The organism is Erysipelothrix enhydrae, from assembly GCF_035066605.1.
Lineage (GTDB): Bacteria > Bacillota_I > Bacilli_A > Erysipelotrichales > Erysipelotrichaceae > Erysipelothrix > Erysipelothrix amsterdamensis.
The window spans coordinates 1,440,694-1,671,379 of record NZ_CP125807.1 but is presented as its reverse complement, the minus strand read 5'-3'; the positions used below and the strand labels follow the sequence as shown (position 1 = coordinate 1,671,379).

At 36.0% G+C, this 230,686-nt stretch carries 214 protein-coding genes, 1 pseudogene, 4 riboswitches and 2 other annotated features (2 of these 221 running past the window's edge); of the genes and pseudogenes, 112 read left to right on the top strand and 103 right to left on the bottom strand.

Features of this window, described 5'->3' with window-relative positions:
- Window positions 1-740, bottom strand: the 5' portion of a protein-coding gene (locus tag LLS04_RS08155) for an ABC transporter permease (RefSeq protein WP_323611212.1). Its footprint begins 43 nt before the window's first position; 740 of the gene's 783 nt are visible here — the first part of the coding sequence; it begins with the start codon at window positions 738-740; the stop codon falls past the left edge of the window.
- Window positions 733-1,368, bottom strand: a complete 636-nt coding sequence (locus LLS04_RS08150; protein ID WP_323611211.1) for an ABC transporter ATP-binding protein — start codon at window positions 1,366-1,368, stop codon at window positions 733-735. Before LLS04_RS08150 ends, LLS04_RS08155 begins: the two co-directional genes overlap by 8 nt.
- Window positions 1,369-1,531: 163 nt before the next feature.
- On the opposite strand from LLS04_RS08150, the gene LLS04_RS08145 reads away from it, so the two are divergent.
- The 37 genes from LLS04_RS08145 (at window position 1,532) to LLS04_RS07965 (ending at window position 33,942) form a co-directional block, all read left to right on the top strand.
- Window positions 1,532-2,959, top strand: a complete 1,428-nt coding sequence (locus LLS04_RS08145; RefSeq protein WP_323611210.1) for a DEAD/DEAH box helicase — start codon at window positions 1,532-1,534, stop codon at window positions 2,957-2,959.
- Between the two features lie 188 nt (window positions 2,960-3,147).
- Window positions 3,148-3,333 carry a 30S ribosomal protein S21 gene (gene rpsU, locus LLS04_RS08140; protein ID WP_003773874.1) on the top strand — a complete coding sequence of 62 codons (186 nt, stop codon included), beginning with the start codon at window positions 3,148-3,150 and terminating at the stop codon, window positions 3,331-3,333.
- Between the two features lie 81 nt (window positions 3,334-3,414).
- Window positions 3,415-4,398 carry a PhoH family protein gene (locus LLS04_RS08135; RefSeq protein WP_323611208.1) on the top strand — a complete coding sequence of 328 codons (984 nt, stop codon included), beginning with the start codon at window positions 3,415-3,417 and terminating at the stop codon, window positions 4,396-4,398.
- Entirely contained in the window at window positions 4,367-5,041 is a 675-nt protein-coding gene (locus LLS04_RS08130; protein WP_254006581.1) for a response regulator transcription factor, read from the top strand. Before LLS04_RS08135 ends, LLS04_RS08130 begins: the two co-directional genes overlap by 32 nt.
- The gene (locus LLS04_RS08125; protein WP_323611207.1) at window positions 5,022-6,233 is read left to right on the top strand and encodes a sensor histidine kinase; all 1,212 of its coding nucleotides are present in this window, start codon (window positions 5,022-5,024) and stop codon (window positions 6,231-6,233) included. Before LLS04_RS08130 ends, LLS04_RS08125 begins: the two co-directional genes overlap by 20 nt.
- Window positions 6,234-6,306: 73 nt before the next feature.
- Window positions 6,307-7,209, top strand: coding sequence for a substrate-binding domain-containing protein (locus tag LLS04_RS08120; RefSeq protein ID WP_323611206.1), 903 nt, complete (start codon window positions 6,307-6,309; stop codon window positions 7,207-7,209).
- Complete coding sequence (pstC, locus tag LLS04_RS08115) at window positions 7,206-8,150, top strand: phosphate ABC transporter permease subunit PstC (RefSeq protein ID WP_323611205.1); 945 nt, start codon at window positions 7,206-7,208, stop codon at window positions 8,148-8,150. The genes LLS04_RS08120 and pstC overlap by 4 nt, the downstream gene beginning before the upstream one ends.
- The gene (gene pstA / locus LLS04_RS08110; RefSeq protein WP_323611204.1) at window positions 8,147-9,370 is read left to right on the top strand and encodes a phosphate ABC transporter permease PstA; all 1,224 of its coding nucleotides are present in this window, start codon (window positions 8,147-8,149) and stop codon (window positions 9,368-9,370) included. The genes pstC and pstA overlap by 4 nt, the downstream gene beginning before the upstream one ends.
- A gap of 2 nt (window positions 9,371-9,372) precedes the next feature.
- On the top strand, window positions 9,373-10,125 hold the full coding sequence (gene pstB, locus LLS04_RS08105) for a phosphate ABC transporter ATP-binding protein PstB (RefSeq protein WP_323611202.1): 753 nt from the start codon (window positions 9,373-9,375) through the stop codon (window positions 10,123-10,125).
- An 8-nt stretch (window positions 10,126-10,133) separates the two neighbouring features.
- Window positions 10,134-10,766, top strand: coding sequence for a phosphate signaling complex protein PhoU (gene phoU, locus LLS04_RS08100; RefSeq protein ID WP_323611201.1), 633 nt, complete (start codon window positions 10,134-10,136; stop codon window positions 10,764-10,766).
- 64 nt (window positions 10,767-10,830) lie between these two features.
- A complete protein-coding gene (gene ybeY, locus LLS04_RS08095; RefSeq protein ID WP_323611200.1) occupies window positions 10,831-11,274 on the top strand; it encodes an rRNA maturation RNase YbeY in 444 nt (147 codons plus the stop codon).
- Window positions 11,249-11,617, top strand: a complete 369-nt coding sequence (locus LLS04_RS08090) for a diacylglycerol kinase family protein (RefSeq protein WP_254006573.1) — start codon at window positions 11,249-11,251, stop codon at window positions 11,615-11,617. The genes ybeY and LLS04_RS08090 overlap by 26 nt, the downstream gene beginning before the upstream one ends.
- A complete protein-coding gene (gene cdd / locus LLS04_RS08085; RefSeq protein WP_123171393.1) occupies window positions 11,614-12,015 on the top strand; it encodes a cytidine deaminase in 402 nt (133 codons plus the stop codon). Before LLS04_RS08090 ends, cdd begins: the two co-directional genes overlap by 4 nt.
- Window positions 12,005-12,901, top strand: coding sequence for a GTPase Era (era, locus tag LLS04_RS08080; RefSeq protein ID WP_323611199.1), 897 nt, complete (start codon window positions 12,005-12,007; stop codon window positions 12,899-12,901). Before cdd ends, era begins: the two co-directional genes overlap by 11 nt.
- A complete protein-coding gene (gene recO, locus LLS04_RS08075) occupies window positions 12,891-13,589 on the top strand; it encodes a DNA repair protein RecO (protein WP_323611198.1) in 699 nt (232 codons plus the stop codon). Before era ends, recO begins: the two co-directional genes overlap by 11 nt.
- Window positions 13,590-13,618: 29 nt before the next feature.
- Window positions 13,619-14,992 (top strand): glycine--tRNA ligase, encoded by a 1,374-nt coding sequence (locus LLS04_RS08070; protein ID WP_254006571.1) that lies wholly within the window; start codon window positions 13,619-13,621, stop codon window positions 14,990-14,992.
- Window positions 14,993-15,010: 18 nt separating this feature from the next.
- Window positions 15,011-16,774, top strand: coding sequence for a DNA primase (gene dnaG / locus LLS04_RS08065; RefSeq protein ID WP_323611197.1), 1,764 nt, complete (start codon window positions 15,011-15,013; stop codon window positions 16,772-16,774).
- Window positions 16,774-18,153, top strand: a complete 1,380-nt coding sequence (gene rpoD / locus LLS04_RS08060) for an RNA polymerase sigma factor RpoD (protein WP_323611196.1) — start codon at window positions 16,774-16,776, stop codon at window positions 18,151-18,153. The genes dnaG and rpoD overlap by 1 nt, the downstream gene beginning before the upstream one ends.
- Window position 18,154: 1 nt before the next feature.
- Window positions 18,155-18,808 (top strand): class I SAM-dependent methyltransferase, encoded by a 654-nt coding sequence (locus LLS04_RS08055; RefSeq protein WP_323611195.1) that lies wholly within the window; start codon window positions 18,155-18,157, stop codon window positions 18,806-18,808.
- Between the two features lies 1 nt (window position 18,809).
- Window positions 18,810-20,150 (top strand): DEAD/DEAH box helicase, encoded by a 1,341-nt coding sequence (locus tag LLS04_RS08050; protein WP_323611194.1) that lies wholly within the window; start codon window positions 18,810-18,812, stop codon window positions 20,148-20,150.
- A gap of 20 nt (window positions 20,151-20,170) precedes the next feature.
- Window positions 20,171-22,207, top strand: coding sequence for a peptidoglycan D,D-transpeptidase FtsI family protein (locus LLS04_RS08045; protein WP_323611193.1), 2,037 nt, complete (start codon window positions 20,171-20,173; stop codon window positions 22,205-22,207).
- Between the two features lie 60 nt (window positions 22,208-22,267).
- Window positions 22,268-22,417, top strand: a complete 150-nt coding sequence (gene rpmG, locus LLS04_RS08040; protein WP_003773835.1) for a 50S ribosomal protein L33 — start codon at window positions 22,268-22,270, stop codon at window positions 22,415-22,417.
- Window positions 22,418-22,450: 33 nt separating this feature from the next.
- The gene (locus tag LLS04_RS08035) at window positions 22,451-23,080 is read left to right on the top strand and encodes an MBL fold metallo-hydrolase (RefSeq protein WP_323611192.1); all 630 of its coding nucleotides are present in this window, start codon (window positions 22,451-22,453) and stop codon (window positions 23,078-23,080) included.
- A gap of 36 nt (window positions 23,081-23,116) precedes the next feature.
- Window positions 23,117-24,031: an ATPase, T2SS/T4P/T4SS family gene (locus LLS04_RS08030; RefSeq protein WP_323611191.1), complete on the top strand. Its 915-nt coding sequence runs from the start codon at window positions 23,117-23,119 to the stop codon at window positions 24,029-24,031.
- A 253-nt stretch (window positions 24,032-24,284) separates the two neighbouring features.
- Window positions 24,285-24,926: a hypothetical protein gene (locus LLS04_RS08025; RefSeq protein WP_323611190.1), complete on the top strand. Its 642-nt coding sequence runs from the start codon at window positions 24,285-24,287 to the stop codon at window positions 24,924-24,926.
- Window positions 24,923-25,210, top strand: a complete 288-nt coding sequence (gene comGC / locus LLS04_RS08020) for a competence type IV pilus major pilin ComGC (protein ID WP_323611189.1) — start codon at window positions 24,923-24,925, stop codon at window positions 25,208-25,210. Before LLS04_RS08025 ends, comGC begins: the two co-directional genes overlap by 4 nt.
- Before the next feature lies 1 nt (window position 25,211).
- Entirely contained in the window at window positions 25,212-25,478 is a 267-nt protein-coding gene (locus tag LLS04_RS08015) for a competence protein ComGD (RefSeq protein ID WP_323611188.1), read from the top strand.
- 411 nt (window positions 25,479-25,889) lie between these two features.
- Window positions 25,890-26,240, top strand: coding sequence for a hypothetical protein (locus LLS04_RS08010; protein WP_323611187.1), 351 nt, complete (start codon window positions 25,890-25,892; stop codon window positions 26,238-26,240).
- A 2-nt stretch (window positions 26,241-26,242) separates the two neighbouring features.
- Window positions 26,243-26,800: an elongation factor P gene (gene efp, locus LLS04_RS08005; protein WP_323611186.1), complete on the top strand. Its 558-nt coding sequence runs from the start codon at window positions 26,243-26,245 to the stop codon at window positions 26,798-26,800.
- A gap of 105 nt (window positions 26,801-26,905) precedes the next feature.
- A riboswitch (FMN riboswitch) is annotated at window positions 26,906-27,021 on the top strand.
- 46 nt (window positions 27,022-27,067) lie between these two features.
- Complete coding sequence (locus tag LLS04_RS08000; protein WP_323611185.1) at window positions 27,068-27,595, top strand: ECF transporter S component; 528 nt, start codon at window positions 27,068-27,070, stop codon at window positions 27,593-27,595.
- A gap of 35 nt (window positions 27,596-27,630) precedes the next feature.
- The gene (locus LLS04_RS07995; protein WP_323611184.1) at window positions 27,631-28,608 is read left to right on the top strand and encodes a hypothetical protein; all 978 of its coding nucleotides are present in this window, start codon (window positions 27,631-27,633) and stop codon (window positions 28,606-28,608) included.
- A 10-nt stretch (window positions 28,609-28,618) separates the two neighbouring features.
- Complete coding sequence (cmk, locus tag LLS04_RS07990) at window positions 28,619-29,281, top strand: (d)CMP kinase (RefSeq protein WP_254006552.1); 663 nt, start codon at window positions 28,619-28,621, stop codon at window positions 29,279-29,281.
- Window positions 29,274-30,584, top strand: coding sequence for a ribosome biogenesis GTPase Der (der, locus tag LLS04_RS07985; RefSeq protein WP_254006551.1), 1,311 nt, complete (start codon window positions 29,274-29,276; stop codon window positions 30,582-30,584). Before cmk ends, der begins: the two co-directional genes overlap by 8 nt.
- Window positions 30,584-31,582 carry an NAD(P)H-dependent glycerol-3-phosphate dehydrogenase gene (locus tag LLS04_RS07980; RefSeq protein WP_323611182.1) on the top strand — a complete coding sequence of 333 codons (999 nt, stop codon included), beginning with the start codon at window positions 30,584-30,586 and terminating at the stop codon, window positions 31,580-31,582. Before der ends, LLS04_RS07980 begins: the two co-directional genes overlap by 1 nt.
- A gap of 55 nt (window positions 31,583-31,637) precedes the next feature.
- Entirely contained in the window at window positions 31,638-31,922 is a 285-nt protein-coding gene (locus LLS04_RS07975; protein ID WP_003773810.1) for an HU family DNA-binding protein, read from the top strand.
- A gap of 52 nt (window positions 31,923-31,974) precedes the next feature.
- Complete coding sequence (locus LLS04_RS07970) at window positions 31,975-32,658, top strand: zinc metallopeptidase (RefSeq protein WP_323611179.1); 684 nt, start codon at window positions 31,975-31,977, stop codon at window positions 32,656-32,658.
- 66 nt (window positions 32,659-32,724) lie between these two features.
- Window positions 32,725-33,942, top strand: coding sequence for an immunoglobulin-like domain-containing protein (locus tag LLS04_RS07965; RefSeq protein WP_323611177.1), 1,218 nt, complete (start codon window positions 32,725-32,727; stop codon window positions 33,940-33,942).
- 38 nt (window positions 33,943-33,980) lie between these two features.
- On the opposite strand, the gene LLS04_RS07960 is transcribed toward LLS04_RS07965, so the two are convergent.
- A complete protein-coding gene (locus LLS04_RS07960; RefSeq protein ID WP_323611176.1) occupies window positions 33,981-35,330 on the bottom strand; it encodes an FAD-dependent oxidoreductase in 1,350 nt (449 codons plus the stop codon).
- A gap of 227 nt (window positions 35,331-35,557) precedes the next feature.
- On the opposite strand from LLS04_RS07960, the gene LLS04_RS07955 reads away from it, so the two are divergent.
- From LLS04_RS07955 to LLS04_RS07930, 6 genes are all read left to right on the top strand, one after another.
- Window positions 35,558-36,235, top strand: coding sequence for a metal ABC transporter ATP-binding protein (locus LLS04_RS07955; protein ID WP_323611175.1), 678 nt, complete (start codon window positions 35,558-35,560; stop codon window positions 36,233-36,235).
- A complete protein-coding gene (locus tag LLS04_RS07950) occupies window positions 36,228-37,025 on the top strand; it encodes a metal ABC transporter permease (protein ID WP_323611173.1) in 798 nt (265 codons plus the stop codon). Before LLS04_RS07955 ends, LLS04_RS07950 begins: the two co-directional genes overlap by 8 nt.
- Window positions 37,026-37,064: 39 nt before the next feature.
- Window positions 37,065-37,259 (top strand) — a binding site (T-box leader).
- Between the two features lie 34 nt (window positions 37,260-37,293).
- Window positions 37,294-38,325 carry a phenylalanine--tRNA ligase subunit alpha gene (gene pheS, locus LLS04_RS07945; protein ID WP_301332389.1) on the top strand — a complete coding sequence of 344 codons (1,032 nt, stop codon included), beginning with the start codon at window positions 37,294-37,296 and terminating at the stop codon, window positions 38,323-38,325.
- Window positions 38,326-38,334: 9 nt separating this feature from the next.
- Window positions 38,335-40,710 carry a phenylalanine--tRNA ligase subunit beta gene (pheT, locus tag LLS04_RS07940; RefSeq protein ID WP_323611172.1) on the top strand — a complete coding sequence of 792 codons (2,376 nt, stop codon included), beginning with the start codon at window positions 38,335-38,337 and terminating at the stop codon, window positions 40,708-40,710.
- Window positions 40,711-40,727: 17 nt separating this feature from the next.
- Window positions 40,728-41,450 carry a YebC/PmpR family DNA-binding transcriptional regulator gene (locus tag LLS04_RS07935; protein WP_323611171.1) on the top strand — a complete coding sequence of 241 codons (723 nt, stop codon included), beginning with the start codon at window positions 40,728-40,730 and terminating at the stop codon, window positions 41,448-41,450.
- A gap of 142 nt (window positions 41,451-41,592) precedes the next feature.
- Complete coding sequence (locus LLS04_RS07930; RefSeq protein ID WP_323611170.1) at window positions 41,593-41,910, top strand: YtxH domain-containing protein; 318 nt, start codon at window positions 41,593-41,595, stop codon at window positions 41,908-41,910.
- A 79-nt stretch (window positions 41,911-41,989) separates the two neighbouring features.
- Here LLS04_RS07930 and LLS04_RS07925 read toward each other — a convergent pair whose 3' ends face one another.
- The 3 genes from LLS04_RS07925 to plsY all read right to left on the bottom strand — a co-directional run bounded on the left by LLS04_RS07925 (window position 41,990) and on the right by plsY (window position 45,102).
- A complete protein-coding gene (locus LLS04_RS07925; RefSeq protein WP_323611169.1) occupies window positions 41,990-43,687 on the bottom strand; it encodes a hypothetical protein in 1,698 nt (565 codons plus the stop codon).
- Entirely contained in the window at window positions 43,684-44,400 is a 717-nt protein-coding gene (locus tag LLS04_RS07920) for an ABC transporter ATP-binding protein (protein ID WP_323611168.1), read from the bottom strand. Before LLS04_RS07920 ends, LLS04_RS07925 begins: the two co-directional genes overlap by 4 nt.
- A 99-nt stretch (window positions 44,401-44,499) precedes the next feature.
- Window positions 44,500-45,102 (bottom strand): glycerol-3-phosphate 1-O-acyltransferase PlsY, encoded by a 603-nt coding sequence (gene plsY, locus LLS04_RS07915; protein ID WP_323611167.1) that lies wholly within the window; start codon window positions 45,100-45,102, stop codon window positions 44,500-44,502.
- 130 nt (window positions 45,103-45,232) lie between these two features.
- On the opposite strand from plsY, the gene parE reads away from it, so the two are divergent.
- From parE to LLS04_RS07870, 9 genes are all read left to right on the top strand, one after another.
- Entirely contained in the window at window positions 45,233-47,143 is a 1,911-nt protein-coding gene (parE, locus tag LLS04_RS07910) for a DNA topoisomerase IV subunit B (RefSeq protein ID WP_323611166.1), read from the top strand.
- Complete coding sequence (parC, locus tag LLS04_RS07905; protein WP_323611165.1) at window positions 47,133-49,601, top strand: DNA topoisomerase IV subunit A; 2,469 nt, start codon at window positions 47,133-47,135, stop codon at window positions 49,599-49,601. Before parE ends, parC begins: the two co-directional genes overlap by 11 nt.
- 100 nt (window positions 49,602-49,701) lie before the next feature.
- Complete coding sequence (gene purB / locus LLS04_RS07900) at window positions 49,702-51,006, top strand: adenylosuccinate lyase (protein ID WP_323611164.1); 1,305 nt, start codon at window positions 49,702-49,704, stop codon at window positions 51,004-51,006.
- Window positions 50,996-52,018 (top strand): GTPase, encoded by a 1,023-nt coding sequence (locus LLS04_RS07895; protein ID WP_323611163.1) that lies wholly within the window; start codon window positions 50,996-50,998, stop codon window positions 52,016-52,018. Before purB ends, LLS04_RS07895 begins: the two co-directional genes overlap by 11 nt.
- Window positions 52,018-52,302 (top strand): YhbY family RNA-binding protein, encoded by a 285-nt coding sequence (locus LLS04_RS07890; RefSeq protein WP_323611162.1) that lies wholly within the window; start codon window positions 52,018-52,020, stop codon window positions 52,300-52,302. The genes LLS04_RS07895 and LLS04_RS07890 overlap by 1 nt, the downstream gene beginning before the upstream one ends.
- Window positions 52,303-52,355: 53 nt before the next feature.
- Window positions 52,356-53,309 (top strand): bis(5'-nucleosyl)-tetraphosphatase (symmetrical) YqeK, encoded by a 954-nt coding sequence (gene yqeK, locus LLS04_RS07885; RefSeq protein WP_323611161.1) that lies wholly within the window; start codon window positions 52,356-52,358, stop codon window positions 53,307-53,309.
- Window positions 53,302-53,640 (top strand): ribosome silencing factor, encoded by a 339-nt coding sequence (gene rsfS / locus LLS04_RS07880; protein ID WP_013853005.1) that lies wholly within the window; start codon window positions 53,302-53,304, stop codon window positions 53,638-53,640. The genes yqeK and rsfS overlap by 8 nt, the downstream gene beginning before the upstream one ends.
- Window positions 53,621-54,292: a class I SAM-dependent methyltransferase gene (locus LLS04_RS07875; protein ID WP_323611160.1), complete on the top strand. Its 672-nt coding sequence runs from the start codon at window positions 53,621-53,623 to the stop codon at window positions 54,290-54,292. The genes rsfS and LLS04_RS07875 overlap by 20 nt, the downstream gene beginning before the upstream one ends.
- Window positions 54,289-54,966, top strand: a complete 678-nt coding sequence (locus tag LLS04_RS07870) for a 5'-methylthioadenosine/adenosylhomocysteine nucleosidase (protein ID WP_323611159.1) — start codon at window positions 54,289-54,291, stop codon at window positions 54,964-54,966. Before LLS04_RS07875 ends, LLS04_RS07870 begins: the two co-directional genes overlap by 4 nt.
- A gap of 56 nt (window positions 54,967-55,022) precedes the next feature.
- Here the strand turns inward: LLS04_RS07870 and LLS04_RS07865 are convergent, their stop codons facing one another.
- Entirely contained in the window at window positions 55,023-55,547 is a 525-nt protein-coding gene (locus tag LLS04_RS07865) for a hypothetical protein (RefSeq protein WP_323611158.1), read from the bottom strand.
- 124 nt (window positions 55,548-55,671) lie between these two features.
- Here LLS04_RS07865 and LLS04_RS07860 point away from each other — a divergent pair, with 124 nt between their 5' ends.
- From LLS04_RS07860 to LLS04_RS07825, 8 genes are read left to right on the top strand one after another with little or no spacing between them, the layout of a single operon-like run.
- Complete coding sequence (locus LLS04_RS07860) at window positions 55,672-58,596, top strand: AAA family ATPase (protein WP_323611157.1); 2,925 nt, start codon at window positions 55,672-55,674, stop codon at window positions 58,594-58,596.
- Window positions 58,596-59,555: a signal recognition particle-docking protein FtsY gene (gene ftsY, locus LLS04_RS07855; protein ID WP_323611155.1), complete on the top strand. Its 960-nt coding sequence runs from the start codon at window positions 58,596-58,598 to the stop codon at window positions 59,553-59,555. The genes LLS04_RS07860 and ftsY overlap by 1 nt, the downstream gene beginning before the upstream one ends.
- Window positions 59,545-59,862 carry a YlxM family DNA-binding protein gene (gene ylxM, locus LLS04_RS07850; protein ID WP_013853002.1) on the top strand — a complete coding sequence of 106 codons (318 nt, stop codon included), beginning with the start codon at window positions 59,545-59,547 and terminating at the stop codon, window positions 59,860-59,862. Before ftsY ends, ylxM begins: the two co-directional genes overlap by 11 nt.
- Window positions 59,855-61,057 carry an acetate/propionate family kinase gene (locus tag LLS04_RS07845; RefSeq protein ID WP_323611151.1) on the top strand — a complete coding sequence of 401 codons (1,203 nt, stop codon included), beginning with the start codon at window positions 59,855-59,857 and terminating at the stop codon, window positions 61,055-61,057. The genes ylxM and LLS04_RS07845 overlap by 8 nt, the downstream gene beginning before the upstream one ends.
- On the top strand, window positions 61,044-61,967 hold the full coding sequence (locus tag LLS04_RS07840) for a DHH family phosphoesterase (RefSeq protein WP_323611149.1): 924 nt from the start codon (window positions 61,044-61,046) through the stop codon (window positions 61,965-61,967). The genes LLS04_RS07845 and LLS04_RS07840 overlap by 14 nt, the downstream gene beginning before the upstream one ends.
- 39 nt (window positions 61,968-62,006) lie before the next feature.
- Window positions 62,007-65,072 carry a DNA polymerase III subunit alpha gene (locus LLS04_RS07835; RefSeq protein WP_323611147.1) on the top strand — a complete coding sequence of 1,022 codons (3,066 nt, stop codon included), beginning with the start codon at window positions 62,007-62,009 and terminating at the stop codon, window positions 65,070-65,072.
- Window positions 65,073-65,092: 20 nt separating this feature from the next.
- Window positions 65,093-65,761: a response regulator transcription factor gene (locus tag LLS04_RS07830; protein WP_254006523.1), complete on the top strand. Its 669-nt coding sequence runs from the start codon at window positions 65,093-65,095 to the stop codon at window positions 65,759-65,761.
- Window positions 65,745-67,151 carry a sensor histidine kinase gene (locus tag LLS04_RS07825; RefSeq protein ID WP_323611146.1) on the top strand — a complete coding sequence of 469 codons (1,407 nt, stop codon included), beginning with the start codon at window positions 65,745-65,747 and terminating at the stop codon, window positions 67,149-67,151. The genes LLS04_RS07830 and LLS04_RS07825 overlap by 17 nt, the downstream gene beginning before the upstream one ends.
- Window positions 67,152-67,180: 29 nt before the next feature.
- Here the strand turns inward: LLS04_RS07825 and LLS04_RS07820 are convergent, their stop codons facing one another.
- Window positions 67,181-68,551, bottom strand: a complete 1,371-nt coding sequence (locus LLS04_RS07820; RefSeq protein WP_323611145.1) for a polysaccharide deacetylase family protein — start codon at window positions 68,549-68,551, stop codon at window positions 67,181-67,183.
- A gap of 373 nt (window positions 68,552-68,924) precedes the next feature.
- Window positions 68,925-68,995: a sequence feature (ribosomal protein L21 leader region), on the top strand.
- A gap of 18 nt (window positions 68,996-69,013) precedes the next feature.
- On the opposite strand from LLS04_RS07820, the gene rplU reads away from it, so the two are divergent.
- The 19 genes from rplU to rbfA all read left to right on the top strand — a co-directional run bounded on the left by rplU (window position 69,014) and on the right by rbfA (window position 88,800).
- Complete coding sequence (rplU, locus tag LLS04_RS07815) at window positions 69,014-69,328, top strand: 50S ribosomal protein L21 (RefSeq protein ID WP_003773746.1); 315 nt, start codon at window positions 69,014-69,016, stop codon at window positions 69,326-69,328.
- Window positions 69,329-69,332: 4 nt separating this feature from the next.
- Window positions 69,333-69,653: a ribosomal-processing cysteine protease Prp gene (locus LLS04_RS07810; protein ID WP_323611144.1), complete on the top strand. Its 321-nt coding sequence runs from the start codon at window positions 69,333-69,335 to the stop codon at window positions 69,651-69,653.
- Window positions 69,650-69,934 carry a 50S ribosomal protein L27 gene (gene rpmA / locus LLS04_RS07805; protein WP_003773744.1) on the top strand — a complete coding sequence of 95 codons (285 nt, stop codon included), beginning with the start codon at window positions 69,650-69,652 and terminating at the stop codon, window positions 69,932-69,934. Before LLS04_RS07810 ends, rpmA begins: the two co-directional genes overlap by 4 nt.
- Before the next feature lie 53 nt (window positions 69,935-69,987).
- Window positions 69,988-71,271 carry a GTPase ObgE gene (gene obgE, locus LLS04_RS07800; protein WP_323611143.1) on the top strand — a complete coding sequence of 428 codons (1,284 nt, stop codon included), beginning with the start codon at window positions 69,988-69,990 and terminating at the stop codon, window positions 71,269-71,271.
- Window positions 71,272-71,285: 14 nt separating this feature from the next.
- Window positions 71,286-71,873 (top strand): Holliday junction branch migration protein RuvA, encoded by a 588-nt coding sequence (ruvA, locus tag LLS04_RS07795; protein WP_323611141.1) that lies wholly within the window; start codon window positions 71,286-71,288, stop codon window positions 71,871-71,873.
- A complete protein-coding gene (gene ruvB / locus LLS04_RS07790) occupies window positions 71,874-72,884 on the top strand; it encodes a Holliday junction branch migration DNA helicase RuvB (RefSeq protein ID WP_123244794.1) in 1,011 nt (336 codons plus the stop codon).
- A gap of 9 nt (window positions 72,885-72,893) precedes the next feature.
- A complete protein-coding gene (gene murG, locus LLS04_RS07785) occupies window positions 72,894-73,985 on the top strand; it encodes an undecaprenyldiphospho-muramoylpentapeptide beta-N-acetylglucosaminyltransferase (RefSeq protein ID WP_323611139.1) in 1,092 nt (363 codons plus the stop codon).
- The gene (locus tag LLS04_RS07780; RefSeq protein WP_323611138.1) at window positions 73,969-74,781 is read left to right on the top strand and encodes a cell division protein FtsQ/DivIB; all 813 of its coding nucleotides are present in this window, start codon (window positions 73,969-73,971) and stop codon (window positions 74,779-74,781) included. Before murG ends, LLS04_RS07780 begins: the two co-directional genes overlap by 17 nt.
- Before the next feature lie 31 nt (window positions 74,782-74,812).
- Complete coding sequence (locus LLS04_RS07775; protein WP_016357183.1) at window positions 74,813-75,172, top strand: Asp23/Gls24 family envelope stress response protein; 360 nt, start codon at window positions 74,813-74,815, stop codon at window positions 75,170-75,172.
- Window positions 75,172-76,797 carry a DAK2 domain-containing protein gene (locus LLS04_RS07770; RefSeq protein WP_323611136.1) on the top strand — a complete coding sequence of 542 codons (1,626 nt, stop codon included), beginning with the start codon at window positions 75,172-75,174 and terminating at the stop codon, window positions 76,795-76,797. Before LLS04_RS07775 ends, LLS04_RS07770 begins: the two co-directional genes overlap by 1 nt.
- Before the next feature lie 25 nt (window positions 76,798-76,822).
- The gene (locus tag LLS04_RS07765; RefSeq protein ID WP_323611135.1) at window positions 76,823-78,781 is read left to right on the top strand and encodes an ATP-dependent DNA helicase RecG; all 1,959 of its coding nucleotides are present in this window, start codon (window positions 76,823-76,825) and stop codon (window positions 78,779-78,781) included.
- Window positions 78,782-78,808: 27 nt separating this feature from the next.
- Window positions 78,809-79,489 (top strand): ribonuclease III, encoded by a 681-nt coding sequence (rnc, locus tag LLS04_RS07760; protein ID WP_323611134.1) that lies wholly within the window; start codon window positions 78,809-78,811, stop codon window positions 79,487-79,489.
- 16 nt (window positions 79,490-79,505) lie between these two features.
- Window positions 79,506-83,807, top strand: coding sequence for a PolC-type DNA polymerase III (locus tag LLS04_RS07755; RefSeq protein WP_323611132.1), 4,302 nt, complete (start codon window positions 79,506-79,508; stop codon window positions 83,805-83,807).
- 149 nt (window positions 83,808-83,956) lie between these two features.
- Entirely contained in the window at window positions 83,957-84,388 is a 432-nt protein-coding gene (locus tag LLS04_RS07750) for a ribosome maturation factor RimP (RefSeq protein ID WP_323611130.1), read from the top strand.
- 12 nt (window positions 84,389-84,400) lie between these two features.
- A complete protein-coding gene (gene nusA / locus LLS04_RS07745) occupies window positions 84,401-86,011 on the top strand; it encodes a transcription termination factor NusA (protein ID WP_323611127.1) in 1,611 nt (536 codons plus the stop codon).
- A gap of 16 nt (window positions 86,012-86,027) precedes the next feature.
- Entirely contained in the window at window positions 86,028-86,282 is a 255-nt protein-coding gene (gene rnpM / locus LLS04_RS07740; RefSeq protein WP_003773722.1) for an RNase P modulator RnpM, read from the top strand.
- Window positions 86,272-86,598, top strand: coding sequence for a L7Ae/L30e/S12e/Gadd45 family ribosomal protein (locus tag LLS04_RS07735; protein ID WP_254006509.1), 327 nt, complete (start codon window positions 86,272-86,274; stop codon window positions 86,596-86,598). Before rnpM ends, LLS04_RS07735 begins: the two co-directional genes overlap by 11 nt.
- Window positions 86,591-88,447, top strand: a complete 1,857-nt coding sequence (gene infB, locus LLS04_RS07730) for a translation initiation factor IF-2 (RefSeq protein ID WP_003773717.1) — start codon at window positions 86,591-86,593, stop codon at window positions 88,445-88,447. The genes LLS04_RS07735 and infB overlap by 8 nt, the downstream gene beginning before the upstream one ends.
- A 17-nt stretch (window positions 88,448-88,464) precedes the next feature.
- On the top strand, window positions 88,465-88,800 hold the full coding sequence (gene rbfA, locus LLS04_RS07725) for a 30S ribosome-binding factor RbfA (protein WP_003773715.1): 336 nt from the start codon (window positions 88,465-88,467) through the stop codon (window positions 88,798-88,800).
- A gap of 581 nt (window positions 88,801-89,381) precedes the next feature.
- On the opposite strand, the gene LLS04_RS07720 is transcribed toward rbfA, so the two are convergent.
- A complete protein-coding gene (locus tag LLS04_RS07720) occupies window positions 89,382-90,116 on the bottom strand; it encodes an amino acid ABC transporter ATP-binding protein (protein WP_323611126.1) in 735 nt (244 codons plus the stop codon).
- A 2-nt stretch (window positions 90,117-90,118) separates the two neighbouring features.
- A complete protein-coding gene (locus LLS04_RS07715; RefSeq protein ID WP_323611125.1) occupies window positions 90,119-91,732 on the bottom strand; it encodes an ABC transporter substrate-binding protein/permease in 1,614 nt (537 codons plus the stop codon).
- Between the two features lie 61 nt (window positions 91,733-91,793).
- Window positions 91,794-91,960, bottom strand: a riboswitch (Lysine riboswitch).
- Window positions 91,961-92,060: 100 nt separating this feature from the next.
- Between LLS04_RS07715 and truB the strand changes: the two genes are divergently transcribed.
- The 20 genes from truB (at window position 92,061) to LLS04_RS07615 (ending at window position 112,356) form a co-directional block, all read left to right on the top strand.
- Window positions 92,061-92,894 carry a tRNA pseudouridine(55) synthase TruB gene (truB, locus tag LLS04_RS07710; RefSeq protein WP_323611124.1) on the top strand — a complete coding sequence of 278 codons (834 nt, stop codon included), beginning with the start codon at window positions 92,061-92,063 and terminating at the stop codon, window positions 92,892-92,894.
- The gene (locus tag LLS04_RS07705) at window positions 92,894-93,832 is read left to right on the top strand and encodes a bifunctional riboflavin kinase/FAD synthetase (protein ID WP_323611123.1); all 939 of its coding nucleotides are present in this window, start codon (window positions 92,894-92,896) and stop codon (window positions 93,830-93,832) included. Before truB ends, LLS04_RS07705 begins: the two co-directional genes overlap by 1 nt.
- The gene (locus LLS04_RS07700; RefSeq protein ID WP_323612140.1) at window positions 93,816-95,114 is read left to right on the top strand and encodes an RsmF rRNA methyltransferase first C-terminal domain-containing protein; all 1,299 of its coding nucleotides are present in this window, start codon (window positions 93,816-93,818) and stop codon (window positions 95,112-95,114) included. The genes LLS04_RS07705 and LLS04_RS07700 overlap by 17 nt, the downstream gene beginning before the upstream one ends.
- 12 nt (window positions 95,115-95,126) lie before the next feature.
- Complete coding sequence (locus LLS04_RS07695) at window positions 95,127-95,645, top strand: DUF4303 domain-containing protein (protein WP_323611122.1); 519 nt, start codon at window positions 95,127-95,129, stop codon at window positions 95,643-95,645.
- Between the two features lie 90 nt (window positions 95,646-95,735).
- The gene (locus LLS04_RS07690) at window positions 95,736-96,065 is read left to right on the top strand and encodes an Asp23/Gls24 family envelope stress response protein (RefSeq protein ID WP_003773701.1); all 330 of its coding nucleotides are present in this window, start codon (window positions 95,736-95,738) and stop codon (window positions 96,063-96,065) included.
- A 44-nt stretch (window positions 96,066-96,109) separates the two neighbouring features.
- A complete protein-coding gene (locus LLS04_RS07685; RefSeq protein ID WP_248640538.1) occupies window positions 96,110-96,508 on the top strand; it encodes a transcription antitermination protein NusB in 399 nt (132 codons plus the stop codon).
- Window positions 96,505-97,995: an exodeoxyribonuclease VII large subunit gene (xseA, locus tag LLS04_RS07680; protein WP_323611121.1), complete on the top strand. Its 1,491-nt coding sequence runs from the start codon at window positions 96,505-96,507 to the stop codon at window positions 97,993-97,995. The genes LLS04_RS07685 and xseA overlap by 4 nt, the downstream gene beginning before the upstream one ends.
- Window positions 97,988-98,197 (top strand): exodeoxyribonuclease VII small subunit, encoded by a 210-nt coding sequence (gene xseB / locus LLS04_RS07675; RefSeq protein WP_123171450.1) that lies wholly within the window; start codon window positions 97,988-97,990, stop codon window positions 98,195-98,197. Before xseA ends, xseB begins: the two co-directional genes overlap by 8 nt.
- On the top strand, window positions 98,190-99,029 hold the full coding sequence (locus LLS04_RS07670; RefSeq protein WP_323611120.1) for a polyprenyl synthetase family protein: 840 nt from the start codon (window positions 98,190-98,192) through the stop codon (window positions 99,027-99,029). The genes xseB and LLS04_RS07670 overlap by 8 nt, the downstream gene beginning before the upstream one ends.
- Window positions 99,030-99,041: 12 nt before the next feature.
- Window positions 99,042-100,820 carry a 1-deoxy-D-xylulose-5-phosphate synthase N-terminal domain-containing protein gene (locus LLS04_RS07665; protein ID WP_323611119.1) on the top strand — a complete coding sequence of 593 codons (1,779 nt, stop codon included), beginning with the start codon at window positions 99,042-99,044 and terminating at the stop codon, window positions 100,818-100,820.
- Window positions 100,821-100,835: 15 nt separating this feature from the next.
- Window positions 100,836-102,491, top strand: a complete 1,656-nt coding sequence (recN, locus tag LLS04_RS07660; RefSeq protein WP_323611118.1) for a DNA repair protein RecN — start codon at window positions 100,836-100,838, stop codon at window positions 102,489-102,491.
- The gene (dinB, locus tag LLS04_RS07655) at window positions 102,479-103,660 is read left to right on the top strand and encodes a DNA polymerase IV (RefSeq protein ID WP_323611117.1); all 1,182 of its coding nucleotides are present in this window, start codon (window positions 102,479-102,481) and stop codon (window positions 103,658-103,660) included. Before recN ends, dinB begins: the two co-directional genes overlap by 13 nt.
- Window positions 103,641-104,555 carry a tyrosine-type recombinase/integrase gene (locus LLS04_RS07650; protein ID WP_323611112.1) on the top strand — a complete coding sequence of 305 codons (915 nt, stop codon included), beginning with the start codon at window positions 103,641-103,643 and terminating at the stop codon, window positions 104,553-104,555. Before dinB ends, LLS04_RS07650 begins: the two co-directional genes overlap by 20 nt.
- Entirely contained in the window at window positions 104,542-105,729 is a 1,188-nt protein-coding gene (locus LLS04_RS07645; RefSeq protein ID WP_323611111.1) for a phosphopentomutase, read from the top strand. The genes LLS04_RS07650 and LLS04_RS07645 overlap by 14 nt, the downstream gene beginning before the upstream one ends.
- A 43-nt stretch (window positions 105,730-105,772) precedes the next feature.
- Window positions 105,773-106,684, top strand: a complete 912-nt coding sequence (locus LLS04_RS07640) for a hypothetical protein (RefSeq protein ID WP_323611110.1) — start codon at window positions 105,773-105,775, stop codon at window positions 106,682-106,684.
- A gap of 67 nt (window positions 106,685-106,751) precedes the next feature.
- A riboswitch (purine riboswitch) is annotated at window positions 106,752-106,854 on the top strand.
- 23 nt (window positions 106,855-106,877) lie between these two features.
- Window positions 106,878-106,975, top strand: a riboswitch (purine riboswitch).
- Window positions 106,976-107,026: 51 nt separating this feature from the next.
- On the top strand, window positions 107,027-107,860 hold the full coding sequence (locus LLS04_RS07635) for an ABC transporter permease (protein WP_323611108.1): 834 nt from the start codon (window positions 107,027-107,029) through the stop codon (window positions 107,858-107,860).
- Window positions 107,853-108,635: an ABC transporter permease gene (locus LLS04_RS07630; RefSeq protein WP_323611107.1), complete on the top strand. Its 783-nt coding sequence runs from the start codon at window positions 107,853-107,855 to the stop codon at window positions 108,633-108,635. The genes LLS04_RS07635 and LLS04_RS07630 overlap by 8 nt, the downstream gene beginning before the upstream one ends.
- Window positions 108,635-109,639 carry an ABC transporter ATP-binding protein gene (locus LLS04_RS07625; protein ID WP_323611106.1) on the top strand — a complete coding sequence of 335 codons (1,005 nt, stop codon included), beginning with the start codon at window positions 108,635-108,637 and terminating at the stop codon, window positions 109,637-109,639. Before LLS04_RS07630 ends, LLS04_RS07625 begins: the two co-directional genes overlap by 1 nt.
- 9 nt (window positions 109,640-109,648) lie before the next feature.
- Window positions 109,649-110,677, top strand: coding sequence for an ABC transporter substrate-binding protein (locus LLS04_RS07620; protein WP_323611105.1), 1,029 nt, complete (start codon window positions 109,649-109,651; stop codon window positions 110,675-110,677).
- Entirely contained in the window at window positions 110,677-112,356 is a 1,680-nt protein-coding gene (locus LLS04_RS07615) for an adenine deaminase C-terminal domain-containing protein (RefSeq protein ID WP_323611104.1), read from the top strand. The genes LLS04_RS07620 and LLS04_RS07615 overlap by 1 nt, the downstream gene beginning before the upstream one ends.
- Before the next feature lie 84 nt (window positions 112,357-112,440).
- Here LLS04_RS07615 and LLS04_RS07610 read toward each other — a convergent pair whose 3' ends face one another.
- From LLS04_RS07610 to LLS04_RS07485, 26 genes are all read right to left on the bottom strand, one after another.
- Complete coding sequence (locus LLS04_RS07610; protein ID WP_323611103.1) at window positions 112,441-113,085, bottom strand: ABC transporter ATP-binding protein; 645 nt, start codon at window positions 113,083-113,085, stop codon at window positions 112,441-112,443.
- Window positions 113,086-113,098: 13 nt separating this feature from the next.
- Window positions 113,099-114,472 carry an ABC transporter permease gene (locus tag LLS04_RS07605; RefSeq protein ID WP_323611102.1) on the bottom strand — a complete coding sequence of 458 codons (1,374 nt, stop codon included), beginning with the start codon at window positions 114,470-114,472 and terminating at the stop codon, window positions 113,099-113,101.
- Window positions 114,473-114,531: 59 nt separating this feature from the next.
- The gene (locus LLS04_RS07600) at window positions 114,532-115,929 is read right to left on the bottom strand and encodes a sensor histidine kinase (protein ID WP_323611101.1); all 1,398 of its coding nucleotides are present in this window, start codon (window positions 115,927-115,929) and stop codon (window positions 114,532-114,534) included.
- Complete coding sequence (locus LLS04_RS07595; protein WP_323611100.1) at window positions 115,922-116,584, bottom strand: response regulator transcription factor; 663 nt, start codon at window positions 116,582-116,584, stop codon at window positions 115,922-115,924. The genes LLS04_RS07600 and LLS04_RS07595 overlap by 8 nt, the downstream gene beginning before the upstream one ends.
- 112 nt (window positions 116,585-116,696) lie before the next feature.
- Window positions 116,697-117,014: a DsrE family protein gene (locus LLS04_RS07590; RefSeq protein WP_323611099.1), complete on the bottom strand. Its 318-nt coding sequence runs from the start codon at window positions 117,012-117,014 to the stop codon at window positions 116,697-116,699.
- A gap of 10 nt (window positions 117,015-117,024) precedes the next feature.
- Window positions 117,025-117,390, bottom strand: coding sequence for a PaaI family thioesterase (locus LLS04_RS07585; protein ID WP_323611098.1), 366 nt, complete (start codon window positions 117,388-117,390; stop codon window positions 117,025-117,027).
- Window positions 117,391-117,402: 12 nt separating this feature from the next.
- Window positions 117,403-118,761: a PFL family protein gene (locus tag LLS04_RS07580; RefSeq protein ID WP_323611097.1), complete on the bottom strand. Its 1,359-nt coding sequence runs from the start codon at window positions 118,759-118,761 to the stop codon at window positions 117,403-117,405.
- Window positions 118,762-118,769: 8 nt separating this feature from the next.
- Window positions 118,770-119,039: an ACT domain-containing protein gene (locus tag LLS04_RS07575; RefSeq protein WP_003773653.1), complete on the bottom strand. Its 270-nt coding sequence runs from the start codon at window positions 119,037-119,039 to the stop codon at window positions 118,770-118,772.
- A 129-nt stretch (window positions 119,040-119,168) separates the two neighbouring features.
- The gene (locus LLS04_RS07570) at window positions 119,169-120,362 is read right to left on the bottom strand and encodes an ethanolamine utilization protein EutH (protein ID WP_123171468.1); all 1,194 of its coding nucleotides are present in this window, start codon (window positions 120,360-120,362) and stop codon (window positions 119,169-119,171) included.
- Complete coding sequence (locus LLS04_RS07565; RefSeq protein WP_323611096.1) at window positions 120,349-122,106, bottom strand: phosphotransferase; 1,758 nt, start codon at window positions 122,104-122,106, stop codon at window positions 120,349-120,351. The genes LLS04_RS07570 and LLS04_RS07565 overlap by 14 nt, the downstream gene beginning before the upstream one ends.
- 113 nt (window positions 122,107-122,219) lie before the next feature.
- Window positions 122,220-123,158, bottom strand: a complete 939-nt coding sequence (locus LLS04_RS07560; protein ID WP_323611095.1) for a DMT family transporter — start codon at window positions 123,156-123,158, stop codon at window positions 122,220-122,222.
- Window positions 123,151-123,984, bottom strand: a complete 834-nt coding sequence (locus LLS04_RS07555; protein WP_323611094.1) for a LicD family protein — start codon at window positions 123,982-123,984, stop codon at window positions 123,151-123,153. The genes LLS04_RS07560 and LLS04_RS07555 overlap by 8 nt, the downstream gene beginning before the upstream one ends.
- Window positions 123,985-125,730 carry an NTP transferase domain-containing protein gene (locus tag LLS04_RS07550; protein ID WP_323611093.1) on the bottom strand — a complete coding sequence of 582 codons (1,746 nt, stop codon included), beginning with the start codon at window positions 125,728-125,730 and terminating at the stop codon, window positions 123,985-123,987.
- Between the two features lie 57 nt (window positions 125,731-125,787).
- The gene (locus tag LLS04_RS07545) at window positions 125,788-126,960 is read right to left on the bottom strand and encodes a glycosyltransferase (protein ID WP_323611092.1); all 1,173 of its coding nucleotides are present in this window, start codon (window positions 126,958-126,960) and stop codon (window positions 125,788-125,790) included.
- Window positions 126,960-128,084, bottom strand: a complete 1,125-nt coding sequence (wecB, locus tag LLS04_RS07540; RefSeq protein ID WP_323611091.1) for a non-hydrolyzing UDP-N-acetylglucosamine 2-epimerase — start codon at window positions 128,082-128,084, stop codon at window positions 126,960-126,962. Before wecB ends, LLS04_RS07545 begins: the two co-directional genes overlap by 1 nt.
- Window positions 128,085-129,194: a polysaccharide biosynthesis C-terminal domain-containing protein gene (locus tag LLS04_RS07535; RefSeq protein ID WP_323611090.1), complete on the bottom strand. Its 1,110-nt coding sequence runs from the start codon at window positions 129,192-129,194 to the stop codon at window positions 128,085-128,087.
- Window positions 129,195-130,208, bottom strand: coding sequence for a polysaccharide biosynthesis protein (locus tag LLS04_RS07530; RefSeq protein ID WP_123244768.1), 1,014 nt, complete (start codon window positions 130,206-130,208; stop codon window positions 129,195-129,197).
- A gap of 5 nt (window positions 130,209-130,213) precedes the next feature.
- Entirely contained in the window at window positions 130,214-131,419 is a 1,206-nt protein-coding gene (locus LLS04_RS07525; RefSeq protein WP_323611089.1) for a glycosyltransferase family 4 protein, read from the bottom strand.
- Between the two features lie 9 nt (window positions 131,420-131,428).
- Complete coding sequence (locus LLS04_RS07520) at window positions 131,429-133,201, bottom strand: EpsG family protein (protein WP_323611088.1); 1,773 nt, start codon at window positions 133,199-133,201, stop codon at window positions 131,429-131,431.
- A gap of 68 nt (window positions 133,202-133,269) precedes the next feature.
- Window positions 133,270-134,598: a sugar transferase gene (locus LLS04_RS07515; protein WP_323611087.1), complete on the bottom strand. Its 1,329-nt coding sequence runs from the start codon at window positions 134,596-134,598 to the stop codon at window positions 133,270-133,272.
- A gap of 273 nt (window positions 134,599-134,871) precedes the next feature.
- Complete coding sequence (gene anmK / locus LLS04_RS07510) at window positions 134,872-136,038, bottom strand: anhydro-N-acetylmuramic acid kinase AnmK (protein WP_323611086.1); 1,167 nt, start codon at window positions 136,036-136,038, stop codon at window positions 134,872-134,874.
- A 9-nt stretch (window positions 136,039-136,047) separates the two neighbouring features.
- The gene (gene murQ / locus LLS04_RS07505) at window positions 136,048-136,950 is read right to left on the bottom strand and encodes an N-acetylmuramic acid 6-phosphate etherase (RefSeq protein WP_323611085.1); all 903 of its coding nucleotides are present in this window, start codon (window positions 136,948-136,950) and stop codon (window positions 136,048-136,050) included.
- A gap of 84 nt (window positions 136,951-137,034) precedes the next feature.
- Entirely contained in the window at window positions 137,035-137,877 is an 843-nt protein-coding gene (locus LLS04_RS07500) for a MurR/RpiR family transcriptional regulator (protein ID WP_003773626.1), read from the bottom strand.
- Between the two features lie 21 nt (window positions 137,878-137,898).
- A complete protein-coding gene (locus tag LLS04_RS07495; protein WP_323611084.1) occupies window positions 137,899-139,071 on the bottom strand; it encodes a PTS transporter subunit EIIC in 1,173 nt (390 codons plus the stop codon).
- A 68-nt stretch (window positions 139,072-139,139) separates the two neighbouring features.
- Window positions 139,140-140,177, bottom strand: a complete 1,038-nt coding sequence (locus LLS04_RS07490) for a MupG family TIM beta-alpha barrel fold protein (protein WP_323611083.1) — start codon at window positions 140,175-140,177, stop codon at window positions 139,140-139,142.
- Window positions 140,178-140,180: 3 nt separating this feature from the next.
- Window positions 140,181-141,482 (bottom strand): PTS sugar transporter subunit IIC, encoded by a 1,302-nt coding sequence (locus LLS04_RS07485; protein WP_323611082.1) that lies wholly within the window; start codon window positions 141,480-141,482, stop codon window positions 140,181-140,183.
- A 170-nt stretch (window positions 141,483-141,652) separates the two neighbouring features.
- Here LLS04_RS07485 and LLS04_RS07480 point away from each other — a divergent pair, with 170 nt between their 5' ends.
- Window positions 141,653-141,883, top strand: a complete 231-nt coding sequence (locus LLS04_RS07480; RefSeq protein WP_013852959.1) for a hypothetical protein — start codon at window positions 141,653-141,655, stop codon at window positions 141,881-141,883.
- Between the two features lie 55 nt (window positions 141,884-141,938).
- Here LLS04_RS07480 and LLS04_RS07475 read toward each other — a convergent pair whose 3' ends face one another.
- The 3 genes from LLS04_RS07475 to LLS04_RS07465 all read right to left on the bottom strand — a co-directional run bounded on the left by LLS04_RS07475 (window position 141,939) and on the right by LLS04_RS07465 (window position 145,407).
- Window positions 141,939-143,099, bottom strand: a complete 1,161-nt coding sequence (locus tag LLS04_RS07475) for a VanZ family protein (protein WP_323611081.1) — start codon at window positions 143,097-143,099, stop codon at window positions 141,939-141,941.
- Window positions 143,100-143,119: 20 nt separating this feature from the next.
- Window positions 143,120-144,703 carry an ABC-F family ATP-binding cassette domain-containing protein gene (locus tag LLS04_RS07470; protein WP_323611080.1) on the bottom strand — a complete coding sequence of 528 codons (1,584 nt, stop codon included), beginning with the start codon at window positions 144,701-144,703 and terminating at the stop codon, window positions 143,120-143,122.
- 161 nt (window positions 144,704-144,864) lie between these two features.
- Window positions 144,865-145,407, bottom strand: coding sequence for a carbonic anhydrase (locus tag LLS04_RS07465; RefSeq protein ID WP_323611079.1), 543 nt, complete (start codon window positions 145,405-145,407; stop codon window positions 144,865-144,867).
- A gap of 185 nt (window positions 145,408-145,592) precedes the next feature.
- On the opposite strand from LLS04_RS07465, the gene LLS04_RS07460 reads away from it, so the two are divergent.
- From LLS04_RS07460 to LLS04_RS07445, 4 genes and pseudogenes are all read left to right on the top strand, one after another.
- Window positions 145,593-146,834 (top strand): competence/damage-inducible protein A, encoded by a 1,242-nt coding sequence (locus tag LLS04_RS07460; protein ID WP_323611078.1) that lies wholly within the window; start codon window positions 145,593-145,595, stop codon window positions 146,832-146,834.
- A 348-nt stretch (window positions 146,835-147,182) separates the two neighbouring features.
- A complete protein-coding gene (locus tag LLS04_RS07455; protein ID WP_323611077.1) occupies window positions 147,183-147,695 on the top strand; it encodes a hypothetical protein in 513 nt (170 codons plus the stop codon).
- A 63-nt stretch (window positions 147,696-147,758) separates the two neighbouring features.
- Window positions 147,759-149,051, top strand: a complete 1,293-nt coding sequence (brnQ, locus tag LLS04_RS07450) for a branched-chain amino acid transport system II carrier protein (protein WP_323611076.1) — start codon at window positions 147,759-147,761, stop codon at window positions 149,049-149,051.
- Window positions 149,052-149,201: 150 nt separating this feature from the next.
- Window positions 149,202-150,310 (top strand): annotated as a pseudogene (locus tag LLS04_RS07445) (IS3 family transposase); the annotation flags it as partial.
- 50 nt (window positions 150,311-150,360) lie between these two features.
- Here LLS04_RS07445 and LLS04_RS07440 read toward each other — a convergent pair.
- The 4 genes from LLS04_RS07440 to LLS04_RS07425 form a co-directional block, all read right to left on the bottom strand.
- Window positions 150,361-152,505 (bottom strand): hypothetical protein, encoded by a 2,145-nt coding sequence (locus LLS04_RS07440; RefSeq protein ID WP_323611075.1) that lies wholly within the window; start codon window positions 152,503-152,505, stop codon window positions 150,361-150,363.
- Window positions 152,495-154,603, bottom strand: a complete 2,109-nt coding sequence (locus LLS04_RS07435) for an efflux RND transporter permease subunit (protein WP_323611074.1) — start codon at window positions 154,601-154,603, stop codon at window positions 152,495-152,497. The genes LLS04_RS07440 and LLS04_RS07435 overlap by 11 nt, the downstream gene beginning before the upstream one ends.
- Before the next feature lie 4 nt (window positions 154,604-154,607).
- A complete protein-coding gene (locus LLS04_RS07430; RefSeq protein WP_323611073.1) occupies window positions 154,608-155,195 on the bottom strand; it encodes a TetR/AcrR family transcriptional regulator in 588 nt (195 codons plus the stop codon).
- A gap of 166 nt (window positions 155,196-155,361) precedes the next feature.
- A complete protein-coding gene (locus LLS04_RS07425) occupies window positions 155,362-155,739 on the bottom strand; it encodes a cytidine deaminase (RefSeq protein ID WP_323611072.1) in 378 nt (125 codons plus the stop codon).
- A gap of 277 nt (window positions 155,740-156,016) precedes the next feature.
- On the opposite strand from LLS04_RS07425, the gene LLS04_RS07420 reads away from it, so the two are divergent.
- Window positions 156,017-158,089 (top strand): glutamine synthetase III, encoded by a 2,073-nt coding sequence (locus LLS04_RS07420; protein WP_323611071.1) that lies wholly within the window; start codon window positions 156,017-156,019, stop codon window positions 158,087-158,089.
- 43 nt (window positions 158,090-158,132) lie between these two features.
- On the opposite strand, the gene LLS04_RS07415 is transcribed toward LLS04_RS07420, so the two are convergent.
- From LLS04_RS07415 to LLS04_RS07340, 16 genes are all read right to left on the bottom strand, one after another.
- Window positions 158,133-159,968 (bottom strand): hypothetical protein, encoded by a 1,836-nt coding sequence (locus LLS04_RS07415; RefSeq protein WP_323611070.1) that lies wholly within the window; start codon window positions 159,966-159,968, stop codon window positions 158,133-158,135.
- A gap of 1 nt (window position 159,969) precedes the next feature.
- Window positions 159,970-160,281, bottom strand: coding sequence for a DUF192 domain-containing protein (locus LLS04_RS07410; protein WP_254006467.1), 312 nt, complete (start codon window positions 160,279-160,281; stop codon window positions 159,970-159,972).
- Window positions 160,281-161,201: a type II secretion system F family protein gene (locus LLS04_RS07405; RefSeq protein ID WP_323611069.1), complete on the bottom strand. Its 921-nt coding sequence runs from the start codon at window positions 161,199-161,201 to the stop codon at window positions 160,281-160,283. The genes LLS04_RS07410 and LLS04_RS07405 overlap by 1 nt, the downstream gene beginning before the upstream one ends.
- Window positions 161,202-161,210: 9 nt before the next feature.
- On the bottom strand, window positions 161,211-162,134 hold the full coding sequence (locus LLS04_RS07400; RefSeq protein WP_323611068.1) for a type II secretion system F family protein: 924 nt from the start codon (window positions 162,132-162,134) through the stop codon (window positions 161,211-161,213).
- 11 nt (window positions 162,135-162,145) lie between these two features.
- Window positions 162,146-163,510 carry a CpaF family protein gene (locus tag LLS04_RS07395; protein ID WP_323611067.1) on the bottom strand — a complete coding sequence of 455 codons (1,365 nt, stop codon included), beginning with the start codon at window positions 163,508-163,510 and terminating at the stop codon, window positions 162,146-162,148.
- Entirely contained in the window at window positions 163,510-164,748 is a 1,239-nt protein-coding gene (locus LLS04_RS07390) for a P-loop NTPase (RefSeq protein WP_013852947.1), read from the bottom strand. Before LLS04_RS07390 ends, LLS04_RS07395 begins: the two co-directional genes overlap by 1 nt.
- Before the next feature lie 14 nt (window positions 164,749-164,762).
- Window positions 164,763-165,572 (bottom strand): Flp pilus assembly protein CpaB, encoded by an 810-nt coding sequence (gene cpaB, locus LLS04_RS07385; RefSeq protein WP_013852946.1) that lies wholly within the window; start codon window positions 165,570-165,572, stop codon window positions 164,763-164,765.
- Window positions 165,573-165,593: 21 nt separating this feature from the next.
- Window positions 165,594-166,082, bottom strand: a complete 489-nt coding sequence (locus LLS04_RS07380; protein WP_003773572.1) for a TadE/TadG family type IV pilus assembly protein — start codon at window positions 166,080-166,082, stop codon at window positions 165,594-165,596.
- Window positions 166,076-166,645: a TadE family protein gene (locus LLS04_RS07375; RefSeq protein WP_223270490.1), complete on the bottom strand. Its 570-nt coding sequence runs from the start codon at window positions 166,643-166,645 to the stop codon at window positions 166,076-166,078. The genes LLS04_RS07380 and LLS04_RS07375 overlap by 7 nt, the downstream gene beginning before the upstream one ends.
- Window positions 166,626-167,165 (bottom strand): TadE/TadG family type IV pilus assembly protein, encoded by a 540-nt coding sequence (locus tag LLS04_RS07370; RefSeq protein WP_323611066.1) that lies wholly within the window; start codon window positions 167,163-167,165, stop codon window positions 166,626-166,628. Before LLS04_RS07370 ends, LLS04_RS07375 begins: the two co-directional genes overlap by 20 nt.
- Before the next feature lie 140 nt (window positions 167,166-167,305).
- A complete protein-coding gene (locus tag LLS04_RS07365; RefSeq protein ID WP_003773567.1) occupies window positions 167,306-167,476 on the bottom strand; it encodes a Flp family type IVb pilin in 171 nt (56 codons plus the stop codon).
- Between the two features lie 23 nt (window positions 167,477-167,499).
- On the bottom strand, window positions 167,500-167,673 hold the full coding sequence (locus LLS04_RS07360) for a Flp family type IVb pilin (protein WP_003773565.1): 174 nt from the start codon (window positions 167,671-167,673) through the stop codon (window positions 167,500-167,502).
- 9 nt (window positions 167,674-167,682) lie between these two features.
- A complete protein-coding gene (locus LLS04_RS07355) occupies window positions 167,683-168,378 on the bottom strand; it encodes a prepilin peptidase (RefSeq protein ID WP_323611065.1) in 696 nt (231 codons plus the stop codon).
- Between the two features lie 199 nt (window positions 168,379-168,577).
- The gene (locus LLS04_RS07350; protein ID WP_323611064.1) at window positions 168,578-170,980 is read right to left on the bottom strand and encodes an AraC family transcriptional regulator; all 2,403 of its coding nucleotides are present in this window, start codon (window positions 170,978-170,980) and stop codon (window positions 168,578-168,580) included.
- A 285-nt stretch (window positions 170,981-171,265) separates the two neighbouring features.
- Entirely contained in the window at window positions 171,266-172,321 is a 1,056-nt protein-coding gene (locus tag LLS04_RS07345; protein WP_323611063.1) for a VanZ family protein, read from the bottom strand.
- A gap of 39 nt (window positions 172,322-172,360) precedes the next feature.
- Window positions 172,361-172,906: a hypothetical protein gene (locus tag LLS04_RS07340; protein ID WP_323611061.1), complete on the bottom strand. Its 546-nt coding sequence runs from the start codon at window positions 172,904-172,906 to the stop codon at window positions 172,361-172,363.
- A gap of 182 nt (window positions 172,907-173,088) precedes the next feature.
- Here LLS04_RS07340 and LLS04_RS07335 point away from each other — a divergent pair, with 182 nt between their 5' ends.
- Complete coding sequence (locus tag LLS04_RS07335; protein ID WP_323611059.1) at window positions 173,089-174,612, top strand: ABC-F family ATP-binding cassette domain-containing protein; 1,524 nt, start codon at window positions 173,089-173,091, stop codon at window positions 174,610-174,612.
- A gap of 38 nt (window positions 174,613-174,650) precedes the next feature.
- On the opposite strand, the gene LLS04_RS07330 is transcribed toward LLS04_RS07335, so the two are convergent.
- The 10 genes from LLS04_RS07330 to LLS04_RS07285 form a co-directional block, all read right to left on the bottom strand.
- Window positions 174,651-175,589, bottom strand: a complete 939-nt coding sequence (locus LLS04_RS07330) for an IS30-like element ISErh4 family transposase (RefSeq protein ID WP_254006521.1) — start codon at window positions 175,587-175,589, stop codon at window positions 174,651-174,653.
- 44 nt (window positions 175,590-175,633) lie between these two features.
- Window positions 175,634-176,988 (bottom strand): IS3 family transposase gene (locus tag LLS04_RS07325; protein WP_216822551.1). Its coding sequence is split into 2 segments (ribosomal slippage): window positions 175,634-176,497 and window positions 176,500-176,988, totalling 1,353 coding nucleotides; the frame shifts between segments, so codons are not numbered across the junction.
- 152 nt (window positions 176,989-177,140) lie between these two features.
- The gene (locus LLS04_RS07320; protein ID WP_323611058.1) at window positions 177,141-177,800 is read right to left on the bottom strand and encodes a GntR family transcriptional regulator; all 660 of its coding nucleotides are present in this window, start codon (window positions 177,798-177,800) and stop codon (window positions 177,141-177,143) included.
- A gap of 54 nt (window positions 177,801-177,854) precedes the next feature.
- Window positions 177,855-178,943, bottom strand: coding sequence for a DUF871 domain-containing protein (locus LLS04_RS07315; RefSeq protein WP_323611057.1), 1,089 nt, complete (start codon window positions 178,941-178,943; stop codon window positions 177,855-177,857).
- Between the two features lie 14 nt (window positions 178,944-178,957).
- Complete coding sequence (locus LLS04_RS07310; RefSeq protein WP_323611056.1) at window positions 178,958-179,407, bottom strand: DUF3284 domain-containing protein; 450 nt, start codon at window positions 179,405-179,407, stop codon at window positions 178,958-178,960.
- Entirely contained in the window at window positions 179,407-179,556 is a 150-nt protein-coding gene (locus LLS04_RS07305; protein WP_323611055.1) for a hypothetical protein, read from the bottom strand. The genes LLS04_RS07310 and LLS04_RS07305 overlap by 1 nt, the downstream gene beginning before the upstream one ends.
- Window positions 179,557-179,614: 58 nt before the next feature.
- Entirely contained in the window at window positions 179,615-180,937 is a 1,323-nt protein-coding gene (locus tag LLS04_RS07300; protein WP_323611054.1) for a PTS sugar transporter subunit IIC, read from the bottom strand.
- Window positions 180,938-181,120: 183 nt separating this feature from the next.
- The gene (locus LLS04_RS07295) at window positions 181,121-181,789 is read right to left on the bottom strand and encodes a P-II family nitrogen regulator (protein WP_323611053.1); all 669 of its coding nucleotides are present in this window, start codon (window positions 181,787-181,789) and stop codon (window positions 181,121-181,123) included.
- 3 nt (window positions 181,790-181,792) lie between these two features.
- A complete protein-coding gene (locus LLS04_RS07290) occupies window positions 181,793-183,265 on the bottom strand; it encodes a DUF1538 domain-containing protein (protein ID WP_323611052.1) in 1,473 nt (490 codons plus the stop codon).
- Window positions 183,266-183,370: 105 nt separating this feature from the next.
- Window positions 183,371-183,700, bottom strand: a complete 330-nt coding sequence (locus LLS04_RS07285; protein WP_323611050.1) for a hypothetical protein — start codon at window positions 183,698-183,700, stop codon at window positions 183,371-183,373.
- Window positions 183,701-183,883: 183 nt separating this feature from the next.
- On the opposite strand from LLS04_RS07285, the gene LLS04_RS07280 reads away from it, so the two are divergent.
- On the top strand, window positions 183,884-184,075 hold the full coding sequence (locus LLS04_RS07280) for a helix-turn-helix transcriptional regulator (RefSeq protein ID WP_323611049.1): 192 nt from the start codon (window positions 183,884-183,886) through the stop codon (window positions 184,073-184,075).
- A 51-nt stretch (window positions 184,076-184,126) separates the two neighbouring features.
- On the opposite strand, the gene LLS04_RS07275 is transcribed toward LLS04_RS07280, so the two are convergent.
- The 19 genes from LLS04_RS07275 to LLS04_RS07185 all read right to left on the bottom strand — a co-directional run bounded on the left by LLS04_RS07275 (window position 184,127) and on the right by LLS04_RS07185 (window position 203,851).
- A complete protein-coding gene (locus tag LLS04_RS07275) occupies window positions 184,127-184,285 on the bottom strand; it encodes a hypothetical protein (RefSeq protein ID WP_323611048.1) in 159 nt (52 codons plus the stop codon).
- Window positions 184,286-184,297: 12 nt separating this feature from the next.
- Window positions 184,298-185,836, bottom strand: coding sequence for a putative ABC exporter domain-containing protein (locus LLS04_RS07270; protein ID WP_323611047.1), 1,539 nt, complete (start codon window positions 185,834-185,836; stop codon window positions 184,298-184,300).
- Window positions 185,837-185,839: 3 nt separating this feature from the next.
- Window positions 185,840-186,532: an ABC transporter ATP-binding protein gene (locus LLS04_RS07265; protein ID WP_254006449.1), complete on the bottom strand. Its 693-nt coding sequence runs from the start codon at window positions 186,530-186,532 to the stop codon at window positions 185,840-185,842.
- Between the two features lie 107 nt (window positions 186,533-186,639).
- Window positions 186,640-187,368: a LytR/AlgR family response regulator transcription factor gene (locus LLS04_RS07260; RefSeq protein WP_254006448.1), complete on the bottom strand. Its 729-nt coding sequence runs from the start codon at window positions 187,366-187,368 to the stop codon at window positions 186,640-186,642.
- Window position 187,369: 1 nt separating this feature from the next.
- Complete coding sequence (locus LLS04_RS07255; protein ID WP_323611046.1) at window positions 187,370-189,187, bottom strand: GHKL domain-containing protein; 1,818 nt, start codon at window positions 189,185-189,187, stop codon at window positions 187,370-187,372.
- Window positions 189,188-189,245: 58 nt separating this feature from the next.
- Window positions 189,246-189,497, bottom strand: a complete 252-nt coding sequence (locus LLS04_RS07250; protein ID WP_254006446.1) for a penicillinase repressor — start codon at window positions 189,495-189,497, stop codon at window positions 189,246-189,248.
- Complete coding sequence (locus LLS04_RS07245) at window positions 189,490-190,389, bottom strand: diacylglycerol/lipid kinase family protein (protein ID WP_254006445.1); 900 nt, start codon at window positions 190,387-190,389, stop codon at window positions 189,490-189,492. Before LLS04_RS07245 ends, LLS04_RS07250 begins: the two co-directional genes overlap by 8 nt.
- Window positions 190,390-190,539: 150 nt before the next feature.
- The gene (locus tag LLS04_RS07240; protein ID WP_254006444.1) at window positions 190,540-191,394 is read right to left on the bottom strand and encodes a DegV family protein; all 855 of its coding nucleotides are present in this window, start codon (window positions 191,392-191,394) and stop codon (window positions 190,540-190,542) included.
- A 151-nt stretch (window positions 191,395-191,545) separates the two neighbouring features.
- Window positions 191,546-192,514 carry a nucleoid-associated protein gene (locus LLS04_RS07235; RefSeq protein ID WP_323611045.1) on the bottom strand — a complete coding sequence of 323 codons (969 nt, stop codon included), beginning with the start codon at window positions 192,512-192,514 and terminating at the stop codon, window positions 191,546-191,548.
- A gap of 88 nt (window positions 192,515-192,602) precedes the next feature.
- Window positions 192,603-192,923: an acriflavin resistance protein gene (locus tag LLS04_RS07230; RefSeq protein WP_254006442.1), complete on the bottom strand. Its 321-nt coding sequence runs from the start codon at window positions 192,921-192,923 to the stop codon at window positions 192,603-192,605.
- A gap of 99 nt (window positions 192,924-193,022) precedes the next feature.
- Window positions 193,023-194,315, bottom strand: a complete 1,293-nt coding sequence (locus tag LLS04_RS07225) for an AraC family transcriptional regulator (RefSeq protein WP_323611044.1) — start codon at window positions 194,313-194,315, stop codon at window positions 193,023-193,025.
- Window positions 194,316-194,650: 335 nt separating this feature from the next.
- The gene (locus LLS04_RS07220) at window positions 194,651-196,051 is read right to left on the bottom strand and encodes a YfcC family protein (protein ID WP_323611043.1); all 1,401 of its coding nucleotides are present in this window, start codon (window positions 196,049-196,051) and stop codon (window positions 194,651-194,653) included.
- A 35-nt stretch (window positions 196,052-196,086) separates the two neighbouring features.
- Window positions 196,087-197,022, bottom strand: a complete 936-nt coding sequence (arcC, locus tag LLS04_RS07215) for a carbamate kinase (RefSeq protein WP_003773516.1) — start codon at window positions 197,020-197,022, stop codon at window positions 196,087-196,089.
- 9 nt (window positions 197,023-197,031) lie between these two features.
- Window positions 197,032-198,024: an ornithine carbamoyltransferase gene (gene argF, locus LLS04_RS07210; protein ID WP_003773514.1), complete on the bottom strand. Its 993-nt coding sequence runs from the start codon at window positions 198,022-198,024 to the stop codon at window positions 197,032-197,034.
- 31 nt (window positions 198,025-198,055) lie between these two features.
- Window positions 198,056-199,276 carry an arginine deiminase gene (gene arcA / locus LLS04_RS07205; RefSeq protein ID WP_323611040.1) on the bottom strand — a complete coding sequence of 407 codons (1,221 nt, stop codon included), beginning with the start codon at window positions 199,274-199,276 and terminating at the stop codon, window positions 198,056-198,058.
- Window positions 199,277-199,627: 351 nt separating this feature from the next.
- Window positions 199,628-200,110 carry a methylated-DNA--[protein]-cysteine S-methyltransferase gene (locus LLS04_RS07200; RefSeq protein ID WP_323611039.1) on the bottom strand — a complete coding sequence of 161 codons (483 nt, stop codon included), beginning with the start codon at window positions 200,108-200,110 and terminating at the stop codon, window positions 199,628-199,630.
- An 18-nt stretch (window positions 200,111-200,128) separates the two neighbouring features.
- Window positions 200,129-201,769 (bottom strand): amino acid ABC transporter ATP-binding/permease protein, encoded by a 1,641-nt coding sequence (locus LLS04_RS07195; protein WP_323611038.1) that lies wholly within the window; start codon window positions 201,767-201,769, stop codon window positions 200,129-200,131.
- The gene (locus LLS04_RS07190; RefSeq protein ID WP_323611037.1) at window positions 201,769-203,463 is read right to left on the bottom strand and encodes an ABC transporter ATP-binding protein/permease; all 1,695 of its coding nucleotides are present in this window, start codon (window positions 203,461-203,463) and stop codon (window positions 201,769-201,771) included. Before LLS04_RS07190 ends, LLS04_RS07195 begins: the two co-directional genes overlap by 1 nt.
- The gene (locus LLS04_RS07185; protein ID WP_323611036.1) at window positions 203,432-203,851 is read right to left on the bottom strand and encodes a YbaN family protein; all 420 of its coding nucleotides are present in this window, start codon (window positions 203,849-203,851) and stop codon (window positions 203,432-203,434) included. Before LLS04_RS07185 ends, LLS04_RS07190 begins: the two co-directional genes overlap by 32 nt.
- Before the next feature lie 234 nt (window positions 203,852-204,085).
- Here LLS04_RS07185 and LLS04_RS07180 point away from each other — a divergent pair, with 234 nt between their 5' ends.
- Window positions 204,086-204,982 (top strand): RluA family pseudouridine synthase, encoded by an 897-nt coding sequence (locus LLS04_RS07180; RefSeq protein WP_323611035.1) that lies wholly within the window; start codon window positions 204,086-204,088, stop codon window positions 204,980-204,982.
- 42 nt (window positions 204,983-205,024) lie between these two features.
- Here the strand turns inward: LLS04_RS07180 and LLS04_RS07175 are convergent, their stop codons facing one another.
- Window positions 205,025-205,858 (bottom strand): hypothetical protein, encoded by an 834-nt coding sequence (locus tag LLS04_RS07175; RefSeq protein WP_323611034.1) that lies wholly within the window; start codon window positions 205,856-205,858, stop codon window positions 205,025-205,027.
- 37 nt (window positions 205,859-205,895) lie between these two features.
- Window positions 205,896-206,660, bottom strand: coding sequence for a lipoate--protein ligase family protein (locus LLS04_RS07170; RefSeq protein ID WP_323611033.1), 765 nt, complete (start codon window positions 206,658-206,660; stop codon window positions 205,896-205,898).
- Window positions 206,661-206,765: 105 nt separating this feature from the next.
- Here LLS04_RS07170 and LLS04_RS07165 point away from each other — a divergent pair, with 105 nt between their 5' ends.
- Window positions 206,766-207,029 (top strand): helix-turn-helix domain-containing protein, encoded by a 264-nt coding sequence (locus LLS04_RS07165; protein WP_323611032.1) that lies wholly within the window; start codon window positions 206,766-206,768, stop codon window positions 207,027-207,029.
- Window positions 207,030-207,094: 65 nt separating this feature from the next.
- Here the strand turns inward: LLS04_RS07165 and LLS04_RS07160 are convergent, their stop codons facing one another.
- From LLS04_RS07160 to LLS04_RS07150, 3 genes are all read right to left on the bottom strand, one after another.
- Window positions 207,095-211,054 (bottom strand): SpaA isopeptide-forming pilin-related protein, encoded by a 3,960-nt coding sequence (locus tag LLS04_RS07160; protein ID WP_323611031.1) that lies wholly within the window; start codon window positions 211,052-211,054, stop codon window positions 207,095-207,097.
- A 94-nt stretch (window positions 211,055-211,148) separates the two neighbouring features.
- A complete protein-coding gene (locus tag LLS04_RS07155) occupies window positions 211,149-211,742 on the bottom strand; it encodes a hypothetical protein (protein ID WP_323611030.1) in 594 nt (197 codons plus the stop codon).
- 4 nt (window positions 211,743-211,746) lie between these two features.
- Window positions 211,747-212,709, bottom strand: a complete 963-nt coding sequence (locus LLS04_RS07150; protein ID WP_323611029.1) for a CobW family GTP-binding protein — start codon at window positions 212,707-212,709, stop codon at window positions 211,747-211,749.
- Between the two features lie 204 nt (window positions 212,710-212,913).
- Here LLS04_RS07150 and LLS04_RS07145 point away from each other — a divergent pair, with 204 nt between their 5' ends.
- Window positions 212,914-214,050 carry an MFS transporter gene (locus LLS04_RS07145; protein WP_323611027.1) on the top strand — a complete coding sequence of 379 codons (1,137 nt, stop codon included), beginning with the start codon at window positions 212,914-212,916 and terminating at the stop codon, window positions 214,048-214,050.
- Between the two features lie 87 nt (window positions 214,051-214,137).
- Here LLS04_RS07145 and LLS04_RS07140 read toward each other — a convergent pair whose 3' ends face one another.
- From LLS04_RS07140 to LLS04_RS07130, 3 genes are all read right to left on the bottom strand, one after another.
- Window positions 214,138-214,872, bottom strand: a complete 735-nt coding sequence (locus LLS04_RS07140; RefSeq protein WP_323611025.1) for a YwaF family protein — start codon at window positions 214,870-214,872, stop codon at window positions 214,138-214,140.
- Window positions 214,873-215,119: 247 nt separating this feature from the next.
- Window positions 215,120-215,536: a GNAT family N-acetyltransferase gene (locus LLS04_RS07135; RefSeq protein ID WP_323611024.1), complete on the bottom strand. Its 417-nt coding sequence runs from the start codon at window positions 215,534-215,536 to the stop codon at window positions 215,120-215,122.
- Between the two features lie 219 nt (window positions 215,537-215,755).
- Window positions 215,756-222,022: an Ig-like domain-containing protein gene (locus LLS04_RS07130; RefSeq protein WP_323611022.1), complete on the bottom strand. Its 6,267-nt coding sequence runs from the start codon at window positions 222,020-222,022 to the stop codon at window positions 215,756-215,758.
- 323 nt (window positions 222,023-222,345) lie between these two features.
- On the opposite strand from LLS04_RS07130, the gene LLS04_RS07125 reads away from it, so the two are divergent.
- Window positions 222,346-222,993, top strand: a complete 648-nt coding sequence (locus LLS04_RS07125) for a peptidylprolyl isomerase (protein ID WP_323611020.1) — start codon at window positions 222,346-222,348, stop codon at window positions 222,991-222,993.
- Window positions 222,994-223,101: 108 nt separating this feature from the next.
- Here the strand turns inward: LLS04_RS07125 and LLS04_RS07120 are convergent, their stop codons facing one another.
- From LLS04_RS07120 to pip, 7 genes are all read right to left on the bottom strand, one after another.
- Complete coding sequence (locus tag LLS04_RS07120) at window positions 223,102-223,779, bottom strand: TIGR00266 family protein (protein ID WP_323611019.1); 678 nt, start codon at window positions 223,777-223,779, stop codon at window positions 223,102-223,104.
- Window positions 223,780-223,839: 60 nt separating this feature from the next.
- The gene (locus tag LLS04_RS07115; protein WP_323611017.1) at window positions 223,840-225,636 is read right to left on the bottom strand and encodes a C69 family dipeptidase; all 1,797 of its coding nucleotides are present in this window, start codon (window positions 225,634-225,636) and stop codon (window positions 223,840-223,842) included.
- 214 nt (window positions 225,637-225,850) lie between these two features.
- A complete protein-coding gene (locus tag LLS04_RS07110; RefSeq protein WP_323611015.1) occupies window positions 225,851-227,230 on the bottom strand; it encodes a dicarboxylate/amino acid:cation symporter in 1,380 nt (459 codons plus the stop codon).
- A 177-nt stretch (window positions 227,231-227,407) separates the two neighbouring features.
- Window positions 227,408-227,890, bottom strand: coding sequence for a MepB family protein (locus LLS04_RS07105; RefSeq protein WP_323611013.1), 483 nt, complete (start codon window positions 227,888-227,890; stop codon window positions 227,408-227,410).
- A 39-nt stretch (window positions 227,891-227,929) separates the two neighbouring features.
- Window positions 227,930-228,178 carry a hypothetical protein gene (locus LLS04_RS07100; RefSeq protein ID WP_003773475.1) on the bottom strand — a complete coding sequence of 83 codons (249 nt, stop codon included), beginning with the start codon at window positions 228,176-228,178 and terminating at the stop codon, window positions 227,930-227,932.
- 61 nt (window positions 228,179-228,239) lie between these two features.
- Window positions 228,240-229,103: a Cof-type HAD-IIB family hydrolase gene (locus tag LLS04_RS07095; protein WP_323611012.1), complete on the bottom strand. Its 864-nt coding sequence runs from the start codon at window positions 229,101-229,103 to the stop codon at window positions 228,240-228,242.
- A gap of 14 nt (window positions 229,104-229,117) precedes the next feature.
- Entirely contained in the window at window positions 229,118-230,029 is a 912-nt protein-coding gene (gene pip / locus LLS04_RS07090; protein ID WP_323611010.1) for a prolyl aminopeptidase, read from the bottom strand.
- Between the two features lie 119 nt (window positions 230,030-230,148).
- Here pip and LLS04_RS07085 point away from each other — a divergent pair, with 119 nt between their 5' ends.
- On the top strand, window positions 230,149-230,686 hold the 5' portion of the coding sequence (locus LLS04_RS07085; protein ID WP_323611009.1) for a LicD family protein. The gene runs 296 nt beyond the window's last position; 538 of the gene's 834 nt are visible here — the first part of the coding sequence; it begins with the start codon at window positions 230,149-230,151; the stop codon falls past the right edge of the window.

The window sequence follows — 230,686 nt, the reverse complement described above, 5'->3', positions numbered from 1 at the left end:
CGATAACCAATTGAAAGTGAAGTAAATGTCGTCAAAGCGACACCAGTTGTGATCGCAATCATTATTGCTGTTTGATACATAATGGCAGTGAGGGGAGCTGTTCCTGATATGATTTGTCCTGTCATCATTCCGGGGAGGGAAATAATACCCATATTCAACATATTATTTAGGGTGGGTAAAAGAGCCATTTCTAAAGATTGATTGACGAATGGAATCATAATCTTTTTGGGGGTAACCCCTAAGTTTAATAAAGTTTCAACCTTATTGCGTTCAAGATCAAGTGTATCAGTAAGCGTTTTGATACCTAGACTTAATCCGTTCATAGCATTACCAATGATCATTCCTCCTACTGGAATTGCATATTGTGGGTTGAAGATACTTGTTCTAACAATAATCCCTACAAAAAATGCAACGACAAAGAGACCCGAAGTCATAAGACATAAAAAGATAACACGTTTAAATTTGCGGTTTAAACGGGGGTTTTTCTTTAAAATTCTAAAGGTTGAAAAAAGGACCATTGAAGTTAGATAAAGAACCACAAAGAGTGGATGTGGGTTTCCAAAGATGTACGTTAAGATAAGACCTGATAAGTATAATTGAACCGACATCTTGATACTTGCGGTAAATAGCAGACGTGTCTGACTTATATTTGCCCGTTTCATGATTAATAATACGATCAATAGCAACAGATATATTAAACTAAATTGAACAATACTTAATTCAATGATTCCGTTATTCATGAGCATCGTCCTCCTTCAAATTTGAAATTAGGACTAAATGATCGGCGTATTTCTCACTCAAGGTTGAATTGTGGCTCACAATAATTAAGTCCAAGTGATTTTGAGTGCAGTACGTTTTCATGTTTTTTAACAAAGTGTCCGCAGTCAGATCATCAAGCGCTGAAGTGGGTTCGTCAAACATAATCGCCTTTCGTGCTAAAGATAAACAAATAGCGATATAAATTCTCTGACGTTCTCCACCAGACATAGAAATTACAGAATCATCAAGGTGTGCACTTGAGCACGATAATTCTAGAAAGTTATTGATTTGTGAATCTGTTAAGAGGGATTCCTCTCTTAAAATATAAAACGAGTGAAAATTATCGCGTACGCTTTGCTCGTACAAATAAACAGATTGATCGCATAAAATATAATCTCTACGTAATTCGATGCGATTATAATCTTCAATTTTAATCCCGTTTAACGAAATGCTCCCCTCATTAGCATCAACGGTTCCGTTGATAAGTTTTAAGAGTGTTGATTTGCCAGAACCCGATGGTCCTGTAATAAAAGTTGTTTCACCCTCAACAATTTTAATTGTAGGGTAATGCAGTATATTCTTAAAATTAATGTTTGTTAGTTCTATCATAAAATGCCTCCATAGAATTATCATAGCTTAAACATAGGGAATTTAAAGTAAAACAGCACATTAATTTATTTTTGTTTACATTGGGCTCATAAAACTATAAGATTAAACGGTTGGTGTTCTATCATGAACACAAAATGTATAAAAGAATTTAAGGAGTAATTATATGGAATTTAAAGATTTAGGTATTAATGAGAAAATTTTACAAGCGTTAATGGAACAAGGTTATGAAAAACCAACACCGATTCAGGAACAAGCCATTCCAACACTATTGAAACATAACGATTTGATTGGACTCGCTCAAACCGGGACTGGAAAGACTGCTGCTTTTGCGGTACCTACGTTACAAAATTTAAAAGAGAAAGCATTTGATCGTAATGGAAAACGTAAAATACGTGCACTTGTACTAACACCCACACGAGAACTTGCGATTCAAATTCAAGAAAATTTTGAAATGTATGGCAAGTATATGGATTTACGTTCAACTGTTGTCTTTGGTGGTGTTGCCCAACGTTATCAAGTTAAAGCACTCCGTAATGGTGTTGATACATTAATTGCTACACCAGGTCGTCTGGAGGATTTAATGAGTCAAGGCTATATTGACTTATCACAGATTGAGATTTTTATTCTTGATGAAGCCGATCGCATGTTGGATATGGGATTTATTAATGATGTGAAACGCATTATTAAAAAACTTCCTAAGAAGAAACAAACACTTCTTTTCTCTGCAACGATGCCTTCAGAAATTTCAAGTATTGCGGAAATGCTTTTAAATAATCCTACAACAGTTGCAGTTACACCGGTATCGTCTACTGTTGAAACAGTAGAGCAAAGTGTTTATTATGTAGATCAACGTAATAAGACTCAACTTCTAATTGATGTTTTGGAGAACAAGTCTTTTGATTCTGTTCTTGTCTTTACACGTACTAAACGTGGTGCAGACCGTGTGGCACGTGATTTATGCCGTAGTAACATCAATGCAGTCGCAATTCATGGTGACAAGTCGCAAGGGGCCCGTCAACGTGCTCTGAGCGGATTTAAAGATGGTACGATTAATGTAATGGTTGCAACTGATATTGCGGCGCGTGGTATTGATATTAATGAATTAAAATATGTCGTGAATTATGAATTACCAGAGGTTCCTGAAACATATGTGCATCGAATTGGCCGAACTGGTCGTGCAGGTTTTAGTGGTGCTGCGATTTCATTCTGTAATTTTGAAGAAATTCCATTACTTAAAGATATCGAACATGCGATCCAGATGCGTGTTCCTGTAATCAAATCACACAACTATCCTTTACTTGATAAAACAATCAAGGATGGGAAAATTAGTAAAAAGAAAAAAGCGAAGTTAGAGCGCATCAAAGCAGAAGAATCAAAAACGAAGAAGAAACCGACGAAACAAAGGGATTCTAAATCAAAAGGGAAACCTAAGAAAAAAGAAAAAGAGTTAAATGGTCCATATGATTGGAGTAATCATGCTTCTAAGAAAGCAAAGAAACAATCTCAAAGTGGCAAGAAAGCGAATGGAAGTCGCACACGAACAAAAAATCAAGAACAAAAAACAATAAATCATCGAAAAAAATCAGCATAAATCGTGCATAATTAGGATGCTAGATCGATTAGATTGTCTAAAAACGTGAGTGTGAGGGTGCTTATGTACTAGGGTTTTACGGTTTTAGCAATATATTAGCAATATATCGAAAAAATCCTAATTATATACTTGATTTTGATTGATGAAGTGTTATAATTAATTTGCTTGCATCAGAAGGGAGGTTAGTCATGTCGAGAATTGTAGTAAAAGAGAACGAAGGTTTGGATGACGCATTACGCAGATTCAAACGTCAAGTATCTCGTAATGGTACCCTTGCTGAGGCTCGCAAAAGAGAGTTTTATGTAAAACCTGGCGTACGACGCAAATTGAAGTCGGAAGCTGCTCAAAAAGCACGCCGTAAAAAACGTAGATAACAAATCAGAAGCGCAAAGCGCTTCTTTTTTATTGCATGTTTTTAAATTTGCGATATGATTAATACATAAGGAGGACTACTCTTGGTAACTCAAACAGTTAATTTAAATGAACTTGAAATCTCACTCCAACAACTTGTTGGTATTGAGAATAAAAATATTAGTCATATCGAGAAAAATTATGAAGTAAATATTCAAGCACGGGATGCTTATCTTTCCATTGTAGGTTCTGAAGCTAATGTTAATGAAACCGTCACATTTATACGACTTGCAGCCTCAGTTATTAAACGCTATGAGCGTTTAGATGTGCAAGAATTTGAGTATTTGTTTGATGTTGTGCGTTTAAATCAAACAGAGCGTTTTATTGAAATGATGGACGAGGTCTTGACACGTTCGTATACGGGTAAGCCCATTCGACCTAAAACTTTAGGTCAGAAGGTTTTTATTGATGCATTTAAACAAAGTGATTTGACCTTTGCGATTGGACCGGCGGGAACGGGTAAGACTTTTTTAGCGGTTTGCTATGCAGTCGAACTTTTAAAAAAGGGCGAAATACAGAAGCTTATCTTAACGCGTCCTGCTGTCGAGGCGGGAGAGAACTTGGGTTTTTTACCTGGTGATCTGAAAGAAAAAGTCGATCCTTACTTAAGGCCGCTTTATGACGCATTAGATGATATGCTTTCTCCAGAACGTGTTCAACGTTATATGGATAAAGGTGTTATTGAGATTGCGCCATTAGCATATATGCGTGGTCGAACCTTGGATGATGCTATGATTATTCTTGATGAAGCACAAAATACGACCAAGTCTCAAATGATGATGTTTTTATCGAGACTTGGTCGTAATTCGAAAATGATTGTAACCGGAGATGTTGATCAGATTGATCTTCCGCGTCATCAAGCTTCTGGGCTTCGGATTGCGCAAGATTATTTATCGGATGTTCCAGAAATTCGCTTTGTCAATTTGTCACACAGTGATGTGGTTCGACATCCTTTGGTGATTAAGATTCTTAAGAAGTTTGCGGAAGGAGATCGTCGTGAGCAAGAAAATACTAATAATCGAAGATGAGGAAGGCATACGCCGTCTGTTGCGTTATGACTTAAAGCAGATGGGTTTTGATGTCTATTCTGCAAAAGATGGCCGTGAAGGTCTTGAGATGGCTTTGCAGGGACAATATGATGTCATCATTATTGATTGGATGCTTCCTTATTACGATGGAATTGAACTTGTTACTCAATTTCGTAGCCGTGGTTTAAAAGCCATCTTGATTATGCTAACTGCAAAAGATGAGGAAGCGGACATTCTCGAAGCATTTGAGGCGGGTGTAGATGATTACCTGTCTAAACCATTTTCGCCAAGAGAACTTTCGGCGCGCATTACAGCACACTTACGTAGAGTTGATATGAATCATGAACTTAGACGAATTGAAGTCGGTGACATTGTCATTAATTTGGACCAACATACAGTGGTGGTCGCTTCAAATCCTGTGGAGCTTACGAAAAAAGAATTTGATTTGTTAATTTATTTATTACAGAATGAAAATATTGTATTAACACGAGATCAAATATTGTCAGAAATATGGCATTTTGATTATGATGGAGATACACGAATCGTAGATGTTCATATTTTTAAATTAAGAACAAAATTAGAAGATTCAAATGTTAAGATTAATTCGCTGAGAGGAGTTGGTTATGTTGCGAAAAGAGAATAAAATACAGTTATTAATTCTCGTACTTCTTTCAGTGATTGCTCTATGGAGCCGTACTGTTGTATCAATCTTATTTTTAAGTTTAGGAATGGCTTTGCTATTTATCCTGGATACGTTAAATACAAAAAATAAAGTTGAAACAATCAAAGAAGATGTTGAAATGGTAAAAAAAGAAGCTACGGTGCAAGCAGACTATGCTTATGATCGTACAGTACAATTAATCAATGCAATTCCATCACCTTTGGTTTACATCGATCAAAGAGGTGACTTTGAGGTGAGTAATCAATATTTTGATCAACTCATTCATGTAGATGCAAAGAGTGTGTATGATGTAAAGATTGATTCGCCGATACGCCAAACCTTATTGGATGCATTTTTAAACGAAAAGCAATTTGTTCGTCAAGTAAGTTATCAAGATGTCGAGTTCCAAGTTCTATCAATTCCTTTTCTCACTGAAAAGCGACGATATAACGGATGTATGTTAATTTTCCAAGATGTTACACGCATTTTAGAAGGTGAAAAGATGCAGAAACGATTTATTGCCGATGCGTCTCATGAACTACGCACCCCTATAGCTTCGATTAAGGGGATGGTTGAAATTTTGAATCGACCAGAATTTGATGATACGGAAACATTAGAAGAGTTTTTAAAACAAATAGAAAAAGAAAATAACCGACTTGATCACATTGTTGAGGATTTATTACTTCAATCACGACTCAAGTCAAATACCGTATATCTAGAAAAAACCGTATTTAATTTAAAACAATTCTTTGATGGATTGATTTATGAACGAAGACAAGAACTGCATCAAGCGAATATAAAAGTAGTTCTAAACTGTCCTTCAAACATTACAGTATATGCTGATCAATTTCGTCTCTCACAAGTTTTCTTAAATCTATTCAATAATGCAATTAATTATGCAGAAAACGGTCGTATTAAAATCCAATGTGATACGGATGAAGATTATGTTCTTATTGATTTTATGGATAATGGCAAGGGTATGGAACCGGATTTAATTCCGCATATCTTTGAACGCTTCTATCGTGGTGAAAAAGATCGCAGTCGTGAGAATGGCGGAAGTGGTCTTGGTCTTGCAATTTCGAAATCGATTGTGGAGGCACATGGAGGCACGATTAATGTCACAAGTAAGATTGATAAAGGTACAACCTTTACAATAAAGTTAACACAGAATTAACCTTTAATTGATTTTCTTTTAATGATACCTCGCTATACTTTCTATAATAGTTGGAAAGGGTGTGAGTATTATTATGAGGAAATCTTTTATTTTGCTTTTTCTATTCACTCTTATTCTCAGTGGGTGTCAGGTACAGGGGGATGAGGATCAAATCAAGGTTTACACACGAGATGGTTCATCTGGCACGCGCGAGGCGTTTGAATCCATTGCGGGGATTAAATCAATTACGCACAATAGTGCGGAGACAACGGGGAATGGGGATATGGCAACCCAGGTAGGACAAGCTCACAATGCAATTGGATATGTGTCACTTGCCACAGATTTTAAAGGCAATGGTATTAAACCGCTCCAATATTTGGGTGTCCTACCAACGATTGATTCTGTTAATCAGGGTTCCTATCAATTAGCACGTCCATTCAGTTTTGTAACACGACGTGAGGGAGATTTTGAATCAGATGAGAAACAAGCATTAGTACTTGCATTTCTAGACTACTTAAATAATTCGATAGAGGGTAAGGAAATTGTATTAGCATCTGGTGGGATTGTGGATGTGTCCAAAGGTGTATTATGGGAAGATTTAAAACAAAACCACCCAATCGTTTTAAGGGATAACACCGACCTAGTTCTTAAGACGGGAGGTTCCACCTCGGTAGAACCAACAATTAAAGCAGCGGTAGAATCCTTTATTCCAATGGCAGGCAATTTTAAATATGAATCAAATCATACCGGGTCGGGTGATGGCTATAAGCGGACTTTAGGGAGTGAGAAGAACGGTGCAAATCATATAGATATTGGGTTTGCGTCGCGGAAATTTAAAAAAGAGGAACCGGTAAGTGAGGGGATGGGTTCTGGAGTTTACTGCATGGATGCAGTTGTTGTGGTTGTTAATGAGACCAATACAATGGAGGATATATCACCTGAATTACTTCAAAAAATATTTAGCGGAGAACTTTCGCAATGGAAGGATCTTGTATGAGTTATCAATCGAGTCGCTTCAGCACTGAAGGATATCAACGTCGAAAAAAATCAGTCGATGTTTGGGTTCAAAGTTTATTAAAACTGACAGGAATTCTTGCAGCTTCCATGGTCATCATTATTTTTATATTCATTTTTAAACGGGGGATTGCTGTGTTTCTGCCTACATATGGACCAAATCAAATTTCATTAACTGACTTTTTGACTGGATTTGTTTGGGAAGCGGACAAGCACGTTTACGGTGTTCTGTTTATTGTTATTAATACCGTAATAACAGCTTTTCTGGCAATGTTAATTGCATTTCCAATCTCTGTCTTGACGGCATTGTTCATTTCCAAGATTGCACCTAAAAAATTAGCGAAGCTTCTGACTACGGTTATTGAAATGCTTGCTGCTGTACCTTCTGTAGTATATGGTGTTTTTGCTTCAGGTGTTATCGTACCTTTTGTAGATCAATTTGCAACCGCTCTTGGTTTTTCAACATTTGGTGGACGATCAATGTTGGCTGTTGTAATATTACTTGCGATTATGGTGTTACCGACAATGACGTCTCTTTCAATTGTTTCAATGAATGCTGTTGATAAGAATTTGGAACTTGGTTCACTTGCTCTTGGGGCGTCGTCCACCCAAACAAATTTTAAAGTCGTTCTAACATCTGCGAAGTCGGGAATTACGACAGGACTTATTCTGGGATTAGCACGTGCTTTTGGGGAGGCCACTGCTGTTTCGATGGTTGCCGGTAACAAACCGACAGGTCCAACTTGGAATCCGTTCGATATTACCCGAACCTTAACATCCACTATGCTTTCGGGTATGAAAGAGACTTCGGGGGTTGATTACGATGTCCGATTCAGTGTGGGTATTGTCTTAATGATTATAATTCTTATCTCTAATCTAATGATTCATGCATTTAAACGGAAAGTGGGGAATGAAGGTAAATGACACGTAAACGTAGAATTCACGATTTCTTATTAAATGGAATTACGTATGTGGCTGCACTGCTTTCTGTTTTGGTCCTTGTTGGGATTTTTAGTTTTGTAATTGTTCGAGGAAAAGATACATTGAGTTTGGATATGTTGAGATCGAATTATTGGTCTGAAAATTATCTTCTTGGCTTCTCTAAAACAGAATCTGGAATCTATGTGAATCCAGGGAATTTAGACTCGGGTGATGTATTTAATGAATCGTATGGTATTGCTGTTCGTAACGATAAAAACCACGAAGGAAAAAAAACCGTTATCGTAACTTATATTGATGATAAAAGTCCATTTAACGAAACGTATAATCTAACGGCAGGGCCTCAATTTGAAAAGCATCAAGTCATGCATCGTGGGGATGCAATAGAGCGGATTACCATGCGTGATTCAAATGGAAATCGTATGATTTCAGGACATGTTGCCGGTGATGATGCCCAATCTTTAAGTTTAAAACTGGATCAGGCGAAACGTTTAGAGTCTATTTACTTTAAAACGCAAAGTGGTGGGATTTGGGGATCAATTCTTGCGACATTACTGTTAATTGCGACATCACTCTTGTTTGCATTGCCACTTGGTATCGGGGCAGCACTGTATCTAACGGAAATAGCACCAGATACTGTAATGACACGAATGCTTGAAAGCAGTATTGAAATGCTCGCAGGTGTTCCAAGTATTATTTTTGGTCTTCTTGGGATTGCGGTGCTCTTTCCAATTACTGCATTCTTCAATGTTTCGGGTTTGAGTATTTTGCTTGGTGGTATGACAATGGCAATCATCTTATTACCTGTAATCATTCGATCTGTCAAAGAATCTTTGTTGGTTGTGCCCGATGGCTTACGCTCTGCTTCTCTATCTTTAGGTGGAACCCAAACACAAACTATTTTTAAAGTAGTCCTTCCAAGTGCATTACCAGGAATTTTATCAGCTGTATTACTCTCTGTAAGTCGTATTATTGGGGAATCGGCAGCGCTTATTTATACAATGGGAACGTTTGTGAACGATGCACCGGGATTAACTCAAGGAGGAACCTCTTTAGCGGTTCATATATGGTCGGTAATGAGTCAAGAACAACCTAATTTCGAGTTGGCAAGTGCAATTTCAATTGTGATTCTGGCATTAGTTCTAATTTTAAATTTAACCGTCAAGTATATTTCTAAGCAACTTCAAAAAAGGATGGGATATTAATCATGAATAGTTTCCAGGTAAAAAATCTAAATCTTTTCTACGGCGAGCATCAGGCACTTAAAGACATTTCGATAGATATAAAGAAACAAAAAGTTACAGCTTTTATTGGTCCTTCAGGGTGTGGTAAATCAACCTTTCTACGATGCTTTAATCGTATGAATGATTTAGTAGAGAATTGTCGCATTGAGGGTAGTGTTCTTTTCGAAGATGAGAACATATACGGTCGCGATGTGGATGTGGTTGATTTAAGAACGCGTGTTGGTATGGTGTTTCAACATCCCAATCCATTTCCGATGAGTATCTATGATAACGTTGCATATGGATTACGCTGTCAAGGAATAAAGGATAAAAAAATCTTAGATGATGCCGTAAAAAACGCATTAATTAAAGCAGCGTTGTATGATGAAGTTTCAGATCGTTTAGGTTCATCGGCACTTCGTTTGTCTGGTGGACAACAACAACGTTTATGTATTGCGAGGGCAATTGCATTAAAACCTGAAGTTATTTTAATGGATGAACCGACATCGGCCCTTGATCCAATTGCAACGGCTAAAATTGAAGAGTTGATTTTGGACTTAAAGAAGGATTACACGATTATTATTGTTACGCATTCAATGCAACAAGCGGGGCGGATTAGTGATATGACTGCTTTTTTCCTAATGGGTGATATTGTTGAATATGAGACGACACGAAAACTATTTCATACCCCTAAAGATAAGCGTACTGAAGACTACATTACAGGCCGATTTGGCTAGGAGGAACTATGCGATTAGAAGATAAAATGTTGGTGTTTGAAACGGATTTATTGGCTATGGCTGACCGCGTTCGTAAACAAATGGCGATGGCGATTAAAGCGATAGTAACAGAAGATAAGACACTTGCACTAAACGTAATTGAAAAAGATGATTATATCAATGATTCTGATGAAAATATTAATGATCAAGCTATTGAAATCCTATCCTTAATGCAACCAGTTGCGAAAGATTTAAGAATGGTTGTGGGTGGAATAAAAGTATCTGCGGATTTGGAACGTATTGGTGATTATGCGAAAAACATGGGTAGGTACGTGATTAAAAGTAAAGAATCACAACCAGAATATCAATGTGATGTGGAGTTGTTAGGGGCTAAGTTTCTTGAGAATTTTGATGCCGTGGTGTCACTTCTCAAGAATCCAAATGTAAAAGATGCTTATGATGTGGCGGAAATGGATGAATCTTTGGATGAGTTATTTCAAGGGATTATGGCACGTTATGCATCTGAGCCTTTGGAGACTGATCGTATCCCAACACAAACAATCGGAATCTTACGTAATATTGAACGCGCAGGGGACCATGCTACCAATATTTGTGAGCATGTTATCTATATAGTTAAAGGACGTCATATAGATTTTGGTTAATATGTGATAAAAGGCTTAGATTTAAGCCTTTTTTTTGTGATATAATTAATGAGGAAGTGATAAAATGGAAATAAATTATATTAATCAATCAAATGATGAGAATTGGGACGTTTTTGAAACATATCTCAGTCCAATTTTGGAAGAGACTTTAAATAAGACTGGTTTTAAGAAATCGGTTGAAGTTAATGTTGTTTTAGTCGATGACCCAAGCATTCACAACTTTAATAAGGAATTCCGCGATATTGATCGTCCAACGGATGTTTTAAGTTTTGAGGATGGTTCAATGGAAGGGGAAGTTTTTATGATGGGGGATATTATTATCAGTGTTGATGCGATTCGCCGACAAGCAGAAGAATACGGACACTCGATTAAACGTGAGTTTTGTTTTCTTGTAGCGCATGGATACCTCCACTTACTTGGGTATGATCATCATACACCTGAAGAGGAAGTAGTGATGTTTGGACTTCAGAAAGAGATTTTACATGATATCGCTCGCAAAGATTCTTAAGCGCACCCGAAAAAAGTTTAAGTCGGCATTTCAGGGTGTAAAGACCGGAGTGTTATATGATCACAGCATTCTTATTCAACTTATTCTTGGGTTGATTGCTGTTGTCTTTTTTGCTTTTGTAGGAATCACCCCAGTTGAATGGATGTTTGTAATCAGTGCAGTGTTTATGGTTCTGGTTACTGAGTTTTTAAATTCAGCCGTTGAGGATATTTGTGATTTGCTTATTAAAAATTATAATTTGCACGTTAAGGAAATAAAAGATATTGCTGCAGGTGCTGTGTTGCTGGCAGCTATTTATGCAATCATTATAGGAGTTATCGTACTCACAAGGAGATTTATATGAAAGACGAACTCATTACAAAAGCTTTTGAAGCAATGGGCAATGCCTATGCACCTTACTCGAACTACCATGTTGGCGCTTGTCTTCTGACACGTGATGGTAAGACCTTTGTAGGCGCAAATATCGAAAATGCATCGTATGGTGCAACGAATTGTGGTGAACGAAGTGCTGTGTTCTCAGCGTATTCCCATGGATATCGTCAAGAAGATATTGTTGGTATTGCAATCGTTACAGACGGGAATCTCTTAGCAGGTCCTTGTGGTATTTGTCGTCAAGTGCTGTCTGAGTTACTTGAACCGACAACCCCTATATATTTATCAAACGGTAAGGAATCAATGACAACTAACATTGAGGAACTGATGCCGTTAATGTTTGGAAAGAAGGACTTAAATGACATTTAAATCAGGATTTATTTCAATTGTTGGTCGTCCCAATGCAGGGAAATCAACATTAATCAATCAAATCGTTAAACAAAAAATTGCGATTGTAACAGAAAAAGCACAAACAACACGCGATGCAATCATTGGTGTGAAGACCGAAGAAGATTATCAATTGATTTTTATTGATACACCTGGGATTCATAAGCCGAAACATCAGTTGGGAGAGCGAATGAACCGTACCGCTTATGCTCACTTTAAAGGAGTGGATTTGGTTTACTACATCATTGATGGTGCAGAACCTTTCGGGACGGGGGATGAGTTTGTAATTGAACGATTAAGCAAGCTTAAAATACCTGTGTTTTTAATTATTAACAAAGTTGATAAGATGAGCGAACAAGCACTCCTTGAGCGTATTGCTGCTTCAACTGATTTTCAATTTGCGGAAATTGTTCCTATTTCGGCCCTTGAAAATAACAATGTAGATCGCTTACTCGATGTAACCTTAAGTTATATGGAAGAAGGTGTAATGTATTATCCTAAAGATCAGGTGAGTGCATACCCAGAACAATTTATTATGGCGGAAATTGTTCGAGAAAAAATTCTTGAACTTACTGAAGAGGAAATACCACACAGTGTCGCTGTCGCAATTGAACGCATTGTGAAAAAGAAAAATACAACAATCATTAGTGCGGTGATTCTCGTAGATCGTCCTTCACAAAAAGGGATTATTATCGGTAAGCAAGGTAGTATGATTAAACAAATTGGTGAGCGTGCTCGTGGTGAGTTGGAAACAGTGCTTGGTGAAAAAGTCTTTTTAGAAACGTATGTTCGTGTTGAAAAGAACTGGCGTAATCGCGCTCGCATGTTGAATCAACTTGGATATATCGAAACTGAATATGAACAATAAAGATGTTGGATTCATTGTATCGATTGTTCCATTTCGAGAACATGATGCGATGGTCCATTTTCTTGGTTATGAGTATGGATTGATTCGTATGATTTTGCCAGGTTATTACAGTGCAAAATCAAAGCAAGGACGATTAGGACTTGAATTTTCTAAAGTTCAATATCGATTTAATTATCAAGAACATAAATTAAATCGAATTATAGGTGGTGAATCAATCAACGCATATTTACAAGTGCGACAGAATCTAGATTGGTTAATGTATATGTCATTGGTCTCTGAATTAACGGTGCGTTGTTTTGATTGCGATTCACATAACTTATTCTATCAATGGTTTGAGAATTGTATTGAGTCCAATAATTTAGAAGTTCACTGTATAAAATACTTGGCTTTTATAATTCAAACACAGGGCTTCACACCGGATGTTGATGGATGTGTCATGTGTGGTAATACAAATGTAAATGCATTCTCAATTGAACACGGCGGTTATGTCTGTGCAACGCATGCGCATCATACAATAAAAACGACTAAATCATTGATGATTGCTCTACTTGGTATTTTTTCGAATCGTGATGTTGATGCATATTTAGAAACAATTGATCGATACGCTTTACTTAAAATACTCGTGGAATATTTAGAATTTCATGGTGATTATAAATTTAATAGTTGGAAACTCATTTCTGATGTATAATAGAGGGAAAGTAATTGGAAGGTGAAAGAATGAAAAAATATGAATTTGAGACGATAGTAAACCATGTGAGAACAAGTGGTTTTGTCTTTCAAGGTAGTGAGATTTATGGTGGTTTAGCGAATACTTGGGATTTTGGTCCTTTAGGAATCGAACTTAAACAAAATGTTAAGAAATTATGGTGGGAATCTTTTGTTTCTCGAAATCCATATAATGTTGGTATTCAGTCTGCAATTTTAATGAATCCATCTGTGTGGCAGGCAAGTGGCCACTTAGATACGTTTAATGATCCTTTGATGGATTGTCGTAAATGTAATACACGACACCGTGCGGATAAACTTATCGAAGAGTTTTCCGAAACAGAAATTAATGCAGGTGTGATGAGCAATGCAGATATGGAATTATACATCCAAGAACATCACATTCCATGTCCTAATTGTGGAGGTCACGATTTTACTAATATCCGTCAATTTAACTTAATGTTTAAGACATTTCAAGGTGTAACAGAGGATACTTCGAATGCGATATATCTGCGTCCTGAGACTGCACAAGGAATGTTCGTTAATTATCGAAATGTTCAACGTTCAATGCGTAAAAAATTACCATTTGGAATAGCTCAAATTGGGAAATCATTTAGAAATGAAATTACACCAGGACAGTTCATTTTTAGAACTCGTGAGTTTGAACAAATGGAACTTGAGTTTTTTGTAAAACCAGGAGAAGACCTTGAATGGTATGAATACTGGAAAAAATTCGCAATGGATTGGTTAATTGGATTAGGTATTAAGCCTGAGAATTTACGACTTAGAGAACATGATGAGGATGAATTATCTCATTACTCAAAAGGTACAAGTGATATCGAGTACCGTTTCCCATGGGGATTTGATGAATTATGGGGTATCGCTGATCGTACAGATTATGACCTTAAACAACATCAAGAACACTCTAAAGTAAGTATGGAATATTTAGATCCTGAAACAAATGAAAAATATATTCCTTACTGTGTAGAACCGTCATTGGGTGTTGAGCGATTGATGCTTGCACTGATTTGTGAAGCTTATGAAGAAGAACAACTTGAAAATGATACACGTGTTGTAATGCATTTTTCACCAAAACTTGCACCAACACAAGTCTGTGTTTTACCTCTTTCAAAAAAATTGAGCGAACCAGCGCGTGAGGTTATGCACAAATTAATGGGGTCTTTTGCTTGTGATTTTGATGAAACTGCAAGTATTGGTAAACGATACCGACGTCAAGATGCAATTGGAACACCGTTCTGTATTACATTTGATTTTGATTCGTTAGAGGATCAAAAAGTTACTTTACGTTACCGTGATTCAATGGAACAAGTTCGTGTAAGTGTAGACGAAGCGATTGCATTGATGAATTCAGAAATTAATAAATAAGAATAATGGGTGAGTGATATGAAGCGAATGCCAGAAGAACTGATCAATGACATTCGTTCAAAAACGGATATCGTTGATACCATTTCTCGATACATGACACTATCAAAAAAGGGCAAAAATTACTGGGGGGTTTGCCCTTTTCATGATGATAACAATCCGTCAATGTCTGTTTCACCGGATCGGCAAATTTATAAATGTTTTGTTTGTGGCGCTGGAGGAAATGTTTTTTCTTTTGTTAAGGATTTTGAAAAAATTGGTTTCATTGATGCCGTCGTTAAAACAGCATCGTTTATCGATATTGATGTTACAGAATATGAACCACAAAACACTGTTCCGGTGGATAAAGAAAAATTAAAGTTGTTTCAAGCACTTGATGAAACTCAAAAATTCACTGAGTTTCAACTTTATACAAAGGCAGGGAAAGATGCGTTAAGTAAACTTGAAGCGCGTGGATACAGTATGGAATTAATTAAGAAGTTTGGTATTGGTGTCGCATTTGGGGATAATCAATTATCAAAATACTTATTAGCGAAAGGTTTTAATGAAAAAGAACTGGTCGATTCAGATTTAGTTCGCGTTACAGATCGTGGAATAGAAGATGTATTTTATCAGCGGATTATGTTCCCAATTTATGACCGACATGGTCGTGTGATTGCTTTTAGTGCACGAGCTTTAAGCGATGAAAATAAGGTCAAATATATCAATACTTCGGAGACACGGCTGTATACGAAAGGTTTAACAGTTTATAATTTACACAATGCAAAAGATTCCGCAAGGAAACATGATTTCATTCTTGTAGCAGAAGGTGTTACGGATACAATTGCTTTTACAAAATCAGGATATGATAACACAGTTTCACTACTGGGTGTTGCATGTACCAATGAACAAATTCAAATGTTAAAGCAATGCAGTTCAAATGTTGTTTTAGCGTTTGATGGTGATCGTGCTGGACTTGAAGCAACATACCAAGTTGGAATGAAATTGCGTAAAGCACATTGCTCAGTAACAGTATGGTATAATGATACGGGATTGGATCCAGATGAGTGTATACGTGAATATGGCATCGAACGTGTACAAAAAGGTGTCGATGATCGTATTAATTGGCTTGATTTTTTAATGAGTTATGGAATTGGCAATTATGGTTTAGATTCATTTGATAATCGTAAACGCGTAGTTCAATTTATGATTGACCATTTAAAAAATGAAGACGAATTAGAACAAAGCTACTATCTCAAAAAACTTTCAGATAAAACAAATTTTGAATACAGTGTTTTATCACAACAATTAAACGCACGTAGCGTGATGATTGAACGCGAAACACCGGTGATTTCAAATAATGTTTCAAATACTATGGAATTTAATGTTAACATTCCGGAAAGAGCGATTTTGAGACAAATGCTGATTTCTAAAGAAGCAGCATATTTGTATCGTGACCAATTAGGATTTTTAGTATCAGATCTAGCTACTGATTTTGCACTTATTATCCTAGATTGTTATCGAAATCAAGAAGTTATCGAAATTGCAGATATACTATCCCTAAATATATCTGAAAAAATGAAAAAATTTGCTATCGATATTGAATCAAGTGACTTATTAGATGGCTATAATCGAGCAAGTATGGAACAAAATATTAGTTTGATTCGGAATCATCTTGTCGTCATGGGAATCCATGATATGAAGGGTCGGGTGCTTCAACAAGATAAGATAGATGATCAAGCGGCACTACTCGAAGAAGCAATAAAACAATTAAGAAATAAAAATAAGAGAGAAGGAGAACATTGATGGCAGCTAAAAAATTAAAAACATTAGAAGAAGTTAAAGAGAGTTTTCTAAAACAATATGAGAAAAAGCGCGTTCTATTAAATGATGATGTAGAGAAGGCAATCGATCACCTTAATTTGAATGACGATGATTCAGAAGAGCTTTTTGAATGGTTCACGGAAAAAGGAATCATTTTGAGTGATGATGAAGAAGATATTGATGAGGAGGTAATGCTCGAAGCTGGAGAACCGGATGTCGATGATGATTTTATTAATGATGAAGCTGAAGAGGATGAAATTTTTGATGATTCACTCAATAAAGTTGACCTAAGTTCATATGAAAATGAATTGACCAGTGCAAACATGGTACGTATTAACGATCCAGTTAAGATGTATCTTAAGGAAATTGGTCGCGTTAATCTTTTAGATGCTAAAGATGAGCCCGAAATTGCACGCCGACTTCAAGAAGGTGAACAAGCAAAAGAATTCATTATCAATAAATATAAAGAAATTGTCGATCCTGCAATTACCGATGAGGATTTAGCAGAACGTTTAACAGAAAATCAAATTGGTTACTTTTTTGACGACTTCGAAGCGTATCTCACTGAAAACGGTGATGAAGAAAACTTAGCTTTTCTCACAAACTGGGTTGCAACATATTATGATGGTTTAGAAGCACGTCGAATTCTTATTTCAGCAAACCTTCGTCTTGTTGTATCGATTGCTAAAAAATACGTTGGTCGTGGTATGTTATTTTTAGACTTGATTCAAGAAGGTAATATGGGTCTTGTTAAAGCTGTTGAAAAATTTGACTATACAAAAGGATTTAAATTCTCGACATATGCGACTTGGTGGATTCGTCAAGCTATTACACGTGCGATTGCTGACCAAGCTCGTACAATTCGAATTCCAGTTCATATGGTGGAAACAATTAACAAATTGACACGAATCCAACGCTCACTTGTTCAAACATTAGGACGTGAACCAACCGCTGAAGAAATCGCAGCAGAAATGGAAAATATTACCCCTGAAAAAGTTCGTGAGATTCAAAAAATTGCTTTAGATCCTGTTTCATTGGAAACACCAATTGGTGAAGAAGATGATTCGCATCTTGGAGATTTTATTGAAGATAAAGATGCATTATCACCAGATGAGTATGCTAACAATCAACTTCTAAAAGAAGAAATTAAGATGGTACTTGAAGGTTTAACGGAACGTGAAGAGAAAGTCTTGCGATTAAGATTTGGTTTAGAGGACGGCCGTACACGCACCTTAGAAGAGGTTGGAAAAGAGTTTAACGTTACACGTGAACGTATTCGTCAAATCGAAGCAAAAGCGCTTCGCAAGTTAAAACATCCAACTCGATCAAAACGTTTAAGAGACTTTGTAGACAAACGATAATATGAAGCTTTCGAATAGACTTACAGAGATTTTTAATTTGATCCCTAACAAAGCACGTGTTGCTGATGTAGGAACAGACCATGGATTACTTCTGATTAAAGCAATTCAAGAGAATAAAGCAGTTATTGGTTATGGTCTTGATATTGCTGAAAAACCATTACAACAAGCGCGTGAAAACGTTGAACGTTTTGGTTATCAAGATAAAATTAAACTCCACCTCGGTAATGGTCTTGAAGGATTTCAAGGCGACGCGGATTGCTTCGTAATTGCCGGTATGGGTGCAGAAACCATTTGGTCTATAATTTCTAATTATAAATTTAAGGTGAATGATACAATAATCATTCAATCAAATACAAAAAATGCTTGGCTTCGACAAACAGTAGTTGAGAATGGATTTTATATTGTTGATGAACGTTTCCTTTTGGAACGTGAGATTCCTGTTTTTATTATGGTAATAAAAATCTCAACATCAACCAATTGTGCATTAACACAGGAAGATGTGTTGATTGGCCCTGTGTTAAAAAAGCATATTACAGAAGATTATTTAATCTATTTAACCAATCGCGCAAATCATCTATATTCAATTAAAAAGCACAATGCTGCTTTTGAAACAGAATATAACACCATAAGAAATATTTTAGAAAAGGAGTGTTAATATGATGAATAATATTAATAAAAAGTTTTTTGAACTGAATAAATTTAGAGAACTAACATCAGTTCAAGAAAAAGTTCTTAAAGAAATTAAGAACAAGCGTGATTTGATTGTTAAATCGGATACAGGTACGGGGAAAACCCATGCGTTCTTATTCGCAATTTTAGAGCTCATTGATCCTACAGTAGACCAAACACAAGCCTTAATTCTTGCGCCGACACGTGAACTTGCAATGCAAATTCAAAATTTCGCTCGCGAAATTACATCGTTAGATGAACGTATTACAACAGAACTTGCGATTGGTGGTATGGATAACACCCGTCTTAAGAAAAAAATCGAAAAACAACCAATGATTCTAATCACTACACCAGGAAAGTTTCTTGATATACTAAGCTGGAGTGTTTTAAGACTCGACTTTGTTAAAGCTCTTGTCATTGATGAAACTGATATGATGCTTGACTATGGCTTTATTAATGAAGTTGATACGATTGCATCAAGATTGTCAAATGACACGCTTTTCATGCTTTATAGTGCAACAATTCCTACGGGTCTTCGTGCATTCATTAAAAAATATTTGAAACATCCAATTGAGATTGTTTCAACTGAAGAAAAACTAAAACCACGAATTGATCACATTTTAATCAATCAACGTCACCGTGATATGAATGAAGCCGTTCTTGATGTTTTATCTGCGATTAATCCTTTACTTGCAGTCGTATTTACCAATACAAAAGTTCAAGCGGGTGAAGTAGCACGATACCTTCGTGACTATGGTATCGAGTGTGTGGAACTTCACGGTGATGTGAGTGACCGTGGACGTAAACAAGTATTGAATCAAATTAATAGTAAACGTGTTCAATATATTGTTGCTACGGATTTAGCTGCACGTGGTATCGATCTACCTGAAATCAGCCATGTTATTAACGCAGGGTTACCAAATCACGACTTAGATTTCTACACACACCGCTCAGGCCGTACAGGTAGAAGTGGTCGCCAAGGTTACAGTATTAGTATCGTGACTCAAAAAGATCAAGGTGCAGTAACACGATTAATGAAAAAAGGTTTAAGATTTGAGTACAAACGTGTAAAAGATGGCGCTCTTGAAGACGTTCGTCCTTGGTTTAATTTAGAAAAGCGTACGAAACAACTCGATCCAGAAATTGTTCAGGTTCTTCATCGTAAAAATGTTAAGGTTAAGCCTGGCTATAAAGTAAAACGAAAACGTGAAATTGAACGTTTAACAAATAAGAAGAAACGTAATATGATCCAACAAGAAATTAGAAACCAGAAAAAAGAACGTGCAAAAGCAAAACAACGCGAGCGTGCACTCGACACTGAAAAGTAGTGAATTAACGGGAGGTTTTGATGGGTATTTTTAAGCGACGAAAAAAAACTGACAATTACACAGGGAGTAGCGAACACTTAAAACAGGGATTAGATCTGGATAAGATGATTAATATTCGTCTTAAAATCTTTATTTTAATACTGGTTGCGATTGCTGTGGGTCTTGTTTTCCGATTATATAAGATTCAAATTGTAGGCCAAAGTCATTATGAAGATTTACTTGCTAAATACTCATCCCCACCTGTTCGAATGCCGACGATGCGTGGCGAGTTTCTTGATTCAAAAGGTCGAATTATCGTGTCAAATAAAGCAGTAAATTCAATAACATATTACCCTTCCAAGATGCCTGAAGGTATGAAAGAAGAAGAGGTAGCCCTTAAATTTGCAAAGCAATTTGAAGTTAAAGATGAATTGAATGAAGATGATCTTAAAGTATTGTGGTTGAGAAAGAACAACCTTGGAGAAAGTCTTTTAACTGAAGAAGATCGAAAAACAATTAAAGAAACAGAAATGGATCAAAGCGCAGTTGAGGCATTGAAAAAAAGCAGAATTACAAAAGAAATGACGGATACACTTTCTAAAGATGATCGACTTGCATTTCAAGTCCAAGTCAAAATGGGGAATATACAAATGGGGCAACCTTCAATTATTTTGGAAGAGGCTACCAATGAACAGATTTCGTATTTAGCGGAGCATGCAGCTGAGTTTCCAGGTTTCTCGCGTACTACATCTTGGAAGCGAGAACCCAATAAAGAAGTTGATCTTATGTCACTAATTGGTGATTTAGGAGATGTTCCTTATGAAAAACGTGATTACTATGTCGCTGAGGGTTATGAACTAAGTGAACAGGTTGGTGCGTATGGTCTGGAATATCAGTATGAAAAATTCTTATCAGGTTATAACAGTGAATATGAGCGAACATCAGGAAGTAAATTTAAATTACAAAAAGATGGTCGAAAAGGAAATGATATTCGTTTAACTATTGATATGGATTTGCAAAAAGAAATGGAAAAAATTGTCAAGGAACGATTAGATTATCAGAAGAGTATTGGTGAACGTACAAAGATTAATAATCAGATTCATGTCGTAGCAACAGACCCTCAAACAGGGGACATTCTTGGTATCGTAGCGATGGTTCGTGGTAAAGATGGTAAGTATTACAACGATCCTCAATTAACCATGCTACAAGGTTATCCTGTCGGTTCAACGATTAAGGGTGCAACGGTCTATATGGGCCTTGATACAGGGGTCATGAAACCTGGAGAAACTGTGAATGATACACCAATGTATATCGAAGGAACACCGCCACGACATTCATGGCGTAATCTTGGTATTGTAGATGATCAAACTTCATTACAACACTCATCAAATATTTACATGTTTAATGTTGCGATACGTCTAGGTGGTTCTTCTTACGTACCAAATGGGCCGCTCGTTTTTACGGATGCGGAAAAAACATTTGCTCAAATGAGAAATTACTATAGTCAATTTGGTTTAGGGGTTCGTACACAAGTGGATTACCCACGAGAAGAAATAGGTTATAAAGGTGGTACGACAAATTCGGGATCATTACTTGAGTTTGCAATTGGACAATTTGATAACTACAATGCTATGCAACTGAGTCAATACATTACTATAGTTGCTAATGGGGGATATCGTTTACAACCTCATTTTGTTAAAGAAGCATTGAATCATGATACTCATCGTCCAGTTTACCAAAACAATGTAAATATTTTAAATTCATTGGATAATAAAGAAATGCTAGAACGTGTTCGATCGGGTATGCGTTTATGTGCTTCTTCAAATATGTGTGGGGATTTAATTGCAACAGTACCTTACAGTGCTGCTGCCAAGACGGGTACAGCACAAGCATATGACCCAGAGATTGGTTCATACATCAATAATACCTACGTTGCATTTGCACCTTATGAGCAACCTAAGATTGCTGTTGCGTGCATTGCACCACTTGCTTATACTGAAGATTTGTCGAATCCTGTCACAAATATATGCACTTCAACGGGAGATCGAATTGTAGATGCGTATATGAATTTAAAATAATATATGCAATTAAAATAATATATGATATAATGAGTTGGCTAATAAATATTGGAGGTAACTATGAGAACTCAAGCGATTTTAGTTTGCACAGAATGTGGCGAAGAAAACTATCACACAAGTAGAAACAAAAAAGTTCAATTAGAACGTATGGAAGTTACAAAATACTGCCCACGTGAGCGCAAACATACATTACATAAGGAAAAAAAATAAGCCTATTTTGGCTTTTTTTTCTAGGTGAAAACAATGAAGATAACATATCAAACATTAGGCTATGCAGCCACAAATACATATTACTTAAGTAGTGGGAATCAAATGTTAATTATTGATCCATGCTTAGACCCAAATCAAAATGCAATAAACCTATTGAAACCCACACAGAATTTTGAAGTAATTGGGATTCTATTAACACACGGACACTTTGATCATATCTCAGGTGTAGATGTGCTTGTGGAAGAATTTAATTGTCCTGTCTACATGTACCATGAAGAAATTCATTACCTTAAAGACATGTCGTATAATCTCTCCAATCAAACACCCGAGCCTTTTACCATTAAAACCAATCCGATTGCGATTGATTTAGAACCGTTGACGGTAGGGCCCTTTGAATGTGATGTCGTTAAGACTGCTGGACATACCAGTGGTTCGATTTCCTATGTTTTTGATGATTTCATTTTTGATGGTGATTTTATCTTTGAACAAAGTATTGGTCGAACAGATTTACCGACGGGAAATATGAATGTGATGAATGCATCACTTCGAAGCTTTATAGAAGATTTTGGAGATGTGGATTATACACTTTATCCAGGACACGGCTCCCCAACGACACTTTTTAAAGAAATTGAGACAAATCCATATATAAAACCTAACCTTTAGTTTAGGTTTTTTTTATTTGTTCACGTAGTTTTAGGTATGGAATATATTGATAAAAAGTTACACGATTTACTTGAAATGGCGATTGCACACTCAATTACAGATATACACTTTGATATTACAGAAATGTACCAGGTGATTCGCCTCAGGCGACATAAACAGACAATTAAAACCATCCACGATGATTTGTCGGTCAAGTTATATGAGCATTTAAAATACATTTCTCGCTTTGATTTAAGTCAAAAGGAAATACCACAAACTGGTAGCTTTACGATGATATTCGAACGGAGATATTTTTTTAGATTTGCTACAATAGAGTCATTTGAAAGAAAAAACGGTGTGATACGCATTTTAAACATTGTATTGATTCATTCTCTTAGCCAATGCATTTCAAATAAAAGAGTTCTAAAATCTCTTATAAAATCTTTCAACGCTAGTTCAGGACTCATCTTATTTTCGGGTGCTACAGGATCAGGTAAATCTACGACAATGTTTAATACGCTTAAAGAAGTTTCATCTGAGTCTATCTATAGCGTTGAAAGTCCAATTGAACATTTTTATAGCCATGTGATCCAACTGGAACCCATCGAATCAAGGCTTACCCAAGAAGACATTTTGAATCAGCTGTTAAGGATGGATGCAGACATTATCGTATATGGAGAAGTTCGAACAATGTCTGATTTTAAATTATGTATACGTGCTGTTAATATGGGGCATCTGGTCTGCGCTTCCATTCATTCAAGAAGTTGTTTCCATACATTAAATCGGCTTATTGATCTTGGGGCAACGCATTATGACATTGAATCAGGACTTATTGCAATTTTGTATCATTATTTAAAAGAAGAGAAAGGAGAAGTTGTTTTTAAGCATGAATTTGCTGATCAAGTTCAAATCCGTAATCGACTCAGTCAATCGTTTACCGATAAAGTTTTACACAACAACAGAGACGGATAAATCTATTTTCAGGCTTTTAAGTGTAGGGTTAACGTTTCAAGAAATAAAACAATACTTAAATATTAACGATATGTCTTTTGATGCATATCTTAAGCGTACGCTTCCAAAAAGGTTTTATTTACTGTACCCGAAGGTTTCGGGTATCACGCTTTTGAAACTTTATAATGAAGTTTTGACGCGTAAACATAAACGCTTAAAGGTGATCCATCAATCTATAAGTTATTGGCTATTTCTACATTTTGTGGTCCTGGTCATGCTCGTTTTTTATAAAAAATTACTTTTACCAACAGTCACTTCAGAAATTGAGGTGTTTTCAACCAAACCACTTTTTTCAGCGATTTCTAGTTTATTTTGTCTAGCACTCGTTTATTTGCAGGTTTTTTTTATTCTATTCGCTCTTATCATAGCTTTTGTTGTTTTTCACCGTAAAATACGGATGATTGTAATTGCTGGTATGAATACACTCATTAAATTTAATTTAATTATTTTGTACATTTCCGAACAATTTTGTCTATTCTATAACGTTCTTTATCCTGAAACAAAGACGACGCTTTCTACAATCAAGTGTTTACGTATTTTGTTGTCGAATACGTTAGCGGGTTCGATTGCCTTTGAAATTGAGCGAATGTTAGAGCAGGGAAAGGATATTTCCGATGCTTTAACCCATTCCTCACTGCATCCTATAATTAAAAGTAATATGCGAGAAGGGTTCTTGTTTAATGATTTAGAAAGGTCGCTTAATTTGTGTCTAAACCTCTCGGATGTTTTGATTTCATATCATCTGAAGAAAATGATTTTTGCTTATAGGGTTTTTGTCTCGATTAACATAATTATGATTGTGGTTGTTTACTATGAACTAGTAATGATTCCACTTAAACTAATGGAGGGATTATGAAACAAGGTTTTACACTTATTGAGATGGTGCTCGTTATGACAATTATCGCAATCATATTTATGTTGACGTTACCAAATATCCAAAAAACAATAACAATGGTTAATCGCAAAGGGTGTGATGCACAAAAGAAAATTGTTGATGCAGCAATTATGCAGTACAAAATACATTATGATGAACTACCAACGACTGTCGATCAGCTTATAAATGCAGGTTATCTAAGAGAAAATCAATACAAGTGTTTTAATGGCGAGGTTATACAAATTGAAGATGGTCAAGCAGTATAGTATGAATTTTACTTTATGTGAGTTTCTCTTAGTGGTATTTATACTTAGCGTATCACTGCGAATGTTTCTTACGTTTCGTGTTGAATCTAAAAACGAACCTGCTCTGTTGGAGTATCAATTAAGTGCTATGGAACACTTAGAAACAGTTCCGATTCATGAAAATTATTGGTTTAATGCAAATGGTAATATTAATAAAGGTGGAACCATTAGGGTCAATAACTATACATGTGTCCTACAACTGGGGTTTGGAAGGTATCGATGTGATTAATTGCTTTACATATATTGAGGTGATGTATTGTTTGTGTCTTTTAAGTTTGATGGTATACCTGCTCTGTGTGTTTTATGCATAAAGGCTATTCTGTTGTTGAGTTCTTAGTTTGTCTCGCAATCACTCCTTTATTGATGATAGTTTTAAATCAAATACTCGAACAGAGCTATAAACTCATTGCGAATGCACCGCGAGTCAGACAAAATACTGTTTTTGAATTGCAATTACAACAATTACTGATTCGAAGTAGACGTGTCAAATGCATTGACAATCGCATACTTTTCGAAAAAAATAATTTAAACAATGAGATCAGTTTTAATGGAAAGTATATTATCAAAAAACCTGGTTATGAAATATTACTGCATCATGTTACTGATTTTGGTTGTAAAGATAGTAGGGTGACATACATTTTTGAATCAGAAAAATTCGAATTTTATGGATGGTAATCTTATAGGCTGCACCCATCTCGTTTTTATTGTTCTTTGTTTTTGTATTAGTAAAGCAGCTGTGCTATATGTCAAGCATTACCGATTTTCGGAATCAATCAAGCGTATTCAAGAACGTATTGAATTGGAACGACTTGTAATCGATCATTTTTGTTTTGAAGATGAAGATTTCACGTATGAAGATGAGTACTATGAGGTTCAAGCACAAAAAAAAGATGAAAAAGTTTATGTTTCGATAAATGGTATTAGGTCATATCGGTTTTCTTATGATATAATTGATGATGGAAGTTTTAACTTAACTAAAATGGAGGATTAATTATGATTCAATCAAATGATTTAAGAGCAGGTATGTCAATTATTTATGAAGACAACCTATACCAAGTGTTGGATACATCACATAATAAGACAGCGCAAAGACAAATGATTATTAAAGCTAAGGTTCGCAACATGCGTTCAGGTTCCGTTACGGAATTAACAATGATCGGTGGCGATAAAGTTGAACAAGCTCATATCGATAAGCGTGTTATGCAATATCTATATGATGCAGGTGAAGAACTTGTTTTCATGGATGGTGAAACGTATGAGCAACTAGAAATTGCGAAATCGCGTCTTGAGTGGGAAATGAACTTCATGAAAGAAAACCAAGATATTACAGTTGTTTTCTATGAATCAGAAGTTCTGGGTGTGAATTTGCCTGAAAAAATTGCTTTAACCGTTACTCAAGCTGAACCAGCAGTTAAGGGTGATACAGCAACAAATGCACAAAAAAATGCTGTTGTGGAAACAGGTTTAGAAATTCGTGTGCCACTTTTTATCAGTGAGGGCGAGGTTGTTCTCATTAATACTACTGATGGTAAATACTCGGGTCGTGCATAAGTCATAAAAAAATTAAAAGCAAATTCACCATTAGGATTGAATTTGCTTTTTTTATTTCACAGTACAAGTATTGGACATTAGTCTATTGTTTACTTATAATAATCTTGTATACTTCAGGGCAGGGTGTAATTCCCGATCGGCGGTAAACCCCGCGAACCAATTTGGTTGAACTTGTTAGATTCAAGTGGCGACAGTTAAAGTCTGGATGGAAGAAGTTTTTTTTCATGTTTGCCTTGAGTATTAATATTTTTTTACAAGGAGGCTAATATGAAAAAATATAATACTCGCACAATGGTTAATATAGCAATGCTGACAACAGTATCATTGATACTATATATGTTTGAATTTTATGTACTCCCAGGTTCGCCATTACAAGCGGATCTTAGTGATTTACCAGTTATTATCGGTGGATATTTATTAGGGACAGGACCCGGACTAATGATAGCTTTTTTAAAAAATCTCATGCATATGTTGTTTTTATCTAAAAATGCTGGTCCAGTCGGTGAAATTGCAAACTTTAGTTATGCAGTCTTGATTATGTTGCCTATTGCATTGTATCAACCCAAAACTAAAACGAAGCGTGTTGGGTTATATGTGTTTACGGTGTGTGCGAGTGGACTTTTAATGAATATTATTAATTACTTTATAACATTCCCTTTATATGGAATGACCCAAGAAGGTGCCTGGAATTTGCTCTTTGCGGTGTTTTTACCATTTAATTTAGCAAAAGGGACGCTATTAATCGTTTTCTTTAGTGTTTTACGTCCCCATTTACATAGAATCACAGGACATTAATGTGATATAATTATCTCAAGGAGTGATTGGATATTATGAAATCTCGAGTGAATAAATATCAAGACTTACATGAGCAAATTGCATTGGACTCTGAAAGTAATATTGAAAATTCGGATCTCTCACATTTTGCGAATCGATTGAACCAAATTGATGATCAGTTTGATAAAATGGATGTCGTAGCCAGAGAAGATCGTGAGCCTACACATGCACGTCAAATTGAAGACGTTCAAGTAGAAAACTCAGTTGGCGAAGAACCAAATGTTGAACCACAATTTGATACTTTTGAAAGTGCATATCTCAAAGATTTTTTAGATGAAGTCAAAGAGTATAATGTTCGCAAAGGTTATCGTGATCTTGAAAATACCGATGCAAATATTTTAAGCGAGTTGAATAAGTCATCAGAAATTGCAAAACCTTTTAATGATGATGAAATGACAACCGTTTTACATGCTATCGATCCAGAATTGTCTACGATGGATGCAGACGTTTTTATTGAGGATGAAACCGAAGAAGAAGCAAATCTTGATGAGTTACCAAATCTTGATGAGACAATAGTATTCAAATCAGTAGAACAAAGTACTGCTAATGCGTTTGATGAAGAAGATGAGTTAGAAAAAACAATCGCAATGGCGGTTCAAGAAATGGTGGATGACGAAGAAGAATCGTCAGATTTATCAGGTCAAGAAATAATTGGTTCTGTAGAATTTGAGTTGGATGCGGATGAGTTTGAGAATATCTTATCTGAAGAAGATGATTCAATTTTTGAAATGCAGGCACAATTAGATGCAATGGAAGATTATTCCGATAGTGATTTTGATTCGGATAAGTTCCGCAGTGAATTACTCGCTCAAACACAAACATTACAACATAGAATTATTGATCAAGAACAAAACATCGATCAAATGAACGAGACGATGGTTCGCACGAATCGAATGTTGAACGTTGTTCTTTCGTTATTAATCCTTGCGATTATTGTTGTATTGTTGTTGATTGTAGCGCAATTTAGGAAGTAGGATAGTTTTTGTGTTTAATATAGCAATTGATGGACCGAGTGCATCGGGGAAAAGCACCATCGCTAAGCAATTAGCAAAAAAATTAGGATTTGTGCATATCGATACAGGCGCAATGTATCGAGCAGTTGCACTTATTTGTTTGAATCAAAATATTGATTTAAATGATGAAAAAGCATGCTTTAACATTGTTAAAGATTTGGTAATTGAATTACCCGAAGAGAATATGATTTTAGTAAATGGTCAAGATGTATCGCTTCTTATTCGAAACGACGAAGTTTCGAGAGCAGCTTCACAAGTATCTAAACATAGATCAGTTCGTGATGTTTTAGTATCAATTCAAAGAGAAATTGCTTCGAAAAAAGGATTTGTATTGGATGGACGTGATATCACATCAGTTGTTCTTCCAGATGCTGAAGTGAAAATATTTCAAACCGCTGATGCGGGCGTTCGTGCACGCAGAAGATTTAACGAATTGGTAAAAAATGGAATTGAAACGACATATGAAGCAGTTCATTCTGACTTAATTGAGCGCGATGAGCGTGATATGAATCGTCAAGAATCACCACTGATTAAGGTTGAAGATGCCATTGAAATAAATACAACATCGATGTCAATTGAAGAAGTTGTATCACAAATAGTAAATATTATAGAGAGTAGGAATTTGAATGATTGATGGAGTAGTAGCAATCGTTGGCCGTCCTAATGTAGGGAAATCATCTCTGTTTAATCGAATTATGGGCGAGAGAATTTCTATTGTTCATGACGAAGCAGGGGTTACACGTGATCGACTTTATGGAAAGACCACATGGTTAACAAAGGATTTAAGATTTATTGATACGGGTGGAATTCAGATGGAAGGCCAACCGTTCCAAGAAGAAATTAAAATGCAAGTCGATATTGCTATCGATGAAGCGGACATTATTATTTTTGTTGTAAGTGCTAAAGAAGGCATGACTACAGATGATGAATTTATAGCACGACTTTTAAGACAAACAAACAAACCGGTCATTATTGCGGCAAATAAGGTAGACGATGTTCAATTTGTATCGGATATTTATGAGTTTTATGCACTTGGCTATGATGAACCGTTTGCAGTATCTTGTGAACACGGTATTGGTTTAGGTGATCTTTTGGATGAGGTTATTAAAAAATTACCACAAGATGGCATTACGATGTATGAAGATGAACTCAGTTTTTGTGCTATTGGTCGCCCTAATGTAGGGAAAAGTTCACTAGTAAATGCAATGTTGAATCAAGATCGCGTAATTGTTTCAAATATCGAAGGAACTACACGCGATGCAATCGATACACCTTTTAGAATGAACGAACGTGATTATGTCATCATTGATACAGCGGGAATTCGTAAACGCGGTAAAGTCTATGAAGATGTAGAAAAATATTCAGTTCTACGCGCTATGAGTGCAATTGATCGAAGTGACGTTGTGTTATTTTTAATCGATGGTGAAGCCGGTATTCGTGCTCAAGATAAACATGTTGTTGGGTTTGCGCACGAAGCTGGAAAACCAATTATTATTGTTTACAATAAATGGGATGTTGTAGATAAAGAAGAAACTGCGATGGAAGATGTAAAAAAAGTTATTCGTAGTGAGTTTATGTACTTATCCTATGCACCGATTGTATTTGTATCCGCATTAACACGTAAACGTGTTCATACGTTGATTCCTCTTATCGAGGATGTTCATGCTAACAGTATCAAACGTATCAGTACAAGTGTAATCAACGAAGTAATTCATGATGCTGTCATGCTTACACCGCCGCCATCACACAATGGAAAACGTTTAAAAGTATTCTATGCATCACAAGTTAGTACAGTGCCACCAACATTTGTTATTTTTGTTAACGATCCCGAGTTGTGTCACTTCTCATATAAGCGCTATTTAGAAAATGCTCTGAGAAATGCTTTTGATTTCACAGGGACACCAATTAGAATTCTAATTAGAAAGAGGGGAGCTTAATGAAAATCGGAATTGTAGGTTCTGGTAGTTGGGGAACTGCTTTAGGTCAAGTCTTAGCGGATAATGGACATGAAGTTATGATGTGGGGACGTAAGTTGGATCAGGTTGTAGATGTACATTTATATCATTTAAATGAAGAATTTTTTCCTGGTGTTAAACTTAACGAACGATTAGATGCTACACAAAATTTCGAAGATATATTGGACTCTCAAATTATACTTCTTGCAGTGCCAACAGGTGCTGTAGAAGAAGTATGCATCGAGTTAAATACTCATTTAAATCATCCCGTTATTATTATCAATGTTGCTAAGGGATTACATCCTACAACGCATGAATTACTTGATCATGTTATTAAACGTGTCATCGATCTTAATAAATTAAAGGGAGTTGTGAGTTTAATCGGTCCTTCGCACGCAGAAGAAGTTGTATTGAGAAAAATCACAACAATCAATGCAGTGTCGGATAATCCTGTTCTTGCTGAAGAAATTCAAGTTCTCTTTTCAAATGATTATTTTCGAGTTTACACCAATGATGATGTAATTGGATCACAATATGGTGTTGCTATCAAAAATGTTATCGCACTTGCAAGTGGAATCGCTGCAGGATTGGATGCGGGTGATAATGCACGTGCTGCATTAATAACTCGTGGTTTGGCTGAGATGCAACGGTTTGGTGTTCACATGGGTGGACAACCTGAAACCTATCTTGGACTCTGTGGTGTTGGTGATCTTGTCGTTACAGCTACATCGATACATTCACGAAATTTCCAAGCAGGGATGGAGATTGGTCAAAAAAATTCAGCTGTTGGATTTCTAGATCATAATACAAAAACTGTAGAGGGTGTTTTCGCTGCAAAAGTTGTTTATGAAATCGCAGTGGAAGAGGGCATAGATATGCCAATTACTGAACAAATATATAAAATTATATATGAAGAAAAACGCCCTTCTGAAGCCATAAGTGAATTAATGGTGAGAGATTTGAAACCTGAGCGTATTTAACTTGTCAGACAGCAGTTATAATGCTATTATTTGATTATGAAATGGAGGTTTCAATATGAGTGAAACATACAACAAGAAATTATTAAGCGAGTCAATCGCTGGCAAATTAGACATTAGTAAAAAACAAGCAAATGAATTTATCGAAACATTCCTAGACGAGGTAAAAGAAATTCTCGAAAATAAGGGAACAGTCGATTTAGCTGGTTTTGGAAAATTTGAGGTTCGTCATCGTGCAGAACGTGATGGTTTTAATCCTCAAACAAAAGAAAAAATCCGCATTGCTGCATCACACAGTGTAGGATTCAAACCTGCGAAAGCTCTTAAAGACGCAGTTAAATAATTAATGATTTTAAAAAAGGAGCCTGTCTCCTTTTTCTATAGTGGAGGTTAGTATGGGTTTAATGGGTGTCGGTTATGGATTTGTAATCCTTGCCGCTATAATATCTTTTGCTGCACAGATGTATGTTCAATCTGCTTACAGCAAATACAGCCAAGTGGATACATTTGAACATTTGTCCGGTGCGCAAGTTGCACGTCGGATTTTAGATCTTAAAAATATTGACGATGTTCAAGTTGTTGAATCTAATGGTGGTGAATTGAGTGATCATTATGATCCAACAAAAAAAGTTGTAGCTCTATCACCAAAGGTTTATCATGAAACAAGTATTGCATCAGTTTCAGTCGCAGCACATGAGTGTGGTCATGCCATTCAACATGCTGAGAATTATGGATTTATTGCATTACGTAATAAAGTTTTACCGTTTGCGATTGTCGCAAGTAAATTCAGTATGATTCCAATTATGATTGGTTTGTTTGGAAGTCCACAGTTTCTTAAAATTGGAATTATTCTATTATGTGTCATTGCGATTTTCCAATTAGTAACGCTACCTGTGGAATTTGATGCATCATTACGAGCAATTAAAATCTTAGAGCAAGAAGCATTACTTGATTCTGGAGAACTTCAAGGATCCAAGAAAATGTTAACGGCAGCGGCGCTTACCTATGTAGCTGCGTTAGTTGGAACTCTATTAAGTATTCTTCGATATATTGCGATCTATAATCGTCGCAATGATTAAGACACCACGTGTGTCTTTTTTTTATGTCTTACTAGGTATCATGTTTACTTAAATAGGGGGATGATTATGCGTTGCTATTTATTTTTTCTATTTATATTTATGTTTGCTTTCACAACAGAGGTTACCTGTGAATATATCGACGATCGACAAAAAGTTCCAAATGAGTTACTTGAGGTAAATTTTGACAAGGGAATGCTTCATTTGAAAGGATGGGCCTTTATAAGAGACTATCAAAATTACTATGATGCTTCGACACATTCATTTCGACTCCACGTGAAGGGTCCTTCACATAAAGTATTCCAAATGTCATTAGATTCTGTAAATCTTACTCGATTCATGTCTTATCGCGGTTATCGGTTGTGTGAGGATAACCAGATAAGCCAAGAATCCTGCAATCATCATTATGAAAATGTAGGTTTTCATGGCTCGATACCCCTTAACACCTTGATAGAAGGTGATTACGCGTTGTCGCTTGAAATACACCATCAACAAACACATCGTACCGTAGAGGTGCCTCTATATCTAACGAGCATGAAATCTCTATCGCATCAATACGATGGTAAAGACTATTCGATTGACTCAGTTTTTAAACAAGGAGGAATTACAGTGTACTATCATACTCTGATCGCGACAACTACACCATTCCCGTCCTATGAAGGCAAGGTTGTAGAGTATGGACAGTATTGTTCTCGTTCTCATGGAAATACATCGTTCTATAGACAAGGTGCAATGTTTCAAAAAATTAAAGATGTTGTTAAGTATAAAGGGATTGTCTCTTACTTCAAAGTTGGCGCAAAACAATCAGGTTGTGTTGATGGACGGCAACGGTTGGTTGAGGGGAATGAAGTTACAGTTTATATTCCAAGTACGTTTGTGAACTATACTGGAGGGAATATGAAACTAAAAATACGTAATCGAATGCCAAAGCTTGATGCTCAACCGATTTCAATCAATCAATATCAGCCTTATGATGTTTTTGAGAATGTAAGTGCAGTTGACTATGATCATAATAATATTTCAGCTCGAATTGAGGTTACATCAAATAATGTTAATGTGAGGATACCTGGAACGTATAATACATGTTATTCTGTTACGGATTATCGAAATCAGAGGGCAATTTCGTGTCGTAAAGTTGTTGTGGAGACGATACCGACATTCTTTAGATATATTAGTGAATTAAGTATTCCAGAAGCACATTTAAACATTTGGAACAACAATTTGTTTTATCAAGTTTTAAAAGATACACTTCTAAGAAGGCAAACATACATAAAAAAATCGTATTGATGAAAGAATTTCTAATTTCATCAATACGATAGTTCTAATTATTTTTTGGATTCTTTTTCTACTGCAGCTTGAGCAAGTATATTTAAGTAGTTCCAAGGACGATCAAAATGTGGTTGGAAGAAAAAGTCAACATAAGCTAAATCTTCGATTGTCATTTTGTTTTGAACAGCAAGTGAAAGTGTATTTGCGGATTGAGTGATATCATACTTTGAGATTACTTGACCTCCGACAATACGATGTGTTTCTTTTTCGTACACAAGTTTCATCATTACTTCTTCAGTTGTAGGCATGAATTCAGGACGGTAATTATCTTTAACCAGTACTGAGTCGACGTCTAAGCCAAAGAAAGGCGCTGAATTAACAGTAACTCCAGTGGAGCCAATATTATATCCGAAAAGGTATAATCCAGAAGTACCTTGTGTTCCACGGTATTTAACTTTGTTTTCAATAATATTCTTTCCTACAAGTGTACCCATTCGAACTGCATTTGTTGCAAGAGGAATATAAGCGTGGTCGCCTGTTGGGTTATAGTGAACCGCTACGTTATCCCCAGCAGCATAGATTTCAGGACGACTTGTTTGCATATATTCATTCACTTTAATTGCACCATTTGGCAAGGTTTCAACTTTATTCTTAATTAATTCTGTACTTGGTTTAAAACCTACACACATAATTACGAGGTCTGCATCATAGCTTCCAGCAGAAGTAATAACTTGACTTACATTTCCATTATCATCAGACTTAAACTCTTGAACTGTTTGGTTAAGTGCAAGTTTGATACCACGGTTTGTCAGGTCTGCTTCTAATACATCTGTAAACTCTGGATCTAGATACTTATTAAGGATGCGATCAAGTCCATCAACTAAAGTTACATCTTTACCAGATTCACCGAATGCTTCGACAAGTTCAATTCCGATATATCCACCACCAACAATAACAACTTTTTCAGCTTTGTCTTTGCGTGCAATGATTTCTTGAGCTTGATTATAGTTTTTACATAACATAATATTCTCAGCTTCAATTCCTGGAATTGGTGGCACAATTGGCCATGAACCTGTCGTAAGGACTAACTTATCATAGCTTTCTTCAAAAGTTTCATTTGTTAGTAAGTTTGTAACAAATACACGTTTTGCTTCAACATCAATATCTGTAACATTATGTTCCATATTTACGTTTGCACCTAATTCTGCAAGTTCTTTAGGGCTTGAATAAAATAAACTTTGAGCGTCTTTTACAACACCACCGATATATAAAGCAATTCCACATGATAAAAACGAAACATTATCATTACGTTCGAATACCTTTACCTCAGCAGTAGGGTCTTCATTAATAATTGCTTTAACTGCGGATGTACCTGCATGTGTACAACCAATAACTACAACTTTCATACATAATCCTCCTTAATGTATATGTTTATTATACCAATGTTTAAAATGAAATTTGAGTGATATGACCGTAAACGCATAACTGTTGTTGACACAGAATTAAATCAAACATATAATAGTTGTTGCGAACCATTTGCATATGGTTGTGATTCGTATATTTTGGTAAGATGTTTCTAAAATAGATTAAATTTACAGATGAAAAATAAAAAAAATATTAACAAGGAGATGGCATGAAATCAATACTTAAATTAGAGAATATGGATTTTTCATATTCTAAAAACAATATTTTAGAGTCCGTGTCTTTTGCGATTGATGAGGGAGATTTTGTAGCTCTAACAGGGACAAATGGATCAGGGAAATCGACGCTTCTTAAAGTTATTTTGGGATTTGAGAAAGCAAAATCGGGTACGGTAAAACTTTTGGGGGAGTCAATAGATACATTTAGTCAGTTTGATTCTATAGGGTATGTGCCACAAGGCGGATTGCTGAGTGTTGCGGATTTTCCGGCAACGTCGTTGGAAATCGTTATGCTTAGACTTTCTAAAGGGAGTTTTTTTAATTTTTATAATAAGTCTCGAAGAAAACGTGCACTTGAAGCACTTGGGCGCGTTGGTATGGAAGCATATGCTTCAGAAATGATTAACAATCTTTCGGGTGGGCAATTGCAACGAGTGTTAATTGCACGAGAATTAATTGTAGAGCCTAAGATATTGTTTTTAGATGAACCGACCAATGGTTTGGATCAAGAGGCCATAAGAAATTTATATCAACTCCTTGAAAAACTGAATCAGGACCAAAAAATGACTATTGTAATGGTAACTCACAACTTAGACCATGATGTACAAAAAATTAACCGCGTTTTTGAAGTGAAAAATCGTATGGTTCAAGAGGTGATGACACATGTTTAAATATGAATTTATGCGAACAGCATTTCTTGTTGGTGGCTTGTTAGCCGTGATTATACCACTTATTGGTGTAGTAGTTGTTTTCAAAAGAATGTCGATGATTGGTGATGCATTATCGCATGTTTCACTAAGTGGAATTACAATTGGATTGATTCTCGGGTTTAATCCGATTGTCGGGGCGATTGCATTAAGTTTGGTTGCTGCATTGAGTATTGAGTTTATTCAGAAGAAATTCGGAAAATATCAAGAACTTGCGATTGCGATTATCATGTCCTTTGGAATCGGTTTGTCTGGCGTTTTGCTTGGTTTTGTAAAAAATCCAGCGAATTTTAATAGTTTTTTATTTGGTAGCATTGTCGCAATCGGTGATAGTGATAACTTCCTTGCGATCTTACTTAGTTTAGTTGTTATTGGAGTATCGATTCGATACTATCGTGAATTTTTCTACCTCGCTTTTGACGAAAAATCCGCATTTATTTCCGGTATTGATACGAACCGTATTTCATTGATATTCACAATCCTTACCGCAATCACGGTGTCGATTGCATCTCGAATCGTGGGTGCTTTGATTGTCTCGTCCCTTATGGTTATTCCTACAGCGTGTGCTATGCAGGTATCAAAGAGCTATAGATCCACAATGTTTTATGCAATTGGATTTTCTTTAACCTTCGTATGGCTCGGACTTGCGCTATCATATGCTCTCAATCTTGCTCCAGGAGGAACGATTGTCCTTCTAGGTGTTGGGGTATTAGTTACACTTATTATAATAAAAGCTGTATTAAAGCGAGGGTAATCTTGAATTTACCTTCGCTTTTAGTTATAATAGAGAAGATAAAAATCATTGAAGAGAATTAGTAACAGGCAAGATCTTTTATAGAAACAATAGGGTTGATGGAACTATTGATTGATAACCTGCGAATTCATCTTGGAGAGAAGCTAATCACTTACGTTTCGTTTGCGTTAAAAACTAAGAGATGTATACATTTTTTGTATAAATCAGGATGGTACCGCGCTTGACGTTCCTGGACGTGCGGTTTTTTTTATGTTTAAGGAGGATTTATATGGACTTGAAAGAGATTATGAATCAAGGGATTGAAGCAATCAAAAATGCACAAACTCTTGAGCACTTAAATGATGTTCGTATTGAATATCTAAGTAAGAAAGGTCTTCTAACGAAAGTTATGGGACAAATGAAGGATTTATCAAATGAGGAAAAACCGTTGTTTGGTAAACGTGTAAATGAAGCAAAACAAAGTATTGAGTCTGCGCTTAAAGAGAAGCAAACAGACTTAGAGGCTATTAAATTAAAAAAAGATATGGCTAAAGATGCGATTGACGTGACATTACCTGGAACTCAATTTAAACAAGGAAGTCAAAATCCACTCATTCTTATGCGCCGAGAAATGGAAGATTTCTTTAGGGAGATGGGTTATAAAGTTGTAGAAGGTGACGAAGTTGAACTTGATTTATATAACTTTGAACGTGCCAATATTCCACAAGATCACCCAGCTCGTGAGATGCAAGATACATTCTTTATTGATGAACATACCTTACTTCGAACCCACACAACTGCAATTCAAATGCGTGCGCTCGAAGAATATGCACCATCTGTTCCTGTGAAAGTAATTTGTCCTGGAAAAGTATATCGACGTGATGATGATGATGCGACACATTCCCATCAATTTGTTCAAATGGAAGGTTTAGTATTGGGGCATGGAATTACTTTATCGGATCTAAAAGGTACTTTAAACCTTTTTGCCAAAAGAATGTTTGGCGAAAGTCGTGAAATTCGTTTTAGACCTAGTTATTTCCAATTTACAGAACCAAGTGTAGAGATTGATGTAACATGTCATATCTGTGGTGGTAAAGGCTGTAGTATTTGTAAAGATACAGGTTGGATTGAAATTCTTGGTGGTGGTATGGTTCACCCTAATGTACTGCGTGCTGCAGGTTACGATGATCCTACACTTTCAGGATTTGCCTTTGGTATCGGAGTTGAACGTATAGCGATGCTTAAATATGGTATTGATGATATCCGATCATTTTATACAAATGATAAACGTTTCATTGATCAATTTAAGCGTTTTGAGTAGGAGGTTAGAATGTTAGTTAGTAGAAAATTATTGAATAGATATGTTGATATTGCAGATATTGACACATTAACACTTGCGGATACCTTAACAAATGCAGGCTTAGAAGTTGAAGGGATTGAACCGTTAATTCATGGAACACATTTAACTGTTGGTCATGTATTGGAATGTGTTCCACATGAGGACAGTGATCATTTAAACGTCTGTCAAGTCGATTTAGGTGAACGTGTTGAGCAAATTGTATGTGGCGCATCAAACATTAAAGTGGGCTTATATGTTTGCGTGGCACAGGTAGGAGCCGTCTTGCCGGGTGATTTTAATATCAAGGCTTCAAAAGTTCGTGGTATAGAATCCAATGGAATGATTTGTTCTCTGAATGAATTGGGTGTTGCTGAAAAATTTCAAACAGAAGAACAAAAAACAGGAATTGTAGTTCTTCCTAAAGCAGAACCTGGTAGTAATCCAGCGGTTGCGCTTGGCTTAGATGATGAAATTCTTGATATATCTCAAACTCCAAACCGATCTGATTTCATGTCGATTATATCAATTGCGCATGAAGTGAGCGCATTATTTGGACGTAAACTTACATTACCTCAATTTGATGGCGCATCAGAAATTGGAAGTAAGACAGAACTTAAGATTCAATCATACACTGAAAAATCACCTCTGTTCTTAGGGAAAGTGATTGGTAATATAACAATCGGAACTTCTCCAGATTGGATTCGTGAAGCACTTATTGGTTCGGGAATCAAACCAATTAATAATGTCGTCGATATTTCAAATCTCGTGATGCTTGAAACAGGTCATCCAATGCACTTTTACGACATTGATTTCTTAAAAAATCAAGATTTATCAGTTCGTGATGATTTTGAAGGAACCGTAGAGGCTCTCGATGGTAAAACATATGATCTAGAAAAAACGATCTTTGTTATTATGAATGGCTCAGTACCAGTAGGTATTGCCGGGATTATGGGTCTTGGTAATTCCATGATTCAACCTCATTCTAGTGGGCTTGTGATTGAAGTCGCACGTTTCAACCATGTTTCAGTTCGTAAAACTGCAACTCGTTTAGGTTTAAGCAGTGAATCTTCCACACGTTATACCAAACCGATGGATAATAACGCTTCAAAACAAGCGATGGATCGTGCAGTTTCGCTATTACTAGAATATGCAAGTGCGTCAGCACTAGAAGAGACTGTTCAATGGGGTTCACTTGATAGTACACCGGTTGAGGTATCAATTACCGTTGAACGCATCAATAAATATCTCGGTACATCTTTAGAAGAATCAGAAATTATAAATGTTTTCGAACGTCTTAATTTTAATCCTAAAAATATTGATGATAGAATTGTATGTACAATACCGTCGTATCGTAAAGATATCGCCATTGAGGAAGACTTAATTGAAGAAGTGATCCGAATTGTCGGATATGATGTCATGGATGAAACATTACCATTAATGGATTTAACACTCGGTAATTTAAATGATCACCAACTTAAGACACGAATGATTGAAGATGTTCTCCTTGGTTTTGGTGCTGATCAAATTCTATCCTATACACTTGTGGATGAATCAAAGACTGTTGGTTCGGAAAGTTTAGGAACACCCATTCGTTTAGCGAATCCGATTAGTGACAAGCGTGCATATCTAAGAACACACTTGTTGCCATCGATGGTAGAGGTTTTAGCATATAATAATGCTCACAAAATTTCAGATGTGCTCTTCTTCGAACAGTCTTCAGTATATGCTGAAGGGACGAAATCAAATCGCTTGGGAGTTATTGGACAAGGATCGTTATTTAATCAAAATTGGACGAAAACTGAGATTCCTTTAGACTTTTACACTATAAAAGGAATGATTATGGAATTATTTGAAAAGTTAGGTTTTAATGAAAAAAGATTCCAGTTCAAGCCAAGTGGATTTGATGATTCAAAATTCCACCCATTCAAGAGTGCAGAAATTCTGTTTGATCGTAAACACTTAGGGGTTATTGGACAACTTCATCCTCTTTATGCAAAAGAATACGACTTAAAAGACCCTATTTATTTAGAAATTGATTTGGACTATCTTTTAGGACAAAAAGCAGGTGCTATAAAAGCGACTGCAGTAGCAAAATATCCAATTATGACTCGAGATTTAGCGATTCTTTGTGATAATGAAGTTTCGGTAAGTGATTTAATTCAATCAATTGAAAAAGTCTCTCGAAAATATTTAGTTGATTTAAATGTCTTTGATGTATTTACATCAGAAAAATTAGGAAATAAAAAATCCATTGCATTCCAATTGTCCTTTGGGCAAGACCGTACCCTCGAGGTAGAGGAAATTAATGATATAATGAGTGCAGTGATTGAAGAACTAACAAAACGTTTCAACGTTGAAGTGCGATAACATTAGGAGGTAAAAATATGGGTAGAGCATTTGAAGTTCGTAAGGCGTCGATGCAAAAGACAGCGGCCGCTAAAACGAAAGTGTATTCACGATATGGAAAAGAAATCTATATGGCAGCTAAGGCTGGTATTCCTGATCCTGAGATGAACGTGGGTTTAAAACGCATCATTGATGAAGCAAGAACTAAACAAGTTCCTGCCGATGTTATTAAACGTGCTATTGATAAAGCTAAGGGTGGTTCTGAAGAGAACTATCATGCTGTACGTTATGAAGGGTTTGGACCGGGTGCATCGTCATTTATCGTTGAATGTTTAACAGACAACGATAACCGTACATACAGTGAAGTTCGAAATTGCTTTACAAAATCTAAAGGTAAGATCGGTGTTAATGGTTCCGTAGTTCACGGATATGAGCACGTTGGGTTGTTGTCATTTGAATCCAGTGATGAAGAAACAATTATGGAAATTCTTTTAGAAAATGAAGTAGACCTTATCGATATTGAACAAGAAGATGGTCATATGACTGTTACTGTTGATACGACAAGTCTTCATAAAGCAAAAGAAGCACTCGAAAGTAAGTTGGGTGTGATTCAATTTGATGTTCTTGAAATTACCTATTTACCGAATGAATACGTAACGGTTGAAGGCGAAGATGCTGACAATTTCAGAAAAATTCAAGCGATGTTTGACGAAGTTGAAGATATTCAAGAAGTATATCACAACGTAAAATTTGAAGATTAATTCTAAAAAACCTCTAGTTTAAGTACTGGAGGTTTTTTTGTGTGAAGCTTTGATGAAGAATGTAAGGATTGAGTCAAAAGCTTTGATTGATTCGTATGATGTACGATATAATCAACATATACAAAAAGGGAGGCTTTATTATATGGGAAATTTATTAGACAAAGCAAAAGAACTTGCAGCAAAAGCAAAGAGCTCTGCTGATGATTTGGGTACAAAAGCCAAAGAAACCGCTGAAGATCTTGGTGAAAAAACAGAATCAGTAACTAAAGAAGCATCTGAAAAGATGAATGAATTTGGTGGAAAAGCCAAAGAAGCTGCTGAAGACGTATTGGAAAAAGGTCGCGATATGACTGCTGATGCAGTGACTAAGGGTAAAGAAGTGGCAGAAGATTTATCGGAAAAAGCTAAAGAAACCGCTGAAGATTTGACCGATAAAGCAAAAGACATCTTTAATAAATAATCTGAAGTCTTTAATAGATTCATAACAATAAAAAACCTTAAGATTTTGAAACTTATGTTTCAGTCTTAAGGTTTTTTTATTAGAGTGTTTCAATGATTTGTGGCAGTCTTTTATAAACCAGTTTCTTTATCAATTGATACACGAGAAAACTGAGAATCATGAGAATAAGACCAAAAATATATATTACATGAATTGGATTATAATTAAGCGCTGCAAACACAAATCCTCCAATAATTAAAAAAGAGGAGAATAGCGGAACTACAGCAAGAAAATTTTGTTTAATCGCTTGTGTTTCATTGTCCCAAATTAGTTTTGGCGAAAATACATCCAATACTATGGCACTTGTGTTGGAAAGGATTGAACCCAAAAAGGAACTCAAGATAAAGATACATACATATACGACATTTAATTTAAGGAAGCCGGCAATTACTATTCCGATAATCCAAGTAGGAATGACAGTTATGATTGCACCGATTAGTATTTTCGCGTGAACTAAGGTCATAAAATCAAGTGGCATTGCTTGGAATTGTTTGAGTGTGCGACCCTCACGAGAAATGGACGTTGCGGTAATCATACCGACATTGGCCATAAAATATGAGACTAAAAGACCAATTATGGCTACTAATGCAAATTTAACGTAAAAGGCTTGGCTGTAGAAATTGGTGCTCATAATTTCTTGTGCTGTCTGATTGATCTCGGTAATGGAGACTGGGGACTTTGATATACCTATAAACAATGGAATGACAAAGGATACTGGTATAATAATTAGTCCTGCGAAATAATTCGTGGTAAATGTTGGTGTTCGAAGGATGTTTCGAATATCATAGCGCATTATTGATCGAAGCGCAGATCTTTGTTTTGTAGATTTTTGAAATGCTTCAGATGTTAATGCGGTTTTCTTAGAAGTGGCTTCGTCGATACCGATAACCCCTTTGAAATATAACTTTTGAACTAGTGTTACGAGCAAGAATGGGCTGAGGATAGATACAACAATTCCAAAGATCATTTTTCCATAATCAGCATAAACAACCCCTTGAGAAAGTAAAGGGATAGTAGGGAAGACACCGTTGAGTACTTTTAATAAGGCATTGTCTCCTGAAGCGATGCTCGACATGACATGAGCTAGAAAATCAGTACCACCGGTTCCTGATGTTTGGCCTAGGTATGCCATACCAAGACCAAGTACAATACCGAAGAATGTAGAGACATAGGTGTAAACATCTTTATTCTTAAAGAAGGGAACAAATGTCAAAATGAGAATCATAAAGACTAGTGATAGTGTAAATGGAATAATGGGTATCATCAGTGAACTGAGAATAAATCGAATAATGAAGAATATATCCGGTTTAACGTTCACAATATATGCAATTGCGAAGGGAATAAAAATAATGGCTGCACTGATGTACATGGTCACTAGGCTTGTAATGAATTTTGAAAACAAAATATCAGAAGCACTGACTGGAAGTACTAAATATCGTTCAATATCTTTTGAAAAATAGAAAATACCGGGAACGACAAGAATACCAATAATTAGTATATAGACACTTGCACTTGCGAATAATGTATGGATTGCGATGCCAGGTTGTCCTAATGAAACGGACGATTTAATGAGCGTGTTCCAAAGATAAAAGATGATTCCGCCAAGATAGATAAAAAGAAATGCAAATATGAGAATCATAAATTTCGAATTCTTTTTTTTCTTTGTGGTTAGTTGTTGTGTAATATCATAAGTCGTTGTTTTCAACATTGTTTCGGTTAGTGTCAGAATTCGATTCATTTTGTCAGCTCCAAGAAGATTTCTTCAAGTGATAATTGGTTGTAGCTAGATTTTAAGGCTTCTAGAGTACCAGTATAAACAATTTGACCGTGGTTAATGATAACGACTTTGTCACACAACTTTTCGGCTACTTCAAGAACATGGGTTGAGAAGAATACAGCACCGCCTTGATTTGCGTGCTCACGCATTGCTTCTTTTAAAATATAAGAGGATTGTGGATCAAGTCCAGTTAGAGGCTCATCAAGAATTAATAAGTATGGATTATGAAGAAGAACCCCAATAACCATAATTTTCTGACGCATACCATGGGAATAGGATAAGAGTTTATCGTTCAATGCTTTATCCATTCCAAGTAGTTGAGTGTAGTCTTGGATACGCTGTTTGCGGTCCAACTCATTAATATTGTAGATGTCCGCAATAAAATTCAAATACTCGATACCTTTTAATTTTAAAAATGCATTTGGGTCATCGGAAACATAACCAAACTGTTGCTTCGCTTCTATTGGTTGGTCACGGATGCTTAAGTCATTAAGGGTAATTGATCCGGAATCGGGTGCTAAGATCCCTGTAAGCATCTTAATGGTCGTTGTTTTACCTGCACCATTAGGGCCGATAAATCCAACGATTTCTCCGGAATTAATTTGAATGGACACATCATCAACGGCTTTATGGGTACCATTATAAGTTTTCGTAACATTCTCAATATTAATCATATTTTTCTCCTTGATTATAATATGGCATAATTATATCACTATTTTCACTATTTTCAATATCTTCACCAAATCTATACAAAAAAAGAGGGAAACTTCCCTCTACATCCATGTAATTTTTCGTTCGGAACCGTCAAGAATTCTTTGAATGTTTGAACGGTGTCGATAGATAACGATCGCTGCAATGATTGCGAAAGCAATTGTAACTTGAATGTTTTCTTGTGATAAACCAAGAATAACGACTGCAGTAATAACTGAAATCATAGCAGATAACGAAACCATTTTAGATAGATACAGCGCTGCAAAAAACAGAAGAACTGGAACTATAAAATGAAGTACAGGTCTTTTTGTGACAAGAATTGAAATTCCCAGTAAAAACCCCATAGCAGTTGAAACAGCCTTGCCACCTTTAAACTTAGCAAACACTGGAAAGCAGTGACCCAATGTAGCGAAAAATCCAGCATAGATAGTTGCTTCTGGGAACACTAAATTTGTAATAACCATAGCAATGGTTGCTTTTAAGACATCCAATATCGCAACTGCAACGCCAGCTTTTGCACCGAGTGTTCGACCAGCGTTTGTTCCCCCAAGATTTCCAGAACCGTGTTCACGGATATCCGTATTAAAAAATACTTTTCCAATGACTAATGCATTGGGAATCGATCCTAAGAGATACCCAAGGACACTTGCTAATAATATTTCCATAAATTCACCTCAAAATCATTTTACCATGTTCAATGGCAAAGTTAAAAGAACTTTTCATGATGGTTCAACTTTTAGTACTCAAATAATCATTAGGTCATGATATAATACACCTTGAGAGGAGTTGGAGAGCTTGAGTACACAAAATTATTCAGCATCAAGTATTGAAATTCTAGAAGGTCTTGAAGCTGTAAGAAAACGCCCTGGGATGTACATTGGATCTACCGATTCACGTGGTTTGCATCATTTAGTATGGGAAATTATGGATAATGCGATTGACGAGGCCCTTAATGGTTATGGGACGACAATTCGTTTAAATATAGAAGATGATATGACTGTATCGATTCGAGATGAGGGTCGAGGAATGCCGATTGAGACACACACGAGTGGAGTCAGTGCATTACAGGTCATTTTTACTGTGCTTCATGCCGGTGGAAAATTTTCTGAAGCAGGTGGGTATAAAACAAGTGGAGGTCTTCACGGTGTTGGTGCATCTGTTGTGAACGCGTTAAGCGAAGAGGTTAATGTGAGTGTCTTCCGTAAAGACGGAACTTATAATATGACTTTTAGAAATGGTGGTAAAGAAATTGAACCACTTAAAAAAACAAGTGATCGTGGTCCAATAGGAAGCCGTGTTCGTTTTAAAGCAGATCCAACGATTTTTAAAAATTCAAAATTTAGTTTTGATACTATTTGTGAACGCGTTCAAGAAAGTGCTTTTTTACTGCAAGGAATTCAATTTATCGTTACTGATGAGCGTGTTAATGTAACGCGCGAGTATCGCTACGAAAAAGGTCTGGAAGCGTTTATGGAATACATTCATGAGGATCAAGAAGTTCTAAACGACGTCATCCTATTAAATGGTTCTGATCAGGGTATTTCGGTTCAGATTGCGTTGCAATATAATGAAGGATACAATGAAGATACTTACTCATATGTAAACCTTGTTCGCACTCATGACGGAGGTACCCATGTTGCGGGTTTCCGTTCAGGATTTACAAAAGTTATTAATGAATGGGCACGTAAACATAACCTTCTTAAAGAGAAAGAAAAGAATTTTGAAGGGAATGATGTTCGCGAGGGGCTTTCAGTCATTCTTTCTGTAAGTATTCCGGAAAATTTACTTCAATTCGAAGGACAAACTAAAGGTAAACTGGGAACACCCGTTGCGAAAGGTGTTGTTGATGCAGTTATTTCAGAGCAATTACCTTACTACTTAGATGTTCATCATGAAGAAGCTACAAAGATTATTACGAAAATACAAAAAGCCTCCCATGCTCGTTTAGCTGCTCGAAAGGCACGAGAACAAGCACGAAATGGAAAGCGAAATAAAATTGAGCGCATTTTATCAGGAAAACTTGCAAATGCGCAAACCAGAAATAAAAATAAAAATGAATTGTATTTAGTGGAAGGGGATTCTGCGGGTGGTAGTGCAAAGCAAGGCCGTGATAGTAAATTCCAAGCTATTTTACCTTTACGAGGGAAAGTACTAAATACTCAAAAAGCAAAATTTGAAGATATTCTTAAAAATGAAGAACTTAATACCATCATTCATTGTGTAGGGGCAGGTGTGGGAAAAGATTTTGAATTAAAAGACTGTAACTATAACAAAATCATTATTATGACCGATGCGGATACAGATGGTGCCCACATTCAAGTGTTATTGTTAACCTTTTTCTTCAGACATATGCGTCCGCTAGTTGAAGCTGGATATGTTTACATTGCTCAACCGCCACTTTATCGTGTCAAATCCGGAAAGAACGTTCATTATGCTTATACAGAAGATGAATTGGAAACATACCGAAAACAATACGGTAAAATTGAATTGCAACGTTACAAAGGACTTGGTGAAATGAATGCGGATCAACTTTGGGAAACTACAATGGATCCAGAAACACGTTCGTTAATTCAAGTTCAAATTGATGACTTTTTAGTTGCAGATAAGCGTGTCTCAGTACTTATGGGAGATAAAGTTGATGTTCGTCGTGAATGGATTGAACAAAATGTCGCGTTTACGTTAGAGGAGGATCCACATGTCGCATGATTCATTGATTAAGTTACCTATCGAAGACATTGTTGGTGAACGATTTGGTAGGTATTCAAAATATATAATTCAGGAACGTGCACTCCCCGATGTACGTGATGGATTAAAACCAGTTCAACGTCGTATTTTGTATGCGATGTTTCATGATAAAAACTTTTATGATAAACCATATCGTAAATCTGCCAAAACAGTTGGTCTTGTAATTGGTAATTATCATCCGCACGGAGATAGTTCTGTTTATGAGGCAATGGTCCGTATGTCACAATCTTGGAAGATGAATATGCCGCTCATTGACATGCAAGGGAATAATGGGAGTATTGATGATGATCCTGCTGCTGCTATGCGTTATACGGAAGCACGTATTTCAAAATTATCACAAAAACTTTTAGAAAACATTGATGAAGAAGTAGTTCCATTTGTATTAAACTTTGATGATATGACGACAGAACCTTCTGTTTTACCGGCTCGTTATCCGAACCTTTTGGTAAACGGTTCTACAGGGATTGCCGCAGGATATGCAACAAACATTCCTCCGTTTAATCTCAATGAAATTATGGATGCGTCCATCTATCGTTTAAATAATCCAAATTGTAGTGTTGAAGAGATTATGACGATGGTTCAAGGTCCTGATTTTCCAACGGGTGCAATTATTCAAGGACAAGAAGGAATTGAAGATATCATTCGCAAGGGTAAGGGACGTATTGTAGTTCGTGCTAAAGCAGAGATTGTTGAAAATAAAAGCATGAAACAAATTGTCATTACAGAGTTGCCTTATGAGGTGATTAAGTCGAATGTAGTGCGTAAAATTGATGAATTACGTTTTACGAAAGCCAGTGAAGGTTTTGGCGATGTTATGGATGTTCGAGATGAATCGGACCGTACGGGTCTACGAATTGTTATTGACTGCAAACGGGATGCGAATGTCGAAAGCATTCTTAATCTCTTCTATAAATACACTGAATTGCAAGTTTATTACAATGCGAATATGGTTGCGATTGTAGATCAACGTCCTAAGGTTTGTGGTCTTTTAGAAGTGCTTGATGCATATTTGAAATTTAGACAAGAAGTTGTCTTAAATCGTAGTAAATATCGCTACGAACAAAAAGAAAAACGATTACATATTCTTGAAGGACTGATGAAAGCGACTTCAATCCTCGATGAAATTATTGCGGTTATTCGTAGTTCAAATAACCGATCAGAGTCTCGCAATAATATCATGGCTGAGTTTGGATTTACAGAAGCACAAGCGACTGCGATTGTTGATTTACAGTTATATCGTTTATCTTCAACAGATATTAATGCGCTTCGTGATGAGTTCGCTAAGCTTGCCAATGAGCTTGAATATCTCGATCTTGTTATTCATAATATCGATATGTTGAATAATATGATTGTTAAAGAGTTTATGGAAATAAAAGAAGCGTTTGATACACCGCGAAGATCTGCAATAGAAGCAGAGATTTCAGAATTGGAAGTGGATCATCTCAGTCTTATTACTAATGAAGCTGTCATGGTTACTGTATCGCGTGATGGATACCTTAAAAAAGTTTCCTTACGATCATATGGTTCAAGTCAAAAAGATGCGATCGCACTTATGGATGAAGATATGCCTGTATTCAGTTCAGAAGTTGAAACAACGGATTATCTCGTTTTTGTGACTTCAAAAGGGCGATATGGAATGATTTTAGTTCATGAGATTGACGAAGCACGTTGGCGCGATACGGGGTCACATATTAATCAATACATGAAATGCGATCCTAATGAAAAAATCATTAGTGTCTTTACGTTAAAATCATTTGATACGTATCGTTTTATTGTGACATCTACTGCATCCGGTATGATAAAGAAAACGGCAATTTCCGAACTTGAAGTAAAACGTACCAATCGACTTTACGATGTTATGAAGTTAGGTAAGCATGATGAATTAGTTGGTGCGGTTATTACTACAAATGATGAAAATTTACTTCTTGTAAGTAAAGAAGGTCAATGTATGCGTCTTGATCTCTCTGAGATTAATCCCATAGGACTTCGTGCTAAAGGCGTTATCGGGATGAAACTGAAACTTAATGATCGTGTTGTATCAACAATGGGCTTATCGGATGAATCTGAAGTTGTCTTTGTGTCGGATCGATTCCAAATGAAGCGGATTAAAGCACACGATATAGCGATAAACAATCGTGCAACACAAGGAACCTCTATTGTGAAGATGGTTAAGAGTAACCCGCACTATTTGGGAGAAATCTTTGTAGGAAATATTCAAGATCATATCTTAATTTATAATGATCATACTTCTATTATTCCAATTAAAGATGTTCCAATTATGTCTGCAGATGCTACCTTCTCAACGGTAACTTCCGAAAAAGATTTCTCAATATTGAGACCTCTTGTTCATGTTGTGAAAGTTGCAATTCCTAAAGTAGAAGATAAAAGCGTTACTGAACCTTTGAAACTTGATTTATAATTATGTATAATTGTAGGGTAGAGTTATTACGTTCGACCTTACAAAACCAAGTCTGGCGGTTGTATACTTCCAGACTTTATTATTTCAATTAGGAGGTTTTATGATTAATCGGTATTCAAGAGATGTAATGAAAACAATTTTTAACGATCAGTTTCGTTTTGAAGCGTGGCTCAAAGTCGAGATTCATGCAGCAGAGGCATTCAATCAACTGGGGGTAGTTCCAGATAACGATCTGAAAGCATTGCAAGAAAATGCTTCCTTTGATATCAATCGTATTTATGAAATTGAAGCTGAAACTCGCCATGATGTTGTCGCGTTTACAAGAGCGGTAAGTGAAACACTGGGTGATGAGAAACGATGGATTCATTACGGTTTGACGAGTACGGATGTTGTAGATACAGCCTATGGATATATTTATAAGCAAGCAAATGATATCTTAGAGCAGGGACTTTTGGATTTTATTGAAGTTTTAAGACAACAAGCGATACGATATAAGGACACCCCTTGTATTGGGCGAACACATGGAATTCATGCCGATATAACGAGCTTTGGACTAAAGTTTGCGCTTTGGTATGATGAAATGAATCGAAATCTTGGACGTTTTCAAGCTGCTCGCAGCGATTTAGAGGCGGGTAAAATCAGTGGGGCTGTTGGTAATTTTGCTAATACGGATCCATTTGTTCAAGATTATGTTTGTTCTCAATTAGGGATTACATCAACAAATATTTCAACACAAGTGTTGCAAAGAGATCGTCATGCCTTTTATATGTCAACGCTTGCAATGATTGCAACAAGTATTGAGAAAATTGCAACGGAGATTCGTCATCTTCAACGTACTGAAGTTGGAGAGGTTGAAGAATTCTTCAATAAAGGTCAAAAAGGTTCTTCGGCAATGCCACATAAGCGAAATCCAATAAGCAGTGAAAATATGGCGGGATGTGCACGTGTAATCCGTGGTTATATGCTAACTTCGTTTGAAAATGTTTCGTTATGGCATGAGCGTGATATATCCCATTCGAGTGCAGAACGAATTATTTTTCCGGATGCAATTACCTTATTAGACTATATGTTGCATCGATTTACACGAATTGTTGCGAATTTAGTTGTTTATGAAGACAAAATGATGGATAATATCAACTTGACACACGGTGTTATTTTTGCGCAACGTGTAATGACTACATTGATTGATAAAGCAGGTCTAAGTCGTGAAGAAGCGTATGACTTAATCCAGCCCCTTGCAATGGAGGCTTACAATACGCATACATCTTTCTTAGACGTGCTTATTGAAAACGGTAACGTATTAACATTGATGACTCAAGAACAATTAGAACAGTGTTTTGATTTAAACTACTTTTTAAGAAGAGTAGATACCATTTTTGAAAGGGTAAATATATATGGAAAATAAAAAATGCGTTGGTTGTGGTTCAGTATTACAAACTGAAGATACAATGGGACGTGGCTATGCGAAGGCAATTGAAAATGATTATTGTCAGTCGTGTTTTCGTTTAAAGCATTATCGTGATTTTAAACGGGTTAAAGCAGATGTGAATGATGGAACAACGCTTGAGTTTATTGAGCGTTTTGAAGGCCATATCTTGTGGGTTTTAGATATCATGCATCTGAATCAAAGTATGCACACAGGATTACTTCGTGCATTAAGAAATAAAAGTGTTGTGCTTGTTGTAAATAAGCGTGACCTTCTACCAAAGTCTGTTTCAAATAACAAACTTACAAATGCAATTATGCGATCATTAAAAGATGAAGATGTTTCGTTGATGGATATAGTCTACGTTTCTGCTTTGAAAAAGAATACACTTGAATCGTTAAATCCTTACTTAGAGGACGCTCCGTGTGCATTTGTTGGATGTGTCAACGCAGGAAAGTCGTCATTGCTTAATGCACTGATGGGTAAAAATGATTTATCGGTATCTCCAGTAGCTTCCACAACTGCAGATGTATTGCATATTGAGACGGAAAATTATGATGTTTATGATACACCGGGATTAAGCAATGAAACAAACCTTTTAACGAAGTTTACCGATGAGAACCTCGTGATGTTAGCGCCTCAAAAAACGCTCAAACCGGCAGTATATCAATTGTATGAAAAGCAAACAATTATGATTGGTAATTTAGGTGCCATCACAGTAAGTCCTAAATCACACGTTCATGTTGTCTCTTATCTTCCGTTTGAATTAAAACGTATTAAACCGGAACGACTTGAAGCAAATTTTGGATTAGAACATGAATTTATGATTCAAAATCCTTCCTATCGTAAGAAAAAGTGGCCTGTGACCGATAAGCATATTGATATCGAGATTTTCGATGTTGGATTTATTAGTATTCAAGGTGAATTAAAAGAATTAGAGACAAGTTTCGATAAAGAAGCTGAAGTCGTAATCAGAAAGGCGATCATTTAATGTTAAGTAAAGATCAAAAAAAAGAATTAAAACGAATTTCTCATGAGGAGAAAACAACTGTATTTATTGGGAAAAACGGATTAACAGAGACTGTATATGAAACATTCGAAACATCCATGTTAGCTCATAATCTTGTGAAAGTAAGTATCCAAAAGAATTCAGATGTTACCATTCTAGAAGCAGTTGAAGCGTTTGAAGACCGTTTTAGTTGTGATTTAGTAAGTAAAATAGGGCGTGTTGCGGTTCTCTATCGTTACAGTAAAAACGGACGTATTAAAGTTTGAGAAAAATAATCTTGTTTGGGGGGAGTTTTGACCCCATTCATGATGGTCATCTAATGATGGCAAAGAATGCCCTAAAACAACGTAAAGCGGATGAACTATGGTTTGTTGTAAGTGCGCAAAATCCTTTTAAAGAAGGTAGTTCTTCCTTTCATCATCGATTTAATATGGTTCAATTGATGATCGAACCTTATCACAAGATGAAAGCCATCGATCTTGAATCCAAATTACCTTTACCTTCCTATTCGATCGATACAGTTCGAATACTGAAAGCTCTGAACAGGGATTGCGAATTTGAATGGTTAATTGGTTCTGATCAATTGCCTAATCTAGACAAATGGAAAGATATTGACGAATTAAATCAAAGAGTACAATTCATCATGTATGCACGTGATTTTAATATTGAAACACAATTTCCGATTGTTGCAGGCCCCGTTTTACCGATAAGTTCGACCGACATCCGTAAGGGATTAATTACTAAGACTTCATCACGAGTTCTTCAATACATGACCAAACACAGTCTGTATCTGGACGAAATATTAAGAAATCGTGTTTCTCAAAAGCGTTATGAACATGTCTTGAGAGTTAAAGAAGTTGCTTTAGAATTAGCTGATGCTCATAATATTGATAAAGACCGGGTTACACTTGCTTGCATGATTCATGATTTATGTAAGGAAGATTCAAAAGAAAATTTACTTAATACCATGAAATCAAATTATCCCAGTCAAGTTGGATTACATCCGGCATTTTATCATGGATTTGCAGCGGCTTCGGAACTTTCAAAGAAATACTATGTTCGAGATAAGCAGGTTTTAAATGCAATTCGAGGACATGTTAATGGCGCATCAACAAATAAAATTGGAATGATTTTATATATTGCTGATAAGTGCGAACGGGGTAGAGGCTACGACAGTGAGCCCTTAATAACATTATCAAAACAAAACTTGGTTGATGGGTTTAAAGAAGTAAAAAAGGCACAAGATGCCTATTTAAGGAGACATAATGAATAATTTATTAGATGTGATTGTGAAAACAATAGATGAGAAAAAGGCAAATGACATTGTAACAGTAGATTTTAAACGAGAAAATCCACTTTGTGATTATTTTGTAATTGCGGATGCACCCAGTGTACGTCAAATTAATGCGATTGCTGAGTTTGTGGAAGTTGCAATTGAAAAAGAAGGATATAAAATCCGCAGTATTGAGCGTCAACACGGATCAACATGGATTCTTATTGATGCTTATGATGTAGTCGTCCACTTATTTTTAACTGAGGAACGTGGTCATTACAATTTAGAAAAACTTTATCAGGACTATATCGATGAAAACGTATTACGATAGTCTTTTTGCTTCAAAAGAAGGAACTCAGTTATATAAAGAATTTATCACAAAGCATGCGGTAGGAGAGTCATTACTTGAATTGGCATGTGGAACAGGTGATTTACTGAAGGAACTTAATGAACAGTATGATGTTAAAGGTGTTGATCTCGATGATTCAATGCTTGCACTTGGTTATGAAAAATATCCTGAATTAACGACGAAAATGGTTCAAGGTGATTTCTTAACCTACACAGATGAAAAAACTTATGACACTTTAGTATGTGTTGGTGATAGTCTCAATTACATTCTTACTGAGGAAGATTTATTAAAATTTGTAGATCAAAGCGTCAAGCTTTCATCACACATTATCTTAGATTGTCACCATCCTCATCGTTTGAACGAATTTGCGGATGATTATTATGAAGAAGGATCAACGGATTCCTTTGATTACGCATATCAAATTGAAGTTGATGGTTCTCACTTAGTCCATGTCATTAATTTTCTCGATGGAACATTTGACAGTGTATATCAGTGGGTGTTTAGTCCAGAAATTCTTATTTCTGCGTATGAGAAACACGGTTATTCAGTATGTACTTATACTGATTTTAACCAAGCAGGTATCAGTTCTGAAGGTGAAAAAGTGATGTTTGTCATCACAAAGGAGTGCATATGATTTTAATTATAGGTGCTATGCAAGAAGAAGTATCTGCATTAACATCATTGATGTCAGCAGTTGAGTCAAGTAATGTATCGGGAGTAGATGTATATACTGGTATACTTTCGAATCAAGAAGTGATCGTAGCGCAAAGTGGTGTCGGTAAAGTTAACGCAGCCTATACAGCTTCTTGCCTAATCGGAGCATTTAAGCCACAAATGGTATTAAACATTGGGAGTGCTGGGGGGCTAAGACCTGACCAAAAGCATGGTGATATGGTTGTTGCGACACACCTTCAATACCACGATCTTGATATTGGACCGGGTACTCAAACAGATAAACGATTTATTTTTGAGACAGATGCAAATCTTTTCCAAACAGCTAAGAAAACTCTTGAAAGTATGGAAAAGCGTTACCATGTCGGTCTTATCGTTTCGGGGGATCAATTTGTAACAAAGTCATCACAGGCATTCTTAAATATTCAAGAACATTTTTCAGAAGCTATCTGTGTTGAAATGGAAGCGACGGCGATTGCTCATGTGTGTCACCGTAGTCAAACACCATTTCTTGTCTTAAGAGGATTATCTGATGTTACGCATGACCCAGAAAATGACATTGATTTCGAACAATACTTACCTTTAGCAAGTAAAGTTAGTGCAACTTTATGTCAGGAATTTATTTTAAATCTATAAAAAAACGTACAAGTTAGTCTTGTACGTTTTCTTTTTCGATTTAAATCGTATTTGTTTTATGATTTTTTGTTTTCAATCCCATAAGGACCAGTCCAGAGACCGTTATCAAAAAACCATGTTTTCGGATCGTCGCTCGTAAAGGGATTGTCTTGTTTAAATACAAGCGTAGATTTCACATCTACCTTATCCTTTTTAACTTCAATTACGACAAATGCTGGATATTTTTCAACACCCAATAATTGTTTTAAGCGTGTTACAGATATGTTTTGAGCTTCAGACATATCAATTGAAATGATTTCCGGTGTGGGACGTACTTCTTGTTCTGTTGTTAAAGGTGCTAGTAAGGCATCTTCAACATAGTCAGAATCAGAATCACCATCTTTAAGTAAAAATACGTGTTGTCCTGGATTATCATTTAAAAAAGTCTGGATTTCATTAAGTTTAATAACCGTTTCGCTCTCAGGCATACCGGCACGCAGCGTTAGAGCACTTGTTTTGGGTTTAAATTGATCGTGTAAAACGACAAATAAAGACACGAGTGCAACTGCAGTAAACGCAATTAGAATAATTCGTTTTCGCATATTTCCTCCTAACGTAGCCAATAAAAGAATAGCACTTTGTAGACAGAAAATCAAATTGTTGGATACATCTTTCATGTTTCAAGATATTACGGTATAATAAGACCATATAAGAATGGGGGTTTCTATGTTCCTCAAAAAGATAGAAATGCAAGGTTTTAAATCATTTGCGGATAAAGTTATAATTAACTTCGATGATGCCGTTACTGGTATTGTAGGTCCAAATGGATGTGGGAAAAGTAACATTAGTGATGCGATACGTTGGGTTTTAGGAGAACAGTCCGTAAAATCAATGCGTGGCTCGAGTATGACTGATGTTATTTTTAATGGGTCTGAAACGCGCCGGAAGGTTAACCTTGCGGAGGTTACACTCGTCTTCAATAACGAAGCACGACCACTCAATAGTGACTATGAAGAATTAGAAATAACGCGTAGACTTTATCGAGATACACGAGAATCGGAATATCTCATTAATAAAGTTCCGTGCCGATTACGCGATGTCCATGATTTAGTTATGGACACGGGATTAGGTAGAGACTCATTATCGATTATTTCACAAGGGACAATCAGTTATTTTGCGGAGGCAAAGCCAATTGAACGTCGTGTTATTTTCGAAGAGGCAGCAGGGGTTTCCAAATACAAAAAACGCAAGATTGAATCCATCAATAAACTTGAACGTACAAAAGAAAATGTTGATCGAATGCAAGATATTGTGGATGAAATAACACGTCAAGTGGGTTCTTTAAAGCGTGCTGCGAAAAAAGCGGAACAATACAAAGAAAAAAAAGCATTGCTTGAGTCAATTGAGGTTTCTGTAATTTGTCGTGAAATTAAAGAACTAGAAGAACTTATTGATTCGAATAAAAACGATACCTATCGTTTGGAGTCAGAGATTGCTTCTTTAGAAACAAATATTGGTGTTTATGACCATGAGCTTCAAGAAAAACGTCAAGAAATATTTAAAATGGATCAAGATATTGTTAAAGGACAAGAGAAGGTGATGCAATTTGTCCGTGAAATCGGTATTTTGGAAACACGTAAAGTTGAAATTGATGAGCGTCGTAAGTACACCTTAGAAGTTGGTGACAAACAAGCTAAAGCTCAAGAATTGTTTGCGGCGATGAATGATGCCAAGTTGGAATTTGACGAACGAAAAGAACGTCAAAAAAAACTGAATGCGGAAGTTGAACTTTTAACAGAATCCACTTACGAAAAGAATAGAGAACTCGCAGATAAACAACAATCACTCAATGCTTTAATGTCATCATTAAACCAATTAAAAAACCGCTTAGAACTTGTTGTGCATCGTTTAGAGCGACCTTTCGAATCTCAAGCAGGGGTTCAAGCGGTTATGAACAACAAAGCGTCTCTTTTTGGAGTTCTTGATGCAGTTGGAAATGTTTTTACGCCTGAGTCCGGTTTAGAATTAGCGATAACAACCGCTTTAGCGGGATCGATGGTTCATATCGTTACAGAAAACGATAAAGCTGCCGTAAACGCCATTAATTTTCTAAAGAAAAATATGTCGGGAAGAGCAACCTTTATTCCTTTAACTTCATGTAAGTCACGTTCTGTTTCTGAAGATGCTCTAACTGTTTGTGAACATGCATCAGGATTTATGGGCGTTGCTTCAGATTTTGTATCAAATGATGATGTGTTTGATATTTTAAAAGAAAGCTTGCTTGGGAATGTTCTTGTTGTATCTACAATTGAAGATGCAAACCGTCTTGCTAAGCAACTCCATCATTCTTACAAAATTGTTACACTTGATGGTGATGTAATGCACCGCGGTGGAACAATGTCTGGTGGTAAAACAAAAAATAATCAGCAATCAATGCTAACGCTTAAACGCGACAAGGAATCGTTAGAAGAAGAAATTACAAAATTAAAAGATCGTATCGTATTTTCGGAAAATGAAGTACGCATGTTACAAACGACTTTAAAAGAGACGAATGATGTTTTAATGCAACGTCGCATTGCATTAGCTCAATTAGAACCTTTACTAGATGTTAAACGCTCTAAATATGAACGTTTGCAACAAGAGTATGAGGAAATAAATCCAAACGACGAGTTTATGACGGAAGATGTTGTAGATGAAGTTATTGGAAAATTGAATCGTGCTTATATGGAACGCGATGAATTAAGTTCTAATCTTGCATTAATTCGAGAACGTCGTTTAGCCCTCGGTAATGAGGTGCAACGTAAGGAAGTATTGATTCGTCAATACCGCAGCGATCCGAATAAACTAACACAAGAAAAACATCAGGTTAATTTAAGTGATACGAAACATGCGACACGGCTTGAATCAAATCTTGAGCGTTTGTCCAGCGAGTATCAAATGACCTTTGAGTATGCTCTTGAAAATATTTATGATGAATCAGCAGCAAACAGTCGCGACGAGGTTCTTAAGTTGCGTGGTGAAATTGCTGCGTTAGGAAATGTAAACCTTGAAGCTCCGGAAGAATACCAAGAGGCGTTTGAGCGTCACGATTTCTTAACAAAACAACTCGATGATTTGATTTCTTCACGGGATAAACTTCTCGGTGTCATTGAAGAGATGGATCAAATAATGGTCAAACAGTTCAAAGAAATGTTTGATAAGATTAACGCGGAATTGGGACCGGTTTTTGGAGCGTTATTTGGTGGCGGTAAGGCTAAACTTGTATTAGAAGATGAAAATGATCTGTTAAATACAGGTATTGATATTGATGTACAACCACCAGGGAAATCCGTTCAAAATATTCGTTTGTTTTCGGGTGGTGAGAAGAGTTTAATTGCAATTTCAGTACTGTTTGCAATTTTAAAAGCCCGTCATGTTCCACTTTGTATTTTTGATGAGGTTGAAGCTGCGTTGGATCAAGCTAACGTAGAGCGCCTAGCAAACTATATAAAGGACTTCAGTGATGATACGCAGTTCTTGGTGATTACACATAGATCCGGAACGATGGCGCAATGTGATGTCTTGTATGGCGTTACAATGCCTACACGGGGTGTTTCATCGATGCTACGCGTACGATTGGATGAAGCAATTGAATTAAAGGAGGAAGCATAATGGGATTTTTTGATATGTTTAAAAAATCGAATAAAAAAGATCAAAAAGAACAGGCACTTTACTCAACGGGTTTAGATTCTACTAAAGCATCTTTTGGTAATAAATTAAAACAAATGTTCACTGGGAAACCAAAGTTTGATGATGCTTGGTATGATCATCTATTAGCGGTTTTGATTCAAAGTGATGTATCGTTGAAAAGTGCTCAAAAAATTATAAAAACATTTAGAAAAAGTGTTAAGACTTCAATGAGTGAAGAAGAAGCATTAGAGACTCTTGTTGAAGTGATTTTAAGACAGTATGGTGATAATTTAGAGCCTTATGCCATTGAACCGGGACGACTTAATGCAATTTTGGTCGTAGGTGTGAATGGTTCTGGGAAAACGACGACATGCGCTAAATTAGCTTACAACTACCAACAAGAAGGCTATAAAGTTTTGTTGGTAGGTGGTGACACATTTAGAGCTGCCGGAAGTAATCAACTCAAAGTTTGGGCCGATGAGATTGGTGTGGACTTTGTTGGTGGTAAAGATAATCAGGATCCCGCATCTGTTTATGTGGATGCCGCACGATATGCTAAGGAACATGATTTTGACGTTATGATTTGTGATAGTGCAGGTCGTTTACAAAACAAAGTTAATCTCATGAAAGAACTTGAAAAAATGAAGCGTGTTTTAGAGCGTGAGGTTGGAAGTATCGATCACACTTATCTTGTTATTGATGGCAATACAGGTCAAAACGGATTATCTCAAGCGAAAACCTTTACCGAGGTGACTCCGGTTAATTCTTTAATTGTTACAAAACTCGATGGTTCGCCCAAAGGCGGGGTGCTGTTGAGTATTAAAGATGAATTGGATCTCAAGGTAAGCCATATTGGTTTAGGAGAAACAGTGGGGGATCTTAGAGCTTTCGATATTGAAAGCTATCTGTATCATCTTGTTAATGATAATCATGAGCGTTGAGAAAGCAGTCGAGTTAAATCGATTATTTGATTACTATGAAAGTTTGTTAACAGAAAAACAAATACAAGTTTTTCAATATTATTACCAAGATGACTTGTCATATCAAGAAATTGCGGATATCCTTAATATTAGTCGTTCGGCTGTTTATGATAACTTAAATCGAACAACCCGATTACTCGAAGAGTATGAGCAAAAGTTGGGAGTTGCGACATCCTATCAAAAATTATTTGATAAACTTTATGCCCTTGGGGATGGGGAAGTCAATAAAATCTTAGATGATTTCAATAGAGGAGGAAATTATGAGTAAAGTTTTAGCGGTAAATGCCGGAAGTAGTTCATTGAAATTTCAATTATTAGAAATGCCAGAAGCAGAAGTGCTTACAAGTGGTATTGTTGAACGTATTGGTTTAAATGATGGAATTATCACATTTAAATATAACGATCAAAAAGATACAGATACATTAGATATTCCCGATCATCACGTAGCGGTCGATCTGGTGTTAAAAGGTCTTGTGGAAAAAAGTATTGTTTCTGATTTATCAGAAATTGTAGTTGCAGGTCACCGTGTTGTTCATGGTGGTGAATTTTTCCAAGGAAGTGCATTATGTGATGAAGTGTCAGTAGCTCAAGTTGAAGAACTTGCAGATTTAGCGCCATTACATAACCCAGCAAACTTGATTGGATATCGTGCATTTAAAGAAGCATTGCCAAATGCGACACATATCTTTGCATTTGACACTGCTTTCCATCAAACAATGCCTGAAGAAGTGTATATGTATGCATTACCATACGAGTACTACAGTGATTTAGCTGTTCGTCGTTATGGTGCACACGGTATTTCACATGAATATGTAGCACAACGTACGGCTGAATTAATGGGTAAAAAAGTTGAAGATGTTAACTTGATTACACTTCACTTAGGAAATGGCGCATCAATTTCTGCTGTTAAAGGTGGAAAATGTGTTAATACATCGATGGGATTTACACCATTAGCTGGATTAATGATGGGTACACGTACCGGGGATTTAGATCCTGCAATCGTTACTTACTTAATGCGTAAACTTGATATTACTGCAGAAGAAGTTCTTGATATCTTCAATAAAAAATCAGGTATGGCAGGAATTAGTGGAATCTCAAGTGATGCACGCGATATCGAAAACGGCATCGACGAAGGTAATGAACGTGCAATTTTAACACGCAAGATGTATGCACAACGTGTATTAGAATATGTTGGTGCTTATGCACTTCAATTAGGTCATGTTGATGGACTTGTCTTTACAGCAGGACTTGGTGAAAACGATACAGGGACTCGTGAAGCAATTTTAGATGTATTGCAACCAGGTCTAAAACTTGATTACGATCGTGAATTAAACAACAAAACACGTGGTAAAGAAGTTAAATTAAGTACTGATGCTTCATCAATGGATATTTGGGTTTGTCCAACAAATGAAGAATTAGTCATTGCGACTGATGCCTACCGTATTCACAATGAACAAAACTAAATTTCTAGAATATGTTGAGTCCTTTGATAAAATTTGCTTATTTCGTCATGTTCAACCGGATGGAGATGCATTAGGGTCTCAGGTAGGGCTGGCAAAATGGTTAAGGTTAAATTATCCAGAAAAGGAAATTTTGATGTTAGGAAGCGATCTTCATAATTTTACGATTTATGAACCCATGGATTGTGTAGAAGACCTCGGATCATTTCTAGCAATTGTACTGGATAGTGCAAATCAAGAGCGAATTGATGATCAACGTTATCAAGAGGCAGATACAATTATTAAGATTGACCATCATCCAGAAGTGGATGCCTATGGCGATCTACAGATTGTTGATTCAAGTCGTGGAAGTGTTTGTGAGATCGTTGCAGATTTATTACATGAACTTCAAATGAAGATGAATGAATCCGTTGCAAATACGCTTCTGTCAGGTATTTTGACGGATACACAAAAATTTTCAATTGAAACGACTTCATCCAAAACACTTCGTGCAGCAGCATGGCTTATGGACGAAGGGGCAAATATCACAAAACTTAATCATGCACTTTTTTTACGAACACGTAGAAATTTTGAGATTAATCGTGAAATTCAAAACCATATCCAGGTTAAAGATGCATTTGCCTATGTGATTATTAATCAAGCGTTACTTGACCAAATGGAAATCACAGAATCAGATGCAAAAATGTTTACTGGATCAATGGCTGGAGTTCGTGAATTTAAAATTTGGGGATTGTTTATCCAGACTGAAGACGGATCCTTTAAAGCTTCGTTGAGATCTCAAAACAATACCATTAATACAATTGCGCAACGTTATAACGGTGGTGGACATCGCTTAGCCTGTGGCATTAAAGGTTTAACGCATGAAACTATGGAGACGTTAATCAATGAATTGGCAGAAACATCGCTATTATAGCGATGTTTTTTCATGTATAATAATATTAGAGGTGGCAAAATGGCGACACACTTAATGGTCCGCAGTCATTATTCTCTATTGCAGGGGATGATGCCTGTTGAATTAATCTGCGAAAAAGCGAAACATAATGAATCAAAGAGCATTGCCTTAACAGATCGGCATGTTCTTTTTGGTGCATTGGATTTTTATAATGCAGCACGTAAACATAATATTAAGCCTATTTATGGCATGGAAATTACAATCTCTGAGAATGAATCCAATTACGATTCATTAGTGCTTGCACGAACTAATAAAGGATATCAGGGCTTAATCCATTTATCTTACTTACTTTCAAAACAAGCTTCTATTTCGGAAGCGGATGTAATGCCTTTTGAATCCGAATTAATCTTTATTGCCTATTCAGAACAGGGTCCATTTGAAAAAGGCATGTTGAGTAAAAACCTCGATGAAGTGGCAGATACGATGGAACGTTTAAAACAAATGTTCTCATATTTTTATATAGGCTTATCACATCAAGAATCTGGATTTTTTTCATCGGTTAATGATCAGCTGCGACAAATGGCTGTTTTACGAGAAATTGAATGTGTTGCACTTCCTAAAGTATATTATGAAAACAAAAATGATGAGGAAGCGTTTCGGGCGCTACAAGCAATCGATAAAAGCACATATTTAGAGGATAAAACACTCGTGTCCTCGCCAAATCGGAATTTTATTAATGATGATGATTTTAAGTCGCGGTATTCAGAAACAGAGATATTATTAACTGATACAATTGCTGAGATGTGTAATGTATCAATTATGAATCTCACAACTGAGTTGCCGGAATTTGAGACACATCAAGAAGTAAGTAATAAAGTTTTCTTAGAACAACTAAGTCATTTTGGATTAAAACGGAGGTTAAACAATTCTGTTCCAGAAAAATATCGTGAACGATTGAATTATGAGTTAAAAATAATCAATGAAATGAACTTCACTGATTATTTTTTAATCGTTTACGACGTTATTCGTTACGCTAAGAAGGAGGGGATTTATGTAGGACCTGGTCGTGGGAGTTCTGCGGGTTCTCTTGTTGCATATTGCTTGGGTATTGTTGAAATTGATCCTATTGAATACGACCTATTGTTTGAGCGTTTTTTGAATCCAGAACGTGTTTCTATGCCGGATATTGATATTGATTTTCCGGATGATAAACGACAATTTGTAATTGATTATGTAAGAAATAAATATGGAGATGACTATGTTGCGCACATTGTAACATTCGGAACGCTTAAAGCACGTCAGGCTTTTCGTGATACAGCGCGCGTTCTACAAGTTCCAATCCGTAAAGTGGACCAAGTATCGAAGCTTATCGATCCAACGTTGAGTTTAAACGACAATTACAATAAAAACAGTCGATTTAAATCACTGATTCAATCAGAGGATCTTTTAAATAAAACCTTTGAGCTTGCATGTAAGATAGAGGGGATGCCACGACATACCTCAACACATGCGGCAGGTATTGTTTTAAGCAAAAAACCTCTTGATACTGTTGTTCCGGTTATTCAGTTGGATTCGGAAACTAAAGCAGTCCAATATGAGATGAGTTATCTTGAGTCCATTGGTTTAGTGAAAATCGATTTTTTAGGTTTGAGAAATCTAACGATTATTGACAATATTAGCCGGCAAATTAATGAGTCTGAATCTTTTGATATTATGTCAATTCCACTAGATGAAAAAAAAACGTATGACTTGATTTCACGGGCTGAGACGGTTGGTGTTTTCCAACTTGAATCGGATGGAATGAAGGCATTGTTGAAGAAAGTTAAACCTCACAAGTTTAGTGATATCGTTGATACGGTTGCCTTATTTAGACCGGGTCCGATGGAGAATATTCCTTTATATCTAGAGAATCGCGATCACCCAGAAAAGGTCAAATACATTCATGATGATTTGAAGAGAATTACGGAAAGTACAAATGGTATTTTGATATATCAAGAACAGATTATGCAAGTTGCTCAGATTATGGCTGGATTCAGTTTAGCTCGAGCAGATATTTTACGGAAAGCAATGGGAAAAAAGAATGCTAAAGAACTGGATGGATTAAAAACGGAGTTTATCCAAGGATGTATTAATAAAGGCCATAATGAAATCTTTGCGGAAGAACTCTTTTCACTTATTTATAAATTCGCAAACTATGGTTTTAATAAATCTCACTCAGTTGCATATGGGCTAATTGCTTATCAATTATCATATTTAAAGGCTAATTATCCACACTTGTTCTATACCTATCTTTTAACCAGTGTTATTGGTAGTGAGGTTAAGACACGGCAATACATTGATGAATGTCGTCGACGAAAGGTGGACTTACGTCCTGTTAATTTAGAACAAAGCAGCAACAGTTATACACTTGAAGGGTATGCAATTCGCTTGCCATTTACGGTAATTAAGGGTATTAGTAAAAGTATCGGAGCTAAAATTCAAAGTGAGGTTCATGAAAATGGTCCGTATTTGAGTTACTATAATGCCATCAGCCGTTTAAATCTTGTGGGAATTAAGAAAAACCAGTTTGAATTGCTTATTCAAGCAGGAGCTTTTGATTATTTAAATTCAGATCGTTTAAGTATGATTGCGTCACTCGAAGAAGCACTACGGTATGCGAATATCATTCGTGTTGAAAAAGATGGACAGTCATCTTTAAATATGGATTTAATCAGTGAACCGATTTTCACAGTGGTAGCTGAAAATCGAAGACAAGTTTTAAATGATGAATTGGTTGTCTTAGGATTTTATTTCAGTGAACATCCAACCTTGCGTTTGAAACAGAAGCATGAATCGGATTCATTGATTGAAGTCAAAGTTCGTGATAAATATTTCAGAATCATCGCGATGGTCGATCGAATTAAGCTGCATCGGACGAAAAAAGGGGACCAAATGGCCTTTATTCAGTTAAGCGATGATACAGGTTTGATTGATGGAGTGGTATTTCCGTCAGTATATGATAAAATAAAAGTGAACCTAGAAATAGGAGCACTTGTCTTAGTGAAGGGGCAGATGCGTGAACCAGGATCTTCGATCATAATGGATATGTATCGATTTGATTCAAAACCGGAGTTTCACGAATCATAAAATGAAAGAGGTGAATTCACATGGTTAGATTTTTGATTGTAGATGATGAAGAGAAAATTAGAGAAGTTGCTAAGGAATATGCAAAGGCAACGGGGTTATTATGTGATGAGGCGTCCGATGGAGCTGAAGCAATTGAAATGGTCAAAACTAATGACTATGATGTTGTGGTTTTAGATATCATGATGCCAAATCTTGATGGTTTTACTGCATGTCGTGAAATAAAGAAAATCAAAGATGTTCCGATAATTATGTTATCTGCACGTCAAGAGGAGTTCGATAAGTTGCTAGGGTTTGAATTGGGGATTGATGACTATGTCACAAAACCGTTCTCACCTAAAGAATTAATGGCTCGTATTAAAGCTGTGAGTGAACGTGCCAAAGGGATGAAACACAGTGTTTATTCATTTGGTGGTCTTGAAGTGGATATTACCGGACGTAATTTAATCATTGATGGTGAACGTATTAATGTCACACCGAAAGAGTTTGATTTGTTGGTCTTCCTGATTCAACATAAAGATCAAGCGTTATCACGAGATGTGCTATTAGATAAAGTATGGAATTATAATTATTATGGTGATTATCGTACCGTCGATACTCATATTAAAATGTTAAGACAAAACTTAGGTCCATATCGTGACTATATTGTTACGGTTCGTGGAACAGGTTACAAGTTTGAAATCAACAACTAAGAATATGGCATTTCGTATTTGGTTCTATTTCCTATTACTAACAGGGATTATGCTGTTATTTTTATGGATGTTACAAATTTCGTTTATAGGACCTTATTACGAACGCAATCGATCTCAAACAATTCAAATGAAGGTTACTGAGATTGAACGATTATTAGAACGATCGGATATTTCAATCGTTGAGGAAGCAACAGGGAAAATTCTAGCTACGGAAAATATGTGTATTAGTATCTATAATGATCTTGGGGTTCGTACTTATATTGGTGAGAACCCCAATATTCCCTGCCAGTTAAACAATCTGAAAAATTCAACAATGAAAGAATATATGATTATGGCTGACAATGCTCCGACACGCGATTTTTCGATTAATTTTAATAATGGAATTCATGAACAAGGAATGTATTTTTATGGCAGAAGTACGCTTATTAATGGTAAACCCAATTATATTTTTGTTATTTCTCCTATAAAACTTTTAGATTCAACGGTATTTGTTTTGAAAAGACAATTTGGATTGTTGGCACTTGTAGTCTTTAGTGTTGCGACAATTGTTGCTTTTATTTTATCGAAGCGACTTTCAAGTCCAATTACTAAAATTACGAGTAGTGCTAAAAAGTTAGCTGATGGGGATTTGTCAGTGGATTTTGAAGGAAATGATTATTCTGAAGTTGAAACACTTGCGAGTACTTTGAACTATGCTACACAAGAGTTTCGTAAAACGGATGAATTACGTAGGGACTTGGTTGCTAACGTTTCACATGATATCAAAACCCCTCTAACAATGATTAAGGCCTATGCAGAGATGATTCAGGATATCTCAGGAGATAATCCCGAAATGCGCGAACAGCATCTTAATGTTATTGTAGATGAAGTTAATCATTTGGAGCGTTTAGTAAATGATATGTTGACACTATCTAAATATGAAGCCAATGTTTTTGATATTAAAGAAACTGAATATTTTATGTTACAGCAAATTCATATGACGACACATTTATTCTTAGCGATGGATCCGCAATTTGAAATTCACTGCGACCCCAATTTAATGGTGCTGGCTGATGAAATAAAAATGGGACAGGTTCTATACAATTATATTAATAATGCTACGAAGTATGTTGGTGACGATAATGTAATTGTAATTAAAGCAGACGTTGAGGGTGATGTCGTTGTTGTTTCAGTAACAGATCATGGAATCGGAATCAGTCCGGATATTATCGATCATATCTGGGATCGATACTATAAAATTGATAAAAACTATCAACGAAGTGGTTCCAGTAGTGGACTTGGATTATCAATCGTTAAAGCGATATGTGATGCAAGTGGATCAAAATATTGGGTGGAATCAGAACTCGGTGTGGGTACATCATTCTTCTATTCCGTAAAAAAAGCAAAATAAAAGTTAGGACAAGCCTAACTTTTATTGTATTACTGAGTTGGATCAGCGTTGAAATAGATTGCGTTGGTTTTAACGACATCATTACGTGATTCAAGTAATTCCTCAACGGTCACAAATTTATAACCTTGTTCATGAAGTTTCTTTGCAGCACATTTAAATCCTTCATAGCTCGATTCGTAAATATCATGGAGTAATATAATTGCCCCATCATGTTTATATTTATCAATCGTATTACAGATTTGTTGAGGGTCACGAGACACCCAATCTTCACTATCCACGGACCAGTTGACAAATGTCACGGGAGCTCCCTTGCGAACTTCTGCATTTGCATTTCCATAAGGAGGTCGAACCATAAATGGACCCTTTAAGCCAGATGCCTTAAATAGTGCTTCCTCAGTATTTTTTATCTCTTTATTAACATCATGAATATCCATTGAATTAAAATCAGGATGTGTAAACGAGTGATTTGCAATTTGGTGGCCGCGACTCACAATTTCTTTTACGATTGATGGGTTTTGGTTTACCCGTTCCCCAAGCATAAAGAATGTTGCTTGACCATCATATTTATCCATTTCATCCATAATTAGCTGAGTATTACGGTGATGCGGTCCATCATCAAATGTGAAGGCAACCATTTTTTCTTTCGGATCAATACCACGATCAAGATATACGGGTGCAATTTCACCATTTGTTTTTTCGAAAGAACCAATTGTATGGGAGAAGTAATCCGTTATTTTAGATAAATCAAATGAGACAGGATTAGTAAATCCCTTTATAATAAAGACAACATTTGATTCAGATAAAGAAAGTGCGGTGTCTTCATCCAAAGAAGTCGCTTTGAGATAACTTTGGCGTTCCATTTCTTTCGGTTTGGAAAGTGTCGCTCTTACATCGCTGATTAATTTTTTGAGACCAAGCTCGTTAAATAAATCAGATGCTTTTACAAATTCTCCGCTTTCGATATCATATGTACGGGAAATTTCATCTGTAATTTCGCTATTCAAAGATGTTTTAATATCTACAGTTACATATTTATCATGGACTTGATAAATCGAGTAATCCTGAAATAATTCAGCTTTCTTACCATTTTTGTTTGATAATCCTTTAGAACGCTCTTTACTTTGATTGGTAAATTCTTGAATCCAAGTATTTACTTTTTCATTATCAAGCGTTGGGTAGTGTAAAACCATGACACGATCATCTGTTGCTTCTTTGATGACTTCATGATGACCAATTTTTTTATACTCGTTTGAAACACGTGTCATATATTTCGGATACTTTGAGAAAGGATTAAATATCAAAGTAACGAGGATTGTTACAACGACGAGTAGTGCGGCAATAATAGAAGCTACTGCCTTCATATTGAGTTTACGTACTTTTATGCTTCGTTTAGCTTTCATAGACGCACCCACAATTTAAAAATGCTTTCATCCCAAATCCACCTTTCGATACGATTTTAACATACAAATAGCAGAAATAAATTTTATTATGTGAATCTTAAGAAGAATTTAAGTATTAAGGTTGAAAAAACATTTAAATCATATATTTTTTATGTTATTGTTAGTTAAAGTTTGCCGTTTAAAGCCAGAATTATGATAAATATTCATCGTGAAAATAAAATCGTATTAATTCAATAAATAGCACTTGGGTGAATATGATTTTGTGTCTGAATAAAGTGAATGATTAATAACTGAAATAATTCAGATATACACTAGACATTGGAATGGGACTGTTATATAATGTTAAGGCATTTAAAGGCGTAGTTGCATGTCTCTGGACGTACAACCGCACACTGTAAGGTTTAAGTGATTCGTCCACCTTACTTGGCGAGTCTTATGGCAAAAAATTGAAGGAGGTGTACTATGTACGCAATTATTGAAACAGGTGGAAAACAAGTTTTAGTTGAAAAGGATCAAACAATTTTCGTTGAAAAATTGGATGTTCAAGAAGGCGAAGAAATCGTTTTCGAAACAGTTGTTGCTGTTAAAAACCGCACACTTAAAGTTGGTACTCCATACGTTAAAGGTGCTACTGTAACTGCTAAAGTTGAAAAACATGGAAAAGGTAAGAAAATTACTATCTTCAAGTATAAAGCTAAAAAGGGTTCAACACGTAAAAAACAAGGTCATCGTCAACCGTATACTAAGTTAGTTGTAACTGAAATTAACGCAGGATAGTTCGATGATACATGTATCTGTTTTAGTTAGCGAAGGGTTCTATAAAAAAATGACTGTAACAGGTCATGCTGGTTCTGGTGATCAAGGATTTGATCTTGTGTGTGCTGGAGTTAGTTCCATTATGGTTGGTGCCCTTAACGGTTTTGATGCGTTGACTGATTCTGTAGAATTGATAATGACTCAAGAACCGCTAATTGAAATTGAAATTAAACATAGTAATGAACTTAATCAAAAATTATTTGAGTTTGTATTGTTACAACTTAAAACAATAGAACAAACTCAATCTAAATATATCGAAATTAATGAAAAGGAGGTTACTTCATGAAATTCGTATTAGATATCCAATTATTTGCTTCTAAAAAAGGTGTTGGTTCGACAAAAAACGGTCGTGACTCACATTCAAAACGTTTAGGCTCAAAGCGCGCAGATGGTGAATTCTGTACAGCAGGTTCAATCTTATACCGCCAACGTGGTACAAAGATTCATCCAGGTGTTAACGTAGGCCGTGGTGGCGACGACACTTTATTCGCTAAAGTGGATGGTGTTGTTAAATTCGAACGCATTAGCAAAACTCGCAAATGTGTTTCAGTTTATCCAGTAGCTTAATCTGAAGCCCCCTTAAATAGGGGGTTTTTAATTGAAATGGAAAGGGTGATTTAATGTTTGTAGATCGCGTTAATATAAAAGTAGTAGCCGGAAACGGTGGTGATGGAATGACATCTTTCCGTCGCGAAGCATTTGTTCCACTTGGTGGACCTTATGGCGGTGATGGTGGTAAAGGTGGCGATATCGTTTTTGTCGCAGACTCTAATAAATCAACATTGCTTGATTTAAGATATAATCGTGTTATTAAAGCTTCACATGGTACACCTGGGAAGAATAAAAAAATGCACGGGGCCGGAGCCGATGATGTAATCTTAAGAGTTCCAGTTGGTACTATGGTCATTGACAACGAAAAAGGTATTGTTATTGCTGACTTAACAGAAGTGGGCCAACGTGAGGTTGTAGCTCATGGAGGACGCGGCGGTAGAGGTAATGCTCGATTTGCGACAGCAAATAACCCTGCGCCTACGTTTTCTGAAAAAGGTGAATTAGGTCAAGAACTTGATATCACAATTGAATTGAAATTACTTGCTGATGTAGGGATTATTGGTTACCCATCCGTTGGGAAATCAACATTACTATCAGTAATTTCGAGAGCAAAACCAGAAGTTGCGGATTACCATTTCACAACGATTGCTCCAAACTTAGGTATTTCAAGTAGTCCAGATGGTCGTTCTTTTGCTGTGGCAGATTTGCCAGGATTAATTGAAGATGCACACTTAGGAAAAGGTCTTGGACATGTTTTCTTAAAACATATCGAACGTTGTCGTGTGTTAGTACATGTTGTGGATATGGGTGCAGAAGATGGTCGTGATCCGATTGAGGATTATAAAGTCATCAATAATGAACTTGAAAAATATAACGAAGACTTATTGAAAAAACCAATGGTTGTTGTTGCGAATAAAATGGATCTAGAGGTTGCACCTGCAAATTTAGAGAAGTTTAAGGCAGCATATCCGGAATTGGAAATTTTTGAACTTGTTACAATGGTTGGAGAAGGAATCGATTCGCTTCTTTACCGTCTTGCAGATATTCTTGACGAACATGTTGAAGAACGTATTGAAGAACAGAGTGAATCTGTTGTTTATAAATATGAAGCACCAAAACGTAATTTTGATATTGAACAAATTAATCAAACAAAATGGCGTGTTACCGGTGACATCATTGACCGTCAATTGCGTCAATATGAATTTGATACTGAGGAATCTGCAGTTCAGTTTGGGCTTGCTATGAAGCGTCTAGGTGTTGATCAAGCGCTCCGTGAAGCAGGTGTAAAAGATGGTGATATTGTAATTGTTGCAGATATTCAATTTGTTTTTGAAGAAGGTATGGTAGAATAATAATAGGTGATAATATGATTGCATTTATTTCAGGTGTTGCAGTGGATCGAGGAATCGATTATGTTGTGGTCGATAACCATGGTATTGGTTATCAAGTTTTTTGTGGGAATCCAGAAATGGTTACATTAAATGAGAGCATAATATTTCACACTTACCAACATGTGAGAGAAGATGCAATCATTTTATTTGGATTTGTAGAAAAACGTGAATTAGATATTTTTCGTCAGTTAATAACAGTCAAAGGGGTAGGTCCTAAGACTGGGATTACAATTTTAAGCCGTTTTAGTGGTGATGATATCGTTCGTGCTATTGATCAAGAAGATATGGCGTTCCTTAAGAAACTACCGGGTGTGGGGCCTAAGATGGCTTCTCAAATGATGTTAGATCTTAAAGGTAAGTTTATTGCATCAGATACGCCTTCATCAAATACAAAGGCATTACCGCTTGTTGATGAAGCACTGGATGCTTTAGGTGATCTAGGTTTTAAAAAAGTAGAATTGAACAATATAAAGCATGAGTTGTCACTTCTAAATCTTGATTCAGTGGATGATATGATTAAAGAAGGCTTAAAGCTCTTGCATTCAAGAAAGAGAGGGCTGTAGATGGAAGAACGTCTAATGTCTGGTGAAGCTATTTTATCCGGTCAAGATTACGAAGAAAGTCTACGTCCTCAAACGCTTTCTGCGTATGTTGGGCAAGAAGGACTAAAAGAAAATTTAAAAATTTTTATTGAAGCGGCAAAATCGCGTAATGAAGCATTAGATCATTTATTGTTTTATGGTCCTCCTGGATTGGGTAAAACAACAATAGCGCATGTAATCGCAAACGAAATGCAAACAGGAATTAAGGTGACCAGTGGGCCAAGTATTGAGCGTAGTGGCGATCTTGCAGCGATCTTATCAAGTTTGGAGCCTGGTGATGTTTTGTTTATTGATGAAATTCATCGTATGCCTAAAGCAGTAGAAGAAGTCTTGTATCCTGCGATGGAGGATTTCACTTTGGATCTTGTTGTTGGTAAGGATTCATCAACAAGAAGCATTCAAATTGATTTACCGCCTTTTACGCTTATTGGTGCAACGACACGCGCTGGTGATTTGTCCTCACCATTAAGGGATCGTTTTGGTATTATTTCAAAACTTGAGTATTACAGTCAAGATGAACTTGAAACCATCGTTTCGAGAACAAGTCGAGTCCTCAATACAGTTATCGATCGAGAAGGTGTAAGCGAAATTGCGAAACGTTCTCGTGGAACACCACGAATTGCGAATCGTTTATTTCGACGTGTAAGAGATTTCGCTCAAGTTTTAAATGATAATGTTGTCGACATTTCAATAACACAGTTGGCACTTGATAAACTAAAAGTGGATCATTTAGGACTTGATGACGTAGATTTACGTTATCTACGTGGAATTATTGAACGCTTTGATGGTGGACCTGTAGGGATTGAAGCTATAGCCGCTTCAATTTCTGAAGAAACCATGACACTGGAAGATGTTTATGAGCCATATTTGTTACAACTAGGTTTTATTAATCGTACTCCGCGTGGTCGTGTCGTAACAACAAAGGCTTATGAACATTTAAAAATCGATGTAAACCAAAGGCTATTTGAATAGAGGTAGGGTATGAAAGTATGTATTGTTACAGGTGGTAGTGGTGGTCATATTTACCCCGCAATTACCTATGCTGATTTCATTAAAAAGAATCGAAATACAGAAGTTGTTTTCATTGGAAACGACCATAAAATGGAATCTTGGATCGTGCCAGAAGCAGGATATCCCTTTTTTGCGATTCACAATCAAGGACTTCAAGGCAGTATCTTTGATAAAATTAAAGCAGTTTTTTCTCAATTTGGAGCGTATCGTGCTGCAAAAAAACACTTGAAATCATTGAAACCAGATGTTGTATTTGCCTTTGGTGGATATGTTTGTGGTCCCGTAACATTTGCGGCAAAATCACTCAAGATTCCGATTGTTTTACATGAACAAAATGCGTATCCTGGGAAAGCAAACAAGATGATTGCAGATTCTGCGAAAGCGATTATTACATGTTATGAGGAAGCATTTTCAGGTAGAGATTATGTCCACTATCTTGGAAATCCTCGTGCTTCGTTAATCCATGAGGAAATTAATAGTTCGAAAGAAGTTGAACGACTTAATTTGGATTTAAATTTAAATACAGTCCTCATGGTTATGGGGTCGCAAGGCTCAACTGCTATGAATAAAAAATTCGAAAAATTTGTTAAGTATTATGATGACCCAATGACTCAAGTAGTTATTGTTACGGGTCCACTTCATATTGATAACTTCAAAAAGACAGTTGGTGAGGTTCATCCCAATATTCGTCTCGAGGGATTTGTAGACCAAAAAGCGCTTTTACCGGTAATTGATTTAATCGTATGCCGATCGGGTGCTTCTACAGTAGCTGAGATTGAATCATTTGGTTTGCCGTCATTACTAATACCAAGCCCATATGTGGCAAATAACCATCAATTTTATAATGCTAAATCGTTATTTGATAAGAACGCTTGTGATATGCTATTAGAAGAAGATATCCATGATGACGTATTAAATAAACATGTTTTTGAACTGATTCGTAATAAACAACGTTTGGTTGAATTAGGTCACAATGCACGTAAGCTTGCAACGCCAGATGCGGTTTCGAATATTGCAGATTTAGTTGAAAAGGTGGTGGGAAACGATGACGCGTCGCAATAATCCTGAATTGAATGATGAGCGTGAGCCAATTGATAAAATTAAGGCTTCGATAGACCTTAAAAAGAAGACAATTCGCCGTAATAAGCGAAAACGTCGGTTGATTAAAATGCTTCAGTTTTTAATTGTGATTGGGGTTCTAATAGGGATTTACTATTTTGATAAAAGCGATGCTTCTCGAGTTCACAATGTACGCGTGAATGGAAATGTAATTCTAAGTGACGCAGAAATCAAAGATGCGCTCAATATACATGAAAATCAACGTATCTATTTAACGTTTAAACCTTTCATTAATCATAAAGGTAAAAAAGTTAAGGGGATTGACAATGTTGACGCTAATGTATATTATCGTCAAGGTATCATAAATTTAAACGTAACGGAAAAGAAAGCTGTGGGTTACACATTAGAACCGTCCATTCGAATTTATTTTGAAGATGGATTCTATAAAGAGTTGGAAACGCTTAATCCTTCAGTAATTGAACGTTTACCATTGCTTGTAGGGTTTACAGAGGAATCAATATCTGAATCTCTATTAGCTGCTTTGGCTACCATTGATGATGGTTCTATGGCTTCCGTTTCTGAAATTCATTTCGAGCCCACAAAAGTTGAACCTGACTATATGAGGATTGTAATGAATAATGATTATTTTGTTTTTACAAATGTAGAAACTTTACCACAACTGAATAAATATGCTACTATTATAAGTGGGGCTGATTCGAATGCTCGTTGTATCGAGTTTATCGAGTACGGTCCAACTGAAGAAACACAGTCTGCTGTTGTTAAGGCATGTGCATCATAAAATATAAAAATATGAAAGAGGAGGAGAAATGATGGCGATTGAAAAAACCAATGAATTTGGAAAAATCAATGTTTCAAACGAAGCAATCGCAATGCTAGCTGGCGGTGTCGTGACAGAATGTTATGGTGTTGTTGGTATGGCCTCTCAGCAAGTCTTTAAAGATGGCCTTGCAGAATTGTTAAAGGGTGAAAATTATTCCAAAGGTGTAATTGTGCGTAAAGGGGATAACGGTTTTGATTTAGATTTATATATTATTGTAAGTTATAACGTTAAGATTTCAGAAGTAGTACTCGAAGTTCAGAAGAAAGCGAAATACATGTTAGAAAAAACACTTCAACAAAACTTTAATACAATTAATGTTTATGTTCAAGGTATTAAGGTTGTTCAATAATGAATACTATTAATGGCGATATCTTTTTGAAGATGCTTCAAAGTGGTGCCAACAATCTAACAAATAAGCATCATGAAATTAATGCTCTTAACGTTTTCCCAGTTCCTGATGGAGATACAGGAACTAATATGAATCTTACTTTTACAAGTGGCTTAACAGATTCTAAAAAAGCTGTTACATCACACTTAGGTCAATTATCCAAAACATTATCTCGCGGTTTATTAATGGGCGCACGAGGAAACTCAGGCGTTATCCTTTCTCAAATCTTCCGAGGATTTGCGCAATCCGTAGAAAATTTACAAGAAGCAAGTGTTATGGATCTTGCGGAAGCTTTCCAAAAAGGTAAAGAAGTTGCTTATAAGGCAGTAATGCGTCCTGTTGAAGGAACTATCCTAACTGTTTTACGTGAAAGTTCACAGGCAACCTATGAGTTTGTTCTTAAAAATCCAGAAATCTCAGTAATTGATTTTTTTGAATGTTTAGTATCCGAGGCAAATACATCTTTAGATGGAACTCCTGAACTTCTACCAGTATTAAAAGAAGTTGGTGTTGTCGATAGTGGCGGTAAAGGTTATGTTACCGTTTTAGAAGGATTCTTAGCAGAATTAAAAGGAAACCCTATTGAACTTGAAGAAGGCGACGAGTCAAATCATGCAGCTGCTTCAGATTTCGAACATGATGAATTTGGTTATTGTACTGAATTTATCGTACGTCTCGATGATGAATCAATCAACCGTTATAATGAAGACAAATTCAGAGCGCAACTAGAGGCACTTGGTAATTCATTAGTAGTTGTTACGGATGAAGATTTAGTTAAAGTTCATGTTCATACATTGAAACCAGGTAATGCTCTAAACTTAGCGCAACGCTATGGTGAGTTTGTTAAACTTAAGATTGAAAATATGTCTGAACAACACAATACAATATTAGATGCAGAATCTAATGCTACTAAAGCACAAAAACAACACAGCAAATATGCAATTGTTGCTGTTGTTGCAGGTACAGGTGTTGTGGATATGTTTAAAGAGCTCCGTGCAGAATATATTATCAGTGGTGGTCAAACAATGAACCCATCAACTGAAGATTTTGTTGCACTGATCAATAGTATCGATGCAGATCATATTTTTATCCTACCAAATAATTCCAATATTATTATGGCTGCAAAACAAGCTCAAGATATTTGTGAAGACAAAGATATACACGTTATTGAAACAAAAACGATTCCTCAAGGATTATCAGCATGTGTTATGTTCAATCCTGATGTAGATGTTGAAGATAATTTAACTGAAATGCTTGAAGCTGTTGCAAATACCAAAACAGGTCAAGTTACATACGCTATTAAAGATACGATGTTTGAATCCATTGAAATTAAACAAAATGATTTCATGGGGATTCTTGAAAAAGACATTGTTGTAACCAACCCTAATCGTTTAGAAACAACGAAAGCACTTTGTGCGAAGTTAATTGATGATGAAAGTGAACTTGTTACTTTAATCACTGGAGAAGATGTATCGGATGAAGAGGCCGAGACAGTTGTTGATTTTATTGAATCTACATATGATGTAGAAGTAGAATCACATCGTGGTGAACAACCAGTTTATTCATACATCATTGGAGTGGAGTAAAAGGGCTAAGCCCTTTTATTTTTTTATGAAACTCACGGTTAAACAATTAAAAATCATTGAAACTTATGGTGCTGACTCACCTGAAAGTTTCTTAATGGTTTTTCCCTATCGTTATGAGCGTCTGGAGGCGAAACCTCGAGATGCATGGCGACCAGGAGATACCGTTGTTTTTTCGGGACGATTATTGGGTGGTTTTAAGAATTTTACATTTCGTCGCAATCAATCAGTAACAAATTTTAAAGTTGTTTTTCAAGATGAGATTGTTCCTGTCGCGATTTTCAACCGACGCTATCTGAATACGCGTCATTACGAACACGGTATTGTGGTAGTTGGTATCGTCGGAAAAGAAGGTAATATCACTGCGAAAACGGTAAGTAATAAGGATATTCAAGATATCGTTGGAATCAAACCGATCTATAGTCAAAAATCAGGAATTAAACAATATGAAATTGAGCGTTTAATCCAGAAGATTATTGAAAATGTATCGTTGCCCAACATTATACCTGTAGAATTTCAAGATCAATATAAACTTATGGATCGTTTTGATGCTGTTAAATCAATTCACATGCCACGAAGTGAAACAGAACTTCACCATGGTTTAAGAACACTTAAATATGAGGAGTTTTTAGCTTACCATCTTTCGATTACATTAAATAATAGCGATCGCGAGTACGGTGTCTCCAAGTCGTTTGAACGCGCTAAGGTTCAAGAAGAAATTGAGATCTTGCCTTTTAAACTGACTGTCGATCAAGAACAATCTTTAGATGAGATTCTTAATGATCAACAGTCATCTAAAAAAATGAATCGCTTACTTCAAGGTGATGTTGGGAGTGGGAAAACTGTTGTTGCGTTTCTTGCTGCCTTTGCAAACTATTTAGCGGGATATCAAGTCGCATTTATGGTTCCAACTGAGTTATTATTAATGCAACATGTTCAGTCTTTTCAGAAACTTTTTCCAGATATCAATTGTGTTGTGTTATCTCAAGGTATCGATCATCGAGATGACGTGATTCAAGCAATCGGTACTGGTGAAGCATCTGTTATTTTTGGTACGCATGCACTTTTTCAAAAAGACGTGGTCTTTCATAATCTCGGTCTTGCGATTATTGATGAACAACATCGGTTTGGTGTCGAACAACGTCGAGCGCTCATCACAAAGGGAAAACGTATTGATACCCTCATGCTTTCGGCGACACCCATACCTCGTACGCTTGCCGCGAGTTTATTCTTTGACCTCGATGTTTCTACGATTGCGACTTATCCAAGTCATCGAAAAGAAATCGAAACCCATTGGATTCATGAAAATTCACTCCGTAGTATTATGGAACCAATTCATGATCGTTTAAAGAATCAAGAGCAGATTTATATCGTTTGTGCAGCGGTTGAAGAGGGTGAGCGGCCAGGTGTTAAAAATGTTCATACAATTTGTGAGAATCTTATACCAGTTTTCAGTAGTTATAATGTTGACTTTGTGCATGGTAAAATGCCAAGTGAATTAAAGGCTTCGAAAATGCAATCATTTGTTTCAGGGGATATTGATATTCTTATTAGCACAAGTGTTATCGAGGTAGGTCTTGACGTACATAATGCCAATATGATGATTATTTATAATGCTGAACAGTTTGGTCTAGCAACACTTCATCAGTTAAGAGGTCGTGTAGGGCGTGGTAGTAAGCAAGGTGTATGCTATTTGCTTAGCAGTAATGAAAGTGATGAAACAGCACATAGAATGAACGCGCTGGTTTCTTCCCATGATGGTTTTGAATTATCAATGATTGATATGAGACTTAGAGGGTTTGGAGATGTTTTAGGCCAACGTCAGTCGGGACTTCCAAACTTTATTTTGGGAGATATTATAAAAGATGAAAATATCCTTAAACAAGCTAAGATAGATGCAATCGCTATTTCTCAAAATTTAGATAATACAGATTACCAAGAAATAATTGCGGATGTCGACCGCCGACAGTATTTTAAAACGACATAATGGTGTATAATATTATAAGGTGATAACATGACAAAATGGGATTTATTGGATTCTATGAAGATTCAATACTTTAATAAAGATTTAATTAATAATGCTTTTATTCATTCTTCTTATGTGAATGAGGCAGAAGAATTATTAGAAGATAATGAACGTCTTGAATTTATGGGCGATGCTGTATTACAAATTTGTGTATCAGAGCGTCTTTTTAAGCATCAAGATCATTTTAATGAAGGAGATATGACGCTTTATCGAGCAAAACTCGTTTGCGAAGATGCCCTTGCACAATATAGCTTAAAACTTAAACTCAATGATTATCTAATGTTGGGGATGGGTGAGGAAAAAAACGGTGGTAGAGTTAGAGTTTCAATTATCGCTGATTTATTCGAAAGTTTTATTGGTGCACTCTATTTAGATAGTGGTATCGATAGTGTTAATCGTGTACTTGATTCTGTAATGAATGATGCTTTTAATGAACTTGAATCCTTAAGTATTACGGATTATAAAACTAAGTTACAGGAGTATATACAATCTGACTCACGTAAGTCGGTCAGTTATGAAGTTATCAATGTTGTGGGTCCATCCAATGCACCTGAATTTGAAGTGGTTGTGAAGTTGGATGAACTTATTTTTGGCCAAGGAAAAGGCTTATCGAAAAAGAAAGCAGAACAAATGGCAGCGAAGGATGCATTTGAGAAACTTGTAAAATAAAAAAGGAGATGATATCGTGACCGAAATTTTTGACAAACTTGGAATTAATAAAAATTATTCGTTTCATTTTGAGGATGCGGACATTATCTCGTGTAAGTATAATCCAGAAAAAAAGAAATTGATTCTCAACGTGAAGGTAATGAATGCATTACCTTTTTCAGTCTATAGAGAGTTAACGAAAAAATTGAAATTGTATACAAAAACGGATGTTGAACTTATTGTGCAGTCTAAGCATTGCGATCTTGATTTTTTAAATATTAGCCAGTATACGGATATGATTGTTCGCGCGCAGAATTTAAGTGCTGTGAAAGAATCATCGTTGCAACTTGTTAATCAACATCTCAAGTTATTATGTATTGACCAGCATCATCAAGAAGCAACGTTACGAGAATGTGGTGCTCTTTGTGATGCACTAAAATCATTGGGTATCGATCTTGAAGTGGATGCGGAAATTTCAACCGGAAGCCTTGAAGATGAGGTATCCGAAATGCCTAAAATTGATAAAGTTGAAGTAGTCGATCGAAAAGTTGTTTCCAGAGTTCCGAAACGACGAAATGGTAAAGGAAACTATAATCCGATAAAGATGAGTTTACTTACGGATGAAGCACGTGATGTTTCGGTAGCAGGTAAAGTCTTTGATGTAGAAGTTCGTGAAACAAGAACAGGGAAATTCATTGCGAAGTATTATTTAAGTGATGGGGAATCTGCAATTTGTGTTGTTGATTTTGCGGACACTGAGGAAGAAATCATTTCCAAAGGTATTTGTATCCGTGTTTTTGGAACCTATGTGTTTGATGCGAAATATGAACGTGATTACATTTTTAAGATGCATCGCTATGAGGAAATTGATAATATTTTCCGTCGTTTTGATACAGCGGATGAAAAACGTGTCGAGTTTCATTTGCATACAAAATTTTCCGAAATGGACGGAATTAATGATGCCTCAGAATATATGGCGCAAGCCTTTGAATGGGGCCATCCGGGTACGATCATTACAGATCATACCGGTGTTCAAGGTTTTCCGAAAGCATACGGAAATCTTAAAAAATTACGTTCGAAGTATCCGGATCATGAGTTTAAATTGGGATACGGCGTTGAGATGAATATGGTTGATGGTGAGCTTAAAATCGTTTCTAACGCTCATGGCGAACCTCTTCAAACAGGTTCTTATGTTTCTTTTGACTTGGAAACGACAGGGCTTTCAAATTATTACGATCACATCATTGAATTTGGTGGTGTGTTAATTGAAAATGGTCGTGTTGTTAAGAAGATGCAAACATTCATAAAAGCTCCAGTTCCGGTTAGACCTTTTATTCAAGAATTAACCAATATTACGGATGCCGATCTCGTGAATGCACCGACAATTGAAGAAGCAATGGATGAAATTTTAGAATTCTTAGGCGATCATGTGCTGGTGGCCCATAATGCGCAGTTTGATATTGATTTTATTCAAGAAACTCTTCGTAGAATAGGAAAAGAACCAATTCAAAATGCAGTGATTGATACTTTAGATTTATCACGTGCACTCTTTGATAATCGACGCTCATATCGTTTGGGAAGTATTGCACGATTTATGCGAATTGGTTATGACGAAGGTGTTGCTCACCGTGCTGATTATGATGCCGAAGTATTATCGCTTGTATTCTTAGAAATGTTACGTCTTGAGCAATTAAGTACGATGCAGACGATTGACGATCTCCAATCTTTAAATAATGAATCAAGTTTTAAAAAATTACGGAAAAGTCATTGCACTGTAATTGCTAAAACACAATCAAGCATTAAAGATCTATATCAATTAATAACCCTTTCGCATACAAAATATCTTGCGTTTTTTGGTAAAACGTCAAAAGGGGATGCTGTCATGGCAGAGCCAAGAATTTTAAGGCGTGAATTAGAACGATTCCGTGAGAATTTACTAATAGGAGCAGGGTGTACCAATTCTGAACTCTTTGAAATTGCTATGAATAAAAGTCAAGAAGCACTTGAGCGTTGCGTTGCGTTTTATGATTATGTAGAGATTATGCCTTTAGACTTATATGCTCCTTTGTTGGAGAGTCAGGCAATTGAAAGTGAATCACGTTTACTTGATATTATTAATCGTATTATAACGACAGCTACAAAGCTCAATAAACCGATATTAGCTGTTGGGAATGTACACTATAACCATCCTAGTGAAAAAGTAATCCGCGATGTTTACATCCATTCACAGGGGATTGGTGGCTCACGTCATCCCTTATATATTTTTAACGAACAACGCCGAATGGCTTTCGAGGCGCCGAACCAACACTTTAGAAGTACCAATGAGATGTTGGATGCATTCGTATTTCTAGGTGCAGATAAAGCCTACGAGTATGTCGTTAAAAACCCTGTAAAATTATTAAATGAAATTGAAGATATTTCACCCAAGAAAAAAGAGTTGTTTACACCTCATCTTGAAAACAGTGATGAGCTCCTCAAAGATATTGTTTACCATAATGCGCATAAGCTCTATGGAACGCCACTCCCTGAAATCGTTCAAGCACGCATTGAACGCGAACTCAAATCAATTTTTGGAAATGGTTACGGTGTTATTTACTATATTTCTCATCTTCTTGTGAAAAAGTCGCTCGATGATGGTTATCTAGTAGGGTCTCGTGGTTCTGTTGGTTCTTCTCTTGTTGCTACGATGGCTGAGATTACAGAGGTTAATCCGCTTGCGCCTCATTACGTTTGTGATAATTGCCATTACAATGAATTCTTTCTAAATGGTGAGTACTCTTCGGGATTTGACTTAGACCCTAAAGATTGTCCGAATTGTGGCAAAGCGTTACATTGTGAAGGCCAAGATATTCCGTTTGAAACGTTTTTAGGATTCGAAGGTGATAAAGTACCTGATATCGATTTAAACTTTTCAGGAGACTACCAGGAATTTGCACATGCATACACCAAAGAAATATTTGGTGAGGAATATGTTTATCGCGCAGGTACGATATCAACGGTTGCGCAAAAAACTGCATTTGGGTATGTTCTGGGTTATCACGAGAGTATGAATATTACAAATAGTAATAATGCATGGAATACCTATCTTGCGGTAGGAGCAGAAGGGGTTAAACGAACAACAGGACAACATCCCGGTGGGATTATTGTTGTTCCAGACTATATGGATGTTCATGATTTTACGCCTATTCAATATCCAGCAAACAATCCGGATTCTACGTGGTATACAACACATTTCGAATTTCATGATATTGATGATAATGTACTTAAACTCGATATTTTAGGACATGTGCATCCAACAGCGATGAAAATGTTAGAACGTTTAACCGGTGTTGATATTCATGATGTACCGATGAATGACAAGAAAACCTTATCACTCTTTGGTTCGACAGAGGCCTTAGATGTCGATGAGCGCAAATATCATGAAGTCACTGGTGGATTGGGATTACCCGAGTTTGGAACTCCATTTGTTCGTGGAATGCTTGAAGCAACGCGCCCGAATAAGTTCTCAGATTTAGTGCGTATATCAGGTCTTTCTCATGGAACCGATGTTTGGCGTAATAATGCTGAAGAATTAATCAAACAAGGATTAGCCTTTGATAAGGTAATTGGGTGTCGAGATGATATCATGGTCGATCTCATGCATTATGGTCTTGAAGCGAAGGAAGCATTTACCATCATGGAAAGTGTTCGAAAAGGACGCGGACTTACCGATGAATGGATTGCTTCCATGAAACGAAATAATGTACCTGAGTGGTATATTGATTCGTGTCTAAAAATCAAGTACATGTTCCCTAAGGCGCATGCTGTAGCCTATGTTATGATGGCGATTCGTGTAGCGTGGTTTAAGGTTTATTATGCGAGAGCTTATTATGCAGTGTACTTTACATTGCGGGTAAACGCTTATGAGATTGAAACGATGTGTGCATCACAAGAAATAGTCGCAAGTCGTTTAAACTCAATTAATATGCGGTTAAAGAGTTTTGATACCAAAAAAGATGTAACAATTAAAGAAAAAAATCTAATTGATACACTGGAGGTAACACTTGAACTCCAAAGTAGAGGGTATAAAGTAAGTCCTCTAGATTTAGAGTTGTCAAAGGCTACAGAGTTCAGTCTGGATCCCCGCGATGATAAAGCAATTCTTCCACCGTTTAACGTAGTGGATGGTTTGGGTGATAACGTTGCTCGACAACTTGTGAAAGCACGCGAAGAACAACCATTTATATCCAAAAAAGATCTGATGACGCGAGGTGGAATTAGTTCTACTTCGGTCAAAAAACTGGATGAGTTGGGTGTAACTTCCCATTTACAAGATAGTAATCAGATGAGTTTGTTTTAAAAGATTAAATGACTTAAATTTATCTATTTTTAACTGCTGAAACTGGATGCATAGATTTGCTTTTACCTCGGTTTAAGTGTATAATATGCATATACTTTGAAACAGAGGAGTGGTTAAGCCACTCCTTATATATTGTCTAAGGAGCGATTATGGAAAAGTATTTAGAGAAAATTAAACCAACTGCAGAAGCACTGGGACTTGATATTATTGATGCAGAACTCATAAGTAATGAATTACTTGAATTGAGTATTGCACGTAAAGACTTCAAACCTGTGCATCTAGAAATCTGTGCGAAGGCTGGTGAAGCATTTGGTGAAGCATTGGATTATGAGATTGGTCTTGATGTAGGTTCTGCAGGTGCAGAACGTGTCATTCTTGAAGAAGATTATGATAATGTTGTCGATCAATACGTATCAATTAAATTTAAAAATCCAATACAAGGTGCTGACTATGTAGAAGGAACAGTAATATCCGTAGACGAAAACGAGGTTGTTGTATCTTATAGACAAAAAACAGCATTAAAGAAAATTGCAATTGAACGTTTAAATATTAAAATGCTAAGATTAGCGGTTAAAGTTTAAGGAGATAGTGAAATGAACGTTAAAAATGTTATATTAGCGATGCAAGAAATTGAAGATAATCGCAATATTTCAAAAGAGATTATTATTGATGCATTACAAGACTCACTGATTAAAGCGTATCGCAAACAAATTGGTGTTCCTGATGCACTTGTCGATGTAATCATTGATGAAAGAACTCAAGAAATGAAATTATTCCATAAATTTCTCGTGGTTGAAGAAGTTATGGACGATGAATTAGAAGTTGGAATTACAGAACTTCCTGAAGGCGCAGAAGGACTTCAAGTAGGCGAGTACTACATGATTGAAGAACCAATTGTTGAATTAGGACGTGCTGCAGCGACACTAGCGAAAAATGTTATTAAACAAAAAATTCGTGAAGCTGAAAAACAAGCTGTTTATGATGAATATATTGATCAACTCGGCGAAATGATTATGGCAATGGTTGAAAGTGTTGAAGAAAAATTTGTTGTTCTTAACTTAGGTAAATCTTTGGCAGTTATGCCTCGTGCTGCACAAATTGAAGGCGAAACATACCGTGAAGGTCAAACGCTTAAAGTTGTAATCACTGATGTTAACCGCGATACAAAAGGTGCTCAAATCCTTGTATCACGTGCTGATGCGATGCTTGTACGTCGTTTGTTTGAAAATGAAGTTCCTGAAATTTTTGAAGGACAAGTCGAAATCAAAGCGATCGCACGTGAAGCAGGTGAACGTACAAAAATTGCTGTTTATTCACACGATTCTGATATCGATCCTATTGGAGCATGTATCGGACCACGTGGTAGTCGTGTTCAAGCAATTATTGAAGAACTTAAAGGTGAAAAAATCGATATCTTTGAGTGGAGTGATAACATGGTTGAGTTAATCAATAATGCACTCGCTCCAGCAGAAGTGATTGCTGTTTATCCAAATTCGGATAATAAAGGCCTTGTTGTTATTGTTGATGATAATCAACTCTCACTAGCAATCGGTAAACGTGGTAAAAATGCTCGTTTAGCGGTACGTCTAACGAAACAACGTATCGATATTAAATCAGTGTCAGAAGCAGAAGCAGATGGTATTGATTATGTTTCACTAATGGCTGCTTATGAAGCTGAAATTCGTTCTAAACAAGTTCAAGAAGAAGTGAATGAAGAACTTGAAGATCGAAATGAAGTTGAAGCAACTGTTGACGCAGAAGAAATTGTTGAAGTTGAAGAAACAGCAGATCTTTCAGAATCAATTATTGAAGAAGTTCAAGAAGTTGAACAAACAGAAGTAACGGATGTAGTTTCTGAAGAAATTATAATCGAAGAAACTGAAGAATCAGAAGAAGCAATTAAACTTGATCGCAAAGATGTTTTCAAACCACGTACAGATTATGTATCTAAGTTTGAACAACTTGCAGATGCATCACGTAAAGAAGAACAAGATTTACGCCGTCGTAGACGTAAACCAGAACGTGAAGAAGATAAGCCAGTTAATACTAGTGAACTTCTTAAAGAAAAAGAATATGATATTCTTCCTGAGTATTCACCTGAAGAACTCAAACAAATTGAGAAACAACAGGCAGCTGAATCAAATTCATGGTTAGAAGAAGAAATCGACTTTGATGAATTTGATGAGTACTACGACGCCGAATAATCTTAGGAGGTGTGTAATGAAAAAAGTACCATTGCGCAAGTGTATCGTAACGGGAGAACAACATCCGAAGGGTGAAATGCTTCGTGTTGTTTTAACACCAGAGGATACAATTGAAATAGACCCAAGTGGCCGAAAAAATGGGCGCGGAGCATATTTATATGTGACGGAAGAGACCATTGAGAAAGCTCAAAAGTCTCGTGCTCTTGAACGTGCACTTAAAACAAAAGTTCCGGTTGAAATCTATGAGGAGCTTAAGAACTATGTTCGATAAACAAAAAATGTTAAATACACTGGGTTTATGCCAACGTGGCCGTAAATTAGTTTACGGTGATGAATTGCTACCAGCAATTACGAAAAACAAAGTGTATGCAGTTGTATTAGCGGATAATGCATCCGAGAGAACCCGAAAACAAATCCAAGATAAATGCAACACTGCAGGTATTCCTGTAATAGGTGGAGTTACTCGAGAAGAATTGTCATGGTCAATTGGTATGACAAACCGAGTTGCAGTTGGAGTGAGCGATCGTGGTTTTAGTAAAGTATTTAAATCTTACTTAGTAGAAAGAGGTGACGTAGTAAGTGAGTAATAAAAAAAGACAGAGAAATAATAAAAACAAACAAAATCGTAATAATAAGCGTCCCGCTCAGGACAACTTTAAGCCGAAAGATAACGTCGTAATTTCGGAAATTGAGTATACTGATGGTATTACGGTTAAAGATTTATCAGAAAAAATTAATAAGAGTCCAGCAGAAGTCATCAAGCTCTTATTTATGATGGGAACAATGGTTACGATCAACACTTCTTTAGATGATGATACAGTTCAGTTAATTTGTATGGAATACGAAGTTGAAGCAACTCGTGTAGAACCTGTAGATGAATTAACACTGGATGATGAAGAAAAAGATGATCCAAAAACACTTGAACAACGTCCTCCAATCGTTACAATTATGGGTCATGTTGACCACGGTAAAACAACGACATTGGATACAATTCGTAATACAGATGTTGTTGCAGATGAATTTGGTGGAATCACACAACATATTGGTGCTTACCAAATTACCCATAAAGGGAAAAAGATTACATTCTTAGATACTCCAGGTCACGAGGCTTTCACAGCGATGCGTGCTCGTGGAGCAAGTGTTACCGATATTGTTATTGTTGTTGTAGCTGCTGACGATGGTGTCATGCCACAAACACGTGAAGCAGTCGATCATGCTCGTGCAGCGAATGTACCGCTTATCGTAGCTATCAATAAAATTGATAAACCAAATATCAATATCGATCGTGTGTATTCAGAATTCAGTGATCTTGGAGTTATGCCAGAAGAATGGGGTGGAGACACTGTATTCGTTAAGATTTCTGCTAAATCAGGCGAGGGAATTGAAGAGTTACTTGAAACAGTTCTTGTTGCTTCTGAATTAGAAGAATTAAAAGCGAACCCAAATCGTTTAGCGTTTGGTACTGTTATTGAAGCGAAACTCGATAAAAGTCGTGGACCGGTTGCAACCTTACTTGTTCAAAAAGGAACATTACGTCAAGGCGATCCAGTTGTAGTAGGTACTACATTTGGTCGTGTACGTAAAATGGTTGATAACCGTGGTCGTGAGTTACAAGAAGCATTACCTTCAATGCCAGTTGAAATCATTGGTTTAAGTGATGTTCCAATTGCGGGTGATTCATTTAGAGCGTTTAAAGATGAAAAGAGCTCACGTGCTGTTGCAGATAAACGTAACCAAGCTCGTATCTTAGCGGATCGTAATCAAACAAGTGCATTAAGTCTTGATGATTTATCACAACAAATTGCTGATGGTGAAATTCAAGATATTAATGTTATTCTAAAAACAGATGTTCAAGGTTCAGCAGAAGCTGTTAAAGCATCGCTAGAACGTATTGAAGTTGGTGATGGACATGATGTTCGTGTAAACGTAATTCGTGCTACTGTAGGTGGAATTACCGAAAATGATATCATGCTTGCATCTGCATCAAATGCAATTATTATAGGATTTAATATCCGTCCTACTGCAGCGATTCGAAAGAAAGCTGATGAAGAGGGTATTGAAATTCGTCTCTACAATATTATCTATAAAGCAATTGAAGCTATGGAAGCAGCGATGAAGGGTATGTTAGCGCCTGTATTCGAAGAAAAAATCTTTGGACAAGCTGAAGTACGTGAAATCTATAAAGTTTCTAAAGTTGGTACAATTGCTGGATGTATGGTTACAGATGGTAAAATGCTTAAAGAATCCGGAGTTCGCTTAATGCGTGATGGTGTTGTTATTTATGAAGGACAAATGGCTTCATTAAAACGATTCCAAAATGATGCAAAAGAAGTATCTCAAGGATTTGATTGTGGTATTACTATTGAAAACTATAATGATATCAAAGAAGGCGATGTTATTGAATCATTTGGTGAAATTGAAGTTGAACAAAAGTAGAACAGAGGTAATTTAATATGACAGTTAAAAAAGAACGTATTGAATCTATCATTAAGCGTGAACTCGCACCAGTTATTCAAAATCGATTAAATGATCCAAGTTTAAAATTTGTAAGTATTACAGAAGTGGATGTTACCAATGACTTCTCATTTGCTACAATCTATGTTAGTTTTTTAGAAGATTCTAAGAAACAACCTGGAATGGATGCTTTAAATAAAGCTAAAGGCATGCTTCGTTCAGAAGTAAGTAAAGCATTGAGTATTCGTCGTACTCCTGAATTAATTTTCAAACTCGATGAATCATCAGAATATGGTGCTAAAATCGATGGTATTTTAGAATCGCTTAAAAAATAAAAAAAGAAACTTGGATTAATTTCCAAGTTTTTCTTATATAAAGTGTTGCTACCACAATAATTTGTTTGGTATAGTAATGTCAGTGGTCATTTTGTAGTCTAATATCTTCATAAACGTGAACTTGTTTTGAAGATATTATCATCGAAATAGTGTTTCGTCATATCTTGAAAGGAGCACAAATTATGATTAACAATACAGATGTGTTTTATACCGTTGTAAGTATTATGTGTCTCATTTTTATAATGATTGGGTTGTTGTTAATAATCTATGAATCAAAAGATAGTTGGAATAAAAAACTACATAGATACACAAACTCTATCTATTTGTTAATGTTTCCGATTATTTTATACATCGAAAAGCCAGGCACAGATATCGTAATAGTCGCTTATTTGATTTCTTATATTTGTTTTATCATCATCCGAAGAATAATATTAGAAAAATAGACGCTGTAGTCTCTTTTTTTGAGCGTAAATCGATTATGTTGTGTGTGATTTTAGAAATTAACTTGAATCTAATTCAAGTTAATTTCTACTAAATAAGGTGTTAAAAAAACGGCCATGAGCCGTTTTTTTTATGATTAATTATACTTTCATGAATCGTGTTAAGAATTGTTTTGTACGTTCTTCTTTCGGGTTTAAGAATAATTCTTCGGGTGAACCTTCTTCGAGAATAATACCACTATCCATAAAAAGAATTCGATCGCTTACTTCTCGAGCAAAATCCATTTCATGCGTTACGATAAACATTGTGTAGCCTTCTTTTGCTAAGCTCTTAATAACTTCGAGTACATCTCCGACCATTTCCGGGTCTAGAGCTGATGTAGGCTCATCTAAGAGGAGAAATTCTGGTTTCATACATAATGCTCGTGCAATCGCAATGCGTTGTTTTTGGCCGCCTGATAGTTGTTTTACGTTTTGATCTTTAAATTCTACCATCCCAACACGTTCCAGGTTTTTAATCGCTTCAGTCTCAGCTTCTTTCGGATCAACTTTTAAGACCTTAATCGGTGCGAGGGTACAGTTTTCTAAGACCGATTTATTATTGAAAAGGTTAAAGGATTGGAAAATCATTCCTACTTGGGATCGATACTTATTGATATCCATTTGTTGATCAGTAACATCTTCATTATTGAAAGTAATGGTACCATTATCAAAGGTTTCAAGGAGGTTAATGCAACGAAGAAGTGTTGATTTACCACTACCACTGGATCCAATACATGAAACAACTTCACCTTTTTTAATCTCAAGGTTTATATCTTTTAAGACTTGTAATTCACCAAATGACTTATTTAAATGGGATATGGATAAAAAACTCATTGTTAATTACCTCCTTCTTTTTTACCAAAATGAACTTTATGGGTAACTGATGCGGGATAACTTCCTTTTGGTGCATCCATTCTTTTTTCAATCATATTCAAGATTTGAGTTGAACAAATTGTAAGGACTAGATAAATGAGTGAAACAATAAAGAATGGTTCCATTTGTCGGTAATAAATACCTGTGAGACGATTCCCTTGGAAGAATAGTTCGGAAACGGTAATTACATTTAATACGGATGAATCTTTGATATTAACAACAAATTCATTCCCAATAGCTGGAATAGCGTTTCGAATCGCTTGCGGTAAGATTACATAGCGTAATGTTTGTGCTTCCGTCATTCCAAGTGAACGTGCAGCTTCATTTTGACCTTTGTCGATGGCTTGAATACCAGCACGAATAATTTCAGACATATAAGCAGAGGTATTAATCGATATAATGATAATCCCTGCAGTAAGTGGTGAAATGGCAACCTCTAATCCACGTAATCCATAATAAATTAAGATTCCTTGAACCATCATTGGAGTTCCACGTAAATACTGAACATATGCGGTTACAATGACATTCATGATACGTTTAAAGAGTCGTGTGATACCTTTATCGCGGTCACTAATTTTAATTTGTCGTAAGCCAGCAATAAAGAGACCGATAATTAAACCGAAAGAGGTACCTGTTAAGGCAATAAGCAATGTGATACCTAATCCATTTAAGAATAATTTCCAATTATTTTGAATAAGGAAACCGACCCCTGCGAAGAATCCACTTGGCATTAGTTTTGTTTGGTCTTCATTAGAACTTGGTTGGCGCTTGATAGCGTCAGACATCATTACATCACGTTGTTCAGGTGATAACTTGCTTAATGCATTATTTACATCACTAAGGAGTTTATCATTTCCTTTCGCAATACCAATAGAAACAGTAACTTCTTCTGCGTCTACGATAAAACCATTATTTCCTTCAAACTCAACAATTGATAAGTTTGGGTTACTACTTGTGATTGCAAGTGCAACAGGTTTTTCGGAAACAAATGCATCAATCGCATTATTATTGACAGCGGTTGTTAAAAACGGAAATGACTCAAGTGGTACACCATGCTTTACATCAGGAATTTGATCCACAAGTTGATCATGCATCGTACCAATTTGTGCTGATACATGAGCACCCGAGAAATCTTGAAGTGTTTTTGCATCTGCATAAGGACTGTTTTTCTTGGTTACGAGTACCATTTGACTTGTATAGTACACATCAGTAAAATCAACTTCTTGACGACGTTCTTCTGTGTTTGTCATTCCTGCAATAATAAGATCAATATCACCAACTTTAGCGGATTCGAGTAATCCTTTAAATACCGCGTGTTCTTTGATGACTAAATTACGATCGAGTTCTTTAGCGATATGACGAGCCATTTGAACATCATAACCATCACAATAACTATGACCATCGGATAAGGGTTCTGTAAATTCTGTTTCTGTAGATTGTGTCCAGTTGAATGGGGCATAGTTACATTCCATTCCAACCACTAAATCATCCTGTCGATGACCTGAGTTCGTACAACCAGTAATGGTTAATAGAACTAGAAATAAAAGTAATACTTTTTTCATGTTTTTGCTCTGCATAACATGTCTCCTCCTAAAAATAAACAAAAAAGACCCACGCTAGAGGTCCATATTGAAATAAGGATAGTCTAGCTCCACTTCACTAAGGAAGGAGTGTTATAGGTGTTTCCTATAACCCCACAGTAAAAATTTGCGGTTTTTACCGTTCGGCGATGGTTGCCTTTTTGTATCTTCAAAGCCTGCAAGCTCCAATACATACTTATCTGCATCGCTACCTCTAATATTGTCTTTTAATAGACTAATCATATCACTCAGTGAAATTAAGTCAAGTTTGGTTTTGACTAATTGTGAAAAACCTATATAATTTATAGGTAGAAATGAGGTTCTTATGGACGGTATCTTATGTATTAACAAACCACAAGAAATGACATCGTTTGATGTGGTAGCGAAAGTGCGAAAATTATTAAAAGTGAAAGTAGGGCATAGTGGAACTTTAGATCCAATGGCCACAGGTGTTTTAGTGTTAGCAGTGAATCAAGCAACGAAAGCACTTCCTTATTTAGGTTTAAATGACAAAACGTATCGAGGGAAATGTAAGTTGGGTATGAAGACTTCAACCGGTGATATTTGGGGAGCGGTAGAAGAACAAGCGTCTATACCGCAATATTCGAGAGAAGATGTTTTGGCATGTTTTGAGAAACTTACGGGCCCTCAAACACAACGCGTTCCGAAAGTTTCCGCAAAAAAAATAAATGGTAAAAAATCCTATGAGTATGTGTTCAATGATGAAGAGGTTAAACAACTCTACACAGACATAACAATTTATAATTTGGAACTTATTGGTCTTGAAGGTGATGAGATTGAATTCAGAGCGTTCGTGTCAAACGGTACTTATATTCGTACCCTTTGCGAAGATATTGGTATGTTGTTGGGTACGCTGGGTACGATGTCGGCTCTAGAACGCGAACAGGTAGGACCTTATACGCTTGAGAATGCTTTGACTTTAGAAGCGTTGACGCCTGAAACTAAGTTGATATCTGTAAAAGATACAATTGCTTTACCAAAAATCGTAAACCCCCGCATGGAGGATTACGTTAAAAATGGAAAGAGACTTAAATTAGATATTGAAGAAGATCAAGTTCTTATTGATACAGGCACTTATTATGCCGTATACGAACGAGAACATGAAACAACATTTAAATCAGTAAGAGGACTTTGGTAATGAAACAAATTACAATACGAGATTATCTACAACTTCATCGTAATGATCATCAACTCGCAGCATGCATTGGTTATTTTGATGGCTTACATCGAGGTCATCAAATTTTAATTAATGAAGCAAAAAAGATAGCGCATGAGTTTAATTATGATACAGCACTTATAACATTTGATCCAGATCCTTGGACTGTGATTCATAATAAATCTCATGTAAAACATCTAACACCAATTAAAGAAAAAGTTCGTATTGCGGAATCTTTAGGTATTGATTATTTGATTACCATTGAATTTACGAAGGATTTATCAAAATTATCACCCCTAGAGTTTATAGAGAAAATCCTTGTGCCTCTCAATGTTAAGACACTTATCTGTGGAGCAGATTATAAATTTGGATATCGTGGTGAAGGGTCTGTTGATGATTTAGAGGCACTTGGGCATTATTATTTTGATACCCATGTTGTCCCTTTAGATCACGCGAATGAACAGAAAATCGGCACGACGGCAATTACACAAGCGATTTTGAATGGTGATGTACAACAGGCAAATGACTTATTAGGAAGACTTTATTCAATAAGTGGATTTGTTGTGGGTGGTCAACATCGTGGGCGAGAAATTGGTTTTCCTACGGCTAATATGGATGTAGTAGACGAATATGTTATACCAAAACAAGGTGTATATGCAGGTTTTGTAGAGGTTAAGGGAACAATGTATCAATCGGTCATAAATATTGGTCATAATCCAACTTTTAATACAACGGAACATTTATCTCTTGAAACATACATTCTTGATTTTGACGAAGATATTTATGGTGAAGTAATTAAACAATCCTTTGTGAAGCGTCTTCGTGATGAATTGAAATTTGATTCCATTGAAACACTTGTCGAACAAATGCATCGTGATGTAAAAGAAGCGAGATCGATCCTTGATGAAACTAACGGCTGATTATCAAAAAATGCTCATCGAATCATTTGGTGAACCACAATATCAAAAAATTATAGCGGCATACCAAATGGATTCTGTTCATGGATTAAGACTGAACCCATTAAAACCATGTGTTTTACCTTTTAGTGGAACAGCTTCACGTATCGATGCTACAATTCTAATACCCGATGATTATGCAAAGACAGTAACACATCCTTTAAGTCATGCAGGATGCTACTATATTCAAGACCCTACAGCGACAACACCGGTCAGTGCGTTAAGGGTTGAGCCTAATGACATTGTTCTGGATTTGTGTGCCGCACCGGGTGGTAAAACGACACAAATTCTAAGTGCATTAACAACAGGGTTCCTAATAAGTAATGAAATTGATTCCAAACGTAATATAAAATTACAACATAATTATGATCGATGGGGTTCCGAACGTGGCGTTGTTACACAAATGGATACGGATGAATTGGTAGATAAGCTTAATAATACCTTTGATAAAGTGTTATTGGATGCACCATGTAGTGGTGAAGGTCTATATCGTCGTACTCCTGATTTTGCCCTTGAGTTTAAAAATTCTGAAGCCCTCCGTTTTAGTCGACTACAAAAACAGCTGCTCGAAAATGCTTTTAGGGCATGTGTCGATGGTGGTGTGATTGTCTATTCAACATGTACTTTAAATTTTCACGAAAATGAACGAGTTATTCTTTCTTTTTTGGAGGAACATCCAAAGTGTCAATTAGAACCGGTAGACCTATCTGAGAAAAGTAGTGGATATCTTGGGTTAGGTGAACAAGTTGCCCGTTATTTTCCTTCCAAAGATGGTGAAGGGCATTTTATAGCTCGAATTCGCGTATATAAAGAGAATACAAGCCGTCATCTTCTAAACTTCGGTATCGATGAACCAACATCTTTTAATTGTTTTGATCGGAAGTTGGTTGGAAATATACAAGAAAAATCAGGTAAAATTTATGGACTTCGTCATCGAGGTTTTCTTAATGAACCCCTCCATATAACGCGTGATGGTGTTTATATCGGAGAAATTAAGAAAAACCGTATTGAATATAGTCATACACTTGCTCAATCACTTAATTTTACAGATGTTTTTGAACAGCTCGAATTAGATTTGGAGACAGCTTATCGCTATCTGTATGGACATCCTATTGATACGACAATAAAAGGAATTCATTGTGTTACATATCAGGGTCATGTTTTAGGTTTTGTCAAAGGTGATGGAAAAAAAGGGAATAATCGTTATCCTAAGGGATTACGCAATAAATTTGAATCCTATAAATAAAGGGAGGGAAACATGGTTGTAAGTAAGCGCACGGCAATTGCCAATCTCAAAAAAGAAACTGCATTATTTCTTGAGGAAAATATGAAACATTTTATTATTGACAATGCATCGATGGAATTTTATGCCATGGCTGTAGATGTGAACTCTCAAAATGGAATGCTAAGCATTTCTCTCAATACAGATTTTGATTTTAAAAAGAAATTACTGCAGTATCGTATCCAAAGTCAAAATGATCAATATAATCAAAACGATGCAATCGAAAGGTTAAAGTTCATGACGAATGAGTGGCATTATCAAGCTTTCGCATCGATGTGTCCATTAAATGAAGATTTATATGAACATTATTTTAGTCAAAATTTTGAGACGTATCTGGATATAATTACAGCATGCTTAATTGAGTTTAAAGACACTGAAACGTATGATATGATTCCGAAATGTGACTGCTTTTCAATTCTTTGTAAAGCGGAGGAAGAGCCGCATAGTATTTCATTAGATCGAATCAAACGCATCGAAGAAAAAATGGTCATTTGAGCCGTCTTAAGAGATAATTGTTAAACCTTTTGTGTTCTTGCTTTTGTTTAGATTTTTTTTCTGTTATAATTAGTTTAGTAGGTGATAAATATGTCAAATGAATATGTCTTAATTCAAAATGAGAAGACTGGTCTTGGTCAAATTGCAATTTCGAACAATGTTATTAATCATATTGTTCAGATTACAGTGAATGAAAATGATGCTATCTTTTTTGAAGATGGATCAGGTAAAAAATCATTGATTGTTTCAAATGAAAACGGTCATGTTAATGTCGATCTTAAAGTACGCGTAAAATATGGTAAAGATGTTGAACGTGTATGTCGTGCATTACAAAATGATTTGCAACGCAACATTGAATTAATGGTTGATTTCAGTAATACTTCAATCAACATTAACGTTGTAGGATTTAAGTTTAATTAGAAGCAGGAGTCTGCTTCTTTTACTGTGGAGGTTTTTTTATGGTAATGTCGCGATATAACGAACGACAAAATGCAATGTCAGCAATTTATATTCATCTCTTGAGAGAACAATCCATGCAAGAGGTTCTTGAAGATAATCGCTTCGTATCAGAAGTTGGCACATTTATTCAAGATTTCAATCTTCAGGATGAAATGTTACAAGTGGTGATGAATGTAGAAGCACGTAAAGATATTTATTCGCGAGCAATCGATCATTATTTAACGAAATGGCGTTTTGACCGTTTAGGATTTATTGAACAAGCGATTCTTCTAATGGCTTGTGCTGAATTAGAACTCGGTTATCAAGATAAAGTTGTTATTGTTAATGAAGCGGTTAATCTTGCTAAAGATTTTTCAGATGAGGAATCTTATAAATTAATTAATGGAGTCATTGATGCACTATGATAACTCAGGATGTAATTACGGTTACAGAATTTGTTAATGAATTAAAAGGTGTTATTGATCAACATCCTTCTTTTAAGAATGTCGCATTAGTCGGTGAGCTTTCGAATTTTAAAGCACATCATAGTGGGCATTTTTATTTTTCCCTCAAGGATGATAAAAGTAGAATTACTTGTGCTATGTTCCGACGAAGTGCAAGCAAAGTATTATTCAGACCTAAAGATGGTGATAAAGTTGTCATCTTTGGACGCTGTGAGGTTTATACCGATACGGGCACTGTCCAAATCTATGCTGATCGTATGAATCTTGATGGTTTGGGTGACTTGTATATTCAATTTGAAAAATTGAAAAAAGATTTTGAAGATCGTGGATATTTTAATCCCAAACATCGTAAAAAAATCCCTAAATATCCGCAACGAATCGCTGTTATTGTTGGTGAAAACAGTGCAGCTTATGCTGATATTACCCGTACACTCCAAGAACGATGGCCAATTGCCAAGCAAATTGATTTGTTAGCCTATGTCCAAGGAGACAATGCCTCTAAAAGTTTGGTACAACAAATTCAAAGAGCACATCATGAACAAGCAGATACGATTATTTTAGGACGTGGTGGGGGATCAATTGAAGATCTCTGGGCTTTTAATACACCTGAAGTGGTTGAAGCAATTTTTAAAAGTGAAATTCCAATAATCTCTGGTATTGGACATGAAAGTGATGTTACTTTATCCGATTTTGTTTCAGATTATCGAGCTGCAACGCCCACTGCTGCAGCTGTTGCAGCGACACCAAACTGGGTTGAGATGCAAGCGATGATTCGTGATTATAAAAACCAGTATTACCTTGCGGTACGAAATAAATATCTTCGACGTTCAGGTGATTATACATCGTTGATTCAAAGTAGTGCTTTAAAAGATCCGGTGCTTTTTGTTGAACGTAAACAACAAAAATTAGATACCTTAACCGTACGGATTACACATCAACAAGTTCTATTTGATGAATCAAAACGAATGCTTGCATTAATATCGAATCGTATGGAAAATTCATTATTACTGAAATATAACAACTCGTCTAATATTATAAATCAATATCTCGGTTTGAGTTCTGCGACAATTCAACAGAAGATGACTCAATCACTTCAAAAGGTTGAGATGATGCGAAGTCGTTTTGACTTTTATTCGCAGTATATTGATCGTAGTATTAAGCAAAATCAAGGAATGATTCAGCAGTATGATGAACGTTTTTATTCAATTATGGAACGCGGGTTGAACTTGAAAAAAGAGCGTTTAAACGATATACTTAAATCATTAAAGTATCGTTCACCACTCGATGTAATTCAACGAAATTTAAACCAGGGTTATATCATTCCACGTGTAAATGATATCCATGTTGTGAATGCTGAGTCCGTTAATGTTGATGATCGAATTCAATTAGAATTTAGAGATGGATTTGTGCTAACACAAGTCATCAGTAAGGAGTCCAAAGATGAATAAAGATTTTAATTTTGAAATTGCAATGGCGCGTCTTGCGGAAATTGCAAATGAATTAGAGAAGGATAGTTTACCTCTTGATCAAGCAATCGTTCTTTTCGAGGAAGGTCTTAATTTATCCAAGCAATGTCAGGAACGCTTAAGTGGTTATGAAAATCAAGTTAAAGCGTTAGTTCAAAAACACCAAGGGGAACAAAATGATTAAAGATATTGATGCGCGTTTAGATGCGATTTTAGAGTATTATCCAAAAACATCTGTTGTTAGAGAAGCTATGACGTATTCGTTGATGAGTGGTGGAAAACGATTGAGACCGCGTCTTTTACTGGCGATGCTTGAGGATTTTGGATGTGATTATAAACTAGGTCTAAATCCAGCATGTGCTCTTGAGATGGTTCATACTTATTCTCTTGTACATGATGATCTACCAGCTATGGATGATGATGATTTACGCCGTTTTAAACCAACCAATCATAAAGTGTTTGGTGAGGGCGTTGCAATTCTTGCCGGTGATGCACTCTTAACAGGAGCCTTTACAGCCTTATCACAGTCTTCTTTGGATTCGGATGTTGTTGGGAAGTGTCTTGAAATTTTAGCTCGAAATGCGGGTAATAATGGAATGATTTTAGGTCAAGAATTGGATATCGATGATCATATCGATCATATTGATGATTTAGTTGCTTGTTATAATCTTAAAACAGGATGTTTATTTGCAGGGGCATTTGAAATGGCAGCCGTAATTTCAGGTAAAGATTCATATCAAAAACTTGCGCATGATTTAGGTCTGACTCTCGGAGTTGCCTTCCAATTCCAAGATGATCTTCTTGAAGTTACGAAGACATCTGAGCAAATTGGAAAGAGTAATCAAAGTGATGCCGATCGTGATAAAACAACCGTGGTTAGTCTACTTGGTGTAGAGCAAGCCCACACTTTAACGGAATCGTATTTTTCAAATATTAAAGATTTATTAAAACAAATGAATATTGAAAATGGAAATCTGAAACAGATTATTGATGAAATGATGAGTCGCGAATTATAGGAGGCACGTCTCTTGTTTGAACAATTTAGCAAATCGTATGATTTTACGTCGTTAACCGTTGATGAATTAGAAAAACTCAGTGATGAAATCGCTGTTTTTCTTGCGTCAAAAACACGATATGAAGTAGATACAATTATTGAAAATATCAATGTACTTGAAACAACACTTGCGCTCCATCATGTTTTTGATTTAAACCATGACAATATCATTTTCGATGGTGGTAAGCAAGTCATGGTTCATAAAATTCTTACAGGTAGATCCGAAGACTTGTTGCTTAGAAATTCTGGTTCAATGTATTTAGATGATCAAAATCCAATGGATCGTTATAGTGGTGGAAAACCTGGGGAAGGGTTGGGTGTGGCACTTGCATATGCTATTGAACATCCAGATGTTAATAATGTTATTGTTCTCAATGATTATGCTTTGAATTATGGCATTACTTATGAGTCGTTGGTTCAAATAAGTCGCTTTAAACCCAATCTAACCATTATCCTCATTGATGAACAACAATCGCTTTTAAGACATTACAGTTCGATGGATGCGTTAATCAAATCAATTCGCATCAGTAAAACGTATACCGGTTTAAAAAAAGATATGAAATCACTCCTGGATTCTAATCCTATTAGTCGACCAATCCTTGCGACGCTTACTAAAATACGAGATGCGGTCAAAGAAACTGTATTGGAACCCACAATATTTAAACAATTTGGTGTGGATTACCAGGGACCTATGGATGGCCAAAATCTTAAAGAGTTAATTCGTGTGTTTGAATTATCAAAAAAATATAAAGGTCCTCATGTAATTCATGTACAAACGCGCTTAAAGAATAAAAAACAACGCAAACTTGAATTTCCAACCTTTAAAACGGACCATGATCGAGCAGAGAATTATCATACGTATTTAGAAGCAATTGATTATCAATTAACAGATATTGCTCAAGATGATCCAGATTTATATGTTCTTGCGGATACTTACAAGTTAAAAGACTATTTGCCGACCTTTGCACTGACAAGACCTGATCACTTTATTGCAACATCGGGTTCAACGCAGGCTTTAGTAGCAATTGCACACGGTCTTGTTCAAGAAGGAAAACACGTTATTATTTCAATTCACGCCTCTCAAGTCGATGGCGTCGTGTTGCAACTTCGAAACCAATTTTCGATCAAGCAGTGTCCAATTACTATAATTGTGAATGATTCTGGTCTTAGTCCGGAAGGTGATACATACCGACAAGGTATTTTTGATTTAGGTGTTTTTGCAAACCTTGCACACTTTAAAGTGTATATGGGGAAATCAATAGTTGATACGATTTCCATTTTAGAACAGGTAATTCAAGAACCACAAATTAGTGTTTTAAGAGTTCCATCAGGTCTTGAGTACGTTGTGCCGGAAACTGCTTTAACTCCGGTAAGGGGATGGCACATTGAAAATGATTTTAGTAAGGAAAGCACAGGGGTTATCCTGTCTTTTGGTCCATCCATTCACTCTCTTAAGCAAAGAATTGATGCCAATCAGTTAGATCTTGGATTGATTAATTGTTCTGAGATTTTATCTGTGGATCACGATATTTTAGAAAAAATTATTGCATATAAGCTTAAGATCGTAGTTTATGACGTAGAAAGTACAAAAAGCGTTCTTTATCAAAATATTATTCAAAATCTTCATCAGTTAAAAGCAGATAATGAATGTATCAATTTACATGTCTCATGTCTCCATTTAAACAAGACTTCAAAAGATGCGAAATCATCTCAAAAGATTCATATAAATAATGTTTTCGATTATTTTCAATAGTAAAGGAGGAATACCATGCTTACTCATTTAACGATAGATAATTTTGTTTTGATTCATCATATATCGGTTGATTTTTCAGATCGTTTCAACGTTTTCACTGGTGAAACTGGTGCAGGTAAATCGCTTCTCGTTGATGCATTAAATTTTGTCTCGGGACAGCGTAGCAGTGCATCTGTTGTCGGAAAAAACGGTAAAAGTGCACGTGTAGAAGTTGCTTTTGACCTTGAAAAAGCAATAAATCTTAAAAAGAAACTCGTCGTTTTTAATTTGTATGAAGAAGATGATGAGTACGCTGTTATTTCAAGAGAAATGAATCTTGAAGGGCGTAGTATCTGTAAAATAAACCACCGTGTTGTTAATCTATCGACGGTTAAATCGTGCTTGGATGGTGTACTCGATATTCATTCTCAACATGAGACACAATATCTACTGAACCCTAAAAACCATTTGAAATTACTCGATGAATTTGCCCAAAATGAAACGGAACGTTTGTATTACAATGAATTATTCAGGAAATATCAAGAAGCACAAATGCGTTTAAGAAATCTGGAAAACAGTAATATTAATCCTGATGAAATTGCATTCGCAAGTTTTCAACTTAAAGAGATACATGATTTAAATCCAAGCATTGATGACTATCATTCAATAAAGGAAAGTCTTGAAATGCTTACGAATTTTGAAAAAACAAAATCGTTTGTGAACGATCTCGAAGAAACATTGGATGGAGAGCAGGGTGTCGTTGGCCGTCTTTATGAATTTTTAGATACCATTGATTCTTTACCCGATAAAAATCTTCAGGAACGTTTTAAAAACGTCTATTATGAAGTGGAGGATATTCGCGACGAGTTAGTTCGTTATAACAGTAGTCTTGTTTTTGATGAGTATGAATACAATCTTTTACAAGATCGTGTTTATCAATATGATCAATTAATTCGTAAATATGGATCTCTTGAAGGTGTATTTAAGAAGCAAGATGCGCTTATCCAACAGATTGAACAAGCAGAACATTTCGATGATTTTAAAACTGATTTAGAGAATGAGATTAAGGCAATGTATGATCAACTGCTCGAAGCGGCCCGTAGCCTTTCTGAAACCAGAATTCAAGCGAAAAGTGATCTGGAACATGCTATTATCGAGCAACTTGATGACTTATTACTTGAAAATGCTCAATTTGTAATTGCACTTGAAAATTCAGAATTAACAGCTGATGGTGCGGAATCTGCACATTTTCTCGTATCGATGAATAAAGGGATTATGCCATCACCATTAGAACGTGTTGCAAGTGGTGGGGAGCTTTCTCGATTGATGTTAGGACTTAAAACGATTTTCAGTTCGATTTATGGGGTTTCTACAATTATTTTTGATGAAATCGATACAGGTGTTAGTGGACGTGTTGCGCTTAAAATTGGTTCGAAAATGAGTAGTCTTTCTCAGACATCTCAAGTGTTGACGATATCCCATTTAGCGGCGGTTGCAGCGTGTGCGGATCATCATTATCTTATATCTAAATCAGAATTCGAAGATGACGTTGTGACCGATATTAAGGAAATAACAGGGCAAGATCGAATTCACCAGATGGCGTTAATTATGTCGGGTAATGATACCGGTGCATCGTTAAAATCTGCTCAAGAACTTCTAAAGGAAGGTCAACAATTAAAATGGCACAAGTAATATTTCATATAGATATTAACGCGTTTTATGCAAGTGCTCATCTCATTACAGATTCAAGTCTATATGGAAAACCTGTAGTTGTTTGTAGTAACCAACGAGGATCTGTTGTTACGACTGCATCCTATGAGGCGCGCTCATTTGGCGTTAATTCCGCAATGCCACTTGCACATGCCAAACGTCTTTGCCCTAATTTGGAAGTCATTGAAGTTGATTTTGAGTTGTATCAAGAGTTATCGGTTAAATTTATGAATATTATTCGTTCTTATTCTGCTGTTATGCAACCTGCGAGTATTGATGAATGTTATGTTGATATGACAGAGGTTATAAAAAAATATGAGAAGCCACTTGATCTTGCCGTTGAAATTCAGAAAAATATCTGGGAAGCATTGCGACTTCCCATTTCTATTGGTGTAGCGCCAAATAAATTTCTAGCTAAGATGGCGAGCGACATGCAAAAACCTCGTGGTATTACAGTACTTAGAATTCGTGAAGTATCACAAAAATTATGGCCGCTTCCGATTGAATCAATGCACGGAATTGGTCAAAAAACGGTGCCTAAATTAAAACAAATGGGTATCGAGACTATTGGGGACCTTGCTTGTTTTAATCCCGATCATCTTAAGAGCATTTTGGGAGTCAATGCACAAAATTTTGTGCAAAAAGCAAATGGATATGATCACTCAGTGATCGATACTGATGTGACCATGAAATCAATCGGTCAATCGAAAACATTTAAGGATGCGATGACTGATCTTGATGAGATTCGCAATGCGATCTTAAATGAATTGGTTGAAGTAATGCTCCGGATGGAACGTCAAGATGTTGTTGGAAAGACGCTTTCATTCTCAATTCGACTCGATGATTATAAAACGGCAACCCGTTCCTTCACTTTTGAGGAATATACAAGAGATCAAAATTTAGTTTTCGAGAGGCTTATGAGTTTATATGATGAATTTGAAGGGGAAGGCGGCGTATCTTTCGTTTCAGTAACAATGACAAACTTATTGCCTAAAGATGAAATAATTGAACAGTTAAATATCTTTGATGATTTGGATGAAATTACGGTCAATGACATCATCCAGCGACTTAATAAGGAACTTAACCATGATCTTTTTAAGACGACTCGATCTGTTCTTAAGGAGCAAAGTCATGAAAAACAAAGCCAATGATTTTATTCACTACCTCCAATTTATTGACCCTAAAGCAGCATTAACCGTTGCATCTTATCGAAATGACTTAAATCAGTATATTGAGTATTTAGAGCACGAATCAGTTTCATCACTTGAATCTGTTGATGCTGAAGTAATTCGAAAATATATTGATGATATAAAGAATGACTATGCCGCATCAACAATACAGCATAAGATTGTAGTGATACGTCAGTTTCATCAATATTTACTGAACAGTGGTCAATTGCAACATGATCCAACAGCATTTGTTTCACTTAAAAACAAAGGGACACGTTTGCCTACAATTGTTTCAGATGATACGATCCGTAAACTTTTTTCTTTTGATCGAGTCACTGGAAAAGACTTTATGGATTACGCGATTCTATTGCTGCTTTATCGATGTGGTTTGCGTGTTTCAGAATGTGTTCATCTCGAGTTTTCGCAAGTGTATCTTGATCAAAAATGGTTACGAATTCTAGGTAAAGGAAATAAAGAACGCATGATTCCTTTATCTATTGATGCCATTGATGGCTTAAGTGAATATATAAATGTAATTCGTCCGCAGTGGATGATTCAACCAACAGAGCAAATATTTATTAACGCAAAAGGCAAGGGAATATCAAGACAATACATTGATTCTATGATAAAATCTAGATGTAAAGAAATGGGAATTTTAACTCCTATTTCAGCGCATACTTTGCGACATAGTTTCGCAACAGCTATCTTAGACACAGGCGTAGACTTGCGTATTATTCAAGAACTCCTCGGTCATCAAGATATCTCAACAACCCAGATTTATACTCACGTCAATAAAAAAACATTAAAACGAGAGTATGATCAGTTTTTAAAAGGTGGTTTTTCGAATCAAGGAGGGAATAGAGATGAAGAAATTTGATCGAATTATTACAGTAGTGATGGATTCAGTTGGAGCCGGAGCAGCACATGATGCTGCGAAATTTGGCGATGTAGGTACAGACACTTTAGGCCATATTGCGGACGCAATGAATGGTTTAAATATGCCTAACCTTGAGCAACTTGGACTCGGTAATTTGCATAATATTAAAGGTGTTTCACCGGTATCGGAACCTAAAGCATACTATACAAAAATGATTGAGGCTTCGAATGGTAAGGATACGATGACAGGTCATTGGGAAATGATGGGACTCTATATTGAAAACCCATTTATCACATTTACCGAAACTGGTTTTCCGAAAGAACTTTTAGACGAACTTCAAGAACGTACGGGTTATGAAATTATCGGTAATAAAGCAGCAAGTGGTACTGAAATTTTAGATGAGTTGGGTGAAGAACACATGGCGACGAAAAAGATGATCGTCTATACTTCTGCTGATTCTGTACTTCAAATTGCAGCGCACGAAGATGTTTTTGGACTTGATGAACTTTATCGATGCTGTGAAATTGCTCGTGAATTGACAATGAAGGACGAATGGAAAGTTGGTCGCGTCATTGCTCGTCCATTTGTGGGTGAGGGCAAAGGTGCTTTCAAACGCACTTCAAACCGTCATGACTATGCGCTTAAACCTTTTGGGAAAACTGCTTTAGATTCACTTAAGGAAAACGGTAATGATGTTATCAGTGTCGGAAAAATTTCAGACATTTTTGATGGCGAAGGGATTACTGAGTCATACCGTACAAAGAGTAATGAGCACGGGATGGAAGAAACAATCCGAATTACTAAAGACCATGATTTTAATGGATTTATGTTTGTAAATCTTGTGGATTTTGATGCAATGTATGGCCACCGTCGTGATCCAATTGGTTACGGTAAAGCCTTAGAAGCTTTCGATGTGCAACTCGGTACTTTACTACAACATATTGGTGATCGTGATTTACTTATTATTACAGCTGATCACGGTAATGATCCAACGCACACCGGCTCAGATCACACACGTGAAGAAGTACCCGTTCTCTATTATTCTCCTTCATTACAAGGTAAGGGTATGTTAGAAAAAAATAATACCTTCTCTGATTTAGGTGCAACCGTTGTAGATAATTTCGGTGCAAAACCTACGGAGTACGGTACATCAGTTCTTGATCAATTAAAATAATACAGCGCCAGGTAACTGGTGCTTTTTATAAAAAGGAGGGTCTATGAATTTTGTAGATTTTTGTGATGCGGTAAGTGTTATAAAGGGTTATGTACTCTATGATCCACTTCAAAACTTGCGGGAACAAGCTTATAACCCAGATTCTGTGACGAAACTGATAAGAGATGGAGAACGCATTTTCGTTGCGGATTTGAGCGTTTTAGAACGTTATACATTGAATCACAATCTTGCGTATCTTTACCGACTTAATCATCTCTATAAAGATGCTCTTTATTATACAGAAAAGTGTATCGATTATGCACACGGAACCACAGACTATGAAATTCAAATTAATAATCTCATCGATAAAGCGATTGTGCTCAAGTGCTTAAAATATTATGAGATTGCGATCGAACTCTTCGAATCACTTGAAGCCAATGAATTTTTAAGTGATGTTTCGGGAGCTCTGGATCGAATTTACCATGAACGCGCAAAGTGTTTACTAGAAATGAATGAGTTTACGCAAGCTAAACACTACTTCAACAAAGCTCTTGAAATCAGACTTCAATCAAATAACCGTGATCTAATTGATGAAACTGAAGAAGCTTTAGATTATGCGCAATCTATAGAATTTAAATTAATAAATGGACATGAATTTCCAATATATATGGATGATATGGTACTGGTTGATGCATATTATGTTCCGAGTGCAACTATAGAATCCTATATAAAAGATCGTGAATTCTTTGCAATGAAGGCACAAGATGTATTCAGTTCGTTTTGCTCACGGGTAGAACGAAAGTGGGAAAATACTGAAGAGGGTGAAGCCATTGTAGGTTATGACGAGAACAATAATATTGCTGCTTTAGTTTATCTCAACCCTAAAGGGATTGAAAATATGCTTTATGCCTATCAAAACCACGACCTTGAGTCCTATTTATTAAGACTGAATCAACTCAGTAAAGCAATACAATAACAAGATCTTTTGGATCTTGTTTTTTTTATTTTTGAAATATACTTGATTAAATAGAGTGACGTGCTATAATATCCATGTTTTTACGAATCGTATATCATCACTAATATGGAGTGATAGTTTCTAGCCGATACCAATGTAAATTTCGGACTACGATAGGAAAGTTTTTTTCCTATTGGTAAAAACTTTTTTTATATTAAAATAGAATCTTTTTTATCATATATGTGTCTAATAAGGAGACACGTTTCTACCTGATACCGTAAACATCAGACTATGATAGAGAGTGTTTTTTAGCTTTCTATCATTCTAATGATAGGAAGCTTTTATTTTTGTTAGGAGGCGTTCATGAAACGTTTTAAAAATTCGGTGTATCTGTTTCCGGGATTATTTCTTGTAATTGTTTTTATGATAATTCCACTTGTAATAATCATTATGCCCACATTTATCAATAATGGTTTTACGATTGAAAACTATACCGCCGTACTTACGGATTCGTTTTATCAAAGTATTTTGATACGAACAATTCGAATTGGTCTTGTTACTACTTTAGTTTGCTTCTTATTGGGTTTTCCAACAGCTTACTTCATTGTAACGGGATCGGCATTGAGACGAAAATTAACGATGGCGCTCGTATTGTTTCCATTATTCACAAACGCGGTGATTCGTGGATTTGCATGGATTACAATTTTGGGTAAAAATGGTTTTCTTAATCAGTTATTACTCGGTATGAAATTGATTCATGAACCAATCGGATTTATGTATACAGAATTTTCGATTATTATCGGTTCTGTTTATTTATTTCTTCCCGTTATGGTTAATACCTTAGTTTCTGTTTTATCTAAGGTTGATGGAAAGCTGATTGAAGCTGCACAAACACTTGGAGCTAAAAGTGGTGCAATATTTAAAGAAATTGTGCTACCACTCTCATTTCCGGGTATTGTCTTAGGTTCCGTTTTAGTCTTTACAGGTACGATTAGCGCTTACGTAACACCTTCATTGCTTGGTGGTAATAAGAATATGATGCTTTCGACGCTTTTGTATCAACAGTCAAATGAACTGATGAATTGGCAATCTGCAAGTGTCTTTGCATTTATTATGATTTTGTTATCAGCAGGCGTAATGAAAATGATGACATACCTCAGTAATCGAGTTGATAAAAGGGGGGTATCTCATGAATAGAAATCGATTTTTGGACAGTATCGCATACCTTGCAATTGCATTTATTGGCTTGCCGCTTCTGATTATTACCGTTACTGCATTTGGGGAAGCACCTATAATTGAATTTCCTATTCAGGGATTTACGATGAAATGGTTTATTAAAGTCTTCCAGTCTCAAGTTTTTATGGATAGTTTTGTTTTAAGTTTGAAAATCTCAGTACTTGCGACGATTTTATGTATGGTAATTGCGATTCCAGCCTCTTATGCATTAGTCGTAACAAAAGGCAAATGGAGTGAACGGTTTAAATCAATATTCTTAGCACCATCTCTGATTCCATCAATCGTTCTTGCCTATGCACTCTTTCAATACTTAGTGATTCAACTTCATATCAGTTTGAATATTGCACTTATTATTGGACATATGTTGATTGTATTCCCATATACGATACGCATTATATGTGCATCGCTTCATGATTTTGATCTAAGTATCCACGAGGCATCCATTATTCTGGGGTGTGGTCCATTGGAGGGGTTTATTAAAGTAGTTCTACCAAACATTAAAGATGCTTTACTCTCCGCAAGTATTATGGGATTTATTAATTCATTTAATAATTTACCAGTATCTATGTATCTCAAAGGACCTGGAATGAATACCTTACCGGGAGCATTGATGAATCATATTGAATATAATTTTGATCCCATTGTAAGTGCACTATCCGTTATTCTCATGGTATTTACGATGGTATTGATGATTATCATGGATAAAGGATTTAGTAGAAAAGGAGCCAAAATTTGATGAACTTTGCAGTATTAGATCGTATTTGTGTTTCCTATGACGGAAAACACAATGTGCTTCAAGACTTAGATTTAGAAATAAGAGAAGGGGAGCTATTATCATTATTGGGTCCTTCAGGATGTGGTAAATCCACAACATTACGCACAATCGCGGGATTTAATACGATTCGTTCGGGTACTTTCTATGTAGAAGATAAAAAAATGAATGACGTTAAAATAAATGATCGTGATTTTGGAATGGTATTTCAAAGTTATGCATTGTTTCCACATTTAAGTATTCGAGAAAATATTGCCTTTGGTTTAAAACAGCGTAAAGTTAGTCGCGAAGTAATGAATGGTGAAGTGGAATCGATGGCAAAAACGTGTGGACTCACTGAGCTTCTGGATCGTTATCCAAATCAGTTATCAGGTGGACAACAACAACGTGTTGCGCTAGCGCGTGCACTTGTCATTAAGCCAAAGTTATTGTTGCTTGATGAACCGCTTAGCAATCTTGACGCACAATTGCGTATTCAGATGCGAGAAGAAATTCGAAGAATACAACAAGAACTTAAAATTACAACGGTATTTGTTACTCATGATCAAGATGAATGTTTTGCAATCAGTGATCGCGTTGCAATTATGAATAATGGCAAAATCGAACAACTCGATGCACCAGAGGTTATTTACTCAAATCCTAAAACCCATTATGTTGCGGAATTTGTTGGATTTGAGAATATAAAACGAATTGAAGATATGAAGTATTTAAATAATGGAAAGGGTCTAATTACATCCGAAGATGAGTCAACTTCATCATCATTTGGCATTAGACCATCAGAAATTATCTTAGGAACTGGCATCAATGAAATAGTGGGTAAAGTCGTATCCGTTGCATATCTTGGTAGTTGCTATCAATACCAAGTCGATACTGAATGTGGCGTGTTTAAATTATGTACACAGGAGAAACTACAAATTGATTCAGTGGTTCCCTTTAGATTAGATCCAAAGTCAATTATTTTCATTTAGGAGGAAATTATGAAAAAGAAAATTGCTTTAGCACTTGTACTATTTATGGTTAGCGGTTGTTCACAAAAGAATGAAACCCAAGAGTTGGTTGTATCCTCATGGGGTCTAAGTGAAGAAGTACTCCGTGAGGAGGTTTATAAACCTTTTGAAACGAAACATAATGTAAAAATTGTTTTAGATAGTGGTAGTACTTCAGAACGTTTTGCGAAGTTTAGTAGTGGTGACAACAGTAATATTGACGTAATTGAACTCTCACAAAAAGCAGCAGATGATGGATACCAAGCGGATCTATTTGAGAAAATCGATCTACAAAAACTAACAAATGCATCATCATTAATTGATGCAGCTCAAGAAGTCACACGCAGAGGATATGGCGTACCATACACCATTAACAGTATTGGTATTGTTTATAATAGTGAAACTGTAAAGGAACCAATTACAACATGGAATGATTTATGGCGTGAAGATCTTGTTGGGAAAATCGCAATTCCTGAAATTGCATCCACATTTGGACCTGCGATGATTCAAATGGCCAATGATTATAGTGGGGGAGATGTCAGCAAGGATCATGGTGAGAAAGCATTTGAGGGACTAGAGTCCTTAAAAACAAATATTAAAAAGACGTATAAAAAATCTTCGGATCTCTCCGTTATGATGAGTACAGGGGAAATTGATGTTGCGGTTGTAGGGGACTTTGGTTTTGATGTTATTAAGAAGTCAGTACCAAGTGCAATCCTCGTATTTCCAGAAACAGGTACATACGCAAACTTTAACACAATCGAAATCAATAAGAATTCAAAGAATAAAGACCTTGCTTATAAATTTGTAGATTGGCGATTAAGTCAAGAATTACAAGAAAAAACAGCAGAGACACTGAACGAAGCACCCGTTAATAAAAATGTTGTGTTGAGTGATGCTGTCGCATTAAATAAAACTTATGGTAAGATCGCTGAGAATGCAAAAACTCTTAATTACGAAGTAATGAATCCACTAATGCCTGAGTGGATTGATCATTACAATCGTTTGATGAATCAATAATGATTACAAAATATACAGACGCGTTCCTTTATAATACATCACAGCGAACATTTGAGAAGGGTGACCTTTATATTCAAGACTCAATGATTTACCATATCGGTGAGGCAGATATCATTGTGGATCAAGAGATTGATGCAAAAGGAAAGTGGATTATACCAGGACTTATTGACATTCACATGCATATAGAAAGTTCAATGACCAATCCCAATGAATTTTCCAAAACAGTACTGCCAATGGGTACCACAACAATCGTAGCGGATGCTCATGAAATTGGAAATGTCTTTGGTACTCAAGGTCTTATTGATTTTATGGACATTGATACGCAACTTGATATCTTTTATGCAATTCCATCTTCAGTTCCATCTACAAATCCATTTCTAGAAACAACGGGTGGTATTGTTGATGAAGCAGCAGTTAAAGTTTTATGTAAACATCCCAAGGTAATTGCCCTGGGGGAAATTATGAACTTTAAAGATGTCATTTCCGATGAAGATACCATGACACGTATAATTATTGAAACATTTAAAACATGTAAACCAGGTTCTCCAATTGAAGGACATATTCCAAGAATCTCAGGACTTGAATTATCGCGGTTTATTCAAAGAGGTATTGGTTCTGATCATACACTTCAAACAAGAGCATCAATCCTAGAACGCACTCGAATGGGTGTTCTCGTTCAAATGCAAGAAAAATCACTCAATCAAGAGACCATTTCGACTCTGTGTAAGCATAATCTCCATGGAAGTTTTTGCTTAGTTACTGATGATGTAATGCCCGATGATTTAATTAACAAAGGTCATCTGAATCATCTTATTCAAATATGCATTGAGAATGGTATGCGGCCTGAAGATGCAATTTATGCGGCGACTTATGTTCCAGCTCAACGAATGCAACTTTATGATCGTGGTGTTCTTTCTCCAGGGAAACAAGCCGATTTCATTATCCTTGATGATTTGAATTCATTCTCAATTCATTCGGTATATAAGAAGGGAAGCAATATCAAAGATCTTCCCGAAGATTACTTTAATTTTAATGATCAATACATCTATAATACGATTAAACGAAAACCCATAAAACGTGATGATCTTATATTGCCAATCTCAAATTTAGAGGGAGATGAGGTTAAGTTAAGAATCATGCATCGTGAAACTACAAATACCTTTACAGAAGAGATGATAATTCCCGTTAAAACAAGGGAAGGGGTCTTACAGTGGCAGGAAGCTGGTTTAACGATGATTGCAGTGATTGAACGTTATGGTCATCAAAATCCGATAGCAATTGGATTTGTGGATAATGGCTTTACCGAAAAGGGTGCAGTCGCAACCTCGTGGACTCATGACCATCACAACATTTTAGTTATGGGAACAGATTTAGATGAAATTGTAAATGCAGTAAATTTATTAATTAAAGTGCAAGGTGGAATCATTTCATCCATTAAAAACAAACACCACACGGTACCACTTGCTTATGGTGGTATTGTTTCAACGAATTCGATGGAATCACTCGCGAGTGACGTAGCTCAAATTCGTAAAGATCTAAAAGGTCTTGGATATAAAGCTCAAAATGAGTTGATGAGTTTCTCAGTACTTGGTTTGTTAGTATCACCAAGTTTAAAAATATCCGACAAAGGATATGTAGATGTGAGAACACAAGAAATTAAGTCATTATTCGTATTCTAATAAATTACATAATATACATTATACGAAGTTGTTAATATAATAAGAAAAAGACCGAAGATTCATATAATTCGGTCTTTTTCTACTTTATTTGGACTTATTTAGAACTTTAAGTCCATTTTTACTCAATGCAAGTGTTACATCTGCCAATTTCGCAACTGATTTACTGTGTGTAACAATAATAATACCTTTATTCTGTGTATTCGCAAGTTTTTTAAAGATATCCATAATAACCGTAGCGTTTTCTTCGTCCAAATTACCCGTTGGTTCATCTGCGAGTATAAATGGTGCTGGTGATGCAAGCGACCTCGCTATTGCGACACGCTGTTGCTGTCCACCAGATAATTGGAGTACATTACGTTTAAAATCTTTAGAATCAATGCCCAGTTCAATTAATAATGAACCGGGTGCATTTTTTTGAACTAATCTAAGATTTTCTATGGGTGTCATATAGTCTATAAGATTATAATTCTGGAAAATAATCGTAATATTATCTTTTCGATGTGTACGGTAACCTTGTTGTTTGATATCAATGTTATTTAGATAAATTTGTCCGCTTTGTGGTGTATCCAGACCCGCTAATAACGACAGAATGGTCGTTTTTCCGCATCCTGATGGTCCACATATGGCGTAAACTTTACCAATTTCAAAATCATAATTGATGTTATTCAATACTTGATGTGACGCATTGTTTTTATAGGCATAACATACGTTTTTCATAGTTAAATTCATACTTTTCTCCTTATTAAGACATCTGAGATAGAATTTCTTTTGGTTTGAGTCGTAATATATAGTTCGAAGCACCAAGTACTGAGATGATAATAATCACACTACCGATGATGGCGACTTTTATTAATTCCGAGTGTGTAATGCTTACATCGATTGAATCAACGGTTTTAGTTGTGACACTTGTATTTGCATCACTACCAAAAGCCATTCCATTAAGTTCTTGGTTTTGTTGTCGAATCGTTTGTGTTTGTGCTTGTTTGATAATCGACGATCCAATGTTTCGCGCAATTTTATCGGTTGTCATAAATGATAACGAAAAGCTTAGGATTGCAATGATTAATACCTCAAGTACAAATTGTGATAGGATATTTAACTTACTTATACCCATCGACAACAAGATTCCGGTTTCATGAACTCGTGTACCAATCCATAACCAAAGCATGACAGAAAGCATGAGAATGCTCATGATAATAGAACCGATCACGAGTTTGTTTATAATACCGTCCATATTATCAAGCGATGATGTTAGGCCCATAAAGGTCTGGTCTGCCTTATGAACAACATATCTAACCCAATCAAGGTCCATGTTTTTCACATCCGTGATAATCGATTCAATTTCTTTAGGGTTATTGACATAAAACGTTGCACTTTCGTATAACGGTTTATGTTCCATACCACGAAGTGTAGCGGCCGTGTTTAGATCGGACAGCATTACATTTTCAAACAATTCTGAATAATGATTTGCGCGATCTTTATTAGACCCTTTAAAAATGCCAATTATTTCAAGTTTTTGAGACTTGATGATGTTTTGATGACGATCTTTAGATTCAGGTATTGTTATGACATCATGGAGTTTTAAACCGTTTAGCATCGCGAAATCATGATGTACCATTACTTTTTGAAAATCGTCTTCATTAAGATGTCGTCCCTCATGAAGTTGTAGTACTTCTGAAACAAATTTTGAATCCAATTCAGATTTACGTGTTCCTTCTAAATCAAAATGTGATTTTAATAAAGCTTCTTGATCATCTTGATACTTAATTCTACTTTCCTCAAGTTGTACTTTCTTAAGTTGTGGAATTTGCGCCTCTCCAACAATAGTTGTGTTATAGTCTCGTATTCCTTCATGTTTCGAAATTTTCTCAATCATCATTTGACTAATATTTCCAAAACCTCGATCACCGACACCCATATTTGTTTGTAAGTTGGTTTTTAACTCAAAACTTGCGTTAATGGACGCATTAATGGATTCTCGTGCATTGTGTGCAGACTTTCGAATTGTAATACTGCTTAAAATAGCTGTACTTATTAGAAAAAGAATCATAAAAATTAATACGGTCCGAGATTTTTTTCTAAAAATATAAATAAAAGAACGTCTCAATATAGACATTATAATACCTCCTGTAACGAAGACATCGTAGTGTATGTATATGAAACGTATATGAATTATTAAAAATATATTTTGAAAATAAATCGATTGTCTAAGTTTTGCACATGATACGTAATATTAAGGCGTTCGAGGTTTCGTTTCGTAATGTACAAACCAAGACCATTTCCAGTAATGCCCTGTCCCCTGCTTTTATCACATCGATAAAAGGGCTCAAATAATTTATCAGTCTCAATGGCTTGATCCGTTAGATAGGTGTTTGAAATAGTCAAACCTTGTTCCTGAAGTTCTATTACTATGGTCGTATTGGGAAGACTGTGAACCACTGCATTTCCGATAATATTATTCAGAACATCCTGTATTAAGCGTTTATTGGTATCGACTTCTAGTTGTGATGCTTTGAATTCTATGTCTAAGTGTTTATGTTCGATAAGCAATTGATTTTGCTTGATAATATCTGAAATTAGAGAATGAATTGCAACTGTATCATGGTGATGGTCTGGACTGATATCAACGGAACTAGCGTCGAGAATTTGTTTTAACTTGACGTTTGTATTACCAACCAACTCTAGTGCTTGGGGTAGATATTTTTCATGATTATTATACGGTCTGATACCGTATATCATATTTTCGAGAAGAATAGATAAGGATGTTAGTGGAGTTCTGAGCTCATGTGAAGCGGCTTTGAAGAACATCTCTTTCTGTTCTTCAAGATTCTCCATTCTTTTAAGATTATGCTGGAGTGTGCTGATTGCTTTGAGTAATGACGCATACATTTTGTTTATATGAAAACCTAATTGCGCAATTTCATCATTTGAATCACTTGAGAATGAAATACCCTCTTTAAATGCTGCCATATCATTGGTTATTTTGAGTAAATCGCGAATGGGTTTCGTTATTTTTTTACTATAAACAAAGGCAGCTATACCAGCAATAATGATGCAGAGTACGCTAGAATACGGTAATAATTTGAGTGTCAAAGCCTTTATTTCATGTACCGGTTGAACACTCATCATAACTTGAACGTTAATGGGTTCGTTAAAGTTGTTTTGAAATTGAAGTGTTTCCAGGATAACCCCTACTTTATTGAGTTCTCCTGGAGTTTGTACAAACAAATTGTTTTGAATCGCTTGAATCTCTTCAATGGTTAAATCTTCGTTGAACTCTATATGAAATTGCATTAAACCGTAGTAAGGATAGGATTGATTATTGATGGTCACCTTCATATTTGTATTATTGACATATGCGAAGGTTTCGCTTAGCTTTAGAATAGACTGATTATCCATATGATTCATATAAGATGTTAGCTCTTGAGTAATATTTTTCAAATCTTGGTGTTTTTGATTTAAATATAAGGTTGGTATAAATGAATAAAGAATCCCATGAATTAATAGAACAACCGAAATAAGAACAGAAAACGTATAAATAAAGTTTTTTTGAAGAAGATTAAGTTTATTCATGATTCAGTACCATGACATACCCAAGCCCTTTTACAGTCTTGATGCAATCCAACTGTAAGTGTTTGCGTATATTTTTAATGTATACATCAATAACCCGATCGTTTGGATATTGGTCATCCCAAAGTTCATTAAGAATTTGCTCACGGGATAGAATTTGATTTGGATTTTTAATGAAAAAGTGGATGATTTGAATCTCTTTTACTTTAAGATCGACCACTTCGTGATTGTAATAAGCAGTAAATGTGTCAAAATGAACTTCTGCTTGACCATAGTTCCAGATATTCTTAACACGGTTTTCATATCTTCTTAAAATCGCGGCGACTTTTTTCTCGAGAATCATTAAAGAAAATGGTTTAATGACATAATCATCAGCAAGATAGTCATAGGAAGTTGTCTGGGTCTTATCATCTCCAAGCGCAGTTACCATCATCACTGCGACATCTTTTGCATTTTTAAAATATTGTAGGAGTTGTAATCCATCTTCGTGAGGAATCATAATATCAAGTATAACAAGATCAAAGTCATGTTGGTCAAATGTGTTACGAGCAGAATGTCCATCTGCTGCACTGAGGACATGGTATTGGTGATGGGTTAAAAATGCCACAATGCCTTCACGTGTAATTTGATCATCCTCAATGACTAATATTTTTTTCATATTGATGCCTCCATATCTAGTTTGAGTATAGTGAACTTCTAAAACTGTGTCAATAGATTTCGAGTATGGGCCCAATAAAAAACAACCCGATTTGAATCGAGTTGTTTGTCTTTTAAGGCTTAATGTATGCATACCCTTCGGTCTGTTTTTCAATAAGTTCATAAACGCCAGTAGGTACTTTTCGAATACCCTCGCATAATTCATCTACATGAATATGATGGGCATTTAATGAGTTTTGACACGCAACGACATCAACCTTTTGTTCTAGGAGTTGTTTGAATACTGATTGATCTTCTGAAACGAAAAGGGTTATTGCATCACCATTAATTAAGAGTTCAAGATTTTCTAGATTTCTTTGACTTAAATTACGAATATTTGCAATACAATGATTTAATCGTTCAATTTGATTTAAATGAAAAATGACCTTCATAGGATACTCCTTAGTTTATATGGTACATCGTAAACGTACCGGTATCACACAATACATCATTATCGTCATATATTTTGATATCAACAACGCATGTTTTTCGTGTACGACTTAAAACCGTACCAATACATGTAATCGTTCCTGTTTGAATACCAGACATGTAATTAATATTCGCATTTAATGTGACGTAATTATCGCCACGACTGCTTGCCGTATAACCTGCTGTTGAATCTGCAAGCCCAAAATAAAGACCACCATGGACATAACCATAGTAATTCATCGATGCCTCATTAACATGAACAATACATTTCGCATAATCTTCTTTAACTTCAACACATTCAATCTTATTAACAGACATAAAATCTAATTTTTGATTCATTATAAACTCCTACTAATTTTTAAAACTGTGAATGGGTGCCGGAATACGTCCACCTCGATTAATAAAGGATTCACAGCTAAAAGGATTTACCTTCATGATAGGAGCATAACCCAACAACCCACCAAATTCAACCGTTTCGCCTACCCCTTTACCGTATGCTGGGATGATTCGTACTGCGGTAGTTTTATTATTGATCATTCCAATTGCAGCCTCATCACCAATAATGCCTGAGATTGTCGTCGCAGGTGTATCCCCTGGGATCGCAACCATATCTAAACCAACAGAACAAACACAAGTCATTGCTTCAAGTTTTTCAAGAGTAAGTGCCCCTTTTTCTACAGCAGAAATCATAACATGATCTTCGCTCACGGGGATAAAAGCACCACTTAGACCACCAACATAAGATGAAGCCATCACGCCACCCTTTTTCACATTGTCATTAAGCAGTGCTAATGCAAGTGTTGTACCGGGTGCACCCGGTTCTTCAAGGCCCATTTCTTGAAAGATTTCACCAATACTATCACCTACTGCGGGTGTTGGTGCGAGTGAAAGGTCGATGATACCGAAAGGATATCCTAGACGCTTCGATGCCTCTTGAGCAATCAACTGCCCAACTCGGGTAATTTTAAATGCAGTCTTCTTTATCGTCTCACAGAGTGTCTCAAAATCTTCACCACGTGCCGATTCCAATGCGCACTTAACAACACCGGGTCCACTAACTCCAACATTGATGACCGTATCAGCCTCACCAACACCGTGGTAAGCCCCTGCCATAAATGGATTGTCCTCGACTGAATTACAGAAGACAACAAGTTTAGCACATCCAATGGATTCGCGATCACCAGTTAGTTTGGCACAATCAAGAATCGTTTGACCAAGCTGTTTAACCACATCCATATTAATACCACTACGACTTGTACCAACATTAACACTCGCACATACACGATCGGTGACTGCTAATGCTTCAGGAATGCTTTGAATTAGCACTTCATCTGCAGCTGTACACCCTTTTTGAACAATAGCACTAAAACCACCAATAAAATCAACACCAACCTCTTTTGCGGCTTTATCGAGAATCTTTGCGGTTGAAACAAATGATGTCGCATTACATCCCGATGCAGCAATCGCAATAGGCGTAATAGAAATGCGTTTATTAACGACAGGAATTCCATACTCATGTGCAATTTCATCACCTATGCGTACTAAGTCCTTAGCACGTGACGTAATTTTATTATAGATTTTTTCATTAAAACGGTCTAAATCAGAATCTGCACAGTCTAATAAACTGATCCCCATAGTAATGGTACGAACATCTAAGTTTTGATTTGAAATCATTGATTGTGTTTCTTGAATTTCCAATTGATTAAGCATAAATCCTCCTAAATTCGGTGCATCGAGGAAAAAATATCCTCACGTTGCATCGTAATGACTACTCCAAGGGTGCTTGCCACCGATTGAAGTTGCTTTGATATTTCATCAAAGGGTTTTGAACATTGTGATAAATCAACAATCATAAGCATATTAAAATATGCATCAACAATTGTTTGGTTGATATCAAGAACATTAATCTGTTCTGATGATAAATATTGACATACTCCTGAGATAATTCCAACGTTATCTCGTCCTACTACTGTAATAATTGCTTTCATAATTCACCTCTCGGGATAATAATATCACATTCAAAATGGATTTGGACTTCAAACTTAAATATAAATCATTTATTGTTTACTTCGTTCATAAAAAAAGCTTTCTTATTATAGAAAGCTTAAATTAGAGATTTAAAGTGTGTTATTTGTTGAGATTTTAGACGTTACTTTGAGAGCAATCCAAACTGCAAGAAGTCCTGCAGTAAGTTTCCCAATCATCAACGGAAGGATCAACTGTGGTTGAAAATTAGCGGTGAATGCTAGATGGTCACCAATAACAAATGCTCCACAGACTGAAAATGCTGTAATTGCGATAATTTCACGATCGTCCATCGTATCATCGATCATTGTGAATGCGGCAATAACATTTGCGGAACTTGCTAGAATTCCGGTTGCAATCTTCCGTGAAATATTAAGTTTGTCTGATAGATTTTCAATAGGTTTCTTAAGTTTTGTTTCAATTAGATATACCATTGGCAAGGCACCACTTAACATTAAACCAATGTATCCTGCAACTTCAAGTGCACGTTCAATATCAACGCTATCAGCAATAATAGGATCTAAAGGATAGGTACCAAAAAGATTACTGAAAATATGTGTGAAGTGCTCAAGAATACTGATTGTAAGGATAACCTTTGTGAAGATTTCAATAAATTTTGAAAAGTATTGAAATCCTTTAATCATAAGTTCTGATTTTTTCCAAAGACCAATTGCCATAAGTAAACATATAATAATTAACGGTAGTAAGTTTTTCATAAGAATTACAAATGTCATATTTAATAATACTTGTGGTGCATTTGGGTCTGATGAAACAACGGTTCGGATCATTGGATTGAAAATCATAATAAGAATATTTGTAACTAAAACACCAAATGGAATTGTGATAAAACCAATCATCGTTCCGATTGAAAGTTGTCGATGATATTTTTCATCGATAATCTTAGTGGCAATTGGAATACTGAACACAATGGTGGCACCTGCCATATAACCTACAGTCATGGAAATAATCCATGCTTCATGGGTTTGTGCTAAAGCAGCAGCAAGTTGATATCCACCCATATCAACTGCAAGCAATGATGTCGCTGCCATTGCTGCGTCTGCACCAAATACGGTGAAAAGTGGTGCAATAAATTTTGAGATAAAAACATTGAGAATCGGTAACGCTGCCATAATTCCAGCAATGGGAATAAATAAACCACCAATTGATTCAATGCCTGCTGTGAATTGTTTACCTAATTCGGATTCACTATCCTTAATGGAGTAAAAACAACCAATAACAGCACAAGCCATTATGATGTAGATGACAAGATCACTAATTATTTTCATAGGTTTCCTCATAAAGCGCAAGCGCTTTGTTTCCATAGAATTTTGAGTTATTATACCAAATTGTCAGATATTCACCAACTGCCGCACCATTTGATTCTTGGAAAATAGCCCATACGAACCAATAATAGGATGCAATCGCGATGTATGCGATGAAGTGGCGTTGCATTGATGCATCCATAGGTGTCTTATTATAAAGTTCAAGAACCTGCATTGCCTCTTCATAAGTATAGTCCGAACATGCAATAAAGGTACCAATATCAACTCCAGGATCATCAACTCCTGCATATTCCCAGTCAATGAGGTATAAATCGTTTCCTGAAAACAGAATATTTGGGTCATAAAAGTCACAGTGACATAATCGTAAAGGAACATTATCCTTATCTGCATATCTTTTTACAGATTCAATTAGTTTAAATAACTCATCAAAATCACTGAATGCGTCTTTATTTTGTTGTGATAATTTACCAATAAAGTCGCATGATTTATTCCAAATATTAAACTCAAATTCACCGGATAATTGTTGATCATGCATGTCTTTAATCATTTCGAGTGCTTGCTTTACTTCATCCCATTGATGATAATCAAGTTTTCGAGCTTGATCAATAAAGTAAGATAATTTCCATCCTTTTTCGGGATCCATATAAATATAGGAATCATCAAAACCTAACTCCTTTGCTTTTTGTTGTGCAAAAAATTCAGATTTACGGTTTATGTATTCATCAGTTCCAACACCTGGATGACGGTAAATATAAGCCTTACCATCATATTCAAACTTTAGAGATAAATTGGTGAGACCGTCTTTAACAGGTACAGTACCCGTGATATCTGAAACTTTGCACTTGAGCACAGACATTATATTATTGAAGATTTCACTATCTTTAATTTCAAGATACGAAGCATCAAAGTCTTGAAGTTCTTCAAGTGAATCAAATTCTTTAATGATGTCTTTGGAATAGACTTCTGCGTACATTGTGAATTGATCCATATGTTCTACATAAACTTTTTCCCAAAGCTTAGATTTAGTCTCTTCTTTTGGATATTCTTGTTTTAAGAGTTCTCCAAAATCGTGTGAGAATGCCTGATCAAAGAAAACATGACCAACCATACAATTGTAAGTACCTGACCCGATGCCGATTTGAGTAATTAGCCCTTCATCCGTAAAATCTGCATAATATTCTCCGTTTTCATGTGTCATATGAACTTGTACTGGATAAGTCGTTTTATATTCGTACTGATTAAATACATTCTCTACGAAGTAGTTATCAGATGAGCAGATATATGTATTTTTTAATTGATCCAGAACCAGCATCAGTGTCGAAGTATTATTGTAACGATAATAATCATCATTGACTACAATTTTAAGGTTGTACTTGTCTTCTAAGTAGTAAAACTGTTCTTTCATGTATCCTAAAACGATTGTGATATCGGTAATACCACGCTCATGTAATTGACGGATTTGTCGTTCAATTAGAACTTCACCACGAACATTCAAAAGCCCTTTAGGACGTTCGTAGGAAAGCGGCGCAAAACGAGAAGACATTCCTGCAGCCATAATGATCGCATTATCGACACGATAAGCTTCCATAGCCTCTAAACCTTTTGATGTAATTTTCCCCATTTGATCGAGATAGTTCATATTTATGAGAGATTGGTATGATGATTTCATTGCTTCATTGTCTATTGCTAGAGCGTGTGTAGCGTCATTTAAACACTCACGCAAAATTTTAAATTGATAGATATTCATGAAATTCTCCTTTTAGTAATTTTATCATTTATGTTCAAGAAAGACAATGATATCAAGAAATTGAACAAAAGAAAAAACAACACTTTTTTGTGTTGTTTTCATACCAATAATTATTATTTTTTACGTCTGAAAAGTTCTATTAATTCACGTGGATTTTCGGAAGAAAGTATCGATCCAATCATGATAAAAATAACGAGAATAAAGTTTTTATAGTTAAATGTATGATCGACCATAAACTGGAACAGAAATGCCCATGCAGGATAACTGATATTAAGTCCCATGGCTTTACTTGGACCAATAAGAGATATGGATTTATAGTAAAATGAATACGAAATGGAACCGATGATTCCACTAATAAGAATCATTAAGAATATAGGGTGTTTCACAACTAAAAACTGAAGTTGAGAATAGCCAATTAGTGGCATTATGATCAGTCCATATGTAAGAAATGAAACGAGTTGACGAATCGCAAGTGCAATATGAGATGATACATCTTGTTTAAGTGCAGTACTGATAATTACAGCTTCACTTCCCCAACCAATAATGCATATAGAGATAAAGAATAAACCCGCTTGTAAGTTTATAACCCCTGAACTACCTGTAAATCCCATCAAGACAATCGCGGATATCGCAATAAGGAGGCCTAAAAGAGTGCGTTTATTAGGCTTTTCTTTTAATATTATAAAGCTTAATACAGCTCCAAATAGTGGATAAATCGCGGAAATGCTTGCGGAAATTGCAGGGCCAAGATGGTTTATGGATAAGATATAAGCACCCATGCCGATTGGGCCACCTAAAAGTGCTGCGATTGCGATAATCATACCCGACTTCGAAAACAGAACACGTATCAGATCGTTCCCCTGTTTTTGAATCACAATGAGGATTAGTAAAAATAGGAAGGACGCGCCATCATGGATAAATGTTGAGATAAGCGGTGCATTGGATCCAAAAGCTAAGAACATCGTGGATGCCAACACAACACCAATCATAACCGTATCGAGTCCCCAAAAAAGACCTGAAAATAAACCGGTAATCGTTCCCTTATTACGCATTGCGATGATCTCTCAAAACAACCTCATGATTGGAAACACGTTCTGATTCTGGAGGTAATTGCATATAGTCACCATAGTTTGAAGTCAGTATTTCATCATAAGCTGTTGGAATTAAGAATTCATGGCCTTCAAATATACCTGAAGTAACCGAATCTAAAACCTCATTACGAATAAATGTTGATTTGTAGATGGCGTCGTTATAATTGAACACTAGCATATTCGCATACTCTGTTTTTTCATCATTATATTTTTCAATCCAATATTGACGTTTTTTATACAGACTTGGAAGCAAGAAATTTACGCGATAAAAGATTCGATTTAGATGATAAAAAATATTTTTGATGATACGTTTCTCACCTTTGTCTTCATCGGTAACAAATGTATACACAAATAGAGAAATAAGTTTATTGTAAAAGCCTACTTTTTTCTTTTGTTCATCACGAAGTGTTATATCATCGGGAATTTTATCATAAGGAAATATATCAATCCAAACTCCATGATTTATATTAAGGTACTCAGTTGATTTTTCAACAAGCTCAACCTTATTACTTCGAATCTTGCTGAAGGCATGATAGTGATCTTTTTCAGTATCAAAGGATTGATAGAAGAAATCTTTATCCAGTTCCTCCAGTACAATTTTTTCGAATCGATTAAATTCACTGCGAGACATATTGACATCAATATCATCATCCCAAGGAATAAAGCCTTGATGACGGATTGATCCCAATAAAGTTCCTGACGAAAGTGAATAGATAATATTATGTTTTCGACAAATGCGGTCGAATTCGACGAGAACATTCAACTCTTCTTGCTGTAGTTTGTTCATTTAGTCCTCCATAGACAACGCTAAGCGTGCATATTTATGTGCATAGTGGTATTGATCCAATGCATAACTTCCAAACGATTCCCCGCTGGCTTGTTTAAATTGAGCCCATAAAGCCCAGAGATATCCTGATAAACTAACATACATAAATAGGATTTTAGACTCCTGTTTCGTAGGTTTTCGTTCAAGATAGATTTCAAGTAATTTTAAGATTTGATCATCTTGATGTCCTGAGTAAATTGCGTGCATCGCGATATCTAATATTGGATCCCCCATGGCTGCATACTCCCAATCTAAAAGCCGTAAAGAACCATCATATAATTTCACGAAATTCGATTCCACTGGATCGATATGACATAAAACTTTCGGACGATCAAGTGTGCTAAGATACGATATTTCTTCATCAATGAGTCTTGATACCTCATTGATATCATCGAATAAAATCGCATTAGAATCTTTACATAGAGTCATATAATATGTAATGCGCTCTTCTAAATTAAAGGAATGACTCACTGAAATATCACTTGTGTGCAACATTCGTAAGATACTAAAAGCTTGCGGTATATCATCTTGGGTAATCGACTCACAATTATCATAATAACGTGAAATTTTATAACCGTTTTCTGGGTTGATATAATAAAGCTTATCCGATAACTTTAAGTGATTAATTGCCTGATACACTTCTGCCTCTTCGCGTCGGTTTATCAGCTGTTCAGTTCCTTTTCCAGGAGCCCGAAACACATAAGACTTGTTATTGACTCTAAAGATAAAGGAATCATTTGTCATCCCTTTTTTCATGGACTCAATTCCGGTTATCTCATTTGATGTAACTCCGAAGACATTACAAATAATTGAAATCATTTCATTTTTTGTCTCGGTAATATATGTCGTATCAAAAACACGTAACTCTTCAATTGATTCGAACTCGAAGATTGACTCGGGTTCGACCTCGTTTGAATATATTTGAATTTGACTGATTCGATCGAGCCAGCAGTTCTCCCAGTAATACTGCTCTTTTCCAGCAATCTTAATATCATGATTAACTGCTTTAATTATTTTTTGAGATGTTTCGGCGTCAAAAAATGTGGGTCCATAAAGGCCAAGTACATCCTTGCCACCAATTTCCATCTCGGTAATAAGACCGTTTGGTGTAGTTTTTGCAGTCCATTCATCCGTTTCACCTTCAAAAAATGTTGTAGCGTACCAAGATTTAAATTCATATTTATGGAACATATTTTCCATAATATAGATATCTGATGGCATTATTAAAGTGTTTTTCATAACATCTTGTGCATGATAAATCGTAGAGATATTGTTGTATCGATTATAATCTGGATTATGAATTAATTTGACTCCGTATTTCGTTACGAGATATTCAAATTTCTCTTTGAGATAACCGACTACGACATATATTTCTTTAATGCCTACTTCTTGAAGTTGTTTGATGAGACGCTCGACAATGCGCTCACCGTGAACTTCCATAAGACCTTTAGGTGTTTCATAGGTATAAGGTACAAACCTTGATCCAAACCCTGCAGCCATAATAATTGCGTTATCGACTTCGTATTCTTTAAGAAACCTAAGTCCTTCTTTTGTAATTTTGAAATTATTTACATATCCTTGATTGATGCAATCATTCAAGAGTGAATTGACTTTCCCTAGGGAAAAATTTGTGTGTTTACTTAATTCACGCTGTGATGAAATTTCTTGCTCAAGTAACGTTCTGAGAATATAAAATTTCGAAAACATAAAACCCTCCGTTCAATTTTGCTTACATATTGTAACATTTGAACGGAGGGTTTTCAATTACCGTTGATACAACTTAAGAGTGTTTGACACAAATGTATGGGAATCGTGTGACAGACTATCAAAGTGATCAAAAGATATATTTTTATTTGAATTGAGCTCATGTACAATTGCTTCCAAATCTCCTTGGGGAACAATTGTCATAAACGGCTTAATCGAAATTTCTTTATTACCACCTGTATCATATGCAATCACAGGTGTATGACAACAGAGTGCTTCGATATTTGTTGTAGGATAGTTATCCTCATAGGTTGGATTGATAAAACGATGCGAGAGTGTGTAATAGGCTGCAAGTTGCTCTGCACTATCCGTTCGTAATACACCATCAATTGCAGTAGGTAATGATTTCTTTTGCTCTTCAGTCAAACCGATCAGTACAATTTTGTAATTATCAGAAATCATGGTACTTAACTTAATGAAGTCGTTCAAGCCTTTGCGCTGCTCCCAAATGCTTGCTACACCAAGTAAAACGAGTTTATTCTCATATTTTTTTGTTAATTTTGCATCGTATGTAGGCTTAAAAAGATCGGTATTAATGCCGTTATGGATTACTTCACACGGGTACTGAGCTAAAAAACTTTTTGCAAGTAACTCTTTAAGCCAATAAGATGGCGTAACTAGGGTTAAATTATCAAGTCCACTGAATGCTTTTTTCTTCCATAGAAAATTTTTCTTTTGACGTTTGAATACTAATGCTTCAGGGTAATCACGTGTCGAATTGCATTCAACACAACCTTCATCCCATGTTTTACAACCGTGATAATCAAAATAAGCACTGCTGCCACTGATTGGCCAACAGTCATGAAAGGTCCAATAGATTTTTCCCTTAAATGTTTTTAATGCCTCAAACAGCATTTCAACATTTAAGTAGTATCCATGTAGATTATGCAAATGAATCACATCCGGATTAAAGGTTTCAATTTTTTCAATTAGTTTTTGAGTTGCACGATTTGAATGCAGTCCATGTCGGTTAAAGACACGCGTCATGAGAACATGACTGTACGTCGTAAGCTTATCACCGATATAGAACGTATCCGTATCTTCTTTTGCCTGATGACGACCATAACATATTAAAACTTCGTGGCCTTCTTTTTTTAGTCCGTTTGCGAGATCACGTACTATTTTACCCGTACTTCCGTAGTCACAAACCGAATTAACAAATAGAACCTTCATTATTTACTCCAAACATTGCGATTTATGTAGTCAACATAAGAAATAATAATACGTAATACTTTTTCAGATACATTAGGCATGCTGTAATCAGAAACATAGCGTAATGTTTCCGGTTTTTGTTCTTCCAATACTTCTAGCCCTTGTAAAATACGTTCTTTTTCAAGTCCTACCATCATAACGGATGCTTCTTCCATAGCTTCTGGACGTTCATGAGCTTCACGTAGATTAAGTGCTTTGAATTTAAGAATCGATGATTCTTCACTAATCGTTCCACTATCACTTAGAGTAGCTTTAGAATCCACTTGAAGTTTTACATAATCATTAAATCCCATTGGTTTCATGATTTTTACAAGTGGGTTAAAAGATACACCTTTCGCATCAATCATGTTTTTAGTACGTGGATGTGTACTTACTATAATTGGCATTTGATAATTTTCTGCGATAGCATTTAAACTATCTACAAGATTCAAGAAATTTCTTTCTGAGTTAATATTTTCATCTCGGTGTGCTGAAACTACAAAATACTCGCCTTTTGTAAGTTCAAGAGATTCAAGAATTGTACTTGCAGCGATATCTTCCTGACGGGATTGGATTACTTCATACATAGGGCTTCCAGTTTTAATAACACGATCTGCGGAAAGACCTTCTCGTAATAAGTATTCACGTGCAATGTCACTGTAAGTTAAGTTGATATCTGAAATATGATCGACAATTTTACGGTTTGTTTCTTCCGGAACACGTTGGTCAAAACAACGGTTCCCAGCTTCCATGTGGAAAATTGGAATATGTTTGCGCTTTGCAGCAATTGCACAAAGACAACTGTTAGTATCACCAAGCACTAAGAAAGCATCAGGATTTACTTCTTCTAAAACAGGTTCAATATTGATAAGGATATTACCAATCGTACCAACAGGTTTTCCTGTAGCAGTTTCCAAAAAGTAATCTGGTTTTCTAAGTTTAAAATCATTAAAAAACACTTCATTTAATTCGTAGTCGTAGTTTTGTCCTGTATGCACAAGCACATGTTCAATTGCATCGCTTGATTCTAAGCGATTAATCACAGCGGATAAACGAATAATTTCAGGACGTGTTCCCACGACAGTCATAACTTTTAGCTTTTTCATCTAAACCTCCAAATAGTGTGTATCGGGCGTCTCAGGATCAAATGGTTCATTTACCCACATGACCGTGATTAAATCAGTGTCACCCGTGTTAATAATATTATGTGTATAACCGGTTGGAATATCGATCACCTCGAGTTTTTCTCCAGTAACATGATATTCAATAATTTCTGTTTCAAAGATATCTCTAAATTGGATACAACCTTGACCCGAAACAACGAGGAACTTTTCATTTTTACTGTGATGCCAGTGATTTCCTTTTGTGATTCCAGGCTTAGAAATGTTAATGCTTACCTGTCCCCGATCTGGTGATTTTAGAAATTCAGTAAATGAACCACGATCATCACATTTCATATCGAGAAAATAATTAAATTCATCCTTAGGTAAAAATGAGAGATATGTACTGTACAGTTTTTTCTCAAAGCCTTCTTTAAGATTGGGTACAAAAAGTGAATTGCGTGATTCTTTAAAAGAATGTAAGAGATCCGCAATTTCACCTAAAGTAACATCATAAGATGTCGGTACCGTACAGTAAACCCCTTCAACAACAGTAGGAGATTCATTAATAGCTCGCATTATTTCTAAAACAACATCATCAATATACATGAGGTTTAATGAAATACTTGGATCATTGACGTGTATGGGTTCATTTCTTGATATCGCATGACACCATGTCGCAATAACCGTGTTGTAATTGGGACGAGACCACTTCCCAAATAGATTTGAGAAACGATAAATACACACTTTAGCACCCGTTTGTTCCATATGATTAATTAAAACAGTTTCACCTTCACGCTTACTTCGCCCATAATCATTATCAAGCGCTGCTTGAATGCTGGATGAAACAAGAATGGGCGCTTTATTGTTGTTTTTGGCTAATGCATTGCATAGAAGTTCTGTAAAACCAACATTACCTTTTTTAAATTCTTCAGGATCTGTAGGACGATTAATCCCAGCAAGATGCACGACAACTTCTGCTTGAGAAGCATAATTTTCGAGTTCCTCAAGTGAATTATTGCGGTCATACGCAAGTACAGTATGACCAAGATGATTTAGTGTTGCTACAAGATTTTTCCCAACAAATCCCGAAGCACCTGTAACAAGAATTTTCATTTACATCATGCCCTTTAGTTCATCTTTAATTTCATAAAGATCGACTAACTTAGCCTTGATTTCTTCAACATTAAGTCGGTATGTGTTATGAGAATTATATTCTTGTTCTTCATGAATTTCTTCACCCTCCATGAAATATTTATCATAGTTGAGATCGCGTTGATCCATAGGAACTCGATAATAATCTGTAAGATCTTCAGCTTTTTCGAATTCTTCTTTAGTTAAAAGCGTTTCATAAAGTTTTTCACCGTGACGTGTTCCAATAATGCGGGTTCCTTTTTGGTATCCTGTAAGTTCTATGATTGCCTGTGTTAAATCTTCAATCGTACTTGCAGGTGATTTTTGGACAAAGAGATCACCGGGTTCACCGTGTTCAAAAGCAAATAATACCAATTCAACTGCTTCGTCTAAACTCATTAAGAAACGTGTCATATGCGGGTTTGTAAGCGTTAATTCTTTACCATTTCGAATTTGTTCTAGGAATAATGGAATTACAGATCCTCGTGAAGCCATAACATTTCCATAACGGGTTCCACAAATAACAGTATTTGTTTCTTTTGCAATACGTGCTTTCGCAACGAATGTTTTTTCCATCATAGCTTTTGAAATTCCCATTGCGTTAATTGGGTATGCAGCCTTATCTGTCGATAAACAAACAACGCGTTCAACACCACAATCAATGGCTGTTTCTAAGACATTATCCGTTCCGATAATGTTGGTCTTTACAGCTTCAATTGGGAAAAACTCGCAGGAAGGAACTTGTTTTAAAGCAGCGGCGTGGAAAATATAGTCAACACCTCGAACTGCATGAATCAGTGATTCTTTCTGACGAACATCTCCAATATAAAATTTTAAGCGATCATCATTGAAAAACTTACGCATGTCATCTTGTTTTTTCTCATCTCGAGATAGAATGCGAATTTCTTTAATGTCTTCATTTAAAAGACGACGTACAACGGCATTTCCAAATGAACCGGTACCGCCTGTGATGAGTAATACTTTATTTTTAAACATATTTTTTACGCTCCCATGTGTTTTATAATTATTTCATATGCGTGTGCAACGGTATAATGATTCATTAAGTATTCATGCCCCTTTGCACCCATTTCTATTCTTAAAGACTGATTGGATACGAGCGTATCAATTGCTTGATACCATGCCTCAACATCCGTACTTTCAATCCCAAATCCATATTGATTCGTCATTGCAATCGTTCCGATATCAGTCGCTGTGTCTGTAGCACAAACAACGGGTTTTGAAGCCTCAAGATAGGTCAAGAGTCTTTGCGGATAATTTGGTATCGTAAAACGATGATCTAAGAATATCAAACCAACATCACATTGACTTACAAGACTATTATATACCCTACTTTCAAGTTGCCCTAGGAAAAGTGTGTTGGATATATTGTTTTCTTGAATAAAAGAAGTAATCAGTTCTTCTTTTGCACCCGACCCTGCGATTAAAAATACAATACGATCATCATTTTTAATGCGATCGATACATTCGATCACAAATGGAATTGCCTGCGGTGCCCCTAAGTTACCGCCATAGAGAAGAATCGTTTGGTCATCACGAATGGAATACGTCTCACGAATGGAAATGCTGTCATGAGCCGTATTGTTTTCGTTAATATCTAATGCGTTTGGTAAGATTTCGAGTCGTCCTACGGTAGATGGATGATGTTTTTCCATATAGTTTAGGTTCGCAGGTGACATCGTGCCAATCACATCAAACATTTTGTAGAGTGCTTTTTCTTTATAAGAGAAGAATCGATGAATCAAACCCATTTCTTTCATAAATCCAAGATCAACGGCATTTTGCGGAAAGATATCTTTGAGCATTAAGTAGAGTAACGCGTTTGGATTCTTTGTTTTAAGATAATTAACGGTTTTTAGTAGTGTTATAGGGGGCGTTGAATACAGAATAAGATCAAACGATTCATGTCCCAGATGTTTTTTCAGCGCATTCTTGAATTGTGAATCAATTCGAAGTGTTGCGATGCCTTTATCAATTAAATTACTATTTTTCGTTAAATTTCCAGTTTTAATGCCAAGATAGTGCATACCAAATTGTTCATAATACTCTGTTTCTTGGCCTAATCGTTTTTCACGAGCATATGCAATCGTAACATCATGTCCTTTTTTCTGAAATTCAGAAAGTAGATCAAAGTAAATACTGTGACGATGCATCCCTGAATTTGTTGAACTTAAATAAAGTACTTTCATAGGACCTCCTTAATATTGCCACAATAAAGAACCATCTTTATTGTAAAGGCGTTGACGACAATATGTATCTACAGTGATAACACCATCCGGTGCAATCCGATAAAAATCATTACTTAAAACAGGTACAATGGGTTCAAATGACTCATCTACATAAATAAAGAAATGATAATCAATGTATTCAAGATCTAGAATCTTATAGGCATAAGGTTTGTTGAATTCAACATATTTTGCGCTTATGATTTCATCTTTATAAGGAAACATATTAACAATGCTTTCAGGAAGTTTCTCAACATCGTAAGTTTTGACATCAAGTGCTTGCGTTGTGATTTCTTGACGTTCAAGTGAATCCTTGCTTAAAGCATCTTGAATGTGTTCTTCGGTGACTTCTTTACCTGCTAAATCAAGATACTCTGTAGATTTAAAAGCTTGTTTTAAGTCATCATTAGGAGTAAACGCAACCAGTGAACCATAGACCGTTGGCTTACGTTTAAAGGTCGGTTCTACAATCCAAGTTCGATCGGTTCCTAAAATTCCATACAGTTCTGATTCATGATCCCACATTGCATAATAAGAAAGATTTTCTTGATACTTTGATGATGAAGGTAACGCGGCCTGAGAATCTAAAAGCTCATCGCGCTCATCATTACAATCACGTCGAACTGTTAGATATGCAAAACGATTGTCATAATCATCATAACTCGGACGATTGAAAATTGTGTTAAATCGTAATAGCTTGTTTGGTCCACGATAATTAGATTGGTGCATGTAGGCATTGATATCTTTGTAGAGAAACAAACCTGTAAAACATGCGAGTCCTGTATAGATTAATCCATTCAGAACTTTTGAGTCTTTTAAGAAATAGTGGTCAAGTATATATTTGAATACGACGATGCAGAGAATAAACGTATAAATCGTTGTTCGACCAGCAATTAATTCTGAGAATTTTAAACAAAAGTAAACTGCAAATCCAAGTAAAGTCGAATCAACCATAAATTTCTTAAATACGGAATCCGTGATTTTATCGTAGTGATAAAGAATTACTGTAGCGAATGCAATACGGACAATTCCTGCAAAGTTCAAGACTTGTGTCTTCGCATCAATATATCCCATTATTTTCTTAGATCCTGGAATAAATGGAAGGTGTGCGAGTACGCGTTGCCATGGAATGAATGCAATAACAAAAGAAATACCAAGAACAATGATCAGTGTTTTTTTATTCCATTTAACGTTGCGTGCTAAGAATATAATCGGTAGGTAGAATAATACCGAAATATGGAATAGCGCAAGTACTGCTACGAGTAAGATTGATTGTTTTTTGGATAGATTTTTTTGAGGATTAAAGAAGTAATAGGACGCAACTGCCATAACAAGACCTTGACGAATTGCACTTAAATTCCAAACAAAGAAAAACATACCAATAAAGAGAATCAGCGAAACGAGTGATGAATCAGTCGTCTCATCAATCCATTTTACAAAGAAACCGAGTGTAACGGCTCCAAAAAAACCAATAAAAAATTGGAATGGTAAACCAATGGATTTAAATATAAATATAAAAATGCGAAATCCAAGTTCAATGTTACTTTGATGGTCTAACATTTTCCCAAACGTTGTTACATTTTGTAAATTATAGAGATATTCATAGGAAAAATAATCAGTACCTACACCTACTCTAAAAATTACGATGATAAAAAGTGGGACCGTTGCCAAATAAAACTTTTGCTTTTTTGTTAATTTAGGTAATAAACTAACAATAAAAGGAAATACCAGTGCGAAATAGTACATAATTACCTCCAATAAAATAATATAAAATAATAAGTCTTAAAGATAAATTCCCTAAGACTTAAACGAGTTTAAAACCCTTCTGTACTGTCTTTTTTAAATATAACTACAACAGTGCGTAAAATTAATTTAAAATCAGTCCAAATTGAATAGTTTTCTATATACATAAGATCCATAAGAAGTTTATCTTTTGGAGATGTATTGTACTTACCCTCGATCTGCGCTAGACCTGTTAAGCCTGCTTTAACCTTCAAGCGGTAAGCAAATTCGGGCAACACTTTTTGATAAGAATCGACATTTTCAAGCATTTCAGGACGAGGACCTACGATGCTCATTTCACCTTTAAGTATATTAATGAGTTGGGGAAGTTCATCCATACGAATTTTACGAAGGACCTTTCCAACTGATGTGATTCGGTCATCATGCTCTGTAGCAGAATAATTTTCAACATTTTCTTTCATTGTTCTGAATTTATAAACATCGAAAATGCGTCCGTCAATTGTCGCTCTTTTTTGTTTGAAAAGAATTGTGCCACCATCATTAAGTTTGATAGCAATTGCTGCGAGAATCCAAATTGGTGATGATAAAATAGCACCAACTACCGCTACAAAGATATCCAGAATTCGTTTTAAAACACGTTGTTCGAAAGAGAGACCTTGAATATTTACCTCAACCATAGCTTTATCATCGACAACCATCGAGAACCCTGATAATTCAACAATATCCGAAATCGAAGGCGCAAACATGAAATTTAATTGATGCTTGTAACAAAGATCAACCAGACGTTTTCGCTCACTTATAGGTGTTTCTAAGATTACAACATAATCAACATTGTAAAGCATTGCTTCCAAATTCGGGTCATCAACAGCAATGCATCCTAAAATATCATATTGCAGCTTAAAACGCTCTAGATAATGTTTAACTTTTCCTAAACTCACTTGGTCGTTTTCATCATATACAATAATAGTACGAGACGGCTTGTACATCTTGAAATAAATATAATTGCCTAAATAAGCGAAAATCACAATCCCAATAATCTGAATGAGTATGGTATAGAATAATAAATCCAATTGCTCAATTTTAAAAGATTGATTGTTATTAGGATTTGTATTCATGACCATCAATTGAAAAAATGTCGCTAAATCCGTTAACATAATTGCAATCGTTGAATTATAAATAATTGGTTTGCTCTTTTTTATACCAATTTCGAAAGGTCCGTAAACCTTAAGCATTAAAATGCCAATCAAGATAAAGGTCGATCCTGTAATGACCGCTGTTCTTGACCAATTTTGTAGCGCAATATTTTCTTTTCCAAAGAGATAAAAGAATACCGCTGCTAAAAACACAAAGATAAATCCCTTTAGAGCCACAATTACTAATGACTTTAGATTTTTACTCATATTTTCTCCTAATTATTAACTACTACCCGTAAAACACAAATTCGTTTTCATAAAGAAACATTTTTATATTTTTAGTAATCAAATACGTTATAGATAAAGTGTAATCACAATAAATTCCATTGAAGTGGTTGAATCATGTTTCAATGGAATCATTTTGTATAAAACACAGTAGATAACCTATTTATCCTTGTCAATTATATCATTTTGACGTATTAGATTCAATATTGATAGGACGTCTTCAGAAATTGTTAAGAAACAATAAAAAAAACAGAATCAATCTGATTCTGTTAGTAATGACCACGGATTTGGACAAATCTGACCAAGGATCATATGTTCTTTCGAAGCTGTTGCAGATGGCACATTACTTGACCTACCTGCCAATGTTTCATTACCCAATATTGCAAACGCAATGGCTTCTTTTGCATCACTTGAAAAACCGAGGTCTTCTTGAGTACACACCATGATGTCATCAGGTAACATCATTCGTATTTCTTCGAGCAATACGGGGTTATATGCACCACCACCACCAATAATCACTTTATCGATCGTATGTTTAGGCATAATATAACGTTTGTATGCATCTGTAATTGAATGTGCTGTAAATTTTGTTAATGTATAAATAACATCATCAGCATCATAACCTTCTTTATATAATTTTGGAACTAAGTGCTCTCCAAAAAGCTCACGTCCAGTTGATTTGGGTGGTTCAAGTTTTAGATAAGGATGATTTAAAAGTTTTTGATAAAGTGCTTCGATTAAAGTACCTTTTTTCGCATGCAGACCATTCTTATCATACAACTCATTATAATAGTGAGATGTTGCTGCATTCATCATCATATTACCAGGACCGGTATCAAAAGCATACAAATCATCAAGATGTGCATTTCGAGGAATGACTGTAACGTTGCCAATTCCACCAATATTTTGAAGTAAAACCGTTTTATGTTTTTCGCGATACATTAGAAATTCAGAATATGGAACCAATGGAGCACCATCCCCACCTGCCACAATATCCATGACTCTAAAATTAAAAACTACAGGAACCTTATGATGAAATGCGATGATTGATGGATCTCCAATTTGAAGTGTTGACTTCATCAATTGATTACTTGGATTTGGAAGATGGTATAACGTTTGTCCATGGGAAGCTACAAAATCAAGTGATCCCTTAAAATTACTTTCTGTCAGTACTTTTGTCGTTGCATCATTAAAGAGGTGTCCTAATTCAAAATTCAGTGAACAAATTTCATCAACACGTGATGTTTCTGGTACACTGGCTCTTAAAATTCGTTGACGTATCTCTTTTGGAATCTCAAGCGTTATAAAATGAATCAGAGTACATGACGTTTCAGTACCCGAACCCTTGATTTCTACTAAAGCTGCATCAATGCCATCAAGAGATGTTCCAGACATCAGTCCAACTGCATATTTAGTTTCCATATTGTTCCCCTATTTATTTTCCAAAGCACGTGTAATATGCCCTTGGTTTTGGTTTAGAAGATGTAACGCTTCTTCAACATCAAGATTACATAACTCCATAACAATGGCTACTTTGACACTTTTATCACTTAAATTCAATAAATCGGTTGCACGTTCATAAGTACACCCAGTTGCGTTCATAATTATATTGCGTGCACGTTCGATAAGTTTTGCATTTGTCGCTTTAACATCCACCATTAAATTTCCATAAACTTTACCCAGTTTAATCATCGCTCCGGAGGATATCATATTTAAAACCATCTTCGTTGCAGAACCTGATTTCATACGTGTAGAACCTGTTATAACCTCTTGCCCAACTACAACTTCGATGGGATGATCGGCGTATGCAGCCATCTTGCTTTGAGAAACACATGCAACTGAAATTGTTTGAGCACCAAGTTCTTTAGCGTATTTAAGACCACCAATACAGTAAGGTGTTCGACCGGATGCACCAATTGCACACAAAATATCATTCTTCGAAAAGTTAATGGCTTTCAAGTCCGTGGTACCACTGACCTCATCATCTTCAGCAGCTTCAACTGGATGTCTTAATGCGATGTCACCACCTGCAATAATTCCAATTACGGACTCTTCGCCAACACCAAATGTGGGGAGACATTCGGATGCATCAAGGACGCCAAGACGGCCTGATGTTCCAGCCCCCATATATACAAGGCGACCCCCTTGAGCAATTGCGTCATAGGTAGCGTCGATAGCAGCGGCGATTTCATAAGTTTGTTCACCAACCGCATCGATAACACGTTGATCTTCATGATTGATCAAGGTTACCATCTCGACGGAATCGAGTCGATCGATATTTTTAGTATTTGGATTTTGAAGTTCGGTACCAATTTTTGATAAGTCGATTTTCATATATCTGTCCTCATTTCATTGTATATCTATTATACCTTCTTTGAAATGATATTTCAATTTAAATAACAAAAGCATGAAATAAAGTTAAATGTTTCGAATTGATTTAATCGTGTCGCGTGTATTTACGATCTTACGACGTGTTTCTTCTATATTGTTTTTCGCAACACCCAGGTAAAGTAAATCTGAAATAGCTAACATTGAAAAACGTGATGCAATAGAACCCAAACGAACTTCTGACTCTTCTTTAGGAATGTTAATGACAAAGTCAGAATTCTTCGCAAGTTCATTACGTCCTACTTGAGTGATTGCGATCGTAGTAGCCCCTTTATCTTGAGCGAGTTTTTGAGCCATAATAATTTCACGCGTTTGACCCGAATAGGATAAGGCAATCGTGACATCGTTTTCAGTTATATGCGTTAGTGAAGACATTTCCAAATGAAAATCATCGAAATAAACAACATCTGCATCAATACGAACGAACTTATGATAAAGGTCCTGACAAACAATACCTGAACCTCCAATACCTAAGAGATAGATGCGACGCGCATTACTTATTGCTGCAATGGAAGCATCCAACACCTCAAGATTCAAAAGTTTATATGTGTTATCAAAGGTTCTATGATTGCTATAATGTGATTTTCGTACCATGGTTTCAATCGTATCTTCTTCTTTGATGAGTTTATCAAACGATTGTTCTTCTTCACTGTGATCTCGAGCAAGCTCTACTTTTAGGTGAGTGAATCCGTTATAGCCAATTTTTTTAGAAAAACGAACGATTGCAGCTGCAGATGAATTAATTTCCTTCGCAAAATGTTGCGATGAAAAATTAACAACTTCATCTTTATTCTCAAGAATGTATTCCGCAATACGTTTTTCTGTATCAGTATAAGTATGCATATTCTCTTTAATCCTATAAATACAACTCATCTAAAATCCTCCTATGATATATTATTTATCGTGTTCTTTTTTAACCAACGATTGATCATACATTCTAAAAAACGGAAAATAAACTAGCGTCGTAATACCGACTAGAATAAGTGCTAATAACAGTGAACGCACATCTCCTAAGGTTGAAATAAATAAACCTAAGGGCATGGGAATTACCCATGGTGCTACGATACTTGGAATCGAAACATAACCCAGTTTCATTGCCCAATACGCAACACTTCCTGTTATTAACGGTGCTAAGAAAAAAGGCACTCTAAAATACTTATTCTCGACAATCGGTGTTCCAAAAATTATATTCTCGTTAATATTGAATATATTTGAAAGAAGGCTATCTTTTCCAAGTGTTTTAAGATGACGGCTTTTCGCAAAAAGCAAATTAACCGTTAATCCTAATGTGCATCCAGATCCACCGATCCAAACACACCACCCTAAGAATGCTTCCGTACCGATATATACGGGTAAATTACCTGAAACGATCATAAATCCGTTCACAAGCATCATATGGAACCAAAACGGTCTCATTAATGTTCCTATAACGCCAACACCATGAATCCCTAAAACCCAAAACATACAAATAATCATGATGAGTGATAGTATGATAATAAATTCACTCAAAACATTGGTTACTACTATAATACCATTAGCCAGCACTAGAAAGAAATAATTAAAAATAAATATAAAGATTAATAGACAAAGCAACATGACGATAGTTGGCCATAAGCGGTTATAGTAATCCGTAACGGCTTGGGGAATCCGCGTTCCTTTAAACTTAAACGAATCCAAATAATTGAAAGCGAGTGATACGATTACAGATACGATCATCGTAACCAATGGAAACGTGGTTGTGTGTCCATTTGGAACCAAAACAACTCCAGGTAATAACGATAAGAAAACAGTACTCATCGTAAAACTCAGATCAACATTCGTATTTAAAACTTCACTTGCAATTAGATACGATAAAGAAATCGATAACATGACGCAATACAGCTGGTAAAACAGAACAGCTTGATTACGAAATGGATCACGAACCCAACCGATTTGATCAAACTGATAATACACAAAAATACAAACACCCAAAACGATATTGATATATGCCATTTTATTAATCGCATTTTTTATAGCGTTTAAACAACGACTTCCCTGTATCAATGAAACAAACTTTTCTAAAAACATAATAAACTTCCTCTTCTACTTACAGTATTGCGTATGTAGCATTTTAAAAAAGAAGGATAGAATCCTTCTTAGTCAATACGCACAAATTTTATTTTAGTATATCGATTAATGGCATGAACAAGATCTACGTAATCAGGATGAATAAATCCGATTACATTGGTTCGTGCATCCATTGGAAATGCTTTTTTACAAATTTGCATTTCACCACTGTATCGTCCCGATAATTCATTCTCAATCGTAATCGCTCCACGGACACGCGCCCCATTATCGGTTACGGGAATCCCTGGAATACGTGGTGTTAACATGCGAATCACATTTTCAGATAAATCTTTACGTACTTCAAACGTTTTATCATACATATCCGGTGCATTTTTAGTAAAGAATGCAGGTATATGCATTATTGAATCTTTCATATACGATTCAATATAGAATAACGTTTCAAGGTGTGCTTTACTATCTCCAATTAGAATATCCGTGATACCACAATCATGAATCAATTCCACGGCTGCAAGATACGGATTACATTGACGATGTTTCTCAACGGTAGGTAAGCCCTCATAAAGAGGGAATCGTTTTAAAGCATCACCGGGTACAAAAGCCATAATTTTTATATTGTGACGAATAAATACTTCATTGATTTTTTTAAAATAATCTAACGATAGTCCCGTCTCCGTTTTAGGATAAAAGTTATGTAGAACAGAAATATTCTTAAAATCAACGCCTGCTTCCAAAGCATCAAGAATATACGGTTCATTTACAACACTTGCATTCAACATTAAATTAAAGTCTTTTTGAAGTGATTTTACGACTTCAAAGTCATCAAATCCATAATCAAGACGTAGTGATGTAAAACCAAGTGTTTTAAGTGCTTTATAATCATTTGCAGCAATTCCCAGTTTCTCAAATGTTGCAGGAGAAATATCGGGTACTAGTTCAAGACCTAAGCGTTTAACTTCCGATAAAAACTTTGGCATTTCTTGATCCAATTTCGATAAATCTTCCTCTGGGATATGAAGTGAAGTAAATAAATACTTCACTCCTATAGCAGCTGCAGCTTCTAAATATCCGTAATCTAAATCTTTAAAATAACTTGAGATACCTAACATAATTTAGTTTTCTTCTGCTTGTTCCGCAGCAGCCATTTCAGCGAGGTCGTTTTTCTCCATTGCCTTCACAAATGGATAGAAGCATAGGAACATAAATACCCAACCAACAAGTACAAACACTGTTGCTGGAATACTTCCTGCTGTTGCTAAATATGTTTTAATCGGTGCTGGTGTAATCCAAGAAATCATCAATGCCGGTACTGGTATGACACCTAATGTTGTTAAAACAATTGCGGCAAGCGCGAGCACTAAGTAACTTAAGATGAATGGAATCATCATGAGTGGATTCAACATAATTGGTAATCCAAAGATAAGAGGTTCACCAATATTGAATAAGGATGCAGCTAAAGCAAGTTTACCTAAACCGCTTAAACGCGGTGATTTTGACATTATTAAGCAAAGTGATAATGGGAACAATCCGGTCCAAATATAGTTATCCATAAATACGGATGTATATGTGTGTGGTAGATTTGCAAGTGTACCGGTAGCTTCAAATGCAGCAAGGTTTAATTGTGACATTTGACCCCAGAATGTACCACCTACTGAGTTTACAATGTTGGATCCATGAATCCCAACAGCCCATAGAATACGGTTTAGAAGTGTTGCAATCATAACAACGATTGGTGAATCACCAACAGCTACTAATGGTTTGAACACGCCTGCAATCAATTCTGGAATGTTTAATTGGAAAACATGACCCAATAACCACCAAAATAAAATTACAAAGAAACTTGGAATTAATGCAATAAATGATTGAGATACCATTGGAGGAACTCCCTCTGGCATTTTAATAACAAGTTTTTTATTAACAACAAATCGATAAATTTCAACCGTAATAATTGCGACAATCAATGCAGCGAATACGCCAAGTGCGCCCATATATGTTGATGGAACACCTGTAAACTTACCTTCAACACCATCAACCATTGTTGTAACAGTTTGTGCTGGATTTAAAAGTAAGAATGATGCAACGGCTAGAATCATCGGTTGAACAATATCGTGATTTTCTCCGCGTTGTTTATTGTAGTATTCGACCAATCCATACGATGTCGTGATTACAGTATAAAGGGCAATAAAACCTGTCCCTACTCCAGATGCTGCTGCAATAACCCAGCGTTTATCACCTAAGAAATCAGTCCAAGCCTTAACCGGGAATGATGCAATAAGTAAAAATACAGAACCAATAACTAATAGGGACATGATTCCAAGTCCAGTACGTTGCATAACTTGAACGTATTTTAACTGAGAAAATTTAATGAGTGGTGGGGCAATCTTCTCTTCTATAAATTGTGTTAACTTCTCCATATTAACTCCCTTTCCTGCACTTGTTAGTGCTTACATATGAATAGTAACCGATATCAAAATATATTTCAACCTTTCTTCGCAAATATTGGAATATTATTTCAATATCTTCGTTTTTTATTGTAATCGGTTCCATATTTTGCTACTATTATTTTGTAGAAAGAGGTATTAGTATGAATACAATTATTATTAATAGTCCTATCATGCAAAAACAAATTCAAAAAATTGTTGAAACAATGACCGATCCGAAATGCACTTTTGTAAAGAAAGATGGTATCAAACTCTATTTCGAAACGGACATGGAGGATAAAGACGAAGCGTGCAAACGTATTAAAGCTGAAATCAAGAAAGATCCTATGGCTGGCGCAATTATGTTTACAGTCAAAGCAGATGAGTATATCTAAAACAATATAAAACGTTCACTGATAACAGCGAACGTTTTTTTTTATGTATTTTAAACTATGAATGCATCGACTCTTTTTCATGATAAGTACTAACAATAGATGTTTTCGAAATCCGTTCATAAAAAAGGCGATAATCCTTGTGAAACAATGTTGAAATAATATGACTCACAATAAATATCCAATAACCTAAAATCACCAATAAATAGAGAACCGACGTAATGGTACCAACATATAAATTCGTTGATGAGACCATTTCAAACAGTGCCCCTGTAATATCTCCAAAACGAATGATAAATATATAAACTAGAACGGTTCTTATAATTATAGATTTGATTCTTGATGCGCTCTGATCTGCGACGATACGGACTTGCACCACTGACATTCCTATGGTTGATCCTTGATGTACAATTGGCCACATCGCAAAAAAGAAGATGAATCCAATGAAGTTAATTATCGACACAAATACATGATTCTGGGCTAATACGGGATTGATTGCACGCATTCCAAGCATAAATACTGAAAGAGACACCGACATTATCGCTGTATCAATCAAATAAGCCACAAGACGCCGTATATAAGTCACTCGAACCGATTTTTCTGCTGATTCTAAGTCCAACGCTTCTCGGGTTGGGAAAAAATAAGTCATTAAGGGAGCGATACCATATCCGAAAAGCCCACCTAAAGTATTTAAGATTAAATCATCCACATCGAATAAACGATAAGGTCCTGGATACAGTCCATAAAGTCCTGTAAGCTGTGTAAGCTCAAAGAATAATGATAATATAAAACTTAAAATCACTGTTTTCTTTAAATCACAGCTAAAGTAATAACGTAAATAAATTCCAAAAGGGACAGTCATCAGGATATTAAAAACCGGTTGCGTGAATACCCCCTCTTTTAATCCCATCAGAATCGAGTTTGGATTTGATAAACGCATCGAGGACTCTCGAATAAAGTCCGATATAAATGAGAATGGAATGGGTTGAATCATATCTTTCCAATGTGTATGCACTGTTTGTCGATCGGGTAATGGTAAAATTACCAGATAAAAAGCACACAGTAAATAGAAAATAAAACTATAGATTACCACAGCCCGCCATTTTGAGACCGAGCCATGTTTATGATAATCATAAATTAAATATGGAATTAACATCGCAAATGCAATGAAAGGAAAACTGATTAAAGCAGTTCGTATTGGATAAAGATAGGTCTGCATCGTCAATTCCCCTTTACTTGTTATTTACGGTCTAAATATTCTTGGTATGTTCCGAGATAGTCTACAAGCGTACCATCTTCTTTAAATTCCATAATACGTGTTGCGGTTGTTTCAATAATTTGGTGATCATGTGACGCTAACAGAATTGTACCCGGGAATTTAATCAGTGCATTATTTAATGCAGTAATGGATTCCATATCGAGATGGTTTGTTGGTTCATCAAGAATTAGAACGTTTTTACCCATAATCATCATCTTGGACATCATACAACGTACTTTTTCACCACCGGATAGAACATTAAGTTTCTTCAATGCATCATCTCCAGCAAAAATCATGCGTCCTAAAAATCCACGTACATACGTTTCATCTTTTTCATCAGAAAATTCCATGAGCCAATCAACAATTCGTTCATCAGTTTCAAAATCTTCATCAAAGTTTTTATTAAAGTAACCATAATCAACACTTGATCCCCAATGCACAAAACCAGCATCTGGTTGAACTCGTTCTGTAATGATATCAAAAAAGCGTGATTTAGTGATTTCTTGGTCTCCTACGAAGGCTACCTTTTCGTTATTTCCAATTGTGAAACTTAAATTTGTGAAAAGTTGTTTGCCATCTAAAGTAGCACTCAGATCGCCAACTTCTAATACTGAACTTCCAAGATTACGTTTTGGTTTAAACTCAATAAATGGGTAACGACGTTTTGAAGGTACCATTTCATCAAGTTTAATTTTTGATAGAGCTTGTTTACGTGAGGTTGCTTGTTTTGATTTTGAAGCATTTGCACTAAAGCGATCAATAAAATCTTGAAGTTCTTTAATTTTTTCTTCTTTTTTCTTATTTGCATCTTTCATTTGACGAAGGATTAATTGACTGGATTCATACCAGAAGTCATAGTTTCCTACAAATAACTGAATTTTACCGAAATCAATATCCGCAATATGAGTACATGTTTTATTTAAAAAGTGACGGTCATGGGATACTAAAATTACGGTACTTTCAAAATTAATTAAGAATTCTTCAAGCCATTGAATGGCTTCAAGGTCAAGGTGGTTTGTTGGCTCATCAAGTAGAAGAATATCAGGATTACCAAAAATTGCTTGGGCTAATAATACTTTAACTTTATCAGAACCTGTGAGTTGTTCCATTTTCGATTCGTGATATTGACGATCAACGCCTAAACCATTTAATAATGTGAACACTTCCGCTTCAGCATTCCAACCATCCATATCCGCAAATTGTTCTTCCAGTTCACCGGCACGAATGCCATCCGCTTCTGAAAAATCTTCTTTTGCGTAGATTACTTCTTTTTCTTTCATAATTTCATAGAGTTTTTCGTTCCCCATGATAACTGTTTCTAAAACAGTAAAATCATCGAAGGCAAAATGATCTTGTTTTAAAAACGAGAGTCGTTTTCCATTTGGAATTGATATATGACCACTTGTTGGTTCAAGTTCACCGGATAAGAGTTTAAGGAAGGTTGATTTCCCTGCACCATTTGCTCCGATGACACCATAACAATTACCTTCTGTAAATGTTATAGATACCTCTTCGAATAATGCCTTGCCATCAAACATTAACGATAAATTATTTGTACTAATCACTGATATTCTCCTTTAAATTCATTCAAACTCCTATTATAGAGTATATTTATAAATAAACAATAAAAACAAGACAGATTTGTCTTGGCTTTTACATTACTTATCTTCTTAATAGTATAGCAAATTTTTATGAATATAGTAGTCTTATGATATCAAAGCAATTATTACCACGATACAAGTCCCGTTGTGATGTCATAAAACGCACTTATAACTTTAACATCATGACGTTTGATCGACGAATTGTCTGCGATTTCTGAAGCCGTTTTTTGAGCGTGGTTTTCCGATGAATGATCAATACCTTCACTTAAAATGTGTCCTCTGATTTGATCCACAATGGTTTTAAGATTTCCATCAAGTGATAGATTATTGAATGCGGCACTGATTGCCCCACATTGACTATGACCTAATACGACAACTAAAGGCGTTTTAAGATTCTCAACCGCATATTCAATACTTCCTAACACCGAAGAATCTGAAATATTGCCAGCATTTTGAATCAAAAACAAATCCCCTAACTTACAATCAAATATAATATCCGGTGACACACGAGAATCCGAACAACTAAGAATAATCGCATAAGGATTTTGTCCCGTCCCTAAGTCTTCCATCTCATGTTGAGAATGATGTGAATTTCGAACCGTTTGATTTGTAAAGCGAAGATTTCCATCTTTTAATAAATATAGTGAATTTTCCCATTTATGACGCATAACTGCTCCTCTTCTTTCATCGCTGTTTGATTGTGTTTTAAAAACAATTACTTCTTATAGTTATTATAAAATGTTTATTCAAACATGACGACGGCTGTCATGAAACTATCACAAAATGTCATCAAGAATTCTTCTCGTTAAAAGACAGTAACAATGGTATTATAGTGACAGAACGGAGTTGAATTATGAAAGCAGAAATTATTTGTGTTGGAACTGAATTGTTGTTGGGAGATGTTGTGAATACAAATGCAACGTATATTGCGCAACAATTAGCGAATGATGGCATATTTTGTTACCATCAAAGTGTTGTGGGTGATAATCCAGAGCGTCTTAAACATAGTTTTTCGGAAGCATTAAGTCGTAGCGATGTCATTCTTCTTACAGGTGGGCTGGGTCCAACTTATGACGATCTCACAAAAGAAATTATCGCTGAATTACTCGGTCTGCCACTTGTACTTCACCAGGCTTCTATGGATAAACTTGAAAGGTATTTTAAAACGACTGGAAAAGTGATGACTGAGAACAATATTAAACAAGCGATGATTCCTCAAGGTGCTTTTGTTTTTGAAAACATGTGTGGTACAGCTCCAGGAATTGGTATTGAGATCGATACCAAAACCGTTATATTACTTCCCGGACCTCCACGCGAAATGAAGATGATGTTTGAAACCTCTGTCAATGACTACTTAAAACAAAAAACAAACGTAACACTTGTATCCCATAAACTTTATTTATTTGGAATTGGTGAATCAACGGTAGAATCAATTCTCAAAGACAAAATGGTTGATTATCAAAACCCTACTATTGCACCGTATGTTTCAGATGGAAGCGTCATGTTGCGTGTGACTGCAAGTGCACAGTCTTATTCAGAAGCTGACAGACTTATTCAACCCGTAATCGAAGAAATCAAGGTGCTTTTTCAAGATTTCTATTACAGCGTTGATGTGCCCTACCTTGAAGATGTAATTGTGCCATTACTTGCACGCAAAAACTTGAGTGTTTCAACGGCTGAAAGTTGTACGGGAGGTCTCTTAAGCTCACGAATAACACGCGTTTCTGGTAGTTCAAAGGTATTTAATTTAGGTGTTACTACGTATTCAAATGAACAAAAAAACGCAATTCTACGCGTACCAAATGAGTTATTTGACACGGTAGGAGCTGTTTCTCCCAAAGTTGCGAAACATATGGCCTCAAACATTCGTATACTTGCAGGATCGGACATTGGTATTGGTATAACAGGTATTGCAGGACCAACAGGTGGTTCGGATGATAAACCCGTAGGCCTTGTATATATTGCAATTGCGACGTCAAAATGTGTTGAAGTGAAAACCCTCAACTTAGGTCGAAACCATGCTGATGAACGAATACAAATCCAAAAAATGGCAACAAATCATGCCTTGAAAATGATTTTCGATGAAATCAAATAAAAAAAACGATGTAGTTAAATGACAGAAGACTACATCGTTTTTTTATGTCGGCTATATTCAAGGAGAAGAATGAATATATTTTCACAGTGACCATGTACTGGGAATACATGTCCCCCTCCACTGTCCGACTCCTATATATTAAAACCTAATTCTTAATATAAACTTAAATAAAACTTAAATCGATTTAAGATATAAAACGCTTATTCAAAAACACCCTTAAAGTATCAAATACGAATATGGTTTATTGTATTTGAAAATAAATCGTTTAAATGATAGGAAAGATGACCTATAATCGCTAAAACAGTGTATAATCCTAATTATAGCGCTTTAATTGGGGGATCTATGTATATGAATAAAAAGAATATCTTAACCTATTTCCTATTAATATCGATGTGTATTGGTTTGTTTATGTATTCATCACTGAATCCATTTATGAAAAACACTCGATTTTATAAATGTGGTAATGAATTGGAATCCCAGTTGATTTTGACCCATACAGGAACGTACGTTATTTTAAATCAGGATGGAACTTTTTATAAAGATAATTATCATCGCACATTTTTAAGGTCATTTCGTCTAACGGACCATAAGGACGTGAAAATTGCATCTCTGAATGAATCAATTCGTTTTAAGTCTCGAAGCCAAGGTGATATGATTTGCAGCCAAAACTATCGTAACGATGATATCAATACACATGATCGAATGGCTTCACTGATTCTCGATCATCATAACCGTTTAATCCAATTAAGTAGTATCATTAAAAACAAAACAAATAATTCGAGTCCGGTAATCACGTACAACACAATTGACTATCAAATTACGCTATTTGAAAAAAACTTTGACCATATCCTCGGGAATTAGTACAATTTCACTTATTATCCACCTTTATACTTTAAACTTAAATTCTAGAAATTGGGGTCTTTTATGAACAAATTATCACGCCTTGAGGTGCTTTCTCTTGGTATTACAGTTTTCTCTATGTTTTTTGGTGCTGGAAATCTTATTTTTCCTTCCATGATTGGTTATCTATCGGGATATAACCTTCCAATATCAATCTTCTTCTTTTCAATGTCTGCCGTCTTTCTAACGTTTTTAGGTATTAGTGCTGTCGCAAAGGCTGAAGGCTTCAATCCAATTGGGTCAAAAGTTCATCCATACTTTGCCACTGCATTCACCGTTATTATTTATATTTCTATAGGACCTGGACTGGCGATTCCACGTGCAGGCACGATGCCTTTCGAAATTGCAGTTAAACCGATGTTATCTGCATCGAACTTGGGTGTTGGAATGCTTATTTATACGTTTGTGTTCTTTGGTATTGCTGCATGGTTATCCATGAAACCCAATAAGTTGGTGGACCGCATGGGTAAAGTGTTATCACCGATTCTTCTTAGTCTTTTAATTATTACCGCAATTCTCATCTTTTCTAAACAAACTCATGTGATACTCCCTCCAAAAGATCCATATCGTCTTCATCCAGCAACGGCTGCATTTATTAATGGATATATGACGATGGATGCAATCGGTTCCCTTACAGTTGGTCTCGTACTCTCGATGATTATTCAAGAAATTGGAATTACTGATAAAAAAGTGATTCGGAAAACAACATATCAAGTCGGAGCGATTGCGGGTATCTTATTATTTCTGGTTTACATTTTATTAGCGCTTTTAGGCTCTCATATTGCACCGAACTTACCAAATGCTACAAATGGTGCAGAGGTCTTGATTGCAGTTTCATATACAGCCTATGGGTCTTACGGTCCGATTGTTCTAGGATCGATCTTTACCCTAGCGTGTCTCACAACCTGTGTCGGATTAATCACATCATGCAGTAAGTATTTTTCAGAACTTTTACCAATTCTAAGTTACGAAAAATTTGTCATCTTACTATCTATGATCAGTTTAGTTATTGGAAATTTCGGCCTCAATCATATTTTAGCTATTAGCTCACCGATTCTGAGTGTAATCTACCCAATCGCAATCACTTTAATTCTCCTAACATTTATCGGCGACATACCCGATATAACATTCAAGATAACGACGATCGTTGTGGGGTGTATAAGTATCATGTCGAGCATTAATCACGCGTATAGTACATGCTTTAGACTTATCTCGACGCTTCCATTACATCAACTTCAACTATCTTGGGTCATGCCCGGGATTATCATTGCAATTATCACAACAATTTATGCAAACCTTACACGGATTGAAGATTAAAAAAAAACGACCGAAGGAACTGACCCACATAAGTGGGAGTAAATAAAAAAAAGAAATGCCTCTATTCGAGAATCATAGTAATATGAAACTTAGAACGGAGGCATTTTTATTTCCAATAAAGTAGGAATCAAGTATCCCTTAGAGATTAAAATGAAAGCTATTCAAATGAAACAGGATGGAATCCCTGTTAAGACGATTCAGGATGCCCTTAATATTAAAAGTGAATCACAAGTTTATGCTTGGTGGTATTGGTATCGTGATGGCGACTTACATCGCCTCGAACAGCCTGCTGGAAAACAGTATACCTTTGGACACGGTCCTGAAGGTTCTACAAAAGAAGAAGTTCTCTTAAATCAAAATAGATCACTTAAGGCTCATAATGAAATCTTAAAAAAGTACATTCAATTGGAAAGAAGGTGGTACCAGAAGTAGTCCTAGAACTCGTAAGTTTCTATAAGAATCAGATGCCGCTCAAGATAATTTTAGAAGTTCTTGAAGTATCTTCTTCAACCTACCATCGTTGGAAAAATAATCTATATTTGAATACATCATTATCCGATAATGAAGAAGCAGTGATTCATTTATGTAAAGAAACTAGATATCTGTACGGATACCGTAAAATCACAGCACTTCTAAGAAGGAAAATGCAGATAAGCCACAATACAGTACAGAGAATCATGCAGAAACATTATTTGAACTGTAGAGTAAAAGTTAAGAAACACCGAAAGGTAGGAACGAATTCTTTTATCAGCGACAATTTATTACAACGTGACTTTAAGGCGGAAAGACCTTTAGAGAAACTCGTAACAGATATAACCTATCTCCCATTTGGCACGAAGATGCTTTATTTATCAAGTATCATGGACTGCTTCAATGGGGAAATTATTTCATATACGATTGGTGACACACAAGATGTGTCGTTTGTACTCGATACCCTGAATCAATTACCTGCACTTGAAGCATCTTGTATCTTGCATTCAGATCAAGGTTCCGTCTATACATCTCATTCGTACCAGACCCGAGTCAAAAATAAAAGCATTGCCATGAGTATGTCCCGTAAAGGGACGCCTGCTGACAATGCTCCAATCGAATCGTTTCATTCCTGCTTAAAGTCTGAAACGTTCTACTTATATCCGGAACTCTGCAGTTCTAGTGAAATTGTATCACAAACTGTGATAAACTTTATTAAATATTACAACGAAACTCGAATACAGGCAAAGCTTGGTTATGTATCACCGGTAGAATTCCGGTTACAAGCTTTACTTTTATTTAAAGTCCCATTAGTATGGGTCAGTCCCAAAGTAGTTTTTTATTTTGAAAATTTTTCTTTAATCCAAGCAAAGAATCCTTTGTGTTCTTGAACTGTTTCTTCAATCACTTTTGTTTCTTTTTCTTTCTTGATTGCCTCAGTTCTCATAATCATCTTGGAACTACCTTCCATGTCAGAACCCAGACCACTTAATGTTGTATTTGTCTCAGCGATCTCTAAGAGACCATCTTTTACATCAAGAATTCGAGTTAAATCATCCATACTGATCTCATCGTGTGATTTCGCTTCAGCCATTCCTTCATTAACTTTGTTATTAAGTTCTGTTGAACCTTCAGCAAGTTTTGAAGCTCCCGCTTCGAGTTGCGATCCAGCATAATAAACTTGATTTGAGCCTTGTGCAAGAGCATCAAGTCCCTCTTTAACGACATTTGATCCGTCATTTATTTTTTGAATGCCTGATGATAGCTCTGTAGCACCTGCGGAAAGTTTGGACGATCCATCCAGTAAGAGTTGACTCCCATGTGATGCCTCTTTAGATTTAGTGTCAAGTACGGAGGCACCAGCATTTAGTTTTTGTGCATTCTCATTTAATTGAGTTGACACAGTTTCAAATTGTTCCAATCCATGATCAAGTTGACCAAGTCCTTCTAGGACTGCTTTTTGATTTGTATTCACAGTTTCAAGTCCTTGTTCCACAGCTTCACTACCTCCAACAAGTTTTGGAAGTTGTGTATCAATTTGGCCATAGATTGTATTTACTGCTTCATTGGATTGTTCGAGTGCATTAACCGTTTTAACAAGTGTTTCATATTCTTGTTGTATTTCAGTACGATCTTTGTCTTCAGGAATCAATGCAATTGCTTTTTCAAGAACGGTAATTTGTTCTTTGAGCGATGCAATGGTTTGTGTTGTTTGTTTAATTTGACCTAATCCCATTGTATTTGCACCCTGGACTCCGTTTACACCCGATACAACTTGATGACTTCCCGTCGTCAATTGTTGTGTACCCGAATCAATTTGACTCATTCCAGTCTTAAGTTTGGTTACAGAGCCTCTAACGGGTTTCAATGCTTCAGAAGCTTTGATAAAGCCTTCGCTCAATTGAGTTGCTTTTGAAGCATATTGCGTAACACCTTCACTTAAAGCCATATAACCATTACCTAATTGTTCTGCTTTCTCGGTAAAAAGAGATGTATTGTCAGCAAGAGATTGTGCACCTACTGAGCTTCGATAAATACCGTCAAAAAACACACCCGAACCTGAAGCAAGCTCATGCGATCCATCGCTTACTTTACCAACTGCACTAACATAGTCGGTAATACCACTATTTAATTGATTTGAACCATCGGATAATTGTTGTGTTCCGTTTGCAAGTTGGTTGGCAGCATCTTTTAAAGTCTCGATACTTCTTGCAACATCTTCAACACGATCAAATTCTTCTAATGCTTCTAAATTTGGAATGTTTGAAGTCGCGGTAAATACAATCGGACTCATTTCAAAATCCACAACATCTGCTTGGACTTCGATATGGTCATCAAGACCAAAGAATTCTTTGGTAATACCGAGATTTTCTTTCATTCCTGGAAGAACAACAAAAGTAGCAATTTGATTGTTCCCATCTTGAATTAACTTACCTGTATTCACAGTAACATCATAAAAAGTGTCTGAGGATAAGTTCATGACAGTTGCAACCATGTAGGGTGCATAACCATTCTTTGTTCCACCATTTTTTAATTTAATAGTGCGTGGATCGTTATTTTTTATATCGATTGAAATCTTTAATCGACCGCTTTGTCCAACAATATCTTCTGGACGAACTGTTTTACCATCTAGGGTATAATGAATCGATGTTTCAATCGGTAATGATTGTTCGATATCTCCTTGATAATAAACATCTTTTTGATCGGTATTCCATATTACTGTATTACCCGCAATACCAGGTTGATCGTCCGTTTTAACATTGACGATATTTTTCAAATTTGATTTATCTGAAACAGTCTTTAATTCTTTATCTGAATGTAAGTGTACACTTGATACTTTATGAATCACGCGACCATCACTATCCAAGTTTACAAAAACTGTTTCGTCTTTTTTTATCGGTTCATTTGCGCTTACAGGTACAACGGCAACCATACTGATTGCAATCGCACCACTTAGTGCACGTATTGAATTTTTAGTCTTCATTCGTTATAACATCTCCTTTATTACTTTTTTTCCATCCCCGTGTTGTTTTACTTATAATTCCTTCGCATCCAAGTAAGATACCAGGAAGAATAAATAATATAACGAGTGTAGAAATGATTGCTCCACGAGCGATCATACCGCTAAGACTTGATACTAATTCCATCTCAGAAATAATTGCAACACCTACGGTAGAACCAAAGAATGCAAGTCCACTTGTTGATATTGACTTAGCTGATTCTTTAACAGCAATTTCCATTGCTTCATGTTTTTCTAAACCATTCCCACATTCTTCTTTAAATCGTGTAGTTAGCAGAATTGCGTAGTCAACTGTAGCCCCTAATTGAATTGATCCAATTACGATACCAGCTATAAATGGAATAGAAGTTCCCATATAGAATGGAACACTCATGTTAATAAAGATTGCAAGCATGATTGCTGCGATTAAGAGAACTGGAATTGATACGGACATAAATACAAGGGCAATGATAATAAATACGGCAGCAAAACTCAGTGCATTAACACGAGCAAAGTCTTCATCTGCAATATCGATCAGATCTTTTGTTAAGACCCCTTCACCCGTTAATAATGCATCTTCATCATAATGTTTCATAATTGAAGATATCGCCTCTATTTGTTGATTTTCTTCATCCGTAGCGGATTTAAAAGAAGAATTAATGATTAGACGTTTATAATCACCTTTCTCGAAAATCGAGACTACCTTTTCAGGTAAAAACGACTCTGGTACAGTAGGTCCTACATATTTTTGATATGAAATAACATTTTCAATGCCATCTAACGATTCGATTTCTTTAATCATTCGGGTGATTTCGAAATCAGGAACTGTTTTCGGTATAACTGCAAAATGAGTTGTTTGCATATTATAATCATCTTTTAATTTTGTAAGTGCGACCATTGATGTCATATCTTGTGGTAAGGACTCATCAAGGTTGTAGTAAACATCATTGTTACTTTGTCCAAAATATGCCGGAACAAAGAGTAAAACTCCAATGAGTACAAACACTTTCGCATGACGTGTAACTAATTTTGATAGATGGTTAAATTCAGGTAAAATTGTACGATGACGCCATTTATGAATTGGACCATCAAAGATAAGAATTAATGAAGGTAATACCGTTAGAACGGATAATACACCTAACACGACACCCTTAGCCATTACAAATCCAATATCTTTACCGATTGTTAGATTCATAGCACCGATCGCTAAAAAGCCTGCAACCGTGGTTAATGAGCTCCCTACAATCGATGATGCAGTTGAGGCAATCGCAGAACCCATTGCTTGTTCTTTATTTGAATTCTTGCGTAACTCCTCTTCATAACGATGTAATAAGAAAATCGAATAATCCAACGTTACACCTAATTGCAATACGGCAGCTAATGATTTGGTTATATATGATATTTGACCAAATATCACGTTTGTTCCAAAGTTATAAGCGATTGCATATCCAATGCTCAAGAGGATTATAAACGGTATAACGGTTGATTCTAAAGTCATTGCAAGCACTAATGTGGCAAGTAATACTGCAAGTCCAACATAAATTGGTGTTTGTGCATCTGCAAGTTCTTTTGTATCTTTTAATAATGCAGACATTCCACTGAGGAATGAATGTTCATCAAGCAATGATCGAATATCATCGATTGCTTCATGGGTAAGTGGTGAGGCATTTCCTTCATCAAACTTAACAATAAGTAATGTTGAATTCTCACGGAAGAGTAAAGACTGTACATCTTCGGGTAACATTGTTGAAGGAACGGATATATCTACAAGGTCGTCGATCCAAATTACATCTTCAACACCTTTAACAGTTTTTATCTTTTCTTTAGTTTTTACTACATCTTTGTTTGTCATGTTTTCAATGACTAACATTCCAGTTGATGCACCACCAAATTCTCGGTCTAGTATTTCTTGACCTTTAACCGACTCAGAATCTTTTGGAAGATATGTTAGAATATCATAATTTATCTTCGTAGATACTGCTCCGTAAAGCGATGGAATTAAAAGCAATGTCGCAATAATTAATATAATTTTGCGGTGTTTAGCAATCGCATCTCCAAACGCTTGGGTAAAACCTTTCTTCACGAAATCATCTCCTAATAATACGTTTTATGGTATCGAAGAGGAAGGGCTTCATGGTTTCTAAACTTGAGGGTTCCTCAAGAATTATTGTATTGTACGCAACTGAACCGGTAAGTTCAATTACAATGTAAATCGTATGATCTATTTCTGCTTCTGATATGCCTAAATCTTTAAGGCCTTTTGTAAACATATGATAGATTAAATTAATCTCTTCATAGTCTTCTTTTGCCTTTTTAAGAACCCCCCATGATAAATTCTTATGAATAAGCTTTAGAAGGAGTCGATCTTGTTCTAAAAAATCAAGGATAACATTGATAAAAAATATCACTTCATCTTCAAAATGTTCGAATACGTTTAAATGTGTTTCGTTAACCGCATAAACTAAAACATCCGAACTTTTCTTAAAAATAATTCGATCTAAAATATCGTATTTATCTTTAAAGTATAGATAAAAGGTTCCTTTACCAACTCCAGCATGTTTCGCAATATCGCTGATTGATGTTTCGTTAATACCATGACTCGTAAATAAATCATACGCTGCATTATACAATTTGTTCTCTTTAAGTAACTTGTTTTTCTCAAGTTTGGTTACCATATTTCCCTCCTCTGATACAAACTGACCATTGGTCATTATGCCAGCCGTTGTTTAGTTTATCACCAAACTGACCGTTGGTCAACTATTTTCATGAAATTGTATCGTTTTCTATTTTTTATAGTTCTATTATCGCATCATTAGGCAAATAAAAACACGGTTTCCCGTGTTAATATGCTGCATATGGCAAGAGTTGATCAAGGATTACTAAATGGTCATTAGAAACCATAATCTCACATTGCTTATTATCTGCATTAATTTGTGAAAGAAGTTCTCGTGTTTGACCTGAAGGTGCAATCACGTTTCCCTCACCGTTCACAGTAACCATCTTCACAAAATGTGTTTTTCCAGATTTTAAAGCTTCCGCAATAGCACTTACACCTGAATTACATCCCGATCCTGTTGTACTTTGAACAGAAATCCCAGTAAATACGTTTCCATCTGCTGATAATAATGCTGTACATTCTCCATTTAATAATGCATTCGAGGATAGCACATCACATCTTGAATTGTGGTGTGCTATTTCAATTAAATCACTATATTTCATACTTATCTCTCCTATTTCTCCGTAATTCTATCACATCAATTACACAAATAAAAGAGTTTTGTAAAAATAAATATACATACTAACTTTGACCATATATGTATGCTATTTTTTACGATATTAATCTTTGATATAATCGTTATAAAAGAGTAAAAACTCCTATATTCTTGAAAAATATCGAGTATTTTACTTATTAATTTGAAAAAAGTGAAACAAAACCAAAAAATTCTTTACTTTTATTGCTAATTATTTTATATTTTACAAGAAAAAGGAGAATTTTATGAAGAAACCGTACGAAGATTTTGGAAGTAAGCTCTTCACAAAGGATGTGATGAGCGAGTATTTACCTCGCCCCGTTTTTGAACGTTGGTTAAATGCAATCCAATATAAAGAGAAAATGGATATGGCAAATGCAGAAGCAATTGCACATGCAATGAAAGTGTGGGCTTTAGAACATGGTGCTACGCATTATTCTCATTGGTTTCATCCGATGACAGGCTCAAGTGCGGAAAAACACGATGCTTTTATTGAGCCCGATCGAAATGGTAAGCCAATCACACGATTCTCTGGCAAAACATTAATTAAGGGAGAAACAGATGGATCCTCATTTCCAAATGGTGGTTTACGACAAACTTTTGAAGCACGTGGGTATACATATTGGGATGTAACCTCTCCCGCATTTATTCGGGGGCATGTTTTATTTATTCCCTCAATTTTTATTTCATATCACGGTGAATCCTTGGATGAGAAGGCGCCACTTTTAAAATCTATGGAAGCCTTAAGTAAACAGGCAACTCGTATCGTAAATCTTTTAGGTGATAAAAGTGTTACAAGTGTTGATGCTATGATTGGTTTAGAGCAAGAATATTTCTTGGTTAGTTCTAAACATTTCGAACAACGAGAAGATCTAGTTTTTACGGGCCGTACCCTTTTAGGCGAAAATGCACCGAAGGGTCAAGATTTAGTGGGCCATTATTACGGTAATATCCCTTCAAATGTTGTGCACTATATGGAGGATGTTAATGATGAGTTGTGGAAACTTGGTGTTTACAGTAAAGTGGAACATAATGAAGTCGCTCCTGCACAATTTGAAATCGTTACCCATTTCGAAAAGGCAAATATTGCTCTTGATCAAAATATGATCGTTATGGAAACATTACAGCGCGTTGCAAAAAAACATCATTTATCAGCACTTCTTCATGAAAAACCCTTTAAAAATATTAATGGATCCGGTAAGCATAATAATTGGTCCTTAGTAACAAATACTGGGCACAACCTTTTCGAACCGGGCGAACGACCTCACGAGAATATTCGTTTCCTTGTCTTTGTGTGCGCACTCGTAGAAGCGGTTGATTCGCATGCGGAATTATTGCGTTTTGCAGGGTCATCTGCTGGCAATGATCATCGACTCGGAGCATCTGAAGCACCCCCTGCTATTATTTCACTCTTTGTAGGATCTGTCCTTGAAGAAATATTCAAGCAATTAGCGACCTCAAAGGAAATTAATATTGAAAAAGAGGTTCAGTATTTTACACCACTTACCACACTGAGCGCTGTGACGAAAGATTACTCAGATCGAAATCGCACATCTCCTTTTGCATTTACTGGAAATAAATTTGAATTTAGGATGCCAGGGTCTTCGATTTGCAGTGCATTTGTAAATACTGTGTTATGTACAATTATGGTAGAATCACTTGAGCGTATCGCGGATGACTTAGAGCAATACAAGTATGTACAAGATATTCGCGAACAAGCATTGGGACACTGTCAGCGAATCATTAAAGCGCATCACAGGATTATTTTTGATGGTGATGCTTATCATGATAACTGGAAAGATGAAGCGGTACGACGTGGTTTACCAAATCTTGAACACTATGTTGATTCAATTCCTTCTATGCTTTATCCAAACACAATTAAATTATTTAAAAACACTGAAGTACTTAGTGAACGTGAATTACAAGCCCGTACCATTATCGTTCAAACGCGATTTATAAAAACCATCAACACTGAAGCCAATACTTTACTAAAAATGGTGAAACAAGATATTATGCCTGCAATTGTAACTTCTATTAATCACTTATCGAAATCAAACAGTCAAAGCAGTTATGTTCTACGTCAAATCAGAAACCTCGAGTTAAATCTCGATGCACTTGACGCTGCAATCATGACACTTGAACAGAAATTATTGTTTGTTCACGAAATTACTGATTTAGAAGAAAAATCACTCGCAATGCATCATCAAATTCGACCAGAATTTGAGACAATTCGCGAACTGGTTGATCGAATGGAACGCGTTATTTCCAAATCACATTATCCATTCCCAACTTATACGCAATTATTATTTGAACTCTAGTACACAACAAAAAAAGGTATTCAACTTGAATACCTTTTTCTTATTATGAATTGTATTTATAGTGATCCATAAATGCATCTAATGTTTCTCTTTGAGCCTCAATTTGCTTATAAATACGAGCAATTTCTTCTTCAAAGTCATTTTTAGCTGCTACTACAGGTTCAACAACCTGTGGTGTTGGTACAAAATTAGAAACAGGCTCAAGGACTGGCTCTTGTATATTCATATGTTGAATACGAGTACGTTCTTGAAGTGCATCATGAGATGGGTTTGTAAAATTAACGCGTCCCATTAATGCTTCCATTTCTTTTTGCATATTCTGTAATTTCTGAAAGAGTTGATTGATTTGGGTGTCTTTTTCATCGATAATGCGTTCAAAGTCTTGTCTGGGTTGCCCTTGAAACGTTTGTGTATCTAATCGTTCTTTGAGACGACGCACCTCATCGTTCAATCCTTTACGAACCTGATATTTGTCAATCATTTCTTGCTTAAGTTCTTCTTGCAATTGCGCAATTTCTTGTTTTAGAAGTGCACGTTCTTGATCGAATGTAAAAGAAGGAGCGCTGTTAACTTCTGCTTCCAAACGGTTTATGATAATATCCTTCTTTTGAAGTAATTGATCATATTGCGTACGAATATCTTCTACACGTTGCATAATATTTGGTTGTAATTGAACTTGTTCAAGTTGTTGTGTAAGATTTTGAATCTTTTCTTGTAACAACATTACAGTCTCATCTTTTTCAGATGTCATGAGTTCAAGTTTTTTAGTTAAAAACTCTACTTCATTTGTTAAGGTTTCAACAGCTAAATCATCTTGACTGTTCATTGCTTCGACAGCTTCAGTAAGTTGTTGAATTTTGACCTCAAGTGTTTTAATCTCTTCTTCTTTTTCATCAAGGACATACTGTGTATGTTCAATTGACTCTTGTTGTTCATCAATTGTTCCTTGTTGATCCATTAGACGTGATTCAAATGCTTCGCGTTGGCTTTCTAATGATTCAACCATGCGCGCTGCTTCTTGAAGTGCATTATTGCGTTCAATAATCATATCTTCTTTTTGATCAATTAAAGCCATAAAGTTTTCTTCTTGAGCTTGATATTCTTCTAAAATTTTCATAGTACGTGCGATTTCTGAATCTTTTTCTGCTAGTTTAGTTTCCATAACAAGCATTTGTTCGCGTAACTCGTGAACTTCAGCATTACTTGTTTCAAGTTCAATTTCTTTTTCTTTTAAGAGGCGTACACTTTCTTCGAGTGCGCGATTCTTTTCTTGTAGGCTTGATTCAAGTTGATCAAGGTATTGCTCAACTTTAATATTTTCTTCTTCATTTTCTTTCACTTGCTGTGTTAAAACGGATACTTCACCATGAGCACGTTCTAACTGTTCCTGGAGTGATTGATAGTGAGAAGATATTTTGTCTAATTCTTCTTGTAATTCTCCACTAACGGTTTTGTATTGATTTAACTCAGTTGAAAACTGTAATTCTTGATTCTTAATATTTTCAGCTAATTCTTCATTTAAACCTTTAATGCGTTTGTACTCTTCTTCAATTTCAATCATTTTCGATTCTGCATCTGTAAATTGTGACTTTAGTAAAGCATTTTCTTGAGAAAGTGAAGCTTTTTCAAGCAACATTTCTTTGATTTGAAATTCGAGGTTTCCTTGCATCTGTGAAACATTTTGTTCAATTTGCTCTACATATGCTTCAACACTACCGCGTGTATAGCCTCCGAAAAGTGTCTTTTTGAATTTATTCGATGATTCTTCGAGATCATCATCTTCTTCATCGTCGATGTCATTTGATGCGTCAAATGTCGGCATGGCGAAGTCGTTTGATTTTGAATCATCACCAAAACTCATATCAAAAAAATCGTTCATCTTATCCCTCCTTCATAATTAATTCATTAAATGTAATATCACTGAGTGATGTTACGATTTGAGGTGACGCTTCAACTAGATGACGCGCACCTTTTACTTTTTTACCGAGACGCCAAGGTTTTATTACTTCATGGTCAATAATATTAAAGTCTTTGTCTAAGTAAATGACACAAATGTCAAACTTCATAAAACAAGTATGAACACGTGCACAATGAAGAAATAACATTCCTTGGTCTTCATTGATTTCTTTTCTCAACATCAACCCTTTGAAACGTGTTCCAAAGTTTGATGCGATTTCGAGGTTTTTTATCATTATCGGCCTCCCAATGCTTCAATAATTGTCGGCACAGCTGGTCCGAGCAGAATAATAAAGATAACAGGGAAAATAAAGAGTACCATTGGAATCAGAATTTTAACTGGAATTTTTGCAGCACGTTCTTCAACATCTTGACGGTGTGAAGTACGAATCATTTGAGATTGACTCATTAAAACATTTTGGAGTGAAATCCCAAGTTCATCTGCTTGAATAATAGCATTGGTAAAAGATTTTACCTCTTCAATTTCAGTTCGTTCAGAAAGTCGGTTTAACGCCTCTTTACGAGGTTTACCCAACATGATCTCCCGTTGACAAATACGAAACTCTTCAATCAAGGGTCCCTCTGCTTTGGTTGTAACATGTCCGAGTGCTTGGTCAAAACTTAGACCCGCAACAACAGAAACACTTAAAATATCCATAACTTCAGGTAATTGTCCTTTGATAACCTTTTTACGTTTTGTTATCTTTCCCTCTAGTGAATAACGACGATATACGTATCCACCAGCCATCCCCATCATCATATACATAACGCGAGAAAATCCGCGTTGATGGGATGTAATTGCAAGATAGAGTCCAACTAATCCAAAACCAACAATAATAATAACATTCATCGCACGGTAATCTTTAGGATTAGTTGTAATCCCGGCTTTAAGCAATCGATCCGCAAGTTTTAATTGCGATTCAGCTTTAACCGGTAACATTGTTGATACGGCATGAATCAGCTTATCAACAATAGGTTGTAAGAAACGTTCTTGGAACGTTTTATCTAAAATGTCATCAGAACCATGCTTTTGTGAGCTCGAATTCTTTGTTTCATCCAATCGTTTTTTAATAACAAGTGACTTTCCTGTTAGAACACTCATTACAAAATCCACGAAGACATACGCAAAGATTGCTCCTGTAATTGCTTTTATCATGATTTCCTCCTACATTTCAATATCTGTTATTTTTTTGATTAAAGCATAACCCATAATTTCAAGAGTTGCACTTACACCAAGTAATGCATAACCAAATGGAGTTGTGAACACAGGCTCCATATATTCTTTATTAACCATCGAAATTAAGACAAGAACAACAATCGGTAACCCCGCAATAACCTTCGCTGATACATCACCTTGAGCTGTTAAAGCCTTGATGTTTTTTTGAATTGTAATGCGTTCCCGAATTGCTTCACCGATATTATCTAAGACGTCCGCAAGGTTTCCCCCTACTTGTCTTTGAATACTAACAGCAGTGTTCATCAATTTCATTTCTTCGGATTCCATGCGTGTTGATACGGCGGCTAAAGATTTTTCAATATTCTCCCCTAATTCAACTTCACGGCATACTTTAAGAAACTCAGGTCCAATTGGATCCGGTAAATCTTTCGCAATACTTGCAAGTGCTTGTTCAAAGGTAAACCCAGCACGTAAACTATTGGAAAGAATTAATAAGGCATCACCTAATTGCTGGCTAAATTTACCAATTCGTTGTTTTCGTTTAATTTTAATATACATTGGTGGGCCAATCAGTGCTGCTGCAAAGGCAAATAATGTTACAATCATCCCTTTATCAAGCGCAACACAAATAACAACAGCAAATGCTGTGAGTCCTAACCACATTTTTAGGAATTCATCCGGTCGTAAATTAATTCCAGCCATTAAAAGATTTTCTTTTAATTTTTCAGGAACCTCAATACTAATGGATTGTTTTTCTTTCTTCTGATCTTTTTTTGATTTTTTTGAATAACCGTATAAACTTTGTTTTTCAATCAAGTCCAAACGGTCTTTCAACATAATGAAGCGATGATAAATCAAATTTAATACAAACTGTAGGACAACAAGCGTAATGTAGCTAAGGCATGCTGCCATTATAATCCACATTATTTTTGGAACCAATCATCTTTCACAAGGATACCATTCGCTTCTAATGTATCAATGATGTATGGACGAATACCAGTTGCCATAAATTTACCTTTAACTTTACCTGCAGCATCATAGCCTTCTTGTTTGAAAACAAAGATATCTTGGAGTGTAACAATTTCACCCTCCATACCGGTAACTTCTGTGATTGCAACAACTTTACGTGAACCATCACGAAGACGTGTTTGTTGAACAATGATTTGAATCGCAGATGAAATTTGTTCACGGATCGCTTTAATAGGCAAATCCATTCCGGACATCATAACCATTGTTTCAAGACGGGAAATCATATCCCTCGGTGTATTCGCGTGACCTGTAGCGAGCGAGCCATCGTGCCCAGTATTCATCGCTTGTAACATGTCAAGCGCTTCACCGGAACGAACCTCACCAATAATAATACGGTCAGGACGCATACGTAGGGAGTTCTTTACCATATCTCGAATGGTTACAGCACCTTTACCTTCAACGTTAGCGGGACGTGCTTCAAGTGTAATAACATGATTTTGCATTAACTGAATTTCAGCAGCATCTTCAATGGTTACAATACGTTCTGTTTCAGGAATAAAGCTAGAGAGAACGTTAAGTAATGTTGTTTTCCCAGAACCAGTACCTCCAGAAACCACAACATTACAGCGTCCTTTAACACATGCTTCAAGAAAAGCAGCCATTCCAAATGAAATCGAATTAAAACCAATGAGGTCACTAATTTGAAGTGGTGTTGAATTAAATTTACGAATTGTAATTGTTGGACCACTTAGAGCTACGGGAGGAACAATGGCATTAACACGAGAACCATCCGGTAAACGCGCATCAACCATTGGGTTTGCTTCATCACATCGACGACCTAATGGTGAAACAATACGGTTAATAATTTGAGCTACGTGAGCATCATCTCTAAAGAAAACGTTTGATAACTCCAAACGACCTTTACGTTCAATATAAACGGTATTCGGACCGTTAACCATGATTTCAGAAATATCTTCATCACGGATTAGAACTTCTAAAGGTCCAAGTCCTGTAACATCGTCAAAAATTTCTTGAATTAATTGTTCGCGTTTTGCTTTCGTCATTGCTTCAGCACGTTGTGTTAAACACTCCGTAATAATTTCACGAACATCAATTCCTTCTTTATCACCGTGGTTGTCTTGAATTCGCGTATTATACGCGTCAATGGTTTCACGGTGAATAATTGCTTTTAAGTCTTTAAATTGGTCAACTTGAGGTTCGGCATCAACTTCAAATACACCAGGCATAAACGCTAGTCCATCACCTGAGCCGCCACCTTCAGTTGCTTTAGCACGTTCTAAGCGTTCTGATAACTTCATTATTTACCACCTTTTTTTCGTTTACCTTTTTTTGCTTTAGCAGGTTTTTCTTTAGGTTTTGGTAAAAATTTAGCAAGAAGTCCCGCAGGACCCGCTTCTTGTTCATCCGGTGAATCGGATTGATCAATCTCATCTGCCATTACTTGATATGCTTTCGCAACACCGGATAATGGTGAATCAATTGCGATTGGTTTCCCTTGATTAAGAGCATCAATTGATGATTTTAAATCATAAGGGACTGTATGCCATAATGGGAATTCCAAGACACGTGAAACATCTTTCGGTTTAACACGTCCAGGTTCTTCTTTAGCTACTACCAATTTGATTTTTTCATTACCTGCTAATGAGGTTACAATCGACAATCCTTTTTTCGTTCTACGTAAAGTTGGAATATCCATTCCAGTTACATAAATGATTGTGGATGATAAGTCAAAACATGACAAGTTAATATTATTAAATCCCATGCTCGTATCAATAATTAGGTAATCGTAATAGGAACGAAGCGACGATACAATTTTTTCAACTTGTGAAACTGAAATGTTATCCGCAAATTCAGGACTGTTAGGTGCAGCAAGCACGTTTACACCGGAAGGGTGAACAGCCATATATTTTCGGATGGTATCGACGTTAGGACTTGCTTGTTCTTGTAATAACTCTGCAAGTGTATCTTTCGTTTCAATACGCATTGCCGTTGCAACTTCTCCAAATTCTAAATCAAAATCTAAAATCGCAACTTTTAATTTCTTTTGTGCAAGTTTCACAGCTAAGTTCATTGCTACTGTTGTACGACCAACACCACCTTTTGAACTAAAAACTGTAATAACTTTTGATTTCCAGTTGTTTGTTGAACTGTTTTCTAATGCAATAAGTCGTGATGACTCATTACTGTGAATCCCTTTTAATTGTTGTACTAAAGTAGAACGATCAATTTGCATCGGTAAAATATAATGAACACCTGTTTGCATAACCTTTTGCATCGTTTCACTTGTATATTCTTGTGTTAGAACTACAGGTACAGACTTAGGACGTAATAAATAAATTTGTTGACATACACGTTGCAAAATACTTTCATGAGAAGAATAAATTAGAACAATATCTGGTTTTGTTTTTGAGATATCATCTAAGACTTTGTTCTCATCGTTTGATTTACCAACGATGCGGATTTCATCATCTTGTAGCATCGGAAAGAGTCTTTGTGCGACACTATCTTCCGCAAATACTAAAACTTTTAACTCCATCTAATTCTCCTTCTCTATTTCAATAAATCGCCTGTGATAACACCAGGAACTTTATCAACCTTGTCATGATCATGACTTCTTAAGATTGCACGGTTAGTACCTACTGATTCAGAAACAGCTAATTTAAGTGCATCTTCAGCAGAAACAGCTAGTGTTACAGTTGTGTACATCTTATCCGCTACTTTTTTATCATCCGGTAAGGTGTCTTGATCAATTGCAAGAACTTCTTTATTTTGTAAAAGGAGCACTGCTTTCTTTTCTTTCAAACCAAGAACTGGAATACGTTCTTTACCATCAACTGCAGTTTCAACAGATCCTGCATACAATTGAGGATAGTTCTTCTTCAAATAATCATATTTTTGAAGTGTATCTTCTGGTAAATCACTATCTAAAACAGTAATGATATCAATTTTATTTCCAACACGAATTAACCCTTGCATTCCGTATTGTCCTTCAAGTTTTACAGTATAAGCACGCATATTGTCTGTAAGAACTGTACTTAAACCACTTGAACCTTGACCCACTACCTCTACCTTTTCTCCGGTAAACATATCGCCAACGGACATCTTTGTAGTTGTAACTTTACCGACAACACGCTCAGCATCCGCAAAAGCACCTTCAGGTGCAGCATCTTTATGAACGCTCTTAACTTCTATCATATCTTGAGTAATTCGAGTTTGTGCTGTAAGGGGTTTAAGCGCTACAACAACTTGCGTTAAATCTTTCTTCGGTATTTCCTTTTTTAAACCTTGGATTGGGTTCATTAACGCTAAAAGAAATACACCTGCAGCTACAACTACAGAAATTAATTTATTCTTATCCAAAGTAATTCCTCTTTCTTAATATTAATAAACACCATTAATGGTTGGAGTACGACCATCCCAAATAGGTTGTTGATCTGTAAAGTTTTGCCATACAGGTAATTCAACTTTAATTGGGAACTCATCAATTCCAAGTGCTTTCAAAGTTGTCGTTTTATAAACATCACGTAAAATAATAGTCCCGGTAAGACTAATCATATAGTTACCGTTTGGAGACATACCACGTTGTTCATTCCAGACCAACTCGAATTGACTCGGATCAATACCATTTCGTTTCAGGATCTCATGTGCATTATCCAATGCAATCTGTTGACCTTGTTGTGAATGCAACATTTCTTCTGTGATATCAAGACGTGCTTCACGAACCAAATAGGCTACTTCTGTTAATTTATCTTTTTTATTCATTGCTAAAACAACATCTGTTGATAGCGCAACAAATCCCAATAGAAACATTAGAATAAATGCAAACATAATTAGAATATTTCCATCTTCTTCATTTTTAAAATTTACCATTGTTGATTCTTACCCCCTACTAACTCAATTCTTCTAATTTTATAAAGATTATTTTTCAACTCTACACCATCTTTGAGGAATGGCTTCGAGAAAGGAGTAATTGGGTAGACTTTGTATTTTACATCCGACGCTATTTCCATTGTCGTTGTTTTAAATTTACTGTTTGCGCGATCTTTATCCGTACCATCTGGAACACCATAATTAAATTCGCGTTTTCCAGCGAGTACCGCTATACGACTGTTTTCAATCGTTACGCGACTTACATCAATCGGTGCACCCATTTCTTCGACATTTTTTTCATACATATCGCGAATATGAGTATTGGCCCAACCACCATCTACGATATAACTTTGATTTGTATGGAGGGCATGCTTTTGTTGAGGACCAAGATCCAATTGAATGGCCATCTTACGCAGTGAGTAATCAAACTGCACTTTGTTATAAACCACCCAGCTCACATCAATTAAAAAGCAAACTATCAATAGAAAAAGTGGCAGCACAATCGCAAATTCCACCATTGCCTGACCTTTTTCTTTTTTAGATTTATTGACCAACTTTGACATTAGCATCACCATCGCCTCCTAAGTACATTAAACCACTGTACGTTTCTGTTAGACGAAGTGTCTCACCCATTATTTGTTTTGTAATATACATTGAGAAAGGAACATCATAAGTTGTTGTTACGGTTACATAACGTATATCAGTTCTATTTTTATGTCCGATAAACCCACCATCATTTGCGCTCCAAATTTTTCGCGTAAAATCACGATGTTCAATATCAGATAAGTCAATTTCATATTTTAAGCGTTTAGGGTCAAGTGTACCATTATTGTTAATAAGTGTTTCAATCGTCTTATCTTTACTGCTAAATCGGGATTGATCTTTTACACCACCCGTTGCACCACCTTCGTCGTACAATACCGCAACCTTTTGAATTTCACTGGTTAGATATTGTAAATTGACCTTCGCATGCACCGCTTTACCAACGTCCATGATCAAAGCAAGCATAATTATAAGAATAGGAAGGATTAAAGCAAATTCCGTAACACTTTGACCACTTTCACCTTTAAGTTTTTTTATCATATTCACTCCTTAAAGCGACAAATAAAGGGGATGAAAAATCATCCCCTCGGAACTATCCAAGCCGGATAGAGATTATAAAATATTTAAAGTTAAAGTATCACTTGCGCGATACTTTAACAATTTATAAATGCGTGTTAAGACTAAGCGCCTTTACCTGCTTGTAATTCTTTACCTACGTTTTCGAAGATTCCTTTTAGGTTTGTACCTAAAGTCTTCATAACAACGATAACTACTACTGAAACAAGAACTAAGATAAGACCGTATTCAACCATACCTTGTCCTGATTCTTCATTGAATAAAAAGTTTTTCATAATTTTCTCCTCATTTTTCTTCCCTAATTAATTTTAGGGACTAGATCAGCGACTGTTTCAAACATTGTTTTAACATAACCACTCCCGATAGATTTGAGCACCACTACTGTAACTACTGAAACCAATACGAGAATGAGTCCGTATTCAACCATGCCTTGTCCAGACTCCTCGTCCATAAATTCATTTACGGTTATCATAACTATCTCCTAACATCCTAACAGAACACTGCAAATCAACATACTGATGACTGGGTAATACAGCGCGAATAAAGCACCGCCCATTAATTGTGTACACATGGGGAATGTACTACCGATGTACATCGTTTTGGTGTAAAAACCGATAACAATGTAAATTAACAAGCAAAGTACGATACCTATTAGAAATGTTAAGATATTAGGTAATCCCAACATAAATGATAATGCAATTGCAAGCTTTATATCGCCTGCTCCCACACCGAGACTTCCAGAGAATGCTTTTGTCAAGAAGGCTGTAGCAAAGAACAGTATACCTGTTAATAGCATTGCTATAAGTCCAGTTGACAATCCATGAAATCCATTTGTTACAAACTGATATATTACACCAATGACAAGGACACAAAGGACCATCTCATTTGGAATAATTCGAATGCGTTGATCGATTCGAATACCATAAACCGCTAAGAAAGCAATTATAGAAATAACAGTAGCTTCAAACAATCCGAATGATGTATATGCAACTAAAGTAGCTGCACCGACATAAATGCCATTCATCAATGCGTCATGCGCATCTTCTGGACGAAAGACCTTATAGATCTTATTATTACGTTTTTGTTTCCAAGCTACAGTATCTTTCACAAATCTTGAAATGTTGTATCCTAGTGTAAAAAATAAAGCAGTTAGAACCATATAAACAATAATATTCACTATAGAATCTCCTCATCACCGACATAGATAGTATATGATGATATGGTTTCTGTATCTACCAATATTTTGACGTGAATTTCACAAAATTTTAACCGTTTACCCATCTTTGCTGTGCACTACGCATTATTTGTCATTGCAAATGTAATTAATTGTGTTAAATGTGATAGAAATAAAAAAGATACCGTAATTTGGTATCTTTTTATATCTTATTTAACTTAATGAGACTAATATTCAACAAACTCTGGTTGAATGTGTAATCTAATTCACCGTCGAGTTCCAAATATTTAACCTTCATCCGTGGATTTGACTGTTGGCGGATGTAATCCCGCTCTTCAGGAGTAAGATTTGATATTCCTGTATCTTCAATCCAATTCTGACAGAAATATGCATTTTTATAATCTAAATAACGTTCCGTCATTTTGTAACGACCATTAATACTTTCAATTTTAAAATTAACCTTACGCTCGTACTCTGAACCACTGTTACGATCTTTAGAATCCACACGTCGATACGATTCGTAATAATTTGAATAAACAATGATTGCATAATCATGATGATTTCGAGTCACAATATAGCCCTCACCATAATCTACGACAGTACCAAACAATTCTTGAAGAAACTTAAGTACATAAAATGGCATCCGTTCTACACCAAGATAATTATAGAAACTGGAGTAAGACATGGGCATCATTTGATGCTGAGACTTCCCTAATATATTCCAAGATGAAAAGTAGAAGTCACCTAAACTTAACTGAAGCAGAATTGGAAGAAAGAGCAGATTATAGAATGGATTATCAAATGCATCATTCCAACGGTAGTCATCTTCTACAGCATAATTAAACGACGCTGCCACAATGTGTCTTCCTAAGCGATCCGCAGGTAAACTAATGCGGATTGCATGATTAATCTCACGAATATCATTAAGTATCTTTGGCAATAGTTGGTCACTACCAAAATCATTATTTGTGAAATTGAGATCACACGTATAAAATGCTGGTTCGATATTCATTTCCGCAATCATTTCAAGATACTCTTGATGAATATCGCGCGTATCGTTGTCAAACGACCCAAGATACAGGCCCCAACGAACTTTCTCTTGATCAAACTTTTCTTGAAGAACTTTCACAAAGGAATGGATACATTCCTTAAACATCGGTCTTCGAGATTGATCACTCACCGCATCGTTAATCGTAGGAAAGTATAATTCATAACCCCATTCACGAAGCTTAGAATTACTAATGATTAATGATGCCTCATCCAATGCTTTCTGCATTCCTACCACTGCATGATTAATTTCATTTAAACTCGCACCTTCTTGTAACAGTGCATTAAAGGTTACAAAATCAAGTCTTAAAACTGGAATAATATCAAATTCAGAAAATACAGTAAAGATATTATAAATTTCAAAAGATGAGAAATCTCGCAATGCACCAGATTTGGTTTGCAATTTAAAGACGCCATCTAAAAATGCAAGTTTAATTTTAACTGTCTTAAATTTAAATTGTCCCAGTGTTTCCCGTAATTCCGCGATACTTAAGAAATCACGATCGACCACACAGTCTAAATCCACAACAACACCCCACGCATTTCGGAAATGCCCTTTAATAAAGTTTGGATTAATGCGTGCCTCGAGTGCTTTAATAGGCTCATTTTCGAGTTGACTTGGGCCTTTTGTACCCACTTCCAAGAAATAACGCACTTTAGAATCTGCAGCATAAGGATATTCTAAGGATGCGATATGTTCCGTTGTATACTGTTTTCTAAATTGTGTTGGTGATAAACCAAAAACTTTTTGGAAATCTCTTCCTAATGCTTTAATATCTAAAAAACCACAATGGTTTGAGATTTCGGTCATCGTTAAATCTGTGTTGATTAAACAGTCAACAGCATAATTAATGCGATTCACTCTAAAGTATTCACTTACATTAACGCCGGTGATCTTTTTAAACATTCTCGATAGATATGCGCCACTCACATTATACTCGTCCGCAAGTCCCTCTAACGTTATTTTCTCGTTTTTCGCATCTGCATACTTTTCTGTAATATCTATTACGATGGATTCAATAGAATCAGTACTTATAATGGATCGTTTTTGATTCATTACAAAAAGTTTTATAGAATCCACAACTTCTTTAACAGCATGATAACTGTCTTCAAATGTCACTTCACCGGCATCTTTTTGACCATACAGATGACGAATGGATTCAATAAGACGTACTTTATTTCTCTGGTCTTTAAGAGTACTATCGATACTTACCTTTGGAGATAAGTTAAAATGCTCTTCTGCAAACGATGAATCTATTTGTGCGACGAGAATTAAATTATCCCGACTGTTTGCATAAAAACAATGAGCTCGATTCGGTTCAAGAATATAAACATCACCTTCATTTAGATTTAAATACGAACCATTTACGCGAAGTCCAATCATGCCTTTCACGACATAAATAACTTCAAATGCTTTGTTCGCCTCAAATTCCTTGCCGTCAATTTGTTTTAAAAATGTCCGATACGGTAAATTTCTTCTAACAACAACAATTCCATTATTCATAGCAATTCCTGCGAGCGAGCAGGATTCAGTTTTTTTGATATGTATAGTATTCATGGTATGGTTCTCCCTTGCACATTGTCATCAAAAAGAATCATAGAGGATTCATTTAGAATCGTATGATTATCTTTTTCTTTGATAAGCATTACCCATACTTATTAAAATCAAAGATTGTTTTTTTTGTTTATATCTTTTTCTTTATCGAATACAACATGTATAATTTAACACATTTCAACAAAATTTCACATAGGTTTTGCACATTTGGTAGATTTATACGCAAAATATGTCTATTTTGTCCACTTTTTCGTACAAACACGCAAAAAAAAAGAAGGGTTTCCTTCTTTATGGATTTGTAATCTTCGCTTCACCAACCTTGCGTGCTGTCGCAATCTTGGATTCAGTTATGAAATAGAAGCGATCACCATCACGCTCTAAATCCCAAAGGATTGAAAATAAACGCACGTCGCCTTCTTCTTGATGAGCATCTAAATGAATTCGACCTACCTCGTATTTTCCAAACGAATAATCAAGGAACAATACCTTTTGTTTTAACTCAATCGTCGGATTATCATCATGAATCCCTTCGAAATCATCTCGTTTCAATTTCATTGATCCTTCCATCGATACCGAATGGGGATCAAAGGAGTAATACTTGCGATTTGATTTCCCATTTGAAATCATATTCCGCATGTTTAAGCGATACGTGATTGAATCGTTTGCAGACACCTCTAAATAAATGCTCGACATCATAAAAATAAACAGCAGTAAGACAGACATGACACCAAACCCTTTTCGTTGCAACCAATGATCTTCTTTCCGATCTAAATATACCAGAACATAACGGACTGCGTGATAATACAAACAATAACCAATGAACCCCCCAAATGTATTTGTAATTAAATCGGTGACATCAAAATGCCATAATATAACACCAAAAGAAAGCGTCAATAACAATTCAGCACATTCAATCAGGAGCGAAATCATAAAGGTTGCAAGTACCGTCTTTTCTACTTTACGAAAGCGTTTTAAAAACATTGGTAGAAACACGCCCATTGGAACCATCATTAATACATTAAGCAATGGCTCTTTGAGATTTTTGAGACTGAATCCATTTCGAAACGGAATTAAATTATAATAATCAATGGATGCATTTTCAAGAGAAAAATGAATGGCTGCATTCTGTACTTCTTTTTGATTTAAAGGAAGCGGAAATAATGTAAGATCCATAACTTTTCCAAGATATAAAATAAAAAGAAGACCTAAAATTTTGTTTTTGATTGTTGTTTTGCGATATCTCACTAAAAAAATCATCGCAATAAAAATATAAACGATGATGCCTGAATTGATGGATACCCCTTGAGTATTTTTTATGATAGGACTTAAATAACGTTCAAACATGTAAAACTCCATTCTATATCTAGATTTTACATGATTCCCCTATTCTTGTCGAGAATTCTCAAGATTAATATGTTTAATTTCATCAATCGGCATTGTTTTCACAAATTTAATCGGTTTTTCGGTTTTGAAAATCTCATCATCATGATAAATAACCCGTATTCGAACCTCCATAACCCCATTTTCACCTTGTACTGGATCGATCATATCAAAAGATTTTGGATCAACATACATCGTTTTAAACGGAATCTCAACATTTTCAACCATTACCTCCGAAGTCACAACCTTACATGAGGCATATACCGTTATATCATCTGTAACCATAATTTTATTTTGTGGATTTGATTTAGAATCAAAAATCCATCCCTTAAACAAGACCTCTTGGTCTGGTTCATACAAATTATGTGCCGGGAGTACAAACTCAGTATTTTTACGTACAACATAGATTGTCTGGGTAGACCGTTGAAACGGAACTGTATCGGACTTCAAAACCAATACGGCGTAATGCATCTTAAACCCCTGATACGAAGCAACAACAACTAAAACAAGACTCACAAATACATTTATGTGTTTTCTATTTTTATTCATAATAAAATCCCCTCTATAACGTATCATAGAAATTAGGATATTTATTCGTTTCGCCGTATTAGATAAAACCATTCCTAATTTGTACAAATCTTAATTATTTAAAACAACTATGTTATAATAAGCAATATATTTTAAATGAAGGATGTTATAGCTTAAACCTTCATCACGAAAGAAGGTTTAGAATGCCCTATCTTGAAATTAAGAATTTAACGCACACATTTGTGGAGCGACAACTATACAGTAATGCAGAGTTTCTCTTACATAAGGGAGACCATATCGGTCTTGTTGGCTTAAATGGAGCCGGTAAAAGTACATTAATACGCTTTATGACTGGTGATTTATCTCCCGATTTCGGAACTATAGTTTGGCAAGATAAGCTGAATGTTGCATTTATGGATCAATATGTCAGCGTTGACCCTACCCTTACCATTCACGGTTACCTTTCCACAACCTACAAAGAATTGTTTGATTTAGAGACACGCATGAATGCTTATTACTTAGAATCAATTGAGGATGAGGATGCACTTCGAAAAGCTTCAAACATTCAAGAACGTCTTTTACAGGCGGATTTTTATACAATAGAAACAGAAATTCAAAAAGTAATTCAAGGACTTGGATTACACCTCCTAGGATCTGACACAAAAATTGAGCACTTATCCGGTGGCCAACGTGCAAAAGTAATCTTAGGAAAGTTATTACTCTCCGATGCAGACGTATTATTGCTTGATGAGCCAACAAACTTCCTCGATGTTGATCATATTGAATGGCTTGCGAATTATTTGAATGCTTATGCAAAGAGTTTTATCGTTGTTTCCCATGATGATTCTTTTATCAATCGTGTCGCAAATGTCATCGTCGATATCGATTTTCAAAAAATAACACGTTATAACGGAAACTATGATGCCTTTTTAAAACAAAAAGAACATAACCGCATGGAACAACTCAGTCTTTATTCCAAACAACAAAATTATATTGATAAAACAGAGGCTTTTATTCGTAAAAATAAAGCAGGTGGTAATGCAAAGATGGCACGAGGACGTCAGAAACAATTAAATCGTCTTGATCGTGTCCACGCTCCCTTAGCTCACGCAAAACAAAACTACGCTTTCAAAACACTTTCTCAAGCTAACGTTCGAGTTCTTGAAACACTTGAACTTGCAATCGGTTATGATTCGATTCTAATTGATGGCTTTAATATGAAAATTTATGGCGGAGAACGCTTTGCGATTACAGGTTTTAATGGTATTGGTAAATCAACGCTCATCAAAACAATCATGGGCCAACTTAAACCTTTAGATGGTAGCATCTATTTAAATGATGATTTAAAAATCGGTTACTTTGAACAAAGTCTTAATTGGAGCGATGATACATTAACGCCCCTGCAAATTGTGAGTCAAACTTATCCAAAGTTTTCTCAGGGCGAAGTGCGTAAGACCCTTGCCTCAGTCGGCATGAAAGAAGAACATTGGAGTCGTAGCATCAAGACATTAAGTGGCGGTGAACAAACCAAGGTAAAACTATGCTTGTTGATGAATCGTTATACAAATATGCTCGTACTCGATGAACCAACCAACCATCTTGATATCGAAAGTAAGGATGCCTTGAAATACGCCTTACAATCTTATACAGGCACAATTATTCTTGTTTCCCATGAAGCTAGCTTCTATGAAGATTGGATTGATAAGATAATCAGTATAGAAAAATAGAAAAAAACTTAGACTATTGTGTCTAAGTTTTTCTTTTATCAAATCTCAACCGCACCACTTTTACTTTTATTAAAGTCTATCTCATAGGCCGTTTTGAAGTCAAATATTTTTCGCGGCATTGAGTTAATTTTGAAGCAAATATCATCCAGATATTGTTGCGCTATATCATACATTGATTTTCCTTTTGGTATAAACCTTCTAACGATTGCATTCGCTCGTTCATTGGTTCCACGTTGAAAAGAACAGTATGGATCACACTTATATAGTTTCACACCCAACCGCTTGGCTGTAATTCCTAGTGTTTTAAATTCAAGTCCATTATCTACTGTTATTGATTTGGTTGTTATATTATTCTCTTCAATAAATTTTCGAATTAAGTTTGATGTGTAATAGTCATATCGATATTCTGCTTTAATAAGCCAGGTCATTCTTGAGCAGCGGTCTACAATGGATATAATCGCTGCAGATTCATGTTTCTTACCGATTATAGAGTCGATTTCGAGATGACCAATCTCGTTACGTTCCTCAATGTATTTAGGTCTAAGACTAATTGGAAGTACCGTTTTCTCTTCCAAGTTCCATCTTAAGTGATTCATCATTCCACTAATTCTTTTTTTGCGTTTTCGACGTTTATAGCACATTCTATTTGGTTTTATATCAAGTTTACCTTGGTTAATCCAGTTATAGACTTGTTGCGATGTAACACACGGTTTATATGGATGATATCGTTTATAGTTACTCAAACATACTTCTACCGAATGAACTTTAGGATCATAGTGAGAATGCAGATATTCGATTAAGTGGGAATATTTGTCTCGGATATCAATCGTTCGTTTCTTATAGACATTATTTTTATATCTAGAAATCGTAGAATGAGATATATTGAGTTTACGTGCTGCCTTGCGCATAGAATAACCGATGCTTAATAGAATATCAATTTGGTCTTTCATTTTTTTATCTAATTGTTTATACTTCATATGGGAGCTCCTTTTAGTGAACTGAACCCCAAATCTTGGACAAGCTAATTATCTTTTAAATTTAAGGATTGATTCCTGTATTGAACAGGGGTCAGTCCTTTTAGTTTGCTCTTAATTCTCTTGTTATTATAATAGTCGATATATTCATCAATTGCATCAACTAATTCTTCTACCTTTTTATACTTATGTTCTTGGTCATAATACATTTCTGATTTTAGTAGCCCAAAAAATCCCTCCATGAGTCCGTTATCAATACTATTTCCCTTTCTTGACATACTTCTAATCATCGAATGTGCTTCTAATTCTTTCACATAAAATTGATGTTGATATTGCCAGCCTCTATCCGAATGAATAATTGTTCCTTGCGTATCGTTACAAGAAAATGCCTTGTGAAGCATGTCTCTAGTTTGATCCAAATTAGGACTTGTAGATATGTTGTAAGATACAATGTATCTACCATATGCATCAAGTATTGGTGAAAGATAGATTTTCTTCCCTTGCACATTAAACTCAGTGATATCCGTAAACCATTTTTGATTGGGTTTATCAGCTTCAAAATCTCTTTGAACTCGATTCTCAACAATGGTTCCCACTGTCCCTTTATATGAAGAATACTTACGTTTCTTTCTTATGATTGAATGTAATCCCATTTTATTCATAAGTCTCAAGACTTTCTTGTGATTTACACGAATTCCTCGATTATTTAGTTCTAAAGTAATTCTACGATAACCATATCGTCCTTTGTGATCATAATAGATTTCTATAATCTCTTGCATAAGTTCGTCGTTTTTGGTATCAAAATCAATTTTTGAAACGTAGAAGTAGTAAGTAGATCGAGCGAGTCCGGATATTTTTAAAAGAATCTCTAAGGGATATTTTTGTCGTAGTAAGGAGACTACTCTGGTTTTTTCTTCTTTTCGCGCTCCACCCTTTGTTTCACTACGGCATTCAATTTTTTTAAATATTCATTCTCCGCTTCCAAATACTTGTTTTTTTTCTTCAATGCCTTTAGTTCATCATTAACTGTTAATAGTTTAGTTGGTTTTGTCATAGATGGTTTACCTCGTTTCCGTTCTATGACATTATAGCCGTTTTCTTTATAATTTTTAATCCAATTGTAAATCAATCCATCAGAACTTAATCCAAGTTCGATGGCGACAGCTATTGTACTTTCTCCATCCATTAATATCCGATTTATTACTTCTAACTTAAATTCATGAGAATAAAAGTGATTTTTGTTTCGTCTTAGAACATTGGGTCCATGTTGATCGATAAGTCTTACCAAATATTTAATACTTGATTTATTAATACCATACTCATTTACTAATGAACATACTGACTGTCCTAACTTTCGTTTTTCATATATTTCAATTTTTTGTTTTCGTGTTAGCTTAGCCATAAAAAACCGCACCTCCTCATCTTTGTCCAAGATTCGGGGTGCGGTTCATAGTCGGGTGGGCTCCTTTTATTATACAAAAACAACCGCACCTTGGGTGGTGCGGTTGAGATTTGAATTTAGGAAAAACTTAGACTATTGTGTCTAAGTTTTTTTTAATCTGTAATTTCAATTGATCGATAAATAGGATGATTAAAACTCTTAATGTAAACAAGTGGGCTTCCATCATTTTTATAAATAATAGATTCAATGGATAAAATCGGGCTTTCAAGCTTGATTCCTAAAAGATTCGCATATTTAATTGGAACAAGCATTGGAATCACCGTAAAGGACGCACTACCACGATTGAAGAATGCATTAAAATTCTCTAGTTTTGGTAAATCGTTGAACGCTTCATCAGACAATTGATTCCGAGCGATATAAACTTCTTCAAGAGCAATATTAATATTATTTTTGGATAAGATGCGAATAAACCGTACCACTGAAGTATCCTGAGAAATATTTAATTTTGAACTCACGTCTTCACCACAAGAAGCCTTTACATCAAAATATAAAATTGTATGTTTATCAAACTCTGGTGTTAGTAATGAATTCTTCTTGATTAATCTCTTGTCCGATACAAACGTACCACGGTTGGCATCGCGATAAAGGTATCCTTCGTCAACTAATTCATTAATTGCTTTTCGAACAGTCATACGACTTGCCTGAAAGTGATCGGTAAAATCACGTTCACTGGGAATTGAGGCGTTTGGTTCCATGATATCAATCATTGTTATGATTTTATCTTTAATTTGCTGATAAAGTGGAATCTTCATCCCTACACCTCCAATATATACCTATTATAAAATAATATTATAAACAATCAACGATTATTTGATGAATGCGAATGGACGCCATGGTTTGATGTAATCAAGCAACATCATTTCCATATCAGGAATTTGCCCAATTTTATTCTTATTTCCATCATTTGGCATCGCTTCAAGAACAATATGCAATTCCCCTTTATAACGGCCATATGCATCATTTAAAACAACTACATCACCCCGTTTTAAGTCAACCGTATTCTTAGGTGGAATTGATGCTTCCGCATACGTAACCCTCGGCATCGTTGAGCGTGCCATATAAGAGCTCATATCACCACGAACAAAGTGATAATGTTTATAAACTATTTTAGACTCAACATCTGAAAGCTCAACCTCTAAGTTGATTTTAAACTGTAACTTGCCCAGTTCGATACTTGCACATGAGGCTAATTCTTCATTCGATGCATAAGCATTACCAATTATAATATCATCAATCATTTCAGTCGCAATTAACTCTCGAATTTGCACATCAATTGATAAATCACGATGATGTTCCAGTGTACACAAGCCTTCATAAACAGGCCATGGACCGAAAGTATCCTTATTTTGACTTGATACAAATGCAGCACTTTGAAGTCCTAGTTTTCGAATCTTCTGATTACAATAATCAAAATGTTCCTTACTTAATCCCGTATATCGTTGCGGATAAAAGTTATGGCATGTGATTAAAGCATTTTTATTTGGATAATACGTCATGACATTTTCAATATAATCATTTCCCTGACTTGAGTTTAATTCAATCTTTAAATCATATTGATTAAAGGTCATTTGACTTTCTAATGAACCATTAAACCCTTCATCAAGTATAATACCATCTACACCAATTTCATTAAAAAAAGAAAGATCTGTATGCGTAATATTAAATGCCTTAAATACTGCAGGTGCGACATCGACAATAACTTCCATGCCTCTTTGGTGAGCAGCATCCGTAAGCAAACGATAATCACGAATGAGTTGATCTTTATGATCAAAATCAGATTGAAGTAAACTCATAAAAATACGTTTAAAACCACAGTCTGCTGCTTGATTCAAGTACGCAATATCCTTTTCCTTTGTGGAATTTTCTGGATATATCGATATTCCTAAACGTGCCATAATATGCTCCTTCTCTATTTTTTCGTTGTTCGTTCTCGCAAAATACCTTCAATTTGATCTAATAATAGGTTAATACGTTTCAAACTGCCTTTACGATAAAATCGCTCCATCAGTTTAAAATTCAACATCTTTCGTTTTTTATGCGAGTGATATGATTCCATGTACTTTAATTGAAATTCTGAATTATCAATTGCTTCAAGATGATATTCAAGAATATTAATGCCTTGGGCACTTTCAAAACGCACTTTATACACTTCGGGTCGTTTAATTTCTAAAATCGTCACAGTAACGATTCCAGAATTACCCATACGGCCTCTCAACTGTTTATCATAGTGAAATCCTTCTCGGATTTCATCTTCATTTATTGATTGACCGGTACTTGATAAGATATCCATGCACAGCGATTCAATCAATAAATCAAAACATTGATCCGGTGTTCCACTGATCGTTCGATAAACTTCCATCATTCTCTCCCCTTTCGATAAAATAAACCAAGTGCAAGCACGATGAGTGTGATTCCTAAAAGAAAAATCCCACTACCTTGATCTACTGTACTTGATAATAGAACCAAAAGTGTTCCAAATGCGAAAATAAAAACAAGCCACTGTTTCATAACTACCTCCACTAAAACAAATATTAGGAGCAAGGATGCCCCTAATATTTCAATACCATTATTCTTGTGTTTCAGTATAATCAATTTTATTAGCAACTAAAACGAATACCGCCCAAATTGCAGTACCAATGACAAGATTAATCAAAGCAAGCAAGGCCGCTGAGAATGAGAAACCTGTCGCCATCCAAGCATAAAGGATGGGTGGCATTACCCATGGTACTTCAAGGAATACTGGTGGTACAATTCCTGCTGATGTAGCAAGATATGCAATCGTAACGAGAATTGTTGGTACTAAAATCCAAGGAATTAAATAAATTGGATTTAAAACAATCGGTAATCCGAAAATTACAGGTTCATTGATATTAAACAGTCCCATTGGAGCACTCAATTTCGCAACAGCACGATTTTCTTCGCGTTTTGAGAAAATAAGCAATGCGATAATGAGGCCGAGTGTACATCCTGCTCCACCCATCCATGCAAATGCATCAAATGATCCACGTGTCCATAAATAAGGTAAATTTTCAGCCGATAACGCTGCATTATAAGCATTCGTATTTGCTGTTAAAGCAACTTTATAAACACCATCAAGTGCAGGCGCTAATACGTTGGTACCGTGAAGACCAAAGAACCAGAACACCGAAACAGACATCGTAACGAAGATAACAGAACCAAGTCCTTGAGAAACATTGAGGAATGGCATCTGAACATACTTAAGGATTAAATCACCAACTGATGCATCAAAGAACGTAGATGTAAGATATGCAAGTGTACCTACAGTATATAAAGCAACACATCCTGGAATGATTGATGCGAATGCACGGGATACTGCGGGAGGAACTTGATCTGGCAATTTAATTGTAATGTTTTTATTCATCAGTTTTGCATAGATGATGGTTGCAATGAAGCCCACAATTAGAGCTGTAAATAAACCCTTCGCATCCATATAACCAATTCCGATAAATCCCCATCCAACAACAGGTTCTGCTAAGCCTGCAACATCAATTGACGCTACTTGAGGTGTAACAACAATAAATGATGCAAGTGAAATCAATCCACCTGCTAATGGATCAACATCATAAGCTTTTGATAATTGAAAACCGATTGCAAATGCAAACACTAAAGCTAAAATCGCAAGCGTACCAAACCAAATGTTTCCATTAATACCAATAAGCCAACTGAAAGCATTGGTAATACCATCCGCCCCAAACTTAGCAGGTAAATCACGTACAAGTGCGTTTAATAAAACCGCAACAGAACCCGCCATTGTAATCGGCATAATGCTGATAAAAGCGTCACGAATCGCAACTAAATGCTTTTGCGAACCAATTTTAATTGCAATTGGGACGAAATGCTCTTCCATCCATGAAGTTAATTTCTCCATATATATCTTCTCCTTTACTACGGATTATACCGTTATTTTTAGTGGTATATACCATGTAGTTAATCTTAATATAACATACTCATCACCAGATGCAAGCGTTATCATAAGAGTTTCACAAAAATCACACGAATTCCAATGGACAATAAAACATAAAAAAAACAGGTTGATGAGACCTGTTTAAAGTTATTCTTGACCTAAAAGACCCAATGTTCGTGATGTTTCAATAACGAAGATGACACCATGTCCAGGTTTATCAATTTCGAATGTCGCATTAAGTGCTTCGACAATGGACGATGTCAGTTCCATTTCCGATAAAATTAAGATAATCTCTTTCTCTGGTTCAATGTCCATTTTGAATAATTTTTCATGTTCATGCGTTCCAGACCCACGTGCATGGATAATGGTTCCACCTGTTGCTCCATGTTTTTTTGCAACATGCATGACATCTTGCGCTAGACCATCATCAACAATAATAAAAATAGCATCTGTACCCATATTTCGTTCACCCTCCTTTAGCGTTTTAACATGACCCGGTAATTTTTGAATCCCTAAGACTCCTTTTAAGGGAACTGAAAAAACTACACCTGTATCAGGTTTTTTAAATTGAGTATGTTTTTGTATGCGTTCGTAGAAGTCTGTTTCAAAAACCTCTGGCATAATTGTAATACATACTTCCTTACGACGTTCTTCAATACCGAGCATATTAAGAAGGCGATCTCTTACACATCCTCTACCTTGAAAAACAGTCCCACCTGTAGCACCCACTTGTCGGGAAATTGAAAGTATATGCGAACCGTGTTCACGTTCAACAATTGAGCAAACCATTATAAGATTTGATAATTCGAAAGGCATCCTCTAACCTCCTCTTTTTTTAGTTTTTAAGGCATATAAGAATCCTAAAATTTGAATTGCAATAATTGGCATCATTGCAATCATCGCAATAACACCAAAACCATCCGTCATTACATTCGCAGTCGGTATTGCTGATGCAGCACCTTGAGCAAATGCTAATACAAAGGTTGCTGTCATGGGGCCCGATGCTACCCCACCGGAATCATATGCAATTCCTACAAAAATATTAGGAACCTTGAAAGATAGAACCGTAGCCAACATAAATCCCGGCAGCAGTAAATGCCATAGTTTTAAATGCTCTGATGTAATGCGTAGCATGGACAACATCACTGCAAACGCTATTCCTATTGATAGTGTAACCAGAATTGATTTTTTCTTAATATGGCCTGAAGTTACTTCTTCAACTTGTTCGGTCAGTACATATACCGCCGGTTCAGCCAACACAACCACCATACCCATTAAAAAGCCTACAACTAACAGCAGAGAGCGATTTGGGATCAAAGCAACACCTTCTCCTAAAATACGACCTGCATCCATAAATCCTGCTTGAACGCCTGTCATAAAAATGGAAAGACCAAAGAAAGTATAGAACAGTCCTTTAAAAATCTTATCTCTTCGAAAACGTGTCAGTTTGAACTTCCACATATCAAAGGCAATAAACAAAATTGTGAGTGGTAACAGTGAAAGCAAGGACTCTTTCAACATTGTAGGCAATATCCGAATAAAAGGCAAGAGAATCCCTTGTGATTCAAGAATCACTGCACTCTCTCCTTCAATACCACCAAGCCCTCTAACTAAACTTAAAATCATAACCATAAATATCGGACCTGCAGATGCCAGTCCAACCATCCCAAAACTGTCCTCTTCCGCATGCTTTCCACCTTTAAGCTGAGACACCCCATACCCTAAAGCAAGAATGAACGGTGTTGTCATTGCACCGGTTGTAGCACCCGAAGCATCGACAGAAATTGCGAGAAACTCTTCGGATACAAAAACACCTAAAACCATAATTCCAAAATAGGTAACTGCAAAAAGTTTATTGAGAGGTCTATTAAACAAAATTCTTAAAAGACCAATCGCGACCATGATCCCTACACCAACCGAAACAACACCTACAATTAATGTTGCTGATAAGGTACCCCCAGAAGCCATATTTACTTCATTCGCAAGAATTTGTAAGTCTGGCTCCGCAAAGGTAATTAAAAAACCAAGAACTAGACCTAGTGCCGCAACAATACTCACTTTATTCGTTCGCGCAATCGATTTCCCCATAAGCGTTCCGATTGGTACAATACCCAGTTCCGCACCAAATAAAAAAATGCCCAAACCGATGATTACAAATACTCCCCCAATGAGAAATCGTACCAATACATCCGTTTCAAGTGGTACGAGAAACATATGCATTAAGAGTACTAAAACTGTGATGGGCAATACTGAAAAAGATACCTCTTTAAATTTACTTAATAAGATATTCAAATAACCCCTCCTAACTTACTATTTTAAATATAACATGAATGTACGTTCATAATGGGTTTATGTGTAATATCACATAAAAAAAATCTAACCGAAGTTAGATTTGAATTAATATTGATCAATACGGTGCTTCGCATCTGAAAGAGACATTCCAGTTTTCTCAACGAGCATTTTAATTGCTAAGATCTTTTTACCTGATAAAACGAGATGACGAATTTCTTCTTCAGTTGCTTCACTTACGCGAACCGGATTATTCGGCTTGACATTCGTTCCAAACTTCATCTCATGGTGATGTACCTCTGCTTCCGTATAAGGTCTTGATTTTCGCTCAGCCTCAAATACATCATACTCTGTAGTGCGTTCTTGAATCCGTGCAATACTTAAACCAATAATAAGTACAACCAGAATAATAATTAGCGTTACAAGTACTTGTTCCATAATAATCACCTTCTTTCTCATATCATATCCTATATGTGCTTTTTTTAAAACAAATAGTAGTAAAAACAATGTTTTTTTAAGCTTTTACTCACAATTAATGAACTTTTTGCTATACTATAACCAACTAATCATAGGTTAAGGGGATACTAAGATTAACTCATCATATCGGAAAGGTACGATGAAATGAAAAATACAATTAAAGAAAAACGTAAAGCATTAAAATTAACACAACAAGAACTTGCAGATCAAACCGGGGTAACCCGGCAAACGATTTTAGCTATAGAGCACAATAAGTATGTGCCATCTTTACAACTTGCTTTCAATATTGCGAAAGCGCTCAAGACTGACTTACAAGATGTTTTTATTGATGAGTAGTCCCCGGATCATATATTAGTTAACAGGCAAATGCCTGTTTTTTTATACTTTTCAATCATCGATTGAATCTAAATAACTTCCAACACAAACTCCAACACTACATCCTAAACCCAATCCAAGTACGAGCTTATCGAAGATAAGCCCTATAACCAAGCCAACACCAACGCCAATTGGAATCCATGTTGCTAATGCGTTTTTTTCATGTTTCATATTGTCCCCTCCTTAAAACTCAGTTCCTCTGAGCATCGGCGCCACCCAGACAAATCCTGCCCCTGCAATTGCATAAGCAAGAGCACTCACAGTTAAACCTAGAGCCATTGCATTTGCTTCAATATCGACACTTAAAAGGCCGGCAGTCGCAAATACGACTACAATGGGTAATACACATAGAATCATCCGTAGAAGCATATCCACGATTTGGTTGTGACGAGACTTCATTATGCGAATGGTTAAAATTGATGATACGTTAATTAAAGCAACATAACTTGATACGAATACAAGTGCTACCAACGCTTCGCCAAGATTTGCACGAGCCATCCCAATAGACACTAAAGTAAAGAATAAAGCAATCCCGAGTGATTTAAGAAATGGTAGTTTAATTGTATTAAATAGTTTACGTAGTGGTGAATCTGGAATGAGGTACAAATGATATTGTTTTAAATCATCCGTTAATGTATCAATATTTGCTTGATTAAATAACGCAATAATAATAAACATGATGTATCCTTGAATCGGCATCTTCATAAAATAACCCATAATAAGGTAGATAATATAAATTAAAACATCTTTTAGACCGATCATGCGTCTTTGTTTTTTTAGTAAGAGTACATTCTTATTATGTATGGCACGAGCACCGATACCATATTTTACTTCAACCTGTTTGATATCATCTGTATTGATTTCTTGCTTACCTGATTTTGCACGGGCATAGAATTCTGAAAAATCTTCAGCATCAAGCATTGCTTGTTCGAAGAAGTCTCCCTTTGTATTCGCAAATACATAGATTGCAATAACATGGAATAAGACCATTAAGCCAAAACCCAGTAAAACTTGAACTATGTTTTGACTTACAAATCCAACAAGACCCAGTTTTGCCCATCCAAATAAAGGAATCCAGAAAAAGGAATCGTGGGTTACAAATGCCATTAACGATGCCATAACATCAAAACCATTTTGATAAAACTGAGCACCGAGAATCATTAAGGCACTCACGATTAATAACCCAAATAGAATGCGTGGTCCCTTACTCTTAGTTTTATGAATAATGTCTTTGAGATAAAACCACTCCATAATCAATGAAAATGCACTTATCAAGAGTGTATTCATAATAAATGTGATCAAGACAAGCTGAATTGGCATTACAAAATGCAAACTAAACTGAAACGCACTTAGAAATGACGCTAACAACGCCAACAGCATACTACCCCAAATGTTTTCAAAAGGTAAAAGACTTAAGATTTGTTTTCGATTAAAAGGGCCAATAAACATAAAGTATGAATCTTCTAAAAAGAAGAGACTTTGATGTTTTGAGAGGACCATAGAAAGCATGAAAAAGGCAGAAATCCCTAAAACAATCATGATATATGCTTGCATGAGTTCCGGTGCCATAATTGCTTTCCCTTCATGTCTAAACATTGGGATAAACATTGAACCGTAAAGTAAAATTGCTCCTAAAGTAAAAAGTGCGGAAGTAGGCTTACTAAATATATTTCTTATTTTCGCAAACCGTTTTAGTAATGATAGTTTAAGCAGTATTACCATCTTCTATATCTCCTTACCGACTTCAAAATAAATCTCTTTAAGACTCTTATCTTTAATATCTTTTCGTAACACTTCACAAATAACGTGACCGTTTTTCATAATATAAGCACGATCCCAAACTTCACTGACAATATCAATTACATGAGTACTCAATAGAACACTGGTACCTTTATCTTTTAGGTCTGTAAGTAGTTTAAGAGTATCTTCAATGCTTTGAGGATCAAGTCCCATCATCGGTTCATCGACTAAAATCGCCTTAGGTTCCGTAATGAGTGCAAGAATCATTGAGAGTTTCTGACGCATCCCTTTTGATAATTCTTTCGCAATCGTATCCCGTTTGGAATCAAGTCGGAATAAATCTAAATATTCCGTCGCAAGCACTTCATAATTCTTAACGTCATAAGCATGACCGATAAAATCAATATGTTCTTGTACGGTAAGTAGATCGTAAAGAACCGGTACTTCGGGTATATATCCAAAACGTTTTTTGGCTTCTACACTGTGATTATCATAACCACAAATTGAAATCTCCCCTTCATAATCTAATAAACCAATTATAGATTTGATGGTTGTGGACTTTCCAGCTCCATTTTCACCTAATAAAACTGTGATTTCCCCTGGATTTGCAATTAACGAAACATTATTTGCAGCTGTTTTATTTCCGTATTTCTTTGTCATATTCTTAACATTAATCATATTCAATCTCCTTTGAATATTTAAAGATTATCATGAATCACTTGAAATCTTCTTTAAACGACCTAAACGACCCAATTTCTTGGCTTAATGACAAAAAAAAGAAGGCTTTAGCCTTCTAGCGTTTTACGCCCCTTTCGAGACATAGGAATAATTTCACCGTTATCCAGTTCAATTTCGGACTTGCCACGGTCAATTCGTTTAATCCGTTTTTCATTCACAACATAAGATCGGTGCACACGTACAAAGGTCTTACCCAAATCGATATCAATTTTGGATAGATTTCCAACAAAATCTAAAATATCACGATCTGCATGAATAATGATTCGATGTTTCTCTTGAGATGTTTCAAAATAAAGGATCTCACTGACTGGAATATGATAAAGATCATCAAATATTTTAACCGTATAATATTCACCAATTTCCATTTGTTCCTTAATGACACGATCGATGGTCTCATCAATACAATGTCGAATACGCTCATCCACTTGGTTCATATCATCTTTGAGAATATAATCCATTGCTTCAAGACGCATTCTAAATGTTTCCAACAACAATTCATCATGTGTCGTAATAAAGACAAGATAGCCACGAGGATCGCGTTCTCGAATTATTTTAGCCAATTCAAAACCACTCATCGCATTGGGCCCTAAATCGACATCAAGAAAATATAAACCCCGAACATTTTCCAAAGCACCTATTTCTAATATAGACTCCGGATTATCTGTTGCGCACAAAATCTTCATATCATAATTTTGTATCACAATATGTTTATCAATTACATCTTGTATGTGTTCACGAATTATTGTTTCATCTTCTAAAATATATACAGGTATCATTTTAATTCTCCACTCTGAGTTCTTGTTTAAATTTATCATTTGTGCATGAGGTATGTCCTACAGCATTACGATATTTATTCAAAATACTTCGATAACTTTGTAAACCTAGACCTCTTCCACTCCCTTTTGAACTGTAATCAGGATTAAAGATTCTGTTGATTGCAATGGGTTCATGAATTGTGTTTTCTACCACAACTTTAAGGTATGTATCTTCTTGATAAAGAAGTACGTTAATGTAACCTGTGGGATATCCTTCTACAGCTTCAATCGCATTATCAGTTAAAATACCAATTGCCCGGATAAAATCATTAGAGTGCATCGAGATTGTCTGAATCGGATTCATACATTCAAAGACATAATCAATTTTTTTGCCCTGCATTTCGATGAATTTCCCTAGGAGCAAACTCTTAATCTCCATGATTTCGATATTCGCAAGCTGAGCCGTTTGTTTTACTTCCTTCTCAAGTTGGTGATCAATCGCCAATGTATTGGTTCTTAAGTACTCTCTACCGCCATCCAAGCCACTGGCTTCAATTTGATATGCAAGTTGATTAAACGTATCACGGTAAATCTTTTGGCTTTGTCTCACGCCTTCTTGGAGCTTAAAAAGCGAATTAAGATAATAATTTTGCTCAGCAATATAAGAATTGGTGGCATCAATACGTTTCGATACCGATTCAAACGAAAGAAAAACAACACTCACAATCGCTAAACAGGAAAGAACTAAAATCAGATGAATGCGATTGGCTTCAAGATACTGATATATCCCTAAATTTTTCCCGGAAACCTCCAAGAGCACAATACCACCAATGACAAGAAACATTGAAATTCCCAAACCCAAACGCAGTTCATAAAGCGTGTTGAGAATTACCTCAACAAAACCAGTATCATTTGGAGTATGGGTAATTTGAATGGGTTCTGGATGGTCAACATGATCCATATAACGTTCGGTTTGGTCGAGTATACGTTGAACCGTCTCATCCCCTTCATCAAAAGCAAGATAAATACTAGAAAACAAATTCTTAAAGTCATGTCGCAACATCCGCACTTCTTGAGTTAATCGTTCCAAGGAATGAGCCTGTTGAACTTGTTGGAGGTAATGAACACGTTGTGTGTGTAAGATCAATCGTTGATGTTCTAAAACGGAAATTACTAAGATGATGAGAATTACTTCAAACACAACAATAACACCTAAAACAAATGATGCGTTGCTGTAGCTTTTGGTGCCATAAACATAGATGATACGAAACACATCCTTAATACACCAAAACGCAAAGGTTACTAATAAGGCTTTTCGACGTGAAGTAAACAATTTTGAAAAATAATCACTAAAATTTGAGATGCGAAATAGGATTGAGATTAGAAAGGCAACACACGCGGTGAGTACATACCCACCTAAAACGGTATACGAAATCAAGTTTGGAAATGTTATCAAAATTTGATATAGAATCGTAGTCACAACGGTAAATAGACTTCCTGTGATAAAGTAACTGAATAAACTTGAAGACAAAGCATGGAGGTAGCTTATGTGAGCATCACGCGCCAGAATGATCGATAAAACAAGAGCTTGTATCGCAAATACCGGACCTTCCACTAAATACAATAGATTTCGGTTCATAAGACTCGATACTAATCCAGGAGTGAATTCTAAGATATAATTATTGAGAACTTGAATAAGAATAAAAATTCCAAGGAACTTAAATAACGTTTGTTTACGATGGCTTAAAACAATCATTTCTCGATTTAGAAAAAACCAAGATAGTCCATAAAAAAACGATATCGAAATCGCAACGATTGTAATCATTAAGAAATATGGCATGATACCTCCTGACTAACATTTTTGTACTTTAATATATAACAATATGAAATTTAGACTGTTATCGTTTGAACTTAAACCCACGTTTGATGGAACAGCTGCGTTCATGTTGAGAACGCAATACATTACGTTCATAAAGGAAAGGTGTCACAAGACGTTGAAAACTCTTTGAACGAACATGAACATCATCCCAATCAATTTCATCATACAAACTACCCGCAAGCGCTTTTGCTTGCTTCGGACTTAAAATCGATTGAATCTCAATCGCCTCTGTTAGTTTATCCAAACGAAATTGTTCCAATTGGCTAATCATGTGTTGTGACACCTTTATAATCCATAAGATTTAAAATCTCTTTATGATTCGTTGCTTTAAACGAACTCATATCCCCTGCAAACTCACCATCAATATTCATGGACATTACCGTATCCGACTGAATCTCTACTTCTGTACACTGACGGATCACAAACATTTCATTATCATATTCACGACTCATCATTCCTTTAAGAATTTGACGTATCTGTGAAACATTTCGTGGTTTCCGTATCAACATCACCTCAAAAAGACCATCTGATAATTCAATCTCATTTTCATCATAGTGAAAGATGCCCCCTACAGATTTCGAATTCGTGATGCCTCCAAATACAAAACTACCCGAAAACGACGTGTCATCAATTCGAACTTTCAAACCGTATGCATGAATGCGTCGAAACGTTAAAAAACCATAAATTAAATAAGCGCGATAACCCAACCAATTTTTCAAGTTCTGCGGTGTTTTATATGTAACCTCTGTAAAGTTTCCAAACGTGAGTGCAAAGGTAAAACAATCCGTTTCATTTAAAACGCCCAGATCAACTGGTCTTTCAGTTAAGTTTTCAAGATTGCTTAAAATATCAGTAATATGGGCGACATTCCCTAAATTTTTCGCAATCTCATTCGCAGTCCCAATAGGTAAAATAATAAGCGGCTTACGTATTTTGTGATTGTATAATCCCTGAACCATTTGGCTTACCGTACCATCACCACCTGCAATAATATAACCTTCATAGTTGTGATCAACTTCATCCATAATTTCTACAGGACCATAATTAAGATCCGTGAGAAATAAGTCAAAACGAATCTTACTTTGATTTAAGCAATGAATGAATTCATTCAATTCGTTTGGTTGCGATAACCCCGCTTTTGGATTATAAATAAACAAATACATAGCATCACCTCTTTTGTAAATATTATACCACATGATATCAACTGTAAGGATAATCAAACCGAATTAACGACAAATTTAAACTCGCCAATTTCAAATCCAATTCATAAAAAAACCTTAGCGGTATGGCTAAAGGTTTGATGGAACTTTAATTTATATTTTATAACACCATTGCAATGCAAGTGTACCAATACCTGCATGTGTTGCGACAGCAGCTGGTAGATTGACTATTTTGATGGTAAAAGGACCTAAAGATTCCGTTAGAAAATCTTGGAATCGTTTTAATGTGTCCAATCCTTCACTGTGAAGAAGATAAATATCATGGGTTTCCGGTTTCACTTCGTGATGTATTAAGTCATTCACAAGTAATGAAAAAATTCTACGTTCAGAACGTGCAACACCTAACTTTTCAATCGACTGACCTTTATTCTCCAAATACAAGACGGGTTTAATTTTCAATAAACTCGCCACTTTTGCGGCAGTCTTCGAAACACGACCACTTGCAATCACTTGATCAAGTGTTTGAGGATAGATATATGAAATTTGATTAGAGAAAAAATGATCTAAATAAACTTCAATCTGTTCCACACTGTAATCTGCTTCGTTCATTTTACGAATCGCAGCAACAGCTTGTTGAACTGGGCCCGTGATGGAATGGGTATTGATTACAGACATGTTCTCAATTTTGAGATCTTGTTTCACCATTTCCATTGAACTGTAAGTTCCTGATAAAGCAGTCCCGATGCTTAATGCAAAGATATGATCATAACCTTCAGACATAACTTTTTCAAATAATTCGTAAATCGTCCCAAGGTTGGGTTGAGACGTCTTAACAACTTCATGATTACGTAACAAATCATTTACTTGATTTTCAGTTATTGTGACTTGGTCAATATATACCGTATTATTATGGATAATGGTCAATGGTGCAATATAGACGCCAAACTTTTCAATTTCAGCTTGAGTAAATGACACCGATGAATCACATATTATGGCTATTTTTTTCATAATACCCCTCCGTTATAGATAGAGTATATCGAAGTGAATGCACCGTGTCAAAGTATATTTGACATAAAACACAATTATCTTAAATTTCACTCAATTGAGTTGTAAATCCGACTCTATAATGAACCTATAACATGCTTGTTCATTATAGTAATTAGAGAATTTTCCCAATATCTTTAAGTTCAATCGATACTTGACCATTGATATCCGTAGATATATTAACAACATCACTTATATCCAAAATATCAAGTGGTAAGATAATTTCAATTCCGGACTCAGTAACAATACGATGTTTTTTGGCTGCTTGCGTACGGTTTACCATTTTTAGGTTAATCATGTCTTGAACATGTTCTTGTTCGAAGGTAGTGTCAATTAAACGTTCTTCCTCTTCAGAAAACGTATCAAACACTTCTTTTAATATTTGTTTTGGTTCAATTTCATCGAAAAAGTCAACATTATCCGTAATCACTTGTTTAGCCTTTACAATATTTTCGAAATGAGAATCTTCGCGTACTTCTGATATCGTCCCTACAAGTGTATCCACAACTTGGAAACTTGTTTTAGAATTCGCAATAATCTCGCAATCTAAAATCGTCTCTAAAAGTTCGCGATAACGAATATCTTGAAATTTTACTAAAGTTTCCCCGGTTGTCAGGTTAACCATAAAAGCATTTTTAACACTCGCAAACGTTTCTGGAAGGATTGCTTGATTATGAACTAAAGCATTTTCCAATCCATGTTCATTTTGAGTAATTTTAATATAGCCATTTTTACTCAAGACCTCAAACATCGCTAATGAAACAAAATCACCCATGTCAACCATCGCAAATAATAGATTTGAGCTTTCGACTGTCATGGTCGCAATATGATGATCAAACCATTGCTTTGCAAGTTTCTGAGTTTCTTCAATAAAATTAATTGGGGTTCCGATTAAACTTAAAAATGGACTTCCTAAATTAAGCTTTGCTTTAGAAGCGGTTGGACTAGACTGAAATGCTTTCGCTAACTTTGCAATAAAAGGTTCCACATCTTTCGATGTATTAAAATTTAAGGGTTTTTCTGATAGAATCATTGATTGTAAATCTCGATCTAAAGAATGTATTACTCCTTTATCAATATTCATAATTACCTCCATGATGATACCTAACTAATATAACAAAAAACAACATGGAAAGCATGTTGTTTTAGGTAAATTTAATGTTAATTCTTGATTAGATGCGTTCTTGTTTTTGTTTGATATAACAAATTGAACCGATAGCTACAACTACCAAGACACTTGTGTATAAAACAATATAAGTCCAAGGCTCTACTCGTGCCTGAATGAACTCTTCACTCAAAATCGGTGCCTTGTGTTCTGAACTTTGTAACAACTCCACATATTTATCTTGATAAGACCCATCTGCATTGATCGTTGGTCGCTCAATTGAATTAACACGTATTTGTGGTCGTTTCTCTTCTTCTTTTGCTGGAATAGATCCAAACGCAAGAATTGACACAGTTAATGATACTGCAATTATCGTAGGTTTAAACATCCAATGCCTCATTTCTTCCCTTATAATTTATCACAATAAGTTCACATTATTCAATGATATTCGAAGAAAAGAGAAAAAGACTGTCTTTGGACAGTCTTTTTAAGAAATCGTTGCTCGGATAAATTCTACAGGATCTTCAACCGCACTTGTTGGCATCGTTACCGACTTGCGGAAAATTCCTGGCGTCATGTTCTTTTGTTTCACAAAATTGCGATGAAATGTCTTACTGTTATTATACCCTACCGCGATGCCAATATCGACAATTGCCAAATCGGTTGATAAGAGTAATTCACACGACTTATTGATCCTAAGATAATTCAAGAAGTCTTCAAAGTTCATTTCTACTTGGAAAAGCAGGATGAGATTAAGTTCTACCAGTGGAATGTTGAACTTATCTGCAACTTCTTGTATTTTTAAGTTTTCTTTGTAGTTGTTATACATATAATTTAACACCTGATACGAAAGACTTAATTCTTTATCATTTATAACTTGATGAATATTCCGGTAAATTTTACGATATTCATTTGGCGTTGTACCGATGCGTTCATTATATACTTTTGATAAGTGCGACGCATCCGCAAACCCTGTTAATTCCGCAATTTCACTCAGTGACATTCCTGTATAAATCAGTAAGTCTAACGACTTCACAATACGCATCTCATTAAGTAATGCCGTAAAGGATAAGCCTGTCACATCATAAATATACTTACTAATTGCAGATTCACTCATATAAAAAAATCCGGATAGTTTAGAAAGTGTTAATTTTTCACTTAAATGTGAATATAAATATTTGAAAATCTTATAGCGATGATCGAGTTCAATTTCTTGATTCGACTTCATCTTACATTCCTTCTTATTCGCAAAACGTTGGAAATGAATTACAAGCTCAATAAGTTTATTGGTGACATAAAGTTTTGATAAACTTTGTTCTTCAGGAATATCGAGGTTCGATTCAACACCGACCTCATCACGAATCTCATCTAACACTTTCAAAATAACATCAGCTTCTTTTGAAGTACATTGAATCACGTGATTTTTTTCTAAAGGTCCTGTCACTGCAATCATATCATTACTTGGATTCGCCCCACACTTCATTGCTTGAGAAATGTAATCGATATTATAGATTATGCGTACGAATTGGAGGGGCCTGGCCACGCTCTCAATTTCTGTGATTTCCCAAGGAAGAATTGCGATAAGAGAATTTTCTCTAATAGGATAACTTATACCGTCAATCAAAATCGTTCCTTCACCTTTTTTAATAAAGAGAAAGCGTGACGCTTGATGAATGATCGGATAGGTCGGTAAGTCAATAAATTCCATGTCAAAACTGCAGAGCTTTCGCTTATCGTATCGCGAGCAGTTTTTACCTTGTATTTCAGTTACAAAGTCCATGAAATATACCCCCTTTCACACTTCTTGATTACACTCTTATTGTACACTAAAAAAACACTTTTTTACAGTACCTAGATTGCCCTCTTACAACATAAATTATTTAATCTTAATCGTGTTTCATTTCATAAATAAAACGTGTAAGGATTGGCATCTTACACGTTTTATAAACTTAAAACCGCTTGAAACACCCATTCACGAAACATAATCAACCCCTAGTGCATATCGATAAACGTAAATCAGGATTTGCATCAGACGGATGATTGTTAATATCTTGCTAAATGAAAAAAAGGAATGGAAGGCAACATCCATTCCTTGATTCAATTTTATATTATATCTTAAATTATGAGCATTGCTCCGGTTAGGATAATGACACTTACAAGTGCAATTATAAGAATAATTTTCTTCGAGAATTTAATCCAAGTAGAGTATTCAACTTTGGCGATTGCAAGACCACCCATGATTGCTCCACATGTTGGGGTAAAGAGGTTGACAAGACCACTACCCGCTACGAAGATCATTACCATTACTTCAGGACTGAAGCCTAATTCTGATGCAAGTGGTGCCATGATTGGCATTGACACGGTTGCAAGTCCTGATGAGGAAGGAATAAGGAAAGTTAGTACTAAGTAGAGTAAGTATGCAAGTGGTGCAAAGATTATTCCTGACACCCCTTTAAGTGCATTCGCAGCATTGGTCAAGATGTAAACATCAAGTCCTGTTTCAGTCATAAGAACTGAAGCTCCACGTGCTAATGCAATAACGAGAACTACACTCATCATATCGGCAGCGCCATCCATGAATGTATCGACGATTTCTTTCTCGTTAAGTTTACCAACAATACCGATAATAATACCCATGAGTAGGAACCAAGTTGTTGCTTCTTGGAAGTACCATTCTCCAAACGGAATCCCTGTTAACCAAGCAGTCCAACTATCAAAGAATGTAATTCCAAAGGATCCCCATGGAATAAAGGAAAGAATCATTACTAAGAATGTAATTCCAAACAAGATAAGAACTGTTTTGTGTGTACCTGTTAATTCAACTGCGGTAGCACCTTCAGCATGTCCATAGTGTTTGTTGATTTCATCTTGTTCTTGAAGTGATAGAATCGTTGATCCTTTATCTTGTTTAACTTTTTTAGCATAACTCATTACAAAGTAAATTGAGATGAGAAGTGCAGAAATCCATAATACAAGACCAATTAACATAACAAGTCCATTGTTCACTGGAATGTCTTTAGGAATCGCATCCAATGCTGCACCAACTGCAAATGGGTTAATTGTTGATCCAAGAACCCCAGCTCCCGCACCAAGTAAGACAACTGCTGAACCAACAACAGCGTCAAATCCTGCCGCAACCATGGTTGCAGTAAGTAGTGCGTAGAAAGGCACCGTTTCTTCAAGCATTCCGTAGGTAGAGCCACAGATTGAGAAGAGTGTCATCAATACTGGAATAATGATAAGTTCATTACCTTTAAGTTTTTTAACTAATGCTGCAATCCCCGCATCCAATGCACCAGTTTTTGTTACAAGTCCCAAAAATCCCCCAAGGATCATAACAAACACACAGACATCAATCGCATCTGCAAAACCTTTAACTGGAGCCATCATTACTGTTGATAATGTTGCACTTGTTACATCAGGAATTAATACCGTTACAAGAGCTAAAACAAACAGAATGATAAAAAGAATTGAAAAGGATGAAAGCATTTTTCTAGATTTCTTTTCTTTTGCCATATTTTTCTCCTCCGTATGTCATCTATATAGATTGACTATTTTTTGATGATCGTTCCGGTAACCCCTGCAAGTGCATCTTTTGCTCGTACAAGTGACGTAACAAGAGCTTGACCTTCAGATGCTTGTTCAACAAAGTCGAGACAAGCTTCAATCTTGGGTAACATACTTCCAGGAGCAAAATGGCCTTCCTTGATGTATTGTTTTGCTTCTGCAACATTCATTGTTGCAAGTTCTTCTTGTTGTGGTGTGTTGTAATGAATACATACACGATCCACTGCCGTTAAGATAATAAGCATATCGGCATTTAGGTCAAGAGCAAGCTTTGAGCAAGAACGATCCTTATCAATAACAGCTGCAACCCCTTTATAACCTTCAGCTGTTTCTATAACTGGAATACCGCCACCACCAACTGTAATTACAATATCGCCTTGACCTGTTAATTGCTTAATAAGATCGATTTCAACGATTTCTTTTGGTAATGGTGAAGCAACGACACGACGATACCCTCGTCCTGCATCCTCCATAAAACTGTATCCCTTTTCTGCTGCAAGTTTAACGGATTCTTCCTCTGTATAGAAGAGTCCTACTGGTTTTGTTGGTTTATCAAATGCTGGGTCTTTTTCGTCCACAATCATTTGGGTTACAACACTTGCACAGTGTTTACTTAACTTACGTTTACGCAATTCGTTTTGAATAGCTTGTTGTAGATGATATCCAATGTAGCCTTGGCTCATTGCCCCACATTCAGGAAATGGCATTGCTGGAGTTCCACCGCCATTATTAGCGGCGAACTCCATTGCCAAATTAATCATACCTACTTGAGGACCATTTCCATGACCTACGATCACTTCATAGCCTTCTTCAGCCATATCAACGATTGTTTGTGCTGTTTGTTTAACGAGCTCGATTTGTTCTTCTGCATTATTACCGAGCGCATTACCACCTAGAGCGATTACAATACGTTTTCCCATAGAAATCGCCTACTTAAGTGTTGCATACATCACAGCTTTGATTGTATGCATTCTGTTTTCTGCTTCATTGAAGACTTTAGATTGTTTTGATTCAAACACTTCGTTTGTAACTTCCATTTCTTTTAAGCCATATTTTTCATGGATTTCTTGTCCAATTGTAGTCTTAAGATCATGGAATGAAGGTAAGCAGTGTAAGAAGATTGCATCATCTGCTGCATTTGTCATAACATCACTATTTACTTGGTATGGACTTAAGAGTTTAATGCGTTCTTCCCATACACTATCTGGTTCACCCATTGATACCCAAATATCAGTATAAATAACGTGAGCACCTGTTGTTGCTTTCTTAACATCTTCAGTTAAAGTAACAGTACATCCGTTTTCTTTTGCGATTGCACGGCATTCTTTAACCAATTCTGCGTGTGGCATTTGTGCTTTAGGTCCACAAGCTGTAAAGTTTAGACCCATTTTTGCACATGCAACCATAAGTGAGTTCGCAACGTTATTTTGAGCATCACCCATAAATACAAAGTTTAGACCTTTTAAATAACCGAAGTTTTCTTCAATTGTAAGTAAGTCTGCGATCATTTGAGTTGGGTGGAATTCTGTAGTTAAACCATTCCATACTGGAACGCCTGCATCATCTGCTAATGCCTGAACAATTTCTTGTGCATAACCACGGTATTCAATTCCGTCATACATGCGACCAAGTACACGTGCAGTATCAGGAATGCTTTCTTTTTTACCCATTTGTGAACTACCTGGATCTAAGTATGTAACACCCATACCCAAGTCCATACCTGCTACTTCAAATGAACAACGTGTACGTGTTGAAGTTTTTTCAAAAAGTAATACGATGTTTTTTCCTTCGAGATAACGGTGTGGTGTTCCTGTGAGTTTTAAATTTTTAAACTCTTTTGATAAGTCTACTAAATATCTAATTTCATCTGATGTGAAATCCAAAAGCTTTAAGAAGCTTCTTCCGCTTAAATTTACTCCCATGTGATCTTAATCTCCTTTTATTATTTTCTAATTAAATATCTTCACGAACTAATGGCATACTCATACAACGAGGGCCACCACGACCACGAACAAGTTCTGCACCACGTAACTCAATTAATTTGAGTCCATGTGATTTTAATAACTCGTTACTGATTTCGTTACGGTCATACACAACAACAACACCAGGTGCGATTGTTAGTGTATTGGAACCATCATTCCACTGTTCACGTTCTGAAGCCATCATGTCTTCACCACCACATTTAATTAATGTAACTGGGCGTCCAACATGTTTTGATAAGATGGATTCAAGATCCGTATCAATCTTAACAATATTTACATCTCCATTTGTACCTTTAGTGATCTCAAATACTTGTAGAGGTCCAAGGATACCTGGGTGAATTGTAAATTTGTCATAGTCAACTTGTGTAAATACTGTATCCAAGTGCATAAATGCACGACTACTTGGAATATCAATTGCAAGAATTGTTTCAATCTCTGTACCTTCAATACTGAAGATATTATGTGCGATGTCTTCAATTGCTTGAGCTTGTGTACGTTGTGAAATCCCAATTGCTAATGTTTTAGCATTGATGTTTAGGATATCTCCACCTTCAATATGGAAATCTGCCGTACGGTCATAGTAGTAAGGAACATTTCCTTTATATTCTGGGTGGTATTTAAAGATGTAGTCTGCATAGATTGTTTCACGATTACGCGTTACAGAGTACATACGGTTCAAGCTTACACCATCTCCAATTGATGCAAATGGGTCACGTGTAAAGTAAAGGTTTGGTAGTGGATCTAGGATTAAATCTTGAATCTCTCCAGCCATCTCTACTAATGACTTTTTACCTGAATGATCGAGTTCATGTGTACGAACACCTTCCATAGTTTTTAATACAAGTTCTTTTTCATCTTTGATTGAATCTAAGAAATTGTAAACCATGTCATGTTCACGTTGTGTTTTGATTCCGCCTTCTTCAATGAATTGATTTAGGAATTGTTTACGAAGGTTTGAATCTTTAATAACTTCTGCCATTAAATCTTCAACGTAAACCACTTCAACATCGTTATCACGAAGTGCTTGAGCAAATTTGTCATGCTCATCTTGTGCATCCTTAAGGTAAGGAATGTCATCGAATAGAAGACGTTCTAGTGTATCGGGAGTAAGGTTTAAAAGCTCCCTACCAGGTCTGTGTAATAAAACTTTTTTAAGCGTTCCAATTTCGCTTGTAACTCTAATTGCGCTCATTACGTTTCCTCTTTTCTTTTTTTTCTAGGTTCTGAAAGTGAACTGATCGGGAACACTTTCATAACCGAACATAGAGAGTCTAATTCCCATGGGTTGTGCGACCTTCTATGTTTACATTTACATTGTAAGCGCTTTTTTGAATGCGTGTAGGACAATTAACCCTTTTCAAATTGTATTCTTAGCATTTGCGGGAATCCATGTGATTTTTTTGATTAGTTAGCATAAAACAATTAAAAACCCACTCTTAAGTAGGCTTTTGATAAATGATAGAAATTGTTTTTTAACGAGGAGTACACATAAATTGGAGTACACATAAATTATAGAAAATGGGTCTGAAAATACTGATTTCTTTTAGTTCGTGTCCTTTTCTCGACCTAAAAGTCTCTCTTTTAAGGCCATTCCCCCCCTAAACCCGGTTAGTTTTCCGTTTTTGCCGATAACACGATGGCAGGGTACACAAATCAACAAAGGGTTTTGGGATACTGCTCGAGCCACAGCACGCGTTTTTCGTGTGTCAAACAGCATATCGGAAAGCCCTTCATAACTTATAGTTGACCCGTAGGGAATCGCTAGAAGTCCTTCCCATACTTGACACTGAAATGGCGTTCCAATCAACTTATATGGAAAATCGAATTGCCTGCGGTTCCCCAGTATATAATCATGAAGTTGTTTCACAACCAGCTCACACGCTAAAGCATCGAGTTCCAGATGTTCTACTTTAAATTTGCGTTTAAAAAAATCTAAATCTTGAGCAGTACTTATAAAGATAACGTTTCCTTCATGTTCAACAATCAAGTAGTCTTGGTTCTCGATGCTACAAATGCGTCCAATCATATTTATTCCTCCGTCGATTTATAATACGTGGTTCAACTTCCCATCTTCAAGTTTCCATACTTCATCCGCAATTTTAAGTGTTGAAGCACGGTGAGAGACAATCAAAATTGTTTTATTATGTTTATACTCAACGATAGATTTGAGAATGATTGCCTCGTTGAGACTATCTAAATTACTTGTTGGTTCGTCAAGCAAGATTAAATCACCACCATGTAGGAATACACGTGCTAATCCGATTCGTTGACGTTCACCCGATGATAGATTGCTCCCGAATTCTTCCATCATCGTATCATAGCCTGATGGAAGCGACATGATAAAATCATGAACTGAAGCGTGTTTAGCGGCTTCATAAATTTCCTCATCGCTTGCATCCGGTTTTACGAAAGCGATATTATTCTTAATTGTGTCTTTAAAAATATCGGTATCTTGACTCATCATGCTTTCAATACTTCGTAAATGACCGGTCGTTACGGATTTGATATCCTGATCATTTATGTGCACACTTCCTGCGCTTACATCCCAAAAACGCATTAACAGTTTGAGGATGGTTGACTTACCGGCTCCACTGTCACCCGTTAAAGCAATAATTTTATTTTTTGTAGTACTCATTGTGATTTCTTCTAATATGATTTCCTTATCATAAGTAAAAGTCACATCATGTAATGATGCTTCTTCGAAAGCCTCGTTCGTTCCATCAACAACTTCGTTTACTTGTGGTTTTTCATCCAACAAATCAAGAATGCGCTGACCACTAGCGAGTGTATGGTATAAATCGCCACTTAGATTCGACAAGGCAATTACGGGTCCAAATGAACTCATATGCAAGGTAAACACAAGCAATAGGATATTAAAGTCAAGATTTCTGCCGAAATAAAGAATTGCGAAACCAGACATCATAATTATGAAATCGACGAGCAAGCGCATCATGCTTTGATAGCGGTTGAGTATATCTTGCTTTTCGTTAAGGTCATGCGTGCGTTGTTTAAGTAAATCCATGGTTCGCTGTGAATTTTGGTATTGTTCCAATTCTTCAATGCCACGTATTGAATCCAATACATTTGTGTTTAAATCTCCAAGATCATTTCGTATTTCCAAACCCAATTCATTTCCTATCATACTGGTTATAATTGGTACAATTACACCAACCGAAGCCAATGCAGTAACAGAAATTAAAGCAAGTGTACCCACTTTTAAAGCAATCGTTGTGATAACCGTTGCGGAAATAATCACGGCTATTATAATTGGTGAAATGGTATGTGCGTAGAAAACTTCAAGCAACTCGACATCATTTGTGATCATCGCAATTAAATTACCACGATCTTTTGTTTCGAGTTTCGCAGGTGCTAGCGATCCGAGTTTCGCAAACACTTCATGACGGATGTGTGCTAAGAGTTTAAATGCAATAAAGTGATTTAGAGCTTGTTCACCATAACGAAAAACACCTCGTAACAACCCACACGCCACAAGTATTATCATTAAGAAGGTTATGGAATTGTTCTTGATGATCTCAACAACAATACGTGCAGAAAGGTAAGGAATACCAATTGCCGCAAAATGACCGAGTACTCCAAGCGCAATGGCACCCATCATTGGAAGGTAAAGGGGTCTTACGAATCCTATAAGACTTCCCATAATGCTCAACCCTGTTCGTTTTTTCATCATTCACCCTCCTTTAGAAATAAATAGTTCTCAAGATTTTGTTGCGCTTTTACCAGTTCTTGATAAATTCCAGGTGTTTGCATTAATGAAGCATGTTCACCACATTGAACAATCTCTCCCTTATCAAGTACATAAATCCGATCACAATCAAAGCAATTTGCGAGGCGATGCGAAATCATAATAATACCTTTACCGTCTTTACGTAGCTGTTCAATTGTATCAAGAATAATCATCTCACTTTCAACATCAATATTTGATGTCACTTCATCAAATATATAGAACGGCGTATCATGAACTAATGCGCGAGCAATGGCCAATCGTTGTTTTTGTCCACCCGAAAGATTCGATCCACGTTCCTTAATTTCGCGATCTAAATTTAACTCGAGATTAACGCGGTTCAAGCACCTTTTAAGTTCACCATCGGAATATGAACCACCCATCATAAGATTTTCGCGTACAGAGCCTTTGAAGATGATACTATCATGACTTACATACGTGACATGTTTATAAAGTTGACTGCAATTAATCTCTTGGTCTCCAAAATAGAGATGTCCTAATTTAGGAAGAATACGTCCCATAAGTAATGAGACAAGTGTGCTTTTTCCCGAGCCACTTTCACCGACAATACCGATAAATTCACTGGATTCAGCATAGAAGTTAATATTTGATAATACATTGGTATCGGTATATGAAAACGATACATTTTCGAGTTCATATCCTTTGTCACTGAAAGAATCAGATAATACTTTTTTACATTCAGCATCCGTCGCAAGCAATTTAAACATTTTTTCACTTGCTGCCATACCGTTCATCGCGATATGAAAATAGGAACCCAGTTGCCGCATAGGGATAAAAAATTCAGATGAGAGTAGTATGAATAAAAGCATTCCAGTTAACGATAAGGATCCATCTTTATAGGCGAAAACTGAAATTACAAGTGCTAACATTGCACCACCATACGCAACCAAATCCATTACAGAAATTGAGTTTAATTGCATTATAAGAACACGCATGGTTACTTTTCGAAATGATTCAGCATCCTCATCCATTAAATCTTGACGTACACCATCCGCATCGAAGACTTTTAAAGTCGTAAGTCCTTGTAAATTTTCAAGAAAATGATCACCCAATCTTGTGTATTGTGACCAATATTTATTAAGTAATTTTTTTGCGAACTTCTGAACAATGACAATAGAAATCGGAATTAATGGTACGCAAATAAATAGGATTAATGCAACTTTAAATGAATACTGAAGTAAAAATATAAAAAGTGTTAATGGGGCCAGTAAGCTGTATATAAATTGTGGTGTGTAGAGCGCAAAGTAGTTTTCAAGTTGTTCAACGCCTTCTGTCGATACTTGCGTAATTTCACTACTCGATAATACAGTTTGATAATCTGATCCAAGTTCAAACAATTTCCCAAAAATGAGTGAACGCATCTTAATTTTGACGCATGAGCTTGTTCTTTGCATCGCCCGTGAACTTTTATAAAGAGCAACCCCTTTTACAAGAAGGGCAATCCAGAAATAGAATGGAATTTCAATCGACACTCCCGAATTTATATCTACTAAAACCATCACAAAAACTTGCGTTAATATGATATTCGCAATTAACGCCAACCATTTATAAAAAACCGTCTCTACGATCGGTTTTTTTGCTTCCTCAACAGTCTTTATGAGTTGAATATTGATCATACTTTAAATCCTCCAGCGCAGTCTCTTCATCTTCATCTGCAATTTTGAAGATGAAATAATAATATTTAAATAAAACAAGCAAGCCGATAATAATGCGCGCATAGAAATTTTCGGAAAAATAAAATGCACAAGTCATCATCAAGGTAGCAATGATAAGAATTTTTTGTTTACTCTTTCGTTTCATCGTATGTTTTGTGACAAAATCATCAAGATGATTTTGGTAAACGGACGTGTGTGTTAACCATTGATGAAAACGGTCAGAGCTTTTTGCTCCACAAACAGATGCACACAATAAAAATGGCGTCGTGGGTAATACAGGTAGGAATATCCCCAACAAGGCTAAGCCTAAAAATAACAATGCTAAAATCATCATAAATGTTCGTTTCATAAGTCACCTCGTCAAAAAATTATAATCGATAAACAACCGATAAATCGTGTGAAATCATTTGAATTTGTGTAATTCTTAACCCAAACCAACAAATCAACATCGAAAAGGCCACACTTGTGCAAATACTCCTCATATTAACAACTGTTTTGCAAGCCGTAAAACTTGTATTATTTTATCTTTAATCTGTTAGACTCACGTGATATAATTTCCAAGTAAAAAAATAGAGGTATTAATATGGGATCATGGATTATTACATCAAAAACAGTTGGTTTACGCATTGATCATTTTTTAAATGAACATTTAGACCTATCACGAAGTAAAATTGCGAGCATGATAAAAGATGGCACAATTTTATGTAACGACATGGCTACCAAAGCGAATTATAAAACAAAGCTCAATGATTGTATTACCGCTTCTACTTACCAAGTTAAAGCATTGGATATCGAACCGGTAAAAATGGACATTGATGTGGTATACGAAGACGAGTACCTTCTTGTCGTGAATAAACCAAGAGGGCTTGTCGTGCATCCAGGTAATGGTGTAAAGTCCGATACGCTTTTGCACGGATTGCTCCATTATCTAAACGCTAATTCCAATCACTATATTCGCCCCGGATTGGTTCACCGCATTGATCGCAATACCTCAGGACTACTTGTAATAGCCAAAGACGATAAAACGCATCAATTTCTGGCTGAGCAGTTACTCGATAAAACGATGAATCGTACTTATTACGCGTTAGTTCATGGCGTCTTACCACAAGCACACGTTCTGATCGATGCACCCATTGGTCCAGACAAATCAAACACCAAAATAATGACAGTAAATCAAGCACGCAGTAAACCTGCACGTACTCATTTTGAAAAAATTGAAACATATATAAACTCGAGTTTGATTCGCTGTAAGCTTGAAACAGGAAGAACACATCAAATTCGTGTACACGCCTTACATGCAAACATCCCTCTTCATGGTGACCCACAATACGGTCATCCTTCAGACATTGATAAAACCGGACAGTATCTTTGTGCAGCAAAGCTTGAATTCGTACATCCAAAAAGCGTGAAATTAATGCAATTTGAAATACCGCTTCCAAGTTACTTTCGAGATAAAATTACCGAATTATCAAATTCATGATTCCATAAAAAAACAAACACAAATTACATGTTTGTTTTTTTATTATGATTCAAAACGATTTATAATTTTAAATATAATACCCATTCCAAAAGCACCTAACGCACTCCATAAATAGAGCTTAAATGGATTATGCTTTATCGTAATAGACATACCTACACGATTTTGTATGAACGTCATGATAAATGGTGAAACTAGATACAGAATCAACATCATGATTGACGATATCATTGCGATGTTTCCAAATAACTTCGACCATTGCCATCCACGATTCATTAAAACTAAAATAAGAAGAGTCACTGCAAGAATTAGAATCGTTCCCGTTATTATTTCACGACGCATCTTCGTAAACCCATTAACATAAGATAAAATGCGTTGTTGCTTCGGCGATAATTCTTGTTGAACACGCGTAACGATTGTTTCGTAGGTTTGTTGGAACTCAGGATTATTCAAAGTTTCTTCCACAACTGCACTCACTTCCTCAACCGACACACTGCCTTCACTCAGCGTTTCAATTTCGGGTGCATACGATTCAATATAGGCTTGGACATCTTCTTTAAAAGCGGTCTCGTTCATGCTCATTCCACCAGAGACCACATCATTTAATGCGTTGGTTACCAAAGTTTCAGAAATCTCTTGGAATTTAGGATCACTAATAACCTGTTCTTGTAATGCATCAAATTCAGCTTGTTTTGTTTCTGGAATTGAACTTCGAATGGGTTCAAAATAATGTGCTACTTGCGATTCAACATTCACAAATGTTGGTTCAACCAATGATGATAAATTATCTAATTGCGATTGCACCATCAAAGTTCCAACCAGTACCATCGAAAAGACAATGACGATCAAACTCAGAAATCCATTAATGATTTTTTTCATAATCCACCTCAATTTCTATTATACATGAATAAAATCATTACGGTAACAGTCTTTGGTTATGCTCACGCGTGCGATCCAATGCTTCTTGAAAGCGTAATGCATCAAAATCTGCCAATTTTCGACCCTCAACACTCTCACAATATTGCGTTAAGGCATGAATCAGAAGATCCCCAATATAACGAGGTGTTAATGCATAACCCGTAAGAAGATCCAATGACTGCATCGAATGTGGATTCACATCCACAACATCGCCACGACATTGCGAATAAAAATCACGAACAAGTTCACCACGTCGTAATTGATCACCACAAACACTAATGTAACATACCATCGAAGTTCGAGAACCTGATCGCCGTTGAGCAGTACCGCAAAACTTTTGACCATTAATACTCATATCCGTATCGCCAGGACAATAGGCTCCCTCAACCTTAAAAATTTCAATTTCATTGGAAATGGGCTTGAGTGCATCACGAATAAAATCTCCATAGAATTGATAGTTATCATTCATGGACTTCGATGTATGAAAAAGGAGCGACATATTTAAAACACCTTCATCCGCTACAATCGATCGACCTCCAGAGTTACGAATTGTAACCGGAAGGTTGTTCGCTCGATAAAAATCAAGACCTTTTTCAAAATCATCCATCCGTACATCATCTACGCCCATATTTATACCTTGGTGTTGAAAAAGATGAAGAATCATTTCATCTTCCGCAACATTTTTTAATGAATATGCATCAATTGCGGTTGATACAAAAGCATCTTCAGGTTGACCGATTTCATCTATAATAATTCCCTTCATAATATCCCCTACTTTCTAACTAAATTTTAGGTTTATCACTCCAACAAGTCAACAACCATGACCTTTCACAAACACATGCTATAATTATGATAAAGGAGGAATACCATGCAAAAACAACAACGCGATGTACTCGAGCAACTTTATCTTTTATATCAAACACGATGTGACCGTAACGACTGTTCGCGAACTGTTTCCAATTTCAACAGTTCATTCATTGAAGAAATTGCATCAAATCTCAATATCGATGCAGAACAAGTTACCGAAAGCATTACATTACTCCAATCTGAAGGTTATACAAAGTTATGGGTTATTGGTGGTTTCGAACTCACTCGCAATGGCATTCGTGAAGCACAACGTCTTTTTGAGTAAGATGTTTATAAAAAACGCCTACATAAAATGTGTAGGCGTTTTTTAATTGATTTTAAGTTACTTCTTTATAAACGTTTATTCTTATTTCGTCGACGCTGCAGATCAATCAAGACTGCACCCACACTAACCAATAAAATTGCACTTCGTTGTAATTTCATTGAAATACCAGTACTTGGGAGTTTCTCTTTCTCCGGTGTAGGGTCTGGATGCGGGCTCGGATCTGGATCCGGCGTTGGATCTGGATCGGGTGTTGGGTCTGGATCGGGTGTCGTTGGAATTTCTTTGTTCTCGACTCGAATAGTAATCCATTCTGGTTCACCCTCGCCAGAAGTTTCTACAACAAATTTTATATCGTTTTGTATGCGTTGGTAACCTTCTGGTGCTTTTGTTTCCCGTACATAATAGACTCCTGGCTTTAAGCCAGTATATGTAATTCGTCCAGAATCTGATGACTCAAGATTATCAACAACGATGTTACCATCAGCGTCGTTGATTGAGAAAAATGCACCTTTAAGTGGTTTCGTCTGTACATCATATTTTAAAATCTGAACGCGTCCTTGATAATTTATCCATTCATATTGAGAAATCCCTGTTTGATTTTCATGTTCATCCTGTTCAATCTCAACAGCAACCTCTTGAGTATCCAAAATATAATCATCTAAGGTTTTCGTTTCACGGAGTGTATAACTACCAACTTTTAAGGGTTCAAAAACAAAAATCCCCTCTGCGTTCGTTACGCCGGTAAGAATTGTCCCATCTGATGCTTCAAGTTCAAATGAAACACCTTTAAGTGGCATACCTGCTTCATCTACTTTTTTCACTTCAAAGTTAAAGGGATGATTTACCGCAGTAATATCCAAATGACTGTTAATATCTGCACTTATATGAATTGGAAGTCCTTCACGTAATTTAGCATCAATTGCATATCCTTTTGGTGCTTGTGTCTCAATGAGCACAAAGTCTAGATATGGAAGGCGTGCAAACTCAAGTTTACCTTGAGCATCTGTCGTTCCTTGACGCCATTCAACTCCGTTTTTATCAATCAGTTTGAAAATTGCTCCTTCTAACGGTTTACCGTCAGGAGATTCTTTTTGGATCGCAAGTGTTCCGGTTTCACCCGTACCACCACCCCATAATCCTCCAAGTTCGATTGCATTTTCATGTTCACTTTCATGACTCTCTTCATCAATATTGTCACCACTCAACTGAATTTTATTTGTTGCATCTTCATTTCCTTGAGTCTGAGGACTCGCTATGCTTTCATAGTCCAGGAACAATGCGTGTTCCAATGTATTCTTAAATACAATCTCAAATCGTTCTTGAGCCCCTTCATTAAAGAATTTCAACTCATAATCTGATGCCTTCAACGCATCACCGCGTGTAAACGTAACCGTTCCATCTGCTTCTTGAGTCACAACCGCTTCGAACAATTTAAAACTATCACGATCAAGCACTTGGTTCGTTGATGGTGTATCTGTAATTTTAGCATTCAGTATTGTCGATTGAGATTGGTTGAGCACAACATTCCATGATAGCTTCAAACCATCACGAATTCCCGATTTTGAAACCAAATGTCCACCGAAAGGTATCTCTACGATATCTTCTAAAATAAAACTTTCATACTCATTCGTAAAAATTGCTCGGTTTTCATATTCTTTTTCAACAATATCTCCGGTCACAGAAGTTTTATATTCTACGACAAAGCGCACATCGTCCGAACTGTCCTTAAACTTAATGTGTAAATAATCTTTATCTGAATCCGGTTTCCACTCTTTAAAGGTTTGATCCATATCTGCAAGAGTCATAGGCGCACTTAAGATTGGTTCACCCGAACTATCAAGAGTATATCGATACACAACCATTGATTCTGGAACATATTTTTGACCTTCTAAAATTACGTCATAAAATGATGCATCCAAGAAATCATGTTTTGCATAGTTTAAAAGAACGGTCCATGTAATTTCTTGGGTCTCCGCATTATACGATCCTTTTTTGCTTCCACTGTTATTAACTTCGGGACGGATAATTTGAGTCGCATTGCCCTCTGTCGTATAATCATTTCCTTCTTCCGACCAATCCATTGTTACTTCATTACGGAAGGTATTGGTTGAAAGGTCAGCGATATGGAAAGCAGTTTGATAAAGAATCTTCACATCCTTATTCGCATGATCACCAATTCTAATTGTAAAGTGATTTTTTCCTTCAACGTAATCGAGCGAATAATCTCGTGGACTTTGTAAGAGTTGTCCGGATGCACCGATTAAACGCAGTGTTTCAGGTAAAAACTCTGTGTCATTTGGAATTATATCGTTAATCACAACATGTTGAATATTATGGGATTCTTTATTAACACGAATTGTCCATCCAATCCGTTTGTTTTCATAGTCAACACCTGCTGACTGTTTTTCTAAATATTCTTGTCGAACCGAGAACCCACTATCAGAATAATCATCTTCATAGCGAATACGATTCGTAAGACTTAGGTCATGATCGACAATAATGCCATCTTTTATTTTTGTTTGATATTCAATAGAAACTTCGTCCGTAAGTGTACCTGTAATCTCAAACTTCATGTTCTCATCGGTACCACTGGTATTTGGACTTGCGGTAATTGTATGAGGTTGCGTAATTGAGATTGATCCCTCTACATAATCATGTTCCGCAGAAATGCGATCATAAAGAACCGGATTTACTAATGTTTGCTTACCACGGTTAAATGCAACCTTCCACGTAATGGTTCGGCTATCTCGATCATATCCAACCATCGTTTTATCAATCACTTTAGGATAGAGCGTTGTCAGTTTTTCGCTGGTATCTTCGGTCTCTCCATCTAAATCAACTTTAACTTTATTGATGACTTCATGATACTGACCTGGAGTTGGTTTATATTCTGCTTTAAACTGTGTTACAACTTCAAAGCGAATCCCTTTTTGGAATGATTTTAATACAATTAGAGTTGTATCCTGATTTTTAGTAACACTTTCAACGAGTTCGTTCCAACGTGTACTTCCCTCTAAAATTTCAGGTCCTACATTTGTAATCGCACCTTTATAATCAGCTTCAAACTCATAGAGTTTAAGACTGACAAGTTCCATATGTTCTGGCAACATTTCTTCAATCGTTGCCTTTGTACGTGGCTTCATTTGTTTATTGATATCGATATTCCATGTTGCAATCTTACCCAATACCTCGGGCATCGACCCAGATTTATCGACAAGTTTTTCATATTCTGATTCTAAGACAACAGTCAATTCGGTTTCTTCTGTATCGGGAAAGATAATCACCGTACTACCACTTTCACCGACTTGTTCTTTATCAATTTGAGCATTAAAACCGAAAACACCTTTGACTTCTGATGCTTCAAATTTTGTATCAAAAACAATACGGGCACGATAATTTCCATCATCACCCTTTAACGTTTCATAATAACCAACACTGCGTTCTTCGATACTACCATTTTCAGTTTTAATTCGTAATAACAAGGTTTGTGTCCCAATGCTATCTTGAGGTACCATAACTTGAATTGGTATTTTAAATTCAAAATAGTCACCCGGTTGGATTGTTGGTATAAACGCATCGTCTAAAGACCAATCTAATTTAACTGAAAAGCCATTAAGATCGCTACCACTTATGGTATTTTCAGGATCTAATGCTTCATTCTGACTGGTTTTAAAATAAAAACGACTCTTGATATTGGAAGCATCTAATAGATTTGATGCTTCCATTGGAGTCTGAGGGTTTTTTTGCTCTGATTTAACGGGTGGTGTTTGTACCGTTTCCATTGGTTTTTCAATGGATTCCCCTCGGTCACCTGCCACCTCATCTTCAATGCTTGTTTCATCTATTGAAGATGATTGCGGATGTTCTAAATCTTGTGGTACATCATCATCCGACGTTATATGATCTTGGACAACAGATACAGCAGATTCTGAATCTAAATTCGAACCTTTTGCATCGATTTGGATAGAGCTTAAAGACATTGAAACAACTAAAGCACATAACAATAAAAGTTTCTTCTTTTTCATAAAAAACCCTCCTAATGTCATTATTGTATGGACCCAATTTTAAGTCAACCATTTCACACATTTATCAGAAGCGAAAAAAAAGGAGCTAAGCTCCTTATTCAAACGTGTTTTCAATTATTTTTTTCAGTTTTTCCTCGTCATTAAATTCAAATTGATCTACAAGACCTGCATCCAAGTGCGTTAAGAAACGACTATTTCCTGATGCATCTACGGCAATGATCGCCTCGCCATCTTCCGATCCAGCATAAGCACGTTCGATATTATTAAAACCACGTGCATTTGCTTCTTCCATGATTTTTCGTGCAAGAAATTCTCGTTTATCGATATACGATTCTACTTCTTCATTGGTTACTATATATGCATCAACTTGTGTTGCATCATCAACAAGTCCTGTCTCCGGACTATCCATATATACTACAGGAATAACAAAAACAGAAATTCGCTCATTAGGAACAAACATATGCTTGGTTATGGGCACTTGTTTTCCATTGTAGTGTATCTCTTCATAATCACCGAGAGAATCACGATTGATCGAATAATCAACAAAAGGTTCCTCAACCCCATCAATTTGGTACTGTTCAACTTCAATATGAGGAATTTGTTTGATAAAGTTAAGCGCATTTGCTTCCGTATCAAAGACCCCTAATGTATGATGACGCTCATACTGCATTACTTTAACAATATACATTGTGCTACTCCTTATGACGCTCTAGCGCCTTAAATGATTCTTGAATCTTTTCTACATTAATATTACGTCCAATAAGCACGAAATGACTTCGACAATCCCCAATTTCATCGCCATAGTCGATCATAAAAGTACTTGCAACGCCTTGAACTATGATGGAGGTTTCAAGACCCTCTACCGATAAAATCCCTTTATAACGAAGTAAATCATGTCCCATCACTTCAACCAAATCCACAAGCCAATCTTTAAAATCCGAAAAAGAGAGTGGATTTTCTGCATAAAGCGTTAATGTATCAACATGAGAATGACGATGATGCTTTGTTTCTTGTGCTTGATCTATAACGGATTCACTCAGTGACGCATACTTGGTGTGGGATGCATCAAAACGATCTTCATTCAGAAGATGGATGTACGTTTGATCTTGTTTTAAAAGCGAAACAGGAGCTAGAGGATTAACCGCTTTAAGTTTCCCTAATAAGTGATAAGGAGTGCATTGCGTTTTCGTAATATAGATGCGATCTGCAAAAGCAATTTGTTCTAAGGATTCTCGGTAATTTTCAAGTGCTTGTTCCCCATTTACCGCATCCACAAGGGTTATGATTTCATTCAAAAAGAACTGTTTCTGAATGGGTTGTGATTTTAATATTGTTTGAATTAAGGGATTCACTTCCGCCAAACCACTTGTTTCAATAATAATAGATTTTAACTTCATATCTTGCGATTCAAATTGCGTTTTTAAATCTAAGATGGCACGTTCAAATTCGCGATCGTCAACACAACATAAGCAAGCACTATTAATTTCAAAAATTCGATCTTGTTCGTACTTAATAAATGCTTTATCCAAGTTTACTGATCCGATCTCATTAATGATCAAACCGATTGTATCCTCTTGAGACTCGCGCAGTATTTGATTGATGAATGTTGTTTTACCAGATCCTAAAAAACCAGAAATAATCGTAATGGGTATCATAACGTCCTCCTTATTATTATATATATTATGCGTGAGTGACTGCTTCCATGCAAGTAAAAAACGACTTAAAATGAAATATATCGATACATTGTATTCAATTCCAACAAACTAGAGAGGTTTGTTTGACAAAACCGGTTTACTTAATTAGAATGGTTAGTGTTGTCGTCACCATATGTGATGATTTGTGGAGGAAAGAATAATAATATGAAAAACAAAACAATCTTAAGAACCTACTTTAGCTTCTTCTTAAGTGGGATCTTTATCCTAGGTATTGGTGCAATTATGCCAGACCTTATTACGAATTTGAATCTATCATACAGCGATGCAGGAACATTGCTCTCAATGTTTGCGGTAGGTAACCTACTCTCAAACTTTATCAGTCCTTTCGTATCCGAACGATTTGGAAATAAAATAGCAATTGGAATCCTTGCTGCACTTGTTCCCTTGAGTTTCTTATCAATCGTTGTGTTTACAGATTCAATCCGTAAAATACTATGGCTTGGCTTTATTTTAATGGGTATTGGTCGCGGTGCTGTAAGTATCTTGAGTAATGCCATCGTAAATGATTTAAGTGATAATAAATCACGAGACATGAATATGCTTCATACAATCTTCGCAATCGGTGCTGGACTTGCATCCTTTGTGATCATCGGCCTAAAGAAAATCGGGTTTGACTTTAACCAACTCATCTTATTCTTAACAGCCATTACAACAATCTCTTGGATTAACTATCTAACAATGGATCTCGATTTAAATGGACAACAAAAAAATACAAATGTTGTGGAAACACAAAAACTAGACTTTGCATTCTTTGCAGTTGCATTTGTAATGTTCTTCTATCTTGGACTTGAAAATACCATTAATGGTTGGTTTATGACTTACCTAAAGAGTATGAATATTCTATCCGATGCATTTGCAGCAACACTTGTCTCCTTAACATGGATTATGATCATGATTGGTCGATTAGTCACAGCTTTTATTTCTCAAAAAGTTAAAGGAACAAAATTAGTACTTATTTACACAATTGGAGCTGCATTAGCATTCTTCGGTCTTGTCGCAACCATGAATCCTGTAATTATTACCATTTCAATTCTTGGTCTTGGTTTATGTCTTGCAGGAATCTATCCTACAAGTATCGCGAACACATCTAAGTACGTTATTGGAAATCAAAAACGATTAGCGCTACTCTTAACATGTGCCGCTTTAGGTGGAATTATTACACCACAAATCATTGGTTCAATCGCAGACCGTACAAGTATGGTTTTCGCAATTAATGTTCTCGCTATTAATGCAATTGCCATGGTTGTATTTGCATTTATATCAGATCGCAAATTAAAATAATTACACAAACCACTTTATTTCTAAAGTGGTTTTTTTATAGAAAAAACCCAATTCAAAACGAATTGGGTTTTTAAAAACTTAATACTGTTAGGATTCAATTGTAAGAATAATGTCTTCTTCTTCATGTGTTGCAATCTTACTTCCAATAAGTACCACACCCACATAGATCATGAAATAACCACATGTATAAATAATACTTGGTACCCCATTTAGAAAACTCAGAGCTGTTGGTGGTGCAGATACATAGCCATAATTTGTGTGGAGTACATGATTAATAAAGCTAACCACAACAAAGTAGGCTCCCACCATTTTTATAACACCTATAGTTGCGCTTTCTTGGATTGAATAATGATAACGATACTTCATGTATAAAGGAACCAAAATCATCATCGAATGACCTACAAAAAATTGAATAAACATAGCATTTGGAAAACTAAAACCACTGGTATCTGCGAGGATTAAGGCCGTCACAGCAGCGGGAATTCCAAGAAGTGCCAAGACTTCATAGATGCGTTCCTGTTTTGTAATTAACAGGATGATCGTCATGATTTGTAAGATCCGACAAGGATAAAGCGGTAACGCATCATTCAACGTTAATTGATGATTCATGCCATACCAACTATAAAGCAAGATTTGTTGGATAAAATAAAGACCAAGGAAAATCCAACGCAAGGATTGGTATCCACCCAATGCGATTTCTTCACGTTTTTTAATCAATAATCCGACACAAATTCCTACCATGACTAACATCAAGATATGAATGGGTGAGTAAATTTTAAAAGGATTCTGACTAAAGTATAAATTTTCAATTAATCGATTCATAAAAACTCCATTTTCTAATTTTTAACGTAGATTTTATTATACCCTATTTCACCATAAAATCACACTGATATTATGAGTATATAGACGAACTTGATAATTACAGGTTACTTTGTTTTATTTATAAACATCACTAAACGATTCGTCGAGTATTTAAAACAAAAAATGTATCGGAGTCGATTCAAAAAAACACCAAATATTCTTTGGCGTTTTTTTAAAATCGTGTCAGATTTATTTCAAGATTTGAGAACTATTCCACCGATAAGTTCTTAATAGATGCTGAATGCTTGTTTTTGGCGGTATAACTTCGATCATGTGTATAGCAATTTTTTAAATACAGATGCGCTGCGGTCTCAGTTGTAAGGATGAGTTTGTATATCTGACTTCTTCGAACATATCCTTCCACTTCTACAAGTAGTTTTGAAGCCAATCCTATTTTTCGATAGGGCTTCTTTACGCAAAGCTCTCTTACAAATACAACCTCTTCTCTGAAAAACCAGTTTGTAAATGTCTCGACCCGAAACATTATAAATGCAATGAGCTTCTCATCCTCTTTGAATGCGAATACTTTATTATCTCTTTCATCATTCATTGCTTCAAAAAACTCATCTTCTTGATCCATCTGATATCCAGATTCATTAAAATCATCAATACTTACTTTGTTCATATATTTACCTGCCTTTAAACCTTTATAAAGGTAGCACTCTAAAAATATCAAAAGGTTATTCGAAAGACACATTTAGAGGAATCTTACTATATTTTTGCATAACGGATCCCTCCTTTCATAAAAAAATATAGCATAGTATACATATTGTTTTCTATAATTATCTATAGTTTCTAAAAACATCAAAAAAAGAACTCATTTCGATGAGTTCTTTTTCGATTTTTATTTCTGTTTGCGTTTCTTTTTAAGACTTACAACATACATTAGTCCACCTAGCGTAATTAGGCTTGATACATTACGTGTACCTACACCCGTCGTTGGTAATGTAGATGGTGGTGTTGTCGGTGTAACAGATTCTTCTTTCGGTTCTGTCACAATTGGTTTGTTGTTTTCACCTTGAATCGTTACATCTACTTTAAACTCTTTAATATATGGATTGGATTTCATACGGAAGAATGCACGTTGTGTTCGAATTAGTCGAACCGTAACGGCATAGGTTCCTTCTGTATTTTGATCAACAAGTTCCATAAAGTTTGTTTCAATATCAAATGAAACACCATCTGGATTTTGAATATTTAGTGCATTGATAAATGCTTCTTCAGTAATTGGTGTCGATCCATCAAATGAAACCTTGGGATTCATTGTAATTGAATCCAGAGGACCTTTTATCGTTTGATCACGATATTCCAATCCAAAGATTGCTTCACGAAGATTATTCGTAACAACTTCAAGAATAGTAGTTGTCGCAGATTCATCTTCGAAACTTACTGTCGCAAAAGATAATTGTTTATCCAAGACTGCTAGACTTTCTTCAGTATAAAGTGTACGATCAATGCTTTCAGCAATATCAATCATCGCTTTTAAGGACGATCGTGCCTTCTCAATTTGATCCCCCACTGCTACAAGATCGTCAATGTTTGTTTCAAGAAGTTTTGTTAAACTTTGAAGGGTTTTCACATCTGAATTTAAATCATCGACTGCATTCTGTGCTTTCAGAATTGATGCTTGCAATGCCTGAACACCAAGACTTTCATAGCCTTCAATATCAACGTTTTTAGCTTTTGAAATCATTTTTACGAGAGCATTCCGTGCATCACGAATGCTTGTATCATAGTTAACCATATAGGTTTCTGTTTTGATCCCATCTTCTGCTTTCACAACATATTTCATACCGTTCTCGATTTCAATAGCGGTAATATTTGCATTATTTGTTGCTTTCAGTTCAAGTGATGGAAGATTGTTTGTTTTTTGTTCATATACAAAATTGTGATCTTGCGTAAAGGCATCAACGTCTTTACCATCAACTTTAAGTGTTACTGTATAATCTTGATGTGCTTTTGCGATACGGTCATAGACTTCAATTTCCGTAACAGCAAGACCTTTTTTATTAGCTTGTTTTGTCATATTAATACGTACTGCATAGGTTTCAACGCCATCAAATGTTAAGGTATTCATTGTTTGATATACAAACGGTTTTGCCGTTAAATTTTGAACCTCAACCCAATTATTTGGATCATTAAGCACTGAGTCTTCACTGCTGATATGCCCAAATTTCGTTGGTAATTCAGGTTTTATGCCTTCTTTAAGAACTTCAATGACATAAGATCCGGGATATCCAGTTCCATTGTCTTCAAAGAATCCAATACTAAAGTTATCAACGAAGCGTGGTGCCATTGTACCTGCATCTGCAAAAATAATTCCTACCCAGTCTTTTTCACGACTTTGTGCTTGCCAGTTTGTCCAACGGTTTGCTGGAGTATTCGTATAAGATATTACTGCATCATTCATTGCACTTACACGGTCATTTGATCCTGGTCCATCATTTGTAAAGGATGCGATGGCTGCTGGTAGTTCTGATCCAGTCCACATCTTAGCGATATTATCGCCCTGCTCATATTCTGATGCTACGCGGATGGTTAGCGTCGTTTCAGTATTTGCAGTTTCAACCCTACCCTTAAGTATATATGTACCTGGGGTTTTGAGGTTTTCTTTATCAAACGCTTCCCAAACGACATTAAACTCATCAACACGGCCTGTATTGTGGTATGCCTTCGCTTTGAGTGGTAATTTAAAGGACTTGTCCTTAGGTGTAACAAGACTAAAGTTTTCTACACCAACATAACCTTCAACAATAACTTTAACCACAGGTTGTATCTCAGTACCTTCTACATGACCTTTTATCTCAAAGGTTCCGTATTCATCAAGACGCCCTTCATCAAATGCATCCCATGTTACTGAAACATCTTTATCAAAGAGTGTTTCATATTGTGCTGTAACAGTTTTAGGAAGTTCAATTTTCTTACCACGCTCTGTGCGGATAACGATGGATTTAAATGCTTTAATCGGTTCCTGTACTTCGTTTTTCGTTACTGTAAAGCTTACCTCGTTACTTTCATAGGATTTACCGCCATAAGAAACATGTGCTTTAACAGTATAAGTTCCTTCTTTATGTAAGTAGATTAAGCCTGCATTCATACGAATTCCGGATGCATCACCTTGAACCACTTCATAGGAAACATCAAGGAGTGATGGTGCAATTGTACTGCCATCTTCAAGGAAACTTTCTGTTTTAAATGGAATTGTTTCTTGTGTCTTCCCTTCCGTACGGTCAAGTGTAAGTGTTGTGTGATCATACACCGGATCGGATACAACATAAGTCACATCATAATCCATCGAATTGAGTCCGTCTTCAGAGGTTACGCGTACTTTCCCTTGATAGTTATTATTGCGAGTTGGTTGTACCACATTCATAAAAGATCCTGCCTTTGCAGTTCCTTTAAGTACAGGAAGCGATTTTCCAAATGGTACACTCACAACGTAAACATTTTGATCGACTTTAAAGTTCTCTAATGGTTTTGAATCAAGATGAATCATTTCTAATTCTGCTTTTGAATTCGCTTCAATCTTAAAGGTATCACCAATTACTTTTAATTCGGATAGACCCATTGGTCTTGGTTTATCAACGTTCATTTGTGATGTCATGTTGAGACGAACAAACTTCGCATCAACCGTATCAAATGTAACTGGAATTTCAGTTTTAACATCTCCAGATGTCACAACAAAATTATTGTTTTTACTTTGGTTAACAACCGGTGTGAACGTTACACCATCAACACTTGTTTCAATGGTTAAAGAAGCTGGTACTTTCGTAGTATTATCTGTAAAGAAATGAATACCTACTTGATGAATCGTTTCAGTCTTTTCAAACTCTAACATTACCCATTCTTCTTGTTTATCACCAAAATTATTAACCCAGTTTGTCCATCGATTTTCAAATGCGATTGTCCCATCATTGATGCGTTCGATACGATCGCCACCACTCATATAGGAACTTGTCGCAATTGGATAAGTATCTTGAGGACGACGTACGGCAATGTTTTCTCTAACAGCAGTTGCTTCTAATACTGTAATCTGAGCAAATACGGGATAATCTTGACCACCGGAATGTGCTTGTCCCGATATTTTAAGGATACCTGCTTGCGAAACCATAGCATCGCTAATGGATTCCCATGTTACAGGAAGGTTCACTTCGGCACCATTTGAATAGTATGCAATTACCGTTGAAGGTAAGCTTGGTATGGTACCTTTAGGTGTTGCTAGAACTGGATCGATGAGATCTGTAATCATACGCACCATTACCGTTGCGTTAACTGGTATCGATACACCTTCTATAGTTCCTTTTACGCTAAATGATCCCGGTTGTTCGAGTTTGGTTGCATCGATGGTTTCCCAACTTACATCTACCGCTTTTTCCGAACCATCTGAATAAATAGCATTTACGGTTTTAGGTAATTCCGGTTGAACATGTGTTTCGGTAAAGACTGAAACATCGTCAAATCCTAAAATAGTCGCAATTTCAGGTTTCTTCTCAATTGCGAAGACTTCCGTTTTACCTTCTGATAAGTTTTCTGCTTTCGCTGTCAGTTTGAATGACCCGGCTTGCCCATCCGATTTAACAATCACAAGCGCTTTACCATTAAAGGCTTTACGTTGCCATGTTCCATCATGTTGTGCTTTATAGCGTTCATTACTTGCTGGATCGCCATTATCAACCCCAACAATTTCGCCATTTCCTTCAAGCGTAAAGATTATATTGTTTTGTGCATTCGGATTCATAACTCCGTTTTCATCAACAACATTTACATGAATGTAGGATAAGTAATCACGTCCATTTTGAATTACACGTTTTTCAGGCACTAACTCAACTGCTGCAGAACCTTTCGATGTTTTAATCACATCTTCAGCGATGACATTACCATCTTTATCTTTAGCAATCGCTTTTAACGTTCCTGGTTTAAAATCCAAACGCCATTCTAAGTATAATTCTTTAGCGTTGGCACCTTCCTGATATGGACGTCCATACGCTGTTGTTTTTTGAACAAATGCTTTTTCGCCAAGTGAAACATCATCTAAGAACAGTTCAACTTTTGCGGCATTTGAGAAGATACGTACTGGAATTTTTCCATCACGCGTTCTCATGTTGTAATCTAATAACGATTCTTTTTCCCAGTTCCAGTGCGGTAAGATATGAACCATTGGATCTGTTTCAACATCTTTCCATTGACTTTGGTAAAGGTAGAAATCATTTTTAGGGAATCCTGCGGTATCGATAATACCAAAGTAGGATGATTTCGGTGGGGTTTGATTCTGGTTATGCCATGGTGTTGGTTCACCAATATAATCAAATCCAGTCCAAATAAATTGTCCTGCATACCCTTTTTCATCACGATCTGGAATCCAGGAATTGGTTGCTGTTTTACCCCAACCTACATGATCATTCCCGTAATCAGATTGTTGGTATTTACGCGCTGCACTGTTGTCGTGTGAGCGTAATTCATCTGGGAATGCATAAACCCCACGACTACGTGTAGCGGATGATGTTTCCGATCCATAGATCAACCAATCCGGATGTTTTGCACGGATTGCTTTATATGAATCTTCTGCATAGTTAATCCCTACAGCATCAACCTCAGCACTAATAAGTTCATGTGCACCCGTAGGAGCCCAACGATAAACATCTTGTCCCATAGTTGTATAGCGTGTAGCATCAACTTCTTTCGTCCAACGATGTAAATTACGGATCGTTTGAACTGCTTTTGCACTACCGCTATTGGATTCACCAATTTCATTACCAAGTGACCACATAATAACTGCTGGTGAATTTTTACCACGAGCAACCATTCGTTTTAAGTCATATTCAGCCCATGATTGTCCATCAAGCGCTTCGGGATGCGTTGCTTTCGCATCAAAGAAACGACCATAGTCGTATGGTTTTTTACCGCCATACCACGTGTCAAATGCCTCATCAATAATCATAAGACCTAAATCTTCCGCAATTGCGAGTAACTTATCATCAGCTGGGTTATGTGTAATTCGAACAGAGTTTACACCCATATCTTTTAGAATTTCCATCTGACGTCGCATCGCATCATAGTTTGCGACAGATCCAAGTGCACCTTGATCATGATGCATTGATACGCCATAGAACTTCACATCATTACCATTCAATGAAAATCCACCACTTGGTGTCCAGTTCATATAACGATATCCAAAACGTTCTACCGTTTCATCTACAACACGATTGTTTTTTAATACCTGCGTTTTAACGCGATATGTTACCGGTGAATCAATATCCCAAAGGGTTGGATTTGAAACCATAATTGTGGAATCCAAGGTATGTTCTTTCCCTGCTTGGATTTCAACTTCTTTAGTTTCTGCCTTCCCCATTGATGTCCCATCAACGGTTACAACTTCTGTCTTAACCTTTACTTTTTCTGCTTTTTTCGATTTATTTAAAACAGTAGTCTTAACCTCAGTTGTAACGTCTTTTCCAACTTCTTTATCTAAGTTAGGTGTTAAGACAGTTGTTCCGTATTCCTTAATCGAAACATCATCAGTATAAGTCAGAGAAACATCACGATAGATACCGCTTCCTGAATACCAACGACTACTTGGTTGTTTATTTACAACTTTCACAGCAATGGTATTTGAACCTTCTTGATTGAGATAAGATGTTATATCGTATGAAAAAGGAGTATAACCATTAGGATAATTCCCTACTTCTTTACCGTTTACAAAAACAGTAGAGTCCATATAGACACCACCAAAATTCAATCGAACATTTTTGTCCATCTTTTTATCGAAGACAAAGGTTTTGCGATACCAACCGGTACCACCATTCAACAAACCACCCTCATTTTGTGCCGGTGAGTTATGGTCAAAATCAAAAAAGATTGACCAATCATGAGGTAAGGATAAAGCTTGCCAGTCAGTTTCATCATAGTCAACTTCACTTGGACTAGATGCACCTGAAACGTTTAATTTAAATTTCCAATCATCGTTAAAATCAACATCCCGCGAATCTGTTTTAATAACAACAGGTTCCACAACAGCAGCATGGATCGGGGTTTTTTCAATAAATATACTTGAGCACGTCACAGCTACCACCACCCCCATAATTTTAACTGCTTTTCTAAATGACGAATTCATACTCTTCCTCCTATTTAGTAAAAACCAGTAAACATTTAAACATCTTTAATCGATATCTTTACCAAAGATATTTCTCATGTATTTCATATTGTTAGCGCTTACGTGTCCATTATTGCGTTTGCAAGCATACTTGTCAAGTGTAAACGGTAACATTTCATAAGTAAAATAATGGTAAATTTTACTTAATTTGAGAATAACCCCATCTAAGTGCATTTAACCATAAGCATTACATCATTATCGATGTTCGTCATTATATCTAAAAAAAATCCTTCACCTTGGCAAATTTCTAATTATGGTATAATATAAGCAAATATGGAGGCATTATGAAAAAATATATATCATTGATTGCAATCAGCTTTTTCGTTCTAATTTCACTTACTGCTTGTTCTCAAAATAAAGAACAACCTAAACCCGATCTTTCTTCTGAAACTCAAGACTTTTCGAAAGATACCAACCCTGTTGTTACCATTGAGATGGAGGATGGTGGGATTATCAAGCTTGAACTTTACCCAGACATCGCTCCTAATACCGTAAATAACTTTATAAAACTCGTTGAGGATTCTTTTTACGACGGCCTGTTATTTCACCGTGTTATTCCAGGGTTCATGATTCAAGGAGGAGACCCAAAAGGTACAGGAACGGGTGGACCCGGCTATACGATTAAAGGAGAATTTTCTCAAAACAACTTCGATAATCCCATAAGCCATAAACGAGGTATTATTTCAATGGCACGTAGTAAGGGTAACGACACTGCAGGATCGCAGTTTTTCATCGTAACAACTGATGCACCGCATCTTGATGGGAGTTATGCGGCATTTGGCAATGTTGTGGAAGGTATGGACACAGTTGACCGTATTGTAAGTGTCGAGACAAACCAAGACAATCGACCTATAGACGGCAAAGAACAAGTCATGAAACGTGTTACAGTCGATACCAAGGGTAAAACCTATACGAACCCCAATCATAATTAGAACAACAAATTTAAGTTGAATATACCGTACACTCCGTGTACGGTTTTTTTCATAACAAAAGGAGTTCCTCTCAAACGAGAAACTCCTAATTCTAACGACAATTCTTAATTAATTTGATGTTGGGAGAACACGATTTACTTCACCCGCTAAATTAGAAATTGGAAGTGTTTGAAGCACTACCTGACCGGGTCCAGTAAGTTTAACCAAGAAGAAGCCTTCACCACCAAAGAATTTATTGCTTAAACCTTTTACGGTTTCAATTTCATAAGAAACTCCCGATTCAAACATAAATAAATTTCCCTGATCTACCAACAAACTTTCGCCTTCTTTAAGATCATAGGTAATTAAAGAACCATCTGCTTCAAGAAAGAGATTCCCAACCCCAGAAAATTTTTGAAGAATGAAGCCTTCACCACCAAAAAATCCAGCAGAAAGCTTTTTCGTAAATTCATTTGCAAACTCTACACCGGGTTCTGAGGCCAAAAATGCGTTTTTCTGAGCAATAAACGTCTTCGTTCCATCCATAACAATATGTTTAATAACACCTGGCATCGACATTGCGAACGCAATTTCCTGATTCGAATCTTCTGCAGTATAGGTATTTTGGAAGAACCCCTCTCCTGAAAAAGCCCGTCCGAACGCCTTTTTAAAGCCTCCTCCTGAATGCACCTTATAACTCATGTTTGATGTCATCCATGACATATTCCCTGCACTTGTGATAAGGGATTCCCCTTTATCGAGAAAACAACGCAAAACTGGATAAGTTCCTTCAATTTTAAATTCCATAAACAGTCTCCTTTTTCTTGAATTATATCATAAAACATAAAAAAGAGGCGTAACGCCTCTTTAGTGTTCTTTACGATAAGATTTATAGACTACAACCATACCCACTAATGCAATACCAAGAGCACTGTAAAGCAGTGTTTGAGAAGTGGAAACACCTGTTTGTGGTAAGGTGTTTGAAGCTTTAGAGTCTCCATTTTTGGTTGTTGTCGAAGTTTCATCCACCGTTGTTTTTGGTTCCTCTGTCTTCGGTTCTTCCGTCTTCGGTTCTTCCGTCTTCGGTTCTTCCGTTTTTGGTTCCTCTGTCTTCGGTTCTTCCGTCTTCGGTTCTTCCGTTTTTGGTTCCTCTGTCTTCGGTTCTTCCGTCTTCGGTTCTTCCGTTTTTGGTTCTTCCGTTTTTGGTTCAACGCCTTTAAGTTTTAGATCAAGTGCCTTTAGTTTATTGAAAGCATCATCTGCCACTTGAAGTGTATGCGCTTGATAATCAAAATCTCCTGAACGCATCATAAAACGTTTCTCAATATTAAGTTGATCTTGGATTAATGTATCCTCAAAGTCAATCCATTGTTTTTGAATTTCATTACGCGTTACATCATCCTTAAATACATGATGAGCAATTGAATTCGCAGTCCAATACCATGAGTTTTCATCAAATGATGTGCTGGTAACTTGGTAGGATTTATGCGTATCTGTGATGTTTCCCATATACGGAATGTATGGGGAAACAAGTGGAGATCCAACAGCAAGCCACATTACCGCACCTGCATCTGCAGGCAGTGAATCCTTAATTTGGAAAATATGTGCTTCCATGGTATTGATATTACCAATCGGATACTTACTGCGTTCTGTTTCTTCTTGACTTAAAATATTCCCTTTATTATCCAGTTTGATCTCATCTGAAGGGATGAAGTCAGTACCTTCTAAGCGGTTCCGTTGGAATTTCATGACATCTTTCAATCCAACTTTACCATCCATCGATTGAAGTAATTCAAAGGTATCATCATTGTAATTCACCGTACTATTTGGATTGATGGCTTTAATCCCTGACCAAACGCGTGATCGATTCCCATCTGACATTTTAATTGGATTGTAGGAGTTTGCAATATGAAACTTTCCATCCTGTTCAACATAACGACCTGCTGCTATAGCGGTTTCTTTGAGGTCTTTTGATTGAATAACATCTTTCGGTTCAAAACCATCAAGGGTTCCTAAATAAAAAGCATTGGGGAAGACACCGAATTTATCATCAGGGAACTTAATCGCAGCATATTGATGCCCCGATAAAATTTCCATATACCACACTTCATTTTTGTCCGCTAAAACAACAATATTCCCTTCACCAGCACCTTTTTCTTCAATTACCTTCGCAATCAACTCAATACCTTCACGAGCCGACTGAATGCGCGGTAAAATAAGTGTTGTAATGGCTGCCTCCGTAAGTCCGTTTGGAAGATAAGGATCAATCGTCTTGTAAGCAGGATCATACTTAGCAGATACAGTAGCTGTCATCACAACCCCTTTTTCATTGATACCAGCCGCATCATACATACCTTCATTGATGGTTACATCCGGTATTGCCGTATATTTAAAATTATGTTCGCTTGCTTCATAGGTAAAGCCATTGGATGGATCTACAAATGGAACGGTATTATCAAGCATCCGTCCTTCTACATTCTTTACAACAAATGTCTTATTATGATTTAATTCTAGGTCTTCAGTACGTCCAATAATCACAGAACCATCTTCAGTTAAATTTTTCCCAATAATGATACCGGTACATGCAAAGGTACTTGTAATGGTTAAGCAAAGTCCAACGATACTCATAAGACCCGTTAATGCGATTTTTTCTATTTTACTCATAGTTTCCTCCATACATAAAAAAATGCACACCAAAACATTTCGTAGTTTGTATTTATATACCTCCCTTTCTATGTCTAAATTCATATTATCATAATGAAATGATTTGAAAAGATGCGTTTGATAACTGAGCAATCATGTAATATATTTCCACCATTCTCTAAAGCATTTATTAATAAAAAAAACGGTATACATTTTGTATACCGTTTCTAAGTTTTTATGATTTCACGAGTACTTGTTCCTCAGCTTGAAGTGCTTGAGGGAATTCGTGGTAAGTTTTTAGGTCTAATTGTTCTAAATCATGTGCAACGCAGACTGCACTCACCCCATCATCCACAACATTGATAGCCGTCACTAACATTTCGACTGGACGATTTATAGCGAGAATGAAACTATAGGCAGCTAAGGCATATTGATTTGTATAGCCCATTCCCGTAAGAATGGTGAAGAGTAAGATTGCACCTGAACCGGGTGCTGCAGGTGTACTGATTGATCCAATAATGGTCAACAGAATAATGGATACCAATTCAACAACCCCAACATGATAACCCGCTACTGATGCGACAAATAAGGTTGCAATAATTTGCATGACCGCAGTACCAGTCATGTTTATGGTCGAAGCTAAGGGTACGATAAAAGATGCTACGGACTCATCCACACCAAGTTCATTCATCACCGTTTCCTGTGTTAACGGTAGTGTTGCAGCTGAAGATGAGGTTGAAAAACCAAATACAGCAACTTTATACATCTTCTTAATAAATGGAAGTGGTGATAATCCTGTTTTAAATGCGATAAATATTGGAAACACTGCAAATCCGAGGACAAGAAGTGTTAATGAAGTCAGTATCATATAGATAAGTGCTGGCTGTAAGTAATCAATGCCGTATGATGCAAGCGTTCTAACGAGTAGACAGAAGATTGCGATTGGACCAAACTTCATAATCACAAGATCCAATAATTTCATCGAAAGAAGATAAATTTCATCGACTAGTTTTGGTAAGACTTCCATTTTCTCGCCGAGTTGTTGTGACATCACACCGACAATCAACGCTAGAACAACGACGGCAATAATATTTGAATTACTGCTTAGCGTTCCCAATGCATTATTGTTGAATGCATTCAGAATCATTGACAGTGGGTTTGTTTGATTTACAACCCCTTCTGTAATCTCAATCGCTCCTAAATTTGATATTTGAAACACACCTAATTTGTATGCGGTAAATCCAGTAACACTTGCGAGTACGATTGCGATTGCTAAGAGTTGCATAAAGTTCGCAAACCCTTTCTTCGCAAGTTTGTTCAGTACACGCGTTTCTTGGATTTGTTGTATTGATCTTACAATCGATGTAAAGATTAATGGTACTAAGACAAGTTGCAACAAACGCATAAAGATTTGTCCAATAATAAAGAAAATACCAATTGCAGTCGGATTTGACTCATGTAAGATATCCGCAAATAGCGCATCATTGATCTGCTTCCAAAGCGATGCATTACCATTTCCAATCAAGGTTTCTCTTAAAAATATAAAACCAAGACCTACCCCTAAACCTAAAACCAAGGTCCAAACAATTCTACGTGTGAAGTTATTTTTCTTCATATTTCCCTCCTGTATTTGGTTCCAAATAATAAGTTTTCCAAAAAAAAAACTTATTTTGAATCAAATAAGTCCGAAAAGAATATAAATATATACTAAAAAATATATTTTTACTCCTTATAAACATCTCGTGCTTACTTAAAGGATTCGTCTGTAGTGTATCAAAGTTGTTCTAAGAATTCAAGCATCACAATACGATAAAATACGATTTTTGAAATTAAGGTCCGAAATCGAAATAAAATACGGTTTCATTTTTGTTTGCGTTTTTTGTGCTTGTGATGAGGTTAATAGGATACTTGGGTGGTAAACCCTAAAGCCCATCTTTCCAGGAACATGTTCACTTTGTAAAATTTTAAATTGATCTATATCCCTAATATGGACTACAAAAAAACCAGGATCTTGTTCATCCGAAATATAAATAATCAGTCCAGTCTTCAAATCAGATTGTCGATATGGGATGTTCTTAAATCCTTGATCGTCTTTCTTCCATAATGTAACGAAATGACCTTGCTTTTTGGGCGTGCTGCGACCTTCTCGATATACAAATTCAACCTGATTCTCTATGAGGACATTCATCCCAAAATACGAATCATTATAGAAATCTCGTGATATAACTTCAACCTTAAGACCCTTTTCACGTAAGAACTTTAAACCTTCTGACATAATCGCTCCTTTAGCATCAAAAAGAAGTCCTAAGACTCCTTATTTGTTTATTTCGTATTCAAGTACATCTTTCGCAATATCTGCTTGTGTAACAGCATGATCATCATTAACAATCATGATTTTCTTACCGTCTAAAGCTTCTTCACCATATTTATCTTTAAGGTAATTCATGGCTTCACGTTCTTTTACTTTATCTTGAATGATATCTTTTTCAATGATTTTTTTTACGACAACACCAATTCCTAAAACAGCTGCAGCACCAATGGCTACTTTAAATAATTTGTTCATAATATTACCTCCTTGTTAGGAATATTATAACATGATAGCACGTTCTTATCATTAAATATCATTAGACCTTCACAAACAAATTCAGTAAATGCTCCGCGATATATTCCGCAACGCCGTTTTCATTATTTGTACACGTCACCGTATCCGCAACGATTTTTAAAGAATGTCTCGCATTTCCCATTGCAACACCAATTCCAGCCTGTTTGATCATCGTCAAATCATTATCACTATCACCAAAACATAGCACTTCATCGGGTTTAATACCACGGTAAGCAGCATACGCCATAATTGCATCACCTTTATTAATACGTTTAGGCATAATTTCAGCCCAGCCAGGCGCTACCATTAATAAATCATAATCCGCATCCATATCTAGAGCAATCCGTTCTTTCACCAACTCTGTATAATCTGCATTTTGTATATAGACAATTTTAAGAATAGAATCGCCATTTTCAAAACGATGATGAATATCCTTTAAGTGGTTGATTTTAGAAACGCGCGTGGCATCACTAAAAAACCGCAGACGGTCCTCATCTTCACCGAAGACAAAATCTTCTTCAGATCGTGTATCCATTTGGAAATAAATAATATCATCAAAACAATAAAGAATCCCCATAAAATACTTCGTACCGAGCTGTTCCATGCGCTCACATGCATCAAAACTCATCGGCGGTTCAATTGCCTTATAATTTCGAATCGGATGCTCTACACGCATACCGTTAAGCGATACGATAGGAATTTGATGTGGATCAAGTTCCAAGGCTTCCGCAATCGCTGCAGCACTCTCATAATTTCGGCCCGTCGCAAGCATAAATTCATACCCTTGATTGCGTGCTGCATGAATCACCTCTCGCGTACGATCTGTAATGACATGTTCAGAATTCAATAAAGTACCATCAATATCACTTGCAATTAACTTAATCATAAAAACTCCTTTATCTATTTACTCTCGAGATTTTTCATTATACCAACTAATTGTTCAAACATTGCATCATCATAAGGACTGTGACCACTTGCCTCCACAAGATGCAGATGCACATTCTCCAGTTTCTGTGCCAATTCATAAGCACCACTCGGTCTACAATCAACATCATAGCGTCCATGAACAATCTCCGTAGGAATTGTTTGAATCTGATTGATGTGATTTAGAAGATAATTATCATCATCCCAAAACATTTTATTCGCAAAAAAATGACATTCAAGCGTTGCTAGACTTATGTCTGCATCAGTAACTTCCAAATCTTGCAACCTAGGAACTAAATGAACCAGCGAACTTTCCCATGTTGACCATGCTTTAGCACAGAGTCGCTTCTGTAGATCATCCTTACCCGTAAAAACACGATAATATGCTTGAATCAAATCATGACGTTCATCAGGTTCAATAACCGACTTAAAGGCTTCATGTTCTGCCGGATAGAAGTAAGATGCCCCTTCTTGATAGAGCCAATCGATATCTGATTGCCTTCCAAGAAAAATACCACGTAATACTAATTGAGATACACGGTTCGGATGTTTAATCGCATACAACAAAGCAAGCGTTGATCCATAACTGCCACCAAAAACGACCCAAGAATCAATACCATAATGATGTCGAATCATCTCCAAATCCTCAACACCTGAAAACGGTGTATTGTTTACTAAAGTTGCGAAAGGCTCTGATTGACCACACCCACGTTGATCAAAAGCAATCACAAACCATTTTGTTGAATCAAAAAAACTGAAAGACTTCTCCGAGATACACCCTCCCGGTCCACCATGTAGAAAGACAACTGCTGGATTGTTCTTATTTCCGCGCGTATAAACGGCTAAAGATTGTCCATCTTGAGTTATTAATCGTTCTGTAATTTCCATCATTTACCTCGTTTTCTTTTTATTATTATATCATGAATTAATATTTGTCTCTAAAACTTGAAATAATATATTGTAATCGCTATTATTAGTATGTTATGTAATTGAAAAGAGGTCCAACTATGAACGAATTACAACGCGAAGATTATAATATATTAGTATGGGTTAAAGCATTCTGTGATCGTGAAAACATCAATTATTTCTTATATGCCGGTACATTACTGGGTGCAATTCGTCATCAAGGATTTATTCCTTGGGATGATGACGTTGATATTGCGATGGAACGTGAAGATTTTGATCGATTTGATGCATTAATGGCGCAAGAACTTAAAAATAATACACCTTATCGTTACCAATCACGTCAAAACGATAAGTACCTTGCCATTGAATTTTCAAAAGTACGATCCGATATTCTTAAAATTAAAGAAACTGTATCCAAAACACAAAAAGGATATGAAGGAGCTTGGGTTGATATCTTCCCTATGGATCGCGTACCTGATGATGAAACCTTGCGTCGCAAGCAGTTTGAACAAGTCAACAAGTACACCCGTCTCTTACGCATTTTCTTATTAGTTCAAGAAACAGAAAATGATAAAGGGGTAAAACTTATCCTGAAGAAAACCATGCAATTTCTTAATGAAAAACTCTATAAGATTAATA

Excerpts from the sequence above, each read along its gene's own strand:
- LLS04_RS08150 (WP_323611211.1), bottom strand. The coding sequence starts at position 1,368 with ATGATAGAACTAACAAACATTAATTTTAAGAATATACTGCATTACCCT.
- LLS04_RS08145 (WP_323611210.1), top strand. The coding sequence starts at position 1,532 with ATGGAATTTAAAGATTTAGGTATTAATGAGAAAATTTTACAAGCGTTA.
- rpsU (WP_003773874.1), top strand. The coding sequence starts at position 3,148 with ATGTCGAGAATTGTAGTAAAAGAGAACGAAGGTTTGGATGACGCATTA.
- LLS04_RS08125 (WP_323611207.1), top strand. The coding sequence starts at position 5,022 with ATGTTGCGAAAAGAGAATAAAATACAGTTATTAATTCTCGTACTTCTT.
- LLS04_RS08120 (WP_323611206.1), top strand. The coding sequence starts at position 6,307 with ATGAGGAAATCTTTTATTTTGCTTTTTCTATTCACTCTTATTCTCAGT.
- pstC (WP_323611205.1), top strand. The coding sequence starts at position 7,206 with ATGAGTTATCAATCGAGTCGCTTCAGCACTGAAGGATATCAACGTCGA.
- pstA (WP_323611204.1), top strand. The coding sequence starts at position 8,147 with ATGACACGTAAACGTAGAATTCACGATTTCTTATTAAATGGAATTACG.
- pstB (WP_323611202.1), top strand. The coding sequence starts at position 9,373 with ATGAATAGTTTCCAGGTAAAAAATCTAAATCTTTTCTACGGCGAGCAT.
- phoU (WP_323611201.1), top strand. The coding sequence starts at position 10,134 with ATGCGATTAGAAGATAAAATGTTGGTGTTTGAAACGGATTTATTGGCT.
- ybeY (WP_323611200.1), top strand. The coding sequence starts at position 10,831 with ATGGAAATAAATTATATTAATCAATCAAATGATGAGAATTGGGACGTT.
- LLS04_RS08090 (WP_254006573.1), top strand. The coding sequence starts at position 11,249 with ATGATATCGCTCGCAAAGATTCTTAAGCGCACCCGAAAAAAGTTTAAG.
- cdd (WP_123171393.1), top strand. The coding sequence starts at position 11,614 with ATGAAAGACGAACTCATTACAAAAGCTTTTGAAGCAATGGGCAATGCC.
- era (WP_323611199.1), top strand. The coding sequence starts at position 12,005 with ATGACATTTAAATCAGGATTTATTTCAATTGTTGGTCGTCCCAATGCA.
- recO (WP_323611198.1), top strand. The coding sequence starts at position 12,891 with ATGAACAATAAAGATGTTGGATTCATTGTATCGATTGTTCCATTTCGA.
- LLS04_RS08070 (WP_254006571.1), top strand. The coding sequence starts at position 13,619 with ATGAAAAAATATGAATTTGAGACGATAGTAAACCATGTGAGAACAAGT.
- dnaG (WP_323611197.1), top strand. The coding sequence starts at position 15,011 with ATGAAGCGAATGCCAGAAGAACTGATCAATGACATTCGTTCAAAAACG.
- rpoD (WP_323611196.1), top strand. The coding sequence starts at position 16,774 with ATGGCAGCTAAAAAATTAAAAACATTAGAAGAAGTTAAAGAGAGTTTT.
- LLS04_RS08055 (WP_323611195.1), top strand. The coding sequence starts at position 18,155 with ATGAAGCTTTCGAATAGACTTACAGAGATTTTTAATTTGATCCCTAAC.
- LLS04_RS08050 (WP_323611194.1), top strand. The coding sequence starts at position 18,810 with ATGATGAATAATATTAATAAAAAGTTTTTTGAACTGAATAAATTTAGA.
- LLS04_RS08045 (WP_323611193.1), top strand. The coding sequence starts at position 20,171 with ATGGGTATTTTTAAGCGACGAAAAAAAACTGACAATTACACAGGGAGT.
- rpmG (WP_003773835.1), top strand. The coding sequence starts at position 22,268 with ATGAGAACTCAAGCGATTTTAGTTTGCACAGAATGTGGCGAAGAAAAC.
- LLS04_RS08035 (WP_323611192.1), top strand. The coding sequence starts at position 22,451 with ATGAAGATAACATATCAAACATTAGGCTATGCAGCCACAAATACATAT.
- LLS04_RS08030 (WP_323611191.1), top strand. The coding sequence starts at position 23,117 with ATGGAATATATTGATAAAAAGTTACACGATTTACTTGAAATGGCGATT.
- LLS04_RS08025 (WP_323611190.1), top strand. The coding sequence starts at position 24,285 with ATGCTCGTTTTTTATAAAAAATTACTTTTACCAACAGTCACTTCAGAA.
- comGC (WP_323611189.1), top strand. The coding sequence starts at position 24,923 with ATGAAACAAGGTTTTACACTTATTGAGATGGTGCTCGTTATGACAATT.
- LLS04_RS08015 (WP_323611188.1), top strand. The coding sequence starts at position 25,212 with ATGAATTTTACTTTATGTGAGTTTCTCTTAGTGGTATTTATACTTAGC.
- efp (WP_323611186.1), top strand. The coding sequence starts at position 26,243 with ATGATTCAATCAAATGATTTAAGAGCAGGTATGTCAATTATTTATGAA.
- LLS04_RS08000 (WP_323611185.1), top strand. The coding sequence starts at position 27,068 with ATGAAAAAATATAATACTCGCACAATGGTTAATATAGCAATGCTGACA.
- LLS04_RS07995 (WP_323611184.1), top strand. The coding sequence starts at position 27,631 with ATGAAATCTCGAGTGAATAAATATCAAGACTTACATGAGCAAATTGCA.
- der (WP_254006551.1), top strand. The coding sequence starts at position 29,274 with ATGATTGATGGAGTAGTAGCAATCGTTGGCCGTCCTAATGTAGGGAAA.
- LLS04_RS07980 (WP_323611182.1), top strand. The coding sequence starts at position 30,584 with ATGAAAATCGGAATTGTAGGTTCTGGTAGTTGGGGAACTGCTTTAGGT.
- LLS04_RS07975 (WP_003773810.1), top strand. The coding sequence starts at position 31,638 with ATGAGTGAAACATACAACAAGAAATTATTAAGCGAGTCAATCGCTGGC.
- LLS04_RS07970 (WP_323611179.1), top strand. The coding sequence starts at position 31,975 with ATGGGTTTAATGGGTGTCGGTTATGGATTTGTAATCCTTGCCGCTATA.
- LLS04_RS07965 (WP_323611177.1), top strand. The coding sequence starts at position 32,725 with ATGCGTTGCTATTTATTTTTTCTATTTATATTTATGTTTGCTTTCACA.
- LLS04_RS07960 (WP_323611176.1), bottom strand. The coding sequence starts at position 35,330 with ATGAAAGTTGTAGTTATTGGTTGTACACATGCAGGTACATCCGCAGTT.
- LLS04_RS07955 (WP_323611175.1), top strand. The coding sequence starts at position 35,558 with ATGAAATCAATACTTAAATTAGAGAATATGGATTTTTCATATTCTAAA.
- LLS04_RS07950 (WP_323611173.1), top strand. The coding sequence starts at position 36,228 with ATGTTTAAATATGAATTTATGCGAACAGCATTTCTTGTTGGTGGCTTG.
- pheS (WP_301332389.1), top strand. The coding sequence starts at position 37,294 with ATGGACTTGAAAGAGATTATGAATCAAGGGATTGAAGCAATCAAAAAT.
- pheT (WP_323611172.1), top strand. The coding sequence starts at position 38,335 with ATGTTAGTTAGTAGAAAATTATTGAATAGATATGTTGATATTGCAGAT.
- LLS04_RS07935 (WP_323611171.1), top strand. The coding sequence starts at position 40,728 with ATGGGTAGAGCATTTGAAGTTCGTAAGGCGTCGATGCAAAAGACAGCG.
- LLS04_RS07930 (WP_323611170.1), top strand. The coding sequence starts at position 41,593 with ATGGGAAATTTATTAGACAAAGCAAAAGAACTTGCAGCAAAAGCAAAG.
- LLS04_RS07925 (WP_323611169.1), bottom strand. The coding sequence starts at position 43,687 with ATGAATCGAATTCTGACACTAACCGAAACAATGTTGAAAACAACGACT.
- LLS04_RS07920 (WP_323611168.1), bottom strand. The coding sequence starts at position 44,400 with ATGATTAATATTGAGAATGTTACGAAAACTTATAATGGTACCCATAAA.
- plsY (WP_323611167.1), bottom strand. The coding sequence starts at position 45,102 with ATGGAAATATTATTAGCAAGTGTCCTTGGGTATCTCTTAGGATCGATT.
- parC (WP_323611165.1), top strand. The coding sequence starts at position 47,133 with ATGTCGCATGATTCATTGATTAAGTTACCTATCGAAGACATTGTTGGT.
- purB (WP_323611164.1), top strand. The coding sequence starts at position 49,702 with ATGATTAATCGGTATTCAAGAGATGTAATGAAAACAATTTTTAACGAT.
- LLS04_RS07895 (WP_323611163.1), top strand. The coding sequence starts at position 50,996 with ATGGAAAATAAAAAATGCGTTGGTTGTGGTTCAGTATTACAAACTGAA.
- LLS04_RS07890 (WP_323611162.1), top strand. The coding sequence starts at position 52,018 with ATGTTAAGTAAAGATCAAAAAAAAGAATTAAAACGAATTTCTCATGAG.
- yqeK (WP_323611161.1), top strand. The coding sequence starts at position 52,356 with ATGATGGCAAAGAATGCCCTAAAACAACGTAAAGCGGATGAACTATGG.
- rsfS (WP_013853005.1), top strand. The coding sequence starts at position 53,302 with ATGAATAATTTATTAGATGTGATTGTGAAAACAATAGATGAGAAAAAG.
- LLS04_RS07875 (WP_323611160.1), top strand. The coding sequence starts at position 53,621 with ATGAAAACGTATTACGATAGTCTTTTTGCTTCAAAAGAAGGAACTCAG.
- LLS04_RS07870 (WP_323611159.1), top strand. The coding sequence starts at position 54,289 with ATGATTTTAATTATAGGTGCTATGCAAGAAGAAGTATCTGCATTAACA.
- LLS04_RS07865 (WP_323611158.1), bottom strand. The coding sequence starts at position 55,547 with ATGCGAAAACGAATTATTCTAATTGCGTTTACTGCAGTTGCACTCGTG.
- LLS04_RS07860 (WP_323611157.1), top strand. The coding sequence starts at position 55,672 with ATGTTCCTCAAAAAGATAGAAATGCAAGGTTTTAAATCATTTGCGGAT.
- ftsY (WP_323611155.1), top strand. The coding sequence starts at position 58,596 with ATGGGATTTTTTGATATGTTTAAAAAATCGAATAAAAAAGATCAAAAA.
- ylxM (WP_013853002.1), top strand. The coding sequence starts at position 59,545 with ATGAGCGTTGAGAAAGCAGTCGAGTTAAATCGATTATTTGATTACTAT.
- LLS04_RS07845 (WP_323611151.1), top strand. The coding sequence starts at position 59,855 with ATGAGTAAAGTTTTAGCGGTAAATGCCGGAAGTAGTTCATTGAAATTT.
- LLS04_RS07840 (WP_323611149.1), top strand. The coding sequence starts at position 61,044 with ATGAACAAAACTAAATTTCTAGAATATGTTGAGTCCTTTGATAAAATT.
- LLS04_RS07835 (WP_323611147.1), top strand. The coding sequence starts at position 62,007 with ATGGCGACACACTTAATGGTCCGCAGTCATTATTCTCTATTGCAGGGG.
- LLS04_RS07830 (WP_254006523.1), top strand. The coding sequence starts at position 65,093 with ATGGTTAGATTTTTGATTGTAGATGATGAAGAGAAAATTAGAGAAGTT.
- LLS04_RS07820 (WP_323611145.1), bottom strand. The coding sequence starts at position 68,551 with ATGAAAGCTAAACGAAGCATAAAAGTACGTAAACTCAATATGAAGGCA.
- rplU (WP_003773746.1), top strand. The coding sequence starts at position 69,014 with ATGTACGCAATTATTGAAACAGGTGGAAAACAAGTTTTAGTTGAAAAG.
- LLS04_RS07810 (WP_323611144.1), top strand. The coding sequence starts at position 69,333 with ATGATACATGTATCTGTTTTAGTTAGCGAAGGGTTCTATAAAAAAATG.
- rpmA (WP_003773744.1), top strand. The coding sequence starts at position 69,650 with ATGAAATTCGTATTAGATATCCAATTATTTGCTTCTAAAAAAGGTGTT.
- obgE (WP_323611143.1), top strand. The coding sequence starts at position 69,988 with ATGTTTGTAGATCGCGTTAATATAAAAGTAGTAGCCGGAAACGGTGGT.
- ruvA (WP_323611141.1), top strand. The coding sequence starts at position 71,286 with ATGATTGCATTTATTTCAGGTGTTGCAGTGGATCGAGGAATCGATTAT.
- ruvB (WP_123244794.1), top strand. The coding sequence starts at position 71,874 with ATGGAAGAACGTCTAATGTCTGGTGAAGCTATTTTATCCGGTCAAGAT.
- murG (WP_323611139.1), top strand. The coding sequence starts at position 72,894 with ATGAAAGTATGTATTGTTACAGGTGGTAGTGGTGGTCATATTTACCCC.
- LLS04_RS07780 (WP_323611138.1), top strand. The coding sequence starts at position 73,969 with ATGACGCGTCGCAATAATCCTGAATTGAATGATGAGCGTGAGCCAATT.
- LLS04_RS07775 (WP_016357183.1), top strand. The coding sequence starts at position 74,813 with ATGGCGATTGAAAAAACCAATGAATTTGGAAAAATCAATGTTTCAAAC.
- LLS04_RS07770 (WP_323611136.1), top strand. The coding sequence starts at position 75,172 with ATGAATACTATTAATGGCGATATCTTTTTGAAGATGCTTCAAAGTGGT.
- LLS04_RS07765 (WP_323611135.1), top strand. The coding sequence starts at position 76,823 with ATGAAACTCACGGTTAAACAATTAAAAATCATTGAAACTTATGGTGCT.
- rnc (WP_323611134.1), top strand. The coding sequence starts at position 78,809 with ATGACAAAATGGGATTTATTGGATTCTATGAAGATTCAATACTTTAAT.
- LLS04_RS07750 (WP_323611130.1), top strand. The coding sequence starts at position 83,957 with ATGGAAAAGTATTTAGAGAAAATTAAACCAACTGCAGAAGCACTGGGA.
- nusA (WP_323611127.1), top strand. The coding sequence starts at position 84,401 with ATGAACGTTAAAAATGTTATATTAGCGATGCAAGAAATTGAAGATAAT.
- rnpM (WP_003773722.1), top strand. The coding sequence starts at position 86,028 with ATGAAAAAAGTACCATTGCGCAAGTGTATCGTAACGGGAGAACAACAT.
- LLS04_RS07735 (WP_254006509.1), top strand. The coding sequence starts at position 86,272 with ATGTTCGATAAACAAAAAATGTTAAATACACTGGGTTTATGCCAACGT.
- rbfA (WP_003773715.1), top strand. The coding sequence starts at position 88,465 with ATGACAGTTAAAAAAGAACGTATTGAATCTATCATTAAGCGTGAACTC.
- LLS04_RS07720 (WP_323611126.1), bottom strand. The coding sequence starts at position 90,116 with ATGAGTTTTTTATCCATATCCCATTTAAATAAGTCATTTGGTGAATTA.
- LLS04_RS07715 (WP_323611125.1), bottom strand. The coding sequence starts at position 91,732 with ATGCAGAGCAAAAACATGAAAAAAGTATTACTTTTATTTCTAGTTCTA.
- truB (WP_323611124.1), top strand. The coding sequence starts at position 92,061 with ATGGACGGTATCTTATGTATTAACAAACCACAAGAAATGACATCGTTT.
- LLS04_RS07705 (WP_323611123.1), top strand. The coding sequence starts at position 92,894 with ATGAAACAAATTACAATACGAGATTATCTACAACTTCATCGTAATGAT.
- LLS04_RS07700 (WP_323612140.1), top strand. The coding sequence starts at position 93,816 with ATGAAACTAACGGCTGATTATCAAAAAATGCTCATCGAATCATTTGGT.
- LLS04_RS07695 (WP_323611122.1), top strand. The coding sequence starts at position 95,127 with ATGGTTGTAAGTAAGCGCACGGCAATTGCCAATCTCAAAAAAGAAACT.
- LLS04_RS07690 (WP_003773701.1), top strand. The coding sequence starts at position 95,736 with ATGTCAAATGAATATGTCTTAATTCAAAATGAGAAGACTGGTCTTGGT.
- LLS04_RS07685 (WP_248640538.1), top strand. The coding sequence starts at position 96,110 with ATGTCGCGATATAACGAACGACAAAATGCAATGTCAGCAATTTATATT.
- xseA (WP_323611121.1), top strand. The coding sequence starts at position 96,505 with ATGATAACTCAGGATGTAATTACGGTTACAGAATTTGTTAATGAATTA.
- xseB (WP_123171450.1), top strand. The coding sequence starts at position 97,988 with ATGAATAAAGATTTTAATTTTGAAATTGCAATGGCGCGTCTTGCGGAA.
- LLS04_RS07670 (WP_323611120.1), top strand. The coding sequence starts at position 98,190 with ATGATTAAAGATATTGATGCGCGTTTAGATGCGATTTTAGAGTATTAT.
- recN (WP_323611118.1), top strand. The coding sequence starts at position 100,836 with ATGCTTACTCATTTAACGATAGATAATTTTGTTTTGATTCATCATATA.
- dinB (WP_323611117.1), top strand. The coding sequence starts at position 102,479 with ATGGCACAAGTAATATTTCATATAGATATTAACGCGTTTTATGCAAGT.
- LLS04_RS07650 (WP_323611112.1), top strand. The coding sequence starts at position 103,641 with ATGAAAAACAAAGCCAATGATTTTATTCACTACCTCCAATTTATTGAC.
- LLS04_RS07645 (WP_323611111.1), top strand. The coding sequence starts at position 104,542 with ATGAAGAAATTTGATCGAATTATTACAGTAGTGATGGATTCAGTTGGA.
- LLS04_RS07640 (WP_323611110.1), top strand. The coding sequence starts at position 105,773 with ATGAATTTTGTAGATTTTTGTGATGCGGTAAGTGTTATAAAGGGTTAT.
- LLS04_RS07635 (WP_323611108.1), top strand. The coding sequence starts at position 107,027 with ATGAAACGTTTTAAAAATTCGGTGTATCTGTTTCCGGGATTATTTCTT.
- LLS04_RS07630 (WP_323611107.1), top strand. The coding sequence starts at position 107,853 with ATGAATAGAAATCGATTTTTGGACAGTATCGCATACCTTGCAATTGCA.
- LLS04_RS07625 (WP_323611106.1), top strand. The coding sequence starts at position 108,635 with ATGAACTTTGCAGTATTAGATCGTATTTGTGTTTCCTATGACGGAAAA.
- LLS04_RS07620 (WP_323611105.1), top strand. The coding sequence starts at position 109,649 with ATGAAAAAGAAAATTGCTTTAGCACTTGTACTATTTATGGTTAGCGGT.
- LLS04_RS07615 (WP_323611104.1), top strand. The coding sequence starts at position 110,677 with ATGATTACAAAATATACAGACGCGTTCCTTTATAATACATCACAGCGA.
- LLS04_RS07610 (WP_323611103.1), bottom strand. The coding sequence starts at position 113,085 with ATGAATTTAACTATGAAAAACGTATGTTATGCCTATAAAAACAATGCG.
- LLS04_RS07605 (WP_323611102.1), bottom strand. The coding sequence starts at position 114,472 with ATGTCTATATTGAGACGTTCTTTTATTTATATTTTTAGAAAAAAATCT.
- LLS04_RS07600 (WP_323611101.1), bottom strand. The coding sequence starts at position 115,929 with ATGAATAAACTTAATCTTCTTCAAAAAAACTTTATTTATACGTTTTCT.
- LLS04_RS07595 (WP_323611100.1), bottom strand. The coding sequence starts at position 116,584 with ATGAAAAAAATATTAGTCATTGAGGATGATCAAATTACACGTGAAGGC.
- LLS04_RS07590 (WP_323611099.1), bottom strand. The coding sequence starts at position 117,014 with ATGAAGGTCATTTTTCATTTAAATCAAATTGAACGATTAAATCATTGT.
- LLS04_RS07585 (WP_323611098.1), bottom strand. The coding sequence starts at position 117,390 with ATGAATCAAAAATTAGATTTTATGTCTGTTAATAAGATTGAATGTGTT.
- LLS04_RS07580 (WP_323611097.1), bottom strand. The coding sequence starts at position 118,761 with ATGCTTAATCAATTGGAAATTCAAGAAACACAATCAATGATTTCAAAT.
- LLS04_RS07575 (WP_003773653.1), bottom strand. The coding sequence starts at position 119,039 with ATGAAAGCAATTATTACAGTAGTAGGACGAGATAACGTTGGAATTATC.
- LLS04_RS07570 (WP_123171468.1), bottom strand. The coding sequence starts at position 120,362 with ATGAAAATAATTAGTGATCTTGTCATCTACATCATAATGGCTTGTGCT.
- LLS04_RS07565 (WP_323611096.1), bottom strand. The coding sequence starts at position 122,106 with ATGAATATCTATCAATTTAAAATTTTGCGTGAGTGTTTAAATGACGCT.
- LLS04_RS07560 (WP_323611095.1), bottom strand. The coding sequence starts at position 123,158 with ATGCGTAATAAGGGAACGATTACCGGTTTATTTTCAGGTCTTTTTTGG.
- LLS04_RS07555 (WP_323611094.1), bottom strand. The coding sequence starts at position 123,984 with ATGAACAAACTACAGCAAGAAGAGTTGAATGTTCTCGTCGAATTCGAC.
- LLS04_RS07550 (WP_323611093.1), bottom strand. The coding sequence starts at position 125,730 with ATGTTTTCGAAATTTTATATTCTCAGAACGTTACTTGAGCAAGAAATT.
- LLS04_RS07545 (WP_323611092.1), bottom strand. The coding sequence starts at position 126,960 with ATGAAGGTTCTATTTGTTAATTCGGTTTGTGACTACGGAAGTACGGGT.
- wecB (WP_323611091.1), bottom strand. The coding sequence starts at position 128,084 with ATGAAAAAGCTAAAAGTTATGACTGTCGTGGGAACACGTCCTGAAATT.
- LLS04_RS07535 (WP_323611090.1), bottom strand. The coding sequence starts at position 129,194 with ATGAAAATTCTTGTTACAGGTGCTTCGGGATTTGTTGGGAAAAATCTT.
- LLS04_RS07530 (WP_123244768.1), bottom strand. The coding sequence starts at position 130,208 with ATGTTTAAAAATAAAGTATTACTCATCACAGGCGGTACCGGTTCATTT.
- LLS04_RS07525 (WP_323611089.1), bottom strand. The coding sequence starts at position 131,419 with ATGAAAGTACTTTATTTAAGTTCAACAAATTCAGGGATGCATCGTCAC.
- LLS04_RS07520 (WP_323611088.1), bottom strand. The coding sequence starts at position 133,201 with ATGTACTATTTCGCACTGGTATTTCCTTTTATTGTTAGTTTATTACCT.
- LLS04_RS07515 (WP_323611087.1), bottom strand. The coding sequence starts at position 134,598 with ATGAGTAAAAATCTAAAGTCATTAGTAATTGTGGCTCTAAAGGGATTT.
- anmK (WP_323611086.1), bottom strand. The coding sequence starts at position 136,038 with ATGGAAACTAAATATGCAGTTGGACTGATGTCTGGAACATCTCTTGAT.
- murQ (WP_323611085.1), bottom strand. The coding sequence starts at position 136,950 with ATGAAAATCGACTTATCAAAAATTGGTACCGAACTTCAAAATCCAAAT.
- LLS04_RS07500 (WP_003773626.1), bottom strand. The coding sequence starts at position 137,877 with ATGAGTTGTATTTATAGGATTAAAGAGAATATGCATACTTATACTGAT.
- LLS04_RS07495 (WP_323611084.1), bottom strand. The coding sequence starts at position 139,071 with ATGTTTTTAGAAAAGTTTGTTTCATTGATACAGGGAAGTCGTTGTTTA.
- LLS04_RS07490 (WP_323611083.1), bottom strand. The coding sequence starts at position 140,177 with ATGTTAGGTATCTCAAGTTATTTTAAAGATTTAGATTACGGATATTTA.
- LLS04_RS07485 (WP_323611082.1), bottom strand. The coding sequence starts at position 141,482 with ATGGAGAAGTTAACACAATTTATAGAAGAGAAGATTGCCCCACCACTC.
- LLS04_RS07480 (WP_013852959.1), top strand. The coding sequence starts at position 141,653 with ATGAATACAATTATTATTAATAGTCCTATCATGCAAAAACAAATTCAA.
- LLS04_RS07475 (WP_323611081.1), bottom strand. The coding sequence starts at position 143,099 with ATGCAGACCTATCTTTATCCAATACGAACTGCTTTAATCAGTTTTCCT.
- LLS04_RS07465 (WP_323611079.1), bottom strand. The coding sequence starts at position 145,407 with ATGCGTCATAAATGGGAAAATTCACTATATTTATTAAAAGATGGAAAT.
- LLS04_RS07460 (WP_323611078.1), top strand. The coding sequence starts at position 145,593 with ATGAAAGCAGAAATTATTTGTGTTGGAACTGAATTGTTGTTGGGAGAT.
- LLS04_RS07455 (WP_323611077.1), top strand. The coding sequence starts at position 147,183 with ATGAATAAAAAGAATATCTTAACCTATTTCCTATTAATATCGATGTGT.
- brnQ (WP_323611076.1), top strand. The coding sequence starts at position 147,759 with ATGAACAAATTATCACGCCTTGAGGTGCTTTCTCTTGGTATTACAGTT.
- LLS04_RS07440 (WP_323611075.1), bottom strand. The coding sequence starts at position 152,505 with ATGAAGACTAAAAATTCAATACGTGCACTAAGTGGTGCGATTGCAATC.
- LLS04_RS07430 (WP_323611073.1), bottom strand. The coding sequence starts at position 155,195 with ATGGTAACCAAACTTGAGAAAAACAAGTTACTTAAAGAGAACAAATTG.
- LLS04_RS07425 (WP_323611072.1), bottom strand. The coding sequence starts at position 155,739 with ATGAAATATAGTGATTTAATTGAAATAGCACACCACAATTCAAGATGT.
- LLS04_RS07420 (WP_323611071.1), top strand. The coding sequence starts at position 156,017 with ATGAAGAAACCGTACGAAGATTTTGGAAGTAAGCTCTTCACAAAGGAT.
- LLS04_RS07415 (WP_323611070.1), bottom strand. The coding sequence starts at position 159,968 with ATGAACGATTTTTTTGATATGAGTTTTGGTGATGATTCAAAATCAAAC.
- LLS04_RS07410 (WP_254006467.1), bottom strand. The coding sequence starts at position 160,281 with ATGATAAAAAACCTCGAAATCGCATCAAACTTTGGAACACGTTTCAAA.
- LLS04_RS07405 (WP_323611069.1), bottom strand. The coding sequence starts at position 161,201 with ATGATAAAAGCAATTACAGGAGCAATCTTTGCGTATGTCTTCGTGGAT.
- LLS04_RS07400 (WP_323611068.1), bottom strand. The coding sequence starts at position 162,134 with ATGGCAGCATGCCTTAGCTACATTACGCTTGTTGTCCTACAGTTTGTA.
- LLS04_RS07395 (WP_323611067.1), bottom strand. The coding sequence starts at position 163,510 with ATGAAGTTATCAGAACGCTTAGAACGTGCTAAAGCAACTGAAGGTGGC.
- LLS04_RS07390 (WP_013852947.1), bottom strand. The coding sequence starts at position 164,748 with ATGGAGTTAAAAGTTTTAGTATTTGCGGAAGATAGTGTCGCACAAAGA.
- LLS04_RS07380 (WP_003773572.1), bottom strand. The coding sequence starts at position 166,082 with ATGGTAAATTTTAAAAATGAAGAAGATGGAAATATTCTAATTATGTTT.
- LLS04_RS07375 (WP_223270490.1), bottom strand. The coding sequence starts at position 166,645 with ATGTCAAAGTTGGTCAATAAATCTAAAAAAGAAAAAGGTCAGGCAATG.
- LLS04_RS07370 (WP_323611066.1), bottom strand. The coding sequence starts at position 167,165 with ATGATAAAAAAACTTAAAGGTGAAAGTGGTCAAAGTGTTACGGAATTT.
- LLS04_RS07365 (WP_003773567.1), bottom strand. The coding sequence starts at position 167,476 with ATGAAAAACTTTTTATTCAATGAAGAATCAGGACAAGGTATGGTTGAA.
- LLS04_RS07360 (WP_003773565.1), bottom strand. The coding sequence starts at position 167,673 with ATGATAACCGTAAATGAATTTATGGACGAGGAGTCTGGACAAGGCATG.
- LLS04_RS07350 (WP_323611064.1), bottom strand. The coding sequence starts at position 170,980 with ATGAATACTATACATATCAAAAAAACTGAATCCTGCTCGCTCGCAGGA.
- LLS04_RS07345 (WP_323611063.1), bottom strand. The coding sequence starts at position 172,321 with ATGTTTGAACGTTATTTAAGTCCTATCATAAAAAATACTCAAGGGGTA.
- LLS04_RS07340 (WP_323611061.1), bottom strand. The coding sequence starts at position 172,906 with ATGAATAAAAATAGAAAACACATAAATGTATTTGTGAGTCTTGTTTTA.
- LLS04_RS07335 (WP_323611059.1), top strand. The coding sequence starts at position 173,089 with ATGCCCTATCTTGAAATTAAGAATTTAACGCACACATTTGTGGAGCGA.
- LLS04_RS07330 (WP_254006521.1), bottom strand. The coding sequence starts at position 175,589 with ATGAAGTATAAACAATTAGATAAAAAAATGAAAGACCAAATTGATATT.
- LLS04_RS07320 (WP_323611058.1), bottom strand. The coding sequence starts at position 177,800 with ATGAAGATTCCACTTTATCAGCAAATTAAAGATAAAATCATAACAATG.
- LLS04_RS07315 (WP_323611057.1), bottom strand. The coding sequence starts at position 178,943 with ATGGCACGTTTAGGAATATCGATATATCCAGAAAATTCCACAAAGGAA.
- LLS04_RS07310 (WP_323611056.1), bottom strand. The coding sequence starts at position 179,407 with ATGGAAGTTTATCGAACGATCAGTGGAACACCGGATCAATGTTTTGAT.
- LLS04_RS07305 (WP_323611055.1), bottom strand. The coding sequence starts at position 179,556 with ATGAAACAGTGGCTTGTTTTTATTTTCGCATTTGGAACACTTTTGGTT.
- LLS04_RS07300 (WP_323611054.1), bottom strand. The coding sequence starts at position 180,937 with ATGGAGAAATTAACTTCATGGATGGAAGAGCATTTCGTCCCAATTGCA.
- LLS04_RS07295 (WP_323611053.1), bottom strand. The coding sequence starts at position 181,789 with ATGCCTTTCGAATTATCAAATCTTATAATGGTTTGCTCAATTGTTGAA.
- LLS04_RS07285 (WP_323611050.1), bottom strand. The coding sequence starts at position 183,700 with ATGGAACAAGTACTTGTAACGCTAATTATTATTCTGGTTGTACTTATT.
- LLS04_RS07280 (WP_323611049.1), top strand. The coding sequence starts at position 183,884 with ATGAAAAATACAATTAAAGAAAAACGTAAAGCATTAAAATTAACACAA.
- LLS04_RS07275 (WP_323611048.1), bottom strand. The coding sequence starts at position 184,285 with ATGAAACATGAAAAAAACGCATTAGCAACATGGATTCCAATTGGCGTT.
- LLS04_RS07270 (WP_323611047.1), bottom strand. The coding sequence starts at position 185,836 with ATGGTAATACTGCTTAAACTATCATTACTAAAACGGTTTGCGAAAATA.
- LLS04_RS07265 (WP_254006449.1), bottom strand. The coding sequence starts at position 186,532 with ATGATTAATGTTAAGAATATGACAAAGAAATACGGAAATAAAACAGCT.
- LLS04_RS07260 (WP_254006448.1), bottom strand. The coding sequence starts at position 187,368 with ATGATACCTGTATATATTTTAGAAGATGAAACAATAATTCGTGAACAC.
- LLS04_RS07255 (WP_323611046.1), bottom strand. The coding sequence starts at position 189,187 with ATGCCATATTTCTTAATGATTACAATCGTTGCGATTTCGATATCGTTT.
- LLS04_RS07250 (WP_254006446.1), bottom strand. The coding sequence starts at position 189,497 with ATGATTAGCCAATTGGAACAATTTCGTTTGGATAAACTAACAGAGGCG.
- LLS04_RS07245 (WP_254006445.1), bottom strand. The coding sequence starts at position 190,389 with ATGTATTTGTTTATTTATAATCCAAAAGCGGGGTTATCGCAACCAAAC.
- LLS04_RS07240 (WP_254006444.1), bottom strand. The coding sequence starts at position 191,394 with ATGAAAAAAATAGCCATAATATGTGATTCATCGGTGTCATTTACTCAA.
- LLS04_RS07235 (WP_323611045.1), bottom strand. The coding sequence starts at position 192,514 with ATGAATATTGATAAAGGAGTAATACATTCTTTAGATCGAGATTTACAA.
- LLS04_RS07230 (WP_254006442.1), bottom strand. The coding sequence starts at position 192,923 with ATGTTTAAACCTACGATAATTGCAGTATCATTAACTGTGTCAATTCTT.
- LLS04_RS07225 (WP_323611044.1), bottom strand. The coding sequence starts at position 194,315 with ATGGACTTTGTAACTGAAATACAAGGTAAAAACTGCTCGCGATACGAT.
- LLS04_RS07220 (WP_323611043.1), bottom strand. The coding sequence starts at position 196,051 with ATGGCAAAAGAAAAGAAATCTAGAAAAATGCTTTCATCCTTTTCAATT.
- arcC (WP_003773516.1), bottom strand. The coding sequence starts at position 197,022 with ATGGGAAAACGTATTGTAATCGCTCTAGGTGGTAATGCGCTCGGTAAT.
- argF (WP_003773514.1), bottom strand. The coding sequence starts at position 198,024 with ATGGGAGTAAATTTAAGCGGAAGAAGCTTCTTAAAGCTTTTGGATTTC.
- arcA (WP_323611040.1), bottom strand. The coding sequence starts at position 199,276 with ATGAGCGCAATTAGAGTTACAAGCGAAATTGGAACGCTTAAAAAAGTT.
- LLS04_RS07200 (WP_323611039.1), bottom strand. The coding sequence starts at position 200,110 with ATGATTGGACGCATTTGTAGCATCGAGAACCAAGACTACTTGATTGTT.
- LLS04_RS07195 (WP_323611038.1), bottom strand. The coding sequence starts at position 201,769 with ATGAAAAAACGAACAGGGTTGAGCATTATGGGAAGTCTTATAGGATTC.
- LLS04_RS07190 (WP_323611037.1), bottom strand. The coding sequence starts at position 203,463 with ATGATCAATATTCAACTCATAAAGACTGTTGAGGAAGCAAAAAAACCG.
- LLS04_RS07185 (WP_323611036.1), bottom strand. The coding sequence starts at position 203,851 with ATGAAACGAACATTTATGATGATTTTAGCATTGTTATTTTTAGGCTTA.
- LLS04_RS07180 (WP_323611035.1), top strand. The coding sequence starts at position 204,086 with ATGGGATCATGGATTATTACATCAAAAACAGTTGGTTTACGCATTGAT.
- LLS04_RS07175 (WP_323611034.1), bottom strand. The coding sequence starts at position 205,858 with ATGAAAAAAATCATTAATGGATTTCTGAGTTTGATCGTCATTGTCTTT.
- LLS04_RS07170 (WP_323611033.1), bottom strand. The coding sequence starts at position 206,660 with ATGAAGGGAATTATTATAGATGAAATCGGTCAACCTGAAGATGCTTTT.
- LLS04_RS07165 (WP_323611032.1), top strand. The coding sequence starts at position 206,766 with ATGCAAAAACAACAACGCGATGTACTCGAGCAACTTTATCTTTTATAT.
- LLS04_RS07160 (WP_323611031.1), bottom strand. The coding sequence starts at position 211,054 with ATGAAAAAGAAGAAACTTTTATTGTTATGTGCTTTAGTTGTTTCAATG.
- LLS04_RS07155 (WP_323611030.1), bottom strand. The coding sequence starts at position 211,742 with ATGTATATTGTTAAAGTAATGCAGTATGAGCGTCATCATACATTAGGG.
- LLS04_RS07150 (WP_323611029.1), bottom strand. The coding sequence starts at position 212,709 with ATGATACCCATTACGATTATTTCTGGTTTTTTAGGATCTGGTAAAACA.
- LLS04_RS07145 (WP_323611027.1), top strand. The coding sequence starts at position 212,914 with ATGAAAAACAAAACAATCTTAAGAACCTACTTTAGCTTCTTCTTAAGT.
- LLS04_RS07140 (WP_323611025.1), bottom strand. The coding sequence starts at position 214,872 with ATGAATCGATTAATTGAAAATTTATACTTTAGTCAGAATCCTTTTAAA.
- LLS04_RS07135 (WP_323611024.1), bottom strand. The coding sequence starts at position 215,536 with ATGAACAAAGTAAGTATTGATGATTTTAATGAATCTGGATATCAGATG.
- LLS04_RS07130 (WP_323611022.1), bottom strand. The coding sequence starts at position 222,022 with ATGAATTCGTCATTTAGAAAAGCAGTTAAAATTATGGGGGTGGTGGTA.
- LLS04_RS07125 (WP_323611020.1), top strand. The coding sequence starts at position 222,346 with ATGAAAAAATATATATCATTGATTGCAATCAGCTTTTTCGTTCTAATT.
- LLS04_RS07120 (WP_323611019.1), bottom strand. The coding sequence starts at position 223,779 with ATGGAATTTAAAATTGAAGGAACTTATCCAGTTTTGCGTTGTTTTCTC.
- LLS04_RS07115 (WP_323611017.1), bottom strand. The coding sequence starts at position 225,636 with ATGAGTAAAATAGAAAAAATCGCATTAACGGGTCTTATGAGTATCGTT.
- LLS04_RS07110 (WP_323611015.1), bottom strand. The coding sequence starts at position 227,230 with ATGAAGAAAAATAACTTCACACGTAGAATTGTTTGGACCTTGGTTTTA.
- LLS04_RS07105 (WP_323611013.1), bottom strand. The coding sequence starts at position 227,890 with ATGTCAGAAGGTTTAAAGTTCTTACGTGAAAAGGGTCTTAAGGTTGAA.
- LLS04_RS07100 (WP_003773475.1), bottom strand. The coding sequence starts at position 228,178 with ATGAACAAATTATTTAAAGTAGCCATTGGTGCTGCAGCTGTTTTAGGA.
- LLS04_RS07095 (WP_323611012.1), bottom strand. The coding sequence starts at position 229,103 with ATGATTAAGTTAATTGCAAGTGATATTGATGGTACTTTATTGAATTCT.
- pip (WP_323611010.1), bottom strand. The coding sequence starts at position 230,029 with ATGGAAATTACAGAACGATTAATAACTCAAGATGGACAATCTTTAGCC.